This window comes from Flavobacterium zhairuonense (assembly GCF_004352915.1).
Classification (GTDB): Bacteria; Bacteroidota; Bacteroidia; order Flavobacteriales; family Flavobacteriaceae; genus Flavobacterium; species Flavobacterium zhairuonense.
On record NZ_SJSY01000072.1, the window covers coordinates 173014 to 403699 of the forward strand.

The 230686-nt window shown below is 33.4% G+C and carries 175 protein-coding genes and 8 tRNA genes (2 of these 183 running past the window's edge); 100 read left to right on the top strand and 83 right to left on the bottom strand.

Annotated features, from left to right (window positions below; all coding sequences use genetic code 11):
- From EYY60_RS22510 to EYY60_RS11150, 9 genes are all read left to right on the top strand, one after another.
- A protein-coding gene (locus EYY60_RS22510) for a hypothetical protein (protein WP_262711208.1) crosses the window boundary here: on the top strand, window positions 1-120 show its 3' portion. The gene continues 9 nt to the left of window position 1, outside the view; 120 of the gene's 129 nt are visible here — the last part of the coding sequence; its start codon lies beyond the left edge, outside the window; the stop codon is at window positions 118-120.
- A 54-nt stretch (window positions 121-174) separates the two neighbouring features.
- A complete protein-coding gene (locus tag EYY60_RS11115) occupies window positions 175-1485 on the top strand; it encodes an FtsW/RodA/SpoVE family cell cycle protein (RefSeq protein WP_132989410.1) in 1311 nt (436 codons plus the stop codon).
- Window positions 1486-1530: 45 nt separating this feature from the next.
- Window positions 1531-2622 (top strand): undecaprenyldiphospho-muramoylpentapeptide beta-N-acetylglucosaminyltransferase, encoded by a 1092-nt coding sequence (gene murG / locus EYY60_RS11120; protein WP_132989411.1) that lies wholly within the window; start codon window positions 1531-1533, stop codon window positions 2620-2622.
- Between the two features lie 104 nt (window positions 2623-2726).
- Window positions 2727-4076 (top strand): UDP-N-acetylmuramate--L-alanine ligase, encoded by a 1350-nt coding sequence (murC, locus tag EYY60_RS11125; protein WP_132989412.1) that lies wholly within the window; start codon window positions 2727-2729, stop codon window positions 4074-4076.
- Window positions 4063-4785: a cell division protein FtsQ/DivIB gene (locus EYY60_RS11130; protein ID WP_132989413.1), complete on the top strand. Its 723-nt coding sequence runs from the start codon at window positions 4063-4065 to the stop codon at window positions 4783-4785. Before murC ends, EYY60_RS11130 begins: the two co-directional genes overlap by 14 nt.
- Before the next feature lie 6 nt (window positions 4786-4791).
- Window positions 4792-6213 carry a cell division protein FtsA gene (gene ftsA / locus EYY60_RS11135; protein ID WP_132989414.1) on the top strand — a complete coding sequence of 474 codons (1422 nt, stop codon included), beginning with the start codon at window positions 4792-4794 and terminating at the stop codon, window positions 6211-6213.
- A gap of 93 nt (window positions 6214-6306) precedes the next feature.
- The gene (ftsZ, locus tag EYY60_RS11140) at window positions 6307-8289 is read left to right on the top strand and encodes a cell division protein FtsZ (protein ID WP_132989415.1); all 1983 of its coding nucleotides are present in this window, start codon (window positions 6307-6309) and stop codon (window positions 8287-8289) included.
- A 206-nt stretch (window positions 8290-8495) separates the two neighbouring features.
- A complete protein-coding gene (locus EYY60_RS11145; protein ID WP_132989416.1) occupies window positions 8496-8945 on the top strand; it encodes a GatB/YqeY domain-containing protein in 450 nt (149 codons plus the stop codon).
- A gap of 74 nt (window positions 8946-9019) precedes the next feature.
- Window positions 9020-9093 (top strand) — tRNA-Arg (locus EYY60_RS11150).
- A gap of 115 nt (window positions 9094-9208) precedes the next feature.
- On the opposite strand, the gene EYY60_RS11155 is transcribed toward EYY60_RS11150, so the two are convergent.
- From EYY60_RS11155 to EYY60_RS11175, 4 genes are all read right to left on the bottom strand, one after another.
- Window positions 9209-10285 carry a hypothetical protein gene (locus EYY60_RS11155; protein WP_132989417.1) on the bottom strand — a complete coding sequence of 359 codons (1077 nt, stop codon included), beginning with the start codon at window positions 10283-10285 and terminating at the stop codon, window positions 9209-9211.
- A 607-nt stretch (window positions 10286-10892) separates the two neighbouring features.
- A complete protein-coding gene (locus EYY60_RS11165; protein WP_132989419.1) occupies window positions 10893-11357 on the bottom strand; it encodes an Mpo1 family 2-hydroxy fatty acid dioxygenase in 465 nt (154 codons plus the stop codon).
- A gap of 363 nt (window positions 11358-11720) precedes the next feature.
- A complete protein-coding gene (locus tag EYY60_RS11170) occupies window positions 11721-12956 on the bottom strand; it encodes a TMEM143 family protein (RefSeq protein ID WP_132989420.1) in 1236 nt (411 codons plus the stop codon).
- 449 nt (window positions 12957-13405) lie between these two features.
- Window positions 13406-13621, bottom strand: coding sequence for a hypothetical protein (locus tag EYY60_RS11175; protein ID WP_132989421.1), 216 nt, complete (start codon window positions 13619-13621; stop codon window positions 13406-13408).
- Window positions 13622-13706: 85 nt separating this feature from the next.
- Here EYY60_RS11175 and EYY60_RS11180 point away from each other — a divergent pair, with 85 nt between their 5' ends.
- Together EYY60_RS11180 and EYY60_RS11185 are read left to right on the top strand one after the other, a co-directional pair.
- Window positions 13707-14078, top strand: a complete 372-nt coding sequence (locus EYY60_RS11180) for a hypothetical protein (protein ID WP_132989422.1) — start codon at window positions 13707-13709, stop codon at window positions 14076-14078.
- A 163-nt stretch (window positions 14079-14241) separates the two neighbouring features.
- Window positions 14242-14454, top strand: coding sequence for a hypothetical protein (locus tag EYY60_RS11185; protein WP_132989423.1), 213 nt, complete (start codon window positions 14242-14244; stop codon window positions 14452-14454).
- Window positions 14455-14548: 94 nt separating this feature from the next.
- Here EYY60_RS11185 and EYY60_RS11190 read toward each other — a convergent pair whose 3' ends face one another.
- Window positions 14549-15616: a M57 family metalloprotease gene (locus EYY60_RS11190; protein WP_132989424.1), complete on the bottom strand. Its 1068-nt coding sequence runs from the start codon at window positions 15614-15616 to the stop codon at window positions 14549-14551.
- Window positions 15617-15689: 73 nt separating this feature from the next.
- On the bottom strand, window positions 15690-17141 hold the full coding sequence (locus EYY60_RS11195; protein ID WP_132989425.1) for a hypothetical protein: 1452 nt from the start codon (window positions 17139-17141) through the stop codon (window positions 15690-15692).
- A gap of 417 nt (window positions 17142-17558) precedes the next feature.
- Between EYY60_RS11195 and EYY60_RS11200 the strand changes: the two genes are divergently transcribed.
- Complete coding sequence (locus EYY60_RS11200) at window positions 17559-19088, top strand: SulP family inorganic anion transporter (RefSeq protein WP_132989426.1); 1530 nt, start codon at window positions 17559-17561, stop codon at window positions 19086-19088.
- 238 nt (window positions 19089-19326) lie between these two features.
- Here the strand turns inward: EYY60_RS11200 and EYY60_RS11205 are convergent, their stop codons facing one another.
- The 11 genes from EYY60_RS11205 to miaB all read right to left on the bottom strand — a co-directional run bounded on the left by EYY60_RS11205 (window position 19327) and on the right by miaB (window position 34013).
- Window positions 19327-21081, bottom strand: coding sequence for a beta strand repeat-containing protein (locus tag EYY60_RS11205; protein ID WP_132989427.1), 1755 nt, complete (start codon window positions 21079-21081; stop codon window positions 19327-19329).
- A 787-nt stretch (window positions 21082-21868) separates the two neighbouring features.
- The gene (locus EYY60_RS11210; RefSeq protein ID WP_132989428.1) at window positions 21869-24250 is read right to left on the bottom strand and encodes a hypothetical protein; all 2382 of its coding nucleotides are present in this window, start codon (window positions 24248-24250) and stop codon (window positions 21869-21871) included.
- A gap of 280 nt (window positions 24251-24530) precedes the next feature.
- Entirely contained in the window at window positions 24531-25733 is a 1203-nt protein-coding gene (locus tag EYY60_RS11215) for an alkaline phosphatase family protein (RefSeq protein WP_132989429.1), read from the bottom strand.
- 392 nt (window positions 25734-26125) lie between these two features.
- Complete coding sequence (gene groL / locus EYY60_RS11220; protein ID WP_132989430.1) at window positions 26126-27757, bottom strand: chaperonin GroEL; 1632 nt, start codon at window positions 27755-27757, stop codon at window positions 26126-26128.
- Window positions 27758-27841: 84 nt separating this feature from the next.
- The gene (locus EYY60_RS11225) at window positions 27842-28117 is read right to left on the bottom strand and encodes a co-chaperone GroES (protein ID WP_008467105.1); all 276 of its coding nucleotides are present in this window, start codon (window positions 28115-28117) and stop codon (window positions 27842-27844) included.
- Window positions 28118-28261: 144 nt separating this feature from the next.
- Entirely contained in the window at window positions 28262-28597 is a 336-nt protein-coding gene (secG, locus tag EYY60_RS11230) for a preprotein translocase subunit SecG (RefSeq protein ID WP_132989431.1), read from the bottom strand.
- A gap of 3 nt (window positions 28598-28600) precedes the next feature.
- The gene (locus tag EYY60_RS11235; RefSeq protein WP_132989432.1) at window positions 28601-29992 is read right to left on the bottom strand and encodes a tetratricopeptide repeat protein; all 1392 of its coding nucleotides are present in this window, start codon (window positions 29990-29992) and stop codon (window positions 28601-28603) included.
- An 87-nt stretch (window positions 29993-30079) separates the two neighbouring features.
- On the bottom strand, window positions 30080-30598 hold the full coding sequence (locus EYY60_RS11240; protein WP_132989433.1) for an LptE family protein: 519 nt from the start codon (window positions 30596-30598) through the stop codon (window positions 30080-30082).
- Between the two features lie 103 nt (window positions 30599-30701).
- Complete coding sequence (locus EYY60_RS11245) at window positions 30702-31961, bottom strand: sigma-54 interaction domain-containing protein (RefSeq protein ID WP_132989434.1); 1260 nt, start codon at window positions 31959-31961, stop codon at window positions 30702-30704.
- A 172-nt stretch (window positions 31962-32133) separates the two neighbouring features.
- Complete coding sequence (locus EYY60_RS11250; protein WP_026730541.1) at window positions 32134-32523, bottom strand: GxxExxY protein; 390 nt, start codon at window positions 32521-32523, stop codon at window positions 32134-32136.
- A 44-nt stretch (window positions 32524-32567) separates the two neighbouring features.
- The gene (miaB, locus tag EYY60_RS11255; protein ID WP_132989435.1) at window positions 32568-34013 is read right to left on the bottom strand and encodes a tRNA (N6-isopentenyl adenosine(37)-C2)-methylthiotransferase MiaB; all 1446 of its coding nucleotides are present in this window, start codon (window positions 34011-34013) and stop codon (window positions 32568-32570) included.
- Window positions 34014-34609: 596 nt separating this feature from the next.
- Here miaB and topA point away from each other — a divergent pair.
- The 8 genes from topA to EYY60_RS11295 all read left to right on the top strand — a co-directional run bounded on the left by topA (window position 34610) and on the right by EYY60_RS11295 (window position 45623).
- Window positions 34610-37126 carry a type I DNA topoisomerase gene (topA, locus tag EYY60_RS11260; RefSeq protein ID WP_132989436.1) on the top strand — a complete coding sequence of 839 codons (2517 nt, stop codon included), beginning with the start codon at window positions 34610-34612 and terminating at the stop codon, window positions 37124-37126.
- A 14-nt stretch (window positions 37127-37140) separates the two neighbouring features.
- On the top strand, window positions 37141-38292 hold the full coding sequence (locus tag EYY60_RS11265; protein ID WP_132989437.1) for a formimidoylglutamase: 1152 nt from the start codon (window positions 37141-37143) through the stop codon (window positions 38290-38292).
- 262 nt (window positions 38293-38554) lie between these two features.
- A complete protein-coding gene (porK, locus tag EYY60_RS11270; protein ID WP_132989438.1) occupies window positions 38555-39955 on the top strand; it encodes a T9SS ring complex lipoprotein PorK/GldK in 1401 nt (466 codons plus the stop codon).
- Window positions 39956-40026: 71 nt separating this feature from the next.
- Window positions 40027-40674 (top strand): type IX secretion system motor protein PorL/GldL, encoded by a 648-nt coding sequence (gene porL / locus EYY60_RS11275; RefSeq protein WP_132989439.1) that lies wholly within the window; start codon window positions 40027-40029, stop codon window positions 40672-40674.
- A gap of 53 nt (window positions 40675-40727) precedes the next feature.
- On the top strand, window positions 40728-42266 hold the full coding sequence (gene porM, locus EYY60_RS11280; protein ID WP_132989440.1) for a type IX secretion system motor protein PorM/GldM: 1539 nt from the start codon (window positions 40728-40730) through the stop codon (window positions 42264-42266).
- A 44-nt stretch (window positions 42267-42310) separates the two neighbouring features.
- Entirely contained in the window at window positions 42311-43300 is a 990-nt protein-coding gene (porN, locus tag EYY60_RS11285) for a type IX secretion system ring subunit PorN/GldN (protein WP_035651814.1), read from the top strand.
- Between the two features lie 166 nt (window positions 43301-43466).
- Window positions 43467-44456 carry a type IX secretion system ring subunit PorN/GldN gene (gene porN / locus EYY60_RS11290; protein WP_132989596.1) on the top strand — a complete coding sequence of 330 codons (990 nt, stop codon included), beginning with the start codon at window positions 43467-43469 and terminating at the stop codon, window positions 44454-44456.
- Window positions 44457-44534: 78 nt separating this feature from the next.
- Complete coding sequence (locus tag EYY60_RS11295) at window positions 44535-45623, top strand: NAD(P)/FAD-dependent oxidoreductase (RefSeq protein WP_132989441.1); 1089 nt, start codon at window positions 44535-44537, stop codon at window positions 45621-45623.
- Here the strand turns inward: EYY60_RS11295 and EYY60_RS11300 are convergent.
- A complete protein-coding gene (locus EYY60_RS11300; RefSeq protein ID WP_132989442.1) occupies window positions 45589-45972 on the bottom strand; it encodes a DUF983 domain-containing protein in 384 nt (127 codons plus the stop codon). The genes EYY60_RS11295 and EYY60_RS11300 overlap by 35 nt on opposite strands.
- A gap of 338 nt (window positions 45973-46310) precedes the next feature.
- On the opposite strand from EYY60_RS11300, the gene EYY60_RS11305 reads away from it, so the two are divergent.
- A complete protein-coding gene (locus EYY60_RS11305) occupies window positions 46311-48230 on the top strand; it encodes an ABC-F family ATP-binding cassette domain-containing protein (protein WP_132989443.1) in 1920 nt (639 codons plus the stop codon).
- A gap of 220 nt (window positions 48231-48450) precedes the next feature.
- Here the strand turns inward: EYY60_RS11305 and EYY60_RS11310 are convergent, their stop codons facing one another.
- On the bottom strand, window positions 48451-49413 hold the full coding sequence (locus EYY60_RS11310; protein ID WP_132989444.1) for an App1 family protein: 963 nt from the start codon (window positions 49411-49413) through the stop codon (window positions 48451-48453).
- 61 nt (window positions 49414-49474) lie between these two features.
- Between EYY60_RS11310 and EYY60_RS11315 the strand changes: the two genes are divergently transcribed.
- Window positions 49475-50344, top strand: a complete 870-nt coding sequence (locus tag EYY60_RS11315; RefSeq protein WP_132989445.1) for a diacylglycerol/lipid kinase family protein — start codon at window positions 49475-49477, stop codon at window positions 50342-50344.
- Window positions 50345-50353: 9 nt separating this feature from the next.
- On the opposite strand, the gene EYY60_RS11320 is transcribed toward EYY60_RS11315, so the two are convergent.
- On the bottom strand, window positions 50354-51499 hold the full coding sequence (locus EYY60_RS11320) for a peptidogalycan biosysnthesis protein (RefSeq protein WP_132989446.1): 1146 nt from the start codon (window positions 51497-51499) through the stop codon (window positions 50354-50356).
- Between the two features lie 118 nt (window positions 51500-51617).
- On the bottom strand, window positions 51618-52106 hold the full coding sequence (locus EYY60_RS11325) for a DUF1761 domain-containing protein (RefSeq protein ID WP_132989447.1): 489 nt from the start codon (window positions 52104-52106) through the stop codon (window positions 51618-51620).
- Between the two features lie 180 nt (window positions 52107-52286).
- Here EYY60_RS11325 and EYY60_RS11330 point away from each other — a divergent pair, with 180 nt between their 5' ends.
- Window positions 52287-53141 (top strand): leucine-rich repeat domain-containing protein, encoded by an 855-nt coding sequence (locus EYY60_RS11330; protein ID WP_132989448.1) that lies wholly within the window; start codon window positions 52287-52289, stop codon window positions 53139-53141.
- A gap of 233 nt (window positions 53142-53374) precedes the next feature.
- Window positions 53375-53680, top strand: coding sequence for a hypothetical protein (locus EYY60_RS11335; RefSeq protein WP_132989449.1), 306 nt, complete (start codon window positions 53375-53377; stop codon window positions 53678-53680).
- Between the two features lie 67 nt (window positions 53681-53747).
- Here EYY60_RS11335 and EYY60_RS11340 read toward each other — a convergent pair whose 3' ends face one another.
- The 10 genes from EYY60_RS11340 to EYY60_RS11385 form a co-directional block, all read right to left on the bottom strand.
- The gene (locus tag EYY60_RS11340; protein ID WP_132989450.1) at window positions 53748-54830 is read right to left on the bottom strand and encodes an acyltransferase family protein; all 1083 of its coding nucleotides are present in this window, start codon (window positions 54828-54830) and stop codon (window positions 53748-53750) included.
- Window positions 54831-54908: 78 nt separating this feature from the next.
- Window positions 54909-55454: a hypothetical protein gene (locus EYY60_RS11345; RefSeq protein WP_132989451.1), complete on the bottom strand. Its 546-nt coding sequence runs from the start codon at window positions 55452-55454 to the stop codon at window positions 54909-54911.
- A gap of 11 nt (window positions 55455-55465) precedes the next feature.
- On the bottom strand, window positions 55466-56230 hold the full coding sequence (locus EYY60_RS11350) for a ThuA domain-containing protein (RefSeq protein WP_132989452.1): 765 nt from the start codon (window positions 56228-56230) through the stop codon (window positions 55466-55468).
- A gap of 198 nt (window positions 56231-56428) precedes the next feature.
- Window positions 56429-57700 (bottom strand): acyltransferase family protein, encoded by a 1272-nt coding sequence (locus tag EYY60_RS11355; protein WP_132989453.1) that lies wholly within the window; start codon window positions 57698-57700, stop codon window positions 56429-56431.
- Between the two features lie 84 nt (window positions 57701-57784).
- The gene (locus EYY60_RS11360) at window positions 57785-60778 is read right to left on the bottom strand and encodes a glycoside hydrolase family 3 N-terminal domain-containing protein (protein ID WP_132989454.1); all 2994 of its coding nucleotides are present in this window, start codon (window positions 60776-60778) and stop codon (window positions 57785-57787) included.
- A 71-nt stretch (window positions 60779-60849) separates the two neighbouring features.
- Window positions 60850-62358, bottom strand: coding sequence for a sodium:solute symporter (locus EYY60_RS11365; protein WP_132989455.1), 1509 nt, complete (start codon window positions 62356-62358; stop codon window positions 60850-60852).
- A 70-nt stretch (window positions 62359-62428) separates the two neighbouring features.
- A complete protein-coding gene (gene murQ / locus EYY60_RS11370) occupies window positions 62429-63241 on the bottom strand; it encodes an N-acetylmuramic acid 6-phosphate etherase (RefSeq protein ID WP_132989456.1) in 813 nt (270 codons plus the stop codon).
- A 123-nt stretch (window positions 63242-63364) separates the two neighbouring features.
- The gene (locus tag EYY60_RS11375) at window positions 63365-64558 is read right to left on the bottom strand and encodes an exo-beta-N-acetylmuramidase NamZ family protein (protein WP_132989457.1); all 1194 of its coding nucleotides are present in this window, start codon (window positions 64556-64558) and stop codon (window positions 63365-63367) included.
- A 260-nt stretch (window positions 64559-64818) separates the two neighbouring features.
- Window positions 64819-66555 carry a RagB/SusD family nutrient uptake outer membrane protein gene (locus tag EYY60_RS11380; protein ID WP_132989458.1) on the bottom strand — a complete coding sequence of 579 codons (1737 nt, stop codon included), beginning with the start codon at window positions 66553-66555 and terminating at the stop codon, window positions 64819-64821.
- Between the two features lie 32 nt (window positions 66556-66587).
- Complete coding sequence (locus tag EYY60_RS11385) at window positions 66588-69854, bottom strand: SusC/RagA family TonB-linked outer membrane protein (protein ID WP_132989459.1); 3267 nt, start codon at window positions 69852-69854, stop codon at window positions 66588-66590.
- 248 nt (window positions 69855-70102) lie between these two features.
- On the opposite strand from EYY60_RS11385, the gene EYY60_RS11390 reads away from it, so the two are divergent.
- The 14 genes from EYY60_RS11390 to EYY60_RS11455 all read left to right on the top strand — a co-directional run bounded on the left by EYY60_RS11390 (window position 70103) and on the right by EYY60_RS11455 (window position 90755).
- Window positions 70103-70852 carry a DeoR/GlpR family DNA-binding transcription regulator gene (locus EYY60_RS11390; protein WP_132989460.1) on the top strand — a complete coding sequence of 250 codons (750 nt, stop codon included), beginning with the start codon at window positions 70103-70105 and terminating at the stop codon, window positions 70850-70852.
- 281 nt (window positions 70853-71133) lie between these two features.
- Window positions 71134-74049, top strand: a complete 2916-nt coding sequence (locus EYY60_RS11395) for an FAD-binding and (Fe-S)-binding domain-containing protein (RefSeq protein WP_132989461.1) — start codon at window positions 71134-71136, stop codon at window positions 74047-74049.
- Between the two features lie 19 nt (window positions 74050-74068).
- Complete coding sequence (locus EYY60_RS11400; protein WP_132989462.1) at window positions 74069-74896, top strand: alpha/beta hydrolase; 828 nt, start codon at window positions 74069-74071, stop codon at window positions 74894-74896.
- Between the two features lie 175 nt (window positions 74897-75071).
- Window positions 75072-76907: an outer membrane protein assembly factor BamB family protein gene (locus tag EYY60_RS11405; protein WP_132989463.1), complete on the top strand. Its 1836-nt coding sequence runs from the start codon at window positions 75072-75074 to the stop codon at window positions 76905-76907.
- Between the two features lie 196 nt (window positions 76908-77103).
- A complete protein-coding gene (locus EYY60_RS11410; RefSeq protein ID WP_132989464.1) occupies window positions 77104-78585 on the top strand; it encodes a glycoside hydrolase family 10 protein in 1482 nt (493 codons plus the stop codon).
- A gap of 11 nt (window positions 78586-78596) precedes the next feature.
- Window positions 78597-81098: a beta-N-acetylhexosaminidase gene (locus EYY60_RS11415; RefSeq protein WP_132989465.1), complete on the top strand. Its 2502-nt coding sequence runs from the start codon at window positions 78597-78599 to the stop codon at window positions 81096-81098.
- 4 nt (window positions 81099-81102) lie between these two features.
- Window positions 81103-82407: a serine hydrolase domain-containing protein gene (locus tag EYY60_RS11420; protein WP_132989466.1), complete on the top strand. Its 1305-nt coding sequence runs from the start codon at window positions 81103-81105 to the stop codon at window positions 82405-82407.
- Window positions 82408-82453: 46 nt separating this feature from the next.
- Entirely contained in the window at window positions 82454-83572 is a 1119-nt protein-coding gene (nagA, locus tag EYY60_RS11425; RefSeq protein ID WP_132989467.1) for an N-acetylglucosamine-6-phosphate deacetylase, read from the top strand.
- Window positions 83573-83669: 97 nt separating this feature from the next.
- The gene (locus tag EYY60_RS11430; protein ID WP_132989468.1) at window positions 83670-85286 is read left to right on the top strand and encodes a T9SS type A sorting domain-containing protein; all 1617 of its coding nucleotides are present in this window, start codon (window positions 83670-83672) and stop codon (window positions 85284-85286) included.
- A gap of 347 nt (window positions 85287-85633) precedes the next feature.
- Window positions 85634-87646 (top strand): M13 family metallopeptidase, encoded by a 2013-nt coding sequence (locus EYY60_RS11435; protein WP_132989469.1) that lies wholly within the window; start codon window positions 85634-85636, stop codon window positions 87644-87646.
- 587 nt (window positions 87647-88233) lie between these two features.
- Window positions 88234-88686, top strand: a complete 453-nt coding sequence (locus tag EYY60_RS11440) for a type II toxin-antitoxin system RatA family toxin (protein ID WP_132989470.1) — start codon at window positions 88234-88236, stop codon at window positions 88684-88686.
- A 73-nt stretch (window positions 88687-88759) separates the two neighbouring features.
- Complete coding sequence (locus EYY60_RS11445) at window positions 88760-89323, top strand: GNAT family N-acetyltransferase (protein WP_132989471.1); 564 nt, start codon at window positions 88760-88762, stop codon at window positions 89321-89323.
- Between the two features lie 93 nt (window positions 89324-89416).
- A complete protein-coding gene (locus EYY60_RS11450) occupies window positions 89417-90217 on the top strand; it encodes an SDR family NAD(P)-dependent oxidoreductase (protein WP_132989472.1) in 801 nt (266 codons plus the stop codon).
- A 160-nt stretch (window positions 90218-90377) separates the two neighbouring features.
- Window positions 90378-90755 carry a nuclear transport factor 2 family protein gene (locus tag EYY60_RS11455; protein WP_132989473.1) on the top strand — a complete coding sequence of 126 codons (378 nt, stop codon included), beginning with the start codon at window positions 90378-90380 and terminating at the stop codon, window positions 90753-90755.
- Window positions 90756-90874: 119 nt separating this feature from the next.
- Here the strand turns inward: EYY60_RS11455 and EYY60_RS11460 are convergent, their stop codons facing one another.
- The 7 genes from EYY60_RS11460 to EYY60_RS11490 form a co-directional block, all read right to left on the bottom strand.
- Window positions 90875-91516, bottom strand: coding sequence for a hypothetical protein (locus tag EYY60_RS11460; protein WP_132989474.1), 642 nt, complete (start codon window positions 91514-91516; stop codon window positions 90875-90877).
- A 125-nt stretch (window positions 91517-91641) separates the two neighbouring features.
- Window positions 91642-93204, bottom strand: a complete 1563-nt coding sequence (locus EYY60_RS11465) for a S41 family peptidase (protein ID WP_132989475.1) — start codon at window positions 93202-93204, stop codon at window positions 91642-91644.
- Window positions 93205-93789: 585 nt separating this feature from the next.
- Entirely contained in the window at window positions 93790-94551 is a 762-nt protein-coding gene (locus EYY60_RS11470) for a hypothetical protein (protein ID WP_132989476.1), read from the bottom strand.
- 195 nt (window positions 94552-94746) lie between these two features.
- A tRNA-Met gene (locus EYY60_RS11475) sits at window positions 94747-94819 on the bottom strand.
- Window positions 94820-94944: 125 nt separating this feature from the next.
- Window positions 94945-95469 carry a DUF4269 domain-containing protein gene (locus EYY60_RS11480; protein WP_132989477.1) on the bottom strand — a complete coding sequence of 175 codons (525 nt, stop codon included), beginning with the start codon at window positions 95467-95469 and terminating at the stop codon, window positions 94945-94947.
- A gap of 6 nt (window positions 95470-95475) precedes the next feature.
- Window positions 95476-97002 carry a glycosyltransferase family 39 protein gene (locus EYY60_RS11485; protein ID WP_132989478.1) on the bottom strand — a complete coding sequence of 509 codons (1527 nt, stop codon included), beginning with the start codon at window positions 97000-97002 and terminating at the stop codon, window positions 95476-95478.
- Between the two features lie 148 nt (window positions 97003-97150).
- On the bottom strand, window positions 97151-97699 hold the full coding sequence (locus tag EYY60_RS11490; RefSeq protein WP_132989479.1) for a DUF4494 domain-containing protein: 549 nt from the start codon (window positions 97697-97699) through the stop codon (window positions 97151-97153).
- A 319-nt stretch (window positions 97700-98018) separates the two neighbouring features.
- Here EYY60_RS11490 and EYY60_RS11495 point away from each other — a divergent pair, with 319 nt between their 5' ends.
- Entirely contained in the window at window positions 98019-99311 is a 1293-nt protein-coding gene (locus EYY60_RS11495) for a MutS-related protein (RefSeq protein ID WP_162847876.1), read from the top strand.
- A gap of 40 nt (window positions 99312-99351) precedes the next feature.
- On the opposite strand, the gene EYY60_RS11500 is transcribed toward EYY60_RS11495, so the two are convergent.
- The 5 genes from EYY60_RS11500 to EYY60_RS11520 all read right to left on the bottom strand — a co-directional run bounded on the left by EYY60_RS11500 (window position 99352) and on the right by EYY60_RS11520 (window position 104648).
- Window positions 99352-99855 (bottom strand): hypothetical protein, encoded by a 504-nt coding sequence (locus EYY60_RS11500; RefSeq protein WP_132989481.1) that lies wholly within the window; start codon window positions 99853-99855, stop codon window positions 99352-99354.
- Window positions 99856-100047: 192 nt separating this feature from the next.
- Window positions 100048-101139, bottom strand: a complete 1092-nt coding sequence (locus EYY60_RS11505) for a Ppx/GppA phosphatase family protein (RefSeq protein WP_132989482.1) — start codon at window positions 101137-101139, stop codon at window positions 100048-100050.
- Between the two features lie 285 nt (window positions 101140-101424).
- Window positions 101425-101496: transfer RNA gene (locus tag EYY60_RS11510), tRNA-Glu, on the bottom strand.
- 368 nt (window positions 101497-101864) lie between these two features.
- Window positions 101865-104351, bottom strand: a complete 2487-nt coding sequence (locus tag EYY60_RS11515; RefSeq protein ID WP_132989483.1) for an Hsp70 family protein — start codon at window positions 104349-104351, stop codon at window positions 101865-101867.
- Between the two features lie 9 nt (window positions 104352-104360).
- Window positions 104361-104648 (bottom strand): hypothetical protein, encoded by a 288-nt coding sequence (locus EYY60_RS11520; RefSeq protein WP_132989484.1) that lies wholly within the window; start codon window positions 104646-104648, stop codon window positions 104361-104363.
- A gap of 105 nt (window positions 104649-104753) precedes the next feature.
- Between EYY60_RS11520 and EYY60_RS11525 the strand changes: the two genes are divergently transcribed.
- On the top strand, window positions 104754-105590 hold the full coding sequence (locus EYY60_RS11525; RefSeq protein ID WP_132989485.1) for a hypothetical protein: 837 nt from the start codon (window positions 104754-104756) through the stop codon (window positions 105588-105590).
- 73 nt (window positions 105591-105663) lie between these two features.
- Window positions 105664-106506, top strand: a complete 843-nt coding sequence (locus tag EYY60_RS11530) for a hypothetical protein (protein ID WP_132989486.1) — start codon at window positions 105664-105666, stop codon at window positions 106504-106506.
- An 82-nt stretch (window positions 106507-106588) separates the two neighbouring features.
- Here the strand turns inward: EYY60_RS11530 and EYY60_RS11535 are convergent, their stop codons facing one another.
- Window positions 106589-107941: a TlpA family protein disulfide reductase gene (locus EYY60_RS11535; RefSeq protein WP_162847877.1), complete on the bottom strand. Its 1353-nt coding sequence runs from the start codon at window positions 107939-107941 to the stop codon at window positions 106589-106591.
- A gap of 240 nt (window positions 107942-108181) precedes the next feature.
- Here EYY60_RS11535 and EYY60_RS11540 point away from each other — a divergent pair, with 240 nt between their 5' ends.
- Both EYY60_RS11540 and EYY60_RS11545 read left to right on the top strand, forming a co-directional pair.
- On the top strand, window positions 108182-108706 hold the full coding sequence (locus EYY60_RS11540) for a hypothetical protein (protein ID WP_132989488.1): 525 nt from the start codon (window positions 108182-108184) through the stop codon (window positions 108704-108706).
- Between the two features lie 17 nt (window positions 108707-108723).
- Complete coding sequence (locus EYY60_RS11545; RefSeq protein ID WP_132989489.1) at window positions 108724-109206, top strand: hypothetical protein; 483 nt, start codon at window positions 108724-108726, stop codon at window positions 109204-109206.
- A gap of 21 nt (window positions 109207-109227) precedes the next feature.
- On the opposite strand, the gene EYY60_RS11550 is transcribed toward EYY60_RS11545, so the two are convergent.
- Both EYY60_RS11550 and EYY60_RS11555 read right to left on the bottom strand, forming a co-directional pair.
- The gene (locus EYY60_RS11550; protein WP_132989490.1) at window positions 109228-109494 is read right to left on the bottom strand and encodes a hypothetical protein; all 267 of its coding nucleotides are present in this window, start codon (window positions 109492-109494) and stop codon (window positions 109228-109230) included.
- Window positions 109495-109551: 57 nt separating this feature from the next.
- Window positions 109552-111069, bottom strand: a complete 1518-nt coding sequence (locus tag EYY60_RS11555) for a hypothetical protein (RefSeq protein WP_132989491.1) — start codon at window positions 111067-111069, stop codon at window positions 109552-109554.
- Between the two features lie 172 nt (window positions 111070-111241).
- On the opposite strand from EYY60_RS11555, the gene yiaA reads away from it, so the two are divergent.
- The gene (gene yiaA / locus EYY60_RS11560) at window positions 111242-111673 is read left to right on the top strand and encodes an inner membrane protein YiaA (protein ID WP_235832323.1); all 432 of its coding nucleotides are present in this window, start codon (window positions 111242-111244) and stop codon (window positions 111671-111673) included.
- 244 nt (window positions 111674-111917) lie between these two features.
- Here the strand turns inward: yiaA and EYY60_RS11565 are convergent, their stop codons facing one another.
- On the bottom strand, window positions 111918-113453 hold the full coding sequence (locus EYY60_RS11565; RefSeq protein WP_132989493.1) for a hypothetical protein: 1536 nt from the start codon (window positions 113451-113453) through the stop codon (window positions 111918-111920).
- 216 nt (window positions 113454-113669) lie between these two features.
- Window positions 113670-113742, bottom strand: a tRNA-Met gene (locus EYY60_RS11570).
- A 115-nt stretch (window positions 113743-113857) separates the two neighbouring features.
- On the opposite strand from EYY60_RS11570, the gene era reads away from it, so the two are divergent.
- On the top strand, window positions 113858-114739 hold the full coding sequence (era, locus tag EYY60_RS11575) for a GTPase Era (RefSeq protein WP_132989494.1): 882 nt from the start codon (window positions 113858-113860) through the stop codon (window positions 114737-114739).
- Window positions 114740-115017: 278 nt separating this feature from the next.
- Entirely contained in the window at window positions 115018-116331 is a 1314-nt protein-coding gene (gene der, locus EYY60_RS11580; RefSeq protein ID WP_132989495.1) for a ribosome biogenesis GTPase Der, read from the top strand.
- Window positions 116332-116411: 80 nt separating this feature from the next.
- Here the strand turns inward: der and EYY60_RS11585 are convergent, their stop codons facing one another.
- Entirely contained in the window at window positions 116412-116891 is a 480-nt protein-coding gene (locus EYY60_RS11585; protein WP_132989496.1) for a hypothetical protein, read from the bottom strand.
- 251 nt (window positions 116892-117142) lie between these two features.
- On the opposite strand from EYY60_RS11585, the gene EYY60_RS11590 reads away from it, so the two are divergent.
- A complete protein-coding gene (locus tag EYY60_RS11590) occupies window positions 117143-119899 on the top strand; it encodes an outer membrane beta-barrel protein (protein WP_132989497.1) in 2757 nt (918 codons plus the stop codon).
- 227 nt (window positions 119900-120126) lie between these two features.
- Here the strand turns inward: EYY60_RS11590 and EYY60_RS11595 are convergent, their stop codons facing one another.
- The 8 genes from EYY60_RS11595 to EYY60_RS11630 all read right to left on the bottom strand — a co-directional run bounded on the left by EYY60_RS11595 (window position 120127) and on the right by EYY60_RS11630 (window position 127840).
- Window positions 120127-120864: a DUF2490 domain-containing protein gene (locus tag EYY60_RS11595; protein WP_132989498.1), complete on the bottom strand. Its 738-nt coding sequence runs from the start codon at window positions 120862-120864 to the stop codon at window positions 120127-120129.
- A 165-nt stretch (window positions 120865-121029) separates the two neighbouring features.
- Window positions 121030-123576, bottom strand: a complete 2547-nt coding sequence (locus EYY60_RS11600; RefSeq protein WP_132989499.1) for a TonB-dependent receptor — start codon at window positions 123574-123576, stop codon at window positions 121030-121032.
- A gap of 255 nt (window positions 123577-123831) precedes the next feature.
- The gene (locus EYY60_RS11605) at window positions 123832-124245 is read right to left on the bottom strand and encodes an RrF2 family transcriptional regulator (RefSeq protein ID WP_026730483.1); all 414 of its coding nucleotides are present in this window, start codon (window positions 124243-124245) and stop codon (window positions 123832-123834) included.
- A gap of 93 nt (window positions 124246-124338) precedes the next feature.
- Window positions 124339-125172, bottom strand: coding sequence for a TPM domain-containing protein (locus EYY60_RS11610; RefSeq protein WP_132989500.1), 834 nt, complete (start codon window positions 125170-125172; stop codon window positions 124339-124341).
- Window positions 125173-125175: 3 nt separating this feature from the next.
- Window positions 125176-125613 carry a TPM domain-containing protein gene (locus EYY60_RS11615; RefSeq protein ID WP_132989501.1) on the bottom strand — a complete coding sequence of 146 codons (438 nt, stop codon included), beginning with the start codon at window positions 125611-125613 and terminating at the stop codon, window positions 125176-125178.
- Between the two features lie 86 nt (window positions 125614-125699).
- Entirely contained in the window at window positions 125700-126287 is a 588-nt protein-coding gene (locus EYY60_RS11620) for a LemA family protein (protein WP_026730480.1), read from the bottom strand.
- Between the two features lie 37 nt (window positions 126288-126324).
- Window positions 126325-126657: a MerR family transcriptional regulator gene (locus tag EYY60_RS11625; RefSeq protein WP_012023968.1), complete on the bottom strand. Its 333-nt coding sequence runs from the start codon at window positions 126655-126657 to the stop codon at window positions 126325-126327.
- A 205-nt stretch (window positions 126658-126862) separates the two neighbouring features.
- On the bottom strand, window positions 126863-127840 hold the full coding sequence (locus tag EYY60_RS11630; protein WP_132989502.1) for a peptidoglycan DD-metalloendopeptidase family protein: 978 nt from the start codon (window positions 127838-127840) through the stop codon (window positions 126863-126865).
- Between the two features lie 276 nt (window positions 127841-128116).
- Between EYY60_RS11630 and alaS the strand changes: the two genes are divergently transcribed.
- On the top strand, window positions 128117-130756 hold the full coding sequence (gene alaS, locus EYY60_RS11635) for an alanine--tRNA ligase (RefSeq protein ID WP_132989503.1): 2640 nt from the start codon (window positions 128117-128119) through the stop codon (window positions 130754-130756).
- A gap of 206 nt (window positions 130757-130962) precedes the next feature.
- The gene (locus EYY60_RS11640) at window positions 130963-131784 is read left to right on the top strand and encodes a hypothetical protein (RefSeq protein WP_132989504.1); all 822 of its coding nucleotides are present in this window, start codon (window positions 130963-130965) and stop codon (window positions 131782-131784) included.
- Between the two features lie 203 nt (window positions 131785-131987).
- Here EYY60_RS11640 and EYY60_RS11645 read toward each other — a convergent pair whose 3' ends face one another.
- Entirely contained in the window at window positions 131988-133733 is a 1746-nt protein-coding gene (locus EYY60_RS11645; protein WP_132989505.1) for an ABC transporter ATP-binding protein, read from the bottom strand.
- Between the two features lie 319 nt (window positions 133734-134052).
- Between EYY60_RS11645 and EYY60_RS11650 the strand changes: the two genes are divergently transcribed.
- The 6 genes from EYY60_RS11650 (at window position 134053) to EYY60_RS11675 (ending at window position 145239) form a co-directional block, all read left to right on the top strand.
- Window positions 134053-134775 carry a hypothetical protein gene (locus tag EYY60_RS11650; protein WP_132989506.1) on the top strand — a complete coding sequence of 241 codons (723 nt, stop codon included), beginning with the start codon at window positions 134053-134055 and terminating at the stop codon, window positions 134773-134775.
- A 206-nt stretch (window positions 134776-134981) separates the two neighbouring features.
- Window positions 134982-135761 carry a hypothetical protein gene (locus tag EYY60_RS11655; RefSeq protein ID WP_132989507.1) on the top strand — a complete coding sequence of 260 codons (780 nt, stop codon included), beginning with the start codon at window positions 134982-134984 and terminating at the stop codon, window positions 135759-135761.
- A 101-nt stretch (window positions 135762-135862) separates the two neighbouring features.
- Window positions 135863-136813, top strand: a complete 951-nt coding sequence (locus EYY60_RS11660; protein ID WP_132989508.1) for a GSCFA domain-containing protein — start codon at window positions 135863-135865, stop codon at window positions 136811-136813.
- Between the two features lie 233 nt (window positions 136814-137046).
- Entirely contained in the window at window positions 137047-142146 is a 5100-nt protein-coding gene (locus EYY60_RS11665) for a translocation/assembly module TamB domain-containing protein (RefSeq protein WP_132989509.1), read from the top strand.
- A complete protein-coding gene (tamL, locus tag EYY60_RS11670) occupies window positions 142130-144448 on the top strand; it encodes a translocation and assembly module lipoprotein TamL (protein ID WP_132989510.1) in 2319 nt (772 codons plus the stop codon). The genes EYY60_RS11665 and tamL overlap by 17 nt, the downstream gene beginning before the upstream one ends.
- A gap of 161 nt (window positions 144449-144609) precedes the next feature.
- Window positions 144610-145239 (top strand): DUF4230 domain-containing protein, encoded by a 630-nt coding sequence (locus EYY60_RS11675; RefSeq protein WP_132989511.1) that lies wholly within the window; start codon window positions 144610-144612, stop codon window positions 145237-145239.
- A 196-nt stretch (window positions 145240-145435) separates the two neighbouring features.
- Here the strand turns inward: EYY60_RS11675 and EYY60_RS11680 are convergent, their stop codons facing one another.
- From EYY60_RS11680 to EYY60_RS11690, 3 genes are all read right to left on the bottom strand, one after another.
- Window positions 145436-147193, bottom strand: a complete 1758-nt coding sequence (locus EYY60_RS11680) for an aromatic amino acid hydroxylase (RefSeq protein ID WP_132989512.1) — start codon at window positions 147191-147193, stop codon at window positions 145436-145438.
- A gap of 153 nt (window positions 147194-147346) precedes the next feature.
- On the bottom strand, window positions 147347-147775 hold the full coding sequence (locus EYY60_RS11685) for a hypothetical protein (RefSeq protein ID WP_235832321.1): 429 nt from the start codon (window positions 147773-147775) through the stop codon (window positions 147347-147349).
- A gap of 101 nt (window positions 147776-147876) precedes the next feature.
- Entirely contained in the window at window positions 147877-148287 is a 411-nt protein-coding gene (locus EYY60_RS11690; RefSeq protein ID WP_132989513.1) for a group III truncated hemoglobin, read from the bottom strand.
- A gap of 377 nt (window positions 148288-148664) precedes the next feature.
- On the opposite strand from EYY60_RS11690, the gene EYY60_RS11695 reads away from it, so the two are divergent.
- Entirely contained in the window at window positions 148665-151073 is a 2409-nt protein-coding gene (locus EYY60_RS11695) for an RICIN domain-containing protein (protein WP_132989514.1), read from the top strand.
- An 80-nt stretch (window positions 151074-151153) separates the two neighbouring features.
- Here EYY60_RS11695 and ilvA read toward each other — a convergent pair whose 3' ends face one another.
- The 4 genes from ilvA to EYY60_RS11715 form a co-directional block, all read right to left on the bottom strand.
- Complete coding sequence (gene ilvA, locus EYY60_RS11700) at window positions 151154-152398, bottom strand: threonine ammonia-lyase IlvA (RefSeq protein WP_132989515.1); 1245 nt, start codon at window positions 152396-152398, stop codon at window positions 151154-151156.
- 348 nt (window positions 152399-152746) lie between these two features.
- The gene (locus EYY60_RS11705; RefSeq protein ID WP_132989516.1) at window positions 152747-153292 is read right to left on the bottom strand and encodes a DUF4136 domain-containing protein; all 546 of its coding nucleotides are present in this window, start codon (window positions 153290-153292) and stop codon (window positions 152747-152749) included.
- Between the two features lie 44 nt (window positions 153293-153336).
- Window positions 153337-155313 (bottom strand): urocanate hydratase, encoded by a 1977-nt coding sequence (locus EYY60_RS11710; RefSeq protein WP_132989517.1) that lies wholly within the window; start codon window positions 155311-155313, stop codon window positions 153337-153339.
- A 501-nt stretch (window positions 155314-155814) separates the two neighbouring features.
- Window positions 155815-156000, bottom strand: a complete 186-nt coding sequence (locus tag EYY60_RS11715; RefSeq protein WP_071636586.1) for a DUF5522 domain-containing protein — start codon at window positions 155998-156000, stop codon at window positions 155815-155817.
- 115 nt (window positions 156001-156115) lie between these two features.
- On the opposite strand from EYY60_RS11715, the gene EYY60_RS11720 reads away from it, so the two are divergent.
- The 5 genes from EYY60_RS11720 (at window position 156116) to EYY60_RS11740 (ending at window position 162283) form a co-directional block, all read left to right on the top strand.
- Entirely contained in the window at window positions 156116-156445 is a 330-nt protein-coding gene (locus EYY60_RS11720; protein ID WP_132989518.1) for a hypothetical protein, read from the top strand.
- Window positions 156446-156503: 58 nt separating this feature from the next.
- Window positions 156504-157412 carry a 1-aminocyclopropane-1-carboxylate deaminase/D-cysteine desulfhydrase gene (locus tag EYY60_RS11725; protein ID WP_132989519.1) on the top strand — a complete coding sequence of 303 codons (909 nt, stop codon included), beginning with the start codon at window positions 156504-156506 and terminating at the stop codon, window positions 157410-157412.
- Window positions 157405-158310 carry a glucosaminidase domain-containing protein gene (locus tag EYY60_RS11730; RefSeq protein ID WP_132989520.1) on the top strand — a complete coding sequence of 302 codons (906 nt, stop codon included), beginning with the start codon at window positions 157405-157407 and terminating at the stop codon, window positions 158308-158310. The genes EYY60_RS11725 and EYY60_RS11730 overlap by 8 nt, the downstream gene beginning before the upstream one ends.
- 52 nt (window positions 158311-158362) lie before the next feature.
- Window positions 158363-159649: a glutamate-1-semialdehyde 2,1-aminomutase gene (hemL, locus tag EYY60_RS11735; protein WP_132989521.1), complete on the top strand. Its 1287-nt coding sequence runs from the start codon at window positions 158363-158365 to the stop codon at window positions 159647-159649.
- 165 nt (window positions 159650-159814) lie between these two features.
- Entirely contained in the window at window positions 159815-162283 is a 2469-nt protein-coding gene (locus EYY60_RS11740) for a zinc-dependent metalloprotease (RefSeq protein ID WP_132989522.1), read from the top strand.
- 52 nt (window positions 162284-162335) lie between these two features.
- On the opposite strand, the gene EYY60_RS11745 is transcribed toward EYY60_RS11740, so the two are convergent.
- Window positions 162336-162776 carry a hypothetical protein gene (locus tag EYY60_RS11745; protein WP_132989523.1) on the bottom strand — a complete coding sequence of 147 codons (441 nt, stop codon included), beginning with the start codon at window positions 162774-162776 and terminating at the stop codon, window positions 162336-162338.
- A 182-nt stretch (window positions 162777-162958) separates the two neighbouring features.
- Here EYY60_RS11745 and EYY60_RS11750 point away from each other — a divergent pair, with 182 nt between their 5' ends.
- Both EYY60_RS11750 and EYY60_RS11755 read left to right on the top strand, forming a co-directional pair.
- The gene (locus EYY60_RS11750; protein WP_132989524.1) at window positions 162959-163978 is read left to right on the top strand and encodes a 2-hydroxyacid dehydrogenase; all 1020 of its coding nucleotides are present in this window, start codon (window positions 162959-162961) and stop codon (window positions 163976-163978) included.
- 61 nt (window positions 163979-164039) lie between these two features.
- The gene (locus tag EYY60_RS11755) at window positions 164040-164636 is read left to right on the top strand and encodes a hypothetical protein (protein ID WP_132989525.1); all 597 of its coding nucleotides are present in this window, start codon (window positions 164040-164042) and stop codon (window positions 164634-164636) included.
- A 59-nt stretch (window positions 164637-164695) separates the two neighbouring features.
- On the opposite strand, the gene EYY60_RS11760 is transcribed toward EYY60_RS11755, so the two are convergent.
- The 3 genes from EYY60_RS11760 to lysS all read right to left on the bottom strand — a co-directional run bounded on the left by EYY60_RS11760 (window position 164696) and on the right by lysS (window position 168339).
- A complete protein-coding gene (locus tag EYY60_RS11760; protein ID WP_132989526.1) occupies window positions 164696-165202 on the bottom strand; it encodes a hypothetical protein in 507 nt (168 codons plus the stop codon).
- A complete protein-coding gene (locus EYY60_RS11765) occupies window positions 165199-166548 on the bottom strand; it encodes an AAA family ATPase (RefSeq protein WP_132989527.1) in 1350 nt (449 codons plus the stop codon). The genes EYY60_RS11760 and EYY60_RS11765 overlap by 4 nt, the downstream gene beginning before the upstream one ends.
- A gap of 87 nt (window positions 166549-166635) precedes the next feature.
- Window positions 166636-168339 carry a lysine--tRNA ligase gene (lysS, locus tag EYY60_RS11770; RefSeq protein ID WP_132989528.1) on the bottom strand — a complete coding sequence of 568 codons (1704 nt, stop codon included), beginning with the start codon at window positions 168337-168339 and terminating at the stop codon, window positions 166636-166638.
- A gap of 366 nt (window positions 168340-168705) precedes the next feature.
- On the opposite strand from lysS, the gene EYY60_RS11775 reads away from it, so the two are divergent.
- The 4 genes from EYY60_RS11775 to EYY60_RS11790 all read left to right on the top strand — a co-directional run bounded on the left by EYY60_RS11775 (window position 168706) and on the right by EYY60_RS11790 (window position 172147).
- Window positions 168706-169437, top strand: coding sequence for a hypothetical protein (locus tag EYY60_RS11775; protein WP_132989529.1), 732 nt, complete (start codon window positions 168706-168708; stop codon window positions 169435-169437).
- A 58-nt stretch (window positions 169438-169495) separates the two neighbouring features.
- Complete coding sequence (locus tag EYY60_RS11780; protein ID WP_132989530.1) at window positions 169496-170248, top strand: hypothetical protein; 753 nt, start codon at window positions 169496-169498, stop codon at window positions 170246-170248.
- Between the two features lie 5 nt (window positions 170249-170253).
- Window positions 170254-170952, top strand: coding sequence for a lipoyl(octanoyl) transferase LipB (gene lipB, locus EYY60_RS11785; protein ID WP_132989531.1), 699 nt, complete (start codon window positions 170254-170256; stop codon window positions 170950-170952).
- Between the two features lie 343 nt (window positions 170953-171295).
- On the top strand, window positions 171296-172147 hold the full coding sequence (locus EYY60_RS11790; RefSeq protein ID WP_132989532.1) for a nuclear transport factor 2 family protein: 852 nt from the start codon (window positions 171296-171298) through the stop codon (window positions 172145-172147).
- A 32-nt stretch (window positions 172148-172179) separates the two neighbouring features.
- On the opposite strand, the gene EYY60_RS11795 is transcribed toward EYY60_RS11790, so the two are convergent.
- Window positions 172180-172845: a ribonuclease HII gene (locus tag EYY60_RS11795; RefSeq protein ID WP_132989533.1), complete on the bottom strand. Its 666-nt coding sequence runs from the start codon at window positions 172843-172845 to the stop codon at window positions 172180-172182.
- A 558-nt stretch (window positions 172846-173403) separates the two neighbouring features.
- Between EYY60_RS11795 and EYY60_RS11800 the strand changes: the two genes are divergently transcribed.
- The 7 genes from EYY60_RS11800 (at window position 173404) to EYY60_RS11830 (ending at window position 183829) form a co-directional block, all read left to right on the top strand.
- Complete coding sequence (locus EYY60_RS11800; RefSeq protein WP_132989534.1) at window positions 173404-176508, top strand: SusC/RagA family TonB-linked outer membrane protein; 3105 nt, start codon at window positions 173404-173406, stop codon at window positions 176506-176508.
- Window positions 176509-176518: 10 nt separating this feature from the next.
- The gene (locus EYY60_RS11805; RefSeq protein ID WP_132989535.1) at window positions 176519-178066 is read left to right on the top strand and encodes a RagB/SusD family nutrient uptake outer membrane protein; all 1548 of its coding nucleotides are present in this window, start codon (window positions 176519-176521) and stop codon (window positions 178064-178066) included.
- Between the two features lie 177 nt (window positions 178067-178243).
- Complete coding sequence (locus EYY60_RS11810; protein ID WP_132989536.1) at window positions 178244-180214, top strand: putative porin; 1971 nt, start codon at window positions 178244-178246, stop codon at window positions 180212-180214.
- 49 nt (window positions 180215-180263) lie between these two features.
- Window positions 180264-181625 carry a pyridoxal-phosphate dependent enzyme gene (locus EYY60_RS11815; protein ID WP_111422644.1) on the top strand — a complete coding sequence of 454 codons (1362 nt, stop codon included), beginning with the start codon at window positions 180264-180266 and terminating at the stop codon, window positions 181623-181625.
- An 82-nt stretch (window positions 181626-181707) separates the two neighbouring features.
- Window positions 181708-182190: a 3'-5' exonuclease gene (locus tag EYY60_RS11820; RefSeq protein WP_132989537.1), complete on the top strand. Its 483-nt coding sequence runs from the start codon at window positions 181708-181710 to the stop codon at window positions 182188-182190.
- A gap of 76 nt (window positions 182191-182266) precedes the next feature.
- Window positions 182267-183538, top strand: a complete 1272-nt coding sequence (locus tag EYY60_RS11825; RefSeq protein WP_132989538.1) for a DUF2851 family protein — start codon at window positions 182267-182269, stop codon at window positions 183536-183538.
- A gap of 63 nt (window positions 183539-183601) precedes the next feature.
- A complete protein-coding gene (locus EYY60_RS11830) occupies window positions 183602-183829 on the top strand; it encodes a PspC family transcriptional regulator (protein WP_026730439.1) in 228 nt (75 codons plus the stop codon).
- Window positions 183830-183882: 53 nt separating this feature from the next.
- Here EYY60_RS11830 and EYY60_RS11835 read toward each other — a convergent pair whose 3' ends face one another.
- Complete coding sequence (locus tag EYY60_RS11835) at window positions 183883-185355, bottom strand: APC family permease (protein ID WP_132989539.1); 1473 nt, start codon at window positions 185353-185355, stop codon at window positions 183883-183885.
- A 257-nt stretch (window positions 185356-185612) separates the two neighbouring features.
- On the opposite strand from EYY60_RS11835, the gene EYY60_RS11840 reads away from it, so the two are divergent.
- From EYY60_RS11840 to EYY60_RS11935, 20 genes are all read left to right on the top strand, one after another.
- Window positions 185613-186515, top strand: a complete 903-nt coding sequence (locus tag EYY60_RS11840) for a ComEA family DNA-binding protein (protein ID WP_132989540.1) — start codon at window positions 185613-185615, stop codon at window positions 186513-186515.
- A 14-nt stretch (window positions 186516-186529) separates the two neighbouring features.
- On the top strand, window positions 186530-187672 hold the full coding sequence (locus EYY60_RS11845) for an acyl-CoA dehydrogenase family protein (protein WP_132989541.1): 1143 nt from the start codon (window positions 186530-186532) through the stop codon (window positions 187670-187672).
- 158 nt (window positions 187673-187830) lie between these two features.
- Entirely contained in the window at window positions 187831-188025 is a 195-nt protein-coding gene (gene rpsU / locus EYY60_RS11850; RefSeq protein WP_026730435.1) for a 30S ribosomal protein S21, read from the top strand.
- A 119-nt stretch (window positions 188026-188144) separates the two neighbouring features.
- The gene (locus tag EYY60_RS11855) at window positions 188145-189038 is read left to right on the top strand and encodes a tyrosine-type recombinase/integrase (protein WP_132989542.1); all 894 of its coding nucleotides are present in this window, start codon (window positions 188145-188147) and stop codon (window positions 189036-189038) included.
- A 35-nt stretch (window positions 189039-189073) separates the two neighbouring features.
- On the top strand, window positions 189074-189376 hold the full coding sequence (gene hpf, locus EYY60_RS11860; protein ID WP_132989543.1) for a ribosome hibernation-promoting factor, HPF/YfiA family: 303 nt from the start codon (window positions 189074-189076) through the stop codon (window positions 189374-189376).
- A 91-nt stretch (window positions 189377-189467) separates the two neighbouring features.
- A tRNA-Thr gene (locus tag EYY60_RS11865) sits at window positions 189468-189541 on the top strand.
- Between the two features lie 59 nt (window positions 189542-189600).
- Window positions 189601-189681: transfer RNA gene (locus EYY60_RS11870), tRNA-Tyr, on the top strand.
- 15 nt (window positions 189682-189696) lie between these two features.
- Window positions 189697-189768: transfer RNA gene (locus EYY60_RS11875), tRNA-Thr, on the top strand.
- 55 nt (window positions 189769-189823) lie between these two features.
- Window positions 189824-191011, top strand: coding sequence for an elongation factor Tu (gene tuf / locus EYY60_RS11880; protein WP_012024011.1), 1188 nt, complete (start codon window positions 189824-189826; stop codon window positions 191009-191011).
- 55 nt (window positions 191012-191066) lie between these two features.
- A tRNA-Trp gene (locus tag EYY60_RS11885) sits at window positions 191067-191137 on the top strand.
- Between the two features lie 18 nt (window positions 191138-191155).
- The gene (gene secE, locus EYY60_RS11890; protein WP_008466927.1) at window positions 191156-191353 is read left to right on the top strand and encodes a preprotein translocase subunit SecE; all 198 of its coding nucleotides are present in this window, start codon (window positions 191156-191158) and stop codon (window positions 191351-191353) included.
- 10 nt (window positions 191354-191363) lie between these two features.
- A complete protein-coding gene (gene nusG / locus EYY60_RS11895; RefSeq protein WP_132989544.1) occupies window positions 191364-191915 on the top strand; it encodes a transcription termination/antitermination protein NusG in 552 nt (183 codons plus the stop codon).
- 67 nt (window positions 191916-191982) lie between these two features.
- Entirely contained in the window at window positions 191983-192420 is a 438-nt protein-coding gene (rplK, locus tag EYY60_RS11900; protein ID WP_008466923.1) for a 50S ribosomal protein L11, read from the top strand.
- Between the two features lie 13 nt (window positions 192421-192433).
- Complete coding sequence (gene rplA, locus EYY60_RS11905; protein ID WP_132989545.1) at window positions 192434-193123, top strand: 50S ribosomal protein L1; 690 nt, start codon at window positions 192434-192436, stop codon at window positions 193121-193123.
- 22 nt (window positions 193124-193145) lie between these two features.
- Window positions 193146-193649, top strand: coding sequence for a 50S ribosomal protein L10 (rplJ, locus tag EYY60_RS11910; RefSeq protein WP_012024014.1), 504 nt, complete (start codon window positions 193146-193148; stop codon window positions 193647-193649).
- Window positions 193650-193741: 92 nt separating this feature from the next.
- Window positions 193742-194113 (top strand): 50S ribosomal protein L7/L12, encoded by a 372-nt coding sequence (gene rplL / locus EYY60_RS11915; RefSeq protein ID WP_057123938.1) that lies wholly within the window; start codon window positions 193742-193744, stop codon window positions 194111-194113.
- A 266-nt stretch (window positions 194114-194379) separates the two neighbouring features.
- Complete coding sequence (gene rpoB, locus EYY60_RS11920; RefSeq protein WP_111422298.1) at window positions 194380-198192, top strand: DNA-directed RNA polymerase subunit beta; 3813 nt, start codon at window positions 194380-194382, stop codon at window positions 198190-198192.
- Window positions 198193-198449: 257 nt separating this feature from the next.
- Window positions 198450-202757, top strand: a complete 4308-nt coding sequence (gene rpoC / locus EYY60_RS11925; protein WP_132989546.1) for a DNA-directed RNA polymerase subunit beta' — start codon at window positions 198450-198452, stop codon at window positions 202755-202757.
- Between the two features lie 11 nt (window positions 202758-202768).
- Window positions 202769-203080, top strand: a complete 312-nt coding sequence (locus EYY60_RS11930; RefSeq protein WP_012024017.1) for a DUF3467 domain-containing protein — start codon at window positions 202769-202771, stop codon at window positions 203078-203080.
- A gap of 318 nt (window positions 203081-203398) precedes the next feature.
- Complete coding sequence (locus EYY60_RS11935; protein WP_162847878.1) at window positions 203399-205435, top strand: O-antigen ligase family protein; 2037 nt, start codon at window positions 203399-203401, stop codon at window positions 205433-205435.
- Between the two features lie 44 nt (window positions 205436-205479).
- Here the strand turns inward: EYY60_RS11935 and EYY60_RS11940 are convergent, their stop codons facing one another.
- Together EYY60_RS11940 and EYY60_RS11945 are read right to left on the bottom strand one after the other, a co-directional pair.
- Window positions 205480-207072 carry a peptide chain release factor 3 gene (locus EYY60_RS11940; protein ID WP_132989548.1) on the bottom strand — a complete coding sequence of 531 codons (1593 nt, stop codon included), beginning with the start codon at window positions 207070-207072 and terminating at the stop codon, window positions 205480-205482.
- 143 nt (window positions 207073-207215) lie between these two features.
- Complete coding sequence (locus EYY60_RS11945) at window positions 207216-208655, bottom strand: alpha-amylase (protein ID WP_132989549.1); 1440 nt, start codon at window positions 208653-208655, stop codon at window positions 207216-207218.
- Window positions 208656-209171: 516 nt separating this feature from the next.
- Between EYY60_RS11945 and EYY60_RS11950 the strand changes: the two genes are divergently transcribed.
- Window positions 209172-210599, top strand: a complete 1428-nt coding sequence (locus tag EYY60_RS11950; protein ID WP_132989550.1) for a peptidylprolyl isomerase — start codon at window positions 209172-209174, stop codon at window positions 210597-210599.
- Between the two features lie 78 nt (window positions 210600-210677).
- Entirely contained in the window at window positions 210678-211631 is a 954-nt protein-coding gene (locus EYY60_RS11955; RefSeq protein WP_132989551.1) for an AAA family ATPase, read from the top strand.
- Between the two features lie 57 nt (window positions 211632-211688).
- Here the strand turns inward: EYY60_RS11955 and xrtN are convergent, their stop codons facing one another.
- Together xrtN and EYY60_RS11965 are read right to left on the bottom strand one after the other, a co-directional pair.
- Entirely contained in the window at window positions 211689-212918 is a 1230-nt protein-coding gene (gene xrtN, locus EYY60_RS11960; RefSeq protein WP_132989552.1) for an exosortase N, read from the bottom strand.
- The gene (locus EYY60_RS11965) at window positions 212919-215411 is read right to left on the bottom strand and encodes an XrtN system VIT domain-containing protein (RefSeq protein WP_132989553.1); all 2493 of its coding nucleotides are present in this window, start codon (window positions 215409-215411) and stop codon (window positions 212919-212921) included.
- A gap of 420 nt (window positions 215412-215831) precedes the next feature.
- Here EYY60_RS11965 and EYY60_RS11970 point away from each other — a divergent pair, with 420 nt between their 5' ends.
- Both EYY60_RS11970 and EYY60_RS11975 read left to right on the top strand, forming a co-directional pair.
- Window positions 215832-218603, top strand: a complete 2772-nt coding sequence (locus EYY60_RS11970; RefSeq protein WP_132989554.1) for a bifunctional aconitate hydratase 2/2-methylisocitrate dehydratase — start codon at window positions 215832-215834, stop codon at window positions 218601-218603.
- Window positions 218604-218732: 129 nt separating this feature from the next.
- Window positions 218733-220997 carry an aconitate hydratase gene (locus tag EYY60_RS11975; protein ID WP_132989555.1) on the top strand — a complete coding sequence of 755 codons (2265 nt, stop codon included), beginning with the start codon at window positions 218733-218735 and terminating at the stop codon, window positions 220995-220997.
- A gap of 80 nt (window positions 220998-221077) precedes the next feature.
- Here the strand turns inward: EYY60_RS11975 and EYY60_RS11980 are convergent, their stop codons facing one another.
- Entirely contained in the window at window positions 221078-222451 is a 1374-nt protein-coding gene (locus tag EYY60_RS11980; RefSeq protein ID WP_132989556.1) for a Kelch repeat-containing protein, read from the bottom strand.
- 243 nt (window positions 222452-222694) lie between these two features.
- Here EYY60_RS11980 and EYY60_RS11985 point away from each other — a divergent pair, with 243 nt between their 5' ends.
- The gene (locus EYY60_RS11985; protein ID WP_132989557.1) at window positions 222695-223867 is read left to right on the top strand and encodes a C40 family peptidase; all 1173 of its coding nucleotides are present in this window, start codon (window positions 222695-222697) and stop codon (window positions 223865-223867) included.
- Here EYY60_RS11985 and EYY60_RS11990 read toward each other — a convergent pair.
- From EYY60_RS11990 to EYY60_RS12020, 7 genes are all read right to left on the bottom strand, one after another.
- Complete coding sequence (locus tag EYY60_RS11990; RefSeq protein ID WP_132989558.1) at window positions 223854-224258, bottom strand: response regulator; 405 nt, start codon at window positions 224256-224258, stop codon at window positions 223854-223856. The two genes, EYY60_RS11985 and EYY60_RS11990, sit on opposite strands and share 14 nt — an antisense overlap.
- Window positions 224248-225672: a sensor histidine kinase gene (locus EYY60_RS11995; protein WP_132989559.1), complete on the bottom strand. Its 1425-nt coding sequence runs from the start codon at window positions 225670-225672 to the stop codon at window positions 224248-224250. The genes EYY60_RS11990 and EYY60_RS11995 overlap by 11 nt, the downstream gene beginning before the upstream one ends.
- 604 nt (window positions 225673-226276) lie before the next feature.
- Window positions 226277-226870 carry a DUF4240 domain-containing protein gene (locus EYY60_RS12000; protein WP_132989560.1) on the bottom strand — a complete coding sequence of 198 codons (594 nt, stop codon included), beginning with the start codon at window positions 226868-226870 and terminating at the stop codon, window positions 226277-226279.
- A gap of 11 nt (window positions 226871-226881) precedes the next feature.
- The gene (locus tag EYY60_RS12005; RefSeq protein WP_132989561.1) at window positions 226882-227412 is read right to left on the bottom strand and encodes a hypothetical protein; all 531 of its coding nucleotides are present in this window, start codon (window positions 227410-227412) and stop codon (window positions 226882-226884) included.
- 73 nt (window positions 227413-227485) lie between these two features.
- Window positions 227486-227824 carry a hypothetical protein gene (locus tag EYY60_RS12010; RefSeq protein ID WP_132989562.1) on the bottom strand — a complete coding sequence of 113 codons (339 nt, stop codon included), beginning with the start codon at window positions 227822-227824 and terminating at the stop codon, window positions 227486-227488.
- Window positions 227825-228047: 223 nt separating this feature from the next.
- On the bottom strand, window positions 228048-228572 hold the full coding sequence (locus EYY60_RS12015; RefSeq protein WP_132989563.1) for a hypothetical protein: 525 nt from the start codon (window positions 228570-228572) through the stop codon (window positions 228048-228050).
- Window positions 228573-228759: 187 nt separating this feature from the next.
- Window positions 228760-229158 (bottom strand): DUF5958 family protein, encoded by a 399-nt coding sequence (locus EYY60_RS12020; protein WP_132989564.1) that lies wholly within the window; start codon window positions 229156-229158, stop codon window positions 228760-228762.
- Between the two features lie 211 nt (window positions 229159-229369).
- Between EYY60_RS12020 and EYY60_RS12025 the strand changes: the two genes are divergently transcribed.
- On the top strand, window positions 229370-230686 hold the 5' portion of the coding sequence (locus tag EYY60_RS12025; protein ID WP_132989565.1) for an APC family permease. 102 nt of this gene lie beyond the right edge of the window; the window shows 1317 of its 1419 coding nt (coding positions 1-1317); it begins with the start codon at window positions 229370-229372; its stop codon lies beyond the right edge, outside the window.

A 230686-nucleotide genomic window follows, 5' to 3' on the forward strand; every position in this document is an offset into this window, starting at 1 on the left:
ATAAAAGAAAAAGATTGGAGTGATAAATCAGAATTAGAAATGATTTTGAAAGAAGGAAATGAGTTAACAGCCATTTTCGTTAGTAGTTTAAAAACAGTAAATAAAAGAATCAATAAATAAAAAAACCGAAGGTTTTAGAAAACAATCTAAAATCTAAAATCAGAAATCTAAAATATGAAAGAGCTAGTAAACAAATTAAAAGGAGATAGGGTAATATGGTCATTCGTGGCTTTATTAGCGCTGTTTTCGTTTATGCCTGTTTTTAGTGCGAGTAGTAATTTAGCCTATATAGGTCACGGAACAGGAAATACACTGGGTTATTTGGTGAAACATTTAGCACATGTATGTATTGGTTTCTTGATTATTTACTGGGTACATAGAGTTCCGTATCATTATTTCAGAGCGATTTCAAAAATTGCTTTGCCAATAGTTTGGTTTTTATTGCTTTATACATTGCTGAAAGGGACTGTTATTGCCGGAGCAAATGCGAGCCGTTGGATTCAAGTGCCGTTTATCGGAATTACATTTCAGACTTCGACATTGGCTTCGATTGTTTTGTTCATATTTGTAGCGCGATATTTGTCAAAAACTAAAGAAGAAAACAAACCTTTTCAAGTGTCGTTTATTCAGCTTTGGATTCCGGTGTTTATTACATTGGCACTAATTCTGCCTGCTAACTTTTCGACCACAGCGTTGATTTTTGCAATGGTTTTAATGCTTACGTTCATTGGAAAATATCCATTAAAGCATATTGGGATTATCATAGGTTCAGGAGTGGCTATGTTGGCATTTTTCCTTTTAGTTGCAAAAGCTTTTCCTGATTCAAGATTTTTCAGCAGGGTTTCAACTTGGGAAAGTCGTATTATGAATTTTACAACTGATAAACCTGACGAAGATGATTATCAGATCGAAAAAGCAAAAATTGCAATAGCATCTGGAAGACTCGGCGGATTGGGGCCTGGTAAAAGTGTTCAGAAAAACTTCTTGCCACAATCTTCTTCCGATTTTATTTATGCCATTATTGTCGAAGAATATGGATTGGTTGGCGGCGTTGCAATAGTGATTTTATATTTATTGCTTTTGTTCCGATTTGTGATCGCATCGCACAAAGCCAATACATTGTTTGGAAAACTTGTCGTCGTTGGTCTAGGTTTCCCGATGATATTTCAGGCGATGATCAATATGGCGGTTGCAGTTGAATTGTTGCCGGTTACGGGGCAGACATTGCCACTGATAAGTTCAGGAGGAAGTTCGATTTGGATGACTTGTTTAGGACTTGGAATTATCATCAGCGTTACGAAAAAAGAAGAAGAGATAGCTGAAGAAAAAGAAGAGAAAGAACGACGAAAAGAAGCGCTTCAAAGATTAATTGATAAGGAATTAGCAGAAGAAGATTTGCCTGCTGATGAAGTATATGAAGAAGAGACTATGTATTCAATCGAAGACAATTCAAGAAATCCGATGAATGCAGTTTTGAATAGATAAGATTAAAATATAAAGATTTTTTAAAAAGGTGTAATTTTTAGAAAGATGACAAAGTATAAATTCATACTTAGCGGAGGAGGAACAGGAGGGCATATTTATCCTGCAATTGCGATTGCAAATGAGTTAAAATTACAATTCCCTGATGCCGAATTTCTATTTGTTGGTGCAAAAGACAAAATGGAAATGCAAAAAGTGCCTCAGGCAGGTTATGAGATTAAAGGTCTTTGGATCGCTGGATTACAGCGCAAATTGACTTTGCAAAATATGATGTTTCCGTTAAAATTGGCATCAAGTTTACTGGAATCAAGAAGAATAATTAAAAAGTTCAAGCCAAATGTTGTAATTGGAACTGGAGGATTTGCAAGTGGTCCATTATTACAAGCGGCAGGATCGGCAGGGATTCCAACTGTTATTCAGGAGCAGAATTCTTTTCCGGGGATAACAAATAAATTATTGAGTAAAAAAGCAAATTCGATTTGCGTTGCTTACGATAATTTGGAGCGTTTTTTTCCGGCAGATAAAATTGTTTTGACTGGAAATCCAGTGCGTCAGGATTTAATCGACATCAACAGTAAACGTGACGAGGCAATCGCTTTTTATGGTTTGGATCCAAATAAAAAAACACTATTGGTTTTGGGCGGAAGTTTAGGTGCCAGAAGAATCAATCAGTTAATTGAAAAAGAATTGCAAAATTTTCTTTCGCAAGACGTTCAGATAATCTGGCAATGCGGAAAATTATATTTTGAAGATTATAAAAAATACAATCAGCCAAATGTAAAAGTGGTTGATTTCATTGAAAGAATGGATTTTGTTTACGCCGCTGCTGATGTGATTATCTCAAGAGCTGGCGCGTCATCAGTTTCAGAATTATGTATTGTTGGAAAACCAGTAATATTTATTCCGTCACCAAATGTGGCTGAAGATCATCAAACGAAAAACGCACAAGCAATTGTAGACGCAAAAGGTGCAATTTTGTTGAAAGAATCAGAATTAGAAAGTCAGTTTAGTATTGTTTTTGAAGCTTTGCTAAAAGATGAAGGAAAACAAAAACAGTTGAGCGATAATATTAAAAAACTAGCAAAACCAAAAGCTACGCAGGATATTGTAGCCGAAATTGTGAAGCTTATTAAGCAATAAGCTATAGGCTGTAAGCTTTATGCTAGTTAAAAGAATATAAGAGAATCGAATAATACAGACAAAAGTCGGAAGCTTAAGGCTTAAGGCTTAAAGCAAAAAAAGAAATGAATTTAAATCAAATACAAAACGTTTATTTTATAGGTATCGGAGGCATCGGAATGAGTGCTCTGGCTCGTTATTTCAAATATATTGGGAAACAAGTTTCAGGTTACGACAAAACGCCATCAATGCTTACAAGTGAATTGATTGAAAGCGGAATTGACATTCATTTTGAGGATAATATTAATTTGATTCCGACTGATTATTTTGTAGAAAATACATTGGTGATTTTTACTCCAGCAGTGCCAAAATCACATTCAGAATGGAATTATTTTATCGAAAGAAATTACGAAATTAAAAAGCGTGCCGAGGTTTTAGGAATTATTACTAAAGACACTTTTAGTTTTGCAGTGGCTGGAACACACGGAAAAACTACTACATCAAGTATTTTAGGTCATATTTTATACGAAAGCGGTGCAGATGTTACAGCGTTTGTGGGTGGAATTGTAGAGAATTATAATTCTAATTTAATTGGAACCGGAAAAACAGTAACAGTTGTTGAGGCAGATGAATTCGATAGATCATTTTTGCATTTACATCCAAATATTGCCTGTGTAACATCTATGGATGCAGATCATTTGGATATTTATGGAACAAGCGATGCAATTCAAGACTCTTTCAGAGAGTTTGCTTCAAAAGTAGAAGATAAAAGCAATCTGTTTATCACTAAAGAATTGCCCTTAGAAGGCGTTCAATGCGCGATAAATGAAGATGCAGTATATAAGGCGTATAATGTCCGAATTGAAGATGGAAGCTATGTTTTTGATGTTCAAACTCCATCAGAAATAATAAAAGATCTTCATTTTGGATTGCCAGGCAAACATAATTTAATGAATGGATTAATGGCTATTGCGATGGCTAAAACTTTTGGCACCCCGACCGAGTCCATTGCAAAAGCCATTGCTTCATTCAGAGGAATCAGAAGACGTTTTTCTTATCAGATTAAATCAGATAAGTTGGTTTATATAGATGATTATGCGCATCATCCAACAGAAATTAATGCTGTTCATCAAGCAGTTAGAGAGTTGTATCCAGGACGAAAAGTTTTGGCAATTTTCCAGCCGCACTTGTTCAGCCGTACAAAAGATTTCGTGGATGGATTTGCAGAAAGCTTGTCTCAGTTTGACGAAGTGTTTTTAATGGATATTTATCCTGCAAGGGAACTTCCAATGGAAGGAGTGACTTCAGAATGGCTTTTGGGCAAAATGACAAATTCGAACAAAAAAATTGTCGCAAAAGAAGATTTATTGGCAGAAATCAAAGCAAATGATGCACCAATAATTGTGACAATAGGAGCAGGTGATATTGGAGAAATGGTACCATCAATTAAACAGATGCTAAATGAAAATATTTAATTGGGCAAATATTAGATTAGTACTTATTTTCGGACTAGTTCTTTTTCTGTATTCCTTCGCGCAACATCGAAACGGAGATAGAAAATTGAAAAAATCTGTGGTTGTTTTTGTAGGAGAAAATGCGCTTTTTGTAAAGGCTGAAACGGTTAATAAATTGTTGATAGAAAATAAAAGAGACGCTTCCAGTATTAGAAAAGATGAAGTAGATTTGAATAAGATAGAAAAAACCCTTGATGCGCAAGACATGATTGAGAAGTCAGATGTTTTTGTAAGTATCGATGGTGTTCTAAAAGCGGTAGTAAAACAGAAGACACCAATAGCAAGAATTCTTGATGGTGATCGATCTTTTTATATTGACTATGAGGGAGGTAAAATGCCCTTGTCAGACAATTTTACGGCGCGAGTTCCTCTTGTTTCAGGGGCAATAAATGAAAAAAATAACGAAGATTTAGCTGCTTTATTTCGCACAATTTATGACGATGCGTTTTTGAAAAAAAACATCATTGCAATACAAATTATGCCTAATGGCAGCCTAAAAATGTTTAATCGAAACTATGATTACTTCATAGATTTTGGCAGAACGATGAATGTTGATAAGAAATTTAGAAACTATAAAGCGTTTTTTCAAAAAGCAGTTTTAGATAGTTCGTTATACAAATACAATAAAATTGACCTTAGGTTTACGGAACAAGTAGTTTGCACAAAATAATAGAAAATGGAAAAAGATAACATTGCAGTAGGTCTAGATATTGGAACGACAAAGATAGTTGCCATGATAGGCAAGAAGAACGAGTATGGCAAATTGGAAATTTTGGGTATTGGAAAATCCAAAAGTTTGGGAGTTGCGAGAGGGGTGGTAAATAATATCACGCAAACTATTCAATCAATCCAGCAAGCGATACTTGAGGCAGAAAACAATTCAGGTTATAAAATAAAAGATGTTGTTGTGGGTATTGCTGGGCAACACATCAGAAGTATTCAGCATACAGATTACATCAGCCGTAATAATCCGGAAGAAGTAATTGGTGAAAAAGATATTCAGCTTTTAATTGATCAGGTAAATAAATTGGCAATGTTGCCAGGTGAAGAAATTATTCACGTTTTACCACAAGAATTTAAAATCGACGGGCAATCTGAAATTAAAGAGCCAATCGGAATGTACGGCGGAAGATTGGAATCTAGTTTTCACGTTGTAGTAGGGCAGGCTTCTTCAATTAGAAACGTTGGAAGGTGTATTCAGAGTTCTGGAATTGAACTTTCAGGATTGACTTTGGAACCATTGGCTTCAGCAGATGCAGTTTTGAGTCAGGAAGAAAAAGAAGCCGGTGTTGCATTAATTGACATCGGAGGTGGAACTACCGATTTGGCCATTTTTAAAGATGGAATTATTCGCCATACTGCTGTTATTCCTTTTGGAGGAAATGTAATTACAGATGATATTAAAGAAGGCTGTTCGATTATCGAAAAACAAGCAGAGCTTTTAAAAATAAAATTCGGATCGGCTTGGCCAGGAGAAAATAAAGACAACGAAATTGTTTCTATCCCAGGTTTAAGAGGAAGAGAGCCCAAAGAGATTTCGCTTAAAAACTTATCAAAAATCATCCATGCACGTGTGGTGGAAATTATTGAGCAGGTTTTTGCAGAAATCAAAGCTTACGGACACGAAGATCCACGCAAAAAATTAATTGCTGGAATCGTTCTTACGGGTGGTGGAGCGCAATTGAAACATATAAAACAATTAGTTGAATATATTACTGGAATGGATACCAGAATTGGATATCCTAATGAGCATTTGGCAGGAAACTCTAGTGAAGAAATTTCAAGCCCATTGTTTGCAACAGCGGTAGGTTTAGTAATGAACAGCATCGAAAACAGTACACAAAGTGCTGTTCGAATGGAAATTGTAAATGAACAGCCAAAAGTAGTTTACAGAAACGCTCCAGTGCAGCAACAACAACCTATTCAGCAACGATACGAAGTTGAAGAAAACTACGTTGAAAGAGTAGAAACTATTGAAGAACCAAGAGAAACAAGAACAAATAAAGTAGAAGCAGAATCTACAGAAACCAAAATTAGGAGATCATTTTTTGACAGATACGTCGATAAAATCAAAGATTTTTTAGACAACGCTGAATAAATATAAGCCGAATAGAGAAAAGAGAAAAGGATTACTTTTTGCCCCAAGTCAAGAAGTAAAAAATGTACTAAATAAGAATTAAAAACCAAAAAGATGATGAGCAACTCAGAATTTGGAAGCATTTCATTTGATTTACCAAAAAACCAATCAAATGTAATCAAAGTAATAGGTGTAGGTGGAGGAGGTAGCAATGCTATCAACCATATGTTTAAGCAAGGTATTAAAGGCGTTGATTTCATCGTTTGTAATACAGATTCGCAAGCGCTTCAAAATAGTTCGGTGCCTAACAAAATTCAGTTGGGTATGAATTTGACAGAAGGTCTTGGAGCAGGAGCAAATCCTGATGTAGGACAGCAGTCTGCTATTGAAAGTATTGCTGATATTGAAAAAATGTTGGATCGCAATACTAAGATGGTATTTATTACCGCTGGTATGGGTGGTGGTACAGGTACAGGTGCCGCTCCAGTTATCGCACAATTAGCAAAAGAAAGAGAAATCTTAACAGTGGGTATCGTGACGATTCCGTTTCAATTTGAAGGGAAAGTTCGTCAAGAGCAAGCACTTTTAGGAATCGAAAAATTACGTAAACAAGTTGACTCTTTGATCGTAATTAACAATAATAAATTAAGAGAAGTTTACGGAAATCTAGGTTTCAAAGCTGGATTTTCAAAAGCTGATGAAGTTTTGGCAACTGCCTCAAGAGGTATTGCTGAAGTAATTACGCATCACTATACTCAAAATATCGATTTGCGTGATGCAAAAACAGTTTTGGCAAACAGCGGAACTGCGATTATGGGATCTGCAGTGTCAGAAGGTGAAAACAGAGCAAAAGATGCAATTGTATCAGCGTTGGATTCTCCATTATTGAATGACAATAAAATTACAGGAGCCAAAAACGTATTGTTGCTTATCGTTTCTGGATCTAATGAAATAACGCTTGATGAGATTGGAGAAATCAATGATCACATTCAGGCAGAGGCTGGTTACAATGCAAATATTATCATGGGAGTTGGTGAAGACGAAGCTCTTGGTGAGGCTATTGCTGTAACTATTATTGCGACTGGTTTTGATGTTGAACAACAAAATGAAATCGTTAATACTGAGCCAAAGAAAATTATTCACACATTAGAAGACGAACAAAGAAGTGTTCACAATCTAACAAACAAACCGCTTGCATCTTTTGATTTGAATGCAGAAACGCCTATTGCAAAATCTGAAGATAAAGTTGTTTTTGATTTAATGGAAGATACGGTTGCTCCCGTAGTTCAAACTCCAGTTGCTCCAGTAACACCGCCAACAATCAATCAAGAAGAATTGGTAGTGATGTCTGAGTTTATCAAGAATCTTGATGTAACTTTTGAAATCGTTTCTCCAATTACAGATATCGATTTTAAAATTTCTACTCCAGAAGTGCCAGCTTACCAAGAAGTAAAACCAGTACAGCAAAGAACTTTTGAAAAAGAAGAACAAACGACTTTTTCATTTGATTTGCCACTTTTTAGAAGTGAGCCTGAAGTTAAAAGAGAGCCGGTTGCAGAACAAGAAAATAAAATCGTTTTTGAGTTAACAAACGAAACTCGTAATATTAAAGTAAACGACCCAGTTTCATTTGTTCCGGTAACTGAACTTTCTGATAATGGTATCATCAAATATTCGTTAGAAGAATATATGGAAGTTGAAAATGAATTGACAGCTTCAAAACCAGTTGAAAAAGTGGTTGAAGATGTAGTTCCTGAGGAATTAAACATTACGTTGAAACCAAGAGTTGATTTTGCAAGTCAGCCTGATTTTACAACAACTGCTGAAGTTTCTCCGATGGAATTGACAATTGAAGAAACATTACGTTTGCGTGCTGAAGAAAGAAGAAAGAAATTGAAAGAATTTAACTATAAATTCCATAATAATGTTTCTAGAATTGATGAGTTGGAAAAAGAGCCAGCTTATAAAAGATTAGGAATTGATTTGTCAAATTCTCAATCGAACAACACCAATTCTAGAATTTCTGTTGGAACAGACAGCAACAACGATTTGCAATTGCGTTCAAATAATTCATTTTTGCACGACAACGTAGATTAGTTTTCAAAATCTTAATATAAGGATAGCCCGAAAATTGGATTTAATTTTCGGGTTATTTTTTTTATCTTCGCACAGAATTTAGAAATTTGACTTCCTAAATAGGTTTTTAAAGTGAATCTTATTGTCAGTTCGAGCGAAGTCGAGAACAAATTCCAAATTAATATATCAATTAATAGGCATTGGCTTATTTTAAATAAAACATAAACATGAGTTTACAAGCACAAATCATGGACGAGATCAAAACGGCCATGAAAGCAAAAGATACAGTAGCTTTAGAGGCTTTAAGAGCTGTTAAATCAGAATTATTGTTAGCTTCAACAGCATCAGGATCTAAAGAAGAATTGTCAGAAGATGATGAAATTAAATTGCTTCAAAGATTGGTAAAAACACGTAAAGAAAGTGCAAGAATCTTTACAGAACAAAACCGTCCAGACTTAGCTGAACCAGAATTGGCTCAAGTAGTGGTAATCGAGAAGTTTTTACCAGCTCAATTAAGTGAAGAAGAAGTAGAAGCTGTAATCGCAAAAATTATCGCTGAAACAGGAGCTTCAGGAATTGCTTCAATGGGTAAAGTAATGGGATTAGCATCTGCTCAATTAGGCGGAACTGCTGAAGGAAAAACCATTTCTACAATTGTAAAGAAATTACTTTCGTAAATATAATTTTAGACTGTAGATTTTAGATTCCAATTAGTAATCTAAAATCTACAGTCTGAAATCATAAATAAACTGACCGCGTAGTTCAACTGGATAGAATATCAGATTTCGGCTCTGAGGGTTGGGGGTTCGAACCCCTCCGCGGTCACTAAACACTCCTCCGGGGTCACAAAAAAAGAAAAAGCCTGAGAATCTAAATTCTCAGGCTTTTTTAAATTTTATTTTACTTATAAAAAACTAGTATTGCTGTTAGCAGAAGTTTTTTATTTCCATAATTCCCACCATTTTTTCTTACTATCCGTTAATATTGGCTTTGTTGGAATTTTTTCTGGCTCAGTTTTAGTTTTTTCTATTTTTTTATCTATACTAAAATCAATTTGTAGAAATTGTTCAATATGCTTCCAGCCTATTTCTAAAATATTACCACTATTGTCTAAAATTCTACTTTTAAATAGGAAATCAATTCCATCGTCATTCAAACCATTTGATAAATAGAAGGCTAATATTTTTTGATTTCTTTCTTTATATAATTTTTCGATATCTTGTTTGTCATATTTTATTAATGATAATGCAATAACCGCTTTAACTTCGTCATTTTTTAGTGAATTATTAATTTCTTCTTCTGTAAATGAATTGTTGATTTTGTCTGTATTAGCAAATTCTGATTTAATATATTTTTCAGTCCAATCTTCTTTAATTGAAGATAAAGCAATGCTAAAATAAGGTTCTAATTCATCTTGTTGGTTTTTAGAAATGAGTTCTTCAAAAAAATGTTTCAAGCTTTCACCTTTATGAAATGGAATTCTTTTTAATGCAGCAAAACGAATATGTGAATTTCTTTCACTCAAAATACAGTATTTAAGAAATTCTAAATAAGATTTATTTTTAGTTTCTCCTAAATGCATTACCAATTTAATTTTGCTTTCTATGTTTTGGATTTGATTGAAATATGAAATTAGTTTATCATTTGAAACTTCAAGTTTAAATTTTTGAACTAAATCTAAGTTTGCGGGTTCTAATTTGTCAATATATTCTTCTCCTATTTTTGGATTACTTTTCATTCTTTCAAGCATTGTACTTGCATACTTGTTGTTTGTGTCTAATAAGTAACTTTTCTTAACACAAGAAAGGCCAATTGGATATAATTGTTCTTGATTAGCATTAATAGAAATATGACATAGTGAATCTCCAACACCATACCAAAGCATACTATTTTTTGGTTCAGCTTCTAATCCTTGAATAAATAAATTTGAAGCCATCATGTAGTTTCTTTCGCTGTAAAACACTAGTCCTGATTGTTCGTAATGATTCATTCGTTCTTGTTTTAAAATTTCTGCCAACGCTCTTGCGCTACATCAGCCGTAAATTGTGGGTTGATTGTCTGATTAATGTCAAGTTTTTTATTATACAATTGTCCAATATCTATCAGGACAATTTTATGAGTAAAGCTAAAAAATTACTACTCAGTTTTCTTCTTAGAATTCTTGATCAGTACAAAAATCGAAAACAAAAAGACAACAATATAAATAATCGCCAAAGCTGGCTTCTCAAATTTTAATGTTTGAAAATCGAATTGTTTAAACAATACTACACCTAAAATGATTGCGATAATCGAAAAAGTGAATCGTAATGCACTTTTATTTTCCATATTTATGTTTGATTATGATTAGTAATTCTTTTCTGGTTATAAAGCTAATATAATGAAATATTTTAATTCCGATTTCATATTTTAGCAAAGTAGAGGACAATTAATCATTGCTGGAACTATATGGAAATAGTATTATTTACCCAGCAGATTATTATTCTACAATCAATCAAGCTTATCACAAAGGAGAATATAATCTGAGGATGAAAGCGGTTTGAAATGGAAAAAAATATCGGAAAAAGTAAAAGTAAAAATAATCTCATGTTGAAAACAGTTTTAGTAAATCGGGGGAAGTTTTTGTTTTATTTCTTTGAAAAAATATTCTCGACAACCCAAGCCGGGCCAATTAATAAAAACTGAAGATCTTTTAAGAAAGAAGGTTTTTTGCCTTCAATATTGTGTCCGTAAAATTGTCCAATCCAAGCAATGACAAATACACCAATTGAAAACATCCATAAAGGCACAAACTGACCAATGTAGTAATTTACAATAAGGCAAATGCCAGAGAAAATAGCAATTTTAACCGCCATAGCAATTGATAATCGAATGTAAAAAACGAGAACAAAAAGTAAAACTACAAAAGCCCAGTTTTCAATAATTGGCGCATTTAGTTTTAAAGTATTAGCGATAATTCCGCTCGGAATACTCATTAATAAACCAACAATCGAAAAGAAAATTGCGGGAACGCAAATGTAATGTATCGCCTTGTTTTTAGGGTTTTGATGACTTACAGCATATTCAGCAAACCATTGATCTAATGTTCTCATTTTTGTGGTTTTAATAGTTAGGTTACTGTAAATCTAATAAAATTTCTTATAGCTTTTATTTGTCTAAAGAATGAAAATGTAAGTCATAGTGAATATCCAGAACATAAGAGGCAATAAACCCAATGAAAACCATATGGATTTATTTTTTACGCTTAGATTGAAATCTTTTTTCAAAAGAAAAATTAGAAACATTAGAGATAAAACAAGAGAAAAGATGTGAAAGGAATAACATAAAATCCAGCCAATATGATAAAGCCATCTCCATTCATCAATATATCTAAATTGTTGTGTAATTCTGCTTACAAGAAAAGCTGATGCAAAAAGCGATACTATGAAGATTGAAAAGGTTTTTAAATTTTTCATTTATGAACCAACTAAATTATACTCAAACACATTATCCCACAATTCATCAATTGTGACAAGCGCTTCTTGTAGTGGAATAACTTTCCATTTTCCATCATTTTCGATTCCGAGGCCAATGCTTTTCAACTTTAGTAAAGCATCATTGACATCAAAATCCAAATCGGTATTCAATTTGGTTTTAAACCAAGATTCTATTTGATTGTCAAGTTCGTCAGCAGTTAAAGGTTTTTCGCTTTTGTGTAAAAAAGAATAGGCTAAAATAGTCTCTTTTAGAACCTCTTCTTCAGATGAATTCAAGAGCGAATAAAACGCACCGCTGTTGTTTCCGAGATTTTTGAAATATAAACTGTCAGAAAGCAATTTAGAGTATCGGATTTTTTTATTTATGAAATTGTTGTACTGGCGGAAACAATAGGCAGATAAAATTCCCAGCGCAATCAAACCTTGATTTAAGGAAGTTTTGCTGTTTAATAAATCTATGGTTTCGCCCGTTTCATAAGCATTGTACATATTGATTAAAGCCGGAATTACTTTTGCACTTAGTAATGAAATTCCACCGAAAACTCCAGGAATCCACAACAACATTTTGTCTTTGATTGACATTCTAGGAATTGCATTCGGAAAAATCGTTTCAAGGTCATTTTTTGGAACACGCTTAAAGATTTTTAAGGAGATAGAACCCGGATCAATTGGCATTTTGCCTAATTTGACTTTCTTTTTATTTAAGAAATCGGCATCGCTGTAATTGAGGTAAACTAAAACGCGATCGTAATATTCGACTTCAATTTCTTTTTTCCAGAAAAAATATTTTTTGACTTTTTCAGTTGCCTTATGATGTCCGCGCGCATAAAGTTCAAAATCTTTGAAGGCGTTGAAATCAATTTCGAGATTCAAACCAATCAAATCAGATTCTGTAAAAGCTTCGTCGAGTGTTTTTTGATCAATTCGGTAATAATTTCCACGTTCTAAAACTTGAAGTAATGTTTCTTTAAATACCAAAAAATCACTTTTGCCAATAAACTGACGACGTTCTTTTTTGCTTAAATCTGGATCAAACAAAGCATAGTTTTGTTTCAGATTTCGATTAAGGTTAAAAGATTCGTAGTGATAATAATGTTCGATAATATCAAACAATTTTTTAAAATCGGCTTCTTCTTCAGAATTTTTAGCGAAAGCAGCGATTTGCTGTTCTAATAAAAATTCTTTGTTAAACGGAATATAATGTTCTAGGCTCATCTTGATTTCTTGGCTTTAATGCGTGGCGTTTACAGAAAGCAAAAATACTGCCTGAAATTTGATTTCGAAAAAGTTTTTTTTAGAGAAAAGCTTAGGAAATAAAGGAGAAATAAAAAAGTGAGATTTAAAATCGGTTCCAGCGATTAAAATCCCACTTAAGAGTTCCAAAAAAAAAGTGACAAAATTTACCTAATTTCCCTTGGGAAATCTTATTCTACAAGAATAAATGATATTACAATTTTACTATAAAATAAAATTGTGACTATGCGTATTTATACCTGTTTTTGTGAATGAATGCAAATTTTTGGTAAATGATTTGATTTGTGATGTGAATGAAAAAAAATCCCGATAGCAAGAAGTTCTCGGGATTTAAATCTCAAAAAACACATTCATTCTATTATGCAATAGGAACGAATTTTTTTTAATAGAACCGTATTATTTCTTGCAATTTATTTTAATGTTTTTTTAATGAGTTGAGAAACAACATCTTCATGTGCTTTTTCCATTATAAAATAATCTTTCTTGATATTGTCAGCCTTAATTCCTTGAACAGAGCCGTTTATGCACTGTCTGATGTAATATTTTGAGACTTCGTATTTTAAAAACAAAGCTTCTAATATAGTAGAATTGTAGGAATTATAGTTTTTTGTTTTACTTTTGCCCATTGTTTAGTTTGTTTTAAATATCAAAACAAATATAGATGATAATTTTCAACAGTACTAAATGTTTTGAAAATAATTTCTTACATAAATGAGCATAATTCTAGATAATATTAAATGTTTGGTTGATAACGAGGGGATAGGAATAACTAAGCTAGAGGAAAAAATTGGTGCAAGTAAGGGCGTTCTATCGCGTGCTATTGCTAAAAATAGCGATATACAAGCAAAATGGATTAGTAAAATTGTTGAAATATTTCCACAATATAGTTGTGAATGGTTGATAAAAAATGAAGGCCCAATGTTGAAACGAACCCTTGATTTACAATCTGAATCTTCAAATCATAATTTTTCGTCACATTATAAAGATCTCGCTGATTCTCGAAAAGAAACAATAGAAAGCCTTAAAAAAGAAATTATGTATTTAGAGGATAAAGTTGCGGTTTATAAGAAAAGGGAAGATTAGCTGTGAATGAAATCCAACATTTCTTTTGAGTTTTGTCTAATCCGGTTTCTAAAAAACGAGAGAATTTTCTTTAATAAAAATTTCGATTCTAAAAGTTTTTGCTTAATTTTAAGTTACAATACCACCTAATCTTTTTTAAAGAAAAGAGAATCAAAACTGGCCCATGATAGTTGAAGTTTTCAAAACCAATGTGCAGAAAGAAGCCGACAAAAACTACGTTATTGCCGTTATACAAACACAATTTCCGGATTATAAAATTAATTTCGATTTAGAAGATTGTGATAAAATATTGCGGGTTGAAGGTGTTGATATAGAATCTGATAATATTATCGATTATGTGAATTGTTTAGGGTATACTTGTGTGAGGTTGGAGTAGGTGGTTAAGATAAATATATGATATATAACCGCGTAAACAGCTAGAATGTTTACGCAGTTTTTGTTTAATAAATCCTGATGATTGATTGTTGAATTTATTTGAAAGGATATACTAATGAAGCCCCTTTTACGTCAAATTGGGTTAGTGGTAATTTGTTGTTGTTTAAGTTTAAACTACAAGGATAATGCATAACCGAATAGGGATCATAGCTAGTTACTTGAATAGCTCCCATGGCTTGCTGAATTATATCTTCTCCTGCACAAGATTTATCTTTTGACCATATATGTTCATGTCTGAATCCTAGGATATGGCCAATTTCATGTCTTAATATTCCGGCACGACTGAAGTCGGTTGTGAAAAAAATTGAGTTAAGTAAAAGCATTCTTTTATATTTTTGATCATGTGGAAAAAAAGCTTGTGCGGCAAATTCTTCAGGAAAATTCACTTCTTGAACGGCAAAAAGAAGATTTTCGGGATATTCTTCTAAATCAATGTCTTGGTTGTCCAGTTTTGATAAATATTGGAATTTTATATTACAAGCTTTTGCCCAATCTTTTGTTGCGACTGCCATAGCATTGACAGCCATGTTGTATCCGTTTTGGGAAGTAAATGAATTGCGATTGATATAGTATTTTATAATAGTGCCGGGGGTCCAAATTAATGCTGTACCATTTCGATTAGTAGCCACGGTTAATTTGTTATAAGCATCATTACTTTTTTGATTATTTTTTTGTTCCCATAAATTTATTTGCTTAAGTCTTTTTTTGCAATATTCTAATAACTCAAGATCATCCATCCTAATATCACCTTCTACTATGTAATAATTACGTGTGTATTTATTTTTGCCTTTTCCAGTGGTTAAAGAAATTTTAGGTAGCACTTTTGTTAATTTTTTTTTGAGTTCATAAGCTTCGTTTTCTAATTGACTAGTTATATCCGTATAAGAAATGGTATCAAGTAAATAACGATTATTTTTGTTAATATAATTTGACATTGCAGAATCTATAGTTGTTTGTCTGATACTATCTGGAGCGACAATTTGTATATTGCTGGTTGAATCAAGCATAATTGTTGTTTCGGCTGTCGCAGTATTATTGTGATTACAGCTTGTAATAAAACAAATTGATACAATAATGATAAAAAGTTTTAGTAACTGTTTCATAGGGTGTATTTTGATTGTTTTTTTCTTGTTTGTTGTTTGCGTTGCATGAAAAAAGTTTATTTAGCTCTCGTCGTTAAAAATTGTATTGTATTGCTACATATGGTTTAAACTTTGGTACTGAGCTATATTTGAAATCCTTATCAATATCTTCTGTCCCATTAATCTTGTCACCAACTTTGAGAGTGTCTAGCTCTTTTATCCATGTCATTGCTAGCCCTCCTGCAATTGCAAACCTTCTCAATCCATTAATATTGCTTCTTAAGCCAAATCCTGTTAATAATGTTGGTATTCCCGCGTTTAAACCTATTCCGAGTTGATACATTGGATGGATTGTAGAATTAGGAATATAGTAATTGAAGTTTACCATAGTAGTTATATTAAGATTTTTTACTGCATTTTCAGTCGGAGAGCCTACATATTGTTGTCCGGTTGAATCTGATGTTGTTCCATATGTATAATATTTATAAAAAGTATAAGCAGTACCAATAGAAACTTCAGGAACAAATCTTTGAAATTTCCTTACTCTGATGCTTCTTTTCATTAACTCTTTCGGTTCGGTATTGATAATTTCGTTGTTGTCTGATAATATTAGTCCATCTTCTTTAATAGTAATCGTATATATAGAAATTTTTCCTTCTGTTGAAGGAACTTCATTAAGATGAATACACCATTTTAATTCTGGTGTTCCGCCTCCTGCTGATGCTTTTTCTTGCATTTTTTTTGCACCATTATATGCTTCTACAAGATTTGAAAGTCTTTTTACTTGCTCTTCTAATTTTGTTTGAAGTTCTTTAATGAGAGAATTGAAAATGTATTTTGCTGTAAATGCATCACGATCAGTGCAAGGATAATTTTTGACATCAGTTTGAACATTCTCAAGGCGGGTTTTTATCTTATTAAAATGATCGTTAATAAGTTGTACTTCTTTATCTACAGAAGAAAGTTGGTTTTTTGTAGTCTCTTCTTCTTCGAAAGTTATTGCTTTTAAGAATTTAAATTGTTTTATAATTTCTTCTTTTTTAGATTCTGAGAGAGTTTTATCTATTCCTTCAATAGTAGATTTAATATTTTCAAATTCGCTGCATTCGACCTCTTTCGTTATTGGTATTTTTTTCTTGTTTTTTATTACAAATGAAGATACCGATTCAGTAGGTGTTTTTAGGCCGTTTAAATTTTCAAATATTGAGCCTAATGCCTTCTCAGCGGCTGCATTTATTGGGTCAGCTATAATTTTTATTTCTGTATTGTTGGTGAAGTTTAATGGATTTAAAGGTCTTAGATAAATATTTATGCCATTTTTGTGAACTAGGTAAATTGTAGAATCTTGTAATACGGTAAAATCAACACTTTGGTCTTTTGATGCAGCATCAGCTTTTAGTTGTTTTGTTAAAATGTCATATTTTAAAAATAGACGATATCCTTTTTCTATGGGTACTCCATTTTCCAAAACGTCAGATGCTTTTTGTGCAAATATTTCTTGAGAGCAAATAAATATTATTGCAAATGTTAGTAAATGCTTAATCATAATTGTTCGTGTTTAAGTTGTTTAGATTTAGGTAATTAATTCATTTGTATTTAGTTTTTGATAAACCAGTTGTGCGTAGTCTATAGAAAGCTAAGCAATATTAACATTTGTTTAATAATTTTAAATGGGTATTTATACGTGTTTTTATTTATAAATAGAATTGTTAAAGCGTAAATGCTTGATATTTAATTATGTGTTATAATGTTTAAGAACATGAGTAAAGGCAAGAAGTGAAACATGTCTTAAAAAATATTTTCACTAAGATTTGTAAATTATTCTTGTGTTAAATCGGAAGTATGATATCTATAAATGTATTTTTTTAAATGGGAACTATGTTTATGAATTTGTAGAAATGCACAAATTATTCAATTCAAATTATCATTTTCTAATTACCGAAATTCCCTAAATTTGCGCCTTATGAAAAAAGCATTTCAACTCTTCGATTTCACACAAAAAGTCAATTATAAAAACGAAATTTTGGCTGGTTTTACGGTTGCGATGACAATGATTCCAGAATCACTGTCATTTGCTATTTTGGCTGGATTTCCACCTTTGGTTGGTTTGTATGCGGCATTTATTGCAGGATTGGTCACGGCAATTTTTGGAGGAAGACCCGGAATGATTTCGGGTGGAGCAGGAGCGACTGTTATTGTTTTAATAGCCTTGATGAAATCGCATGGAATCGAATATGTTTTTGCCGCAGTTGCGCTCGGTGGTGTCGTGCAAATCTGTATCGGACTTTTTAAACTCGGAAAATTTATTCGTTTAGTGCCACAGCCAGTGATGTTTGGTTTTGTAAACGGTTTGGCAGTTGTGATTTTCATGTCGCAATTGGAACAATTTAAAACTGTAGTAAATGGGCAAGTTTCTTGGCTTCAAGGAACACCTTTGTACATTATGTTGGGATTGGTTGCATTGACAATTTCAATTGTTTTGGTTTTCCCTAAAATTACCAAAGCAGTTCCAGCTTCGCTTGTGGCCATTATGGTTGTTTTTGCGATCGTAATTATTTTTAATATTGAAACTAAAACAGTTGAAGATATTGCATCAGTGCAAGGCGGATTTCCTCCTTTTCACATTCCGAATATTCCGTTTTCTTTTGACACTTTAAAAATCATATTTCCTTATTCCGTAATTGTTGCAGCAGTGGGTTTGACTGAAGGTTTGCTTACGCTGAATTTAGTTGATGAAATTACGGGAACTCGAGGCAATAGCAATCGTGAATGCATTGCGCAAGGAAGTTCAAATATATTAAACGGCTTTTTCTACGGAATGGGTGGTTGCCCAATGATTGCTCAGACTTTAGTGAATCTTGGAGCAGGTTCGAGAGCCAGACTTTCAGGAATTATAGGTGCTTTGACTATTTTAATGATTATACTTTTTGGAGCGCCTGTTATTGGTAAGTTGCCAATGGCAGCCTTGGTGGGAGTTATGATGATGGTGGCTATTACAACTTTTGAATGGGCCAGTTTCAAGATTATTAATAAAATGCCAAAGCATGATATTTTTGTTGGAATTCTAGTAGCTTTAATTACAATCGTACTTCATAATCTGGCTCTGGCTGTCTTGATTGGTGTAATTATTTCGGCCTTGGTTTTTGCTTGGGAAAGCGCCAAAAGAATTCGTGCTAGACATTATATCGATGAAAGTGGAGTAAAACATTATGAAATTTATGGACCGTTATTTTTTGGTTCAACCACTACTTTTTTAGAAAAGTTTGATATTCAGAACGACCCAGTTCATATTATTATCGATTTTAAAGAAAGCCGCGTTTCTGATATGTCGGCCATTGAAGCTTTAAATAAACTGACGAAAAAATACAATCAGTTAAATAAAACTATAGAGTTGCAGCATTTAAGCGGAGATTGCAGGCAATTACTAAAAAATGCCGATGCTGTTATTAAGGTAAATGTTATTGAAGATCCTACTTATAAAGTGGTTTCCTGATAATTAGAAAATAAATTAATTTACTTCTTTGGGCAGTGTTAAATGGAAAAAAAATTGGTAAAATAATTTTTAATTTAAGATATGTTGAGCTAAAAAATAAATGATTTTACTGTGACTCATAAATATCGAAAACAATAAGTTTTTTAAAACAAAAAAGCTGCAAATTTTAGTTTGCAGCTTTTTTATCGTCTTAATTGTTTTGCAACTTTATCTATTCAAATAAAATTCCAAAAAACTATTATTTTAAATAAGTAAATTTTATTAGGTCATTTGCCATTAATGTATATGACCCATTACTCGCAGGAAGATATTTTACAGTGGTGCCAGTTACAGAAATTGCGTCTTTAGAAATAACGACACCATTTACATACATTTGTACTTTTGACGCTTTTGGTGTTGCGTTTAGTGTAAAAGAGTCTATTCCGGCTGATGCAGTGGTAAACTCGTCAATAGCAAGTTGTGTTTCAAAAGTTGCAGGATCAGTCCAAACAACATTACCAACTGCATCTACTGATGTCGCTACATAGCCAACAGCAGCGCCTGTAGTGATTTGAGCTGTTGCAGTACTTGTTTTTCCTGTAGCTGTAATATTTGCCGCTCCAGTAATATTTTTAGTATTCATATTTAAATCTTGTGTTGCAATGTGATTACCAAGGTTGTCGCCTTTTGTAGCAATTGTAGCAGGATCTGTCCAAACAACATTACCAGTTGCATCTACTGATGTTGCAATATAACCAGCTGTGGCGCCTGTAGTAATTTGAGCTGTTGCAGTACTTGTTTTTCCTGTAGCAGTAATATTTGCCGCTCCAGTAATATTTTTAGTATTCATATTCAAATCTTGTGTAGCAATGTGATTACCAAGATTGTCGCCTTTTGTCGTAATTGTTGCGGGATCAGTCCAGGTTACATTACCTGTTGAATCAGAAACTGCAATTTTACCATCTCCGGCACCTGTAGTGATTTGGGCTGTTGAAGTACTTGTTTTTCCTGTAGCAGTAATATTTGCAGCTCCTGCAATATTTTTAGCATTCATATTTAAATCTTGTGTAGCAATGTGATTACCAAGGTTGTCGCCTTTTGTCGTAATTGTCGCAGGATCAGTCCAAACAACATTACCAGCTGCATCTACTGATGTTGCAATATAACCAGCTGTGGCGCCTGTAGTAATTTGAGCTGTTGCAGTACTCGTTTTTCCTGTAGCAGTAATATTTGCCGCTCCGGCAATATTTTTAGTATTCATATTCAAGTCTTGTGTAGCAATGTGATTACCAAGGTTGTCGCCTTTTGTCGTAATTGTTTCGGGATCAGTCCAGGTTACATTACCTGTTGAATCAGAAACTGCAATTTTACCATCTCCGGCACCTGTAGTGATTTGGGCTGTTGAAGTACTTGTTTTTCCTGTAGCAGTAATATTTGCCGCTCCAGCAATATTTTTAGCATTCATATTTAAATCTTGTGTAGCAATATGATTACCAAGGTTGTCGCCTTTTGTCGTAATTGTCGCAGGATCTGTCCACACAACATTACCAGCTGCATCTACTGATGTCGCAATATAACCAGCTGTGGCGCCTGTGGTGATTTGAGCTGTTGCAGTACTTGTTTTTCCTGTAGCGGTAATATTTGCCGCTCCAGTAATATTTTTAGTATTCATATTCAAATCTTGTGTAGCAGTGTGATTTCCTAAGTTATCACCAGCAAATTCTGTTCTTGATACATAACGTATTATATTGTTACTATCAATTACTAAAACAGCATCTGAGTTAGCTCCTGCCAAAAGCCCATCTAAGGCTAGAGTATATGCCGATGTTGTTTTTAATGTTGTAGCCTGTTTTAAATCTCCTCCTAATTGAATATAACCCGCGTTTGCTGTTATACCATTATTAGCATTAGGATGAATAGTGACCTTTTCCCCATTTTGGGTAACAACGGTTTTTGTTTGCGCCATCATAAAGCCACTCTGAATTAATAATAATAAGCAAGTAATTTTTTTCATTTTCGTAATAAATTTTTTATTTTTCATGTCTTAATGTGTTCTTTATTGTAATGAATTCACTTTCAGTTTAGGGTGAATAGTTTTTTGGTTTGCCCTATTAATAATTAGCTTTAACTAAATACTTAGAAAGTGTTTTGCATTTTTATCTCTAAATTTTTGACAAAAGTACCGAGGCTGTGCAAGTCGGTTTGGTTTTAAAAGTTTTTTTTGTAACAGATTAAGGTTTTTTAAATAAATATATCATAAGCCACAATGATTAGGCTGAATGTGTATTTTTAAAATATTTAGTTTGGGTTGAATAAAGAATTTAAAGTAAATTAATTGCTTTTATATTAAATAGCAGGAAGATGCTTTATTAGGGAATAAAAATCAGGTTAATTTGCCCATTTTTAAAGTGTAAATTTGATGATGGCGATTGTTTAAAGAAAGTTTATGGGCTTGTAGGTTTTGTAAGTATTTCTGAAATTTTGGACTACAACTCGGGATGTTTTTTGGTTTGCCAATAATTGGAAAATTATTATTGACGACCCCAGGTGAAGGTATGATGAGAGCTGATATTAAAGTAAGTATAACCAAGGATCCTATTAACAAGATCATGATTTAACTGGATAATTGGAAAATATGATACTTATATTGAAAATGTAAATTGTAAAGAAACACTGCTGTGCGTTTACGTCGTGTAAATCAAGCATTGTGTTTGTTTTGAGGATAAGACGCACAGGAGTGCGTCTCTACAGAAAATAGGAATTTCAAATAAAATCACCTAATTTTCTAATTGATATTTTTTTTAATTATTTACTCCAACAGGAACTTTTTTAACTTCTGAAATTAAATAGCCATCATCAGTAAAGCCTTCTATTAGAACTTGTATTTCGTTTTGATTATTCTTTGGAATTTTAATTTGAAAGTCTGAGTGATTAGTTAACTCAATGTTTGGTGACCAATTCAATGTTCCGAAATAATTAAATTCGACCTGATCTTCTAATGGTACAGTTTTGTATGTGAAATTTTGCGCAAAACCTTTTGTTACAATTAATGAGGTATGTTTTACTTTGAAATATTCGTTTTTTTGCCCGGTTTTCATGAAAATTTTAATTGTACCGTGTCCTCTTAAGGTTGTAACATCAGAGCTTCCGGTTCTATCAATGTAGATTTCATCTATTTGATCTAGCGTGAGATAGTAAAGGTCATTAAAATCATAAAGTAAAAAATTGTCAATATACACATTTGGAGGAGTCGCTGTGAGATAAGAACCCGGTGCCCAACCCTTATAAGCATCTCTGCGATCTGCTATGCGTACGGTATTAGTACTGGGATCAATGCCTGTATTGTAACCATTGGAAGATAGAAAATTTAATAAAGTCTGATGTGATTTTCCGTCAATTTTAAAGGCTTTGGCCATGAAGCTCACTTCTGATTTATGAATAAAAACTTCTTTTTGAGCAGTATTTTTTACTTCTACTTCTTTTAATGTAGTTGCTTTTGTTTTAGGCGGTGGGAAATTAAAAACATTCTCAGAGACTTTTTTTAGTGGACAGAATGTTTTTTCGAATGATGGCCCCAAAGCAAAGCGAGGTTCGTTTCTGGCAATTCGTGCTTCTATTTTAGTAGTTAAAGTGTTGTTTTTCTCATTGCTCATTTGTAAACCTAAAACAGTAGAATCCTGAACAAAAAAATGCTCAAATTTAAAATCATTATTCTGATCTATAAAGGTTTCATCAAATAGGCTGGTTTTTAATGAGAAAAGAGAAATTTTATTTTTAGAATTCGGTTTTTGTTCTCTCTCGACCTTCCCATTTATTGTAATTCCTTTTTCAAACTCATAACTGATTTTTGGCGGACCTGCTTTGATATTTTCCCATAAGTATTTGCCTTTGCTTTGTGTAACCAATAAAAGTTCGATGTCTTGTTTTCGGGTTTTATTGTCTGGATTAAAATAGAAATAAGTATCGCTTACTGGTTTGTCTAAATAGGCATTTAAGTAAAAAGTTCCCAAAATTGTTTTTTTCTGATTATTGCAAACGCTCTTTTCAGGAAGAATACTAATGCTTAAATGCGCTTTGTCAACTTCCACTTTCCCAGATAATATAATGCTGTCGTTAACTGTCGCTTTCGTTTGAATTGTTAAGGGATTTCTATCTTCTTCAATATAAGTTAATCTTTCGGTAATTTCATTCAAATCTTCATCTAAAACTCGAACAGTATTAATGCCATTTGGGAGGAATTTTTTATCGAAGAAAATAGGCAGTTCAGTTTTGTTATTGCTAAAGGTGATCTCCTGCTGCATTAAATTTTCATTTTGCTGAATGAGCACTATGAATTTTTTATTTTGAATGTCTTGAAGACCTTTTTCATTTGTTTTTAGGACAACAAGTAACTTGTTTTTAGCAGGATAATCTTTTTCGGTTAAGATTAGTCCGGTTTCTGCAATTTTGCCCAAAGAACGTTCTGTTTTTAATTTGTCATTATTTATTTTGAGCGTATATTTTTCGTTTAATTTGGCTCTTAAATAAATAATGCCATTTCCCATTCTGTTAGTATGAAAGCTTGAAATTTCATTTGATTTTGAATCCAAAATAACGCCATCTGTTATTTCTATTCCTTTTTTATTGCAGTCTGTAATCTTAATTCCAATTGTATTTACAACATCGCTTAGTATAATTCCTCCTTCTGGAAATAAGCTTATTTCTGCCGTTTCCCAACTTGGTTCATTGGTTTCAAAAGCATACGGATTATGTTTGTCAATAATTTCAATGGTTTGATTAAACGAATCGTCTTCCTTGAAATTATTCATCCAGTTCGTGTAAAAGTGAAAATGGTATTTGCCCTGTTTGAATTTTTCATTTAAATGAATGCCACCAGAAAACATACCGTTTTGAGCAAAAAGCAATTGTTTTTGCACTATTTGTTCTTCATTATTATAAATGAGTAATTGAACATTTGTAGTGGCGCTATTTGGGGAATTATTTTTTTTGCTTAGAATGTATCCTTTGAAGGCAATGGCCTCATTATTTGTATAAATGTTTTTATTAAATTGGACATGGATAATTTCTCGGTCTTCTGAAAAATAATCAGCAAGATACTTGGTAATTTTATCTTGATTGTTGATCTCTTGCGAAAAGGAATGTACGCAAAATAATAAGCCAAAAAATCGAGTGATTGATTTCATACAGAAAATATTAGGAACAATTTTAATTACCATAAAGCTATAGAATTAATTGTAATATTAATCTGTAATTCACAAAAACCGTGCAAGTTTTTTAAAGTAAGATGATTAGATAATTTGGAAATTTGTCAATTAGATAATTATATAAGCACGTTTGTTGTAGTGGCGTATATGCGTTTTGCTGGCAAAGATTTTAAAGTAAGAAACCCAACAGATTTTATAATCTGTTGGGTTTGCTTTTATGCTGTAAGAAAATTATCTAATTGACAAATTTCCAAATTATCTAATTAGCAAGCATTGTGTCGACATCACTCAATTTTCCGTCGATTTCGCCTATTTGAAGGCCTAAAATATGAGCAATTAAAGGATAAACTGAAACATTCTGAAATGTTTTGACTCTTTTGTTTACTTTAAAAGCAGGTCCTTTTGCGTAAAAAATAGCGTGCATATCTTTTTCATTATTGTCGTAACCATGAGTTCCACCTTTAATGTTTTGAGATTCTTTCGTTACTAAACTCCATCCTTTATCGGCTTCTATAACAAAATCAAGCGCGCGCGAATTTGTTCCGTAGTGCAATCTTTCGGGAGCTTCAGATGATTTCCAGAATTTGATATGAGGAACTTTTTTCAAAGCATTGGCAATAGAATCTTGATAACCAGGTTTTGCTTGCAAACTCATAATTGGATTTACAACATCTTTATAACCCAGCCATTCTGGTTTTAAATAATCTAAAACCGCTACTTTTTTATCATTGCTGATATTTGCCATTCCGTGGTCTGAAACGATGATTAAATTGATTTGTTTTCTGATAGGCAGTTGATCTAATTTTCGAGATATTTCGCCCATTATAGAATCCATTTTGATGACCATTTTTTTGTTTTCAGGTGAAAGCGGACCAAAATTATGTCCAGTATGATCTGGTTCGTCAAAATATAAAGTGATTAAATGAGGTCTTTGTTTTTCTGGAAGTTGTAACCATTTCATAACGGTATCGATTCTTGCTTCATACGGAATTTTATTATCGTATTTTTTGAAATAGCTTGGATTTCTTTTGTCAATATCAGAACCTGGCCAAAAAAAAGATGCAGTTTTTACGCCTTGTTGTTCGGCTAAATTCCAAATCGGATTTCCGCCATAAAATCTTGAATCATTTTTTGCATCGCTTGATAATGAAAAAGCTTGATTTAAAGAAGCATCATAAAAAACATTATTGATGATTCCGTGATGATCAGGATAAAGCCCTGTTACAATCGAATAATGATTTGGAAAAGTTTTGCTTGGATAAGATGGTTTCATTGATTTGGCATGAACACCTTCTTTTTCAATTTGCTTCAGATTTGGAAGATTGAATTGTTTTTGATAATCCCAACGAAATCCATCCATAGAAACTAAAACGACATAAGTGTCTTTAGTATTTTGGGCTTGTAAAAAAGTGGCAAGAAGTAAGAATGTGAAAGATAAAAGGTGAGTTGTGAATTTTCTCATTGTGCAATTTTAAATAGAACTGCAAAGGTAGAGATAACAGATTTTTTAAAGAAAAAGAGAATGTTAAATAAAAGGTTTGCCACGAATTGCACTAATTTCCACGAATTGTTTTTCTTTTTAGCCACAGATTACACAGATTAAAAGGATTTCTTTGTTAGGTACACTAAAAGATTTTTACGCAGATTTTAACAGATTTAAGCAGATTAATTTAATTTTTATCATCTATGATCTACATAAAATAAAAATCCTTTTAATCTGTGTAATCTGTGGCAAATTAAAATATGCGCAAAAGATTGAAAAAACTAATTCGTGAAAATTAGTGCAATTAGTGGCAAACAAAAAAAAGCGCCAGATAAAAATCCAGCGCTTTTAAGTTTTAAGAAGAGAATGAATTACATCATTCCTGGCATTCCGCCTCCCATTGGCATTCCGCCTCCGGCATTTTCTTCTTTAATATCAATTAATGCACATTCTGTAGTCAAGATCATTCCAGAAACAGATGCAGCGTTTTCAAGAGCTACACGAGTTACTTTTTTAGGATCGATAATTCCAGCAGTAAGCATGTCTACATATTCGTCAGTTTTTGCGTTGTATCCGAAATCACCTTTTCCTTCAGAAACTTTAGCCACAACAACAGAACCTTCAAGACCAGCGTTTTCAACGATAGTTCTTAATGGAGCTTCAACAGCACGAGAAACGATTTGGATTCCAGTTGCTTCGTCAGCGTTGTCAGCTTTTAAGTCAGCTAAAGCAATTTTAGCTCTCAATAAAGCAACACCACCACCAGCAACGATTCCTTCTTCTACAGCAGCGCGAGTAGCGTGTAAAGCATCGTCAACTCTGTCTTTTTTCTCTTTCATTTCAACTTCAGAAGCAGCACCAACGTAAAGAACAGCAACACCACCAGCTAATTTAGCCAAACGCTCTTGCAATTTTTCTTTATCGTAATCAGATGTAGTTGTTTCCATCTGACCTTTAATTTGGTTTACACGATTTTTGATGATATCAGCTTCACCAGCACCGCTTACGATAGTTGTATTGTCTTTATCGATAGAAACTCTTTTTGCGTTTCCTAACATATCGATAGTTGTATTTTCAAGAGTATATCCTCTTTCTTCAGAGATTACAGTTCCACCAGTTAAGATTGCGATATCTTCTAACATTGCTTTTCTTCTGTCTCCAAAACCTGGAGCTTTTACAGCAGCAATTTTAAGAGCACCTCTTAATTTGTTTACTACTAAAGTAGAAAGAGCTTCTCCGTCAACATCTTCAGCAATAATCAATAATGGTTTTCCTGATTGAGCAACTGGCTCCAAAACTGGAAGTAATTCTTTTAAAGAAGAAACTTTTTTGTCGTATAATAAGATGTATGGAGAGTCTAATTCAACTTCCATTTTCTCTGGATTTGTTACAAAGTAAGGAGAAAGATATCCTCTGTCAAACTGCATTCCTTCAACAACGTCAACGAAAGTGTCGGTTCCTTTTGCTTCTTCAACAGTGATTACACCTTCTTTTCCAACTTTAGCAAAAGCTGTAGCGATTAATTCACCAATAACATCGTCATTGTTAGCAGAGATAGAAGCAATTTGTTTGATTTTATCAGAATCGCTTCCAACAACTTTAGCTTGTTTTGCTAAGTCAGCAACGATAGTTTCAACAGCTTTGTCGATACCGCGTTTTAAGTCCATTGGATTTGCTCCAGCAGCAACGTTTTTAAGACCTTCTTTTACGATAGCTTGAGCTAATACAGTTGCAGTTGTAGTTCCATCTCCAGCTAAATCATTGGTTTTAGAAGCAACTTCTTTTACCATTTGCGCACCCATGTTTTCTAATGCGTCTTTCAATTCGATTTCTTTTGCAACAGAAACACCATCTTTAGTAACTGTTGGTCCACCAAATGATTTCCCTATAATTACGTTACGACCTTTTGGTCCAAGCGTTACTTTTACAGCATTTGCCAATGCATCAACACCACGTTTTAAACCGTCACGTGCTTCAATATCAAATTTTATATCTTTTGCCATTTTAATTTTTGTTTAAAGTTTGATTTGTTTCAAGTTAAATGAAGTTCTTAATTCTCAATACTTCGTACTTAATACAATATTTTTTTAGATAATCGCTAAGATGTCATCTTCGCGCATAATCAAATAATCAGTACCTTCTAATTTTAATTCAGTACCAGCATATTTTCCGTAAAGAACAGTATCACCAACTTTTACAGTCATAGTGTGATCTTTAGTTCCGTTTCCAACTGCAACTACAGTTCCTTTTTGTGGTTTTTCTTTGGCAGTATCTGGAATAAAAATACCTGAGGCAGTTTTAGTTTCAGCTGCAACAGGCTCGATAAGTACGCGGTCTGAAAGCGGTTTAATGTTTAAAGCCATGATTTTATATTATTAATTAAGTTATACGTTTTTTATTGTTCAATAAACTTTCAGAAATTGTGCCATGCTCAATAAACTGACATTATTTCTTAAAAAAAATGCCAGCTTTGACAGGCTGGCATTAGATTTTATATCAAGCTATAATTATTTAGCTGGTGCTGCCGGAGCAGGAGTTTGTTGTGCTGGTGCTGCAGGTGTATTTGCAGGAGCTTCTGTTTTTTCAATAATCTTAGATCCAGTATCATTTAATGAACCAGTAAAGCTTAAGCTTGAAAGGATAACTAAAACGATCAAAACTGTAGCTAATGTCCAAGTACTTTTGTCTAAAAAGTCTGTTGTTTTTTGTACACCACCTAACATTTGAGTTCCGCTGATAGTAGAAGATAATCCTCCTCCTTTAGGGTTCTGTACCATAATTACTACGATCAATAGAAAACAAACTATTGTGATTAAAACTAAAAAAATTGAAAATGTGCTCATTACTTAATTATTGTTATTGTTATTTTGTTGTAAAATCTTTATATCCGATATGCGGTCTGCAAAGAAAGTAATTTTTTCTGGATATTTCAAAATTAATATTTCATATGCTTGAATTGCCTTTGTGTATTTTTTTTGTTCCAAATAAACTCTGGCTAAAGTCTCTGTCATTAAGTATGAGCTGTCGTCTTTATTGATGTCAAGCTGGGCAGTTGCAGTTATTGCAGTTTGCTTTATCGGAGAGATTTTTGGGTTTGCTTCAATAAATCGGTCGATTATGTCGGCTTTTTTCTTCTTCTCTTCTTCGGCTTTTTCTTCTGGATCAACAGTTCCTAATGTTTGTTCTGCAATTTCAACAGGATTTTTTATCAGATTGTTTTCCATTGGTGCTTCTTTGGTTCTGTCAATAGGCTCAGTTCTTGCTAATTGCAACCATTCTTGAAATGAATGCGTTTCATTTCCTGAAAAATCCAATGGTTTTCCAATTTCTAGATTCTCTTCTGCAGTTTTTACTGCTTCAGGGATTTCGATTTTTTCTGGTTCTGAGATTGTTTCAGTTTCTTGAATTACAATTATAGTTTCGGGAACTTCGATTTCTTTTGATTCTTCAGTCGCTACAGTTTCTTCAATAGACAATACTGTTTGCGGTGTTTCAATTGCTGTAGGTTCTTCCGTTATCGTTTGTTCTGCAATAATCGTTGTTTCTGGAATTTCAGTCACGGCTACAGCAGGCTCTGGCTCTTCAATAGTTTTAGCTTCTTCAAAAATTACATTTCCTGCTTCTTTTATAGCATTATATACCGATTCTTCAATTGGATCAATTCGAATACTCGGAATTTCATCGTCTAATCTATCTTCTAGAAAGGTTCGACTTTCCTTAATAATAGGTGTTTCTTCAACAACTGGAATTTCTTCCTTGGCAGAAAGTTCAATTGGCTCTTCAATAACAGGTTCAATTGGCTTTTCTTCAACTTTTATTGGTTCTTCAAAAGTTACAGTTGTGGCTTCTTTTATAGAATCTAAAATCGATTTTTCGATTGGATCGATTCGGACTTCGGCAAGTTTCTTTTTTTCTTCTGCCGAAATAATTTCGACATCAAAAACCGTTATGTTTAAAAGATCTCTTAGTTTTCGGTCATAATACGCGCCCTGAATTGGCGTGAATTCTTCCGAAGTAATAAAATCAAATAGAACCGAACGATCAGTGGTATGGGCAGCCGTAACTTTTAGGGCATAATTATACTTAAAGCTGTTTTGTTTGTAAAGTCCTTTTAATCGCAATGCGCGCGCACTTTGAAAATATGGAAATTCATTCAAAACACTTCCTAATGTTTCTGCCTGTTTTTCTGTAACGGTGTCAGGTTTATTGATTAGGTATGTATAATCGGTTACGTTCATTTTTACTGTTTAATCGTTTATTTGTTTAACTGTTTAATCGGAAAATCTGTCTAATCGATCTAACGATTAACCGATTAAACTATAAAATTACCATTTAGCCAATGACTCATTAAAAATATCCTGAGTAATTCTTTCAAAAATAGTTTGGATTGCATTGCTTAAAACTGCTCCCGTTGGAAGATCTGTTCCTGGGAAGTCGTTATAAAATTCAAATGTTCTTTCAAAATCATCCTTTTCATTTTTCTTGTTTGTAAAACGAACATTTACACGAATTGTCAAACGGTTTTGTGCGGCTCCAACGCTGCCGTCTGCTGCAACGGCTGTTGCTGTCATCGGGCTTATTCTATAATCTACGATTTCACCTTCGTAAACCAAATCACCACTGTTGCTTACCAAATTCAGGTTGGTTTGATTCATAATCAAATCCTGAAGCGCCAATGTAAATTGTCTGTCGATTCCAGGCTCAACTAAGTCAGCATTGTTTTGAAAAAAGTTAACTTGAAAAGTTTTTGCATCAATATTTCCTGTTCCAGTGAAGTTGTAAACATTGCATCCGCTTAACAAGAACAGACTTAAAAGTGCAAATAGTGAATATATTTTTTTCATAATATTTGAAGAGGAAATCCCAATGTTTTAAATATCAAATTCCAATTGTGTCCAAATATAGGTAATTGGAATTTGGAATTTTAAAATTGTAATATTAATTATTTTATAAATCGAATTGTTTGATTTTGCGATATAAAGTTCTTTCTGAAATGCCTAATTCATCAGCCGCAGCTTTACGTTTTCCTTTGTTTTTCTCTAATGATTTTTTGATCATTTCGATTTCTTTTTGTTCCAGACGTAAAATTTCTTCTTCTTCGATTGTTTCAGCAAATAGATAGTTGTCGTCTTGAATTTGATAGTTTTCTTCACGAACAGCTGGAGTTGTCATTACCGCAGTTCTCGGTTCTTCTTCAAAATCAATTTCACTATCGTTTTGCTGGTTTCCATATATTTTCTGAATTAAATTCGGATTGATATCCTGCACTTTTGACGAACCATTTTTCATGAGTTCCAAGGTCAGTTTTTTCAAATCGTTCAAATCGCTTCTCATATCAAAAAGCACTTTGTACAGAATATCTCTTTCAGTACTGAAATCGCTTTCTTTTTTGCTGTCGCTAATCACAGAAGGCAAATTGCTTCCTTCGGCAGGTAAGTACGATTGTAAAGTTGCTAAAGTAATATCTCTATTTGTTTCTAAAACAGAAATTTGTTCTGCTACATTTCGAAGCTGACGAATATTTCCGCTCCATCTGAATTTTTGCAAAAGCTGAACGGCATCATCATCCAGTCTTAAAGGTGGCATTTTATATTTATGAGCAAAATCGGCCACAAATTTTCTGAATAATAAGTGAATATCGTCGTTTCTTTCGCGCAAAGGAGGTAATGTAATTTCAACTGTGCTTAAACGATAGTACAAATCTTCACGGAATTTTCCTTTTTCGATCGCATTAAATAAGTTCACATTTGTTGCCGCAACAATACGAACATTCGTTTTTTGAACTTGTGAAGAACCAACTTTTATAAATTCACCATTTTCCAAAACACGAAGTAATCTTACCTGAGTTGTCAGTGGTAATTCACCAACTTCATCTAAGAAGATTGTTCCGCCGTCTGCTACTTCAAAATAACCTTCACGAGTGCTTGTTGCTCCTGTAAAAGCGCCTTTTTCGTGACCAAAAAGTTCGCTGTCGATTGTTCCTTCTGGAATTGCACCGCAGTTTACGGCAATATATTTACCATGCTTTCTGTGCGAAAGCGAATGTATTATTCTAGGAATATTTTCTTTACCAACACCACTTTCCCCAGTTACCATTACTGAAATATCAGTTGGAGCAACCTGAATGGCTTTTTCAATGGCACGATTTAATTTCGGATCATTACCAATAATCTCAAATCGCTGTTTTATTGCTTGAACTGTTTCCATATAGATTTTTGTTTCAAGTTTTTTATTTGTTTCAGACTTCGCCTAAAACTTTGGCTTGTATTTTTGTTTGCCACGAATTTCTTGAATTTTCTCGAAATCGGGCTAATGAACAACTCTTTTTTAGAAGTAATTGAAATTAACCACAAATTACACAAATTAGCGCAAATTCAGTTTATGAATTTATCAATCTTTTGTGTACTAATGATTTGTTTTGAAAGTTTGCAATTATTCCGACAGGAGTATCGGCAAGCTTCATGTAATTTAATGTTTGAGCAAGATGGTCATTGCTAATTTCCCTTACTGATTTTACTTCTAATATTATATCTTCATAAACTATAAAATCGGCATAAAATTTATGAGGCAAAATAACTCCTTTGTATTCTATAGAAAATTCCTTTTCTCGATGATAAGGAATGTTATTGTTTTTAAATTCGATTTCTAATGCGTCTTTGTATACAATTTCAAGTAATCCAGGCCCCAATAATCTATGTACTTCCATGCATATGCCTACAATTTGATAATTTTGATCTTTCTTGTAGTAATATTCGTTTGTATCAATCATCAATAATTAATTTGCGGAAATTTGTGAAATTTGCGGTTAAAAAACTAATTCATTTCAGAATATCCTACTGCTTCTCCTTTTAAGGTTCCAGAAGTACAGCTTGTAATTTTTACGTTTACGAAATCTCCAATTTTATAATTCTCTTTTGGGAAAACCACCGTAATACTTTGAGAATTTCTTCCAGAGAATTCGTCTTTAGATTTTTTAGAAACTTTTTCTACTAAAACTTCAACCGTTTTTCCGACAAATTCCTCACTTCTAAACCAAGCGTGTTTTTGCTGTAAATCGACAATCTCCTGTAATCTTCTGGCTTTAGTTTCTTCCTCAACATCATCTTTCATTTTTCTTCCAGCCAAAGTTCCAGGGCGTTCAGAATACGAATACATATAACCGAAATTATATTTCACATATTCCATTAAACTCATTGTATCTTGATGATCTTGTTCAGTTTCAGTTGGAAAACCAGCAATCATATCTTGCGAAATTGAAGCATCTGGAACAATCGTTCTAATTTTATCAATCAAAGCCATATATTCTTCACGAGAGTGCAAACGATTCATTTCTTTTAAAATTCTATTACTTCCAGACTGAACTGGCAAGTGAATATGTTTGCAGATATTCGGATATTTCGCTATAACGTGCAAAATGCTTTCGTGCATATCCTGCGGATTTGAAGTCGAAAAGCGAATACGCATTTTCGGAAAACCAACAGCAACCATTTCCAATAATTGATCAAAATCAACCGCAGTTGCTTTTTGCATTTCAGAAGCGTTAACGAAATCTTTTTTCAATCCGCCACCGTACCAAAGATAGCTGTCAACGTTTTGTCCAAGAAGTGTAACTTCTTTATAGCCATTATTCCATAAATCTTGAATCTCATTCATTATACTTTGCGGTTCACGGCTACGCTCACGTCCACGCGTAAAAGGCACAACGCAAAACGTGCACATATTATCGCAACCACGAGTAATCGAAACCAAAGCTGTAATTCCGTTGCTCATTAAACGAACAGGCGAAATATCTCCGTAAGTTTCTTCTTTTGATAAGATTACATTAATGGCGTCACGGCCTTCTTCAACTTCAGCCAATAAATTAGGAAGATCTTTATAAGCGTCTGGACCAACAACAAGATCAACTATTTTTTCTTCTTCCAAAAACTGACTTTTCAAACGTTCCGCCATACAGCCCAAAACACCCACTTTCATTTTTGGATTCGTACGTTTTACCGCATTGTATTTTTCAAGACGTTTGCGAATAGTTTGTTCTGCTTTATCTCGAATAGAACAAGTGTTCACCAAAACCAAATCAGCTTCTTCAAGAACTGAAGTTGTGTTATATCCTCCGTCAGACAAAATCGAAGCTACGACTTCACTGTCCGAAAAATTCATCGCACAGCCGTAACTTTCTATAAATAGTTTTTTAGTATTCTCAGGTTTATTTTCCAAAACAAGACTTTCGCCCTGTTTACTTTCTTCAATAATCTTTTCCATTGTAAAAATTCAAAGTGCAAAGATAGGTTAAATGTGTTTAATCTGACAAGATGTCAGATAAAGAATTAACAATGTTTTTCGAAATTGGGATAGATTATCTGTCTGTAAACTTTAATATAGAAAATAGACAAAGGATAATTCATAACTCACAATTTATAATTCATAATTATCAAGAGCTATTTCCAGCTTTCCGCTTCTTGTCCTCATAAAAAAAGCAAAGTTTCTAATGTTTTAAAAAGAGCTTCCGTTGGTCGCTTTTTTAAAACAAGAAACTTTTGCTTTTTTTACTCCGGGCAATCCGCTATAATCTGGGCTAGGGCTTTCGATTTCAAAAGAAAATTTGATTTGAAGAAAATTCTAAATTGAATTGTAGATTTTATCATGTGCTTTTTATAATCTAAAATCTCAACTCTAAAATCTAAAATAAAAGAATTTCTCGGTCATTATCATTTAAAAATTACACCTATATATATAATAGGTGAGATTACAGATAAATCTGCAATTTTGGGAAACATAATATTAAAATAACTCAAAAATGAGTTCATAAGGTTAATATTTAAAAAAAATAAATACTTTTGTTGCAGAAAATAAGAGCAATGGCAAAGAATTTAGTAATAGTGGAGTCACCTGCAAAGGCGAAAACGATCGAGAAATTTCTTGGGAGTGATTTTCAGGTGGAGTCAAGTTATGGTCACATAGCCGACTTACCATCAAAGGAAATAGGAGTAGATGTAGAAAATGGTTTTAAACCAAAATATGAAGTTTCTCCGGATAAAAAAGCCTTGGTAACGAAACTAAAATCACTATCTAAGAATGCCGAAACGGTTTGGTTGGCATCCGATGAGGACCGCGAGGGAGAGGCTATTTCATGGCACTTGGCGGAAGAATTAAAACTGGATACAAAAAAAACCAAACGAATTGTTTTTCACGAGATTACAAAATCTGCGATTCTTAAAGCAATCGACAATCCAAGAGAAATTGATTATAATTTAGTAAACGCACAACAGGCACGACGTGTTTTGGACCGTTTAGTAGGTTACGAATTATCTCCGGTTTTATGGAGAAAAATCAAAGGCGGACTTTCTGCTGGTCGTGTACAATCTGTTTCTGTACGTCTGATTGTTGAAAGGGAGCGTGAAATTCAAAGTTTTAATGCGGTTGCAACGTACTCAATTGTTGCAGAATTTGTAAACGAAGCCGGAAAAGCTTTTAAAGCAAAACTTCCAAAAAACTTCAACACTAAAAAAGAAGCCGAAGATTTTTTAAATAAAAACATCGGTTCTAAATATAAGGTAGCTGATTTAGAAACTAAACCTACCAAAAAATCGCCAACAGCACCTTTTACAACTTCAACGCTTCAACAAGAGGCAGCAAGAAAATTATACTTGCCAGTTGGAATCACAATGCAATTAGCACAGCGTTTATACGAAGCCGGACTTATTACGTATATGAGAACGGATTCGGTAAATCTTTCAAAAGATGCAATGGACGCTGCTGAAGCAGAAATCATAAAATCATACGGAAAAGAATTTTCGAAACCGAGAACTTTTGCAAACAAAAGCAAAGGAGCGCAAGAAGCGCACGAAGCAATTCGTCCGACAGATATGTCTCGTCACTCAGTAAATATTGACCGTGACCAAGCTCGTTTATACGATTTGATTTGGAAAAGAACTTTGGCTTCTCAAATGAGTGACGCACAATTAGAAAGAACAAACGTAAAAATCGAAGCTGATAATCACAGCGAAATTTTTACAGCGTCTGGAGAAGTGTTGCTTTTTGAAGGTTTCTTGAAAGTTTATTTGGAAGGTCATGACGACGATGAAGAAGAGCAAGAAGGAATGCTTCCAGCTTTAAAAGTAAACGAAAAGTTAGCAAATAACTATATTACAGCCACAGAACGATATTCAAGACCACCGGCTCGATACACAGAGGCATCTTTGGTTAAAAAGCTTGAAGAGCTTGGAATCGGGCGTCCTTCAACTTACGCGCCAACTATTTCAACAATTATCAACAGAAATTATGTTGAAAAAGGAACGCTTGAAGGAGTAGAACGTAATTATACGCAGCTTACTTTGCAAAACAGTAAAGTTGGCGAGAAAGTCTTAAAAGAAAATATAGGTTCTGATAAAGGGAAATTAGTTCCAACTGATATCGGAACAATTGTAACGGATTTCTTAGTGAAGAATTTCGGAAACATTTTAGATTATAATTTTACTGCAAAAGTAGAGCAGGATTTCGACGAAATTGCCGAAGGAAATATTGACTGGGCAAAAATGATGCAGGATTTTTATAATCAATTTCATCCAAATGTAAAAGAAGTTGAAGCAAATGCTGAGCGTGAAAGCGGGGAAAGAATTCTTGGTAAAGATGCTGATGGAAGACAAGTTTCTGTTCGTTTAGGAAAATTTGGACCAATGGCCCAAATTGGAGAAGCAGACGACGAAGATAAAAAGTTTGCCAGCTTGATGGCAGATCAAAATATTGGAAATATTACACTTGAAGAAGCTTTGAATTTATTCTTGCTTCCAAAAAGTTTAGGAGAATATAAAGGAGAAGAAGTAGAAGTAAATAATGGTCGTTATGGGCCTTATGTTCGTCACGGAAGCGTATTTATTTCATTGCCTCGAGGAGAAGATCCTCTTGGGGTTTCTAAAGAAAGAGCTCAGGAATTAATCGACGAAAAAGCACTTGCCGATGCGCCGATTGCAGTTTATAAAGGAGAAGCTGTTCAAAAAGGAGTGGGACGTTTTGGCCCATTCATCAAATGGAACGGTCTTTTTGTAAATGTGAGCAAAAAATACAATTTTGATAATTTATCGCAAGCTGATGTTGAGGAATTGATTGAAGATAAATTGCAGAAGAATATTGACAAAGTACTTCATAATTGGGAAGACGAAGGAATTTTGGTTGAAAAAGCACGCTGGGGCCGATCTGTAATTACAAAAGGCAAAATCAAAATTGAATTAAGCAAAGATGTTGATGCAACAAAATTAACATTGGCTCAAGTTCAAGAAATGATTGCGGCAAAGACACCAGCAAAAAAAGCTCCGGCAAAAAAAACAACAACAGCAAAGAAAGCTCCTGCTAAAAAAGCAACAGCAAAAAAGAAATAATACAAGCACAATAAATGGAATTTGATTTTCTAGAGCCAGTTAATGACGGAATTGTAAATTTTATCAATTCGTTGTCTTCTCAAGAATTGGGCAGTAAAATAGTGTTGCACACTAATGATCAATTTCCTGATATTAGCAAAATAAATATTGCCATTATTGGTGTTCTTGAAGACAGACGAAACATTAATATGGTAAATGAGGTTAATCTGACTTCGATTCGCAAGAAGCTTTATGGTATGTTTCCTGGTAACTGGGATGCATCTATTGCCGATCTTGGTGATATCTTGGCGGGCGACTCAGTTGATGATACTTATTTTGCACTTAAAAAAGTTGTGGCTTCTTTGATCAAGAATAAAGTCATTCCTATAGTCCTAGGAGGTTCTCAGGATTTGACCTATGCTTTGTATCGCGCTTATGACGATTTGGAGCAGATGGTAAATTTGGTTTCGGTAGATAATCGTTTTGATTTTGGCAAAGAAAATGAATCGGTTTCAGCCAATTCTTATCTGACTAAAATCATTATTGATGAGCCAAATAACTTGTTTAATTATTGTAACATAGGATATCAGACCTATTATAACTCTCAAGAAGAGATTGATTTAATCGAAAAATTGTTTTTTGATGCTTATCGATTAGGAGAGATCTCAACAAATATCGCATTGTCAGAGCCAGTTTTCAGAGATGCCGATCTTGTGAGTATTGATTTGAATTCTGTAAAATCATCTGAATCAGGTAATTTGGTGTCTTTTGAGCCAAATGGTTTTAATGGAAAAGAAATTTGTTCTTTGGCCAGATATTCAGGAATAAGTGATAAAGTTTCGGCATTTGGAATTTTTAATCATAATAGTACTGTGCATGAATCGGTTTTGATTGCTCAAATTGTATGGTATTTTATAGAAGGTTATCATTACCGTTCGAAAGAATATCCATTTGGAAGCAGAACAAATTATTTGAAATATATTGTTCCTCTAGAAGATGAGGAGCTGATTTTTTACAAAAGCGACAAAACTGATCGTTGGTGGATCGAAATTCCGTTTGTTTCAAACGGCAGCAATAAATTGAAAAGAAATACGTTATTACCGTGTTCTTACGATGAATATTTGTGTGCTTGCAATCAAGAATTGCCAGAAAGATGGTGGAAAGCACAGCGAAAAAATGCTTTGTAGAAGAAAATTTCAATTAAAATCTTAATTTTTTAAAATTCTGAAAAATTAATTAATAAATATTAATAAGAAGTAGATTACATATTATAAAATTTGATGTTTTTGGTCGATTTTTTACGTTAGTTTATCGATAAAATATTTTTTTTTTATTTTATTTAACATTATTTTTGAACGGTAAAATAAAATTCGCAAGTAGTATTGTTTTTTAGATAAATAATAAATACGTTTACGGACTTTTAATAATGAATAGATAATCCAAATTTATATGAAGAAGTTTATTGCATTTGCAGCAATGTTAACACTGGTAATTGGCTGTGGTAAATCAGGTGACAAAGGTGAATTAGTTGGTGTTACAGGAGGGAAATGGCATCCTGAAAAACCTTATGGAATGACTTTGGTTCCAGGTGGATCTTTTATTATGGGTAAAGCTGATGCAGATTTAGCTAATGTGGAAGATGCTCCAACTAAAACAGTAACAGTTCGTTCGTTCTACATGGATGAAACAGAGATTACTAACAGTGAGTATCGTCAATTTGTGGAGTGGGTAAAAGACTCTACAATGAGAGTTCGTTTAGCAATCTTGGCTGACGAAACAGGTCAAAAAGCTACTGGTGACGGTAAAGGAAAAAAAGGTGGCAGTATTGCTGATTATGCATTTAATGATTCTGAGCCAGATAAAATGACGGCTTATGATAAATATATGTATGATAACTACTATAGTGTAGGAACAAAAGATGATCCTTATGCTGGTAGAAAATTAAACAAAAAAGTTAAGTTGATTAAGGATACAAAAGCTTATCCAGATGAGTACTATGCTGAGGTGATGGATTCATTGTATTTACCAATTGAAGAGTCTTACAATGGTTTAAGAACGATGGATGTAAATAAATTGAAATTCCGTTATTCTTGGATGGATATTCAAGCTGCAGCGAAAGCTAAAGTTGGAAAAAGAAAAGACTTTGTTAAAACAGAACAAGTTAGTGTTTATCCTGATACAACAGTTTGGATTAAAGATTTCGCTTACTCATATAATGAGCCAATGCATAATGATTATTTCTGGCACAAAGCTTATGGAGATTATCCTGTAGTTGGTGTTACTTGGAAACAAGCAAAAGCTTTCTGTGCTTGGAGAACATTAAATAAAAACAGTTATATTAAATCTAAGAAAAAAGGACGTGACTTAGTAAATGCTTTCAGATTACCTACAGAGTCTGAATGGGAGTATGCTGCAAGAGGAGGTCTGGAATCAGCAACTTATCCTTGGGGTGGTCCTTACACGAAAAGTGATAGAGGATGTTTCATGGCTAACTTCAAGCCTAACAGAGGTGATTATGCTGCTGACGAAGCTTTATATACAGTAGAAGCTAAATCTTACGAACCAAACGGTTACGGATTATACAACATGGCAGGAAACGTTGCAGAGTGGACAGATTCAGCTTATAATCCAAATGCATACGAGTATGTTTCTACAATGAACCCTAACGTAATCGATGGAAACAACCAAAGAAAAGTTGTTCGTGGTGGATCATGGAAAGACGTTGCTTATTTCCTACAAGTAAGTACTCGTGATCACGAATATGCTGACTCAGCAAGAAGTTATATTGGTTTCAGAACTGTACAAGATTACATGGGAACTCAAGTAACGGGAAGCTCTAAAAGAAAGTAATTTATTAAGTAAATTAAATATAATAACCAAATCGAATCTATTTTAAAATTAAAACCTAAAAAAAAATTATTATGGCATTATTAAGTAAAAAAGCAATGAATTTCGCTTATGGTATGGGAGCGGCAGTGGTAATTATTGGAGCATTATTCAAAATCACTCACTTTGAAATCGGACCTTTGACAGGTACAGTTATGCTTTCAGTTGGATTGGTGACAGAGGCGTTAATTTTTGCACTTTCTGCTTTCGAACCAGTTGAAGACGAATTAGATTGGACTCTTGTTTACCCAGAATTAGCGAACGGACAAGCTAGAAAAAAAGAAGCAAAAGCTGAAACTCCAACTGATGCTCAAGGTTTATTGTCTCAAAAATTAGATGCTATGTTGAAAGAAGCTAAAGTTGACGGTGAGTTAATGGCAAGCTTAGGAAATTCAATTAAAAACTTCGAAGGAGCTGCAAAAGCTATTTCTCCAACAGTAGATTCAATCGCTGGTCAAAAGAAATATGCTGAAGAAATGTCAATGGCAGCTGCACAAATGGAATCATTAAACAGTTTATATAAAGTTCAATTAGAAAGTGCTTCAAGAAATGCACAAGCTAACAGCGAAATCGCTGAAAATGCTGCTAAATTAAAAGAGCAAATGCAATCTATGACTGCAAACATCGCTTCTTTAAACAGCGTTTACGGTGGTATGCTTTCTGCAATGAGTAACAAAGGATAATTAGTTTTTAACTATTGTATTAAAATTATTAATTAAGAACTAATTAGAAAAAAATGGCAGGAGGAAAATTAACCCCTAGACAGAAGATGATCAACCTGATGTATCTGGTTTTCATCGCAATGTTAGCAATGAACATGTCCAAAGAAGTTTTATCTGCTTTTGGATTAATGAATGAAAAATTTGAAAGTGCTAATACGTCTTCAGAACAAACAAATGCATCTATGTTGATGTCGTTAGACCAAAAAGCAGCTGAAGCAAAAGGAGAATTTGCTACTGCGGCGGTAACGGCTCACAAAGTTGAAACAGCTTCAAAAGAATTTTATGCTTATGTAGGTTCTTTAAAAGCGGATGTTTTAAAAGGTTTTGAAACGGATAAAGAAACTGGTAAATTGCCGTACGAGTCAATGGACAAGGGTGATAATATCGACAACTGGTTTACTGGTGACGGATACACTAAAAAAGGAAACGATATCATCGCTCACATCGAAAAGTATAAGTCAGAAATGAAAGCTGCTTTGTCAGACAAAAAATACGCTGCAATCTTAGCTGAGGTTGAAAAGAAATTTGATCTTTCTGATGTAGCTAATAAAGAAGGTTTAAAAGATAAATACTTAGCTTACCACTTTAAAGGTTTCCCAGCTGTTGCTTCATTAGCTAAACTTTCTGCTTGGCAAAATGACGTTCAAAAAGCTGAATCTGATGTTTATAGTGCTGCTTTAGGTAAAGCTGCGGTTGCTGCTGCATCTTATAGTAATTATCAAGCAATTGTAGTTTTAGATAAAAATGCTTACTTCCAAGGTGAAAAAGTTACAGGTAAGGTAGTTTTAGGTCGTTATGACGAAAACACTAAACCAACATCTTTCCAAGGTCCTGGTCAAATCGTAAACGGACAAGCTGTTATCTCTTTAACTGCTGGAGGAGTTGGAGAACAAAATATCAATGGACAATTTACTTTCTTAGAAGATGGAAAAAATATTCCACTTAAATTTGCTGGAAAGTATGTTGTAGTTCCAAGACCAAACTCTGCTACAATTTCTGCAGACAAAATGAATGTAGTATATAGAGGTGTTGTTAACCCAATCTCTGTATCATTCGCTGGTGTTGCTGACAATAAAGTTGTTGCTAGTGCTCCAGGATTAAGTTCAGCTGGTAAACCAGGTAAATATAACATGAGCCCAGGTACAGGTACTGAGACAACAATTTCAGTTACTGGTACATTACCAAACGGGGATAAAGTTTCAGATAAGAAAACATTTAGAATTAAAGGTATTCCTGGACCAACAGGTACAATTAGAGGTGATTATGGTGTTGTTAAAGGACCTAAATCTAACCTAGAAGTTGCGACAATCGGAGCAAAATTAATGGATTTTGATTTCGAAGTTGGTTTAGATGTTGTTGGATTTAACTTGAAAATTGCTGGACAACCTACAGTTGTTGTTACAGGAAACAAATTAAATGCTCAATGTAAATCAGTTCTTGCAAGAGCTGGTAGAGGGGATCAGGTTACTATTTCTGAAATTAAAACTAAACTTGTTGGAGCTGGAAGTTATTTATTGCCAAGAACTGCTCCAGTAATTTTCGAAATACAATAATAAAGTAGTTTATACTACGTTCAATATCTTATAATGATACCACGATGAAAGTAAGAAATTTTTTAATAGCCATTGTTTCTATTGCTGGAGGTTTTGCTTCTAATGCGCAATCGAATTTGCTTAACGCGAAAACACCTGCTCAAATAGGACTTAAAACTCCTGCGCAACTTATCTCAGATAATGATAAGCCTTTAGCTTACGGTTATGTTGATGATAGAGATATTTTGATGGGAAAAACAACTTGGGAGATTATCGATTTGAATGAAAAAATCAATTTTCCTTTATACTTTCCTATAGATACAGCTAACATTGGTGCTGATAGACGTTCATTATACGACGTTTTGACAAAAGCTATCAAAAAAGGTAAGATAACTGAAGTTTATACGGATAGTTATTTTAACACTAAAAAGTCAATGAAAGACATCGAAGGATCATTATCTCGTATTGATACAACTGATGCTGGTAGAGAGCTTATCAACCAAAATCCAGACGACTATAGATCACGTGTTGTGAAGAAAAAAGTGGTTACTGGAACTGGTAAAAAGAAAGTTGTTACTTATGTTGATGAAACAGTACCAGCTTCAAGAACGGTACCTGCAGAATATATCTTAAAACAAGATTTAACTGCTCAGGATGTTACACAATACAAAATCAAAGGATATTGGTATTTTGACAAACGTCAAAGTGAATTGAAATATCGTTTGTTAGGAATTTGTCCTGTAACTCCAGACGTTTACACAATGAATAGTGATGAAAAGGATTATATTGAGTTATTTTGGGTTTTCTTCCCTAACTCAAGAGAAGCGTTGCATGAAGCAAAAGCTTTTAATGATAATAACTCAGCTTTACCTATTTCATTCGATCAGATCTTAAATTCGAGACGTTTTAATGCGGTTGTTTACAAAGAGGAAAACCTTTATGGAGACAGAGCGATTAGCGATTATATGAAAGATAACGCTCAAAACCAATTATTAGAATCTGAAAGAGTAAAAGAAAAGATTCGTAATTTTGAACAAGATATGTGGAACTACTAAGTTGAAACATAGCATTATATAAAAACTCTTACTACCTTTGTAGTAAGAGTTTTTTTTTGCTTAAACTTTTTTGACGGACAATAAAATCTTTATGATTTTAATTTTGTAAGAAAATATATAATATTTTGTAAAATGTTACGTTTGGTTTCTTATACTATTAATTATGATGAAAGTGAGAAATTTTTTAATCGTTATGTTTCTTGTTGCTGGAAATTTTGTTTCTATTGCGCAATCTAATCTGCTTAATGCAAAAACCGTTTCCCAAATCGGGATTAAAACACCTGCTCAACGTATCGCAGACAACGATAAACCTTTGGAATATGGCTACGTTGAAGATAGAGATGTTTTGATGGGAAAAATGACATGGGAAATTATTGATTTAAATGAAAAAATCAACTTTCCTCTTTATTTTCCTGTTGATACAGCTAATATTGGTGCTGATAGGCGTTCTCTTTATGATGTTTTGACAAAAGCTATTAGAAATGGTAAAATAACCGAAGTATATACAGACAGTTATTTTAATACTAAAAAAACCATGAAAGATATCGAGGGGTCATTATCTCGTGTAGATACCACAGATGCAGGAAGAGAGCTTATCAATCAAAATCCGGATGATTATAGATCACATGTAGTAAAGAAAAAGGTTGTTACAGGTACCGGTAAGAAGAAAAATGTGAGCTACAAAGAAGAAACAGTTGGACCTACACGTACAGTTCCTGCGGAGTATATTTTAAAACAGGATTTAACTGCTCAGGATGTTACACAATATAAAATTAAAGGATATTGGTATTTTGATAAACGCCAAGGAGAATTGAAGTATCGTTTGATTGGTATTTGCCCAGTTACTCCCGATGTTTATACGATGAATAGTGATGAGAAAGATTATATCGAGTTGTTTTGGGTTTTTTTCCCGGATGCGCGCGCGGTATTACATGAAGCGAAGGCTTTTAATGATGTCAATTCTGCAGCATCAATTTCATTTGATCAGATTTTAAATTCAAGACGTTTTAATTCCATTATTTACAAAGAAGAAAATGTGTATGGAGATCGCGAAATCAAAGATTATATGAAAGATAATGCTCAGAATCAGCTGCTGGAATCTGAAAGGGTGAAAGAGAAGATTCGTAATTTTGAGCAAGACATGTGGAATTACTAAACAATTGAAACAATTTATAAGGCAAACTCTTATTATCTTTGTAATAAGAGTTTTTTTATTTTACCTATACACAGCACAATGCTTGATTATTTAATCGTCGGGTCTGGTTTGGCCGGAATTTCTTTTGCCGAGGTGGCCCTTAAGAACAACAAAACTATTTTGCTTTTTGATAATAAATCGCAACATTCATCACGAGTTGCGGGAGGATTGTATAATCCGGTAATTTTGAAGCGTTTCAGCGAAGTCTGGAATGCAAAGCAACAGTTGGTTTTAATGAATGATTTTTATAATCGTGTTGAAGATAAACTTCATGTGAGATTTAACTTTGAAATGCCAATTCTTAGAAAGTTTTTTTCGATTGAAGAGCAGAATAATTGGTTTGCGGCTTCAGATAAAATAAATTTGGCTCCTTTTTTATCTACTAAATTGATAACTAAGAAGTATGTTGGAATCGATTCGCCTTATGATTATGGAGAAGTTTTGCATACTGGATATGTAGATACTGCCTTATTGCTCGACTGTTATCAAAAGTATCTGCTGGAAAACAATCTTTTAAGGGAAGAATCTTTTGATTTCGATGATATTGAATTTTTAGAATCGGGTATTAAATATAAAGATATCCACGCACGTCATATCATTTTTGCCGAAGGCTTCGGAATGCATAAAAATCCATTTTTTGACTATTTGCCGCTTGATGGCACGAAGGGCGAATTATTCATTATAAAAGCGCCTGATTTAAATTTGGATTTGATTGTAAATACAAGTGTTTTTATACTTCCTTTGGGAGACAATCTATTCAAAGTTGGCGCAACGTATAATTGGTCTGATAAAACTGATGCACCAACAGAAGAAGGCAAACAAGAACTCTTAGAGCGTATAAAAGAAATTATTATCTGTGATTTTGAGATTGTAAAACATTTTGGTGGTGTCCGACCTACGGTTGCAGATCGAAGACCTTTGTTGGGAACTCATGAAGTTCACAAATCATTGCACATTCTAAACGGATTAGGTACCCGAGGTGTAATGCTTGGACCTGCAATGGCGAAAGCTTTATACGACCATATCGAAAATGAAATTCCTTTAGATAGAGAGGCTGATATTAAGCGATTCCACAAAAGATATCTAAAATCTCTTACTTCTGACCAGCCTTCGGATCATAAGAAATAAACATATTGATATATAAATTTCTGGATAGCCTAAGTACAAACGGAAATAAAACTATCAGAGTGATTATGATTGCAATAAAGGATTGGCTAATACTTGCGCCAAAAAAGACAAAAGAAACAATAAAAGCAGCAATTCCTACGGCAACATTCAGCGCATAACTCACGTACATTGCGCCATAAAAAAAGGAAGGTTCAATTTGGTATTTTAAACCGCAATGACTGCAGGTTTCATTCATTTTTAGGACTTTAGTCAAATGTAGCGGATTTTTGTCTTCGTACATGCTTTCATTTTGACATTTTGGACAGCTTCCGGTAAAAATGCTGTTGATTTTGGATCCTTTTTTAAACATTGTAATGCGTAGTTTTTAATTCTGAAATCAAAGAAATTGATCAATAAAAAGAATAGTTGCTATAATGAAGTACTCTCTTACAAAGATACTATTTTATTTTGTTTTTAGTTTGATTTGTTGCGAATGGGGAGAGGCATATTCAAGAAAATATCCAAAAATCTCAACCATTTTTTCATCGGCGAAAGCCAAAACAAATAGAATTCAGAAATATTGCCAATGCAGACCTTATTCAGTTCAAAAACTTTCAATTAAAAGTTATACTTTTGCACTTTCAAAATTGTGAACAGCAAGTGACTGTTTTACAGTTTTTTTAATTTCTAGATTTTCAGCAATACATTATGCTTAATATACACAATCTTTCAGTTTCTTTTGGTGGGACATATTTATTTGAAGAAGTTACATTTCGTTTAGGCGCCGGCGACCGAGTAGGTCTTATTGGCAAAAACGGAGCAGGTAAATCGACAATGCTTAAAATGCTCGCTGGTGACTTCAAACCAGATTCGGGAGTTATTTCTCAGGAAAAAGACATCAAAATGGGATTCCTGCGTCAGGATATTGATTTTGAGCAAGGAAGAACAGTTTTGGAAGAAGCATACGAAGCCTTTACAGAAATTAAAATTGTAGAGAAAAAACTGGAAGAAATTAATCATCAATTGGTAACCAGAACCGATTATGAAAGTGAGGAATACGGACAAATCATTGAAGATTTATCTGATTATACACATCGTTTTGATCTTCTTGGCGGTTATAATTATGTTGGAGATACAGAGAAAATTCTTTTAGGTCTTGGTTTCAAAAGAGAAGTTTTCAATAATCAAACGGAAACATTTTCTGGAGGATGGAGAATGCGTATCGAATTGGCTAAATTATTATTGCAGTCTAATGATGTATTGCTTCTGGATGAGCCAACCAACCACTTGGATATTGAGAGTATTATTTGGTTAGAAAATTTCCTTCGCAATTATCCTGGAGTAGTAGTAATCGTTTCGCACGATAAAATGTTTTTGGACAATGTTACAAACAGAACAATAGAAATTTCTTTAGGAAAAGCATACGATTTTAATAAACCGTACACTCAATATTTAGAATTGCGTCATGAAATTCGTGAAAAGCAATTAGCGACGCAAAAAAATCAGCAGAAAAAGATTGAAGAAACTGAAAAGTTGATCGAGAAATTCCGTGCAAAAGCTTCAAAAGCTTCAATGGCACAATCGCTGATCAAAAAATTAGATAAAGTAGAAAGAATTGAAGTTGACGAAGATGACAACTCAGTAATGAATATCTCGTTTCCGGTGTCAAAAGAACCTGGAAAAGTGGTAATCGAAGCGGAGCATGTAACAAAGGCTTACGGGGATAAAACGATTCTGAAAGATATTAGTTTATTAGTTGAAAGAGGTAGTAAAATTGCTTTTGTCGGCCAAAACGGACAAGGTAAGTCAACTTTCATAAAAGCACTAGTAAATGAATTTGAATACCAAGGAAACATCAAATTAGGGCATAATGTTCAATTAGGCTATTTTGCTCAAAATCAAGCCGAATATTTAGACGGAGAAATCACTTTGCTTCAAACCATGGAAGACGCCGCAACCGATACAAACCGAATGAAAGTTCGCGATATGTTGGGTTCATTCTTGTTCCGTGGTGATGATGTGGAGAAAAAAGTAAAAGTGCTTTCTGGAGGTGAGCGTAACCGTTTGGCACTTTGTAAACTGTTGTTGCAACCAATCAACGTTTTGCTGATGGATGAGCCTACAAACCACTTGGATATCAAATCTAAAAACGTTTTAAAAGCGGCACTTCAAAAATTCGGTGGCACTTTGTTATTAGTTTCTCACGATAGGGATTTTCTTCAAGGAATGTCGAATATCGTTTATGAATTCAAAGATCAAAAAATAAAAGAATATCTTGGAGATATCAACTTCTTCTTAGAACAGCGCAATCTTGAAAATATGCGTGAAGTGGAGAAAAAAGATGTTGTAAAAGCAGTTGCTCCAAAAGAAAAAGAGGTTGCTAAAGTTTCTTATGAAGATCAAAAGAAAACAAAAGCACTTCAAAACAGATTAAGCAAAATCGAAAGTCAGATTCAGCAATTAGAAAAAGACATTCAGCACGACGATAAAATGCTGGAAACGAATTACGACAAACATGTCGAAGATGCTTCATTTTTTACCGCTTACAACAAAAAGAAAGCAGATCTAGATCAATTATTAATCGACTGGGAAATCGTTCAGGAAGAGATTGATAATTTTAATGCTTAATTTTTGTTTCAAGTTTCAGGTTTGAAGTTTCAGGTTTTGAACTGAATGGATATTTAACCGCAAAGCACGCAAAGGATTACGCAAAGTTCGCAAAGTTTTTTTGACAAAGCTTTGCGAACTTTACGCCATTATATATGCAAACTATAAAAAACCTTTGCGTGCTTTGCGGTTAAATTTACTCGTCTAGATAGCAACCTGAAACCTGAAACTTGAAACAAATCTATTCAATAATCCCAATTGATTTTGAATGTTCAATTGCTTGACTGCTTTCTTTAAAATAACAGACAGAAACATCCAGAGTTTCTAAATTTTTCATGATTTTCTTTACTTCTTCTTTCTGTTTTTTTCCTGTTTGTCGAATATAAACGGCAATTACAGTAACCGGAAATATTTTACAGATTCTTTCATATAAAACTGGATCATGCTGTGAGTCATCGCCCAATAAAATATATTTCAGATTTGGGTAAAACTCCAAAACATGTTTTATCTTTTCAAACTTGTGATCGTGATTGCCACGCCCGCTCATGAAAAAATCAGCGACGCCTCTTTTGATGTCTTTCAATAAAATTACCGCTCTTGGCAAATGATTGATTTTGGTAAACTGCACAATAAAGCGATACAAATTCCATTCGCTGCTTGAAATGTAAAAAAAAGCATTTACCTCTTCTTTGTTTTTTCTTCCTGCTGAACTTAGAGCTTGATAATGCGCTACAACATCTTTAAAAACTTTTCGGTCGTTTACATTCTTAAACAATAAAATATAAATTTTCCTGAAGATATTCTGCGTGTGCGAAATCAAAAAAGTATCATCAATATCAGAGATAATGCCCAGTTTTCCTGTATGCGGATGTATAAAAATTCCTTTTGAAGTAATGATTTGTGAATTATATTTAATGCTGACTTCATAATTCATCCAGCCAAAATGCGTTTCATTTTCAAGTGGAATGCAAAACTTAAAATGTCCATCATCTAAAGTTTTAGTATGAATTTCTTGATTGCCATATCTTAAGTAAACATCAAAATTTTCAACTGTTTTTATTCGAAATTGATTGATTATGGATTTTGCATTTTTTAAATTTTTCTTTTGAAAATCATAATCATACGTTCTTTTGAAAACATGCCCCATTACAATTAATTCTTCTTCATTGGCATAGCCGCGATATAATTGTAAGATTGGTTTCATTTATTGCGTATATTTATGTAACTGTAAATTACTTAATTTAATTGATTTTAAAGGTAAAATTTTGAAAAAGAACATTCTATTTGTTGTAAATCCGATTTCGGGCGATCTTGATAAAAGTAGTTTGATCGAGACCGTTGAAGAATTTGCGTCTATAAATTATTTTAATCTGAAAGTATATGAAACATCTGGAGATAATGATCTGAGCAAAATTCAGTCGATTTATGATGCATTTCGTCCAGAACGAATTATCGTAGCAGGAGGTGACGGAACAATCAAAATGGTTGCTGAAGCAATGGAGGATTACGATGTTATATTAGGAATTTTACCTGCTGGATCAGCAAACGGTTTGTCTGTAGATTTGAATTTGCCGCCTAGAATAGATGAAAACTTAAAAATCGCTTTTACGAATCATTATATCGAAATGGATATGATTTGCATCAACGGCAAAAAAAGCATTCATTTAAGTGACTTAGGATTGAATGCCAATTTGGTTAAAAACTACGAGCAAAGTGATGTACGCGGTTTTTGGGGATATGCTTTGCAAGCTTTTACAACTTTAACCGAATCTGAAGAACCTTTTGTAGCCACAATTTCTGCCAATAATAAAATTGTGGAGCATACTGCAAGAATGATCGTAATTGCTAATTCACAGAAATACGGGACAGGCGTAATTATTAATCCGAATGGAGCTATGAACGACGGAAAGTTTGAATTAGTGATTTTAAAAAGTTTAGACTTGTTATTAATTGGAAAAATCATCACCGGAAATATGCCAATTGATTCTGATGATATTGTCATTATTTCAACAGATAAAGCAACGATAAAAACAGATTATCCAGTGAATTTTCAAATTGACGGAGAATATTGTGGTGCACAAAGCGATTTAGAAATTCATATTCTACACAAACAAATGAAAATAGCGGTTCCTTAATTGTTGTTTTTATTTAAACGGATTCCGTTCCTGCCATTCTGTTTTTGGTTCCAAATATTGAAATAATTTGGCAATATTATGATTGATCAAAGCATTGCTGTGCGTAATTAAGCCGTACATTTTTAGCGGTTTTGCACCGACAGAACTCTTTATTTCAAGTGCTGTTCTGGCAAATACAATTGCTTTAAAACCTTGATTGATTGAATAAGCGATCATGTCATAAAGCATATTTAGATACAACATTTTTTCGCGTTGCAGATTTTCATCATAACCCAGGAAATAAGTATCCATTACATTTCCATTCTTGATCAAAGTATTGAATCCGATTAGTTTTTCATCCAAAAAATAACCATAAAACAAAAAGTTATCTTTCATGATTTCTTTGAAAAAACTGAAATGGTTTCGCGCTAGAAAAAAAGTGTTGAAAGGCGCATTTTTTGCGACATGAAAATACAAGTCATAAATAACATCTTCATATTGTTTGATATCAGCTAAAGACATCTTTTTTTTAATGATTCCTTCAGATTTTTTGCGAGCACGTTTGTATTGATCTCTGTATTTTTTGGACAAGGCGTCAATATAATCTTGTTCGGTTTTCCAATTTTCATTGATTTCGAAAATCATATTGGGCTGTGTCGAAAAAGTGTAATTGTTTTTGAATTCAGCCTGAAGCGGTTTGATTTCGGCGGCAGTAAAATCTTTTATGCTGGTAATATGAACTTTTTTGCCAGAAGTCCTTAAATCTTTTTTAAGTTGATTGATTGCTTTATGAAGTGTTTTGACCGCTTTTGAAACCTCTGCATTTTTAGAAAATGCAAAAGCATTTTGTCCCGTAAGCATATTGTTGCCCACAAATAATACATGAGAAGCGAAGTTTTTGAAAGCAAAATTACGCACAGACGTTTTTAAGCATTGATCGCGTTCGCCAAAGGATTCCAGCTTTTCGGCAAATAAAAATTGAGTCAAAGCAATTCCTGTCAGTTTTTCGTCTTCAAAAATTCCAATAAAATGACAAATCATATTTACTGGACAAGAATTTTCCAGTACTTCGAGATATTCTCGCGTCAAAAAAATGTTTTCTGCTGCAAGCGAATTCCATTCCGAAGGAAGTGAGGACGTTCGGTTATAGATTTGAAAAGAATAAGTTGTATTCAAAAGTGTGCGCTAATTTTTTCAAAATTAGATAATATTTGCAATAACTTACTTCCTTTAAGTTATTATTAAGAAAAACCCGTTTGAGTTTTGGTTTCAAACGGGTTCAGTAAATATTGATTTATGCATAAGCACAGATAACTCCACCCATTAAAGCAAGAGTAACCATCCAGAAGCCTGCATGAATGAAAATATATTTCCAAGATTTTCTTTCAAATAATCCATTAATTCCAATTATTGGAAGAGCAAAGAATAGACCTCCCATAAACCCGTGAAGCGCACCATGTTTAAAGGTACGATAAGCAGTTCCGTAATCAGCCATAAATGCGGCAAATGATGGTTTTGCATTAGCTAGCATTGGTGGTCCGCCAACCATTCCAACTGCTCCAGATTGATGAATGGTTAAAGCCATTAATATCATTGTAGCCATTAAAGAGAAAATGTAAGTTAGCCCAAATATTTTGAGCATATTTCCTTTTTGAAGTTCTTCTTGCGTGAAATTGTTTTCTCTCATCCAGATTGTTCCGAATGTTTTTGGGTTGTACCAGATAAAGCCAACAACAAGTGGTATTAAAGCAGCTCCAAATAATGCAATAAAGTTAATTTCCATAATATGAGGTTTTTAGATTAGTTGAGTCAAATTTAGTTAAAAAAAGTACTGATTTTACATTTTCGTCCTAAGTAGTAAAAAGGTGGTTAATTGGATTTTTATTAACACTTTATCGACAATTAGTGCATTATATCTAGATAATTATATAATTTTACATCCGTAACAAACCCCAAATCTGTTATGAAAAGCTTTATTACTTTTTTTTTAGCATTCGCTTTTTCACTCAGTTCTTTTGCAGATACTGTTTCAGATAAAGAGAAAGAAGCTTTAATAAAATTATATCATGCAACAAATGGTTTGCAATGGAAAACAAAGTGGGATTTATCGCTTTCTGTTTCGACATGGTATGGCGTTCGTGCTGAAAACGGAAAAGTAGTGGCTTTAGATTTATCAAATAATAACCTGCAAGGCGAACTGCCTGCGGAGTTTTTTGATTTGATTAATTTGGTTCAGGTTAATTTTCAGAAAAATAAATTAGAAGGAAATTTGCCGAACAAAATTCAGAATCTCAAAGAGCTTGAAGTTTTAAATGTTTCTGATAATAATTTCTCAGGAGAAATTCCTGCAGCAATTTGTGAGCTTGAAAAACTGAAAGACTTGGAGCTTTTTATGAATAAAATTTCAGGAGAACTACCTACAGATCTTGGAAAATTAAAACAGTTAGAAGTTCTTGCCTTGTTTAACAATGAAATTCAAGGCTCGTTGCCGAGTTCAATTTACAAAATCTCGACCCTAAGAACATTGCTTTTAAATGGCAATAAATTATCGGGTAATTTGAGTAGGGAAATTGCGAATTTTAGAGCTTTGGAAAACTTAAGCTTGTTTGACAACAGTTTTGAAGGAGAAATTCCGGACGGACTTGGAAAGCTGCAGCATCTTTCTGAAATGAATCTTTCTTATAATAAATTTAAAGGAGGAGTTTCTAGAAAAATAGCTTTATTAGATGCTTTAAATATGACAATGTTTGATGAAAACGGAAATCTGTTTTTATTAGAAATAAATGCTGAAAGACAAAAAAATATTACCGAAAATTAATCGTGCTTATGGAATGAATTTTACTCTGAAAAAAGTTGATTAAATATATTTAGTTAATTGCCAAAAACCGTAATTCGTTACGGTTTTTTTGTTTCTATTTTGTGATTTATTGTTTTAATTTTGTGAAAATATTTTAAAAATCTTTTAGTTTTTTTCTTTAACTTTAAAATTAGATTCGGTCATTTGGCTGAAGCCGGAAAGAGAAAAATAATTAACCTTTTAATGTTAAAATTATGACACTGCAATATCAAGGCGAAGAATACGGAAAACCAACGACATTTACCTTAAGAATTATTGGAAACAACTTGTCAAAAAGTAGTTCAAATTATCAAATTGATCTTTTAGTAGGAGATAAAAGTTTGCCAACTTTTACAACTGAAATTCATCAAAGTCTTTCTAATTGCTTGAAAGAGATTTATTTGTTTAGAAAACACCACGGAATCAAATTTGATGCAGCTTCAGAAAAAATTGTTTCGCTTTATGTTCCTTATGATAGAGTTTTATTCAACTACAATAAATACGCTTTGTTTAGAGCTTAATTTTAAAGTAAACAAAACAAAAAAGACCGCTCAATTTTGAGCGGTCTTTTTTGTTAGAAACGAGAAGCTAAAATAATTGCTTTGGTTTTCTTTTTTCAGTCAAATATTTTCGGATCGGCGTGTCAATATACGTCATAACAAGATAAGCGAAGCCAATTAAAACTAATGTTCCTATAGCTACGACTGTGTATAATTTCAAACCTGTAAGCTTATATTCTAGATTGTATGAAGCAAATATCCACATGGCAAAATAATGCGTCATGTATAATGGATAAGATAAATTTCCTGAGAAAATACAAAGTTTTTCTGTTCTTTCTGAAGTCATTGCGCCAGCTCCCAAAGCGACTATCAATGGGAAGTAAAACAATACAATAAGAGGCTCTGTTATAAAATTTAAATAGGTATTGAATGGATAGATGAATGTTGGAAATAAAAGCAATGAAAGTCCGATGAATCCAAGTTTTGAAGGAATAATCCATTTAAATCTATAAACCGTCATTCCTGCTAAAAAAGAGTACGAAATGCGTGCAGCACCATGCCAAAAAGTGTCGCCCCCCCAGCCACCTGAAATGCCTTTTGCCTGAAAAGAAACATAGGCCAATGCAACTCCTGCGATGAAAGTCAATAAAAGGATCATTTTGCGAGATAAGCGATATAAGAATGCGCAATAAAAAATATTAGCAATATATTCCCAAAACAAAGACCAAGCCGGCGCATTCAGTCCGAAATTATTGTAAAAGCGCTCCTTCATTATTGGAAGTGGAATCATTAACAGGGAACAAATAAATAGAAGCAAAATTTCGAAAAAACTTCTGCCTCCGATATCACCGAATGGCAAAGCAAAATATCCAATCAAGCCCAAAATTGATCCTAAAATAACCAGCGGATGCAATCGAATCAAACGTAACTTTAAAAATTCAATAGCGCCAATTTTTCCAATTCTGTCATCATAAGCATATGCAATGACAAACCCCGAGAGGCAAAAGAAAAAATCGACGGCAAGAAAACTATGTGCGAATAAATTTTTGCTGTAATCTGAAATTGCGATTTCTAAAAAATGATAAATTACTACGGCTACTGCAGCAACACCTCTTAATCCATCAAGAATTTGAAAATGTTGTTTAGGCTTAATTGGCTCAGAATCGTTCATGTAAAGTTGGGTTGTAAATAATGAGAAGTTTTATGAATGTATTTTAGTTTATTTGATTTAATTTAAAAATCAAGTAAATCATTTGCTTGATTTCTTTCTTTTCATGGTTTCCAAAATCAAGAAAACCTTTTTTAAATCGGTAGAAGAATTTGCACCAGCGAAAGCATGAATATATTGATTCCAGCCTTCATCGCTTCCGCTTTCAATAATCGACTGAATCGAATATTTGCCTTGGCAATTATAAACTGTCCAATCTGCATTTTTGTTCAGGATTTTGCTTTTTATTTTTTCTGTTTTGCAACTGTCGCTGTTTACTTGAAACTCACTTGGATGATTCCCGAAATAGAAACCGCCCGAAAAAGAAGTAGTATCACTGGTATCTGCAGGATAAAAATAATAAACCGAAAAGTCGGGCCCTCTGTTTTCCTTAATTGTATATTTTTTGGGAATAGAAATATAGTAATTGCTTTCGCCAATTTGTTTTTCGGTTAATTCTTTCAAATAAGGATTTGTTGCAACTGGCTTTGGTTTTTTAGCATCAGAACATCCTAAAAAAGTCAAAATTAAAAATAGAGAAAGAAATGGAATTTTCAGATTTGCACTCATATTTATTTTAATTTTCAAAAATTAGCTTTTTATTTTCCCATTGCGTAAGTAATTCCACCAAGCAAATGCTTTACAAAAAGAGGATCGCTGTAACTTTCAGGGCTATGTCCTAATGCGGTATAAAACGCCCTTCCGCCATCATAATCATCATACCACGCAAGCGGATGATTGTTGCCATGTTTTCCGCCATTATACGATGATTCGTCAATCTTTATGAGCACTTTTACATTAGGATTTAAATATTTGAAATTGTACCATTCGTCTTTTCTTTCCCAAATCTCAGGCAGATGTTTTGTTGAAGGATGTTTATGATCCACCACAATAAGTTTCGCGTTTTGAGGCTCCGGATGACCTTCAAAAATACCGCCGATCATTTTGGTATACCAATCCCAATCGGGTTCACAATTTGTGGCAGAATGGATGCCAACAAAACCGTTTCCTTTTTCGATATATTGCTGCAAGGCTAATTTTTGTTCATCGCCTAAAACATGACCTGAAGCGCTTAGAAATATTACAGCTTGATATTTTTTCAAATTTTTAGAATTAATAGCCAATGAATCCTCAGTCGCATCTACTAAAAAATTATTTTCTGAACCTAATTTTTTAATAGCTGCAATTCCTGCCGGAATGCTCTCATGTCTGAAACCATTTGTTTTAGAAAAAATCAATACTTTTTTTGTCTTTTCAGAATTGTTGAGTTCTGTATTTTTTTGATAAAAAGAGACTAAAAAACAACTTGCAAGTATAATTGCTATGCATGAAATTGATTTTTTTATTGAAGGCAAAATATTCATTTTGAAAGTTTTTGTTTTTGGGAAGATAGAAAAATAATTAATTCCTGTGAGAAATATTTTGTGTTGAATGCCACACAAAAAATAGATTTTGCAAAAAAATGTATGCCAAAAGCAAAAAGCTTCAAGTTTTCTTGAAGCTTTTTAAATAACTAACAGTAAACAGAAATTTAAATTTTGCTTATCATTACATAGCAATTTTTAAACTTTAAAAATCAGTTTCTTTTTGTAGAAAATCCACAAAATAACTGACCAGAAAACGGCATACAACAAAGCATAAGCCAACGATGCATTCAATGGATTTTCGAAACACGGAGCAAGGCCATGTTTATACATATAGGTTTGAAAACTGATTTCTTCGCCAGCAATTTCTGGATTGGCAACTTTTACAGCACTTAAAACTCTCGGAATTATTCCAGAAAAGAAAAACACAATCATTGGATTTACACCCCAAATCAAAAACAATTTGGTCCATTTTTTATAGCCTTGAATATCGATTATGTAGTACAAAATAGTTAAACAGATTGTCGCAATTCCGGCTGTATATAAAACATAAGAACTTGTCCAAAGCGATTTGTTGATTGGAAAAAAGATGTTCCAAAACAAACCACCGATTAATAAAGCAGTTCCGGCAATAGCAGTCTTTTTCACAATTTCGATTTTGTCAATTTGCAAGTTTAAAAGCTGTCCAATGTACATTCCTAAAATTCCAGTTCCAATTGCTGGCAACGTACTCAAAATGCCTTCTGGATCCCAAGTTTTTGATGATGCCCATAAATGACCGTTTAAAAGTGTATCGTCAATCCAAGCGGCTAGATTTGTTCCTTTGTCGAAATTCGCAGGACCAAATCCCGGAACGGGAACAAAAGCCATCAAAAGCCAATATCCAATTAAAAGTGTTGCTAAAACTAAAAGTTGTGTTTTTAAATTTGTCTTTAAATACAAAATAGAAGTAAAGAAATACACAATTGCAATTCGTTGCAAAACGCCTGGAATTCTCGTGTCTTCAAAATGTTTTAAGCCACTAAAAGATAAAGAAAGCAAACTGATGAAGATTCCAACTGCAAGATAGGTTTTCACTTTCATTGAAAAGTTTCCTAAAAGTGCATAAGCTACGCCAAAAGCAATAACTAATCTCACGCCTAACAAAGGAATTCCTTCTAAACCAAACAAATGAATTCTGCTGAAAATGCTTAAAAACAATCCCAAACAGAAAATTCGAAGTGAGCGGACTAAGATTTTATTGAAAGCATTTCCGTCAAACTGTTTTACGGGCATTGCAAAAGGTATTGCAGTTCCCATTATAAAAACGAAAAACGGAAAAACTAAGTCGGTGGGGGTGCAACCGTGCCATTCGGCGTGTTCTAAAGGCGCATAAATTGAATCCCAGCTTCCAGGATTATTTACAATTGTCATTAAGAAGATGGTAAATCCTCTAAAGACATCGAGTGAGGTTAAACGTTCTTTTGTCATTGGTTTTGTTTTTTTGTGGTTAGATTTTTTTTAGAGACAAGATGAAAGATGAAAGAGGCAAGATGAAAGAGGCAAGATGAAAGATTACTTTATAATCGCAGTCTGAATTATTTGTTGAATCTCTTCTCTGATTTTTCCTTTTGCTAATTTATTTTCATCGTTAATTACTTCTGGATATGTTCTGTTCGATAAGAAAACATAAACAATTTCGGTTTCTGGATCTGCCCAAGCCATGTTTCCTGTAAAACCGGTGTGCCCGAAACTCGCTTCGGAAACACAATCGCAAGTTGGCCCGCCTTTGTGAACTCTTTTATCAAATCCTAAACCTCTCAAAACGCCTTGATTTTTGTAATAACAAGTATTGAAGGCATCAAAAGTTTGAGGAGAAAAATATTGAATGCCACCGTAATTTCCTTTTTGTAAATACATTTGCATCATTTTGGCAACGTCCATGCTGTTTGAAAAAATCCCTGCGTGACCTGCAACACCGCCTTCCATTGCGGCAGCCATATCGTGCACATAACCTTGAATGACCTGATGTCTGAAATAATTATCAATTTCAGTTGGAGCAATATTGCTTTTGTCAAATTTGTCTAAAGGATTGTAAAGCGTATTCGTCATTCCTAATGTACTATAGAAGTTTTCTTTGCTCAAATCTTCCAAATTTTTATGTGTTTTTCTTTCTAAATATTCTTTTAGAATGATAAAAGTAAAATCGCTGTATTTGTATTCTTTTTTATGAGAAACAGGGCTTTGCGCAATGATTTTCATAATCGTGTCATGATAGTCATTTCGAAGGTAAAGGCTATCCGCTACTTTTGTTGTAAAACCATTTTCAGCTATTTTTCGATAGTATTTTTGAGAAGGTTTAGTATTAGCGTCTAAAGTTGCTTTGTAAAACGGAATCCATGCCTGAAGGCCAGCGTAGTGATTCAGCAAATCTTTGAAAGTGATATTTTCTTTGTTTGTTTTGGCAAAAAACGGCACCATATCTTTTAGTTTGGTGTCCAGCGTTACTTTATTTTTATCGTACAATTGCATCACATTTGGCAGTGTCGAAATCATTTTTGAAATTGAAGCCACATCATACAAATCTGAATTGGTTACAGTTTTTCCGTTATCATAAGTTTGAGTTCCGTACGATTTCTGAAAAATTACACTTCCTTTTCTTGCCACCAAAACCTGCATTCCCGGTGTCATTTTCCCATCGATCGCTTTTTGTGCTACGGCATCAATTTTAGACAAAATAGCGGGATTCATATTTACATTTTCGGGAGCTGTAAACGCTAAGCGATTTAATTTTTCTGTAGTTAAACCGTCATTTACATGAAAAGAATCATTAATCGAAACCGGCAATTTTCCTTTGGCTTCAATGGCTCCAAAAAGTAATTCTGCCGAAACCACTTGGCTGATATCTGAGTTTTGATACGAAACCACTAATCCTTCAATATCAGTAAAATCTGAAATAGAAAGTAGCGAATATGGTTTGGCAAAAACATCCAAAATCACTTTGTTGTGTTTTGCAATTTCTTTCAGCCAAAGCATTTCTTGTAGTGTGAATTCTTGTTTTTCCCAAGGCTTATTTACTTTGTGAAAGCTGATAATAACCTTGTCAAACTTTTTTAATTCACTATTTAAACTGTCAAGATTGGTGTCTTTAACTTCTGTAATATCAGTGTATTTTTTTAAAGTAGAAACGAAAGTGCTGTTGGTATCTTCACCCAATTTCACGTAAGCAATTTTTTCGCTTAAATTTTTTATCGGAAGTATTTCTTTGTCATTTTTTAAAACGGTAATTGCATTTTCATATAATTTATAATGCAAAGCGTCATTTTGCGTCGGATTCAAATCTTCATATAAATTATTTAAATCAATTGGTTTGTATTGGTGCAATCCCGCTTTGTATTTGTAGTGTAATATTTTTTTAACCGAATGTGCTAAACGTTCTTCTGTAATAACTTTTTCGTTGTAAGCCGCTTCTAGTTTTTGAAAAGCTACAGGAACATTTTCTGGACAAAGCAAAATGTCGTTTCCAGCTAAAATTACGGCTATTTCCAAATCGCCCGGGCCTTTAAAATTAGCGGCACCTTTCATTGCTAAACCGTCTGTAAAAATCAATCCGTTGAATCCTAATTCTTTTTGAAGCAGATTCGTAACAACATTATAAGAAGCCGAAGAAGGACAATTTGGCTGTGATTCTAAACTTGGGATATTAAGATGTGCGACCATTACGGAAGCCAAGCCTTCGTCGAATAATTTTTTATATGGATATAATTCAACTAATTCTAGTCTGTCTTTAGAAAAATTAACGGTAGGTAAAGCTTTATGCGAATCGGTTGAAGTGTCGCCGTGTCCAGGAAAATGTTTTCCGGTGCAAAAAACGCCGTTTCCTTGAATTCCTTTCATTAAAGCGATCGCTTTTTCGCTTACATTAACTTTATCTTCACCAAAAGAGCGGTTTCCGATAATTGGGTTTTTAGGGTTTGTATTAATATCCAAAACAGGAGCGAAGTTGAAATGAACGCCAATTCGTTTGTTTTCCGTGGCCATATTTTTTCCCACTTTTTCGATCAAGCTCAAATCTTGAATCGCACCCAAAGTCATGTTCCAAGGATAACGATAAGTTGAATCCAAACGCATGGCTAATCCCCATTCGGCATCAATACCAATCATCAAAGGAATTTTTGCTTTTGATTGATATAAATTGGTCAATTTTGCTTGACGAACAGGTCCACCTTGAAAGAAAATAACATTTCCTATTTTGTAATCTTCAATAAGTTTGCTGATTTGATTAACGTGTGCAGAATCTTTATTAGAATAAGCAGAAACCATAAACAGTTGACCAATTTTTTCCTGAACCGTCATTTTGTTGTAAATGCTGTCAACCCAAGCCGTTTCCTGATCAGAATCTTTGAAGAATGTTTTTTTCTCGGTAATATTTTTTTGAACGTAAACAACGGTGTCCTTCGAAGGAATACCTTTTTTGGCATCGGTTACGGTGTTTTTTTTAGAAGCACAATTGGTGATTAAAAAGATAAAAGAGGCGTATAAACTAATTTTTATGAATGAATTTTTCATGTGATTTTTTTTTAAACCGATTTGAATTTTAGCATCAAATTCAAATCGATTAATCAATATTGATAAGCTGATTAGAAGCTTATTTTGTCGCTCGTTTTAGAGCTTGTAATGTATAAACCTAAATAAGTTATTAATCCGTTTAGCACGATTAATTCGTTATCAAAAACATATCCTGCAAACAGCAGTTTCGAGTTTTCATTAATTAGATAAGTAAAAAATGGCGATAATAAACAGATTATTGGAACCAGTTTGTCATGCACATTTCTAGATTTTTGGAACAAACCAAAAGCATATAATCCTAGCAATGGTCCATAAGTATAAGAAGCAACTTTAAAGATCATTCCAACAACAGAACTGTCGTTTATTGCATTAAAAACCAATATGATAAAAAATACTAAAACAGAAAAACTGATGTGGACTAAATGTCTAATTTTTACCGTGTTTTTTTTATGGCTGTTTTCTGCTTTGTCCATTCCTAAAAAGTCAACACAGAAAGAAGTGGTTAAAGCCGTTAATGCCGAATCTGTAGTAGCAAAAGTGGCAGCAATGATTCCTAATAAAAAGACAATTGCAGGAATTAATGCTAGATGATTTAGCGCGATTTCTGGAAAAAGTAGATCGGTTCTTGGTTTTCCTGTTACTAAATCAGTTGGAATTGAAATGCCATTTTTATTTGCATAAATGTATAAAAGTGCTCCAACACTCAAAAAGAAAATATTGATTACCACAAATATTCCTGTAAAAGTGAACATGTTTTTTTGCGCTTCGCCAATGTTTTTGCAGCTCAGATTTTTTTGCATTAAATCCTGATCCAAACCTGTCATGGCAATGGTTACAAACATTCCACCTAATATTTGTTTTATGAAATGGAATTTACTTCCCATAAAATCATCAAAGAAAAAAATCTTCGAGTAATTACTGTTTTTCACTTCTTCAAATGCGCTGATGGCACTTAAATCCATTCGGTCACAAATGAAATAAATGGTTAAGAAAACAGAAGTCACCAGGAAAAACGTCTGTAAAGTATCTGTAATGATAATCGTTTTTAATCCGCCTCTGTAAGTGTATGAGAAAATAAGCAATAACGAAATCAAAACGGTAAAAGCAAACGGAACATGATAGAAATCAAATACAAAACGTTGTAAAACAATAACAACCAAATAAAGTCTGAATGCCGAGCTGATCGTTCTACTGATCAAGAAAATAGAAGCCGCTGTTTTGTAACTGAAAACACCCATTCTATGCTCAATATAACTATAAATCGAAGTCAGGTTCATTCTGTAATACAGAGGCAACAATAATTTTGTAATTACAATAAAACCAAGTGCATTTCCTAAAACAAACTGAAAATATTTGAATTGTTCACCAGTTGCTGCACCAACCTCGCCCGGAACCGATATAAAAGTAACTCCAGAAAGAGCCGTTCCAATCATCCCGAAAGCAACTAAATACCATTTTGAATTTTTATTGGCAGTAAAAAAAGCTTGATTGCCGCTATCTTTCTTGCTTACTCTGTGCGAGATATAGAATAATGTTCCGAAATAAATGATAATTAAGAGTAGGATGGTGCTTGGTGTCATTTTATTTTTTGGTGTTTGATTCTTTTATAAAACTATAAAAGATTTTAAAAAGTTTTGATTTTGCAGATTTTTATTTTTGTGCCAATAAAACTGCTCTTACACTTTTGTGCTTATGAAGTAATTCTTCGGCTAAATCATGTTCAATTCCAAGTTCTTCTATAATCATTTTAATAGCTCGTTTTACCAGTTTTTCGTTAGAAAGCTGCATATCAACCATTTTGTTGCCTTTTACTTTTCCAAGTTTGATCATTACCGAAGTAGAGATCATGTTTAAAGTTAATTTTTGAGCCGTTCCCGATTTCATTCTGGTACTTCCAGTTAAAAATTCTGGTCCAACAATCAATTCAATTGGATAATCTGCTTCTTGAGCAATAAGTCCGTTGCTGATGCAAGAAATACTTCCCGTTTTTATATTGTGTTCTTTGGCTTTTTTCAGAGCGCCTAGGACATAAGGTGTGTTTCCAGAAGCAGCAATTCCGATAATAAAATCAAGACTTGAGATTTCAAATTTTTCCAAATCTTTCCAAGCTTGTTCTGTATCGTCTTCAGCGTTTTCAACTGCTTTTCTGATAGCAGTGTCTCCACCAGCAATAATTCCGATAATCATGTCATGCGGCACACCAAAAGTCGGTGGGCATTCTGACGCATCTAAAATTCCGATTCTTCCTGAAGTTCCCGCTCCAATATAAAATAATCGGCCACCCAATTGCATTTTTTTGACAATTGCTTTAACCAGTTTTTCAATTTTAGGAATTTGTTCCTCAATAATATTCGGTACTTTTTTGTCTTCTGTATTAATGTTTGTAAGAAGTTCTTTCACGCTCATTTGATCCAAATCTTTGTACAAAGATTCTTGTTCGGTTTCAGGATTTTTATTTTTCATTTTTCTCTTTTTTTTGATTTTAGAAACCAAATTCTTCCGAATAAGGACTTCGTTTTTGTGCATTAATAGTCTCTATTTTATTTAAAAAATAGTGGAATTCGAGTGGATTATTGAATTAAGGGATTATTTATAAATCAGGTATTTTGTTCGCATTTTTTTGAAAGCTTCTAGGTTTTTCTGCCAGCTTTTTCTAATTTCAGATTCAGAAACGCCACTTTCAATTTGCTGTTGTAATTTTTTTGTTCCTGCAAGCTTGGTGAAAAAAGCATTGAAGAATTTTGTTTTGTCACTTGTATTTTGATACGCTTTAATCAACCATTTTAATTCGAGTTGTTTTAGTTTTGGATATTTCGTTAAATCCTCGCCAAAACATTCTTTTCCATTGTATAAAGGATCTTTTGCACCAAAATTTGGTTTCGGTGTAAAGCTGAAATTGGTTTTGGTTAAATAGGGCGAGCCATAAATTTGAAATTGTGTTTCAGTTCCGCGGCCAACGCTCACATTTGTTCCTTCAAAAAGGCATAAACTCGCATAAAGATTGATTGATTGGTCGTTGGGCAAATTTGGAGATGGTTTTACCAATAAACTGTAAGGCATTGTTCGTTTATAATCCAAACATGGAATAACAGTTAATTTGCATTGAGCGCCATCTTTGAGCCATTTTTCACCATTTACCATTTGTGCATATTCTCCAATTGTCATTCCGTGTAGGAGCGGAATAGGGTGCATGCCCACAAAACTGGTGAATTCTTTTTCTAAAAGCGGACCGTCAACGATAGAACCATTCGGATTTGGTCTGTCAAAAACAATAAGCGGAACGTTATTTTCTGCGCAAGCTTCCATCACATAATGAAGTGAAGAAATATAGGTATAGAATCGCGCGCCAACATCTTGCAAGTCAAAGATCATCACATCAATTCCTGCTAATTGTGCTGATTTTGGTTTTTTATTATCACCATAAAGTGAAATAATTGGCAAGCCTGTTTTTGGATCTTTTCCGTCAACAACATGTTCACCGGCATCAGCAGTTCCTCGAAACCCGTGTTCCGGAGCAAAAATAGTCTGAATGGCAATTTTTTTCTCTAAAAGAAAATCAACTACATGTGTTTTATCAGACAAAATTCCGGTTTGATTCGTTACAATTCCAACTTTTTTATCTTTTAAAATCGGAAGATATTTTTCGTAATTATCTGCACCAGTTTTAATTACAGAAGCATTGGTTTCCAATGAATTCTGAGATTGAATTGTTGAAGATTGAGACGGAATACAAAATAGAAATGCCGCAACAAAAGCGCTTTTTGCTATAAATTTTATCATTTTAAATACAGTTAATAGTTAAGACAAAAAAAATTGACAAAATAAAATTAAGATTTTATCGGGATGTATATGAATGTTTTAGGTAGATTGGGGGAAATCTAAAAACTAATATTGTATGGCCTGAATTATTCAGGGGAGAATCTTATTTTGTCTTTTTGTCTGTCACGATGTGTTTAAAAAAGAATGTTTTTTAAATACTGCCCCCAAAAACATGCAATTTTGGAGGCAGTTTTACTATTGATTTTTCAGTTTTTACTGAATTACCAGCCTGGGTTTTGTTTTAGTGTTACACCTTCAGCCAAGTATAAATTGATGTCATTTGTTGGAATCGCACTTAAGTAATTTTTAGGTGATACAAATAATCTAGTTACACCTGCTGCATAAGGAATTACATATCCTTGAGCATTTACTTTTGTTTTAGTGCTTCCGCCTATCAAAGAAACTATTCTAGCTCCTAAAATAACATCTGGATTAGCATTAGTGTCTAAATAATCTCCTTTTTTCCAACGAATAAGATCTTCTTTTCTCATAGAAGTCCAGCTCATGAACTCAATTCTGCGCTCACGACGAATCTCATATATAATTGGACTAACGATTCCGCCTAGTTGCTCTAACGCAGTTGTTCTTTGCGGATCATCGATTTGTACGCCATTAGCAGAAGCATTTGTGCCATCTGTAGTCAAAATAGCAATTCCTGCACGTGTACGAACTTTGTTGATTGATAAATTAAGATCGTTGTTAGTAATTGTACCTAATTCAGCACAAGCTTCAGCATAATTCAAATAAACCTCGCTTAGTGTGAAAATAGGAGCATCAATTTGATTTTGTCCAATTGTTGTAACCTCTGTACCTGTTGCAGCTGGGTTGTTGTATAGTTGAATTACATAACCTGTTATAGATGTCAAACCATTGAAAGGTTTGTCAGAATAAGCATAATCTGCGTTGCTGAAAGCTTTAGCAAATCTTGGATCTCTGTTGGCAAATGTATTAGCAATAGTAGCATCACCTAAATATTGAGCATTTCCTGCTTGTTTGATAGGTAATCCATTTGTCGTTACATAACTTTCTGCAGCAAATTTTGTCAATCCGTTTTGAACAGTAGAAGTATTTGTGTACGCTTGAATTCCATTTCCTAAAACACCTTTAATGTATCTTTTTGTCAAAATTACTTCACTGTTTCCTAATAACTCAAGAGAATTGTAAAGTGCTTTCCAATCTGCGTTTAATTTATAAGAATTGTTATTCATTACAGCTAAAGAAGCATCTTTTGCTTTTTGAAGATAAGCGTTTCCATTTTGACCTAGATTGTATTTTCTGTAAGTACCTTCAGTTAAACATACCTTGCTTAATAATGCATATGCAGTGTATTTGTTTACTGTAATATTACTGTCATCAACGTTTAATAACATTGGAATTGCTTCTTCCAAATCTTTAATAACATTGTCCATAACTTCTGCTCTTGAAGAAGCTGGTTTGTATACATTAGGATCATTTTGAGCTAAATATTTATCTGTATAAGGCACATCACCAAATTGCTGTGCTAAACGGAAATAGGTATTAGCTCTAAAAAACTTTGCAACACCTATATAGTGGTTTTTCTTCGTCTGATCCATAGGTACATTTGGTACTCTTTCTAGCATCAAGTTGCAACGACGAATCAAAGTGTAATATTCGTTCCAGTTTGCGTTAGTTGCATTTGCTGCTGTTGGGAAGTTCGTAAAAACATTCATTGCTAAATTGTCGTCAATTAACCCTGTAGCCGAAGCATGAAAGTAAAAGTCGGCCGTAGTACCAGCATTATTTCCGTAGCCATTAAAGGTATTATAGTTCAGCCAAGAATATGTTTTTACGTTATTTTCTGAAGTCCAAAAGTTATCATCTGAAAACACATCTTCAGGCGGTGTATCCAAAAAATCTGAACAGCTAACAGCTAGACTTGCAAAAGTTAGCAAGGCCACTGATAGTTTTATCCTTGAGTTTATTATTAATTTTCTCATTGTGATTAATTTTTAATTTTTAAATACATTTTTTAGAACGCAAGCTGTATACCAACTGACCATGTTTTAGAATAAGGGAAAGTTCTACCCCATTGTGATTCAGTTTCGTTGATCTCAGGATCGACTGGTAATTTGCTGCTTTTCCAAGTAGCTAAGTTCATACCTGAAATATACGGTCTGATTTTATCAATTCCCACTTTTGAAGTAATACTTTTAGGGAAAGTATATCCAATGGTTACTGATTTTAAACGTAAATAGGACATGTCTAATAAATAACGTGATTGTGCAACAAAGTTGTTTGATCCAGGAGCATAAGTTCCAAAAGCGTTACCAGAATGTCCTGGGTATGGATTAGGGAAATAAGCATCTGTATTTTGTGGTGTCCAATAGTCGTTTTGGTTCACATACATAGCATCTGTTCTGTTGTAGAATGGTAATACTAAGTCAGAAGTTGTCCAGTACTCACGTTTTCCAACTCCTTGAAAGAAAGCATCAATATCAAATCCGTATAAAGTACCTCCTACACGAGCACTATATTGATAACGAGGAGTTGTATTACCAATAACTTTTAAATCTCCAGGATTAGTAGCTGTTCCGTCTCCTCTTGAGATTACTCCGTCACCATTTAAGTCTTTGTACATTACATCTCCAGCGCCATATTTAAAAGCACCTGTTCTAATGTTTTTGTAATCTACACCATTTACAATTAATCCAGTTGCGTCAATTTGATCTGTTGATTGGATCAAACGATCTGTTTCTAATCCCCAGATTTCTCCAATTTTTTGACCTGCATAAAAAGAACCTAAAAGTTTAGAAGTGTTGTTCCATTCTGTTACTTCTGTAGTATTATCATAAAGGGCAAGATCAGTATAAACATTGATGTCTTTATTGATTTGTTTGTTAAAGTTAATCGCTAATTCCCAACCAGTTGTTCTTAAATTTCCTGAGTTTGTATTGGCAGCAGCCTGACCAAATGAACCTGGAAGCGTTTTACCTGGAGCTAACATTCCTTTAGTATCACGTTGGTAATAATCAAAAGTTAAACCTAACATATTAAAGATACGAATATCTATACCAACATCTTGTGAATTTACTTTTTCCCAAGTTAGATTTGGATCAACGTTTGATGGCTGATTAACAGAAGGCGGTACAGTTGCGCCACTTCCTAACCAAAATGGGTTAGAGTTAGTCATCGTTGGCAAAAAGGCATTTGCAGCAATGTTTTGGTTTCCGATTGAACCAACAGATCCACGGATTTTCAAATCATTTAACCAGCTTTTTGTGCCTTCCATGAAACCTTCTTCAGAAATTCTATATCCAACAGAAGCAGAAGGGAAGAATCCCCATTGCTCATCTGTAGGGAATTTTGATGAACCGTCATAACGTGCGTTTAACTCCAGTAAGTATTTTCCTTTGTAATCATAATTCACACGTGCAAAAAATCCGGCAATTGCATATCTTGATAAACCTGGATTTAAAATTGCAGTAGAAACAAGAGGTGAAGTAAATTGATCACCAATAGCTAAGTTAAATTCTGGTTTGTTTTTATCCAAAAGTGTATTTCTACGAGCATAAGTTCTTTCAAAATCATACCATTCAGAGTTCAAACCTCCTAATAGTTTAAAGTTATGGTTGTCACCCAATGTTTTGCTGTAATTTCCAAAGATGTTTGCTACATTTCTTGTATAAGAAGATTTAGCTTGTGCAACAAAATCGTTTGCACTTTCCATCATTGTTGGTTTTCCAGCAACTAAGTCAGCAGCACTTGTCCACCAATCCCAAAGTGGCACTTGACCACCGTTCATTTTTAGACTTGAGAAGTTGTTGTTGATGCTGTATTCTCCAACGATGTTAAAGTCTTTTGTGATTTGAGCAGTAAGCCTTCCGCTTATCCTCATATCATTTGATTTGCTTTCGTTTTGAGTAGCATTTGCCATATAACCTGGTGCATGTCTGAAGTAAGTACCATTGTAAGTACCGTAAGGGAAATAAGAACCCCAACGCATATAGTATCCAAAATATCCATTTCCATCAGTATCAAGACCACTATTGTAGTAGTTGAAAGGAGAGTCGTATTCTTGGAAAGTTCCCAATACTTTAAAATCTCCAGTAAGCCAGCTTGCCAACTGTGTAGTCATACCAAGGTTAAGATTGAATCTTTGGTTCGTCTCGTTATTGATTTTCATTACACCTTCTTGGTTAGCAAGACCTAACGAAACAATAAATGAACTTTTTTCACCCAAAGAACCTTGAGCCGATAAATTGTGAAGTGTTTGTACCGCATTCTTTTTCAACATTTCATCATGCGGATTCCAAATTCTGTAGAAATATTCTTTTCCGCCAATAACGTCAAAATCTTCTCCTAAGATCATATTTTTGTCGTTAGGATTTCTTGTAGCAGCATATTTTTCTTTCCAATTAATGATTCCAGGCAATAATGTTTTGTAGTTCATACCAAAAGATTCTGGATTTGCATTACCAGCTCTTGCTTGTGCATCAATCATTGCAGGAAGTTCTACAGTAGGATCATTAAATTGAACCAAAGAAATTGGGTTGCTCCATCCTGTATTGTTGCTGTAAGCGAATCGTACTTTTCCTTTAGCATTTTTACCACTTTTTGTAGTAATTAAGATAACTCCAAATGCAGCACGTGCACCATAAATAGAAGCAGAAGCAGCATCTTTAAGTACAGACATCGATTCTACGTCTTCTGAATTTAGCATTGATAAGTCGCCTGGAACACCGTCAACTAAAATAAGTGGAGATCCTGTAGCTACTCCATTTACAATAGTTCCCGCTCCACGAATATTTACATTTGATCCTTTGCTTATATTACCTGAGTTATAAGTAATATTAAGTCCAGGTGTCGTTCCTTGTAAACCTTTTGTGATATCTGTAATAGGAATGCTTCCTAAAGCTTTTTTTACATCTACTTTAGCAACAGCACCTGTAAGATTTGCTTTTTTCTGAGAAGAGAATCCCACGACAACTACTTCATCCAATTTTGCAGTAGCTGCAGCAAGAGAAATGTTTAGTTTTTGCTGTCCTTCAATTTTTACTACCTGAGTTTCAGATCCCATGTAGCTAAAGCTTAGAGATTGTCCCTGCGCTACACTGATGCTGAAGTTTCCATCAAAATCAGTAGTTGTGCCGTGTGTAGTTCCCTGAATCACTACGCTGACTCCCGGTATGGGAAACCCGTCTGCTTTGTTTTTAACAGTTCCAGTAATTGTTTTTGTTTGCCCAAATGTCACTTGAATGAACAAAACCAACAATGAAATTAGTAATAATTTTTTCATAATAATCTGGTTTTTTTTATGGTTGTTGAGCAAATATATCTATTTATTGCATACAATTGCATTTTTTTGTCATTTTTTTCTAAAATTAACTTAAATAACGCAAAATAACGCAAATTATAATGTTTTAATTAGGCTGCGTTAATAATTAAAATCTTTTAATTTGCGGAATGTTGCATATTCAATTTGTGTTTTTTACTATAAATTGAAATAATTGATATATTTGCTCTGAATTTTAACTTTTTAAGAATATGCTGAAAGCCGAAAGACATCAATATATAATGACTAAGCTTATTGAGGACCAAAAGGTTGTCACGACAGATTTAGCGTTGGCTCTAGATTTGTCTGAAGACACTATTCGTCGAGATTTGAACGAATTAGACAGTAAAAAGATGTTAGAAAAAGTGTATGGCGGGGCAGTTCAGGTTTCTGAAAAATCGGCTAATATATTTGATATTTATATTTCGGAAGAAGAGCAAAAAAAGCAAATCGTCACAAAAGCATTGTCTTTACTTAGTGATGATCAAGTTATTATAATGAGTGGTGGAAGCACCAATTTGGTTTTTGCAAAGTTAATTCCTGCCGATTTAAAAGCGACAATTTATACTTATAGTCTTCCAATTGCGATGCAATTGTCACAGCATCCAAACATTGATTTGATCTTTATTGGCGGAAAAATGCAAAAAAACGCAATGGTAACAATTGGTATGGATGTGATTCAGGTTGTCTCTAAAATCAAAGCTGATATTTGTTTCATTGGCGCCAGCAGCATCAATATAAAACAAGGTTTGACTGAAATTGGGTATGAAATCTCCATTGTCAAAAAAGCAATGATTGAGGCTTCAGACAAGGTGGTTTCAATGTTTTCTTCGGATAAATTGGATACAAAAATGCCTCATGGTGTTTGTGAACTTACTAAATTAGATACAATTGTAACCGATTTAGATCCAAATGACGACAAATTGGAAGAATATCGAAAATCTGGTGTACTTATCCTATAATTTATTGTTTGGGAAAACCAAAACTGCATGTTTTTGCGTTTTTTAAAATTTATTTTGTTAAATAACGCAAAATAATGTAATGTTTCTCTTTTTTGTACATATATTTGTTAAAGCTAAGCCTTTGACAAAATATATGAATATTGTAATTTCATCATTTTACGGTCTATTGGCAGGCTAAATATTGATTTCAATACGATTTATATGCTATTTAAACAGTATAAGTTGTTTTAAAATGGATCTCAATATTGTAATAAACAACCAAAAGCAATAGAACCATTAAAATGCCCAATTCTCAACAATTAAACGAGCTGTCTGCTTCATTGGAAGGAAATCTTTTTTATGATGAACTTCATAAAAAAATATATTCGACAGATGCTTCTGCTTACAGAATTACGCCAGTTGCCGTAGCAATTCCGAAAACAGAAGATGATATCGTTAAGATTATTCGTTTCGCATCCCAAAATAAAATTTCAATAACACCAAGAACAGCAGGAACGTCTTTAGCTGGACAAACTGTTGGAAGCGGCATAATTGTAGATGTTTCAAAGCATTTTGCTAAAATTGTTTATTTTGATGCCGAAAAGAAAACCGTAACGGTTCAGCCAGGAGTCATTCGCGACGAATTGAATTTGTTTTTAAAACCGCACGGATTATTTTTTGCGCCAACAACATCGACTACTAATAGATGTATGATTGGCGGAATGGTGGGAAATAATTCTTCAGGAACAACCTCGATCCGTTATGGCGTTACCAGAGATAAAATTGTAGAAATAAAAGCAGTTTTAAGCGACGGAACTCTTGCTGCATTTAAGGATTTAACTTCTGAGGAATTTATTGAGAAAACAAAAGGCGATTCTTTAGAAAGCAAAATTTATGACTCGATTTACAAAGAGCTTTCGAATAAAGAAAATCAGGAAGAGATTTTAAAAGAGTTTCCAAAACCAGAAATTCATCGAAGAAATACGGGTTATGCGATTGATGCTTTGTTGAAATCGGAACTTTTTTCGGGAACAGAAAATACCATTAATTTAGGAAAACTGCTTTGCGGGAGCGAAGGAACTTTGGCATTTACAACAGAAGTTACTTTAAAAGTTGACGATCTTCCTCCAACAAACAATATTATGGTCGTGGCGCATTTTCATACGATTCAAGAAAGTCTTGAAGCTGTTGTTGTTGCCATGAAACATCATTTGTATACTTGCGAAATGATGGACGACACAATTTTAGATTGTACCAAAACGAATAGGGAACAAGCTAAAAATAGATTTTTTATTGTGGGCGAACCTAAAGCGGTTATCATGCTCGAAGTAGGTTCTCATATTAGTATAGAAGATGCCGAATTGCAAGCCAATGCTTTGATTAAAGATCTTGAAGCCAATGGTTTTGGATATGCGCTTCCAAAAATTTACGGAGAAGATATCGAAAAGGTAAATGAGGTAAGAAAAGCAGGTCTCGGACTTTTAGGAAGTATTGTGGGAGACGACAAAGCGGCCGATTCGATTGAAGATACCGCAGTTGAATTAAGCGATTTGCCAAATTACATTGCCGATTTTGCCGCCATGATGGAAAGCCATGGACAAAGTGCAATTTATTATGCGCATGCTGGAGCGGGAGAGTTGCATTTGCGTCCGAAGATAAATTTAAAAACAGAAGAAGGTTTACACCAGTTTAGAAATTTATCTACTGAAGTAGCGCATTTGGTAAAAAAATACAGGGGTTCATTAAGCGGTGAGCATGGCGATGGAATTTTGCGCGGAGAGTTTCTGCCGTTTATGATTGGCGATAAAAACTATGAATTGCTGAAAAGAATAAAAAAAGCTTTTGATCCTGATACAATATTGAATGTTGGGAAAATTGTAAATGCTTCTAAAATGGATGAAAATCTTCGTTTTGAAGCAGGAAGAGTAGAACCAGATATTAAAACCATTCAAGATTTTTCAGATAGTTTAGGGATTTTGCGTGCCGCTGAAAAATGCAACGGATCTGGAGATTGCCGAAAAATGCCATCGGCAGGGGGAACTCTTTGTCCGAGTTATCGTGCGACAAGAAACGAAAAAGATACCACGCGCGCACGTGCCAACGCTTTACGCGAATATCTGACGCATTCTGAAAAAGAAAATAAATTCGATCACGAAGAATTATATAAAGTATTCGAATTGTGTGTGAGCTGTAAAGCCTGCGCAAGCGAATGCCCGAGTAATGTGGATGTAGCAACTTTAAAAGCCGAATTTTTATACCAATATCAAAAAGCAAACGGTTTTTCTTTCCGAAATAAAATATTCGCTTTTAATTCAAAATTGAATGAATTCGGAAGTATAGTGCCGTCAATAACCAATTGGGTTTCCAATCTTTCATTCGTTAAAAAAAGAATGGGAATCGCGCCTGAAAGACAAGTTCCGTTATTGGCTCCAAAAACTTTTAGGAAATGGTATCAAGCGAATAAAAAGCTTTACGAGTCCAACTCTTTTGAAAACGGAAGCGTTTATCTTTTTTGTGATGAATTCACTAATTATTATGATGTTTCGGTAGGAATTGATGCTTTCGAATTATTGACGAAATTAGGTTATAACGTAATTGTAATCGATCATGAAGAAAGCGGAAGAGCTTTTATTTCCAAAGGTTTTCTAGAAGAAGCGCAGGAAATTGCAAATAAAAACATCACTATTTTTAAAAATATAATTTCTGAAAATACGCCTTTAATTGGTCTTGAACCTTCGGCGATTTTGACTTTTAGAGATGAATATCTTCGATTGGCTGGAGATAAAGAAAATGCCGAAAAAGTAGCAAAAAATACTTTTACAGTTGAAGAGTTTTTCAAAAGAGAAATTTCAAACGGAAAAATTCACGCGGGACAATTTTCTGAAAAAGAGAAAAGCATAAAGATTCACGGACATTGTCACCAAAAATCATTGAGCAGTGTTGAAGCTTCTTTTGCGATGCTAAATGTTCCAAAAAATAATACGGTTACGATTTACAATTCGGGTTGTTGTGGAATGGCCGGCTCATTTGGATATGAAAAAGAGCATTACGAAATCAGTATGCAGATGGGAGAAGATACTTTGTTTCCAAAAATTAGAGCAACAGAAGTGACAACGGAAATTGCAGCTGCTGGAACAAGTTGCCGTCATCAAATTTTTGACGGAACTAGCAGAAAAGCAATGCACCCGGTAACTATTTTGAAAGATTGCCTAAAATAGCTTTTAAAGAACATCAGTTATGAAAAAATCAATTTGCACAATCTTCTTGCTGTTTCTAGTTTTTACAGCGCAAGCTTCGAAAGTCGATACTTTACAGGTTTTTAGTGCTTCGATGCAGAAAAACATCAAAACTTGTGTTGTAGTTCCTGACAATTATAAAAAGAGCAAAAAGGCTTTTCCGGTAATTTATTTGCTTCACGGACACAGCGGTAATTATGCGTCATGGGTAAAAGGTTTTAAGGAACTTGGAAAACAAGTAGATCAATACGGTTTTATTGTAGTTTGTGCTGACGGAAATTATTCAAGCTGGTATTTTGACAGCCCAATTGATCCGAGTTTTAAATATGAAACTTATGTTGTGAACGAGCTAGTTCCGTTTATTGATAAAAAATACAAAACCATTGCTGATCGAACAGGAAGAGCGATTTCAGGCTTGAGCATGGGCGGTCATGGCGCTTTGTATTTGTCGTTCAGACATCAAGATGTATTTGGTGCAGCGGGAAGTATGAGCGGAGGAGTAGATATTCGCCCATTTCCCGACAAATGGGACATCAAAAAACGACTAGGATCAATTGCTGAGTTTCCTGAAAATTGGAATCAAAACACGGTTACCAATATGCTCGATTTGGTAAAAGACAACAAATTAAAATTGATTATTGATTGCGGTGTTGACGATTTTTTCATGACCGTAAACAGAGAGCTTCACGCAAAAATGTTGGCTCTAAAAATAAATCACGATTATATTGAGCGCCCAGGAGAACATAATCTTAAATACTGGGAGAATTCTTTAAAATATCAACTTTTGTTTTTTCATGATTTCTTCAATGAAAATGTAAAAACAAAGTAATCATAAAGTGTATTTTAATTCTCACACATGATTGAAATACACAAATTTTGGTTGGTTATCCTAACAGGTTTTTGTCAAACCTGTTAGGTTTTTTTGGTCAACTCTGCTGAATCATATTCTATTCCAAAATAGGAATATTTAAAATAAATTATTGCTAATAAACTAAAAACAAACCATGAAACATCTATTTTTCAGAATACTATTGCTTTTTGTAATAACATCTGGATTTTCGCAGAATGCAGAAAAAAAGGAAATTATAAAATTTGTACAACTTACAGACTTGCACGTTTCTGTGGGAAATGACAATGATTTTTTGTTGCAAAACATCGTAAAAGAAATCAATAACTCGGACAATGAATTTGTAGTCGTAACGGGAGATTTAACCAATCGTGGAGCCGATGATGAATTGAAACAGGTTCATGCAATTCTTTCAAAATTGACAAAGCCATATTATGTTATTTCAGGCAATCACGAAACAAACTGGAGTGAAAGCGCGGGACTTACTTATAAAAAGATATTTGGAGAAGATCGCTTTGTATTTTCAAAAGGAGATTATCTTTTCATCGGATATCCGTGCGGACCATACATGAAAATGGGCGATGGTTTTGTAAAACACGAAGATGTACTTTGGTTAGATAAAACTTTGAAAGATAGTCTGAAAGGAAATAATAAAAAAGTGCTCAATTTTGCTCATTATCCAATGGACAATAGTGTGAGCAATTATAAAGAAGTGCTTTCTGTTTTGCAAAAATATCCAACTGTTGCCAGTTTTTGTGGTCACGGACATACTTTGAGGAAATATGATTTTTCTGGTTTGAGTGGCTTAATGGGAACCTCTATAACTTCGCTGGATGGCAAAACTCAAAGTTATAACGAATTGATCATCAGTAATGACAGCATCAGTATTTATCAAAAAGAAATAGATAAACCTGGTGTTTTCAAATTTTCTGTTCCAACAAAACCATCAAAAATTGAAATTCCGAAAGATGATGCGCCAGCAATTGCTCCTTTTTTGAAAGATGACGCTTCGATTTACAGCCTTCCTTCTTTTGATAAAAAGAATTTTTATTTTGCCAATTCACTTGGTGAAATACAATCCGTAAATTTGAAAGACAAAAAAATAAATTGGAAAACAAAAACAGGAAACGCTATTTATTTTTCGCCAATAACTGTAAAAAATAATCTCGTAATTGGAACCATAGAAGGAAATCTTTTAGGATTTGATTCGCAATCAGGAAAACAAAAATGGAATATTTCTGTTGGTGGCGTTTTAGTAGGTTCTCCAATTTCTGAAAACAACAAGATTTATACAGCAAGTTCGACTTCATTTATTTGTGCTGATGCTTTGACCGGCAAGGTAATTTGGAAAAAAGAAATGCCACAATCGTATTCTCAAGGAACGCCTTTGATTCAGGGAGATAAAATCATTTTTGGGGTTTGGGATACTTATGTGTATTGTTTAAATAAAAATACCGGGGAGTTAATCTGGAAATGGAATAATGGCAATGACAAACAAATTTTATATTCGGCTGGAAATGTAAATATGGTTTCAACAAAAAGCCGACTTTATTTTGTAACGCCACAACGTTTTTTGACCATTTTGGATATTGAAACAGGAAAAACGCTTTTAAGAACTTCGAAGTGGAAAATTAGAGAATCGATGGGGAAAAGTCAGGACGGAAAATGGTTTTATGGCAAAACAATGGATGGATTGCTTTTAAGAGTACCACTTTCTGATGATCTTGAATTGACAGAAGAAAATGTGGAGAAACAAAGTAAAGTTTTGGATTTGAAACTAGGATATGAACACAATCCAGCGGGAATTTTAGAAAAAGACAACAAGATCTATATCGGAAGCCGAAAAGGAGAAGTTATATTAGTCGATGCAGAAAAATTTGAAATCATAAAGCAATTAACCTTAGGAAGTTCAAGTGTAAATGGTTTTACAATTGATGCCCAAGGCAGAGTTTGGACTTCTCTTATTGAAGGCGGCATTTATTTGCTGAATTAATTTATAAAGATTTTTTGCCACAAATTGCACAAATTTTCACAAATAAATCTGCTATATCGGTGGGAGAAAATAGCCACAGATTAAAAAACTTTGCGGCTTTTTGAGATTAAAAATAACATCAAGACTTTGCGAACATAGCGTAAATCTTTGCGCTCTTTGCGGTTAAATTTTAAAAAAACTAACCCGAATAAAAATTATGAAAAGCATAAAAATTATAATTCTAGTTTTGCTGATTCATACCAAAATCTTCAGTCAGCAGTCTCCAAAAAGAGAAATGCGCGCCGCTTGGATTTCTACGGTAGAAAATATTGACTGGCCGTCTAAACCAGGTTTGTCAGATAAAGAAATGAAAGCCGAAATGGTTACACTTTTGAATAATCTACGTTCGTATAATCTGAACACTGTCATTTTTCAAATTCGTCCAACTGCCGATGCTTTTTACAAATCGACAAAAGAGCCAGCTTCGCATTGGATAACCGGAACTCAAGGCGTTGCGCCAGGTTTTGATCCTTTGCAAATGATGATTGATGAAGCAGGAAAACGCGGCATGAATGTGCATGTTTGGCTGAATCCGTATCGTGTTCAGAAAGATACAGTTCGAGATGTGCTTTCAAAAAATCATTTGTATTTTAAAAGACCAGACCTTTTCCTGACTTATGGAAAAACAAGATATTTTAATCCGGGATTACAAGAAACTAGAGATTTTGTGGCTTCTGTAGTGGGCGAAATTGTTCGTAAGTATGATATTCAGGCCGTTCATATGGATGATTATTTTTATCCTTATAAAATTGCTGGACAAGAATTTCCAGATGAAAAAGCATTTGCTAAAGAACCTCGTCAGTTTAAGGACAAAGACGATTGGCGAAGAGACAATGTCGATTTAATTATCAAACAAATCAGAGATACTATTATTGCCAACAAACCAGAAGTTGAGTTCGGAATTTCGCCTTTTGGAGTTTGGAGAAATAGTGCAAAAGATTCTGAAGGTTCTAAAACTACCGCGGGAGCTACCAATTATGATGATTTGTATGCCAATATTTTAAAATGGCAAAAAGAAAATTGGATTGATTATGTAACGCCACAAATATATTGGCACATTGGTTTTGACAGAGCAAATTTTGAAGTTTTGGCAAAATGGTGGGCAGAACATAAATACGGAACAAATATTTATGTCGGACATGGTGAATATAAAATTTCAACTTCGGCTAAAGAGCCTGAATGGAGAAGTGCTGATCAAATCGTAAAACAGATTGAAATGATTCGCAAATTCCCTCAAATTGAAGGTTCAATGCATTTTACAGCTTCTAATTTTCTGAAAAAAGGTGATACGCTAAGAAAACCTCTTCTTCAAAAAGAATACAAATACATCGCTTTGACGCCCGAAGCAAACAGAATAACAAGATTAAAGCCTGAACCGCCTACAAATGCAGTAATTACTAAAAAAGGTGATAAAGCAATTTTGACTTGGAAAGCTGCAATTAACGATAAGAAATATGTAATCTACAGATTTCCAAAAGGAAAAATAACTGATTTTTCTGATCCTTCAACTATTTATTATGTGACAACAGCTCTGAAACTAGAAGTTCCAAATGCCAATTTAGGAAATTATGTTTATGCGCTCACCGCTTTGAGTCAAACCCAGACAGAAAGCAGTCCAATAGAATTTATAGTAAAGTAAAATATAAATAAATGAGAAAAAGTATTCTCCTAATTGCCTTATTTTTAAGTTCATTGTCTTTTGTACAAGCCCAAAAATTAGATATAATTCCGAAGCCAGTTTCAGTACAACAAAACGCGGGACAGCTTGTTCTTCCTTCGGTATTAAAGGTTGTTGTCGATAAAAAACTAAAAAATAGTACAGATTATATTTCGACAAGCATTTCAAAAAATATAGGAACTAATCCAGTTGTTTCCATTGGAAAAAAACATGGAAAAAGTGCGATTTCATTTTTAGTAGATAAGAAATTAGATCTTCCAAATGAAGGGTATCAATTAGAAATAAACCAAAAAGGAATTTTTATAAAAGGAAAAACTGCAAACGGAGCCTTAAATGGACTTCAAACGTTAGTGCAAATTTGTTCTGCAAAAGAAGTTAAAAAAGGAACAGTTCCGTTTGTGAAAATTGAAGATTATCCTCGTTTTGATTGGCGCGGTATGATGCTCGATTGTTCAAGACAATTTTTTGACAAGCAAACCGTAAAAAATTATATTGATTGGTTGGCGGCGCATAAAATGAATGTCTTTCATTGGCATTTAACCGATGACAATGGCTGGAGAATCGAAATCAAATCAATGCCAGATTTGACTTTAAAAGGCGCATGGAGAGGTCCTGGAGAAGTTTTGTTGCCATCTTACGGTTCGGGAGACAAACGTTATGGAGGTTTTTATACGCAAGAAGATATTAAAGAAGTCGTGGCTTATGCTGCTAATCGTGGCATTTCAGTTATGCCAGAAATTGAAATTCCGGGGCATTCGCGCGCAGTAACGGCTTCATATCCAGAAATCGGATGCGAAATAAGCCAGGAGCTAAAAAGTGTTCAAGGCGAAGTAAAAAATGTTTGGTGCGTTGGGCGCGAAGAAAATTACGATATTCTGGATTCGATTATTAGGGAAGTTTCAGATCTTTTTCCTTTTGAGTATATTCACGTGGCAGGAGACGAAGTCAATCGTGCAAATTGGGAGCATTGCCCAAAATGCAAAGCTTTGATGGCGAAAGAAGGTTTTACAGATAGTTTTCAGCTTCAGAATTATTTCTTTAAAAGAGTTCAAAAAATTGTAGATAAATATCATAAAAAAACAGACGGCTGGAATGAGATTCTGAAAGGCGGAGAAATCAACCCGAATACATTGATTTCGGCTTGGCAAGGAATTGGTTACGGAATTGAATCGGCAAAAAAAGGATATAAAACCATTATGATGCCAGGACAATTTCTATATTTTGATATGGCGCAATCTGAAACAGAACGCGGCCATCGTTGGGCGGCTATTACAGATACAAAACGCGCGTATTCGTTCGAGCCAATTCCAGATTCGGATTTAACGCCAGAAGAACAAAAAAATATAATTGGAGTTCAAGGTGCTTTGTGGAGCGAATATTTGGATCGTCCTGAAAGAATTATGGAATACCAAAGTTATCCGAGAATTACTGCTTTGTCTGAAATGGGTTGGTCTAAAAAAGAGGATAAAAACTGGGATGATTTTTACGGAAGATTAACCAACAGTCATTTGAAAAGATTAGCCGATATGGGAATTGCTTTCAGAGATTTTCCTCCTACAGCAATTTATAAAAACGGAACAATTACAGTAACACCGCCTTATGAAGACGCTGTAGTAAGATTCGATAAAGATGGGAATGAGCCAACAAGACAATCGCCTTTGTACACAGGACCAATTCAAACGAAAGATTACGAGCAGTATAGGTTTAGAGTTTTCTTCAATGAGACTTCGGCAAGTCCTGCAGTAAAAGTGGAAAAACTGCCTGTTGCAACTTGGAATACAGCTAAAGCTGAGGTTTTGACTATTTCAGAAAACATCTCGGAGCATGTTGACAAAAAAGGCATTTGGTATTTGAATTTTAATCCAACGGATGACGGAGCAAACGGAATAATTAAAAATGTTTCGCTTTTTGAAAATGACAAACTATTGCAGACTTATTCAGATGAAAAAGCTTTAAAAGCAAAACCTCGCTTGAGATTTTTGATTGAAAATTACAACGAAAAAAACACCTATAGATTAGATTTTACTGTTGAAAATAGAGAAGAGAAAAAATCTGCAGCAAATGTGAAATTCACTTGTTCGCCTTATCAAGAACCGGAAGTTCAGGTAACTTCATCAATGGCAGAAAACCCAAAGTTTCCAATTGCAAATCTGCAAGATTATAATGAAGAATCGTACATGCGTACAGATGTTGCCTGCAAAGACGGCGACTGGATTTTGTATACCTTTACTAATCCTGTAACGTCTTCTAAAATTGATGTTTTAAGTGGGATTCCGCATCATCCGAGGTTTATCATAAATAACGGTTACGTCGAGTTTTCATACAATGGAACTGATTTTATAAAAGGGGATCATTTTGATTACGGAAATGCATCCATTTATCCAAAACAGCCCGTAAAAGTGGTTAGAATTCAAATTACGGGAACCAATAATGAGCCTTTGATGGCAGAGCAGGACTTAAAAATTAATCCTTAAAATCATGAAAAAGATAACATTCAGTATCGTCATTATTTCTTTTGTTTTTTTGGGAATGGGATTTCATTCTTCTAAAAAAATAAATAAAGTTGGCGATAATAAAGAAAATGAAGCCTTCATCGATTCGATGATGAATAATGCGCTTGAAAAAGGCTTTTTTCCAGGAGCACAAATTATCGTTGGAACGGGAGATTTTAATTTGATAGCCAAAAATTACGGGTATCATGATTATACCAAAAAACAAAAGGTAAAAACAGAAGACGTTTTCGATTTGGCTTCGATGTCTAAAGTTTTAGGAGCAACACTTGTTACTATGCGCTTGGTTGGAGATGGTAAAATGAAGCTCACAGATCAAGTTGGCGATATCGTCCCGATGTATAAAAAGACAGCAATTTCCGATTTAACGCTTTTTGAGTTGCTGACACATACTTCAGGCTTAAAGGCAAGCATTACTTTTTATCAAAGTTTGCTTTCTACGCCAGATGGTTCGCCTTTGTTAAGCGATAAAAAATCAGAGCAATATCCTGAGCAGTTCGATAATATGTATGTAAACAAAAACATTGTTTACGATTCGAAATATCTTGTTTTTGAGCCAAAAGAAAATTGGGTTCAGATTTATAAAAACATGTGGCTGAATCCAGAATATTATCCATCGGTTTATGAAAGGATTGCGACTGCAAATACGAATGTTCGTGGAAAATATGTTTACAGCGATTTAAACTTGCTTTTAGTCAAACAAATGATCGAGACTAAAACAGGAAAGAAATTAGATCAGTTGACAAATGAAATTTATACGCAATTAGGTATTTCAAAAATTGGATATAATCCACTAAAATGGACTTCTGTAGATAATGTAATGCCAACGGAAGTAGATAATTTTTTCAGAAAAGATACCATAAAAGGTTATGTGCATGATGAAGCCGCAGCAATTTTTGGAGGTGTTTCTGGAAATGCAGGTTTGTTTGCGAACGCAGAATCGATTGCCGTGATCTGCAAAATGCTAATGAACAATGGAAACTATAAAGGCAAACAAATTCTAAAAGCCAAAGTCGTAAAAGAGTTTACAGAATCGCCACTTGCAAAAGAAGGCATTTATCGCGGCTTAGGCTTTGATAAAAGAAAACCAGACGAGTTTTTTACCAAAGATGATTTTGGACATACTGGTTTTACAGGAACATTTTTCTTTATGAATAGAAATACAAATCGATTTTTGGTTATTTTGACAAATCGTGTAAATCCAACTCGTACAAACAGATTGATGTATAAAGATGATTTTAGTGCTAAAATTTGGAGGCAAATTAATAAGTAATATTTGCCACGAATTCACGAATTATTGAAAAATAAATTTAAGTAAAATGAAACATGCCATTATCAATGCAGTCGTTCACACAGGAGAAGAAATAATCAATAATGGAGTTATTGTTGTAGAAAACGGAAAAATTCTTTCGGTTCAAAAAGAAATTCCAGAAGCTATTGAAACGATTGATCTGCAAGGAAAAAATATCGCTGCTGGTTTTATGGATATTCAAATAAATGGAGGAGAAAGGCTTTATTTTAGCCAAACTCCAACTGAAGAAGCAATTCAGGATATTTATGATGCTAGTCGCAAATATGGGACAACGCAGGTGCTTCCATGTTTGATATCCTCTTCAAATGAAACCATTCTGAAAGGAATCGAAGCTGTTCGCAGCTATAGAGAAAAATACGATAATGGGGTAATCGGAATGCATTTAGAAGGGCCATTTTTGAATCCATTACGAAGAGGAGCACACAGTATAGATCAAGTCCGAAAGCCTACAAACAAAGAGCTAGAAGAAATTATAAAATATGGGAAAGATGTTATAAAAGTCATCACGATTGCTCCAGAATGCTTTACGGAAGAACAGCTTGATATGTTGCTCGAAAGCGGTTTTGTAATTTCAATAGGACATTCGACTATCTCGTATAAAGAAGCACAGCCTTATTTTGCAAAAGGAATTAAGCTCGTTACACATTTGTTTAATGCGATGACGCAATTCGGACATCGTGAACCCGGTTTGGTTGGCGCATCTTTAGAGAGCGAAAATGTATTTACTCCTGTTATTTTAGACGGTTCACATTGCGATTATGCGGCGGCGAGATTGGCATACAGACTAAAACAAGAGAAATTCTTTTTGATTAGTGATGCCACATTTTTAGGACGAAAAGTGACCAACTTTAATTGGGACAATTTTGATGCTCATCTTGATAATGGATTTTATAGAAATAAAGACGGCAATTTGGCTGGAGCTTCAATCTCGATGTTAGAGGCAGTGCAAAATGCCTACAATCATTTGAATGTTTCTGTTGATGAAGCGCTGAAAATGGGATCTTCTCGCGTGGCAAATGCAATTGGTTTAGGAGATAAATTCGGAAAAATAAAAGCTGGATTTCCTGCAACTTTCGTTAAATTCAATGCTGATTTATCTGAAATAGAAACTTTTGATTTTTCTTAAAATGAATCAATTATTAGGATACTGTTTTTAATTTTTAATAATGTATTTTTGAAAAGAAAATAAAATTTTTTTTACAAATTCAAAACTCCAAATCATAATGATAAAAAAAGGTGTGTTAACTTTTTGTATACTTGTTTTAACAGTTTTAAGTAGTTCTGGTCAAAATTGCTTGCCGTCAGGAATTACAATAAACAGTCAATCCCAAATAGATAATTTCTCAAAAAATTATCCTGGTTGTACCACTATTGGTGGAGATGTATTAATAGAAAATGTCGGCAATCTTCTTGGGTTATCCCAAATTAAATCTATTACAGGAAACCTTACTCTCAAACTCTTAATTAAAGACTTAAAAGGGTTGAATAATTTGACTTCAATTGGTGGAGATTTGACTATTAGTGGCAATTCTCTTTTAACCAATTTCACTGGATTAGAAGCGTTGAATTCGATTGGAAAAAATGTATTGATCGAAAGAAATGACGTTTTAGATAATTTTAGTGGCTTAGAAAATCTTAAATCAGTAGGAGGAGATTTGTCGATAAGAGATAATAAAGTATTAACTAATATCAACGCCTTTAAAAACGTTGCAAATATTGGAAATAATCTAATAATCAGCACAAATGATAAGCTTCTTAATATTAATGGATTAGCAGGTATTACGGAAGTTAATAATGATTTGATTGTTGAGTCAAATCCGCTTTTGACATCTTTAGATGGTTTGAATAATTTAAAGACTGTAAAAAGAGATTTAAAAATTAGATTTAATAATAGCTTAAAAGATTTACAAGGTTTAAATGGGCTAATATCTACTGGACGATTTTTTGAAATAGAACGAAATGATAATATTTCAAGTTTTGCTGGTTTGGAAAATCTTGCTACTATTTACAGGTTATTTGTAGTTGATAATGATAATCTAATTAATCTAAAAGGACTTGATAATCTTAAAATTGTAAAAGAAAATTTAACGCTATTTGGAATTGATAAATTAAATTCATTGAATGGGCTGCAAAATGTGACATCAATTGATGGAATGTTGCAAATAAAAAGTTGCAATGCATTGACTAATTTAACGGGATTGAGTGGTTTGACTAAAGTTGGAATTTCATTTGAAATTTCAGACAATTTGGGTATGATAAATCTTCAAGGTTTAAATAGTTTCGTTTCAAGTGCAAACCTTTACGTATCTGGATGTGCAAGTCTTGAAAATTTAGTGGGATTAGAAAGTCTTAAGAATATAAATAATGGCAATTTAACAATCAGTTATAATGACAAAATAGCAAGTTTAAGAGGTATTGAGAATATTGATCCCAAAACGATTGGATATATAACTATTGAGTTGAATGCCTTATTGTCAACTTGTGCGATCCAAAGTGTATGTAGTTATCTTTCAGATATTGAGAAAAGTGCTGCTGTGCGCTCAAACAAAGAAGGATGTAACAATAGAGAGGAAGTTACAGCAATGTGTAAAACTGTGCTTTCTGTAGATGAAAATGATCTTTTATCCTCGACAAGTTTGTATCCTAATCCAACAATTGGCAAAGTGAATGTAAATGTAAAATCTGATTGTAAAATGTATATTTACAACGCTGTTGGAGAGCAATTAAAAGAATTAAATTTAGTTGTGGGATATAATGAAGTGAATCTTGATTCATTACCATCTGGTGTGTATTTTTTCAAGACTAAAAAAGGAAACACGCTAAAAGTTCTAAAAAAATAATTAATACTTTTTGTTATTGTCCGTCAGAGATAACTTGGAAATAAAAAGATTAAAGATCGTATAAAATAGAAAAGCTTCAGAGAAATCTGAAGCTTTTCTATTTTTATCATTTTTCTCTTGGCGAGCAATAAAAATATTACAGAAAATATTCCCTCCAAACATCTTTAATACAGATTCAATTTCCACAGCAAAACGCACTTAGATTAGTAATAATTCTGACAAAAACTTTAAAATTAAAAACCGAATTCGTATATTGTTCTGCTAAAATTTAGTATGCCAAGCATATACATGTTAAAATAGTTGCCTTCAAAACGTTTTTCAATCATTTAATAGAAATAATCTAGATTATGAAAAATTCTTTAATGCTTTTCATTGCATTCTTAGCTTTTACAGCTTGCTCAAAACATTCGGCAAAAAAAGATGTTGCCATCACAGGAATAGATTCCACATTACGACCAGGTAATGATTTTTTTAGATATGTAAATGGCAAATGGTATGATTCTGTATCAATACCAGCATCTCAATCGGGAGTAGGCGCTTATATGTTTATGAATTTCCCGCAACGAATTCGCCTTCAAGGAATATTAGACAGTATTTCAAAAAGCAATAACCCAGCAGGAAGTATAGCGCAAAAGGTAGGAGACTTTTATGCATCGGGAATGGATACTGTGACCATTGACAAACGCGGTTATGAACCGATAAAACCTCTGCTTGCCAAAATTGAAGCCATTAGCGATTTGCCTTCATTAATGAATTTTGTTGTTAATGAAGAAAAAGTGGGCAATTATTCTATTATTGGTTTTGGAGTGTCACCCGATGATAAAAACAGTAGTATGAACATTGCTCAGCTTTATCAAACGGGTTTAGGTTTGCCTGACAGGGATTATTATTTCAAATCAGATTCGTCAACTGTTGCTATACAAGAAGCATACAAAAAATACCTTACTGTATTATTTCAGCAAACTGGAAGCAATGCTCTAGAAGCTAAAAAGAATGCTGATTTAGTTTACGATATTGACAAACAACTTGCCGTTTCGCATAAAACAAAAGTTCAACTTCGTGATGTGCAAGCAAATTATAATAAAACAGCTGTAGCAGATCTTGCAAAAAGACATCCTAATATAGACTGGACTACTTTTTTAAATAATTTAGGTGCTAAAACCGATTTTATTAATGTTGGTCAACCTGCTTATTATGATGCTCTTAATAAGCTTTTAAAAACTATCCCGATTAATAATTGGAAAATTTACTTGAAAGCAAATTCTATCGAAAGATATGCAGATGATTTGAGTAAGCCTTTTGTAGACGCTTCATTTGAATATACCAAGGTGCTTTCTGGTCAAGCTGTTCAAAAATCACGTGGCGAAAAAATGGCGAATGTCGTTGACAATTACTTAGGCGAAGCGTTGGGTGAATTGTACGTAAAGAAATATTTTTCGGAAGATGCCAAAAAGCGTATGCTGGTTCTCGTGAATAATTTGCAGAAAGCCTATGCAAAAAGAATTGATAATTTGCAATGGATGAGCCCTATTACGAAACAAAAAGCGAAAGAAAAATTATTTGCCATTACTAAGAAAATAGGATATCCAGATAAATGGAGAGATTATAGTAATGTTAATATTGCTAGAAATGCCTATTTCGAGAATGTAGTTTCAGGGTCTAAAGCTGCATATCAATTTCAATTAGCAAAATTGGGCAAACCAGTCGATAAATCAGAATGGTTTACTACAACGCCAACAGTTACGGCATATAACAATCTTACAGCAAATGAAATCGTCTTTCCTGCCGGTATTTTGCAAGCGCCATATTTTGACAATAATGCAGACGATGCACTTAACTACGGAGGTATCGGAATGGTAATTGGCCACGAAATAACCCATACTTTTGACGACCAAGGCGCTCAATATGACAAGGATGGAAACATGAAAAACTGGTGGACAAAAGAAGATTATGCTCAGTTTAAATCAAGAATACAACAAGTTATTGATTTATATAGTACTTATACCGTTTTAGGAGATTTGCATATTAATGGTGCAATGACAGTTGGCGAAAACACAGCTGATATCGCTGGAATTGCAGTTGCCTACGATGCTTTTAAAATGACTGAACAAGGAAAAGGAAATACAAAAATTGACGGGTATACTCCAGACCAGCGTTTCTTTATTTCTATAGCCAAAATATGGCGAGTAAAAATGAAAGATGAGTTCTTGCGTTTGTGGATTAACAATAACCCACATTCACCACCAAATTGGCGCGTGAATGGTCCTTTAATGAATACGACACCTTTTTATAAAGCATTTGATGTAAAACAGGGAGATAAAATGTTTTTGCCAGAGAAAGATAGAATTACAATTTGGTAATAAATCTTTCTTAAATCTTCCCATGAAAAGTTGTATCTGCTGGCACGAAAAAGACGATCGTGTCAGTGGAAACGTCTGTAGAAAAATATTTCATCACTAAAAAATGGAAACAAATCAGAATAGTATTAATTTAAAATTCCACAAAATATTTTCATCTTTAAAACGAGTTGCCAGAATTGTTTTGGCAATTTCTTCTATACTACTAATTATTTCAATTATTTCGCTATTAGTTTACAAAGGAGAATGTTTTAGTGTTTACTCAAATGCTGGTTTTATGATTTGGCCAGCGATAATACTGTCAATTTATTCAATTTTTTATTCGTTACTTATAATTATAACTTTCTTGGTATATAGACTCTACAAGCATAATTTGATTTGGACGACAATTAAAAAAGAAATTTTGTTTTTGATGCTGACGGGACTATTAATGACTATTTTTTATTTTGTAAACAGCTACATGGTTAAAAATTATTAGATATTGATGGGGTCACTAGCGAGACGCTAGTGCTAGCAAAGCGAAATTTGACGTTGGTATATTTTAGAAACCCAAAAAAGAGATTAAAAAAGAAGTTCGAAAATCCTGAATAATGAACACGACTAAATTTACAGAGACCATTCTAATTAATAAAAACTCTGAGTTAGTTTTTGATTTTACACAAGATTATAATAAACGATTAAAATGGGATACTTTTCTGAAAAAAGCTAACTTAATTGATGGTGCAACAGAAGCTGGCAAAGGAGTTAAGGCATATTGTGTGGCAAAAAATGGACTTGGTATGAAAACGGAATATGTTACCTATAACCGACCAAAAGTTACAGCAATAAAAATGATAGATAATTCATTGTTATTTAAGTCATTTTTGGGTTCTTGGACATTTAAAGAAATGCCTGACAATAAAACAGAAGTTGTCTTTTTGTATTCTTTTTCACTTAGATTTCCGTTCAGCTTATTGATAAATTTTATAAAAAAGATTTTGCAAACAAATGTAAAACAAAGACTTGTTGATCTTAAGCTGAATATTGAAGAAGAAATCGGATAAGTAAATTTGGAATCTGTGCCCACAAAGAGAACCTTGACAACGAAAACGGATAATCACAAACGAATAAAAAATCATGAGAAAAGAATTTCCAATTATAAAAACCGAAAGACTTTTATTGCGGCAATTTATAGGTAGTGATCTTGAAAATGTTTTCAAAGGACTTTCAGATCCAGAAGTTGTTAAATATTATGGAGTGAGTTTTCAGACATTGGAAGCAACTAAAGAACAAATGCTTTTTTTTGCTGACCTTGAAAAAAACGATACAGGAATTTGGTTTGCTATTTGTTCTGCTGATAATAAAACATTCTACGGAGCAGGCGGATTAAATAATTTAAGCAAAGAACATAAAAAAGCAGAAATCGGGTTTTGGTTGATGCCAAATTTTTGGGGACATGGAATTATAAAAGAAGCAATACCGTTGATTTGTAAATACGGGTTTGATAGTTTAGGGCTTAATAGAATTGAAGGATTTGTTGAGTCGGAAAATAAGAATTGTAAAAATGTAATGGCTAAAATTGACTTTCAGTACGAGGGGACAATGAAAGACTGTGAAATTAAAAATGGCAAGTTTATAAGTCTTGATATTTATGCTAAAATAAAAGATAATTTAATAAAGCCTGGACAAGAAATCAAATAAAAAAAATCCGATTGCGCCAGTAGATTCGTAATTTAGGATTGGGCATTCTATATTATAACGAAAAGAAACTATTCGAACTAAAATTGATTAAAAATGGCAAATGTAAAAGAAGGGATAGTATGGATAACAGGTGCTTCCTCTGGCATTGGAAAATCAATGGCTCTTGAATGGGCAAGATTAGGATATAAAGTAGTGCTTTCCTCAAGACGTAAAGAACTATTAGAAAAAGTTGCAGAACAGATTAGGCATTCAGGTGGAGATGCATTGGTGATTCCGTGTGATATAATGGAAGAAAGTTCTATTGAAAATGCAGTTCAGCAAATCATCAAAGATTTGGGGCGCTTGGATATAGTTGTAGCTAATGCCGGTTTTGGTGTTTTTGGAAGCATCGAAAAGCTAACAGCCAAAGATTGGAATAGACAATTGCAAGGCAACGTTACAGGCTTAGCGCTAACAGTAAAATATGCCTTACCACTTTTAAAGAAAAACAAAGGCCGAATTGGTTTAGTTGGAAGTGTAGCAGCATATCTTCCTAATCCGAATGTAGGAGCATACGGTGCTTCAAAAGCGGCTGTAAACTCTATTGGTCAGACTTTGCAGGTTGAATTAAAGGGTACAGGCGTAAGCTGCACAACAATGCATCCCGGATTTGTGGTTTCAGAAATTGCTCGAATTGACAATGATGGAGTTTGGCATCCTGAAGAGGCAGACCCACGGCCATCAAATTTAATGTGGCCAACGGATAAAGCTGCAAAAGTAATGGTAAAGGCAATTTTAAAAAGAAAAAGAAATTACATTTTTACGGGTCACGGAAAGCTGGCAGTTTGGTTACAAAGATGGTTTCCTGGCTTGATGAGGTCTATAATTTCAAAAGGCCCAAAACCAGATTTATGAGAAAGATTTAGTTGAATGTAATATCCCAAGATAGGATGTTGTCAAATCTATTTGACTTGAATAAGTTAGCTCTTATGAAAATTAAATCTATGTTAAAAGAGCAGCTTTAATTCAATATTAATTTGAAATTTGTAAAATGTCTAATTAACAACGAGATAATATGGAAGGACAAATCATAGAATTGGAAAAAGAATATTGGCATGGAGTTCAAAATAATGATTATGAAACAGTAAGAAATCTGACGTTTTTTCCCTGTATAGTTGCTGGAAAAAATGGTGTTCAAAGTATCAGTGAGGCTGATTTCAAAAATATGTTTGACTCTGGGCAGACCAATAAAATAAAAGTGCTGAACATTTATGACGTAAAAGAAAACCTAATTGCTGAAAATACCGCCGTAATAGGATATCATCTTGATTTTGAGATAGTAGATCAAAGTCAAAAAGAGCCTATAAAATGTGTCTGTACTTCTACCTGGATTAAAGAAAATAATAAGTGGGCGTGTGTGATGCATACCGAAACCGAATTGGAAAAAAACTAGTAATTTGAAACAACGCATGCGTGAATGGTAACGTACATAAAAGTTGTAACGAAAGCATAAAAACAAAAAAGCTTCAGAGAAATCTGGAGCTTTTTTGTTAGTGATTCACAGTGCTGAAATTACCAGAATTTCCACCATGGTTTTTCTTCATCGGTTTCTATTTCTAGAATTCGAGCTGTCTTATTTTCATTATTTTGGATTTCATTTTCATTTTTACTTCCACTTCCGCTTTTTGTAGAAGGATATTTTTTCTTATGGAAATCAACTACAAATTCTAATAATGACGTCACTCTTGATTCTTTAGGATAAATTGAGGCCAAATAAAAGGCAAGAATATTTAATTTGTTTTTTGAGAAGTCATTAAAATTCTTTTCGATAAACAAGAAAATGTTATCTCTAAATTTTTCATGATAGCCACCAATTTTCAACAGATAATCAAATGCAATATCACTTTTTAGGCCATCATCCATAATTACCAGATTTTCTAGATAGGCAATATTATCGTTGTTATAATTAAATGCAATAATTGATGTGATGGCGTGTACAACTGTATTTTTAAGTTTTGTGTTTAAATCGCCAAAAGCTTCCTCATAGATATAGATTTCTGTAACTTCATTGAGGTTTTCATCATCCACGATTTCATTAAGCCAGTCTAGAGCATTAATCAGACTTACATTTTGATTTGATTCTCTTGCTAAAAATAATTCTGAAGATTTAATTATTTTATCGTGAATGCGACCATTTAAATTTTCTTTTGTCATAGATTCTTTGTTAAGATAAAGAAATCTAAACTTACAATTTTTATAAGATATATTGTTGTTGAAAACAAAAAAAAGCTCCAGATTTCTCTGAAGCTTTCTGTTAGTTAAAGGTATGGAAATCCAAATTATTTCATCTGTATAAGCTTAAGTGTAAATTCCATTTGTGTATCCTTCTGTTTGAAAAAATCATCCAAAGTTGGCCACACTTCATGATCCGGCATAATACCGTGACCTTCTGGCTGATTTTTCTTTTTTGGAGCATCCTGAACCAGATTTACAATTGAAAATTGTGTTTTTATCTTGGAATTGGGAAGTTCATAGACCAATGGTGAATGTCCGTTGTGACGATAGTAACCGCCAACAGTCTCTACGCCAACTATGGTAACATTTTGAACATATGCTTTTACCAGGGAAGCAAAATGTGAAGCAGCTGATGCCACATTTTCATTAATCAAAAGATAAAGATTGCCTTTAAACTTTGGTGATTTGGGATGATAAACCGGATTATATTTTGGGTTTTGTACACTTATGTTGTTTTTAAAAACCGGATATACATCTTTTAGGTATTTTTTTCCCATTTTTTTAGAAATACTATCCATTCGTTCTGCTGTTGAAACGCCCCAGAAATAGTTCTCGAAAGGCAACAAGTTAGGGTCGAAGATTATGGTAGCTTTTTCATTTTCCTTGAATGGTTGATCTGTGAGGTACATTACAGGCTGTTCAAAGTTAGGGTCACTTCCGCCAGGATTATTTCTAACATCAATAATCAGGTTAGAAACCTTGTTTTTGTCCAATCCTGTAAAAACGCTATCCAAAAAATGAACATACGTTTCAAACTTAGGATCGTCTGATCCGTATGCCATTCCAAACCATCTTAGATTTAATAAACCTGTTGTGGGATTAAGCATTTGAAAACTATAAGGAGATTGCTTTTTATAATCTATCAAATCAGTGACAGGAGCGCTAAATCTATTTTTAATGTTTGCTTCTCTTTGCTTTAGTGTTACTGCAGGAAGTATCTTTTTTTCAAGAGATTCAGATTTTGGTGAATTGTATTCTATAATGAATTCATTAGAAAGACCATATTCCAACAGATAGTTTATTCCAAACGATTTATTTACGCTGGCCGATAATTTTTCTGTAGTGTTAAAGCCATCAGCTGTATAATATTTATAAAAAGATTGCATCAATTTTGCGTCACTTATCCCGTTTATACTTCTTATTCTTGAACCTGCCGGTATATCTGATGATTGACCATCGAAAATAATTTGCCCACCAATGTAAAGAAGAGGATAAGGGAAAAAAGATTTTTGCCTGTTCAGAAATTTTATTAAGTCGAGATCGGGAATAGTATAATTGTGTACACTTCCTTCAAAATCTGCCAGATGGAGCATTATTTTGTAAAACTCGGTAACGCTTATAGGCTTTTTTATACTTTTAATAGTTGTATTGTAAATGCTGTCTACTTGTTTTTTAGAACGGTATTGGTACAAGCCAGAATTTGCTTTTTCGTTTATAGCAAAGAGTATTTTAAGATCCTGCTGTATTTGTTTTACCGAAAGTATTTTATTGTACAGCATTAAGCTATCCTTCGCGTTTTTATCAAATCCTTGTGCCTGAATTTTAAAGGACAAGAAAAACAATAATATAAAAACTGGAATCAGATTTTTATTATTCTTGTAATACATTAGTTATAGATTAGGGGTTATAGGTTAATTTTTAGAGTTTAATATTCGTTATTGATAATCGTTTTTACTTCATTCTTGTGGTAAAAATAAGATAAAATTGCATTGCAATAAAAGAAAAACAGTGCGAATATCTCTCTTATTTTGCGCATTTTTCTGTTTCTTAGAAATTGTAATCATCTTAAAAAGTTTTCGATCCAATCACCCCCATATGTAGACAACGACAATACAGATTTGCCATCTGTGTCCGCAAAGAGAATCAGAGAAAAGGTAAAATAAAAAAAGCTCCCGATTTCTCTGAAGCTTTTGTTTTAGTAGCGGGAAGCATTCAAATATCTAACCGCATTATTACTGATTATTATGCAATTTTTGCATTAGCATCCTAAAGTAATATTTTAAAATGCAAAGATCTAGTAATTCAAATTCGATGTAGATTATTAGAAAATAAAAGCCTGATAATTGAACATACCCCAAATAGTGTCTAACTATTGGGGCATGTTCACATATCGAAATGGCTTAGATCGTAAAATTTTAACTATTGTCATCAAAGTAATATTCTACGTCAATATTTTCTTTCTTTAATCTATTTTATTTAATCTCATTTTTTTTGATAATCACTTTAGATCTGAATTTTTGCCAATCAGAATTAAATTCGAACAAATCTTCGATCTTATATATGTAAATATTATTCACTTGGTTTTTATCAATCGCCTCGTTTAAATCTTTACCCAAAAAATGATTTATAGAAATTTTGGTCGAAAGATTATCGGCCATTATAAATTCAGGAATGTTCAATAATGGGTAATGTGAACTTGTGTATGTCGTCCATCTACCTTTATTATTCTCAATTTCATTTAAAAATTCTCCACAAAATACAATGAGATGTATATATAAAAAGTTTTTAGTTCTGTCATATCCAAAATTATATAATGCTTTATTAAACTGATCTAAATTCGTTTCTGAGATCTTTTCCGGTATTTCTAATTCTAGATTTAAAAATAGTTCCTTTATAAAGACTTCTCTAAATAAAGTTGGATTCTTAAAAATCTTACGATACTTAAAATAAGGAGTATTAATTTCCTTGAAGTTTTTCTCATTAAGTGATTCCAAAAAAGATTCTTCAGAATTAAAAAGATATATTTCACTTTCATTTGTTACATGATTATCACCGTAAAGTGTTAGATCTACGTTGGAATTAGATGTTTCAATAAAAACATCTAAATTATCAAATGCGTAATAGATTTGACTTTTTTTCAATTTTCGATTTACATCTGTTATAAATCCTAAAATTTGGTCATCATTTTTAGTTAGGATTTCCTTAAACTCGCTGTATGGAATTTTTTTCTTCATTAATTTTTTTTTTTTGTGGATAGCATAATGCTGAACTTGTCAGTAAGAAAAAATAAATAATAGATCTCATAATTAATTATTTAAAGAACTTCCCCCTGCTGGCGCGAGCGTCTCGCTCATGAACGCAACGATGGTATTAACAAAGATAGTTAAAACAAAAAAAGCTCCAGATTTCTCTGAAGCTTTTTGTTTTAGTAGCGGGAACAGGACTCGAACCTGTGACCTTCGGGTTATGAGCCCGACGAGCTGCCTACTGCTCTATCCCGCGATGTTTCGGGTGCAAAGATAAGCAGTAAATACAGTTTATCAAAGAAATAAGTGAAAAATTTTCCTAAAGTTAAATTTGAAGTAACTATTTGTTAATCAGTTTCTTGTATTTGTTTCATCCTGAAATCAGATTTTATAATTCAATAATTCTGCATATGGATCTTTTTCTAAGCCTAATAATTTGCCAAAGGCAGGCTCAGTTTTGTAGCCGTTTTGTTTGAGTTTTATGATTTCTTTCCTGAAATTTTCATCCCGTGATTGCAGAATTTGATGTTCTATAATCATATGCCTGTATCCGTTTTGATTCTCAGTCGGAATGTTTTGTCCGAAAATTTCAATTTCGAAATCATCCAAAATAAAACTCCCAATGAAAGATTCTTCTTGATTTATAATCGTTTCGCTGATTTTGAAATTGGTTTTGTCTTTAAAAAGAGAAGTTATCTTTTCAATAAAATGAGTTTTATTTTGCCAATAACAAACAATATCCAAATCGCTGTTTTCAATAGCAATATTTATTGGAATCGTACCTACTAAAATTGGGTCAAATTCTGCTAGAGCTTCCAAAACCTTGTTTTTTGTCAAAGTTTCATAAGCTTCGGCTTGTCTTTTGTTTCCAGACTTTAAATAGTCAATATTTTTGAAATCGATCATTTAGGATTATTTGTCGTAATTTTTTTCTTCTTTGATTTCTTGCTCCAATCTTTTGTTGATGTTGATTTTAGCTTTGGTAAAAACAAAAATTGTAGTTCTGTATTCGCGAGCATATTTGTTGGTGATTTCGCCGCCAATAGATCCTTTTTCAAAAAACGGACTAGTTTCGGCAATTTCAGTGTTGTTTTCATCAAATTCTTTTATTCTGATGAGGTTAGTGTAATAAATGTCCAGATTAAACCAGTTGATATAATCGGCGTTGAAAGAAACAGCTTTAATTCCTTTTTGGGTATAATAATTAATTGCTCCAGCTTGACCGTAATTATCGCAAAGCACCAAAGTATTTTCAGATTTTGGAAATAACGCATAAATCGAATCAGTTTTGTGGGCAAGTTCTTTCCAGCCCAGCATATCGGCAAAATCTTGAGGCAGTTGGTGGTCTTTTCCGTCTTCCCAACGCAACATTCCAAGTTTTTTATATTTTTCAGGTTTTGCCGTGATTTCTTCGGGGCTTTTATTAGGAAAAGCAACATTGTAGATTGGGATAAAAAGCAAAATCGGAATCAAAAGAAAAACCGGCTGTAAAAAGCGTTTCCATCCATCTTTTGAAATTTCGCCTAAAAACGCAGCGCCAAATGCGATGTAAATTGGATACAAGCCAATAGCGTAATATGCTTTGGCTTTGAAATAAATAAAAACCAAAAGCGTAAAAATTATCGAAGCAAAAAAGAATCGGAATTTTGCAAAAGGCTTGTAAAAAAGCAAAGCATAAAAGGAGGAAAGTATAACCAAAATACCTCCAAGGAAAAACAATATTTGCTCTTTTAAAAATCCAATACGGTCAACATTTACAAGTTGTGTTTCGGCCAATTCTTTCATATGATGCACAATCGGGAAATGGTTGTTAAATTGCCATAAAAGATTCGGCAAAACCAAAATCAAGCCTAAAATCATTGCAAAATAGAATTTCTTTTCGGCTAATATTTTTCTTTGTTTTGAAAGCAAAAGTGCCGGCAAAAAACCGATTAATAAAAAAAGAATATTGTATTTATTCAGAAATCCGAAAGCAAAAATTATGGTGCCAACAAAAAGCCATTTTGGTTTTTCGGTTATGATGTATTGAATGACCGTGAAATAAAAAGCGGTCCAGCATAAAATATCCAACGAATTTGGCTGAAAAAGCATGTTTAATCGCAACAGCGATGACAGCAAAATGCAAGTTGCTCCTAAAATCAGTGCATATAGATTTCCTTTTAAAACTTCGATTGTTTTCCAAACAATTATAAGTGTCAAGGCGCCAAAAAGGGCAGGGAAGAACTTGACCCAAAAAACAGAATTTCCTAGCAAAAATATAATGTACGAGAACCAAGAAGTCACCGGCGGAACTGATAAGTAGCCCCAAGCCAAATGATGTGCCTGATCCAGATGCAAATATTCATCGCGTTGCAAATCATATTCTGGACTTAGTAAAACGTACTGCAAAACAAATTTTAAAATGATAAACGCAATTAAAATAAGTGTTTTTTTAGTCATGAAGTTTTTGGTTTAGGTTATATGTGGTTTTCTTTCAGTTAAATAAAAGCATAACGAATATAGGATTTAATTTTGATTTGAAAATGCAGGAAGTGTTTCTGTTCCGAAATAAAAAAAGCTCCAGATTTCTCTGGAGCTTTAAGTAAATTTATTCTTCGATTACGGTTTCAAATTCCATATGGTCAATGATTTCCTCATCTAGTTTTGCTGGTTTTGAAGCTTTCAATGCATTGAATCTTTCAAGCATTTCAGTTTCTTCTTCTTCACCGCTGAAATAAGGAAAAACATCCATAATTGGCGATTCAGAAATAGCTGGAATCGAATATTCGCCCATACTGTTTTTCATAACATGAAGCGTGTTGTCGTAGGCTTCTCTCACATCATTTGCCTGAACGAGCATGTACATGTTTGATTTTCTTTCTTTGCCGCTTTCTTCGTCATAAGCAATTAAAGAAACTTTTGATTTGAACCAACGATCAGCACTTTCAAACGGGTGAATTTCGGCAAAATTAGCCACTTTTATATTGGTGATTTTAAATTCTTCACTAATGTAAGCGGCCATTTCTTCATTTATTCTTTTTTCAGCTTCTGTATAAGAAATTGCATCCACCAAATACGGTTCGGTTAAAACTTTTTGTCCGCCCGTTTCGTCAGTTTTTCTATATTTTACTTTGCATTCGTACCAAGTTGCACTCATATTCTTTGTAATTTTTAAAGATGCCAAAGATAGATTTTACCATGAAAATAGAAGCCAAATTCGGAAATAGATATTCACAATTTGAAATTGGCTTCAATTCAAAGTATTTTGTTTAATGTTTTGGGTAATTTTGTTTTTGAGCTGTTTTTTACAAACTGATGTTTCTGAATGTGTATTTCATCGGCTTTAAATGAATATGGTGCGTTTTATTTGTTAAAAATCATATTATATTGTATATTTATTAACTTTTGAACTAAGGATTTTTGAAGGTATTTTAGTACTTTAGCTTAAACAAAATTTAAATTTTGAAATCAAGTATTTGTTGAAGATAAACTCAAGCATTTTAGGTATGAATAATATTCAGGATTTAAATATAAAAGAAGAAGTACTGCCAATTTATGATTCTTCATTGAATAGCTTTACTCGAAAAAAAATTCTTCATTTGTTGGAAACGCCTTTGCCAACCCAAGCTCATGCCGTTGAGAGGCAAAATATCCTTAAGGGTTTTATCCATAATAAAGAGGTTTTAAAAAGCTACTCTTATACTGTTTTGTATTTAAATGAAGTGCATTATTTCCTGAATAATTTTAAAGAAGAAGAGTTGAATTGGAAGCGATTTTTGTTTTTTGGTCCAACTGCCGATGAAATTCTGACTCACAATAAAATCCACCAGTTGATTCTGTTTTTTTATAGATTGGAATCGGTGAGTTTTTCCAGGCTTAATCTTATTCATTTCCCGAAATCGTACAGAAAAGATTTGAATCGAATTCTGTCATTTCTTTCCTTTTTTGAGCTTAAAAAATATGAACACATCATTAGGGAAAAACAGTTGAAAACCAAACATGTTAAAAATATGTTGGCTAAAATTTCGGTTTTAAAAGAAGAAGGTCGAATTGAATGTTTTTGGGAAGATTTGTTTTTGTTTGAATCGTATTTGTCTATAAGCAAGGCTGTCATTGATCGTGGATTTGTCTTTCCGGTATTGACGGAAAAAAGTTTTGTGATAAATGATTTTTACCATCCGTTAGTCGAAAATCCTGTTAAAAACAGTTTCAGAGCGGTCAATAATGTGATCGTGCTGAATGGCCCAAATATGTCTGGCAAATCGACATTTCTTAAATCGGTTAGTTTGTGTATTTATTTAGGGAATTTAGGATTTGGGATTCCAGCTTCTGATGCAGAAATTCCGTTTTGCACTGATTTTTCAGTCGGAATAAACAAGCGCGATGATATTTTGAATGGTTACAGCCACTTTATGACGGAAATTATTAATGTCAAAGATGTTGTCTTGAAAGCTGCCGACGGAAAAAGATGTTTTGTTGTTTTTGATGAACTTTTTAGCGGCACTAATGTTGAAGATGCGCTAGAAATCTGCACTAGAACTATAAATGGCGTTAGTCTTTATTCGAATTCGTATTTTCTGATTTCAACACATATTCAAGAATTGAAAGATATGACAAACGACACTGTTTCGACCTATTATCTAGATTGTGAATTAATCGACAGTGTTCCGACATTTACTTATAAATTGAAAAAAGGTTGGTCGGATATTAAAGTGGGCCGAATTTTGTTCGAAAAAGAAGGATTGAACAAGCTTTTGCGTGTTGGCTGATTTTGCTGCCAAGAAAAGGTTTTCGGGCTTTTGTGTGTTTTTAAATCTTAATTTCGGTAGCTTCTCCATAACCAGCGAAAATAGCTTTCTTAAAATCAAGTTCGCTGTCGTTTATTAAAGTTTGATCTTTCACAATTGCTACGTTCACAACGGTCTTGTTTGCTCCAGGTTTTAGCGGTTGTTCTTGAAATCTTCCGCCAACAATAAGATAGTCGGTTTTTAAAAGCGGTTTTTTGTCCAGTTCTCTATATTCTAAAGTCAGGTGTAATTTTACTAAGTAGTATTCGCTTCCATCTGGGCCATTCAGTTGTCTGATTATTTTTCCTGAAACTTCGCTTGCGTTTTTAGCATAATCTTCTAAACCATTTTCTCCATAAATTGTATTGAGTTTAATGTAAAAAAAGTCATCTTCATTTGAAACTGGCGCCACGCTAATTTCTTTTGTAGTTTCTGTAGGTTGTTCTTCTTTTATTTTGTTTTCAGCTTTGTTTTGGCATCCTAATAAAGATAAAGATAAGGATAGCGCTAATAGCATTTTTTTCATGTTGGTTTGCTTGGGGTTGTAATTCCAAATGTAATAAAAGTTAAATGATCTTTAGGGTCCTTTTTTTTAAAAAAAATAATGTTGAAGAAGTCACTTTTTATAAAGTGAAAAATGTTTTTTATACTTTTTTAAGAGTATAAAGTAAAAAAAAACCACTTGCTAGAAGTGGTTTTTCTTGTTTGTCCTAATTTCTTAAAAATTAGTGTTTACTTTTTTAGAACGATCTGCAATGTATGAAATCAGCCAGATTACTTGCCCTTCTTTTACAAAATAGACTTTCTTTGATTGTAAATTCGGAATGCTTTCTAAGCAAGTTTGTAATATGTTGTTTGCAGAAATAAGATATTGCTGGTCGTAAGTGCTCAAAACTCGTGCAATTTCTTTATTGGTTTTAGCAAGGTTGGTGAACTTTACGAAATTGTTTTTCAAAATTGCATCGTAATTGATAACGTCTTCTAAGGTTAATGAGATATAGTGATCTTTTACTTCATCATTGTAGTATAATGTTGCAAAAGCCCATACAGCGCCACCAGACAAGTAAATTTTGTCTTTTTTAGCCAATGGAGGATTTGCATCCAATAATGCTTTTACTTTTTTGCGTAAAATCGGGTTGAAGTCAAATGCTTTTTCTTGATACGTTGTCATATCATTTGCTTGGTTTGGGTTTACAACCGTCTTTTTTACTGCGTCAGTAAGCGTCATTGTGCCGAAATCAAGCTCTAGCGGAACGAATTCTAATTTGTCGTCTTGTTCGTCAATGTAGCCGCCTTTTGTAGTTTGAGCACCAATATCAAGTAAAAACGCATTAGCAAAATCAACTGGAGGCATAGCGCCTTTTACAAGTGTTTTTGCTTCTTCGTTTACGTTTAATACATCAAGATTTTTGTTTGTAAGTGTAGTGATTTTGTTTCTTAAAACCTCGACATTGCGTGCTTGTGCAAAAACAGGAGCGGCAACAATAAAGATGTTTTCTTCAAGAAGTTTGAATTCTGTTTTGATTTTTTTCAATTGATCAACAACTGTAATGCTGATTTTGTTGATGTCTTCCTGAGGAAGTTCGCCTTTTTCGGCAATATGTGCGGCAAAATCAAGTCTGTCAGTTGCGAAGTAAAGAATTTTGTAATCTGCTTTTCTGATGTTGTTTACATCTACAACAGAAACTTTTATTGCTCTTCGGCCAATTTCAATTCCGCCATAAAGGCTTTTTTGAGAAAATGTAGTGATGGAAAAAAATAAGCTTAAAAGGGTAAAAAATAAAATTTGGGGTTTGTTTTTTGTGAACATTGTGGATTTTAATTGTTGTTGTAATATAGTTTTAATAAAGACTTTTCGTGAATTATGTGAAAATCATAATTTTAGATTGGAAATAGTAGGTTTTGTAATCAGATTGCAAATTTATGAAAACATTTACTAAATATAAACTCAGTTATAAAGAAAACGCATTATTAAATTATTAAGGTCTTGTTTTGAAGTCGATAGCAATTTGTTTATGCTAATAACGTGCTGAAAATGGATCTAGTATATTGTAGAAATAAAAAAAGCTCCAGATTTCTCTGAAGCTTTGTTAAGTAGTCCGTGGGGGAATCGAACCCCCCTTACCAGGATGAAAACCTGGCGTCCTAACCGATAGACGAACGGACCTGCTTTGTTATTGCGGGTGCAAAAGTGCAACTATTTTTGGAATACACAAAGGATTTGAAGAGATTTTTTTTGATTTTTTTTTAAAGAAATCATTTTTGGCAATTAGGATTCTTAAATTATCGAAGTTAATGTTGTTGTATTTATTTGATTAATAATTGGTTGTTTTTGGTTTAAGAATGGGGTGGCGTGTTTTCAGCAAAATGAAAAAATTTTCAGCAAAATGAAATTAATTTTGTTTTGAAAGAATGTTCTTATTTGTTTTTCTTGTTTGTAATTTCAGTAAATAGAAAAAAAACAAGAAAGCTCCAGATTTCTCTAGAGCTTTTGTAAATGAAGGTCAAAAACTTGCAAAATTTTGATTCGATAAATTATTTAATTCCAAGATTTCCGTCAAATGTATTGAAGTCGTCTTTTCTTTTTGGTTTTACAATCAATAAATTATATAACTGATGGCAGATTGATTTTAATTCGGGCAAGTTGGCATTGTCAATTGCTCGTGCTCCAAGTTCGATCAATTTGCTATGTTTAGAACTGTCTTTGAAAGCGCTTGGGTCTTCAAATCGGAAACTGTAGAAATAATTGATATAGCTTTCATCCTGGTTGACATAGATATTCTCCAAAAGATTGTCTAATTCTTTTTTCTTTTTGCGAATCAAATATTTATTGTTTGATTGAAGAAATTCCTTTTCATTTTTTATGATCTTTTCATATTCTTCTTTTTGGCGCGGCGTACCTTTTTCAAGATAAAAAGAAAAAGTGTCTTTTATGCTGTTGTACTCCTCAAGTTCCAATAATATATGCTTGTGGCGTACAAGATCATCAAATTCCTGAATGTAGATTTTTTTCAATTCGTCAATTTGATATTTTTTATCTGTTACAGCATCATCCTTATTTTCTAATGCTTCATTATAAAGGATCGTCAATGCTTCTTGAGATCTTTTTAATTTGGCCAAATATTCATAATTTTCTTCTTGTTCTTCGCGTCTTATTTCTTCTAAAATGGTATCTAAAGCATTCTTTATTTCGGATAATAATTTCTCAACCGAAATTTTTCTTTGATGCGGATTAAATACTTCGTTTATTTCTAAATCAAGAGCTCCAATGTAAACATCGATACTAAGATCACGCGATTCTGAAACTTTAAAATTCAATTCAATGTCCATTCCTTTCAAAAGATCTTGCTCAAAATCGCTTCCGCATATTTCAATGTAACCAATAGAAAGATTGCTTCCTACCATACTTCCAGCGTTGCCTTCAACTACATTTATGATAAGTTTTTGGTCAGAGTTTCTCAGGATGTTTTTAGAGCAGGTTTTGTAAATCGTTCTCTTTAAGGGCAGAATGTCGTTTTTCCTAAAGATAACTTCCATATGGCTTTTTCCAGTTTCTTCGTCTAATTCCAAACAAATATCGTTCGGAATTGGCTGTCCCTGAATGCTGTATAAGCCGTTGGTAATTTGAATATTCGAATTGCTGAATATTTGTTTTTGTTGATTGTCAAACAAAAATAACGTGAATTGATTGGTCGCTTTTTCCAGCAACGGAACAAATTCGGCAATTTTTTTATTCGCTTTCAAAAGGCCAGTATCAAAACCTCCATCAGCGCGGGTAATTCTGTAATAGCCATCAAACGATTCTCCTAAAAGAGCAACAATTAGTTCTTCAGAATCTTTAGAATGTGGTTCATAGATGACTTCAATTTCAATATTATTTTCTTCGGCTGTCGTTTCTGGCGCAATTTCTTCTTCAATTAATTCAGAAGGTTTTGAACCTGCATAATATGCCGCGCCAATCATTACGGCGGTTGTAGGATCTAAATTTGTTTCGATGTTGATTTGAGTTCGTTCCTGCAATTGCTGGCGTATGTAAGGAATATATGTGGTGCCGCCAACAAGTATAATGCGTTCTATGTCTGAGAATTTCAGATGATTTTCTGAAATCAATTTTTCGACCAAATGAAATGATTCTTCAAATTTAGGCTGAACGATTAATTCAAATTCTTTTCGGGTGATGTCAATATCCAGTGAAATTGAAAGTTCGTCAAAATCAATTTCAATGCTTGAAGTTTCTTTTATCGAAAGTTCTTTTTTGGCTTCTTCTGCTTTGTAAAGAAGCTCAAAAAATAGTTTGTTGTAAACCGAATTTTCTTTGGAAATTATTTTTGACCAAAGATTGCTTTCTTGAGCCGCTTTTTCAATTTTCGGACAGATGATTTTCTCTACAAATAAAGTGTCTAAATCGACACCTCCCAAGAAATTATTGCCTTTATGGTCAAATACTTTAAGGTCACGTTCGTTGATGTTTACCAGTGCAATATCAAATGTTCCACCTCCAAAATCATAAACCAGCCATTTTTGGTCTGATGTGATTTCAAGATTTAAGGAATTCGAATAGGCTAAACAAGCCGCAATTGGTTCTTGTAGCAAAACGATTTCTTCAAAGCCAGCTTGATAGCCAGCTTTTTTGGTTGCATTAGATTGAATGGTATCGAATGAAGCCGGAATTGTAACAACGGCAGATTTTAAACTTTCGCCTTGAGCGAAATTGATAAGTTCTTTTAAAACCATTGAAGACAATTCAATCGGACTGATGTTTTTATCTAAATCTTTGATGAAATAGAGTTCGTCAGAACCCATTTTTCGTTTAAAAGAAGAAAATACATTTTCGGCATTTACTGCACTGTGTTCTCTTGCTTTTTCACCAATTTGAATGCGTCCTTTTCGAAATGAAACTACTGATGGAATTGTGTCCTTGAACCCAACAGGATTTTTGTAAATACTGATTTTTCCGTTTTCGTATTTTGCAATTCCTGAATTCGTCGTTCCTAAATCAATTCCGATATTGATATTCTTCATAATGCTATATTATTCTACTATAACTACTGCTTTTTGAATCAGTTGCAGCGTGTCGTTTTCTGTTTTGTAAATTGTGGGTCTAATAACTTTGGTTATTTTCTTCGAATTTGAATTAAGAATATTGGCATCAATAGAACTGTCTCGTTCGTCGTAGTTTGTTCCAATCGGATTTATGATTTTATATCCTTGTTCTTCCAATTCGCTGTAAATTCTTTTCAGATTGCGCTCAAAACCACTGAAGTTTTGTTCTGACGCTTTTTTTTCAATTTCAAACAGTTGGTTTATAATTACATTCATTTCTAAAATCGGATTTTTATGAATTAGCAATTTACAATTTATTTAATACGATATTAATTATCAATATTATTTTTTTTATCATTGCTGTAATTAATTTTTTACAAGATGAATATCATTCAATTGTTTTCTTTATTGGATTTAGAAAGGGATAAAATTTTGGAATTTGCTTCTGAAGATTACATCCGAATAGAGAAAAAAATAAACTTTGAAAAAAAGATAAATCCAGAAATTGATTCTAAAACAAGTGAGAATTTAATTTTAGCATTGAAAGAATACAAAGAAGAGTTTTTGTTTGTAATGTCCAACCGTATTCTATTCAATTTTTTTACGCACAATGATTTCTCCAGAAATGATTTGCCAAATTATAATTTGACCGTTTCTGATGAAAAAATTAAACATTTTATAGCACTCTTTTTAGCAGATGATTTGGTGTCTTTTTTCAGTTTTAAATTATCAAAAAATTGGTATCATTATTTTGAAGAACTTAGTCTTCTTTTAGATCTAAAAATATATTTTCCGGAAGGTATTATCTACAAAATGAATTTGCTTGTTTTTTCTAAAATTGATTTTGCAATTTCTCAATTGAATACTTTGAAAGCAAGCGAAGTTTCAAGTATTATTTACATTAAGCATGGAACATTTTATGATTTGCTATCTCATTTTGCAACAATTGAATTAGATCAAAAAATGTGCAATTTATCGTCATTTGTCAGTGAGTTTTACAATAAAAAAAAGAATGACGTTTTTTTTACTCAAGTAATAGAATCAATGGCGTTTTATAAAGCGTTTCATGATAGTATAAATGAAGCTTTAGAAAAAAACAGAAAAATTGTTTCCGAGGCAAGCAAAGGACTTGGCGATACTAAAAAGACTCCTATTACTAGTATATTAATTGGTGCAATTTGTGCTATGATACCGCTTTTGCTGAACAAATGTTCTTAAGATTTATTTTTTGTTTAATCTTTTTAGAAAGCGTTAAAAAGATTATGTTTGTGTCATAAATTAACAGTTAAGAATGAATATAATAGAGTTATTTGAGGAATTAAAAATAGATAAAAACAATGTTCTATTATTTTCACCAGAAGACATTATTCGAACAGAAAAACAGGTAAATGTCGAGAAAAGAATAAATCCGGATATAGATGTTAACGTGGCCAATAATTTGATTTTGGCTTTAAAAGAGTATCGACAAGAGCTTTATTTTATAGTTTCAAACCGCGTTTTGTATAATCTTTTTTCGAAGAAAAACTATTCTCGAAATAATTTCCCGGCGCCTCAAAGAGAATATGATGCGGAGAAAATTCAATCCTTTATTTATCAGTTTCTTAATGATGATTTGGTATTGTTTTTTGATCAAAATTTATCTCAGAATAAATTTGATTACATCAGCGATATTTTTGATTTCAAAGACTGTTTTCCCGAAGATGCACTTTTTCAATTGAATAAAAAACTAAGCGGAAAAGTCGATTCTATTCTCGTTAATTTAAACCAAAGCCTTTCGCCAAATATGCTGGCAATTCCGTATGTGGAATACAGAAGTTTTTATGTTTTGCTGTCCTATTTCAGTTCAATCGAAATAGATAATAAAATCAGAAGCCTTGTGAATATAGTTTCAGCACGTTACAATGCTAATAAACAATCTGATTTTTATTCTACTTGTATATCTGCCATGCAAGGATATGTTGCTTATGATCCCGATTTAACGCGCATTTTGGTAGGCAATAGAGAAGCGGTTCTTGCCAATACTAGTGATCGAAGTTCATCAAGCAGTTCAGATGGAATATCTGGAAAAACCATTTTTTTTATCATACTTGCGGCTTTAAAAATACTGTCTTTATTTGCTCACTGTTCTCGTTAATTTATTAAGTCCAATCAAATAAAAATAAAGCCTCAGATTGCTCTGAAGCTTTATAGGTGATTTTATAAGTACGGATCCAGAATCAGATTTTCAAACTGTTCAATAACTCAATAAGTTTTGGATCAGATGGTTTTGGAGCACGTGGAGTGACAATATTTCCGTTGGGATCAAGAACGATGAATGTGGGAATTTGCTCGACACCATAGGCTTTCATGAATTTTGATTTAAATTCATTATCTGCTAATAATTGTATCCCGCCTAATTGTTTTTCTGTAACAAATTTGCTCCATTTGTCGTGATCTTTCATCGCATCTATTGAAATGGTTACAAACTCAATATTTTTTCCTTTATATTGTTCTTCCACTTTTTGAAGAAACGGAATTTCCTTAACGCAAGGACCGCACCATGTTGCCCAAATATCAATATAAATATATTTTCCCTTTAGATTTTCTAGAGTAGTTTTTCCTCCTTTTTGATTTTCATAATTAAATGTTGGAGACGGTTTTCCTGACTCTACAGCATTTGCTTCATTATATTTGGTTGTAAGTATTTGTTTTAATACGGGATCGTTTGTAATCGACATGTATTCTTGATACATTTTGGTATAATCTAGATTTTCTATGTTGATATTGTATGTTGAATTTTCAATCAATCGATTTTTTATGCTTTGGCTTTTTAGCGCTTTAAGTTTTGGAATTGCATTTTTTCCTGCAGCGAATATATCATAGACATCTCCTTCGACATTTTTATAGAATTGGTTTAGCACAATTTCTTGATAGTCATTTGAAAATAAAAAGTCAGAATCATTGTCCAAATCAATTGTTTTGTCAAACTTCGGATAAGTTTCTGAAACTTTAAAGCCTTCCTCATGTCCGTAAAAACCATGGGCTTGTTCATGAAGAAGTAAATGCTTCTGCTCTAAATAATAAATGCTTTTAGCTTCTTTTTCTTTGAAGCCGGCGTCAGTAAATTTTGTTTTTAGGTACAAATTATTGACTGATGTTTTTATTTCTTGCAGTTTTTTCAGGAATTCATTCTCTTTTAGCGCATAGAGCACATCATATGGGTTTGCCGAAGTTATAAGCTGTTTTTTTGCTAAATATTGATTTTCAACACTTCCTTTGCCGGTAAATTTTAAAGTTGATGGAAAGTTTGCGTCGTCAGCATTTATTACCAATTTGGAATCTTTGTTTAGGTATATTTGGAAACTATTTTTAGTGGTTTCAATTGTATAAATAAGGTCAGATTCTGATGCTAAATTTTCAGAAAAACTGCCATCTGGTTTTAGCTTGATTTCTTTATCAAATAATTCTCCTTTAATTCTAATTGTTTTGTTTTCGGTATTTATGATTTTGCCTGAAACATTTGTTGTTCTTTCGGGAGTAGTGAAGGAATATAAAACAACGATCAGCAATAAAAGCAAGGTTTTTTTCATTTTTTGATGGTTTAGATGGTTAGTTTTTGAAATCAAATACTGATTAAAAATAGCAAATAATTTTTTATAATAGCATGTTTGATACGTCATTATCTCTACTAAGCAATTTCCTAGGATATTTGAAAAAACTAAAGCAATAACATGGATATGTTATTATCTAATTTATATATTAGCATTGAAAAAGCCTTTTTTAAACCAATTTACAGTCATTTAATTCTTAATAACAGATTCGGTTAGTTAATGAAAAAAGAACTCAGTTATCAGCAAATAAAGGAAATTAAAGAAGCATATTTAAAAGATAATTTATCTGTTGAGAATCAAATTATAAAATTAATTGTTGCAGGATATGATGAAAGTACTGCAGAAGAACTTGTTAATAAGGTAATCAGAGAGTATAAAAAAGAACTTGTGGAAGAGGCTCAGGAAGAAAGTTCAGATAATGAAAATCAAAAAATTACTGGAAGTATAATATTTGGAGCTGCTATTTTAGGACCCGTTTTAGGAATCAAAGGATATGAATGGTATATTTTGGCATCTATTGTTGCGGGAATTGCTGGATATTTTGACTTGAAAAAAGAACCAATTGCGGGAGTAGTCCGGTCAATAGTTTTAGTTATTTTGTTTCCCTTGGCTTTTGATTTGTATGTAAATAATAGAAGTTCTTATTATGCTGTTGAGTTATTAATCCCATTTTTTATTTGTTTTCTCATAGCATTATTATTCCAATTTATAATTTCTAAAATATTTTACCCTGAAGAAATTTAATATAAATCTACAAAGTGATGCTGTATAAATACAATTACAATGAGAGTTCAAAGCGTTTTGAACCAAAAGAAAAAAGATGTGGTTATTGTTTTCAAAACGAAGGGCGAAATATTAAGAATTATTATTTTATCAAACTTTATAAAGTAAAAGAAAGAACCAATCATATTGTCCACAGAAGTTTAAAGTATCAAGAAATAGAGATAGGAGTTTCAAGATGCAATGATTGTTTTGAATTCCATCAAGAACTTTCTCGAAAATCGCCAATATTGAAATATGCAGTTTATCTCCTTATTCTAATTTTTGTACTGCCTGTTTTTGGCCTAAAGGTATTTGTAATTGGTATTGCATTGAGTTTGGTCTTGTTTTTTTTCCTGCATAAACATGCAACAAAAAATATAAAACCACAAGAAAGATTAACATTAGATCAGGGAATCGCCTCAAATGAAACGATCCAGGATCTTGTTGTTGATGGGTGGGTATTTGATAAGCCTTTCGCATAATCAAAAGGCTGAAATTTGTTTTTATTTGATAAAAAAATTATAAAAAACTAAGCCCATAACAATGATTGGAACAATAGTCCATAGTGTTTTATGTGTGAATTTTTCGGCGTGAGCCCAAAGCAGAATAACTCCAATTAAATATAATAAAAAAGGAATTCCATACATGAAAATTGTAATTGGCCAAAAAGCAATTAAAATAACACCGACCATAATCAGTATTTTTGGAGAAATATATAGTTTGCTTTCAGTGTAATTTTTTTTTGTCATATTTGGGAAATTTGCATTCATGGTGAGACAATTTACGAAATAAATGTTTCAAGTTTATGTCGGACTTTGTGTTACGCACTAAGTTTTCTCTCTTTTAAAATATGTTTTCAAAAGATTTAAAGTAGTTTCATAAATAGTTGTTTTTCTTGCTTTTGCGACCAACCACGATAAGAAACTCATGATCAGGATGTCTTTTGGACCATTTTGTGCTGTAATTATAAAATCTTCTATTGTTTTTTGGAATTTTTGAGTCTGTATAATTTCAGGTTTCATTGCGTATTGTTCTACAAGCAAAAGATATTGAACAACGCGTTCTTCATTGACGGTTAAAAGATATTTTTTATAGCGCCTTTTAAAGCTTTTTATTCGAGATAAAGCCAGTTCGGTGTTTTCTTGTTGTGCATGCAGAAGAATTTCAACAAGACACTTTTTTATTGTCCAGTCCATGCCCATTTTCTTTTCGTACCAACTGTCCGTGTGGTTTAGTTTTGTCATTTCTTTTACGGCATTGCGACCTGCGTTTTGCTGTATGTAAAAAACGATAAGCATAAGACGAATGTCATTGCTGTCGTTAGGATCTGTTTTTTTGCTTGAAGAAAGCGCTTTTTCGGCAATTTCTATTGCTTTTTGCGAATGTCCAAGATAATTTTCATTGAAAGCCAATAGCAAAAAATAGCGAAGACAAAAGCGCTGATAGTATTTGCCAGATTGCTTTTGAAGTTCCGTAAACATTAGTTGGAGGTAATTTAGAGACTCTGTAAACTGTCCGTTACGGAAATAAAAGTTGGCTATAAAATACAAAATGTAAATATGATAGTACAAATGACGATCTAAGAGATCTGCTTTTTTGCTGATGAATTTATAGCTTTTAAGAACAAAAGGCTGTATAAGTGAGAAGTCGTTATTTATAGAAGCATATTCATTAGCAATAAAAAGTATCTGATACAGTGATTTGAAGGTTAATCCTTGTTTTAATGATATTCCATGCGTTTCTATGGTGCTTTTTATTAGTGCCTGAAAATCGACTATTCTGCCTTCGTGATAAATAGCTGCAAGTTCACGGCGTAAAACAGCATAGCCTAAATTAAGTTGTTCCTCATATTCAGCTTTCTTTTTATTAGCTTTAAACTTCTTTATTATTTCTTCGATTGGCTCCGATAATTTGAAATGAGCAAATTGTATCTGAGTCAGATAGATTTCGTTGAGAAGACTAAAATGTTCGATATTCAATGCGATTTCTTCGGCTTTTGCCAAGCATTTAAAAGCAGTTTTGATAAGTTTATGCTCGAAGAATAAGCGACTCACTACAATAAGACGAAGCACAGCATTTTCTTGAGAAGTATCATTTTCAAAACTTCGATTGGCCAGAAAATCTATCATGCTGTCATAAAGTCTTTTTCGAAGAGCGTGATAAGCATCAGTACTTTTTTTGCCTTTTAATTCATTTTTTTTGATATTTATATCGTCAGTTTTTAAAGAATTGAATAATTCGATATTTCCTGCGTCTTTGCGTTTGTTCTTTCTGGACAAATATTGTATGAATGCCTTTTTTTCTAATTCATTCATTGTATTTGATATTTCTTCCAGTGCATTCATAAGTACAATTTTATTAAGGTAAAAATAATAAAATGAATTTTTATATCGTCAGTTTTTATTATAAATTGATTTTTGCAGCTTCTAATTCATTCAGACATTTGCTTCATAATTATAAAAAAACATAAAAATTATGGAACCGCTAAAATCAAATGAATCAAACAACAGTTTAGAAATGAAAAATGCAAGATTAAACAATGGAGAAAGTCCTTTAAGGCCAAGTGCAGCTTTTGTGGGTGCATCATGGATGACGTTAATTATAGGTATGACCTCGTATTGTATTGGGCTTTATAATTCGGCAATGGCTTACAACGAAAAAGGATATTATTTTACCATTCTCCTTTTTGGACTTTTCTCTGTGATTTCAGTACAAAAAAGTGTGCGAGACAGGTTAGAAGGCATACCTGTAACCGATTTATATTACAGTATCAGCTGGTTTAGTACGATTGCTTCAATAGTATTGCTTATAATTGGATTATGGAATGCTGATTTGCTACTCAGCGAAAAGGGATTTTTCGGAATGTCGTTTGTGTTAGGATTGTTTTCTGCTCTTGCTGTACAAAAAAACACAAGAGATCTTAAACAATTTGAATCGACTAACGTATAGTTTTTAGCGGGCCTCATTACTGTCACAGAATTGTGCGGTTTTGAGGTTTTATAAGTTTTTATAGATAAAGATAATATGAATTCTACTTTATTCTTTTTGGAATGTTGAGTGGAGTGCAATCAAAATTTTTAAAACAAAAAAGCTTCAGGGGAATCTGAAGCTTTTTATTTAGTAGCGGGAAGCGTTCAAATATCTAACTGCTTATATGAAGATTCTTCTATGATTGTTGAACTCTGGTGAAAGGTTATTGTGGATCAACTTGAAAAGCTATGCTTTTAAGGCATCTGACTGTTGTTCCGTTTTGCATTCCAGGTTTCCATTTTGGCATTAGGTTTATAATTCTCAAAAACTCTTTTCCTGATGATGAGCCAAGATCTCTAAGGATTTTTAAGTCAGTTAAACTTCCATCTTTTTCAATAATAAAAGTCGCGTAAATTTTACCAGAAGTTTTTTTATCGATCATTTCTTTGGATAAAATATAATTCTTTTTAAGGAAAGCATTCATTGATTCAGAGCCTCCTGGGTATTCGGGAGCAACTTCCAGACCAGCGGTATTATAAACTTCGTCTGCTCCAGCTTGAATAACAGCTTGTATTGGAAACGTATCATTATAATCAGATTTTTTAATTTGATTTTCTGTTGTCTTTTCAGGATAATTCTCTTTTAGAGCAACTTCTTGTTTTACTAATTCTTTTTTATTACTATTTTTTAAAGTATTATTTTTTGTTGATTTATAGAGAAATACGTATTCGAATTCTGAAAATAATTCATTGTTGACATATATTTTTTTTGAAATTAAATTCCCTAATTGATCAAAATCAAAAACTTCTTGATAAGTGATTGGAAATTTGTAATAATCCGCTATTCTAGAATTGATAAAAAATTTCAAGTAACTATTGTCATTAGCTTCTATATTAATTTTCTTAATTTTATCATTCCAGTATTCAAATTGAATGTTTTGGTATGAGCTGTTTTTTTGAACATTCATTGTTTTAAGCTTTCCATTACTTTCATAGGTGTAATTTGAGACCATAAAGTTTGCAGGTTGTACGCTCGCACTACTTAAAGAGTCTGTGACAAGTCTATTGCTTGAGTCGTATGTAAATTTCTTTAAATCTGCAAGTTTAGATGGAATTGCTTCGGTTCCCATATATTCTTTAGAAGTAACTAAATTTCCATTCTTGTCATAGCTAAATTCTTTAACATAGGAATTTCCAATTTTTTTTATTAAAAAATTATTAGTGTACAGATATTTTTCGCTTTGTTTGAATGTAGAGGCTTTAAGAGTAACTAAAGTTTCAATCAAATTAGATTTATTGTATATAAAAGTCTTCTGAGAAAAATCAGTTGTATCTATTTTGCCTTTTACGTCGCTTATTCGTAAATCACGAGTTTTTTCAAGCTGCTTGCTTTTATTATAAAAATATACAAGGTAGGATGATTTTTTGTTTTCGGTTGTTTGCTGACTTAAAATGTTATTTTCTCTATTATAAGTCTTTACGGTTGTATATGTCCGCTTATTATTTGCATATGCGATGTTTTTTGATTCTTTGCCATTTTCGTTATAAAAGTTAATTCTTATTGTGTCCTTAGTAAAATTGCTTTGCTTCTTTTTTACTATAGTCACCATAGATTCAACATTTTTATAGTCATTTCTATCTTGAAAATAAAATTCTTTCAATGGATTTGGTTCAATAAGAATGTCTGGGTTTTCAGGTGTTGAATCTTGTGAAATAGCAAGTAATGGATATAAGAATAGAAGGAGTAGAAGTTTTTTCATTGTTTGTATTTTATGATGCAATGTAAGTTAATTGTAGTAAAAATAAGTAAAAAACTAGTTTTTATTCTTGCAAATTTATACAAGTTTGTTTTTCTCATTGCTCCAATATGTAGGTAACGATAGCGCAGATTTGTAATTGTAATCTGTGCCACAAAGAGAATCAGAAAAAGTTAAAAACAAAAAAAAGCTCCAGATTTCTCTGAAGCTTTTTTTTAGTAGCGGGAACAGGACTCGAACCTGTGACCTTCGGGTTATGAGCCCGACGAGCTGCCTACTGCTCTATCCCGCGATGTTCGGGTGCAAAGATACGCCGATTTTTGAGAATTCCAACGAAAATTTAAAAAAATCTTTTATTTTCCGTATTCAGTTGATATGACTACCTTTGCAAATTAAATATTATGCAAATGTCACATAAAGCAGGTTTTGTAAACATTATCGGAAATCCAAATGTTGGAAAATCAACATTGATGAACGCTTTCGTTGGAGAGCGATTATCAATCATTACATCAAAAGCACAAACTACACGTCATAGGATTCTTGGAATTGTAAACGGAGAAGACTTTCAATTGGTTTTGTCTGATACTCCAGGAATCATTAAGCCCGCTTACGAAATGCAGGAATCGATGATGAACTTTGTAAAATCGGCTTTTGAAGATGCTGACATTTTAATCTACATGGTCGAAATAGGCGAGCAGGATCTTAAAGACGAAGATTTCTTTAAGAAAATCATTCATGCTAAAATTCCAGTTTTATTGCTTTTAAATAAAATTGATAATTCAAACCAAGAACAATTAGAACAGCAAGTTTCTTTCTGGAAAGAGAAAGTGCCAAATGCTGAAATTTTTCCAATTTCGGCTTTGCAGAATTTCAACGTACCAGAAGTTTTTGGAAGAATTATCGAATTATTGCCAGAATCTCCGGCTTATTATCCAAAAGACCAACTAACAGATAAACCAGAGCGTTTCTTTGTTAACGAAACGATTCGTGAGAAAATCTTATTGAATTACGCTAAAGAAATTCCGTATGCAGTCGAAATCGTAACAGAAGAATTTCATGAAGATGAAAATATTATCAGAATCCGTTCAGTGATTATGGTAGAGCGCGATACGCAAAAAGGGATCATTATTGGCCATAAAGGTGCTGCTTTGAAAAAAGTTGGAACCGATGCCAGAGCTGATTTAGAGAAATTTTTCGGAAAGCAAATTCACATCGAGCTTTATGTAAAAGTCAACAAAAACTGGAGAAGCAACGCAAATATGCTGAAACGTTTCGGTTATAATCAGTAAAAAGAGTTTTCAGTCGCGGTTTACAGTCTCAGTCTGAAAACTATAACCGAATTGTAAACTAAAATATATCAAGAAATAGTTGATAAAAAAGTAGTACGCTTTAGCTTAGAGTCCCATTTTGATCAGTTTTTTTGACTGAATACTTAAAACTGTGACTGCAAACTAAAAAAGACTACCTTTGCAAAAAATTTAAATAAAGCATTTTGGATTGCAAGTGATTAGGTTTTTAGGAAGCTAAGAATCTGAAATCTAAAGTCTAAAATCTAAAAATCAATAAAATGAGTAATAACATTGTTGCGATAGTAGGAAGACCTAATGTGGGGAAATCAACCCTTTTCAATAGGCTGATACAAAGAAGAGAAGCTATTGTAGATTCAGTATCTGGGGTTACCCGCGATAGAAACTATGGTAAAAGCGAGTGGAACGGAAAAGAGTTTTCTGTCATTGATACCGGTGGATACGTGCGCGGAAGCGATGACGTATTTGAAGGCGAAATCCGAAAACAAGTAGAACTTGCTATCGATGAAGCCGATGTTATTATTTTTGTGGTTGATGTTGAAGAAGGAATTACGCCAATGGATGAAACCGTTGCAAAATTGCTTCGTAAAGTAACAAAACCAGTTTTATTGGCTGTAAATAAGGTTGATAATGCAATGCGTGAGAAAGATGCAGTGGAGTTTTATAATCTTGGTTTAGGAGATTATTATACTTTTGCAAGTATTTCTGGAAGCGGAACAGGGGATTTATTGGATGCTTTGATCGAATCTTTTCCAGTAAAACCTGAGCCTGTGCAGGAAGAAGTGGTTTTGCCTCGTTTTGCTGTAGTAGGACGCCCAAATGCAGGGAAATCTAGTTTTATCAATGCCTTAATTGGTCAAGATAGATTTATGGTAACTGATATTGCTGGAACAACTCGTGATGCTATTGATACAAAGTTTGACCGTTTTGGTTTTGAATTCAACTTGGTTGACACTGCGGGAATTCGTCGTAAAGCAAAAGTAAAAGAAGATTTAGAGTTTTATTCTGTAATGCGTTCTGTTAGAGCAATTGAGCATGCAGATATCTGTATCTTGGTTATCGATGCAACCCGCGGATTTGAAGGTCAGGATCAGAGCATTTTCTGGCTTGCTGAGAAGAATAGAAAAGGTGTTGTAATCTTGGTAAACAAATGGGATTTGGTTGAAAAAGATACCATGTCTACACGCGATTACGAAGAGAAAATCAAAAAAGAATTAATGCCATTTACTGATGTGCCAATTTTATTCGTTTCGGCATTGACAAAACAGCGTTTGTTAAAAGCGCTTGAAGCTACAGTTCAGGTTTTCGAAAACAGAAAACAAAGAATTGCGACTTCAAAATTCAATGAATATATGTTGAAGGTGATCGAGGCTTATCCGCCACCAGCGACAAAAGGTAAATATGTGAAAATTAAATATTGTATGCAGTTGCCAACTCAAACGCCTCAGTTTGTGTTTTTTGCCAATATGCCACAATATGTTAAAGAGCCATATAAGAGATATCTTGAAAATAAAATCAGAGAAAAATGGGACTTTGCAGGAGTTCCAATCGATATTTATATCAGAGAAAAATAAAACATAAAAAAAGCCCCAAATTGGGGCTTTTTTTATGGACGAAATTCTGATATTTCTAGATAACTTCTTAGTGATTAATTTTATGCTTTAAGAATATTTTCTTTAAAATCACTAAATATAATTTTTAGTAAATCATTGTCTTTTGCAGATTCAGTGTAAACTTGAATTTTTTTCTCTGTGATAGGATTTCCAAGATATAAAATATATTCATCGCTTTTTATAAAAATACTTTTGATAGTTTTGGGTTGAATAACCAAGGGGAGTGTGAAATTTAATTTTTCAAAATTAGAATTTCCGCTTTGCGTAAAAATCAATATATCCTCAGAATAGTGCATTGTAGAATTTAGGAAACCTAAAGTTCCTCCATGATTTGAAAAGCGATAAGATCGAGTTTCAGAAATTTTTACTTCAATACTTTTCAAATTTTCATTACTATACAGTTTTAAGATTTCTCCTCCTTTTCTTTTACTAGATTTTGTCCTGAAAAATCTGAGGATATATGTTAGAGCAATCACCATCGCATAAAAGATAATTATAGAAATGACTGTTTTTTTATCCATTTATTTTCTTGATTATATAATTGGCTACAAAATAGTATCGATGTTTTTAAATCCTTCTAAATCTTATTTTTATGCAGATTATATAAGATTTATCCATTTTTAATTTTCTCAAATATATTCTTTTTTATATTATAGATTCTAAAGCGTTTTTAATTCGTAGAATATTTTTTTATAAAATTTTAGTATCGTATTAAAATACCAATTAAACCTTTATGCAATTTTCAGGTCTTATTGATTCTAACCAACCAATTATGACCAAGTATTTTTCTTATTTACTATTTTTTCTTTTTTGCGTCACCGCCAATGCACAAAATGATATTATTCTCAAAGGAACCGTTGTTGACCTTAATACTCAGGTTCCCCTTGAAATGGCGACTGTTTATTTTACAACCGTAAAAGATTCTGCTGTAATTGAATATGCGACTACCGATAAAAATGGGGTTTTCAGAATAAATACGAAAAAAATTACCAAGCCTGTTTTCTTGAAAGTCAATTATATGGGGTATCAGACTTTGGTTGAAGAACAAAAAGAACTTATAGAAAGCAAAGATTTTGGAAAATTGTATTTGACCGAAAATATAAATGCGCTAGAAAATGTAATTATTAAAACCGAAGCACCACCAGTTGCCATTAAAAAAGACACATTAGAATTTAATGCATCGGCTTTTAAAGTGAGGCCAGATGCCAATGTTGAAAGTCTGTTGAAACAATTGCCCGGAGTTGATGTTGACAATGACGGAAAAGTCACAGTAAATGGGCGAGAAGTCACTCAGTTTTTAGTCAATGGAAAAGCTTTTTTTGATAAAGACGGACAGATGCTATTGAAAAACATGCCGGCTGAAATCATCAAAAAAGTTCAAGTTTCAGATTTCAAAACCAAAAAAGAAGAGCTGGCAAAACAAGAATCAAGTTCTGATAATTCATCGATTAACTTTACTGTTGACGAAAAGAAAAATAAAGGTTTCTTCGGAAAAATACTGGGTGGTTATGGTTCTGACGATCGTTATGAAAGCAGTTTGATAATGAACTTCTTCAATAATAATCAGAAAATTAGCGTTTTGGCTTCTTCTAATAATATCAATTCGACTGGTTTTTCAATGGATGATGTTTTTGATAATATGGGAGGCGGACGAAATAATAGTGCGAACCAAGGAAACACTACGAGCGGAAAAGGTATTATTCAGTCAAATTTGGCTGGTGTTAATTATTCTGATGAATGGTTTAAGGATTTCTCGGCTTCTGGAAGTTATAATTTTTCGAATAATATAACGAACAATGACAGCAAAGCAAACCAATTGAACTTTTTGCCGACAGGAAATATTTTGACGGAATCAGATGCCAAAACGAGAACTGAAAATACCGGAAATAAAGCCAATTTTGAGTTCGAGTACAAACTTGATCCGAGTACGCGAATTGTTTTTACTCCAAAATTCAATCAGACGCGAGTTGATAGTGATTCAGATTCGTCAAGTTCTTCACAAGATGAAAATGGTCAAGCATTAAATGAAAGTACAGCGGTTTCTCGCCGAGAAAATACCACGACTAATTTTGCCAATACTTTAAATTTCAACAAAGCATTTGAGAAAAAGAATCGCAACTTGAGTTTTGTTTTTGATAATAATAATACAGATGCTATTACGGATGCTTTGAACGTTTCTGAAACTATTTTTTATCAAGATAATAAGCCAAATGACAGCCGAAATCAGACGACAAGAAATGATAATGTTAATGATGCCTATTCGTTAGATATTGAATATACGGAACCGATTACAGATTCTTTGCGAATCAGATTTGGTTCTGATTTTGATTGGCAAAACGAAATAAAAGATCAAAAAACATTTGATTATGATGCAGATACACAATCGTATTCTCAAATAAATCAGTCTTTAACGACTTATACGACTTCGAAACAAAATTCGGTAAGTCCGAAAGTTGGAATTACGCTTCAAAAGAACAAATACACCATAAATCTGGATACAAAAACCTCGATTATTGATTATGATAATCATGCTTTTTATTTAGGAAACTCGACCGATTTAAATCAGAAATATGCTTTGCCATACGCGACGGCCCAATTTCGATATAAATTCAGCCGTTCAAAGAATATGACTTTTAAATACGATTATTCGAATACGCTTCCGGCTTCGAGCTTTTTGCTTCCAGTTGCAAATTTGAGCAATCCGTTGAACACAATTATTGGAAACCCGAATTTGACGCCAATTGAAAAAAGCAGTGCGAATTTTAGTTTCAGAAATTTTGATTTCCGCACGCGTTCTGGCTACAGCGTGTATGCAAGAGGAGATTATTATAGTAATGATATTTCTTCGACTTCATTTTATGATGATAGTGGGAAAAGGACAACAACATATGTGAATATATCAGATACCTACACCCTTACTGTTGGCGGAAACTGGAATCAATCAATCAAGAAAGATGCAAATACTTTTAGATACGGATTGCAGTTAAACGGAACTTACAGTTTTGATAAAGGTTTCACAAATGGAGTCATGTACAATGCAAAAGGAACAGCAGTTACACCAAAAGTATATTTGTCATATGAATATGGAGAATTGCTTGTAATTGCGCCGTCGTATAGTTTGTCATATAATGAAACAAAATATGAAAACTACACTCGTGACGCGACTTCAAACGTAGTACACAGAATCAATTTGCAGACGACGAGCTATTGGCCATCTAAATTTATTTTCGGAAATGATTTTGGCTACACTTACAATTCTAATATTTCAAGTGATTTCAAAAAAGACTTTTATTTATGGAATACCAGTTTGTCTTACGGCTTTTTGGATAAAAAACTATATGCGAAAATTAAGGTATATGATGTTTTGAATCAGAATCAAAGTGCTACAAGAACAATCTCTGCAACATCAATCCGAGATGAGGAAAATACAGTTTTAAAGCGTTATGTCATGTTTTCATTAGCCTATAAAATCGGAAATTTTGCAGGAAATGAAAAAGGCAAAAGAAGAGGCCGAGAAAGAGAGGAGTAGGTTTTGTCTTTCTTTAGAGACGTACTTTTTGTGCGTCTCTTTAAGGCTTTTTTTTTTTTTTAAAGATGCTAAGGTTCTAAGACACTAAGATTCTAAGTTTTGAAACAAGCGCACAAATCAAAATAAAATTTGATTTGTGCGCTTGTTCTTTATAGTTAAAATGTGAAAGTCTTAGAAGCTTAGTGTCTTAGAATCTTAGTGTCTTAGAATCTTAGTAACTTAGAATTTTAGAACCTTCTGTTTATTCGATGATAAATAGTAAAACGAATAATATCTCGGTCATAGAAATCTACACCACTGGCGCGTCTCTGGAAGTTTTTCAAGTAGCCTAATTCTAATCCGAGATTTGGATTAAAATGATAACGGAGCGCGACGTAAAATCTATTTTGATCGAATGTATTTAGTTTGTTGTCTTTTCCGAAATTGAACATGACTTCATCTGAAATTGTACCTTTCAAGCTTCTGCCATCTTTTTTCCAAAGGTCAAAAGTCGATTGTAATCTGTAACGGAATCTCAAGGCAAATGAGAATTCATCGAGTAATTCTGTTCTTGTGGCTTTTTCGATAAAGCGTTCTTCGAGCTGAAAACGATTATGAAAAGTAATTTTTGCAATATCGTTGATCAAAGTAATGTCTTGTTGTATTCGGTATTCAGGAACAGAAAAATTCGGATCAATGTCTGGATTTTGGGTATTTACGCTAAAAAAAGCAAAACCGCCTCCTAATTCGACAAGTTTGCTCGCGCGGTAACGACCTTGAGCTCTAATGACAAAAAGATTTTCATGAACAGGATTCAAAAAAGCCCGATTATCAAATTCAGAATGAAGCGCCCATTTTTCAGTTAAAGGCAAAATATTGTAATAACGAGTCCAGGTTAGCGTTTGCTGGTCGATTTTCCGCTCATTTTGAGCCGATAAATTTGTGCTAATAAAGCTAAGTAAAAGCAGTAATTTGAGAAACTTCATCTAATTTCCATAAATTCAGGCTGCGAATATATAGAAATCAGAATTGATTTAATGCAGATTAAAATTTGCTTTAAGTGTTATTTTGTGATTTCAAAAGATAAAAAAACGAGACAGGTTTAAAAACTTGTCTCGTTTCAATGATTTAAACTAACTAACTTAACCTGATTACAGAGAATACTTTAGAGTAATTCCGTAAGTTCTTTGATCACCAAGAACTCCTGCATATTGTCCTGCATTACCACCAGCAGGCAATAATTGTTCATAATAATCTTTATTGAAAAGGTTGCGTCCCCAGAAATGAACCGAAAGTCCTTGAGAAGCACGGAAACCTAAACGAGCATTAAAAATAGCGTAACCTTGTACAACCAAATATTTTGAAGCCGAAGGGCTTGAAGAAAATTCAGAACGTGCATAAGAATCAGCAGCTACAAATACTTTTCCTTTGTTTCCGAAGAAAGTAGCGCTATCAGAAAGTTCGCCACCTAAAGATCCTGCCCATCTTGAAGCTCCCGGCAAATCAGTTCCAGAAACATCTTTGTAGGCTACTGGTGCACCAGTTTCTTCTAATGGAAGTGGCGCATTTGTAAATTTCACATATTTACCATCTGTATAAGTTGCTGCAGCATTTACTGTCAAGTGAGAACTGAAAACAAAACTTGCATCTAATTCAGCACCTCTTACGCGCACTTTATCAGCATTTGCTAAATATCCGCGGTTTACACCCAATTCAGCAGCTTGAACGTTAGTTTGGAAATCTTTAATGTCAGTATTAAAGAATGTTAAGTTCAAAATTGAATTTTTGAAAGGAGAAGTTTTTACTCCAAATTCATAATGATATACTTTTTCCGGTTTGATAACTGCAAGATCAAGCATTGGATTTCCTTTTGCGTCTGATGGAAGTCCAGCAACGTTTACACCAACTGGTTTGTAGCTTTTTGCAAAAGTTGCGTAAGCATTGATTTTGTCTGAAGCTTTGTATGTAAGCGTAATATTTCCTGAAAAGTCTGTATTGTCAGTATCCGAATCAAATGCTTGATCTGAGTAAACTGATTTTTTCAAAGCAAGCAATGCAGGATCTGTAGTTTGCAATCCTCCATAAGTTTTACGAGAATAATGTGCATCTTTTTTGTCGAAGTTGTATCTCAAACCTGGTAATACGTGAAAACGTTCTGTAATTGCCCAATCAATTTGCCCAAATACTGCCGCACTTGATGATCTGATGTTTGCATCTGTTTTAATTCCGTATCCTTCAAAAAGTCCAGGAGTTTTCCATAATGGGCTAGTTGTACTTTGAGAGAATCTCCATTGTGCATTTCCAGATTCTTCTGTACCGTCTGTTTGTGAAGTTTGATCAATAAAGAACACACCAACAACACCGCTTACTTTGCTAGAAAGTTGGCCAGCATAACGAACTTCTTGAGTTACTTGTGTTTGTCTTGTTGGGTTTTGAGATTTTGCTAATACTTGCAATCCTGTAAAATCTCTATCATTTGATGGATCCCAGTTCCAGAATCTCCAAGCTGTAGTCGAAGTCAATGTTCCTGGTCCAACTTTTGTGTCAATATTAAGCGAGATACCTCCCATGTCCTGATTTGAACGCCATGGCGTGTCGTGGTCAATTTTACGGTCAAAAGCATTTAAGCTTGGCAATTGATAATTCAAGTCTTTAATTATGGCATCAAATTGGCGATAAGCAGCTCTTTGAGTTGGAGCAACTCCGGCAACAACTTGAGCGTATCCGTCAGGACGTTGTGTTGTAATATCTGCTGCCAAAATAATGTTGGTATTTACAGAAGGCGTCCAAAGCAATTGCCCTCTAATTCCTTGATTATTCAATGTATTTGTGGGTCTTCCTGTAGCAACATTGTCAACTAAACCATCTCTTTGTGTTCCTGAAAAAGAGATTCTTCCGGCTACTTTTTTGCCTAAAGCTCCAGTAACCGATGCTTTAGCTTGTAAAAAGTTATAATTTCCATAACTAACTTCAAAATCTGCTCCTGTAGAAAAACTCGGTTTTCTAGTGGTGATATTGAAAGCACCAGAAGTAGTATTTTTTCCGAATAATGAACCTTGTGGCCCACGTAAAACCTCGATTTGTTCAACATCAATAAAGTCTAAAGTTGTTGCGGCTGGACGAGCATAATAAACCCCGTCAACATAAAAACCAACTCCAGGATCAATTCCGTCATTTGTTAATCCGAATGGAGAACCCAAACTACGAATGTTGATTCCCGTATTTCTTGGATTTGAAGAATAAAGCTGTACTGATGGAACTAATTCTTTAATACGGTTTACGTTGAAGGCTCCAGTTTGTTCTGCCTGTTTTCCTGTAATTACAGAAATTGCAATTGGCACATCCTGAACTTTCTCTATTCTGCGTCGTGAAGAAACAACAACTTCAACAAGAGCATTTTCTTCGTTTAACACAATTTGCAGTGGAGTTGCCGGCAAATCATCGATTTCAATTTCAGTTGTTTTGTAGCCAACGTATTGGATTAAAAGCGTAACAGGAAGTTTTCCTTTCGTATCGATTACGAATTTTCCAGTTGCATCAGTAATCGTATTTGAAGTTGTTCCTTTGATAACGACATTTGCTGCTTCTAATGGAGTATTTTCTGTTGTTTTAACGAAACCTTCTATGTTTTGTCCAAATGAGATTGAAAAAGTTAAAACAGCTAGTATTGTAAGTGTATTTTTAATCGAATTTTTCATTTTTATATTAAGTATATATGATTAGTAGAGTTTTGAAATAAAATTTTTTTTATCAACACATACACATCATACAGGAAATGCTTTTTGCAGTTTTTAACTGACTATTATAATTTATTTGCAAAAGACTTTTGGTTACGCCTAATAAACTGAAATGTTCTTTCATGAGTTAAAAATTTGTAATTGGTTTGTTAATTATTTTTTGGCAAATATATATAATTAATTCTATCGATTTACTAGACTTTAAAAAATATTTTTTTATTTTTTTACTAATGAGGCGATTGTGATGCCTTCCATAGCCTTCAAAGTTTTGTCTCTGATAAGCATCAAACCGTGACGCAGACTGCATTCAGACTCGGTTTTACAATCAGAGCAAGGCTCGTAAAAATTTAAAGAAGCGCATGGCAAAAGTGCAATTGCACCGTCAAATAATCGGTGAATTTCTGCCAAAGTGATGTCGTTTTTCGATTTTATCAGATAATAACCGCCAAATTTTCCTTGTTTACTGCTCACAAAACGTCCTCGTTTTAGATCTAATAAAATTTGCTCTAAAAACTTTTTAGGAATATTAGCTCCATCAGCAATTTCTATAGTTCTAGAAATGTGATTTTCATCTTGTTCTGCTAAATAAAGTAAGGCCTTAAGGGCGTATTTTGCTTTATGTGATAACATCTAAATTAAATTGTAAAATGTAAATGTATGATTTTTTAAACTTGAAACCTAAACTTGAAACGTGAAACCAATAAAACTTGAAACAAAATTTGTTTACCAGCCTCCGCTAGATCCGCCACCAGAGAAACCTCCACCGCCAAATCCGCCGCCGAAGCCACCGCCTCCGCCAAAACCACCTCCAGATGATCCGCCACCGAAGCCTCCAAAACCGCCTCCGCCACTTCTTCCAAGATTGCTCAAAATAATGACATCAAGCAGGCTAGGGCCGCCGCCGCTATTGCCTGAATTTCCTCCTCCGCCTCGTTTGTTTCGGGACATTAAAATCAATACAATAACAACAATTACAATGAAAGGTAATATCGGAAAATCTTTTCCTTTGTTTTGTTTGCGTTCGCCTTTGTATTTTCCTTTAAAAACATCGATTATGGCATCAGTTCCTTTGTCAAGACCGTTGTAAAAACTTCCGGCTTTAAATTCAGGAATAATAATGTTCCTTATTATAGTTCCTCCAATTCCTGCGGTCAAGCGATCTTCAAGTCCATATCCAGGATTAATGGCAATTTTCTTTTCGGCTTTAGCTAATAAAATAATTACGCCGTTGTCATCTTTTTCAGTTCCCCCAATTCCCCAGGTTTGTCCCCATTTAGTTGCTAACTGGCTTACATCTTCGCCTTTTAGGCTTTCAATTGTTATGACAACAATTTGAGTGGTAGTAGAATCAGAATAACGAATCAGTTTTTCTTCTAATTGTGATTTTTCAGAAGCGCTTAAGATATTTGCATAATCATAAACAGAAGTTTGAAAACTGGGCTTTTCTGGAATTGTAAACTGAGCAAAAATACTATTACAGGCAAATAACGTAATCAGTAAAAAGGCAGACAGAAAAAATCCTTTTGAATTTGAGGTTTTGTTTTGGAAAAATTTCATTATTTATCCTTTTGAGATTTCGTTAGATAGTTCGTTTGTGTCATCTTCTGACCAAGGGAAATATTTTTTTAATTGTTCTCCGGCATTCGTAATTCCGTCAACAATTCCTTGTTTAAAATTTCCAGCTTTAAAATGATTGGTCATAATGTCTTTGGTACAATCCCAAAAATCATTGGCAACCAAATCATTAATTCCTTTGTCTCCACAAATTACAAAGTTTTTGTCTTCAACTGCAAAATAGAGCAATACGCCATTTTTCAATTTAGTTTCATCCATTCGTAATTCATGAAAAACTTCTAAAGCCCTATCAAAATGGACTTTAGAAGTTGTTTTTTCTATATGCACTCTAATTTCGCCAGAAGTATTATTTTCGGCCATGCGAATAGCTTCAACAATTTCTTGCTCTTCTTCTTTGGTTAAAAAATCTTCTACTTTTGACATGGAAATTATTTTGGAGTTTAGAGTTTAGATTTTAGATTGCAGATTAAATCTGAAATCTAAAATCGTTAATCAAAAATATTAAATCTTTAGAATTTTACTTCAACAGGTTTGTCAGCGCCTTCAACAGCATTGAAATATGCTTTTTCTTTGAATCCAAACATACCTGCAAACAAGCTGTTTGGGAATGTTTTGATGTGGTTGTTATAAGGTGCAACTGCTTCGTTGAAACGAGTTCTTGCCGTTAGAATTTGGTTTTCTGTACTAGCTAATTCGTCTTGAAGTTTCAAGAAATTCTCGTTTGCTTTTAATGTTGGATATTGCTCAACAGAAACTAATAATCTTGATAAAGATGAAGATACACCACTTTGTGCTTTGTTGAATTCAGCAAGCTGTTCTGGAGTAATGTTAGATGGATCTACAGTCACGCTTGTTGCTTTTGCACGAGCTTCGATAACAGCCGTTAAAGTTGATTTTTCGAAATCAGCTGCACCTTTTACCGTGTTTACTAAATTTCCAATAAGGTCATTACGTCTTTGGTAAGCTGTTTGAACATTTCCCCAAGATTGTTCTACAGTTTGATTTAATGTTACCGCAGTATTGTTAATTCCTTTAACCCAGCTGTAAATTCCAATTATAACAACTGCTGCAATAATCCAAGGCAAAAATCTTTTCATGAGTGTTTAATTTAAGTTTGTTTCTATTTTTATTTAATTACAATTCGTTTTTAATGTCGTTTAATTGTGTTTTTATGGATTCTAATTTACGTATTATTTCGAATTTATCTAATGTTTTCTTCTGTCCCTCTTTTAAATGCGTTTTGGCACCTTCAAGTGTAAAACCTCTTTCTTTTACCAAATGATAAATCAGCTGCAGGTTTGTAATATCTTCCGGAGTAAACATTCGGTTTCCTTTGGCATTCTTTTTTGGTTTCAGAATATCAAATTCGCTGTCCCAAAAGCGTATCAAAGAGGCATTGACATTAAAAGCTTTGGCCACTTCGCCAATACTATAATATCTTTTATCTTTTGAAAGTTCGATATGCATGATTTGTTTTTTTCTATTTTATTTCAAAAATACTATTTTTTGTACTGTTACCCTAAAGTCAAAAGTCAAAAGTCATAAAGTTTTTAAAGTTCTATAGGTATTTATTTCTATTTTTACCCATTGTGTATGTTCTCAAAAAAAATACAAAGTCAACATTAGCAACAACTTTATAACTTTTGACTTTACAACTTTTGACCGCTGGATGTTAATCTAATGATTGATTTTCTTGATTTGCCATTTGTGAAATTGCGACATATTCAGCAGCTGAAATATTTCCGTAATAAAAATTTAGCGGATTCACGACTTTTCCATCTTTATGAACTTCATAATGGCAATGGGGGCCTTCAGATCTTCCCGTACTTCCCACGTAACCAATAATATCTCCTCTTTTGACATGTTGTCCTGGTTTACAATTGTATTTGCTCAAATGTGCATACAGACTTTCGTAACCAAAACCATGTCTGATGACCACGTGATTTCCAAATCCTGAAGCGGCGGCATCAGCTCTGTCAACCACGCCGTCGCCTGTCGCATAAACAGGAGATCCGGTATTTGCTGTAAAATCCATTCCGTTGTGCATTTTTCGCACTTTTGTGAAAGGATCAATTCTATATCCAAATCCTGATGCAACTCGTTTTAAACTTTCGTTTTGAACAGGCTGAATTGCAGGAATGGCTAACAATAAATTCTCTTTTGCTCCAGCTAATTTCAAAATCTCATCTAGAGATTTAGACTGAATAGCTAATTGCTTTGAAAGCTTGTCGATTCGTTTGGTTGTGTTTAAAACCAATTGTGAATTGTTGTAGCCTTCTAATTTTTTATATCGCTGAGCATCTCTGAAACCTTCTTTCCGAATCGAATCTGGAATTTCAGTTTTATTGAAATAAATTCTGTAAATATTATTGTCTCTATCTTCGAGTGACTCGGCAACATCATCAATTTCGTCCATTTTTTTGTTTAAAATGGCATATTGTAGCTTTAAATTTTCAATTTCACGAGCTTGCAAACGATCTTTTGGCGTCTCAAAATATGAGGTATTAATTAAAAGAACAAAAATTAAAAAGCCAAATAGAGCTGAGGCCAACAAAAACAGGAATGCATAACCAATTTTCGCCCTTTTTCTGGTTTTTATTTTCGTATAAGCCAGATTTTCTGAGTCGTAATAATATTTTACTTTCGCCATATTTTAAAATACCCTATTTTTGCAGCTTGTAAAATAAGTTAGTCGAACAAAATTAAAAAATGTTTCAGTTGTTCGAGACTTTTTTCAAGAATTAAAGCAATTAGATAATGTGTCAATTTGATAATTAGATAATGTATTAAAAACGGAATTTGTTGTTTTAAATTTTACAGTTTTTAATTAAAAATCTAATGATCAGATTTTCAGATTGATGAATTATCTAATTGACATATTTTCAAATTATCACATTATCAAATTGACACATTTTCTAATTTAAATATGAAATCACAAGACGTACGTAAACAATTTTTAGATTTTTTTGAGAGTAAAGGGCATACTATTGTTCCTTCAGCTCCTATTGTGCTTAAAGACGACCCAACCCTAATGTTCAACAACTCGGGAATGGCCCAGTTTAAAGAATTTTTCTTAGGTAACGGAACTCCAAAAAGTCCAAGAATAGCCGATACGCAAAAATGTCTTCGTGTTTCAGGAAAACATAACGATCTTGAAGAAGTTGGTATTGATACCTACCACCACACTATGTTCGAAATGTTAGGAAACTGGTCTTTTGGTGATTATTTCAAAAAAGAAGCAATCAATTGGGCTTGGGAATTATTGACAGAAGTTTATAAAATCCCAAAAGAAAATCTTTATGTTTCTGTTTTTGAAGGAAGTAAAGAAGATAACGTTCCGTTTGATCAAGAAGCTTGGGATATCTGGAAAACTTTAATCGACGAAGACCGAATCATTTTAGGAAATAAAAAAGATAATTTCTGGGAAATGGGAGATCAAGGACCATGTGGACCTTGTTCTGAAATTCACGTTGATTTACGTTCTGAAGAAGAAAAGGCGCTGAAACCAGGTAAAGAAGAAGTAAATAATGATCACCCACAAGTAGTTGAAATCTGGAATAATGTATTCATGGAATTCAACCGTAAAGCTGATGGTTCTCTTGAAAAACTTCCAGCACAGCACGTTGATACCGGAATGGGATTTGAGCGTTTGTGTATGGCTCTACAAGGAAAAACATCAAACTATGATACTGATGTTTTTATGCCTTTAATTAGAGAAATCGAGACGATTACAGGTGCAAAATATACAACTAATGATGTAACAGGCATTAGTGAAGAACAAAATAAAATGAATATCGCTATTCGTGTAGTGGCAGATCACGTTCGTGCGGTAGCTTTTGCTATTGCTGACGGTCAGCTGCCTTCTAACACGGGTGCAGGATATGTAATTCGTAGAATTTTACGTCGCGCAATTCGTTACGGATTTACTTTCTTAGGAACAAAAGAGCCATTTATTTTTAAATTGGTTGAAACTTTAAGCGAGCAAATGGGAGAATCTTTCCCAGAAATCAGAACGCAGAAAGCACTTTGTTCGAATGTAATTCGCGAGGAAGAAAACTCATTCTTAAAAACTTTAGATCAAGGATTAATTCTTTTAGATGCAGTAATTTTAAACAACAACGGAGATACTGTTGATGGTAAAAAAGCATTTGAATTGTATGATACTTACGGATTCCCAATCGATTTAACAGCTTTGATTCTTTCTGAAAGAGGATTGAAATTGGACGAAGAAGGTTTCCAAGAGCAATTACAATTGCAAAAAGAAAGATCTCGTGCAGCATCTAAAGTAACAGCTGGTGACTGGAATGTGCTTGTAGAAGATGATATTCAGGAATTTGTTGGATATGACAGATTATCTCAGCAAGTTAAGATTACAAAATACCGTAGAGTTGAAAGCGTGAAAGATGGAGAGATTTTCCAATTGGTTTTCAATGCAACGCCATTTTATGGAGAAAGCGGAGGACAAACGGGAGATAAAGGATATTTAGAAGCTCAAAACGGAGATATCGTTTATATTATTGACACTAAAAAAGAGAATAATCAAACGATACATTTGGCAAAATCATTGCCGGAAAATCTTACGGGAACTTTTACTGCTGTTGTTGATGCTTTACAGAGAGCTAAAACTTCGTCAAATCACTCGGCTACGCACTTGTTGCACCAAGCTTTACGTAAGATTTTAGGAACTCATATTGAGCAAAAAGGTTCGATGGTTCGTAATGCATCTTTACGTTTTGACTTTTCTCATTTCTCTAAAGTTTCTGATGAAGAATTGGTAGAAGTAGAAAACTTCGTAAATGCAAGGATTCGTGAGAGTTTGCCATTAGTTGAGAAAAGAGCAATTCCAAAAGAACAAGCTCTTGAAGATGGAGCGATTGCTTTGTTTGGAGAGAAATACGGAGATTTAGTTCGTACTATTAAATTTGGAGATTCTGTTGAATTATGCGGAGGAACTCACGTTGCAAATACATCTGATATCTGGCATTTCAAAATCATTTCTGAAGGAGCTGTTGCAGCTGGAATTAGAAGAATTGAAGCAATTACAAGTGAAGCAGCAAAAGAGTATTTTGAGTCACAAGCTGTTTCTTTAGCTGAAATTAAAGATGCGCTTAAAAATGCTCAAGATCCTGTAAAATCGATTTTAGCGTTGCAAGACGAAAATGCACAGTTGAAAAAACAATTAGAAGCTTTATTAAAAGATAAGGCTAAAAATATGAAAGCTGATTTAGCTAAAGAATTACAAGAAATTAACGGAGTTCAATTTTTAGCAAAACAAGTAGACTTAAATCCAGAAGGAGCAAAAGATTTGGCTTACGAATTGGGTGGTTCTTATAACAACTTATTTGTGGTTTTCGCTACAGCTCACGAAGGAAAACCAATGTTAACTTGTTACATCTCTAAAGAAATTGTAGCTGAGAAAAACTTAAACGCTGGACAAGTAGTTCGCGAATTAGGGAAATACATCCAAGGTGGAGGAGGAGGTCAGCCTTTCTTCGCTACAGCAGGAGGTAAAAATGTTGATGGAATTGGTGAGGCTTTGTCTAAAGCGATTGATTTCGTTAAATAAGATTCTAAGGGGCTATCCCGATAGCTATCGGGACTAAGCATCTAAGTTTTTATAAAATCACAAAAACAAACCCGGCAGGTTTTTAAAACCTGTCGGGTTTTGTGTTTATGTGAAATAGCTTAAAATGTTATTTTGATGGCTTTTAGAGGAAATGAGCAAGCTTAAAAATGTATTATTTTACGGGTTAATTTTAAAACCAAAATATTATGAAAAAAAGTTCGTTTTATTTTTTAGCAATTGCTTTACCAATGCTAACTTCATGCTCTAACGATGTTGTCGAGAGTTCGAGCAAATCGGAAAACATTTTGCCAAGAACGGTAAAATACACTAGCGCTGGGTCTTCTGTAGAAACCTCATTTGCTTTTACTTACAATGGAAATAAAATTAAGAGTATTACTGGTCAAAATGAGAGAACAGATTATACTTATGAAGGTGATTTTATTGTAAAAGAAGTCAAGTATAATACGCAAAGCGGTAGCGATGTAAAGAAAGAAGAATACTCATATGCCTATGAAAACAATAAATTGGTTTCTACAACTTATTCAAAAAATTTCACAGCTAAATATCCAAATGGAAGCTATATAGAGAGAAGTGTTTATGCATATAATGCAGATGGCAGTGCAGTAATGAAAACCTATTATAAAGATTCAGAATTTTTTGAAGCAGAGAAATTGGGAGACATCGAGCTAGAGCGCAATATTGATAAGCTTACTTTTGTAGATGGAAATTTAATAAAACGAGTTTCGACTATTAGTATGGGTTCATATGTTGGTTTTGCTGGAACAGCAACTACAGAATATTTATACGAATATGATGCAAATAGTACGCCTTTTAAAAACATTTTAGGATTTGATTTATTAATGAAAGATGTATTTGCAAATAATATAGTTAAAACGACTAAGTCATCTGTTTTATGGGATGGAAGTTATTTAAATTCAAATTCTTCTAATACAGAATATGTTTACAATGAAAAAGATTATCCTGTAAAAGTATCAGAAAAACTTAGAACGATAGAATACATTTATTAATAAGTGTAAAATGTCATAATTGATTTTATCCATAACAACAAACCCGACAGGTTTTTAAAAACCTGTCGGGTTTTGTGTTTAAAATATTTTCTTATTTTATGTGATTTCTCCCTTCAGTCGAAATGACAAATTATACGCTTTATTGATTATTTAGAAAAACCTTAGAACCTTAGCAACTTAGTACCTCAGAACCTTTAGAAAATCTATTTACGTTCCCCAATCTGCTGGCGCCACATCGCGTAATAAAGTCCTTTTTCTTCAATCAAATCTTCATGTTTGCCTTGCTCGATAATTTTACCTTGTTCAAGGACAAAAATTCTGTCAGCATGCATTACAGTTGATAAACGGTGAGCAATTAAAACCGTAATTCTGTTTTTATCGGAGATATTTCTAATTGTAGCATTAATTTCTTCTTCAGTAATAGAATCTAAAGCAGAAGTTGCTTCATCAAAAATTAATAAATTCGGGTTTCTTAAAATCGCTCTCGCGATAGACAAACGTTGTTTTTCACCGCCTGAAACTTTAATTCCGCCTTCACCAATTGTGGTATTTAAACCATCTTCGGCACGTCTTAAAAGTTTGTCACAGCTTGCGCGCTTTAAAGCATCGTATAATTCTTCGTCGGTCGCATTTGGTTTAACGAATAATAGATTTTCGCGAATAGTTCCAGAGAATAATTGTGCATCTTGAGTAACAAAACCTAATTGTTTTCTTAAATCTAATAAATCAATTTCGGTTGAATCAATGTCATTATACAAAACTTGTCCTTCTGCAGGCGTATATAATCCAACTAATAATTTTACAAGAGTCGTTTTTCCAGATCCCGAAGGTCCAACAAATGCAACGGTCTGGCCTTGTTTAATTTCAAAATTGATGTTTTCAACGGCTTTGAATTTTGCCGTTTTATGTTGAAAGCTGACATTGGTAAAAAGCAGTTTTTGGATTGCTCCAACATGTTTTGGAGTTTTAGGACGAAATTCTTTAGGAGCATTCAATAAAACTCTAAAATTTTCCATTGAAACTTTCGTTTCATTAATTGCAATAATAAAGTTTCCGAGTTCCTGTAAAGGTCCAAAAATAAAGAAAGTGAAAAATACCATTGTCAATAAATCGCCCACAATAATTTTTCCTCCAAATAGGAAATAATACAATGTGAAAACCACACAAGTTCTCAAAAAGTGAACCGTTGTTCCCTGAATGAAACTCAAACTTCTGATGAAACGAATTTTTTCTAATTCCAACTGAAGAATTTTAAACGTATTTAAATTCAAACGTTTTTCTTCCTGATACGTTAAGCCAAGACTTTTTACAAGCTCAATATTACGTAAACTTTCGGTTGTAGAACCCGCCAAAGCATTGGTTTGATTCACGATTTTCTTAGAAACAATTTTGATTTTTTTGCCTAAATACGAACTTACTAAAGCAATAATTGGCGCTGTAATCAAAAAGATAATCGAAATTCTGTAATCGATTCTCGCAACATACACAATTACGAAAATGAACCCAATAATGGTTTGAAAAATTAAAGAAATCGAAAGCGTGATCAATTTTTCAGAATCTGAACGAACTTTAGTCAATTTGCTCAAAGTTTCACCGCTTCGTTGATCTTCAAATTCGGCGTAAGGCAAATCAAGCGACTTTTTGATTCCGTCAGTATACATTTGAGCGCCGGTTCTCTGAATTACAACATTGGTGAAATAATCCTGAAAGTTTTTTGTAATTCGGGAAATCATCGCCGCGCCAAGCGATAGTCCGAGCCAGAAAGATAACGATTTGATAAAGCCAGCGGCGTTTCCGTCGTATTTATGTAGTCCAACACCGCAATCCTGCATTAATTTACCGGTGATAATTGAGTCTGATAAACTGAAACAAATGTTTATCGAAGCCATAATCAGCGCAAAAAACAAAAGCATTTTGTGTCTGATTATATAAGAATATAATAATTTCATATGATTTTTAGAAAAGTGGAAGATGCAAAAGTAAGGAATTGTTTTAGTTTGTAGAGTTACTTTGTGTTATTTAAAATGTAATTTTTTCAAAGCTGATTTTTAAATAATGGAACAATAAAAAGTTGAAAAAATAATGGATTTATAAATATTTTAGCTTGAGTTAAATTTTTTTGAGTAAAGTTATTAATCCTATTTTGCTTGTTAATAAGGTATTGGGAATTGCTTAAGTTTTATTTTTATTTCGGGTATGGATTTCCGTAATGCTTTGATTTGTGGTTGCAGTATGTTTGCTATGAATAACATATTAAACAAAAACAAAATGAAAAAAATTCTATGTCTTTTCGGAGCTTTGACTCTATTATTAACTTCATGTTCAAGTGATGATTCTGGTTCATCAGTAGTTTTGTTAAAAAAAGAAATCACTACTGATTCTGATGGAGATAAAGTAACCACAGATTACAAGTATGACGGTAATAAAATTATAAGTGCAACTGTTCAAGGTACTACAACTGGTATATATTTTACTTACACTGGAGATTTAATAACTAAAATGGAGTTTAAGTATGAGGGTGTAGTAGAACAAGTTAATAAATATGAATATGATTCAAACGGCAAACTTATTAGTTTTATTCGTGTTGAACCACTTGAAGAAAATGGTTCTAAAGAAGTTTACACCTATAATTCAGATGGATCAATTTCGATAACAGCTTATAGTGGAACTGATCTAGCGCAAACTACTGCTGACGGAACAGGAAAAATAACTTTTGTTAATGGAGAAATAGATAAAATAGCTTTGACATATGGCCCAACTAGAAGTTATACTTATGATGATAAAAATAATCCTTATAAAAATGTTTTAGGATATGATAAAATCTCTTTTACAGATGGTGAGGCTGAAGGAATTTTACATAATATCGTATCTGTAAAAAATGGTACTAAAGTTACAGAATCTTATGTTTTTACTTATAATGGAGATGGCTATCCTGTAAAAAGCGTTGATACTGATGGGTCTGGAGTTGCTACAACAGAGTATTTTTACTAGAAAATAAACTCAATTGAAATTAAAGCCAGAAGCATTTTAATTCTGGCTTTTTTTGTCTAAAATAAACGAAATTTATTTTAAACAAAAAAACAATTTTGAGCATAAATTTCATCTTCAAAAGGTTTTTACTTTTAAAATGTTTTTGTGCTTGATTTCTATTTTAATTTTCTTTCTTTGTAAGAAATAACAACCAAAATAACAAATAAATGAAAAATATTTTATCTCTTTTTTCAGCATTAGCTCTTGTTTTAAGTTCATGCTCATCTGACGATTCAAAGGAATCTTCAGTATTTGTCAAAAAAATTGTTGAAATAGATAGTGATGGGACTTCATACACTACACAATTTACTTACGATGGAGTCAAAAAGGACAGAGAAACTATAATAAATAACGCGACAAACAAAGTAGAGTATTATATGGATTACAGTTATAATAGTGAAGGTACGATAGCTTCAGTTCTTAAATCAACTACTGATGGTAAACCTCTTGTTTTGGTTGAACTAACGTATAATGATATTTATTTAAAGACCATTTTGCAGACGGAATTTGTGAGTGGTAAAAAAAATATCAAAAAAACATATTATTCTATAGGAATTAGATTTGGTAATGAAACAGTTACATACAAAACTGTAGATGTCGACGAAAATAATAATGCTGAAAGTAATCCAGTTCAAGGAAAATTAACTCTTGAAGATGGGAAAATTGTTAAGGATGAGATAACTGGTGCTCAAACAACAACAATAGTTTATGAATACGATATGGCAAATAACCCTTTCAAAAATGTTAAAGGTGTAGAAGCTTTATTAGGTAATTTTGATTTGGGATATTCTAAATTTAATAAAGTAAAGGAAACGTCGACCACTTCTTCAGAGTCGCCTAAAATTAAAAGTTCAACCTATAGCTATGATGGAAAAAATTTCCCGACAGAAGCTAAACATTTTGACAAGCATGGCAATATAAAAGGTTCTACACAATATTTTTATTAGTAGAAAATAAAAAATAGTCAAACCCAAATATTTCATTCAGTGATTTATTTGGGTTTTTTGTTTCTAAAAAATAACCGAAATTTGTTTTAAACTAATAAGAGATGCAATTCAGAACCCAAATTCCAATTTCAAAAAGTAATTCTCCAATCGATTATAATTCGAAAATACTTTCTGTTGGTTCTTGTTTTGCAGAAAATATAGCAGAGAAATTTGATTATTTTAAATTTCAGAATGAAACCAATCCGTTTGGGATTATTTTTAATCCGGTTTCAATTGAGAAAATATTTCGAAGAGTTTGTGCATTGGATTTCTATCAGGAAAAAGATGTTTTTTTTCATAACGAGCGTTGGCATTCTTATGAAGCGCATTCCGATTTAAGTAATTCCGACCGACAAGAATTGCTTGAAACTTTGAATAAAGCAATTACAGAAACCCATAAACAATTAAAAGAAGCTTCGCATATTATCATTACCTACGGAACTTCCTGGATTTACAGAAATCTAGAAACCGAAGAAATTGTAGCGAATTGTCATAAAGTGCCTCAAAAACAATTCTCAAAAGAGTTATTATCAGCTGAAGTCATTCAGCAAAGCATTCAAAACACGATCGATTTAATTCAGACATTAAATCCAAACATAAATTTCATTTTCACAATTTCTCCAGTTCGCCACATAAAAGACGGATTTATAGAGAATCAACTTGGCAAATCGCATTTATTCACGGCTTTGCATAAAACTTTCGACTTTCGACTTTCGACTTTCAACTACTTTCCTTCTTACGAAATCATGATGGATGAACTTCGCGATTATCGTTTTTATAATGAAGATATGTTGCATCCCAACCAAATTGCGATCGATTATATCTGGAAACTTTTCAGCGAAAATTATATAGCAGAAAATAGTATTTTAACAATGAATGAAGTAGACGAAATCCAAAAAAGTCTTCGTCACAGAAGTTTCAATCCCGAATCAGAACAGCATCAAAAATTCCTAGCAAAACTCCAACAGAAAATAAATATGTTAGGAGAAAAATTACCACATATTAAATTCTAATTCCAAGAAATTTTTCTTTGTGTCTTTGCTCTCGATGCCTATTGGGAGCAAAGACGCAAAGTTTTATTTATGTTTTGGTTAAAGTAAGAACTGAAAAATAGCCAATTCACAATGAAATTTTAGAATAATTCCTAATAATTATGTAAATTGTTAGGACTTTATGTTTTGCAATTTTGTAAGATGTCAAAGTATGCTTTTTTCAGAAGCAATTAAATCAAGTATTTTATTGAAGTATGAATAAGAAATCCATTCCTATTTTTAAAAGAATATTTCGTGTACTTGCGTGGTGCGTGGTTTCTGTAATCGCACTTTTATTGCTTCTTATTATTCTGATTCAGGTTCCGTCAGTTCAGAATTTCGTTAAAAACAAAGCGGTTTCCTATCTTCAGGATAAAATAAAAACCAAAGTTTCTTTAGATCGTATTTCGATTAAATTTCCAAAAGATGTAGTGTTGGAAGGTTTTTATTTTGAAGACCAAAAAAAAGACACATTGCTGGCAGGAAAAAGATTAGAACTCGATGTTGATCTTTTTAAGTTGGTCAGTAGTGAACTCGAAATCAATTCGGTTTCGCTTGAAAATGTAAATGCGAATATTTCAAGAAATAAAAACGGCGTTTTCAACTTCGATTATATCATTAAAGCATTCGAATCTAAAGACCCAAAAGTAGATGATCCAAATGCAAAACCTTTTAAAATTTCGGTCGTAAAAGTCAATTTAGACAATGTGAAATTCAATTTTAAAGATGATTTTTCTAAGAATGATATTCGCGTAAATCTCACGCATTTCGATACTAAATTCAAGAAATTTGATCTCGATAATATGGATTTTAATATTCCGACGATCAATTTAAATGGTTTAAAAGTGGTTTTGGATCAGGATGTTGTCGAGAAAATTGCTGAGGTTTCGGTTAAGACGGTTGATACAATTTCGAAGCGACCGGATTTCAAATTGGCTTTAAATAAAATCACGCTTTCTAAGATTGATATATTATATGATAATAAAGATTCAAAGCTAAATTCCGGCATTCGTTTAGGAAATTTAAATTTGGCCGTAAACGAAATCGATCTGAACAAACAGCTTTTGGATTTTGATACTTTTGAAGTAAAAAATCTGAGTGGAAATCTTCGATTAGGAGCGAAAGACAAGCAAATTCAAACCCCGGATTTAGATACAACTGCTATAAAACAAGCCGGCTGGAAAACAAAATTAAACAAAGTCAATATCGAAAATTTCGCCTTCAAATTTGATGATATGCAGTCAAAAGCCGTTGCAAAAGGTTTAGATTATAGTCATTTGGATTTGAATAAATTCAATTTTGAAGCTGAGAAATTATATTACGGAAATGATACCATTTCGGGAAATATAAATAAGCTTACAGTAAACGAAAAAAGCGGTTTAGAAATTCAGTCCTTAAAAACCACTTTTTTCTACGGGCCAAAAAATGCATCTTTAGAAAACTTGTATTTAAAAACACCTCAAACGCTTGTTCAGAATAAAATTAAAGTCGAATACAAATCATTAGAATCGCTTCAGAAAGATTTAGGAAATCTTGCCATTGACGCCAATTTTAAAGAATCAAAAATAGGTTTCAGAGACATTTTATTGTTTGTTCCTACACTTCAAAACACAAATCCTTTCAAAAGTAATCCTAATGCTATTTTATATGTAAACAGTCGTGTAAACGGAAAAGTGAAAGATTTGAATATTCCGCAATTCGAAATGAGCGGAATTGGCACTACAAAAGTTTCCCTTTCGGGGAAGATAAAAGGGCTTCCTGACGCGCAAAAAGCGTATTACGATTTAGATATTAAAAAATTGTCAAGCACTTCAAAAGATATTAATTCATTTGTGCCAAAAGGAACAATTCCGACCAATATTCAACTTCCTTCTCAATTGAGTCTGGTTGGAAAGTTTAAAGGTTCGGCTCAGAATTTTAAAACCAATTTGGTTTTAAACAGCAGCTTCGGAAATGCAAAAATCGATGCATTATTCGATCAGCGCATTAAGAAAAAAGAGAAATACGATGCGGTAGTTTCTTTAAACGATTTTAATGTTGGGCGATTAATCAAAAACGATTCAATTGGAAAAATTACGCTTAAAGCGAAAGTAAATGGCAACGGTTTAGACCCAAAAACGGCAAATGCAGTTGTTGACGGAATTGTTCAGAAAGCTGTTTTTAATCGCTATGCCTATAAAGATTTAACCTTAAAAGGAAATATTGAAAACGGATCTTTTGCAGTAAAATCAGGAATGAAAGATCCAAATCTGAATTTTGATTTGGTTGCCAGCGGAAATACAAAAGAGAAATATCCAGCCATAAAATTAAAGTTAATCCTTGACATTGCTGATTTAGAAAAACTGAATCTCCACGCCGGCCCGATGAAACTCCGTGGAAATGTTGATGCTGACATTGCAAACAGTAATCCCGATTTTCTGAACGGAAAAGTATTTCTTTCGAACATTCAGATTTTGCAGGATAAAGAACCAATTGTTTTAGATTCTATCCGCGTTCTCGCTTTCGCGGATAAAGACAGTAATTCGATCAAAGTTTCGTCTCAATTTTTAAAAGCCGAAGTAATTGGTAAATACAAATTGACGACGCTGGCAAATTCGATTCAGAAATCATTATCAAAATATATTAATCTTCAAAATCCAAAAGTCAATGCCGAATCAGACGAGCAAAGACTGGCGTTTACTTTGAAAGTTGATAATGATCCTGTGCTTTTAAAATTACTTCCAAAACTCACAGGTTTAGAGCCTTTTACGATAAATGGGAATTACAACAGCCAAACAGATTCTTTGGAAGTAAAAGGAACGATTCCGCGAATTGTTTATGACGGAAATACAATTTCAGACGGAAAAATAAGTATCGAAACAAAAGACAACGCTTTAGGATATTTGGTTTCTGTAGGAACTATCGAAAGTGGTTCTTTCAAAATTCCGTTTACAAGTTTATCGGGTAAAGTAGAAAATAATGAGCTGACGTATGCTTTGGAAGTAAAAGACGCCAAAGAAAAACAGCAGTATTTTATTGGTGGAAACCTAAATCATGAAAATGCGAAAAACGTCTTTAAAATTGATCCTGAAACTTTTGTTTTAAATTATGAAAAATGGAATGTAGATCCGGAAAATGCAATCGAATTTGGAGATAAAAGACTTTACATCAACAGATTTTTTTTGAATCATGAAGGCGATGAATTGAAAATTCAGTCTCAAGAAACACAAAATAATGCGCCATTGCAAGTCGATTTTGTAAACTTCAAAATTGGCACCATTATGAGCATGATTTCTAAAGATAAAGAGCTGATTCAAGGTTTGGTAAACGGAAATGCTTTGGTTGAAAATGTAATGACAAAACCCACTTTTACTTCCGATTTAAAAATAGATGATTTTATTTTTAAAGGAGAAAAAGTAGGCGATTTAGAAATAAAAGTAGACAATAAAACTGCCGATACACTTGTTGCTAATGTTATTTTAAGTGATGAGGGGAATGATGTCAAACTTACTGGAGAATATAAAATTGAAGAAGGCAATTTTGATCTGGATGTTGCCATCAACAAACTGACTATTAAAAGTATTCAGGGTTTTAGCATGGGAAATATTTCAGAAGGGACAGGTTTTCTATCGGGAAATTTTAAAATTACAGGAAATACTTCGGCTCCAAAAATTAATGGCGAATTGAACTTTAATGATGCTGGTTTTAGAGTGACACAGCTGAATTCTTATTTTAAAACGGGAAAAGAAAAAATCACTTTCAATGAAGGAACAATTTCGTTTGATAAATTTTCTCTTTTAGATGAAAATGACAATGAATTGTTTGTCAACGGAACCGTTCAGTCTGCTGATTTTGTAAAATATAATTTTGATCTCCTTGTTGAAGCAAATGATTTTAGAGCCATAAACTCTAAACCTGCTGATAACGATTTGTTTTACGGCGATTTGTTTTTGGATACGAAACTAAATATCAAAGGAAATTTAGATAGTCCGGTTGTTGACGGAACGATAAAAATAAATAAAGAAACGAAGTTTACGGTTGTCATGCCTCAGTCAGATCCGTCAATTGCAGATCGGGAAGGAATTGTTGAGTTTGTTGATGAAGATAATATGTATCTCAAACAAACGGTTGACATGCAAAAAAAACTGAATCAATCTGAACTGAAAGGAATGGATGTTAACGTGGCTATTACGATTGACAAAGAAGCAGAATTGACTTTATTAATTGATAAATCAAATGGCGATTATCTGAAATTAAAAGGAGAAGCAGAGTTAGTGGGCGGAATAGATCAGTCTGGAAAAACAACTTTGACGGGAAAATATGAGTTTACGGATGGTGCTTATGAAATGAATTTTAACGGAATTAAGAGAAAATTCGATATTCAGCAAGGAAGTTTTATTACCTGGAATGGCGAGCCAACATTGGCAAATGTTAATATAACGGCCATTTATAAAGTAGAAACGGCACCAATTGATTTGATGGGAAATCAATTAAAAAATGAGACTCAGGCGGTTCAAAATACTTATAAGCAAAAACTTCCTTTTCAGACTTTGCTGAAAATGAATGGTGAATTGATGAAACCTGAAATTTCTTTTGGAATTAATCTTCCAGATGGGAATTATAATGTTTCATCTGATGTTGTAACAAGAACACAAACTAGATTAAAACAATTAGAACAAGATCCTGCAGAATTGAACAAACAGGTTTTTGCACTTTTATTATTAAACCGATTTGTAGGCGAAAATCCGTTTTCGAGTGAAAGTGGCGGTACAAATGCAGAATCGTTTGCTAGACAAAGTGTGAGCAAGATTCTTTCGCAACAGTTAAACAATTTGGCTGGAGAATTAATCACAGGTTTTGAAGTCAACTTTGATTTAGAATCAACAGAAGATTACACAACCGGAACCATGCAGAACCGAACCGATTTGAATGTTGAGGTTTCTAAAAAATTGCTAGATGATCGATTAAAAGTAACTGTAGGAAGCAGTTTTGGAGTAGAAGGCGCGGAGCGCGCCAATGAAGAAAGTACCAATATTGCCGGCGATGTTGCATTAGATTATCAATTGACAAAAGACGGCCGATATATGGTTCGTGCATATCGCAAAAATCAATATCAGGTAGCAGTGGAAGGTCAGGTTATTGAGACTGGTGTTGCTTTTATTATTACGATGAGTTACAATAAATTCAGAGAGCTTTTTCATAGAACTGAAAAAGAAAAAGAAATGATTCGGGAAGAAAAACTCCGAAAAGAGAAACAAAAACAAAAGGAGAAGGAAAATAAAGAAAAGGAGAAATTGCAGGAAAATCAAATTCAAGGAAATGAACAAAAAACATAATCATATAAAAAATCATTTTGCAAAGTATTTTGTATTGATGTCCCTGTTTTTTGTTTTTGGATGCAGTAATACAAAATATCTTCCGGAAGGCGATTTGCTTTACACAGGCGGTTCAGTTACCGTAAAAGATTCGATCATGAAAAAGAAAGATCGAAAAACTTTGCAAACCGAGTTGGAAGCGCTTTTGCGTCCAAAACCCAATAAAACATTTTTAGGATTACGCCCAAAATTATGGATTTACAATCTTGCTGGACAACCTAAAAAACAAAAAGGAACAAGATATTGGCTTCGAAATAAAGTGGGAGAACCGCCGGTTTTGTTCAGCCAGGTTGATTTGGATTATAATGCTTCAGTTTTGCGAAATTTTACTGAAAACAGAGGCTATTTCAAAACGCGGGTCAGTGCTGATTCTACGGTCAGAAATAAACGAGTTACGGCAGAATATACGATTGTCCCGAAGAAGCAGTACATTATAAAAAGCGTTACGTTTCCGGATGATTCTTTAAAAATGTCGAAAATAATCGCCAGATCAAGCCGAAGAAGTTTGCTGAAAGTAGGAAATCCGTATGATCTGGATGTTATAAAAGCCGAAAGAGAACGAATCGATGCGAGATTGAAAGAGAAAGGATATTTCTACTTCAATCCAGATTATATTTTAGCAAAAGTGGACAGCAGTAAAGGCGATCACGAAGTTAAAATTCGATTGGTCATTAAGGATGAAACACCTACAAAAGCTTTGACTTCTTATACGATTAATAAAATATTTGTGTACCCGAATTACTCATTGACAAATGACAGCGCGGTGTACAGAAAAAGAAACATCACACAATACAAAGATTTTACAATTATTGATACGGCAGAAACCTTTAAACCAAGAGTTTATGACCGAACAATTTATTTTAAAAAAGGGGATTTATACAACAGAAAAGATCACAATTTAACCTTAAACCGATTTGTAAATCTGGGCACTTTTAGTTTCGTAAAAAATGAATTTAAGCCATCAGATTCGATCAGTAATGCTTTAGATTCATATTATTATCTGACACTTTTGCCTAAAAAATTTATTAGAGTGGAGGTTATCGGGAAAACGAATTCTGCTAGTTATACGGGAACAGAGCTTAATTTAAATTGGAACAACAGAAACTTTTTTCGAGGTGCAGAATTGTTTACGGCATCCGTTTTTGGCGGTGCCGATTTTCAGTTGGGAGGAGTTAATAAAGGAAAAAATATTTACAAACTTGGAGGAGAAGTTAGTTTGACCTGGCCGAGATTTATAACGCCTTTTCATATTGAAGGAAACAGCGAATTTGTGCCAAGAACAAAAGCTACTTTAAGATACGAATACCAAAAAAGAACGGAGTTGTATGCTTTAAATTCCTTCAACTCGACATTTGGTTATTTGTGGAAAGAAAACATTAGAAAAGAACATCAATTAAATATTGTAGATGTGACTTATGTCAGTCCAAATCATGTTACAGAAGAATATTTAGAAGATATTCAGCAAGATCCTTCATTGGGAAAAGTAATTGAAAAACAGTTGATTTTTGGACCAACTTACAATTACACCTACACCAATACGATGCAGAAACGCAAAAAAAACACCATTTATTTTAATGGCGAATTGGATTTGGCAGGAAACCTTACAGGCTTAGTTACCGGGGCAGATTATCCAAATAATGTAAAATCTATATTTAATGTTCCGTTTAGTCAGTATGTAAAAATAAGATCTGATTTCAGGCATTATTTGAAATTGGGAAAAGAAAGTGAACTGGCCAGCAGATTGATTGTCGGAATGGGATTTGCTTATGGAAATTCAAATACGCTTCCCGCATCAAAACAATTTGTAGTGGGGGGAACCAATAGTATTCGCGCTTTTAGAGCAAGAACACTCGGCCCTGGAAGTTATGTAATTCCACCCAACACAACAAATTCAAATTACACACCTGATCAGTCCGCCGATTTAAAACTGGAATTCAATACAGAATATCGTGCGAAACTTTTCAGTATTGTAAGAGGTGCAGTTTTTCTGGATGCGGGAAATATTTGGCTCTTACATGCAGATCCAGATAAACCTGGGGCCGAAATCTCAAAAGATTTTATGAAAGAAATTGCTGTGGGCGCCGGTGTTGGTTTACGTTTTGATTTGTCGTTCTTTGTTTTGAGAACAGATTTAGCGATTCCATTAAGAAATCCAGCATTGCCAGACGGACAGCGATGGGTAATTGATGATATAAATTTTGGAAGCAGTTCTTGGCGAAAAGATAACTTGATTTTGAATATTGCTATTGGATATCCGTTTTAAATGGTTTTTGTTAACCACAAATTACGCAAATTTTAACAAATTATATTTGGCTGTGTTTCCTCTTCTAAAAAAAGTAATTTGTGGAAATTTGCGTAATTTGTGGTAGAAAAGCTCTATGCTTTTTTAAAAAAAGAAGTAAATTGGTCTAATAAAATAAAGCAATGCAAAGAACACTCAAAAGAATTTTGGTTTTAGCTTCAGTCGTTTTTTTAATAATTCTGGCTTTCAAATTCTGTCAATTCAAAAAAGATGACGATTCTGATATTCAGTATAACACCAATTTAATTCAGCAACAGATTCTAAATGTTGGTAAATTGGTTGTCACCGAAGGACATTTTTCAGAAGTAATTACATATAAAAATCAGCAGAAATATTTCATGGATATGATTTCTTTTGAGAAGAAAGCGCTTGTTGTCGTAAATGCAAATGTGACTGTTGCGTATGATTTGCACAAAATGAAATACGATATCGACGAAAAAAACAAAACGATTACGATTCTTAATATCCCAAAAGAAGAAATTACCATCAATCCGGATATTCAGTTTTATGATGTAGAACAAAGTAAATTGAATCCGTTTACGGGCGATGATTACAATAAAATCAATAAATCGGTAAAAGCGAATTTGGCCAAAAAAATTGAAAATTCTACTTTAAAAACAAACGCCCAAAATAGATTAATCAGCGAATTGTCTAAAATCTTAATTATGACAAATTCAATGGGCTGGAAATTGGAGTATAATGGGAAAACTATTGAGTCAGAGAAAGAGCTAAATCAGGATTTGAAATTGTAGTTTTTGAGGTTCAAAGGAACAAAGGAACAAAGTTTTTTTTGCAATCTTGTCATTTCGACGAAGGAGAAATCACACAAGAAAAGCCACATGCAAAATCGCCAATCTTTGTCGAATTACTAGTGTGATTTCTCCTTCGTCGAAATGACATAAAATGAAGGGAAACCTTTGTTACTTTGTGCCTCTGAACCTTGAAAAGTTAAGCAGTTTCCTTATCAAAAATCAAATCCAATCCGCCAGAAATCAAATGCGCTACTTCAGGACGTTTAATTTTCAATTGATCAAGATGAACCAATACTTCCTGTAAAAGCTGTTTTTCATCAGAATCCTTCAAAAGTTCTGCAATTTCAACAGATAAAAGCCAATCATTTGAATGGTTATTTTTTAACTTTTCAAAAACAGATAATAATTCACTTTTAGATTCTTTGTTGTTTCTGATATTTCGAACTGATGCGTATAACGTTTCTAATTCATCGCGTTCGTCAGTATGTTTAGCTTTTATAGTTTTTGTTGAAGGAACAATATTGATCAAGTCAAAACTATTTACATCGGCAGGGCCAGAAAAAGCAGAAACCACTTTTTTGCCAATAGCCATGTCGTAATTTCCCCAATCAGGCTGAAACAAAATCGTTTCGCCATGCGTTACCGTACAATTTCTAAAACTGATTAAAATAATTTCTCCATGAAGGTTTCGTGATCCCGTAATAATTTCACCTTCAACAATAATATTGCCTTCAAATTCCAGTTTTACCGTTTCATTTTCAACAATGCTGTAAGCTTGTAAATCCTTCGGACTCATATCTTCAATCGCTAAATTGAAGCCTTTGAGTTTCCCAATCGGACTTCCAAATCCGTGTGGATGTGTTAAAGTTCCGTGACCAACTAATTCTTTTTCTCGGTATGCTAAAGCTGTTTTTCCAGTTGTTTGAATGTAAACCGGTTTTCCTTCTTCTTCAATTACATTTGTAAAAACGCCCGAAATCTGTAAACCTGTACTTAATTCAATAGTTCCCAAAGCATTCGACTGAATTAATTTTTGAATTCCAGAAAGCCCTCCTGTACGTAAAGCCATTTTATTTGCAAATTCTTCTAAAATCAAACTCAAATAAGAGAAAGTTGGCGTTACATATAGTTGAGGTTGCAATTGTGTAATATCAAAATTTTGATTTGCTGCCGAAATATCATAAGGGATTTTTTTTACATTATTAGTCATACAATGAGCACTTTCGCCAATTGAAGAAAGCAATCCGGCGCCATATATTTTTGGATTTTCAACAGTTCCGATTAATCCGTACTCAACTGTCCACCAATGCAGGTTTCGAATTTGAGCCATTTCAGATAATTCGCCCATATTGTTTTGTAAATCGGCAACGGCTTTTTCAGCTTCGTCAATTTTTTCTTGAGGCGTATCTTCAGCTTCTTTCAAAATTGAAAGCAGACGAATCGCTTCATACATTTGGTAATCTTTATGTGAAGAAATCGCTTTGCATCCAATTTCGCCAAAACGTCTTAAATATTCTGCATATTCAGGATTAGCAATAATAGGCGCGTGGCCGGCGCCTTCGTGAATGATGTCTGGAGCTGGCGTATATTCAATATGTTCTAATTGTCGAATATCTGAAGCAATAACCAAAACGTTATAAGCTTGGAATTCCATAAAAGCATTTGGTGGGATGAAACCATCAACGGCAACTGCAGCCCAGCCAATTTCGGTAAGAATACGATTCATTCCGTACATACTCGGAATAGAATCTATTTCGATTCCCGTTTTACGTAAACCATCTAAATAAGAATGATGTGCAACTTTTGAAAGATAATCTACATTTTTGCGCATTACATAGCGCCAAACCGCTTGATTAATTGGTGTATAATCACTATAATCCTGAGGTTTAATAAATTGCTTTAAATGTTTTGGCAATCGCTCCAATAACGGATTTGTTTCTATAGATGCATTCATTTCGAAAACGTTGTAGATTAGAATGTAAAATTACGAATTTAGACCGCTAATTTTTGCTATTTATCACAAAATTTTTATTCGAAAGTGTGTTTTATTGCGTTTTTATAGGTTTTTAGAGTATAGAAAGAAAAAGGATTTTAACAGTCATTGTTTTCATAATTGACTTTTTCCATTGTTTTTTTCAAAGTTTTCCAATTCTTTTTTAGTCATTGTTGTTTCTTTCAAATCCACTTTTAATTGTTTTTTGGTATCTGGGCTAATCCATAATCCTGAAAAAGTATTGTTTGCTTTCTTTAAAATGAGTACACCGCTAAAATCGTGTTCTACCATGATAAATTCATTTTCAGCTTTTCTGTTTTGAGTAATGTTAAGTTGAATCCAGTTTTTGGATTTATTGTAACGGTACATCGAAGTGTACATTAAATCGGCTGTGCATGGATTTTCTTCTGTTTTGATATAAACAGTTATAGGGGTTTTGCCATCGACAGTTCCTTGATATAAATTTGAAGTTGGTGCCGTTTGAGCCTGAATTGTATTGAAAAAAGAGAAACAAATTATAAAAAAGAGCATTATTTTTTTCATACGAAAATATTTAGTAGGTTTTTAATTTGGTTAAGATGGGCTTGTGTTGAACCAAATTTATTTAAAAAATAACAACATCTTCTAAATTTTAAAATTTACTTTTAGGATTTCTTGAGTGAATTTCTCAATTCATTTTCGGCATTTCTGAAATATTCAATTTTATGATTGAACATAAAAGCCATATTTGTAGCGCGCATTTTTGCTTCTTCGGTTAATGGACCTGCAAATTGTGTATCAATTGTAGTATTGAAAATTTCGATCCAACGATCAAAATGAGTTTTATCGACTGGTAATTGTTTGTGTGGAGGAAACGGAGTTCCAGAATAGGCACGGACATCAAATAAAATGGTTTGCCAAAAGCCATACATTTTTTGCAAATGAGGTTCCCAGCGATCTTGTAATTTATCATTAAATATCGGGCCAATGAGATCATCTTTTCTAACATTGTCATAAAAGCTGTTCACCATTTGTTTAATGTCTTCTAAAGTCGAAATATCTTTAAGGGCATTCATTGTTTTTCTTTCTAAAATGAATTGCAAAAATACGACATAACTTCTTGCTTAATCCATGATATTTGTCATTTAACAAGCAGATTTTTCAGCTCTGAAAACAATCTATTTAACTTATAAAACATCCTCTTTTTTGTATATAAATGTTAATGCGGAGTAAAAAGTAAGATTTTTTGTGTTTTATTTTGTTTAAATATTTGAAAATCAGTATTTTGATTTTTGGTTAGATAGGTTTTTGTTAAGGTAAATTTTACAAATGATGTGTATTTGTAAAGTTTCAATTATATCGATTTCGTTAAAATTGACATATTTTTGATGTGTTTTAATAAAAATAATCATAATAAAATGAGAAAACTTTAACTATCAAAAACCACAAAAAAATGCACAAAACTACTCAAAAACCTACAAATCGGGTAAAAGCTTTAATGACACAAATCATTATAATAATGCTTTTATGTATTACAAAAACAAATGCTCAGACGGTTACGCCTTTTATTACATCAGGCGATCAGACAAAATTACTCCAACAGCAGGCAACTGTAAGTTTCGGAACAAACTCAGGAACCAATCCTTCTACAGTTACGGTTAATGCAGGAACCACATATCAAACAATGGATGGCTTTGGTTACACGCTTACAGAAGGTAGTGCCGAAGTGATAAGCGGAATGGCAGCGACGCAACAAAATCAGTTATTGAATGATTTGTATAATCCAACTACAGGATTGAACGCAAGTGTAATTCGTATTAGTATAGCAGCTTCAGATTTAAGCAGTTCTTCTTATAGTTACAATGAAACTTCGGGAGATACTAATATGAATAACTTCAGTTTAAACGGTCCGGATTTGACTTATTTGATTCCGATTATCAAAAAGATTCAGCTGATCAATCCGAATATTAAAATATTAGCAACTCCTTGGACAGCACCACGATGGATGAAAACCAATGGTTCTTGGGTTGGTGGAAGTTTGCAGACACAATATTATGCTGCTTATGCCAAATATTTTGTGAAATATATTCAGGCCATGCAAGCGCAAGGAATTTCGATTTGGGCAATCACACCACAAAACGAACCTGAAAATCCCAACAACGAGCCAAGCATGCTGATGAATTCTACAGAACAAAAGAATTTTATTAATCAGCAACTTGGGCCACAATTGGCTGCTGCTGGATATGGTGGCGTTAAAATTATTGCTTTTGATCACAATTGCGATAATACAGCTTATCCAATTGATGTTTTAAACAACAGCAGTTATGTTGATGGCGCAGCGTTTCATTTGTATTTAGGAAATATCTCTGCAATGTCAACCGTAAAAACACAAACTAATAAAAACGTTTATTTCACAGAACAATACACAGGTTCTGGAGGAAGCTTCAGCGGCGATTTTGGCTGGCACATGCAAAACGTTGTTATTGGTAGTACAAACAACTGGTCGAAAACAGTTTTAGAATGGAATGCTGTCAATAATTCAAGCATGGGACCACATACGCCAGGCGGTTGTAATACCTGCTTAGGAGCTATTACAGTAAATAATAGTACAAGTTATACTAAAAACGTTGCTTACTATATTATCGGCCAAATTTCTAAATATGTGAAACCGGGAGCAGTAAGAATTAGTTCTTCTAGCACAAGCGGAAGTATTTTGTCAGTTGGTTTTAAAAACCCTGACGGATCTATTGCTCTCGTGCTTTATAATACTTCTGGCTCATCAAATACGATAAAAGTGGTTTCTGGTTCATCAGCATTTAATTATGCAGTTCCAGGATCATCGGCAGTTACTTTTACTTGGGGAACAGGAGGTTCGGTTGCTGTAACAGGAGTAAGTGTAAGCCCGACTTCGGCAACAATTACAGCAGGACAAACACAACAGTTAACCGCTACGGTTTCTCCAAGCAATGCAACAAATACAGCTGTAAATTGGAGTTCAAGCAATACTTCAGTGGCAACCGTAAACTCAAGCGGATTAGTTACAGGAGTTGCTGCAGGAAGTGCAACAATAACTGTTACAACTGTAGATGGAGCTAAAACGGCGACAAGTGCAATTACAGTAAATGCTTCAAGTACTGGGTTTCCTGGTTACTATAATATCCTTTCAAGAAACAGTAATAAAGGTTTAGATGTTGCTGATAATTCTACAAGTAGCGGTGGAAGAATTCAGCAATATGATGTTACCAATGGAGGAGGAAGCAATCAAAGATGGAAATTTGTTTCAGACGGAAGTGGAAATTATTACATTATTGTAAAATCAACAGGAATGTATCTGGCAGTTGAAAATAACGGAACTGCAAATGGACTGAAAGTACAACAAAGAACTTTTGTTAATTCTAATGAATTCAAGTGGACAGTTGCAAGTCTTAGTGGCGGGTATTATAAAATTACCAATGTAAATACGGGGAAATCCCTTGATGTTGAAAATGTTTCTACAGCAAATGGAGCTAATATTCAGGTTTGGGATTATACTGGCGGATTAAATCAGCAATGGCAGTTTGTTCAAGTGGAATCTACTGCTAAAAAAGCTTTGGTACAAGCGGCTCCAGCCGAAGAAGAAAATCCAAATGATATGGTGATTTTTATTAATTCGTCAAACGATTATTTAAAAATTGACACCAATCATACAGGAAGTGCCGATGTTGAAATATTCTCACTTGAAGGGCAAAGCGTTTTAAAGAAAAATGTAAATTTCGAAGGAAGGCAAGCTGAAATTGAAATTTCGAGATTGCCAAAAGGGATTTATGTTGTACGAGTAAACGACAGTAAAGGAGCCTATTCGAAAAAAGTATTAAAACAATAAATTACAAATCTAGAATTCAATTAGTAATTTTATATTTGATTTTAAAAGGCTGTCTACGGTTAATAGACAGCCTTTTTGTTTTATCCAATCAATTGGGTGAACAAATCTTGATTGTCATTTAAATATTGAAACTCAAATCCGTTTTGAGTCATTTTCAATTTAATTGGCATAATATCATTTTTGTTTTTTAATTCTAAACCAACTACAACAGAACCAACTTCACGGCTGTTTTTCTTTGCAAATTGAAAATAAGTAATATCGTCATCTGGACCAAGAATATTATTTACAAATTCTTTTAAAGCTCCAGGACGTTGCGGAAACTGAATCATGAAATAATGCATCAAACCTTCATAAAGCAATGAGCGTTCTTTTATTTCGGCAGTTCGCTCAATATCATTATTGCTCCCACTGACAATACAAACTACATTTTTTCCTTTTATTTTATCTGCATAAAAATCCAAAGCGGCAATTGTCAAAGCGCCTGCGGGTTCAACAACCATTGCTTCTTCATTGTACAATCGCAAAATTGTGGTACAAACTTTTCCTTCTGGAACCAAAATAATATCTTCTAAATTATATCGACAGATATCAAAAGTTTTGTCGCCAACTTGCTTTACTGCCGCGCCGTCAACAAATTTGTCGATTGTTTTTAATGCAGTATTTTTATTTTCTTCAATAGAAGTTTTCATTGAAGGAGCTCCTTTTGGCTCAACTCCAATGATTTTCGTATGCGGACTTAAATGTTTAAAAACTTCTGATAATCCAGAAGCAAGTCCGCCGCCGCCAATTGGTACAAAAACATAATCAATTGGTTCTTTGAAACTTTCGATAATTTCTAGACCAACAGTTCCTTGTCCGGCAATTACTTTTTCGTCGTCAAATGGATGAATAAAAGTTTTATGATTTTTGATCGCGTCTGCAGTTGCCGAAGCATAAGCATCATCAAAAGTATCTCCAGTCAAAACAATTTCTACAAATGATTTCCCGAACAATTGTACTTGTTTTACTTTTTGTTTTGGAGTGGTTTTCGGCATATAAATTTTGCCTTGAATTTTTAAAAGATTACAGGAATATGCAACACCTTGCGCGTGATTTCCTGCGCTGGCACAAACAATCCCATTTGCTTTTTCCTTTTCATTTAATGAAGAAATCTTATTGTAAGCACCTCTGATTTTATACGACCGGACGATTTGCAAATCTTCTCTTTTTAATAAAATAATAGATTTGAATTCGTCTGAAAGATTCAAATTTTGCGTTAAAGGCGTTGCTGCAACAACATTTTCAAGTTGCTTTTTTGCATTAAGTACTTCGTTAAATAAACTCATGATTTGTATTGTTTTCTTGCCACGAATTACTCGAATTTTCACTAATTTTTACTCAACAGCAGAAATAATTCGTGCTAATTTGTGTAATTCGTGGCAACTTTGTAATTATTCTTTTAAATAAAAAACCTCCCGATGTGGGAGGTCTTTATAAATTATATTTTACAAACTTATATAACACCTCGCCATTACTGCTGAATTGCAATAATGCTAATAATAGCGATAATAATGTTGTTAAAGTTTTTCATTTTTTTTAGCTGATTGAATAGCAAATGTATTAATTATTTTTGGAAAGTTCACAACTATTTACCGTTTTATAAAAGGCTGAAAACTGCAAACTGCGACTGAAAACTATTTTTTAACCGGTGGATACTGTGCTAAAATTTTGGTTACAAATTCAGTAATTCGGGCATCTTTTTTATCTATGTTTTTGTATAAAGTACCAATACCTTGTCCTTGCCAGATCATTTCTTTCTTTTTAGCATCAATAAAATCAATGAACAAAGTTCCTTCGGTATATCTAGAAACTGATGTTCCTCCGTACATATAAGGGCTGTATCCCCATCCCCAGCCGTAACCCCAGCCGTAACCGTATCCAGCGTAAAATTGATTTACATCAACTTGTTCTTTGGCTTTGGTAAAAATGTTTATTAGGATATCAGGATTTTCGCTTTTAGTAAACCCTTTAGCTTGCATTTGATCGTCAATTGCATGAAGAATTCTTTTTTTATCCAGATCAGAGATTTCGACCTTATCAATTCCGGGCTTAAAGTAAGCATAAGTCTTATAAGGCGCAAAATCTACGGTTTTATCGTAGTCAGAGTAAGCACTAACCGTGTCGCAGGACGCAGCAAGTATCAAAAGCAAAAAAATCGGAATTAATTTGAATGTTTTCATGTTATTAGAAATTTAATGTTCTCTGTTTTATAAGTAACTTGTGTTTAAAGCAAACTTTCGTCAACAAGATTAGGCAAAGTTACTTTCAATAAAGGTTCAACTTCCATTGCCCTTTTTATAGCAAAAACTGCTCCTTCATTTCGAGCCCAGCTTCGTCTTGAAATTCCGTTATTGACATCCCAAAAAAGCATTGACGCTAAACGCTTTGAAGCCTCTTTAGAGCCATCAAGAACCATACCAAATCCGCCGTTTATAACCTCTCCCCAGCCAACGCCACCGCCGTTGTGAATCGATACCCAAGTTGCGCCTCTAAAGCTGTCTCCAATTACGTTATGAATTGCCATATCAGCTGTAAAACGAGAGCCATCGTAAATGTTTGAAGTTTCTCTATATGGAGAATCAGTTCCTGAAACGTCATGATGATCACGACCTAAAACAACTGCGCCAATTTCGCCTTTTGCAATCGCTTGATTGAATGCTTCTGCAATTTTGATCCTTCCTTCTGCATCAGCATAAAGAATTCTCGCTTGAGAGCCTACAACCAGTTTGTTTTCTTGTGCACCTTTAATCCATTTGATATTATCCTGCATTTGTTGCTGAATTTCATTTGGAGCAGTTTCGGCCATTTTTTCTAAAACTTGACAAGCAATTGCATCCGTTTTTAGCAAATCTTCTGGTTTTCCAGAAGTACAAACCCAGCGGAAAGGTCCAAAACCATAATCAAAACACATTGGCCCCATAATATCCTGAACGTAACTCGGATATTTAAAATCGATATTATTTTCAGCCATTACATCAGCGCCTGCGCGTGAAGCTTCTAATAAAAAGGCATTTCCATAATCAAAAAAGTACGTTCCTTTTGCCGTATGTTTATTGATCGCATCGGCATGACGACGTAAAGTTTCCTGAACTTTTTCTTTGAATAATTCCGGATTATTAGCCATTAAATCATTTGCTTCTTCAAAAGAAATTCCAACTGGATAATAACCACCAGCCCAAGGATTATGAAGCGAAGTTTGGTCTGAGCCTAGATCAATTTTGATATTTTCTTGATCAAAACGTTCCCAAACATCAACTACATTTCCTAAATAAGCAATCGAAACGGTTTCTTTATTGGCTTTCGCCAAAGCAACTCTGGCAACTAATTCATCTGTGGAAGTTACAACTTCATTGATCCAGCCTTGTTCGTGGCGAATTTTTGTGATTTTTGGATTTACTTCAGCGCAAACTGTAATACAGCCTGCTATATTTCCAGCTTTTGGTTGTGCGCCAGACATTCCGCCTAATCCAGAAGTAACAAATAAACTTCCTTCTGGATTTTGTTTTATTTTTCTGAAACCATTCAAAACTGTAATTGTAGTTCCGTGTACGATTCCCTGCGGGCCAATGTACATATAACTTCCCGCTGTCATTTGTCCGTATTGCGAAACGCCTAATGCATTCATTTTTTCCCAATCGTCCGGTTTAGAATAATTTGGGATCACCATTCCGTTTGTTACGACAACTCTTGGCGCTTCGGCATGCGAAGGAAATAATCCCATTGGATGACCTGAATACATCGTTAAAGTCTGTTCGTCTGTCATTTCAGACAAATATTGCATCGTCAATAAATACTGTGCCCAGTTTTGAAAAACAGCTCCATTTCCGCCATACGTAATCAATTCATGCGGATGTTGAGCTACAGCATAATCGAGATTATTCTGAATCATGTGCATAATCGCTTTTGCCTGCAATGATTTTCCCGGATATTCATCGATTGGCCTTGCATACATTTTGTAATCCGGACGAAGACGATACATGTAAATACGCCCGTAAGTTTCCAATTCTTCTGAAAATTCAGGAATTAATTCAGCGTGATGTTTTGGATCAAAATAGCGTAAAGCATTTTTTAAGGCCAGTTTTTTTTCTTCTGCCGAAAGAATTTCTTTTCTTTTAGGAGCGTGATTAATAGCCGGATCGTATGCCTGCTTTGGAGGCAATATATTTGGAATTCCTTGTTGGATTTGTTCTTTGAAAGTCATTTTTTTTAAGCTACTAAAGTTGCTAAGGTATTTTAGTTAGATTAACAACAGATTAATTTTTGTTTTTTATTAAATTATGTCGTCCCCATGGGACTTAAATGTGACTGACGGTTATTGGTTCTATAAATATTTAGCTCCTCTGGAGCTGATAAAATAAAGCCTTGAAAAGGCGAAATATTTATAGAAAAGCAGCAACCCCAATATAAAAGCTCCAGCGGAGCGAAATATTAGCTGACGAAATTGGAATGTAAAATTTGAAATTTATTTTAATTATCTCATTTTCAAATTGACTCATTGGCAAATTGTCACATTTTCTAATTAAAAAACTAGGGATATCGGATATCCGACCTATGATAGGACTTGTGGATCGCAATCCTGAATTTTCGTGAATGGATATCCATATGATATTTTAGATTGTTGATTTTAGATTTTAGATTGGAATTTTGGATTTAAAAATTGGAAATTTATTTTAATTATCTAATTTTCAAATTGACACATTTTCTAATTCGTTTTCTTTCTTATTTCACCTGTTCGTTTATCAAAACCGTATGGGCAATGACGGCAACCACTTTTGCAGCAATAGCCTCTTTTTAAATGATGTTTTTCAGTAAAGCATTTATAACCTTCGGGTGTATAGTAAAAATCTTCACCTTCGATTAATTTATTTTCATTACTTTGCTCTTTCATAAATCTGCTTCGCGTTCGTATTTGATAATTTAAAAATCAAAAATATAAATATTTGATTATGATTTTATTGAAATCGAACAATTTTATAGCTACAAATTTATAAATTTTACAGCCAATGTTTCTGATTGTTGCCAAATATTTAATTCCGAAAGGATATCGCGGTATGGCTGTATTTCCGTTTGTTTTGGTAAAATATGATTTTGATAAAACGAATGGAGTTTTTGTCAATCATGAAAAAATCCATTTAAGACAGCAATTAGAGCTTTTGGTAATTCCGTTTTTTGTCTGGTATTTTTTAGAATATTTAATTCGTTTGATTCATTATAAAAACGGAGCATTGGCGTATCGAAATATTAGTTTTGAAAGAGAAGCTTATGCCAAAGAAACCGATTTGAATTATTTAAAAAACCGATCGTTTTTTCAGTTTCTGAAATATATCAAATAGCAATAAGCTTTAAGATATTAAGGCATCAATTATCACTTTCGACTTTCAACTTTAAAAAATGAATTCAGTTTTTAATCAACATATAAATATCAATTTTGCCAATGACATTTCTTTGACAATAAAACGCGAAGATTTAATTCATCCGTTTGTTTCGGGAAATAAATTCAGAAAATTAAAATACAATTTACTTCAGGCGAAGGCCGAAAATAAAAACACTTTACTGACTTTTGGCGGTGCATTTTCCAATCATATTGCTGCTGTAGCTTTTGCCGGAAAAGAACAAGGATTTAAAACAATTGGGATTATTCGAGGCGACGAGCTTTTTGATAAAATCGAAGAAAATCCAACTTTAAGATTCGCTCAGGAAAACGGAATGTGCTTTGAATTTGTTTCCAGAGAAGAGTATCGTTTAAAAAATGAAACTTTCTTTTTAGAAAAATTAAAAGCCAAGTTTGGCGATTTTTATTTAGTGCCCGAAGGCGGAACAAATGAACTCGCAGTGCAAGGCTGTGAAGAGATTTTGACCAATGAAGATTCTGGTTTTAATTACGTTTGCTGTGCTGTTGGAACTGGTGGAACCATTTCAGGATTAATCAATAGCGCATTGCCAAATCAGAAGATTTTAGGCTTTCCAGCATTAAAAGGTGACTTTTTAAACGATGAAATTCGTATTTTTGCAAAAAAAGATAACTGGAATTTAATTTCTGACTATCATTTTGGAGGTTATGGCAAGATAAATTTAGAATTAATTGAATTTATTAATGCTTTTTTTGAAAAGACAAAAGTGCCCTTAGATCCAATTTATACAGGAAAGATGGTTTTTGGCGTTATAGATTTAATCAGCAAAAATTATTTTCCTGCACATTCAAAAATTTTACTCATTCACACCGGCGGATTACAGGGAATTGATGGAATGAATTTAAAACTGAAGCAGAAAAAATTACCAATACTCAAGACAAATGATTAAAAAAATAGTGTTGCTTTTTACAGTTATAGTTTTGGCAAGCTGTTCGTCAAGCAAACCTACTATTGCAACGACTAAAAAGCAAGCGGCGGCGGTTCAAAGGCCTAGGACAGTGGCGACCAAAAAACAAACTCCAGTTAAGCCAATTGGTAAAAATTACCCTTCTACAAACAATACAACTGAGGTTATTCAATCTACTTCAAAAACAGTTGTAACCAGCGATTTAGTTAATAATTATATTTTGCAATTTAAAGATATTGCAATAGGAAATATGCAGAAATATGGAATTCCTGCCAGTATTATTTTGGCTCAAGGAATTTTAGAGTCAGGTGCAGGAAAAGGAGATTTGGCGGTTTCGGCTAATAATCATTTCGGAATAAAATGCCATAAAGACTGGCTTGGCGAAAGTGTTCGTCATGACGATGATGCAGAACAAGAATGTTTTAGAAAATATCCTGAAGCATCAGAATCGTACAGAGATCACGCTCTGTTTTTGGTTGGGAAAAAGAGATATGAGTCTTTATTTACTTATGAAAAAGACGATTACAAAGCTTGGGCAAAAGGGCTTAGAGCTTGTGGCTATGCGACGGATCCAAATTACCCAGACAAATTAATCGGTTATATTGAACGCTATAATTTGCATCAATATGATTGTCAGGTTACGGGAAAAACGTATGTTGCCATTAATAAAACGGCTCCAACGAAAAAATCATCTTATGATGTTGCTTCTGATCCAAAAATAAATATGAACGCAAACGATCCAAATTTATACGAAGTTCAAAAAGGCGATACGTTGTATTCAATTTCAAAAAAATTCAATTTATTAGTTGACGATTTGAAACAAAAAAATAATTTGACTGATAATTCGATTTCGATTGGCCAAAGACTTAGAGTGAAATAATTTACAATTCATAATTGATAATTAACAATTATCAAGAAATCAAAAATTAAGAATGTTATATAAAAGAAGTAGTCAGCTTTTTGCTGAAGCAGAAAAAGTAATTCCAGGAGGAGTAAATTCACCAGTAAGAGCGTTTAAAGCCGTTGGCGGAACTCCAATTTTTGTAAAAAGTGCCAAAGGTGCTTATTTGTATGATGAAGACGGAAACAAATTAATAGATTACATCAACTCTTGGGGACCAATGGTTTTAGGTCACGCTTATGAGCCGGTTGTTGATGCGGTAATCGAAAAAGCAAAACTGGGAACTTCATTTGGAATGCCAACAGAATTGGAAACTGAAATCGCTGCTTTGGCCGTTTCTATGGTTCCAAATATTGATAAAATTCGTTTTGTAAATTCAGGAACAGAAGCATGTATGAGTGCGATTCGTCTAGCTCGTGGCTTTACAAAAAGAGATAAAATTGTAAAATTTGCAGGTTGTTACCACGGACATTCTGATTCGTTTTTGATTCAGGCGGGGAGTGGAGCTGTTACTTTTGGATCGCCAAATAGTCCAGGTGTTACAGAGGGAACAGCAAAAGATACTTTATTAGCCAAATACAATGATTTAGAAAATGTAAAAACATTGGTTGAAGCAAATAAAGGAGAAATTGCAGCAATTATTATTGAAGCAGTTGCTGGAAATATGGGCTGTATTCCGCCAGCAAAAGGTTTCTTAGAAGGCTTGAGAGAATTGTGCACGGCAAACGGAATCTTATTGATTTTTGATGAGGTAATGACTGGTTTCCGTTTAGCTCGCGGAGGCGTTCAGGAATTATATGGAATTGATGCTGATATCGTGACTTTTGGAAAAGTAATTGGAGGAGGGCTTCCGGTTGGTGCTTTTGCAGCACGCGAAGAAATCATGAATTATTTAGCGCCTCTTGGACCAGTTTATCAAGCAGGAACATTATCAGGAAATCCGCTTGCTATGGCGGCAGGATTAGCAATGTTGCAATCGTTAAATAATGATCCTGAAATTTTTACTCGTTTAGAAGAAAAAACAGCTTATTTAGAAGCCGGAATCGACAGAGTTTTAAAAGCAAATAATGTTGTTTTTACAATTAATAGAGTAGGTTCTATGATTTCGGTACATTTTGATGCAAATCCGGTTACTGATTTTCAAACTGCTGCAAAAGGAGATAATGAAACGTTCAAGAAATTCTTCCATGGATTATTGCAAGAAGGCGTTTACATCGCACCATCGGCATATGAAACTTGGTTTATCACCGATGCTTTGACATATGAAGATTTAGATTTTACAATTAATGCTATCGATAAAGTGTCGAAAACATTTTAAATCAAATAAAAAATATTTTAAAGGTTCAGTTTTTCAGCTGAACCTTTTTTTATGATTATAATCCTTATTTTGTAGTTAATAAAAAGTTAATGAAGACGTATTGTCTTGTGTTATTGTAATCAAAAATTATTTTTGTTTGATAAATAACCATTAAACCTGCAATAAATGAAGAAATTTTTCATTTTATCTACAATAGCGGCTTTTGCGCTATTTCCAACCAACCAATTTGCCCAGTCGAAAAAGAAAAAAGGCGAAACTCAAGTTGCTCCGCCTGAAAAGAAGCCAGAATCATCAATCAAAGAGTACAGCAAAGTAATTACAAAAGATGCTGTTTCAGACGAAGGACTTTTTACAGTTCATAAAGTTGACAAAAAGTATTACTTTGAAATCCCGAATAAATATTTAGATAAAGACATGCTTTTGGTAAGCCGACTGGCAAAATTGCCTTCAAATTTAGGAGGGGGATATGTAAACGCAGGTTCTGAAACCAATGAGCAATTAGTAGTATGGGAACGTTTTCAGGATAAAATTCTGATCAAATCAAAATCATACAATTCAGTTGCAAACGATACTTTGCCAATCAGTATTTCGGTTAAATCAAACAATTATAATCCAACTTTATTTGCTTTTGATATTGTAGCTTTCAGCAAAGATTCTGCAAATACTGTAATTGACGTAACTAAGTTTTACAGCACAGATGTTAAGGCAATCAGCGGAATTTCAGCGGAAATGCGTGATACTTACAAAGTAAAAGGTCTTGATGATTCAAGAAGCTTTATCAATAAAATCAAAAGTTTCCCAATGAATATTGAAGTCATTCAAGATATGACTTACAATGCTTCAAAACCATCAATGTTGGAAGATACAGAGTCAATTAGTATTCAAATGAATCAATCGATGATTTTATTGCCGGAAGTTCCTATGAAGCCTAGATTAGCAGATCCACGTGTGGGTTGGTTTACAGTTAGTCAATATGATTATGGAAGCAACGAGTTAAAATCAGATCTTAAAACCTATATCCGTCGTTGGAGATTAGAACCAAAAGATCCGGAAGCATATGCAAGAGGAGAATTAGTTGAGCCAATCAAGCCGATCGTGTATTATCTAGATCCAGCAACGCCGGAAAAACTGAAAAAATACATCAAACAGGGAATTGAAGAATGGCAAAAACCTTTTGAAACTGCAGGATTCAAAAATGCCATTATAGCAAAAGATGCGCCAACGAAAGAAGAAGATCCAGATTTTAGCCCAGAAGATATTCGTTATTCTGTAATTCGTTATGTAGCGAGTACAACAAGAAACGCAGTCGGACCAAGCGTTTCTGATCCTCGAACGGGAGAAATTATTGAGAGTGATGTAATTTGGTATCACAATCATTTGCGTTCGTACAGAAACCGTTATTTGCTTGAAACTGGAGCAGCAAATCCATCGGCGAGAACTTTACAGACAAGCGATGAAGAAATGGGCGAAATGATGCGAATGGTAATTGCGCATGAAGTGGGACACGCATTAGGATTTCCGCATAATATGGGAGCAAGTTCATCATATGATTGTGAAAGTTATAGAAACGGAACTTTTACACAAGAAAATGGTATTTCTCCGAGTATAATGGATTATGCACGTTATAATTATATTGCACAGCCTGGAGATCAAAATATTCGTTTTATTCGTAAAATGGGGGCATATGACCATTATGCATTGAATTGGGGATATAGAGTGATTCCGAATGCGAAATCTCCTCAAGATGAAAAAGCGACTTTAGACAAATGGATTTTAGACAGAGCTGGAAATCCAATTTATAAATTCGGAAAACAGAGCAGTACTTTTGATCCATCTTCTCAAACAGAAGATATCGGGAATAATTCTATGAAAGCTAGTACTTATGGAATGAAAAATCTAGAGTATGTAGCAAATCATTTAAGCGAATGGACAAGCAAGGTCACTAACGATTATGATGACTTAAGCGAATTATACAAAGAAATGCTGGATGTTTGGGGAAGATATGTTGGACACGTTGTAACAAATGTTGGAGGTGTTTATGAAAATACAAAAAATCCAAATCAGCCTGGAAATGTTTATGAAGTAGTTCCAAAAGCAAAACAAATTGATGCAATGAATTGGCTTCAAGCAAATGCTTTTGCGTCGCCAACTTGGATTGTAAACATCAATACTTTGAAAAATACAGAATATGCCGGCTACACCGAAACTTTCAGAAATATTCAGGTTAGACATTTGAACAATTTGCTGAGTTTGCCTCGTATTGGAAGATTGATGGATAACGAAATTCTTGGTGCAGATGCTTACAAAGCTTTAGATTTTTTTAAAGATTTGCGAAAAGGAATTTGGAAAGAATCAGCAACGGCTTCAAATGTTACTATTTACCGTAGAAATCTTCAAAGAGCTTATATTGACAGAATGGGTTATTTAATGACCGAAGAAATTAAGCCAACAGAAAGAGGAACAACCTATTATAATGTTGCGCAATCTGATCTTAGAGCTTTGGTTCGTGGCGAATTGAATGCTTTGAAAAAATCACTTGTTGCAGCAAAAGCAACTGGAATAAATACAGAAACAAAATACCATTATGAAGATTGCATCAAACGAATTGATTTGATTTTAAATCCGATTAAGTAGTTGTAAAAACAAAAAAGAGGCCTTAAAAAGCCTCTTTTTTTATGAAAACAAATTAATTGCTGTCATTTCTGTATTCTCTCATTTTTTCTCTTGCTTTGTCTTTGTTTTCTTCCTGAAGTTTTTTCCATTTAGTGTATTGGTCAGCATTCAGGATTGATTTCATTTTAGCGTCGTTTGCATCTCTTTCAGCCATCATGTCCTTTTTGAAAGCTTCTCTTTCGGCTGCAGTTGGTTTAGTTCCACTGTCTTTACTTGCTTGACGCGCTTCTCTCATTTTTTCTGCTTTAGCGCTTCGGTCAGCCAAAAGTTGTTTTACTTGCGCTTGCTGATTGGCGTCTAAGGTCAATTCAGAAGTTAGTTTTTGCAACTGTTTTTCATTACGCTGTTCAGGCGTCATTCTTTCTCTTTGGTCACGAGCTGGTTTTTGATCCATGTCTTGTGCAAAAGATGCTACTCCAACAAATAACATAGCGGCGATAAATAGTTTTTTCATGATTAAGTTTTTTAATTGTTTATACCGATTAGACTTTTTGAAATTAATTAGGTTTAATTTCTGTAAAAGAATTATGTTTTATTTAACAAATTGATTCGTAATCTATTAAAACGTTTCTTATAAGAGTAATAGTATAGAAATAATTGCGTATTTTTAATGAATCAACGTTTAGAGTAAATTTTATGAGCACAAATACCACATCAAATAAAATCGCTTTTTTTTCAACACAGCCATACGACAAAACTTTCTTCAATAAATACAACGCTGACTTTGGTTTTCAATTGGATTTTTTTGAAACACAACTTAATCCGCAGACGGTAGTATTGATTGAAGAATGTGAAATTGTTTGTGTATTTGTAAATGACATTGTAAACGAAGCGGTTATAAAACAGTTGGCAGAGAAAAAAGTAAAAATAATTGCGCTTCGTTGTGCTGGGTTTAATAATGTGGATTTAGAAGCGGCTAAAAGATATAATTTAAAAGTCTGCCGAGTTCCTGCTTATTCGCCACAAGCTGTCGCTGAGCACGCTATGACAATGATTTTAACGCTAAACCGAAAAACACATAAAGCGTATAACAGAGTTCGTGAACAGAATTTCTCTTTAAACGGATTATTAGGTTTTGATTTATTCGGAAAAACAATCGGAATTATCGGAACGGGAAATATCGGAAAAGCATTTTCAAAAATAGCATTAGGATTTGGCTGTAAAGTTTTGGCTTATGATATTGTTGAAAATGAGGAAATGAAAAAAGAAGGCGTTTCTTTTGTGAGTTTAGAAGAGATTTTTAAATCGAGTGATATTATCTCGCTGCATTGTCCGCTAAATGATCAGACAAAACATGTCATTAATTCAACCTCGATTTCTTTTATGAAAGATAGCGTTATGATTATCAATACCAGTCGCGGTGGTTTGATAGAAACAGCTTCGGCTATTGAAGGTTTGAAAGATGGAAAAATCGGGTATTTAGGAATCGATGTCTATGAGCAAGAAGAAAAGCTGTTTTTTAGGGATCTTTCTGCAGATATTATTCAAGATGATGCAATTCAGCGTTTAATGAGTTTTCCGAATGTTTTGGTTACAGCACATCAAGCTTTTTTCACCAATGAAGCTTTAACTCAGATTGCGCTGGTTACTTTCAATAATATAAAATCATTATTGACAGAGAATGATATTGAAAATAAAACCGCTTTGCTAGTTTGATTAGCCAAATAATAAATCCAGTTTGGTATAGAGAATAAATAAGAATTTAAAATATCAGATTATGAAAAATAAAATTCTAATTCTAGTAGGGATTTTGGCGTTGTATTCTTGTCAAAATAAAAATGAGAAAAAAAATATCATCAAAACCATTATTCAAGATACATTATCCAAAACAATGGGAGGAACGGCAGATTTAAGTGAAGTTTCTGAAAAAGATGATAAAGTAGCCAAGTTGATTCAGAAGCAATTGCAGATTTTATTAAAAAAAGATATTCCTGCAATGACAAAAAATGATCGTTATTTTTATTATGACGCTTTCGACTTAAATAACGATCAGAAAAACGAATATTTCGTTGGTTTCTCCAATTCCTATTTCTGCGGAAGCGGAGGCTGTTCAGGTTACATTTTGAATAATGACGGAAGTGTGATTAATCGCTTTTCTGTAACCAATTTCCCGATTTCTGTAACAACTTCATCAACAGAAAAATTTTATGATCTTATATTTGAAAGTGGAGGAGAATTTCATCTTCTAAAAATGAAAAACGGAAAATATCCTTCAAATCCATCTGTTCAAGAAATTATAAAAGGAAATGCTCCAAAAGAAAGCACAAAGGTTTTGGATATTCAAGGAAAGAAATTGGAGAAGTATTCGTTTTAAATTGTGTTTAGGATAAAAAAATAAACGCGACAGGTTTTTAAAACTCGTCGCGTTTGAAATTATTCGAATTTTATTAGGTTTCCTTCCGAAAATTCGGAGTTATATTGTTTGAATAAAACTTTTCTAGCTTGATCTCCGGCTTTAATTACTCTGGATTTTGACTGAAAACAAATTTGTGAGAAAATTGAAAATGTACTTAGATCAATTTTAGAATTATAAAACTCAATTGTTGTAATTAATTGTTTTATAGCATCTTTTCTTTCTTTATTTCTGTTTCTTGGTTTAACATCTTTTGATTCAACAAAGAAAATAGTTTTGTTCTCATAAATCACCCAATCACACTTTTTTGAATTTTCATTTTTCATGATTGAATATTCATTTTCAAGAAATAAAAATTCTTTTAAACTTTCATTTTCCAAGCATAGATTCCAATATTCCTCTTCAGTTTTAAATGCAACTATAGAATCTTTAATTTCTTCAAAGAAGTAAATGGAATCGTTTAATATTTTGTAGCAAACATCTTTTTCTAAATCAGGAAAATGTGCTAATAATTCTTCAAAACTCATAGGTCTAAAAGTTTATCAAATTCATCAGCAAAAGTATCTGAAACACCATCAATCATATTTTCAGAAATTTGACCTAATTTATCATTCATAATTTTTTTTGCTTTTCCATTTTTCAATTCATAAGCAATAAAATTTTTAGGATTTAGCCAAGATTCTTTTTTTATAATCTTGTTTACTTCTTTTGGGTTTGATTGACCTTTGTCATAAGCTAATAATAAATTATTTATCGAGGCTAAAACAAATGGACTGTGGGTAGTAAGAATTAAATTTTTTCTATCGAATAAGCAATTTTTAACCAGATATTTAATTAACTCATGTTGTGCTTTTGGATATAAATTTAATTCAGGTTCTTCAACAACAAAATTAAAATTGTATTCTTCTTTTAATGATTTTGAATATTCAACCAAAAGTAAAATTGGAATTAAAGATTGTAGACCTGATGCTGATTCTAATAAATTTACTTTTTCATTTGGATTGTGATATATGTAAGATGTTTTACCTTCTCTTTTATATTTTATATTCTTGTCAATTATAGTCAGGGATAGCTCTTTTATAGTTTGTATGGCTTTTTCGTATTCTTGGCCAATATTCAATATATGTTCAGGGATTTGTATTTTATTTTTAATTAAACCCATTGTATTTCCTTCGATCAAATGTAAAAAGCTTCTTTCTGAAGGAATATATATCGAATCATCAAAATATATAAATGGAAACAAGTCAATTAATTGTTGATATAAGTGAATGTAGTTTTCTAAATTTATTTCTTTCTGTTGAATTTCAATGATATTTTTTACATCTTCTTCTTTTAAGAAGCGTCCTTTATTTCGAATATCTGCAAATACTTTTTCAAATTTAACTTTCTCTTCTTCTGATTTAAATAGATTATATATCTTATCATTATTTAATAAAGAATGTATTGATAAGTCTAAATAAATACCCATAGTGATTGATTCTATTAAATCCTGAGTATCTTCAGGTTGAATAATCTTGTTGTATTCCTTAAAAAGATTAAAGCTAATTAATGGTGAAGTCTTTTCTTTTCTTTCTTCCGAAAAGTAAAAATTAAAAGAGCTGACAGTCGGATAAGAACTTTTTGGGTCATAAGTTTTATATGAAATAATACTTTTTTCAGAGAAGAAAGAAAAAATATTATACTTTTTTAATTCATCTTCGAATTTACTTTGATTATCTCTTCTGAAGTTTTCATCTTCTAATATAGAAATCAATTTAGCCAAAGTACTTTTTCCAGAAGCTTGCGCACCAATAAAAGTAACCATTTCTCTAACTTCGATATCAATATCCTTTAAAGGCCCGAAATTTTTAACAATAAGTTTTGCTCTTTCCATGTTTCCAAAATTAAGGAAAATATTTATATATGAAAAAGGAGCTTTAATAAAAGCTCCTTTTTAAATTTTGTATGATTTTAAAGGAATTTACCCCACCAATTCCACAAATTTAAACTCGCCGTCAACAACAACTTTAGTCAAACCGTGTTTAGATAAGTTTTTCATAGAAGCGTCCCATTTTTTACCGCTTAAATTAGCTGTAATTTTTAGTTGCGTTAAATCCATTCTATTTTCATTTTTTGTAAGCAAGTCAATAATGAATTTTTCTTCATCAGAAAGTTCAATCTGAGCTTGTTTTTTTTCCGGACGCATTTGCGGGAACAATAAAACTTCCTGAATAGAAGCATTATTTGTCAAATACATAATCAAACGATCCATTCCAATTCCCATTCCAGAAGTTGGAGGCATTCCGTATTCAAGAGCTCTTAAGAAATCTTCGTCGATAATTCCGTTTGCTTCATCATCACCTTTTGCAGCCAAACGCATTTGATCTTCAAAACGCTCTCTTTGGTCAATAGGGTCATTTAATTCAGAATACGCATTTGCGATTTCTTTTCCGCAAACCATTAATTCAAAACGCTCTGTCAAGTCTGGATTATCGCGGTGCTCTTTACAAAGTGGAGACATTTCTTTAGGATAATCAGTAATAAAAGTTGGCTGAATATAATTTCCTTCGCATTTTGCTCCAAAAATTTCATCAATCAATTTTCCTTTACCCATTGTTTCGTCAACCTCGATTCCCATTCCTCTTGCTGCTTCAAACAATTCCTGTTCTGTTTTTCCAGAAATATCAAAACCAGTAAAATGTTTAATAGAATCCGTCATTGTGACACGGGCATAAGGCGCTTTAAAGTTGATTTTATGCTCGCCAAAAGTAACTTCGCTTGTGCCATTTACAGCAATCGCACAATGCTCTAATAAACCTTCGGCAAATTCCATCATCCAGTTGTAGTCTTTGTAGGCTACATATATTTCCATTGCAGTAAATTCAGGATTATGCGTTCTGTCCATTCCTTCATTACGGAAGTTTCTAGAGAACTCATAAACACCTTCAAATCCACCAACAATTAATCTTTTTAAGTATAACTCATTCGCAATACGCATGTAAAGCGGAATATCAAGTGAGTTATGGTGCGTAATAAATGGTCTTGCCGAAGCTCCACCAGGAATAGATTGTAAAACCGGAGTATCAACTTCAAGATATCCAGCGTCGTTAAAATAACCACGCATTGCAGTAAATAACTTTGTGCGCTTAATAAACGTTTCTTTTACTTGTGGATTTACAGTTAAATCTACATAACGCATTCTGTAGCGTAATTCAGCATCATTAAATGCGTCGTGAACATTTCCTTCTTCGTCAACTTTTGGTAAAGGCAACGGACGTAACGTTTTACTCAAGAAAGTAAAACCGCTCACACGAATACATTTTGCACCAACCTGAGTTGTAAACAATTCTCCTTCAATACCAATAAAATCACCTAAATCAGTTAATTTTTTGAATACTTGGTTGTATAAAGTTTTATCGTCACCTTCGCACAAAACATCACGGTTTACGTACAATTGAATACGCCCTTCACTGTCTTGTAATTCAGCAAAACAAGCTTTACCTTGATCACGAACACTCATCAAACGTCCTGCAACGATAACCTTCTTACCTTCTTCAAATGACTCCTTTATCTGCTTCGACGTATGATTTACAGGAAAAAGATTAGCCGGATAAGGATTGATTCCTAAGTTGCGTAAGTTCTGAAGTTTTTCTCTTCTAATGATTTCTTGTTCTGATAATGCCATTTTGTGCTCTGTTTTTTAAGTGTGCAAAGATAGTTTTTAAGTCGCAAAGTTGCAAAGTCATAAAGTCTAAAGTTTTAGAAAAGAGTAATGTTTTTTATTTGAAGCAGAAAATATGGTTTTTTGAGGCGTTTTGTCCCGCTATTCGCTAAATTCCCGATTAACAAAAACTACGACTAAAAAGTCTTGTTTTTCTAAATCGGGAGATACCGCTTCTATCGGGGCTAGAGGAGAAGTTTTGGTTTTCAAAAGGCGTTTTAGTTGGAATGCTCATCCAGGCAACGATTACAAATAAAAAATTTCTGTAAGAAATAAACTAAAAGAAAACTTAGTATCTTAGTCACTCAGAACCTTAGCTTCTAAAAAAAAATGAAATACTTATTCGCCTTTTTAATCTTGCTTTCTTTTTCAAGTTGTCAAATTACAGAAACCATCAATCTAAATTCAGACGGAAGCGGAACTATTGAATATTATAATCTTCGCGATGAAAATAGCTTCGCACAGTTAGGAAGACAAGATTTTAGATACGAGAAATTTAGAGACACAATTTTTACTTTTCAAGATTATATTGCCAAGTATCAAGAGACTTTTGTAAGATTCAATAAAGCAGACCAAGCTTTGTTTTTGGAACATGCGAACATCAAAATGCATATCAAAACCGATCCAATTCAGATGGAAAATTTTAATCGAGTATCGCTTGAATTTAAAAAAATAGACGCAATACCGGATATTTATGAAAGCCTTGGATTAGCGAATTCGTTAAAAGAAAATTATCCGATACACAGGAGAAGCTATCGAATAAAATACACTTTTGATGGCACAATTTTCAAAAGAGTTTTTACGATAACCGATCCAGAAAAATTTGAGAAAGACAAAAAAGAAATGGAAGAAAGGGAAAAAATATATTCGAAGTATAAAATAGTACAATCCTATACGCTGAAATATTTCTTTCCGAAAAAAATAAAATCAGTTTCAAATGAAAAAGCAATTATTGGTTCTGATAAAAAATCTTTAAGCTTGGAAGTTCAGCTTTCAGATTGTTTAAAAAATCCTGAAATAACAAATCTAGAAGTTATTTTAGAACCGAAAGACTTTCAATAATTCGAATCTTCTAAAAAACGAAATAGACTTCGTATCTTTGATAAAAAATTGTACAAAGATGAAATTATATAAATTACTTGGTTTCTTTTTCTTATTGGCGACACTAACAAGTTGCACTTTTACTGAAAACATTTACATCAATGATAACGGATCTGGAAAATTTTCTGTAGATATGGACGGTTCTTCTTTAATGCAAATGGCCGGTGACCAAATTGGAAGCCAAATGGGGGGTGATGCAAAAAAAGATATTGATACCACTTTTACTTTCAAACAATTGCTTGCAGAGAAAAAAGACAGTATCGCAAAACTTTCTCCAGAAACACAAAAAGAACTTAAAAAGCTGGAGAATTTTGTAGTTACAACAAAAATGAGTGCTGAGAAAAAACAGTTTTTAATGACTTTGGCAACTGATTTTAAGAGTGTAAACGAACTTCAAGATATCTTGCAAACTGCTAGCACTTTACAAAAACTTGAAGGCGGTGCAAATGCAAATCCGTTAGGAAATGGTTTTGGAGATAATAAAAGCAAACTAAGTTATACATATGACGGAAAGAAATTTACCAGAAAAGCTACAATCGATCAGCAAAAATTGACTGAAAAGCTTAACGATTCGTCTGCCGATATGTCAAAGATGATTTTTGCTTCGTCAAATTATATTGTGAAATATCATTTTCCGAAAAAAATCAAAAAAGTTTCAAATCCGAACGCTTTATTTAGCGACGACAGAAAATCAATTACAATTCAATACTCTTTCACGGATTATATGGAGAATCCGGACAAACTTAACTTTGATGTTGAGTTTGAAAAATAATTAAAATGAATACAAAAATTCAACTTCAGGATCTGGGAAACCGTGATTATAAATCGACTTGGGAATATCAGGAAGAGCTTTTCAAAGATATAGTCGATTTGAAAATCAAAAACAGAAGAGAAGAACTCGATTTGCCAACTCCAAATTATTTATTATTCGTCGAACATCCGCACGTTTATACTTTGGGAAAAAGTGGTGATCTTGAAAACTTATTATTGAACGAAAAACAGCTCGAAGCGAAAGGAGCAACTTTTTATAAAATCAATCGTGGCGGTGATATTACGTATCACGGACCAGGACAAATTGTAGGTTATCCAATTCTGGATTTAGAAAATTTCTTTACAGATATTCATAAATATTTGCGATTTTTAGAAGAGGCAATCATTTTGACGCTTGCAGAATATGGATTAGAATCGGGCAGAAGCGAAGGCGAAACAGGAGTATGGTTGGGTGTTGGAACTCCGTTTGCTCGTAAAATTTGTGCAATGGGCGTTCGTGCTTCGCGCTGGGTAACCATGCACGGTTTTGCTTTAAATGTAAATGTAGATTTGGGGTATTTTGATAATATAATTCCGTGTGGCATTCGAGGAAAAGGTGTTACTTCTTTAAACGTTGAACTTGGTGTGGAAAAAGTGGATGAGGACGAAGTAAAAGCAAAAATCATTAAACATTTGAGTGATTTGTTTGAAGCCGAATTTGTTTAAGAAAAGCATCTGAAAATAACATATTGGTTTAGAAAAAGGCTAAAGAGAACAATGTTTCAAAATTGTTTTCTTTAGCCTTTGGATTTTCAGTTTTTCTTTGTTTTCAAGAAATTATTCTGATTTTTTGTTTCTAAAATACTTTATATACGTCTCATAAAAGCTCCGACTTTCGACAGAAGTTTATTTTTTTAAGGAAATCTATCTGAAATTTATGAAAAAGGTTTCTCAAAAGTTAAGATTTTAAACGTATGACAAATTACTGCATTATGATGGTTTTGTTCTGTATTTGTGCTAAATTTGATTGTAATGTTATGAAACCCTAATTATCCTAATGTGAAAGCTTATGAGAAAACTTTACTTCCTTTTTTTCCTTTTTATGCTCAACGGTCTTTTTGCTCAAAAGAAAGATAAATTATATCCAATTACTGCTTATGAAAAAATTTGGCAAGAAAAAAATAGTGATGCCCGATTAAAACTAATCAAATCAATTTGGTTGGAAGACAGCACTTTTGAAGATCCTTCTGCTTCAATAAAAGGAACTGTGGCATTTAATAATGTAATCAACGAATTTTATAAAAAATTCCCAGATGCGGTTTTAACATCTGGTGCAAAAATCGTAAAAGATAATTATGTGACATGGGAATGGAAAATTGTCGATTCAAAAAATAAGTTAATAATGGCAGGACGAGATTTTGCTCGTTTGAATGGCAAAGGTCAAGTGAGCAAGATTATTGGTTTTTGGGATAAGGACGCAACTTTGTCTGAAGTAGATATTCTGAAAAATCTTGAAGCTGATAATTTTAAAGTTGTAGCTAAATATTATGAATGTCTTTTTAAAACAAGAGATTTTGATGCGATGGCAACTTTAATAGAAGATGGAGCTATTTATACTCAAGCGACGGGTTTGCCTTATGGAGGGACTTATGTAGGTTTTGCAGAATGGACTAAAATGTTTGCAAAGTCAGCTGAGTTTTTTGAATTACAAATAGAAAAGGAACCAACATATTTTAGTGACGCATCAAAGAATGAAGTGATTATTTATTTTACCATAAATTGTAAATCCAAAAAATCCGGCAAAACAATGTCGATGCCAATCTCAGAGCATTTTGATTTGAAGAATGGAAAAATTATGGCAATAAGACCTTTTTACTACGATACAAAACAATTTGCTGAATTTTTGAAGAGCAAAAAATAAAAAAAGCGACCTTAATATATAGGTCGCTTTTTTTATTCGAAAAAATCAAGAGTGAGTTGTTCTGGCAAAAGTCTGAAACTCATTCGATGATATTTTGTAGTTCCATATTTTTTAATTGCTTCTCGATGTTCCTTGGTTGGATATCCTTTATTTTTTTTCCAATTGTACATAGGAAATTCTTCGTGAATTTGATCCATATATTCATCACGATATGTTTTTGCCAAAACAGATGCTGCGGCGATGCTTAGAAATTTTGCATCACCTTTAACAATGCTTTGATTTGGAATCGATTTTAGTAATTCAATTTCGGCGGAGGAGAATTGCTTTCCAAAAGTATTTTTAAGGCCGAGTTTTGCATTTAAAGAACGATTTCCATCGACAATAATATATTCAGGAACATGTTTTAATTTTAGAATACATTCCTGCATTCCTTTCATAGATGCATTAAGGATGTTTATTTCATCAATTTCTTCCGGAAATAAATGCGTTACCGCGAAACATACCGCTTGTTCTTCTATGATAGGTTTTAAAAGCGCTCTTGTTTTTTCAGATAATTGTTTGCTGTCATTCAAAATAGTGTTTTCAAAATCTTCAGGCAAAATTATCGCAGCCGCTGTAACAGGGCCGGCAAGGCACCCACGACCAGCTTCATCGGTTCCAGTTTCTAAAATAAATCCAGAGAAGTTCTTTTTGAGCATTTTTAGGCTTTTTGTGAATAGCAAAGATTGCAAAAAAATCAGCAAATTGATAAAATGGCGACTAAATTTAAGTGTAAAGGTTTAATAGCGTTAATAAATTTTATGATTTACTAAGGTTTTTCGATGGCAATTTCCCATTTTTTTTACACTTTATCTTAATAATTTTGCTCGTTAAGTGACTTTTTTTGAGTTTTTTGAATAACTAAGATTAAAAAATCATTAGAAAATTAATGTTTTTGGTTATTCGCCTCTTGTTTTTATCAAAAGTTCAAAAAATCTTGTCAAATTAAAGAACTTAGTAAAAGAAATTGATGTTTTTTATGAGTTTGATTGTTTGATTTTTCTAAATGTTAAAATTTACTAAAATTTAACAATATGAAAGAACCCTATCTTGCTTTTTTTTGAGGGAAAAATAATACATAAACTCGAAAATAGTTACATTTTATTAGAATGTATTAAGCTTTTGTTAATAATGTTAAGGAAATTTAAATTGAAATAGTTTGTTATTTTAAGAAATAATTAAGATGTTTGTCGCATACTAATTCAAAATAAATTAAAATGAAATTAAAATTTAAATGGATTTTTACGCTCCTTGTAGCGTTATCTATGCAGTTTTCTTTCGCTCAAGAGAGAACTGTAACTGGAAAGGTATCTGATAAAACAGGTGTTATTCCAGGAGTAAATGTTCTTGTGAAAGGATCTAAGACAAATACTCAGACTGATTTTGATGGAAGTTATTCTATTAAAGCAAAGACTGGTGATGTTTTAGTTTTTTCATATGTTGGTATGAACAACAAACAAGTTACTGTAGGAACTTCAAATACAGTAAACGTTGAAATGGAGTCTGAAGCACAATTAATGAATGAGGTTGTCGTAGTTGGTTACGGCGTTCAGAAAAGAAAAGAGGTTACAGGTTCTATTTCTAAAATTGCGGGTAACGACATCGCTAACTTAGTAACTCCATCTTTTGAAGGAGTATTAGCTGGTAGAGCAACTGGAGTACAAGTTGTAACTAACAGTGGTATTGTGGGTGTTGCTCCAAAAATTAGAATTAGAGGTATTGCTTCTATTTCAAGTGGAAGTGATCCATTAATCGTAGTAGATGGTGTGCCAATTCTTTCTGGTGATATCGGAGGTGTTGCAAATACAAACGGTTTAGCAGATATTAACCCAGACGATATCGAGTCATTTGATATCTTGAAAGATGGTGCTGCAACGGCTATCTACGGATCTAGAGCTGCGAACGGAGTAATTTTGATTACTACAAAAAGCGGTAAAAAAGGAACTTTAAAAGTTAATTTCTCTTCAAATTTTGGTGTTGCAAGTGCAGCTAAAAAATATGATCTTTTACAGACTCCTGATTTCTTAACAATTGCAAACGAAAAAAGAACTAACAGAGGACAAGCTCCATGGGCTGTTGGAAGTACTTATAATACAGACTGGCAAAGTGCTGTTTTAAGAAACGCACCTCAAATTACTAACAACTTAGCATTTAGTGGTGGTTCTGATAAAACTAAATATTACTTATCTTTAGGTTATACTGATCAAGATGGTATCAACTTGTCAAATAGCATGCAGAGATATTCTGTAAGAGCTAATATTGATCAAGATATCAATAAATGGTTAAGCATTGGTACAAACTTAAGTGTTTCTAGAACTGAGTACAATGGTTTAAATACTAGTGCTAGTGGACTTTCTGGTAATATCTTCAATACAATCAGACAATTACCTAACGTGCCAATTTATGACGCTGCAAACCCAACAGGATATAACTTAACATTGCCGTTAAGCACAAATACAGTTGGTAGATGGGATAATACTGATCCAGTAGGAGATAACATTACAAATATTATTTATGTATTAGATCATAATAAATATTACTCAAAAGTTAACAGAACATTGTTAAGTATTTTTGCTAATGCAAAAATTACTTCTGATTTAACTTATAAATTACAAGTAAGTGCTGATAACTCTATTACTGGTGGATTACAATACTGGAATCCTATTCACGGTGACGGACGTTCTAGAAATGGTTACCTGTACAATGATAATACAGAATACTTAAGATGGAACTGGCAAAATATCTTGAACTACAAGCATACTTTTGGTGAAAATCATAACGTAGGAGCTACAGCTGTTGCTGAGTACCAAAAACAGAGATACCAAAATTTCTGGGGATCTGGAAGTGATATCATCAGTGATTTCTTCAACAAAAACTTAGTTACTAACTCATACGTTACTAAAGATTCAGGTGGATCTGTTACTGAAAATGGTATCATTTCTTACTTAGGACGTTTTACATATAACTATAAAGAAAAATACTTTATTCAAGGTTCTATCAGAAGAGACGGTATTTCTAAGTTAAGTGCAGATACAAGATGGACTAACTTCCCTGGAGTTTCTGCAGGTTGGACAGTTTCTAAAGAAGATTTCATGCAAGGAATCAGCAATACACTTTCTGATTTCAAACTTAGAGCATCTTACTCTAAAGTTGGAAATACTGAAATTGGAAACTACCCATACATGGATTTAACAACTGGTTCTCCTTATGCAACTGCAAATGGTATTGGATATTTCCAATTTGGAAACCCTCAATTACAATGGGAGTCTAGTGAGAAAATCGACTTTGGTGCTGATTTCGGATTATTCAATAATCGTTTGACTATTGGTTTCGATTACTACAGAAACAATATCGATAAATTAATCTTGGCTGTACCGGTTTCTCCATCATTAGGGGTTCCGTTTAACACCACAAACAAAAATATTGGTAAATTATATAACCAAGGTTTAGAGTTCGCTGTAGCTTACAAAGCTATCAACAACCAAAACTTCAAATGGGATGTATCTTCAAACTTGACTTTGTCTAAAAACGTAGTTACTGACGTATTTAATGGTCAAGATATCATTGGAGGATCTTCTACAGATACGAACATTGCACCAAACATCATTATTAGAGAAGGTGAATCAATGAACTCTTTATATGGTTTCAGATACTGGGGAGTTAACAAAGCAAATGGTAACCCAGTTTACTATAAAGCTGATGGTAGTTTAGTTCAAGGAAACATTCCAACATCTACTTACTATGTTTACGATCCAAGCAACCCAGCTGCATTAACAACTCCAGCTACTTTAAGTGCTGCTACTGATAAAGTAATTTTAGGTAATACATTACCAACATACTATGGATCTGTATCTTCTAGTATGAAATACAAAAATCTTGATTTCGGATTTATGTTCAGATTCAGTGGAGGAAACAAAATTTTCAACTCTACAAGAAGAGAGTTGATGAACCAAAACTTCAACAACAACGGAACAGAGATTTTAGGAAGATGGCAAAGTGTTGACAATCCTGGAGACGGATGGACTCCAAGATTATGGGCAAGTTCAAATACATTTACTAACCTTTCTGGAAACGCGAGTTCTCGTTTCGTAGAAAAAGGAGATTTCATTTCTTTAGATAACATTAGCTTAGGTTATACTTTACCTAGAATCTTGTTAGATAAAATTCAAGTAGAAAACTTCAGAATCTATGTTCAGGCTCAAAACATCTGGTTGATTTCTGATTACAAAGGTATTAACCCTGAAATGGAAACATCTGGAGTAGATATCAATGGAACTCCACGTTCTAAAGTTATATCAATGGGAATAAATGTTAGTTTATAATATGAAAAATATGAAAAATATAATAAAATCAATTTTACTTTCTGCAGTAGTACTTGGGATGAGCTCATGTACTGAAGAAAAGATCTTAGACCTTGTACCTATAAATAACGTTCCGACTGACCTAGCTTTTACAACTCCAACATATATTGAAACTTATATGGCTGGTGTTTACAATGCTGCAGCGATTGGTACTTACAACAGTGGTACTTCAAATGGTGGTAGAGGTTACGTATGGGGAGCTGCTTTTGTTGAGCAAGGTGAATGTATGGGAGAAGATGCAGTAAACAATGCTACTTTCTACCAATTGACATATACTCAAACTTACGATCCAACATCTGCAAACAACGTTTACTACTGGGTTGACGGTTACAGATTAATCAACAGATGTAACTTAATGATCGAAGGGGTTAATGATGCAGTTGCAAAAGGTGTAATTACTAAAGCTGTAGGTGATGACTATATTGGTCAATCTAAATTCTTAAGAGCGATTACACATTTTGAATTATTGAATTATTTCGCAAGACCTTACAACCACACTGCAGGAGCTACACACTTAGGTATTCCTTACAGAGAAGTTGGTATAAATACTCAAGCAGAAATTGATTCTGAAAATGCAAAACCAAGAAATACTGTAGCAGAATGTTATGCTAAAGTACTTGCTGATTTAGATGATGCTGAAAAATTAATCACTACTGCAACTACTTCTAGAGCATCTAAAAATGCTGCGATTGCTTTCAAAACGAGAGTTTATCTTCAAAAAAGAGACTGGGCAAATGTAGTTGCTGAAGGAACTAAATTAAATGGTAAATACACGTTGACTGCTAAGCCAGGTGACCCATTCGTACCAGCTAGTAACTTAACAAACTCAGAGTCTATTTTCTCTATTGCTCACTCAGCTACTTCTAACCCTCAAGTTAATGCTGCATTAGCAAGTATCTTGAACAGTAGAGCTTTAGTTAATATTAGCCCTATTATCTGGAGAGAGCCAAAATGGTTAGTTGATGATAAAAGAAGAGAAGAAGGTGTGATGATCAAAACTGTTGCTGGTAGAAAATACACTAACAAATATTCTGATATCGTTAACTTGACAGATGCTGCTCCAGTTATTAGATACGCAGAGGTTTTATTGAACATGGCAGAAGCGCAAGCTCGTTTAAATACTGCTTCAAGTTTAACTGCATCTTTGGCATTATTGAACCAAGTAAGAAACAGATCATTAGCTAATCCTGCAACTCAAGCTTATACTGCTGCTACTTTAAATACGCCGCAAACTTTAGTTCCTGCGATTCTTATTGAAAGAAGAATCGAGTTCTTAATGGAAGGACGTAGATGGTCTGATATCCACAGATTACAAAATGATGATATTGCTCCAATCAACGGTATTCCTGCAAAACTTGCTAATGCTGCTCCGGCTGCTGCATTATACACTTTAGGAACTGCTTATCCAGGTCCTTACGGTGTGCCAGCTTTGCCTTATTCTGATTACAAGTTTATTTGGCCAATACCACAAATTGAAATGAATACAAACCCAGGTTTAGGACAAAACCCTAACTGGTAAGAAAATAAATATTTTGATTTTTTTAAAACCCTCAATCATTTTGATTGGGGGTTTTTCTATTTTGAATATATTGTGATAAAAATTCCGCAATCATACTGATTTGTTTTTTTATACGTTTTTATCTTTTACCTTTGCTTGACTAATTTTGTCGAATATAATTTCATATAAAGCTATCAAATGAGAATACTCTTTTTTCTATACCTAATAATAATGCCTGCCTTATTGTTTTCTCAAGAAAAAAACACTCCTAAAAGTAATTTGGATATGAACACTAAATATTCAAGTATCACGGATACTGTGAAAAAGAAAAAATCATTAGTGGCTAAAATCGAGCAATACCAGATTATTACTTTAGAACATGACACAACTTATGCTGATACGTCTTTGACATTAAAAAGTGCTTACAGGCAAAATTACCTTCGTAAAGATTATTTTGGACTTTTGGAGTTCTCAAATATCGGGCAGCCGTTTAATACCTTGCAATATAGTTTGAATAGTTTTTCTCCTTATCCAGAAATTGGTTTTACGGGCAAACATTTTGATTATATGCAACCATCGGATATTAAATATTACTCGGCGGCAACTCCTTTTACAGAACTGTTTTTTAATACAACTATTAATAAAGGACAAAATGTAGATTCATTTATTACATTGAATACTTCAAAAAATTTGAATTTTTCAATTGCATATAGAGGCTTGCGTTCAGAAGGGAATTATATAAATCAACTGACCAGTGTTGGTAACTTTAGATTTACAACAAGTTATGCAACCACTAATAAAAGATATATTTTAAATGCGCATGCGACCTATCAAGATGTGACAAACGAAGAGAATGGCGGAATTACAAGACCAGAGGATTTCGAAAGCGATAATCCAGATTATAAAAACCGTCAACGATTGCAAGTTTATTTAACAGATGCTCAAACATTATTAAAAGGCCATCGTTTCTTTTTTGACCACGCGTTTAGAATTAACCCAAAAGATGCCGATAATAATTTATATGTAACGCATCAATTTAATTACGAGTATAAAATTTTCGAATACAAACAGCCAACAGTTCTGTCTTCTGTAGGTAATGTGACAAATGTGCAACGTTTTGGAGAATCATATGTGACTAGTAATATAAATGACAAAACTCGTTTTGAAAAATTATATAACAAAGCTGGACTTGCATATGAAAATACACTTTTAGGGAAGTTCTATTTCTTTATTGACGATTATAGATCAAATTATGAGTATAATAGAATTATCGTAAAAGAAGATGGACATATTATTCCAAACAATTTGTTTTTGCAGATTAATAATGTTGGTGGTCAATATGAATATCAAAAAAATAAATGGAATGGACGTTTCTTGTACACAAGATCAATCACAAACCAGTCACTTTCTGATTTAGATGCAAAATTGCGATACAATTTAAACAAAGATTTTCAGTTTGATTTTAGATATCGCAATATCAATAAATTGCCAAATAACAACTATAATTTGTACCAAAGTAGTTATATAGAGTATAATTGGTCAAATGATTTTAAAAACGAAAAAATCAATCAGCTTGGAGCAAATGTTTATACTCCTTGGTTGAATGCAGAAGTTCAATATTCGGTTTTAAAAGATCATTTATATTTTGCTGATGTTTCGACACCAGAACAAGCTTTGGTCCATACTCAAATTATAAACCCAGCTCAGTACGGAAACGTTATTAATTATTTTTCTATAAAAGCCAACAAAGAATTTAAGTTTGGAAGATTCGGTTTTGACAATACGCTTTTATATCAAAAAGTAGATCAATCTGAATTGATTGTGAATGTGCCAGATTTTGTGACCAGAAATACGTTGTATTATTCAAGTTACTTTTTCAAAAAAGCCTTGTTCATGCAAACTGGGCTTGTTTTTAACTATTTTACGAAATATTACGGAAATGATTACAATCCGGTAATTGGAGAATTTTTTGTTCAAAACACCAAGGAAATTGGTAATTATGCAAGATTCGACTTTTTCGTAAATGCGAGAATTCGTCAAACTCGTTTTTATTTAAAAGCAGAACATTTTAATTCTGCATTTTCTAAAAACGATTACTATTCGGCGCCTAATAATCCATATCGTGATTTCCTTATCCGATTTGGCTTGGTTTGGAACTGGTTCGAATAAAATTAAGACGTGATTTATTTTTTTAAACCAAATATTAAATTACAATAAAATGGACTTTTCAAATAATATTTTAGAAACAATAGGCAACACACCGCTTGTAAAGCTCAACAAAATTGTTGCTGAAATTGATGCGTTGGTATTGGCAAAAGTCGAAACTTTTAATCCAGGTAATTCTGTAAAAGACAGAATGGCTGTTAAAATGATTGAAGATGCTGAGGCTGATGGCAGATTGAAACCTGGAGGAACTATTATTGAAGGAACCTCTGGAAATACTGGAATGGGATTGGCGCTTGTTGCCATCGTTAAAGGATATAAATTGATTTGTGTTATCTCTGATAAGCAATCAAAAGAAAAAATGGATATACTCCGCGCTGTTGGAGCAAAAGTTGTAGTTTGTCCTACAGATGTTGAACCAACAGATCCACGTTCTTATTATTCGGTTTCAAAACGTTTAGCTGAAGAAACGCCAAATTCTTGGTATGTGAATCAGTATGATAATATGTCAAATTCGTTGGCGCATTATGAACAAACTGGACCAGAAATCTGGAAACAGACTGATGGGAAAATTACTCATTTCGTGGTTGGTGTTGGAACTGGAGGAACTATTTCAGGCGTTGGAAAGTACTTAAAAGAGAAAAACCCAAACATCAAAATTTGGGGAATTGATACTTATGGTTCTGTTTTCAAAAAATATCACGAAACTGGTATTTTTGATGAAAACGAAATCTATTCGTATATCACAGAAGGTATCGGGGAAGATATTTTGCCTAAAAATGTTGATTTTTCTTTAATTGATGGTTTTACCAAAGTTACAGACAAAGATGCTGCAGTTTATACCAGAAAAATTGCACTTGAAGAAGGGATTTTTGTTGGAAATTCTGCTGGAGCGTGTATCAAAGGGTTGCTTCAATTGAAAGAGCATTTTAAGCCAGATGATGTTGTTGTGGTTTTATTTCACGATTCTGGAAGCCGTTATGTCGGAAAAATGTTTAATGATGATTGGATGCGTGAACGCGGATTCTTGGAAGAAAACGTAACGAAAGCTGAAGATGTCATCAAAGATCATATTGACAAAGAATTGATTGTAGTGCGCACAGAAGAATTAGTTTCGCATGCAATCGAGCGTATGCGTAAATATAAAATTTCGCAAATTCCGGTTGTTGATATCAATGGATTTGTTGGTTCTGTTGACGAGACCGACTTATTCAGAAGTTATGTTGCCGATAAAAACGTTGCCGAAAAACCAATCAAAGAAGTGATGGGAAAACCATTTCCGATTGTAAAATTAGGAACTCCAATCGAAGAAGTGTCTAGGCTTTTCACAAAAGAAAATGATGCAGTTTTGGTTGATTTAGGTAATGGACATCATCATATTATCACGAAATATGATATTATAGGTTCAATAAAATAAGATAGATTAAATAAAGCTTATCCATAAATCTGATTGTTTTTAATAATTAGATTTATGGATTTGTTTTTTAAAAAGATATACAATGAATTTTACCGCAATAGATTTTGAAACTGCGACAGGATTTCATCCGTGTTCTGTTGGAATTGTTACAGTACAGAACGGCGTAATTGTCGATGAATTTGTTACTTTGATAAAACCACCAAATAATATATACAATCCGTTTACGATTCAAGTGCATGGAATTTATCCAAGAGATACAGTTAATGCAAAATCATTTAAACAAGTTTATCCAGAAATCGAAAAGAGATTAAAAAATAGAGTTGTAGTGGCTCATAATGAAAGTTTCGACCGAAATGTGCTTGTGAAATCAATGTTGGCAAATGGCTTGAATTATGAGGATTTAAATATTGCCTCAAAATGGGAATGTACCGTCAAAATTTACAAAGCTAAAGGCATAAAGCCTACAAAATTAAGTGATTGCTGTCGCGAAATGAATATTAAATTGAATCACCACGAAGCATTGTCGGATGCGCGAGCATGTGCAAAGTTATATATGTTGCGATAAAAAAATAGCAATTTGTAAGAATAATATTAATTTTTAATTATTTTTAGGTTTTGTAATTTTTTATAAAGATCTAAAAATGAAAGAAGATTTTCTTCATTATCTCTGGCGATTCAAAAAATTTGACACATTGAATCTGAAAACGGTCCAGAACGACGAACTTGTTATTTTTAAGACAGGTGATTATTTAGGACTTTCTGGCCCCGATTTTTTCAATGCACAAATTAAAATTGGAGAGCAAAAATGGGCGGGCAATATTGAAATCCATTTAAAATCTTCTGATTGGTATTTGCATTATCATGAAAAGGATACAGCTTATGAGAATGTAATTTTGCATGTTGTTTGGGAACATGATACTGAAGTTTTCAGGAAAAACAATTCTGAAATTCCTGTTTTGGTATTAAAAGATTATGTTTCTAAAGAAATTATAGAAAATTATAACGCACTTGTTTCGGTTAAATCATGGATTTTTTGTGAAAGACAGCTAAAGGAAATCGACAAATTTGTTTTGAAAAATTGGCAGGAGCGACTTTTTTTCGAAAGATTAGAACGCAAATCACTGTTTGTTTTTCAATTATTAGAGGAAACAAATCAAGATTGGGAAGCAGTTTTGTTTTGTATGCTGGCTAAGAATTTTGGACTGAATACAAATGGAAATTCTTTTTTTCAGATGTCAAAGTCAATTCCTTTTTCTGTCTTTAGAAGAGAAATTTTCGAAATGGAAAATCTCGAAGCATTGCTTTTTGGAATCTGTGGTTTGCTTGATGCAGAAAAAGAAGATGTTTATTTTAAGGATTTAAAATTCAGGTATTTTTTTCTGCTTCATAAATATAATTTGGAAAAAACTTATGTTGATCCAGTGCAGTTTTTCAAGCATAGGCCGGATAATTTTCCTACTATCAGACTTTCCCAATTAGCAAGTCTTTATTACAATTGTCATAATTTATTTTCCAAAATAATTGAATTGAAGTCAGCAGAAAGTGTCTACAATTTGCTGGATGTTTCGGTAAGTTTGTATTGGGAGAATCATTATCAGTTTGATAAAGAAAGTCCAAAAAAGGCAAAAAAACTGTCAAAATCATTTATCGATTTATTGATCATAAATACAATAATTCCAATTCAGTTTGCTTATTCAAATATAATGGGCGGGACAATTGCTGAAGACTTAATTGACTTTATGAATGATGTTTCTGCAGAGAAAAATTCGATAATAGAAAAGTTTGAATCTTTTGGAATAAAATCAAAAAATGCCTTTGAAAGCCAAACTTTAATCGAACTCAAAAATGAATACTGCAATCATAATGCTTGTTTGAAATGCGCGCTAGGAATGGAGTTGCTTAAAAATAATTAACGAATTAGAAAATTTGATAATTAGATAATTCCTATTTTTGTAAATCTAAAATCTAAAAAAGAAATGTCAGCAATTTTAAAACTTAAGTTTTTCTTTGAAAAATATGGATTCCATGTTTCGTCAAGACTAGCAGATAAACTCGGAATGCGTGTAACGAATGTGCGTTTGTTTTTTATCTACATATCTTTTGTTACTGCTGGTTTAGGATTTGGAGTTTATTTGACTCTCGCTTTTTGGATTAGATTGAAAGATTTAATTCGCTCAAAAAGAACATCGGTATTTGATTTATAAAAAAAAAGCTCCAAATTTAAATTTGGAGCTTTTTTTTTAACTAGAATTGAAAATTATTCAACATCTGCATCAGTATTGTTAAGTTTTGATCTTCTTTTGCTATATCCAAAATAAACCAAAATACCAATTACTAACCATCCAAGAGACAATAATTGAGCATCAATACTCAAATTGATAATTAAATAAGTATTAATTGCGATTCCTAAAACAGCAATAACTGGTAAAGCAGGAACTTTAAAAGTTCTGTTTAATCCTGGTTGTTTCACTCTTAAAATCCAAACAGCGATACAAACCATTGTAAAAGCAAACAAAGTACCAAAACTTGTCATATCTGCTAATTTATTGATTGGAGTAAAAGCTGCAACAGTTGCAATGATACCTCCTAAGATCATTAAGTTTGTTTTTGGAGTTCCAGAAATTGGGTTAACTCTTGAGAAAACTTGAGGGATTAAACCATCTTTAGACATTCCTAAGAAAATTCTAGATTGTCCCATAATCATTACCATCAATACTGAAACTAAACCGATAGTAGCAGCAACAGTGATTATAAATCCAGCCCAACCTTGTCCAGCAATATCAAATGCATAAGCAACAGGAGCTTTAATAGCTTCAGGATATTTTCCTAGTGGATTGAAATCTTGGTAGTTCATCATTCCTGTTAATACTAAAGAAACAAGAATGTATAAAGTCGTACAAATTAATAAAGAGGCAATGATTGCAAAAGGAACGTCTTTTTTAGGATTGATTGCTTCTCCAGCTTGAGTGGAAACAGCATCAAAACCAACATAAGCAAAGAAAATTGCAGCAGCTCCAGAAACAATTCCTCCAATTCCGTAAGCATTGTGAGTAGTTTCTTTTTCAATAATTTGAGTAGCTTCTGGAATAAAAGGGCTCCAGTTTGCAGTATTTATAAAGAAAAGTCCAGCTACGATTACGAAAATTACAGCAGATACTTTAAGGATAACGATAGCATTATTTGCTTTTGCAGCACTTTTTGTTCCTTTAATTAATAACGAAATAACTAAAATAACGATACAAAAAGCAGGAAGATTCATTGAGAAGCCTTCTCCTGTATAACTCGCAGGATCTGTTGTAAGCCACTCTGGGAGTTTGATGTGAAACATTTTAAGCAATTTGTTAAAGTATCCCGACCAGGAAACGGCGACTGTCATGGATCCCATTGCATATTCGAGAATTAATCCCCACCCAATTATCCAGGCAAAAATTTCTCCAATCGTTCCATATGCATAGGCATAAGCAGAACCTTCAACTGGCAAAATTGATGCAAACTCAGAATAACAAAGAGCAGCAAAAACACAGGCAATACCTGCAATAATGAAGGAAATAGCTAATGCTGGCCCTGCATGATAGTAAGCTCCTGTACCGGTAAGAACAAAAATTCCACCACCAATGATAGCACCAACTCCGATGGCAGTAAGGCTCCATTTTCCAAGAACTCTTTTTAAATCACTTTTTTTCATATCGGCTTCAAAAGCAGATATAGGTTTAACTCTCCAAATTGACATATAATTATATTGGTTTATTGTTATTAAGCTCCAAATGTATTGTTTTTTGTAAAAAATAAAAACAATTATAGAGTTTTAAGTTGTAAAATGTTTAAAATATTCATAAAAGTCACAAGAAACAAGGTTTTCAGCTTTGAATTTGTCAATCTATTTAGGTTAAAATTTTTGATTGCATAATTTTAGGTTAAAAATAAATTTAGTAAAATTCTTGTTAATTTTATATTTTTGAGCTCTTTAAAATGTAAGAGTGCAGTCAAATGAAAAATTATAAACAATTGTTGTCCTATTTTAAATTCTCAAATCAACAGCGAACTGGCATTGTGGCGCTTTTCATAATTATAATTGTATTAGAGGTTTTGTATTTCTGTTTAGATTTCAATTCGACTGAAAAAGCTTTTCCTGAAAAAGAGCAATGGATGGCGCTTCAGTCAGAGATTGATTCTTTTAAAATGATGAAATATGAAAAAAAGCCGATGCAATATTCTTTTAATCCAAACTTTATTTCAGATTATAAGGGGTATAAGCTTGGAATGTCTGTTCAGGAAATTGATCGCTTATTGGCGTTTCGAAAAGAAAATAAATATGTGAATTCGGCAGAGGAATTTCAGGCAGTAACCAAAATATCCGATTCTTTATTGAGGGCGATTTCTCCTTTGTTTAAATTTCCAGATTGGTCTCGGAATAAAACAAATTTTAAGACCGATAAAAAAGAATATGCATCGGAAACGGATTTCAAAAAGGAAAACAAAAAGGAAAAGCTAGTTATTTTGGATATTAACCAAGCTACACAAGAAGATTTGATCAAGGTTTATGGCATTGGCGAAGCATTATCTTCAAGGATCTTAAAGCAAAAAGAAATCTTAGGTTGTTTTGTCTCAATGGAGCAGATGGGTGAGATTTGGGGATTGTCTCCAGAGGTAATTGTAGAGCTGAATTCTCACTTTAGAGTTGTAATTCCGAAAGATTTGAAAAAAATTGCAATAAATGATGCGTCATTAAAAGATTTATCGCAGTTTCCCTATTTCAAATATGCATTGGCAAAACAAATTATAACTTATCGAAGCATGAACGGAAATTTTGATAATATTGAGGATTTGGCAAAAATTAAAGGTTTTCCTGTTGAAAAAGCAAAAATAATTAGTTTATATTTGGAGTTCTAAAAAAACAGCCAACAATGAATTTTGATTACAGCGAAACACAGTCAATGATTGCGCAATCCATAAAAGAGTTTGCGGACAAAAACATTAGACCTAATATTATGGAATGGGACGAAGCGCAAATTTTTCCTATTCCGCTTTTCAAAAAATTAGGAGAAATGGGATTTATGGGCGTTTTGGTGCCAGAAGAATACGGTGGTTCCGGATTAGGATACCATGAATATATTACTGTTATCGAAGAGATTTCAAAAGTTGATCCTTCAATAGGTTTGTCTGTTGCTGCACACAATTCATTATGTACAAATCATATTTTGACTTTTGGAAATGAAGAACAAAAGAAAAAGTGGCTTCCGAAATTGGCAACTGCAGAATTTATTGGTGCTTGGGGATTGACAGAGCATAATACAGGTTCTGATGCGGGAGGTATGAATACCACAGCAGTAAAAGATGGCGATTTTTGGATTGTCAACGGAGCTAAAAATTTTATCACCCACGCTATTTCAGGTGATGTTGCTGTAGTTGTAGTTCGCACAGGAGAAAAAGGTGATTCAAAAGGTATGACGGCATTTGTTTTTGAAAAAGGAATGCCAGGATTTTCATCAGGAAAAAAAGAAAATAAACTTGGAATGCGTGCCAGTGAAACAGCAGAATTGGTTTTTGATAATTGCCGTGTTCCAGATGCAAATAGGCTAGGTGAAGTTGGAGAAGGTTTTGTTCAGGCGATGAAAATACTTGATGGTGGCCGAATTTCAATTGGCGCCTTGTCATTAGGAATTGCAAAAGGGGCTTACAATGCCGCTTTGAAATATTCAAAAGAAAGATATCAGTTTGGTCAGCCAATTAGTAATTTTCAAGGGATATCTTTTAAATTAGCCGATATGGCTACAGAAATCGAGGCTTCGGAATTGCTTTTGCATAAAGCTGCTTATTTAAAACAGCAGCATAAACCAGTCACTACATCAGGAGCCATGGCTAAAATGTATGCTTCAGAGGCTTGTGTGAAAATCGCAAATGATGCCGTTCAGATTCATGGAGGGTACGGCTATACCAAAGATTTCCCGGTGGAGAAATTCTATAGAGATTCTAAACTTTGTACTATAGGTGAAGGAACAACTGAAATTCAAAAACTGGTTATCTCGAGAAATTTGCTGAAAGAATAAAGAATAAAGAATAAAGAATAAAGAATAAAGAATATTAATCTATTATCTTGCTTCTTTGTTCTTTATTCTTTTCAAAAAAAAATAATTCACAATTTATACTTCATAATTCATAATTTATTTTTACATTTGCAGCCTTAACGAGAGGAGGTGTCTATATTATGTTAATTATACCAATTAAAGACGGAGAAAATATCGATAGAGCATTAAAGCGCTATAAAAGAAAATTTGATAAAACAGGAACTGTTCGTCAATTAAGAGCACGTACTGCTTTTATTAAGCCTTCTGTTATCAAAAGAGCTCAAATTCAAAAAGCTGCTTACATCCAAGGCTTGAAAGATAGTTTAGAGAGTTAGTATTTAGCTTTTGCAAAAATAATTACCGTTAGTTGTCAAAAAATAATGACACTAACGGTTTTTTTATGCTTAATTTTGAAATAGGTCTAAAGTGATTGTTAGGAGATAAAATGAATCAGATGAAATCAAATAAGGAGGCTTTTCGTGATTACCTTGAGTTGGAGAAAAAGTATTCAATGCATACGGTTAATGCGTATTTGAATGACATTTTGTTTTTTGAGGAGTTCAATAAAAGTCATTTTGAGCAGGACAACGTTGAAAATGTGAGTTACAGCCAAATTAGAAGCTGGATTGTTTCTTTGGTTGATGGCGGAATTTCAAATGTTTCTGTGAATAGGAAGATGGCTTCTTTAAAGGCGTTTTATAAATTTCTTTTGAAAGCAAAGCAAATTGATGTGAATCCGATGCTAAAGCATAAGGCTTTGAAAACTCCAAAAAACATCCAAATTCCTTTTTCGGAAAAAGAGCTGGGGGATTTGATGCAGGGAATTGATTCTCCTGTTGGTTTTGAGGAAGTCAGAGATAAATTGATTGTCGATTTGTTTTATACGACAGGAATGCGTAGAGCGGAGCTGATAAACTTGATGCTTTATAATGTGGATTTGTCTTCGAAAATAATTAAGGTTTTGGGCAAGCGAAATAAGGAACGTCTTATTCCGATTTTGCCTATTGTTGTCGATGAGCTAAAGGTGTATTTAGGCGAACGTTCTTTGGTGGAAAACATTCAGGATGAAGATTATTTTTTTATTTCAAAAAAAGGATTAAAATTGAGTGAATCTTTTGTGTATCGATTAATAAATTCTTACTTTAGTAGGGTCTCTGAAAAGGTGAAAAAAAGTCCGCATGTGCTTCGGCATACTTTTGCAACTCACTTGTTAAATAATGGGGCAGATTTGAATTCAGTTAAGGAATTATTAGGGCATTCGAGTTTGGCGTCGACACAAGTATATACTCATAATAGTTTGGCGGAGCTCAAAAAGACATATAATGATGCGCATCCTCGAAACAAATAATGATTTCTGAAATGTTTAACCCTAAAATTAGTATTATGAAGGTAGATGTTCATGCAGTTAACTTTACTGTTGACAGAAAATTGGTGGATTTTATTCAAGAAAGAATGGATAAGTTAGAAAAATACTACGATCGAATAGTGTCGTCAGACGTTTTTTTAAAAGTGGAAAGAACAAGTGATAAGGAGAATAAAGCGGTGGAGATAAAGATCAATGTTCCTGGAGATGATTTTTTGGTAAAAAAGCAATGTAAAACATTTGAAGAAGCGGTAGAGCTTTCAGCAGAATCATTAGAACGTTTGCTAGTAAAAAGGAAAGAAAAAATAAGAGCGCACATATAATTGAAATTTTTTTTCAAAAAATGTTTTGATTAAAAGATAAAATAGCTACATTTGCAGTCCGTTAGAAATAGCGGACTTTTTTAATGCATTCGCCGATGTAGCTCAGCTGGCTAGAGCAGCTGATTTGTAATCAGCAGGTCGTGGGTTCGAGTCCCTCTATCGGCTCGAAAAATTTCAAATGCGATTTGAAATTAGTTCTTTAAAAGAATGGAATTTTAAAATTAGGGGAGATACTCAAGCGGCCAACGAGGGCAGACTGTAAATCTGCTGTGTGAACTTCGCAGGTTCGAATCCTGCTCTCCCCACAAAATGCAAACTCTGCCGGTGTAGCTCAGGGGTAGAGTGCTTCCTTGGTAAGGAAGAGGTCTCGGGTTCAAATCCCGACATTGGCTCAAGTAAGTAGGAAATTGAAAATTAATATATAACTAAGATTAAAAATTAAGTAAAATGGCAAAGGAGAATTTTAATCGTTCCAAACCGCACTTAAACATAGGTACAATTGGACACGTAGATCACGGAAAAACTACATTAACTGCTGCAATTACAAAAGTATTGTCAGATGCTGGTTACTGTCAAGCAAAATCGTTTGATCAAATCGATAACGCTCCAGAGGAGAAAGAAAGAGGTATTACTATTAATACATCACACGTAGAGTATGAAACAGCTAACCGTCACTACGCTCACGTTGACTGTCCAGGTCACGCGGATTACGTAAAGAACATGGTTACTGGTGCTGCTCAAATGGACGGAGCTATCTTAGTAGTTGCTGCTACAGATGGTCCAATGCCACAAACTCGTGAGCACATCCTTTTAGGTCGTCAGGTTGGTATTCCAAGAATCGTTGTTTTCATGAACAAAGTGGATATGGTTGATGATGCTGAGTTGTTAGAGCTTGTTGAAATGGAAATTAGAGATTTATTATCTTTCTACGAATATGATGGAGATAATGGTCCTGTAGTTCAAGGTTCTGCATTAGGAGGATTAAACAATGATCCAAACTGGGTACCTAAAATTATCGAATTAATGGAAGCTGTAGACAACTGGATCGAAGAGCCAGTACGTGACGTAGCTAAACCATTCTTGATGCCAGTTGAGGACGTATTTACAATTACAGGTCGTGGAACTGTTGCTACAGGTCGTATCGAAACTGGAGTTGCTAACACTGGAGATCCTGTTGAAATCATTGGTATGGGAGCTGAAAAATTAACTTCTACTATTACAGGAGTTGAGATGTTCCGTAAAATCCTTGATAGAGGTGAGGCTGGAGATAACGTAGGTTTATTGTTAAGAGGTATTGATAAAGCTGATATCAAAAGAGGTATGGTTATTATTAAGCCAGGTTCAGTAAAACCACACGCTAAATTCAAAGCTGAGGTTTATATCTTGAAAAAAGAAGAAGGTGGACGTCACACTCCATTCCACAATAACTACCGTCCACAGTTCTACGTACGTACAACTGACGTAACAGGAGTTATTTCTTTACCAGCAGGTGTAGAGATGGTAATGCCAGGTGATAACTTAACTATCGAGGTTGCTTTATTAAGCCCAATCGCTATGAACGTAGGTTTACGTTTCGCTATCCGTGAAGGTGGTAGAACAGTTGGTGCTGGTCAGGTTACTGAAATCGTAGAGTAATTCTATTAAAATAAATAAAAAGCCAGTGATTATTTTTTAATCACTGGCTTTAATTACGGGCGTAGTTCAAGGGTAGAATAGCGGTCTCCAAAACCGTTGATGGGGGTTCGAATCCCTCCGCCCGTGCAATAAAAAATATATCAAATGACAAAAGTTACTAATTATTTATCAGAGGCTTTCGAGGAGTTAAAGTCAAATGTTACTTGGCCAGCTTGGGCTGAGGTTCAAAAATTGACAATTGTTGTGGCTGTATTTTCGATTCTATTTGCTTTGGCAACATGGGGAGTGGACGAATTTTTTGCAAAAGCTTTAGCTGGATTTTTTAACTGGTTAAAAGGATAATTTTTTTGTGATGGCAGATAATAATGTGAAAAAATGGTACGTAGTTAGAGCGGTTAGTGGTCAAGAGAATAAAGTGAAAGCTTATATCGAGACTGAGATTGCGAGATTAGGTATGGAGGATTATGTTTCTCAGGTTTTAGTTCCTACTGAAAAAGTAGTTACTGTAAAAGATGGGAAAAAATCATCTAAGGATAAAGTGTATTTTCCTGGATATGTTATGATCGAAGCTAATTTAGTTGGTGAGATACCTCATATTATTAAGTCTATTACAAGTGTAATTGGTTTTTTAGGTGAAATTAAAGGTGGGGAACCGGTTCCTTTGAGATTATCTGAAGTAAATCGTATGTTAGGAAAAGTGGATGAGTTGGCTGTAAATACAGATACTCGTTCAATTCCATTCAGCTTAGGTGAAACTGTAAAAGTGATCGATGGTCCTTTCAATGGTTTTAACGGAACGGTTGAAAAAATAAATGAAGAAAAGCGTAAGCTTGAAGTAATGGTTAAGATTTTCGGAAGAAAAACACCATTAGAGTTAAGTTTTATGCAAGTTGAAAAAGTATAATTTTTTGTTACACTATAATAAACCATTGTAATCGCTTCCATTGATTACAGTGTTAAATTTTTTAAAAATGGCTAAAGAAATTAGTAAGGTAGTTAAACTACAAGTTAAGGGAGGTGCTGCGAATCCGTCGCCACCGGTTGGACCTGCTTTAGGAGCTGCTGGGGTAAACATCATGGAGTTTTGTAAGCAATTTAATGCTAGAACTCAAGATAAACCTGGCAAAATTTGTCCAGTGCAAATCACTGTGTACAAAGACAAATCATTTGATTTTGTTGTTAAGACTCCTCCAGCGGCGGTTCAGTTAATGGAAGCTGCAAAGCTAAAATCTGGTTCTGGTGAGCCTAATCGTAAAAAAGTAGCTAGCGTTACTTGGGAACAAATTAGAACTATTGCTGAAGACAAAATGCCAGACTTAAATGCTTTTACAATTGAAAAAGCGATGAGTATGGTTGCAGGAACAGCTAGATCTATGGGTATAACTGTATCAGGAGATGCTCCTTTTTAATTAAGAAAAAGACATGGCAAAATTAACAAAAAAGCAAAAAGAGGCTGCTTCAAAAATTGAAAAGAACAAATTATACTCTCTTAAGGATGCTGCTGCATTATTAAAAGTTGTTGCTTCTGCAAAATTTGATGAGTCTGTTGATATCGCAGTTCGTTTAGGTGTAGATCCTAGAAAAGCGAATCAAATGGTGAGAGGTGTAGTTACTTTACCTCATGGAACAGGAAAAGACGTTAAAGTATTAGCGTTGGTTACTCCAGATAAAGAAGCGGAAGCTAGAGAAGCTGGTGCAGATCACGTTGGTCTTGATGATTACTTGCAAAAAATTAAAGATGGTTGGACTGATGTTGATGTTATCATCACTATGCCAGCTGTTATGGGTAAATTAGGTCCATTAGGTCGTATTTTAGGACCTAGAGGTTTAATGCCAAACCCTAAAACAGGTACAGTAACTATGGATGTTGCTAAAGCTGTTCAAGAAGTTAAAGCTGGTAAAATTGACTTTAAAGTTGATAAAACTGGTATCGTTCACGCTGGTATTGGTAAAGTTTCTTTCGGAGCTGAGCAAATCGTTGAGAACGCACACGAAATTATTCAAACATTAATAAAACTTAAGCCAACTGCTGCTAAAGGTACATACATCAAAGGTATTCACCTTACAAGCACAATGAGTCCTGCTATCGCATTAGACCCAAAAGCAGTATAATTGGTAGTTAAAAATTTTTAGTATGACTAGAGAAGAAAAATCAATCGCGATTGAAAATTTAACTGCGCAGTTAGCTGGTACAAATATCATTTATATTTCTGATATTTCTGGTTTAAACGCAGAGACAACTTCAAACTTGCGTAGAGCTTGTTTTAAAGCAGGTATCAAATTAGAGGTTGTAAAGAACACTTTGCTTGCAAAAGCAATGGAAGCTTCTTCTAATGATTATGGTGATTTACCTACGGTTTTATCAGGTAACAGTGCTATATTTATTTCTGATGTTGCTAACGCGCCTGGAAAAATTATCAAAGATTTCCGTAAGAAATCTGATAAACCAGTTTTAAAAGGAGCTTACATCAATTCTGAAGTATATATTGGTGACAACCAATTAGATGCATTAGCTACAATTAAATCTAAAGAAGAGCTTATTGGAGAAATCATTGGATTATTACAATCTCCAGCTCAAAGAATTATTTCTGCTTTACAAAACAAATTCGCAGGAAGCGAAGAAGAAGGAGCAGAGTAATTATCAACGTAAGAAGGAATACTTTCTTACTGCTTAATTAGCGCACAATAATTAAATTATATTTTTACAAATCATTTTAAACGATAGAAAAAATGGCAGATTTGAAACAATTCGCAGAACAATTAGTTAACTTAACAGTTAAAGAAGTTAACGAATTAGCAACAATATTAAAAGACGAGTATGGTATCGAGCCTGCTGCTGCAGCTGTAGTAGTTGCTGCTGGTGGTGGAGAAGGTGCTGCTGAAGAAGCACAAACTGAATTTACAGTTGTATTGAAAGATGCTGGTGCATCTAAATTAGCAGTTGTGAAATTAGTAAAAGAACTTACAGGTTTAGGTCTTAAAGAAGCTAAAGATGTAGTTGACGGTGCTCCAAGCAACGTTAAAGAAGGTGTTTCTAAAGAAGAGGCTGAAGGTCTTAAAAAATCATTAGAAGAAGCTGGAGCTGTAGTTGAATTAAAATAATTTAACTCGGTTTTAAGAACTAGGTTTAGGTCCTGAGTTAACACTCAAAGGCCTAAACCATTTTTCGTATAATAAAATACATTAAATTTTATTATCAAATAGTTTAATATACGAAAGAGTTTTTGATCAATACGAAGAAAAAAAATTGAACTATATTTTATCGTTTTATTTTTAAAGATGTATTGATTTTAAAAAGAAAGTATAAACTACGCAGTGTGTTTTTACACAAAAAAATTACTTTTTTTTAATCAAAATTTTGTCCATTGATGATAACAAATCAGACTGAAAGATTGAATTTTGCCTCTACAAAAAACATTCCTGATTATCCAGACTTCTTGGATGTTCAGGTAAAATCTTTTAAAGATTTCTTTCAATTAGAAACGAAATCTGACGAAAGAGGCAACGAAGGGTTATACAATACCTTCATGGAAAACTTCCCAATTACAGATACAAGAAACAACTTTGTATTGGAATTCCTAGATTATTTTGTTGATCCACCACGTTATACAATTCAAGAATGTATAGAGAGAGGTCTTACTTATAGTGTGCCTTTAAAAGCAAGGTTAAAACTATACTGTACAGATCCAGAACACGAAGATTTTGAAACTATTGTACAAGATGTTTATCTTGGAACAATTCCTTACATGACTCCTAGTGGTACTTTTGTTATTAATGGTGCCGAGCGTGTTGTAGTATCTCAATTACACCGTTCTCCAGGGGTTTTCTTTGGACAGTCATTCCACGCAAATGGAACTAAACTTTACTCTGCAAGAGTTATTCCTTTCAAAGGATCTTGGATAGAGTTTTCTACAGATATTAACAGCGTAATGTACGCGTATATCGATAGAAAGAAAAAATTACCTGTAACAACTTTATTCCGTGCTATCGGTTTCGAAAGAGATAAGGATATCCTTGAAATTTTCGACTTAGCTGAAGAAATTAAAGTTTCTAAAACTGGTATTAAGAAATATATTGGAAGAAGACTTGCTGCGCGTGTATTGAATACATGGCATGAGGATTTCGTAGATGAGGATACTGGAGAGGTAGTTTCTATCGAACGTAACGAAATCATCCTTGATCGTGATACTATTATCGACAAAGATAATGTTGAAGAGATCATTGATTCTAATGTAAAATCTATTTTGTTACACAAAGAGGATAATAACCAAGCAGATTATGCTATTATCCACAATACGTTACAAAAAGACCCTACAAACTCTGAAAAAGAAGCTGTAGAGCACATTTACCGTCAGTTGCGTAACGCTGAACCGCCTGATGAGGAAACTGCTCGTGGTATTATAGATAAATTGTTCTTCTCTGATCAACGTTATAACTTAGGTGAAGTTGGTCGTTACAGAATGAACAAAAAATTAGATTTAGATATCCCTATGGATAAGCAAGTGCTTACTAAAGAGGATATCATTACAATCGTTAAATATTTGATCGAGTTGATCAACTCTAAAGCAGAGATTGATGATATTGATCACTTATCAAACCGTCGTGTTAGAACAGTTGGTGAACAATTGTCTCAACAATTCGGTGTTGGTTTAGCACGTATGGCTAGAACTATTCGTGAGAGAATGAACGTTAGAGATAACGAGGTATTTACACCAATTGATTTGATCAATGCTAAAACATTGTCATCAGTTATCAACTCTTTCTTTGGTACTAACCAGTTGTCTCAATTTATGGATCAAACGAATCCATTAGCTGAGATTACACACAAAAGAAGACTTTCTGCACTTGGACCAGGTGGACTTTCGAGAGAGAGAGCTGGTTTCGAGGTTCGTGACGTTCACTATACGCACTATGGTCGTTTATGTCCGATTGAAACTCCTGAGGGACCAAACATTGGTTTGATTTCATCTCTTGGTGTTTATGCAAAAGTAAACGGAATGGGATTCATTGAAACTCCATACCGTAAAGTAACTAATGGTGTAGTTGATTTAGAAAGTACTCCAGTTTACTTAAGTGCTGAAGAAGAAGAAGGTAAAATGATTGCTCAGGCAAACATTGAAATGGACGCTTCTGGTAAAATTACAGCTAGCAATGTTATTGCTCGTGAGGAAGGTGACTTCCCAGTTGTTGAGCCATCAGTAGTTCATTATACAGACGTTGCTCCTAACCAGATCGCTTCGATTTCTGCGTCATTGATTCCTTTCTTGGAGCATGATGATGCGAACCGTGCGTTGATGGGATCAAACATGATGCGTCAGGCAGTTCCTTTGATCCGTCCTGAAGCTCCGATTGTTGGTACAGGTTTAGAGCGTCAAGTAGCTTCAGATTCAAGAGTATTGATCAATGCTGAAGGGCATGGTACTGTTGAATACGTAGATGCTAACATCATTACTATTAAATACGATCGTACAGAAGACGAAAGAATGGTTAGTTTTGATGCTGATGAGAAAACGTACAACTTAATTAAATTTAGAAAAACCAATCAAGGTACAAGTATCAACTTGAAACCAATCGTAAGAAGAGGTGACAGAGTTGTTCCTGGTCAAGTATTGTCTGAAGGATATGCTACTCAAAATGGAGAATTAGCTTTAGGTAGAAACTTAAAAGTTGCGTTCATGCCATGGAAAGGGTACAACTTCGAGGATGCGATTGTAATTTCTGAGAAAGTAGTTCGTGATGATATTTTTACATCTATCCACGTTGATGATTATTCATTAGAGGTTAGAGATACTAAGTTAGGGAACGAAGAGTTAACAAACGATATTCCTAACGTTTCTGAAGAAGCTACTAAAGATTTAGATGAAAACGGTATGATTAGAATTGGAGCAGAGGTTAAACCTGGCGACATTTTGATCGGAAAAATTACACCAAAAGGAGAATCAGATCCTACTCCAGAGGAGAAATTGCTTCGTGCAATCTTCGGGGATAAAGCTGGTGATGTAAAAGATGCTTCATTAAAAGCTTCTCCATCTTTACATGGTGTAGTTCTTGACAAAAAATTATTTGCAAGAGCCGTAAAAGATAAACGTAAACGTACTCAAGATAAAGATGCTTTAGGCGCTTTAGAAATGGAATTCGAAACTAAATTTGTTGAATTAAAAGACAGATTGGTTGAGAAATTATTCTTGATCGTTAACGGAAAAACATCTCAAGGTGTAATGAACGATTTGGGTGAAGAAGTTTTACCAAAAGGTAAAAAATATACTCAAAAAATGCTTTACGCAGTAGAGGATTTTGCTCACTTAAGCAAAGGTCAGTGGGTTGCTGATGACGCTACTAATAAAATGGTTAATGATTTAATTCATAACTATAAAATTAAGCTGAACGACTTACAAGGAGCTTTAAGAAGAGAGAAATTCACTATTACAGTTGGAGATGAATTACCATCTGGAATCTTGAAATTGGCTAAAATCTATATCGCTAAAAAACGTAAGTTAAAAGTAGGTGATAAAATGGCAGGTCGTCACGGTAACAAAGGTATTGTTGCTAGAATCGTTCGTCACGAAGATATGCCATTCTTAGAAGATGGAACACCAGTAGATATCGTATTGAATCCACTTGGGGTACCTTCACGTATGAACATTGGTCAGATTTATGAGACTGTATTAGGATGGGCTGGTATGAACTTGGGTAGAAAATTTGCTACTCCAATTTTCGACGGTGCTTCTCTAGACGAAATCAACGCTTTGACTGATGAAGCTGGAGTGCCACGTTTTGGACATACTTACCTATTTGATGGTGGTACTGGAGAGCGTTTTGCACAAAAAGCGACTGTGGGTGTAATTTACATGCTTAAATTAGGACACATGGTTGATGATAAGATGCACGCACGTTCTATTGGACCATACTCATTGATTACGCAACAGCCACTTGGAGGTAAGGCTCAATTTGGAGGTCAGCGTTTTGGAGAGATGGAGGTTTGGGCACTTGAGGCTTATGGAGCTTCTAGTACGCTACGTGAAATCTTAACTGTTAAGTCTGATGACGTTATTGGTAGAGCTAAAACTTACGAAGCTATCGTTAAGGGGGAAACTATGCCAGAACCAGGTTTGCCAGAATCATTCAATGTATTAATGCACGAATTGAAAGGTCTAGGTTTAGATCTTCGTTTGGAAGAATAATAAAAAAAATGTAGAGACGTGATTAATCACGTCTCTACATTCGTATTTATAAAAGTTTTTAAAGATTTATACCCGTAACCCGTTCCGATTTTTTATAACAATGCGAGGCATTTTATAACTAGCACTTCAAATAAGAATTTGAGGTTTAGAGAAGTAACCCGAGGTAGTAGCTGAATGATTAACTCTTAGTTTTCCTAAGAGTAGATTATAAATCTAAAATCAATTTTTTAATTGCAAATAAATCAATAGTAAAAACTATGATGAATAACAGAAACAATAAAGATAAAAATCCAGTAAAAAGATTTAACAAAATCTCTATTGGATTGGCTTCACCAGAATCTATCTTGAAAGAATCAAGAGGAGAGGTTTTAAAGCCAGAAACAATCAACTATAGAACTCACAAACCAGAGCGTGACGGACTTTTCTGCGAAAGAATCTTCGGACCAGTAAAAGATTTCGAATGTGCTTGTGGTAAGTATAAAAGAATTCGTTACAAAGGTATCATCTGTGACCGTTGTGGTGTTGAAGTTACTGAGAAAAAAGTACGTCGTGATAGAGTAGGTCACATCAACCTTGTTGTGCCAATTGCTCACATCTGGTACTTCCGTTCTCTTCCAAACAAAATTGGTTATATCCTTGGTCTTCCATCTAAGAAATTAGATATGATCATTTACTACGAAAGATACGTAGTAATTCAGCCAGGTATCGCTAAAAATGCAGATGGAGAATCATTACAAAGATTAGATTTCTTAACTGAAGAGGAATATTTAAATATTTTAGATACTCTTCCGCAAGAAAACCAATATTTAGATGATTTAGATCCTAATAAATTTGTTGCCAAAATGGGAGCAGAGTGTATTATGGATTTATTAGCTCGTATTGATCTAGATGCTTTATCTTATGAATTAAGACACAGCGCTAACAATGAGACTTCTAAACAAAGAAAAACTGAGGCTTTAAAAAGATTACAAGTTGTTGAATCTTTCCGTGAGTCTAACGAAAACCGCGAAAACCGTCCAGAATGGATGATCATGAAAGTGGTTCCAGTTATCCCACCAGAATTACGTCCGCTTGTGCCACTTGATGGAGGTCGTTTTGCAACTTCAGATTTGAACGATTTATACCGTCGTGTAATCATCCGTAACAACCGTTTGAAAAGATTAATGGAGATTAAAGCTCCAGAAGTTATCTTAAGAAACGAGAAACGTATGTTACAAGAATCTGTAGATTCATTATTCGATAACACACGTAAAGCTTCTGCTGTTAAAACAGAATCAAACAGACCATTAAAATCATTATCTGACTCATTAAAAGGTAAGCAAGGGCGTTTCCGTCAAAACTTACTTGGTAAACGTGTGGATTATTCTGCTCGTTCGGTAATTGTCGTTGGTCCTGAGTTAAAATTATATGAGTGCGGATTGCCAAAAGATATGGCATCTGAGTTATACAAACCATTCGTTATTCGTAAGTTGATCGAAAGAGGTATTGTAAAAACAGTAAAATCTGCTAAGAAAATTATTGACAAAAAAGAGCCAGTAGTTTGGGATATTTTAGAAAATGTAATTAAAGGACACCCAGTATTACTTAACCGTGCTCCTACTTTGCACAGACTTGGTATTCAGGCTTTCCAACCAAAATTAATTGAAGGAAAAGCAATCCAGTTACACCCATTAGTATGTACGGCTTTCAACGCCGATTTCGATGGTGACCAGATGGCGGTTCACTTACCATTAGGACCAGAGGCTATTTTAGAGGCGCAATTATTAATGTTGGCTTCTCACAATATCTTGAACCCTGCAAATGGTGCTCCAATTACTGTACCTTCTCAGGACATGGTCTTGGGTCTATACTATATGACCAAAGAGCGTATTTCTACAGAAGATCACATTATTTTAGGTCAAGATTTGACTTTCTATTCTGCTGAAGAAGTAAACATTGCATTAAACGAAGGAAGATTGGAATTGAATGCTCGTGTGAAAATTAGAGCAAAAGATTTTAATGACGCTGGAGAATTAGTGTACAAAATCATTCAAACAACTGCAGGACGTGTATTATTTAACGAAGTAGTACCTGAAGCAGCTGGATATATCAATGACGTATTGACTAAGAAAAACCTTAGAGATATTATCGGACACATTTTAAGTGTGACTGATGTACCTACAACGGCAGCTTTCTTAGATAATATGAAAGATATGGGTTATAAATTCGCATTTAGAGGAGGTTTATCGTTCTCTTTAGGTGATATTAGAATCCCAGAACAAAAAACTAAGTTAATTGCAGATGCTAGAGAGCAAGTTGAAGGTATCTCAACTAACTATAACATGGGTCTTATCACAAATAACGAGCGTTACAACCAAGTTATTGACGTATGGACTTCAGCAAATGCTCAGTTGACAGAGTTAGCAATGAAAAATATTAGAGAAGACCAACAAGGTTTCAACTCTGTATATATGATGCTTGACTCTGGGGCGAGGGGTTCTAAGGAGCAGATTCGTCAGTTAACTGGTATGCGTGGTTTGATGGCTAAGCCTAAAAAATCTACTGCTGGTGGTGGTGAGATTATTGAAAACCCGATTCTTTCTAACTTTAAGGAAGGTCTTTCGATCCTTGAGTACTTCATTTCTACTCACGGTGCTCGTAAAGGTCTTGCGGATACGGCTCTTAAAACGGCCGATGCTGGTTACTTGACAAGAAGGCTTCATGACGTTTCTCAAGATGTTATTGTTAACATCGAAGATTGTGGAACTCTTAGAGGTGTTGAAGTTGCTGCATTGAAGAAAAATGAGGAAATCGTTGAATCTTTAGGAGAGAGAATTTTAGGACGTGTTGCATTACAAGACGTTATTAATCCTCTTACTAACGAAGTAATGGTTAAATCTGGAGAACAAATTACAGAATCAATTATGAGAACTATCGAAGCTTCTCCAATTGAGAAAGTAGAAGTTAGATCTCCATTAACTTGTGAAGCTTTAAAAGGTATTTGTGCTAAATGTTACGGTAGAAACTTAGCTACTGGTAAGATGACACAAAGAGGTGAAGCTGTCGGAGTTATTGCAGCTCAGTCTATTGGAGAGCCAGGTACACAGTTGACACTTCGTACGTTCCACGTTGGAGGGGTTGCTGGAGGTATCTCTGAAGAGTCTAGTATCGTTACAAGATTCGCAGGTAGACTTGAAATTGAAGATTTAAAAACAGTTAAAGGAGAAGACGGAGAAGGTAACTCTGTTGATATCGTAGTTTCACGTTCAACTGAGTTGAAATTAGTTGACGAGAAAACTGGAATTGTTTTAAATACACATAACATTCCTTACGGATCTAGTATTTTTGTTAATGATGGAGATACTGTTGCTAAAGGAACTGTAATCTGTAAATGGGATCCATATAACGGTGTAATTGTTTCTGAGTTTACTGGTAAGATTGCTTACGAGGATTTAGAGCAAGGACAATCGTTCATGGTTGAGATCGATGAGCAGACTGGTTTCCAAGAAAAAGTAATTTCTGAGGCTAGAAACAAAAAATTAATCCCAACTTTATTAGTTTACGGTAAAGAAGGTGAATTGATTCGTTCTTACAACTTACCAGTAGGTGCACACTTAATGGTTGAAAATGGTGAGAAAATTAAAGCAGGTAAAGTATTAGTAAAAATCCCACGTCGTTCTTCTAAAGCGGGCGATATCACGGGAGGTTTACCTAGAATTACTGAGCTTCTTGAGGCTCGTAACCCTTCAAACCCAGCAGTTGTATCTGAAATTGATGGAGTTGTATCTTTCGGTAAAATCAAAAGAGGTAACCGTGAGATCGTTATCGAATCTAAATTTGGTGAGGTTAAAAAGTATTTAGTTAAACTTTCAAGCCAAATCTTAGTACAAGAAAATGACTTCGTAAGAGCGGGAGTTCCATTGTCTGACGGTGCAATTACACCAGATGATATCTTAAGAATTCAAGGTCCAGCTGCTGTTCAACAGTATTTGGTAAATGAAATTCAAGAGGTTTACCGTTTACAAGGGGTAAAAATTAATGATAAGCACTTTGAGGTAGTTATTCGTCAAATGATGCGTAAAGTAAGAGTTCAGGATCCAGGTGATACTTTATTCTTAGAAGACCAATTAATCCATACTAAAGATTTCATCGTTCAAAACGATAAATTATACGGTATGAAAGTGGTTGAAGATGCTGGAGATTCTTCAGTATTGAAACCAGGTCAGATTATTACGCCTCGTGAGTTACGTGATGAAAATTCATTATTGAAACGTACAGATAAAAATCTTGTTGTAGCAAGAGATGTAATCACTGCAACTGCAACGCCAGTTCTACAAGGTATTACAAGAGCTTCGTTACAAACTAAATCATTCATTTCTGCGGCTTCATTCCAGGAGACAACGAAAGTACTTAACGAAGCTGCAGTAGCTGGTAAAGTAGATGACTTAGAAGGATTAAAAGAAAATGTAATTGTTGGACACAGAATTCCTGCGGGAACTGGTATGAGAGAATACGATAACACTATCGTAGGATCTAAAGACGATTACAACGAAATGATGGCTAATAAAGAAGAATACATTTATTAATTTAGGAAACTATGAGTAATCCGAAACAACAACAAGAGCAAATTAATATTGAGTTAGACGAAACTATTGCAGAAGGAATTTATTCTAATCTTGCAATCATTAATCACTCATCATCTGAGTTTGTTTTAGATTTTGTGAGTATTATGCCAGGGATTCCTAAAGCCAAGGTAAAGTCAAGAATTGTCTTGACACCACAACATGCTAAAAGATTGTTAAGAGCAATAGGTGAAAATATCCATCGATTTGAAGCCGCTCACGGCGAAATCAAAGAAACGGAACAAGCACCAATTCCGCTTAATTTTGGTCCTGCGGGACAAGCATAAATTTAAAGCCCCATATTTTTATGGGGCTTTTTTTTATATGACATTTCGATTGTGCAGTTTATCCGATTTAATTCATATTTCGTCGACTAAATTTCTGCTTTATTTGAGATTGCATTAACTTAGTAGAACCTAATTAGAAAAATTTAATTTGGATAATAACTTAGTAAGGTTTTAATTAATTCAAATAAAAAAAAGCGCTATATCTGATATAGCGCTTTTTTTGTTAATCAATCATAATTTGTAGTAATTTTATTATAAATTGTATTTGAGGTTAAATGTAAATAAGTAATTTTGCATTTTAATTTAAAATTTTGAATGATGAAAAAAGAGATAGATGTGTCAGAATATCTTTTAAAAAACAAGAAAGATGAGATGCAGGCAATTGATGTTTTGGTATTGATAATTGTAAGTTTGTATTTTGTAATTGATTGTGTAACAATTTCAGATATTCAAGATCAGCTTGGAATTCATTGGCTTTTGATAAGCATATTAAATTTTATATCTGGTATTTTTATCTATCAATACAGAAAGGATATGTTTCAGTATTCAACCAAATCAATTTTTAAAAATAGTATTAGTCTGTTATATTTTCTTTTTCTCATTATATCGGGAGTTTCTGTTTTTTTAGCTATTAACAAAGTTGAGAGTATGATTATTTATACTCGATTTTTGACTACGGCAGTCACATTTTTGGTACTAGCGATTTTGTTTCATAAACGGTTGTATTTGTTTAAAAAATTATCAATTGTAATTGCAATTTTAGTACTTATTAAATCTTTTTCAGCTGTAAAAATATTTTATGGCGGTCTAGGTAAAGTCGGATTAGATGTTTTGATTAATTCCTTACAAAGTACGGAGGGGAATAAAAATATTTTTGCAGCTGTATTGGTAGTTCAAATTCCTATATTAATTTATGGTGTCTTTGCTCATAAAAAATGGTTGAAATATTTGTGTGCAGTTTCTCTTGCTTTTGGATTTATGACCGTTTTTTTGATTAATGCACGTGCTGCTTATCTAGGTCTGTTACTACAGCTCTTTTTGTTATCGATTGGTTTGCTGTTTTTATATTATAAAGAACAAAAAATAAAATTGTTTTATAAAAATGGAGGTTTAATTGTTTGTATCTTCTTAGGAGCTTTGTTTCTTACTCAAAATGGTATAAAAAAAGCGATTCAAAAAGATAAAAACTCGGTTTATGGTACTATAGGAGACAGATTAAGTACAATAACGGATAATTCAAATTCAACAACGTCAGTACGTTTAGAGTATTGGCAACATGCAGGAAAATTAGTTAATAAAAGGCCTCTTTTAGGTGTTGGAGTAGGGAATTGGAAATTATATACTACAACATATACCAATACACTTCTTGATGACAATACCTTTTCAAAACATCCTCACAATGATTTTATTGAAATTGCTGGTGAATCGGGAATACCAAATAGTATTGTTTATCTTTTAATTTTTGTTAGTGCTTTTTTTGTTACGCTTAAGAGTTTGTTTTCGCAGAGAGCGCATGAATCAAAACTATTATCTCTTGTTCTTTTTGTCTCTCTTTGCGGTTACTTTATCGATGCATTTTTTAACTTTCCTTTGGAAAGACCTCACATGCAAATTTTGTTTGTTTTTCTTTTAGCCACAATTATAGCAAGTTATTTGAGTAGAAAAGAGGAAAAAGAATCAAATACGGTTTTAATTGCTGAAAAAGGTTTAGTACTATTAATTGTTTTAGTAAGTGGCTTTGGGATTTATATGCATTATACCGTTTTTAAATCAATGAAGGCTCAGTTCGTTATCGACAATGATTTAAATAAGGTGGATGGTTTGCCCGATGCATTACCTGTATATAAATATGCTGAAGTAAAAAAAATGTTTCCCGCTTTTCCTAACATCGCAGAAAATTCTGAAACGATTGGTTATAAAGAAGCAAAATATTTGCAAAAAGAAAAAAGGTATAACGAAGCAATTAAAGTTTTGGACAGTGTCCATAAATTTAGTCCTTATACTGCTTATGACTATTATCTAAAATGTAAGATTTATCAAGATCTAAAAGAACAAGATAGTGCTTATACCTACAGCAAAAAGGCCTTTTATGCAAAACCAAGAAATATTTATTATTTTAAAATGGCAATTTATTTGGCTAATCTGAAAAAAGACCCAACTGAAATTGTTAAAATGTATAATGTATTTAGTACTTATAGAAAAGATTCACAAGCTTATTTGTATTATGCAAAATGTTTAGCTTGGTCGGGTGCGTATGATATAAAACGAATGAAACAAATTGTTAATGAAGGAGTAAAATTATATCCTAAAGATCAAGACTTGCAGAAATGGCAATCTGTTTTGTCTAAATATTAAAAGGAAGGCCATCAAAATGATGGCCTTCCTTATTATTTGAAATTTTAATCGAACTCCGATGTAAAGTATAATTTCACGCTTGGATATTTACTTTGCGTCATTTGAATCGTAAAATCAGAATCAGCTAAAAATACCAATTGCCCATATTTATCGTGTGCCAAGAATTTTTGCTTGATACGTTTAAATTCTTTAAATTCTTCATTTTTGGCGTCATCCGGTTTAACCCAACATGCTTTATGTACAGGGAAGTTTTCGTAAGTACATTTTGCACCGTATTCATGCTCCAAACGATATTGAATTACCTCGTACTGAAGTGCTCCAACAGTTCCGATAACTTTACGGTTGTTCATTTCTAACGTAAACAACTGAGCAACACCTTCATCCATTAATTGATCAACTCCTTTTTCTAATTGCTTAGCTTTCATAGGATCAGCATTATTGATGTATCTAAAATGCTCAGGAGAGAAACTCGGAATTCCTTTAAAGCTCATGATTTCTCCTTCAGTTAAAGTGTCACCAATTTTAAAGTTTCCTGTATCGTGTAAACCAACAATATCACCAGGATACGAAATGTCTACAATTTCTTTTTTTTCTGCAAAAAAGGCATTCGGACTAGAGAATTTTAGATTTTTCTTTTGACGAACGTGGTAGTAAGGTTTGTTTCTTTCGAAAGTTCCAGAAACGATTTTGATAAATGCTAAACGGTCACGGTGTTTCGGATCCATATTTGCATGGATTTTGAAAACAAATCCAGACATTTTTTCTTCTGTTGGCTCAACTGTACGAGTTTCAGAATCTTTTGCTCTTGGAGATGGAGCAATTGTAATAAAACAATCTAACAATTCGCGAACTCCAAAGTTATTTAAAGCAGAACCAAAGAACACAGGCTGAATTTTTCCATCTAAATAATCCTGACGTTCAAATTTAGGATAAACTTCATCTATTAATTCTAATTCTTCACGTAGTTTATTTGCTGCTTTTTCACCCACAATTTTATCTAATTCTGGATTGTTTTGCACATCAGAAAAAGCAATTGTTTCTTCGATATTTTTACGGCTGTCTCCACTGAAAAGATTGATGTTTTCTTCCCAAAGATTATAAATTCCTTGAAAGTCATAACCCATTCCGATAGGGAAACTTAGAGGAGTAACTTTTAAGCCTAATTTTTGTTCAACTTCATCCATTAGATCGAAGGCGTCTTTACCTTCTCGGTCTAATTTGTTGATGAAAACAATCATCGGAATGTTACGCATTCTACAAACTGCAACCAGTTTTTCAGTTTGTTCCTCGACCCCTTTTGCAACGTCAATCACAACAATTACACTGTCAACAGCGGTTAAAGTTCTAAAAGTATCTTCGGCAAAATCCTTGTGTCCAGGTGTATCAAGGATATTGATTTTTTTGTCTTTGTAATTAAAAGCAAGCACAGAAGTTGAAACCGAAATACCTCTTTGGCGTTCGATTTCCATAAAGTCACTCGTTGCTCCTTTTTTAATTTTATTGTTTTTTACAGCTCCGGCTTCTTGGATAGCACCTCCAAATAACAATAATTTTTCAGTTAAAGTTGTTTTACCGGCATCGGGATGCGATATAATTCCGAATGTTCTTCTGCGTTGTATTTCTTTTAAAAAGCTCATATTTCGTATAAATAGGTTGCAAAAGTACTATTAAATACGGCTTTATAAAAATATTCACTTCTTAAATTTGGGAAGTCTTTAAGTTTGGTGTGTTTTTTAGAAAAAAATAAGGCTGTTTTGCAACAGCCTTATAAAATTTAAATTTATTGATTAATGGACCAAATTGAATATCCTTTTGGCGGACATTGTATTTTTACCCATTTATCAGCTTGAGTTGTTGGATACCAAGTTGAGTTTCCTGTAAAATCTTTAATTTGAGTGTTGGCCCAATTGGTCTGAATCCATCTTTCCTGCCATACATCTGAGTTGTTGATATAAACCACTAATCCTGGATTTCCGTTGTATCCATTTCTTCTTGCAACATATTCGTCATTATCAGAATATAAAATTGAAGTTGTTCCTGTTGCTTTGTTGTTGTGAATCCAGATTAGATTGTTCAATTTGTTTTTATCCAGCCATTCTTCATAGTCTCTATAAAAGATTGTTGGATAACCTTCGTGAGTTAATATATAGGAGTAAGCTAGCATTTTGCTCCAAATTTCATCAGTATCGTGATTAGTCACAAAAGTAACGGCTTTATAAGGATTACGTTTCCACATCATATCATCATTTAATAATGCCAGATTATTTCCGTCGAAAGCATCATTCATTTTGTAATAACAAGCGAAATCAAATACAGAACTATTGGCATTGTTTGCCCACCATTCAAGCGTATTTACGTTAGAATCCCAATATTCTCCAACAGAAAATCCGCCTACATTTGCATTCCAGTCATGCACAACCCAAGGTGCAAAACCTTTAACGTAATCAAATCTCCATCCGTCAAATTTCATAGTGTTTTTGTAATATTTTCCAACACCATCAGCTCTTAGCCATAGCCAGTTTTGAACATTTGGCGCAGCGTGGCATAAATCTGGAAAACCTCCAAAAGATCCTTCGTCATTATTTCCGTAGCTATTTTTATAAAAATCATTATAGTTACGAGGAAATTTACCAGAAGCAATTCCTGTAAAGTTTGTCCACGTATTTGTTCCAGTGAAAGGATTTGCTTCAGATTGTCCACCACTGTTATGATTGATTACGATATCTGCGTATACTTTTATATTCTCAGCATGGGCAACAGTAATTAAATTTACCAATTCAGTTTTAGATCCAAATCTGGTTTCGATACTTCCATTTTGGTTGTAATCTCCAAAATCAAAATAATCAGTCGGATCATATCCCATCGAAAATGCTCCGTTTTGAGCTTTAGATGCTGGCGGAAGCCAAATAGATCCAATTCCTGCATTTCCCCATGCCGTTACTTTGCTGCTTACAGTATTCCACCAAGTTCCGCCTGCAGGAACATCCCAATAAAAGGCCTGCATCATAACGCCACCGCCTGGATTGTCAACATATTTTCCTGTAAGAGATGATTTTACACCCGTGCTAAAAGGTTTTCCGTCGTGGTGTGTAACATTAATAATTTCAAATTTCTGACTTTCAGCTTTTGAATCGGTTTCAATTGTGTCATTTTGCGAACATGAACATAAAAATGTTGCAACCATGCTCATAAACAAAAATTTTGTTTGTGGTTTTTTCATAATAGATTTGGTTAAAATGGTTAATAAAGTTAGTAATTACGCAATTTTAAAGCTTATAAAAGAGTATATTCTTGGTTTTTGCTGGTTAAAATTGTTAATTGCTCACGAATGTAGGTTTTTTTTGATTCGATTCGTTTTTGTCTGAAAATAGTTATGTAACGAAAACGTTGTAGTGTTAAAAACTTTTTTTTAGACCCTTTATAATTAAAGGATTAAGTTTTTAAAGGAATAGATTTTGTAGATTTTGCTTCTTTTTTAAACGACATGTCAAAATAAGCGACAAAAGTGATTTTTGATTTTTATAAAAAGGCAATCACTATAATTTTTTGTTAATAGTATAAGCGATAGTTGTATTATGTAATTGAATTGTTATTTTTGTTCGTTATAAGTAAAAGAACTAGAGTTTAATTGTTTACTGTTTTTGAAGTTCATCTTTTAAAATAAGGCAATTGAGAGTTTAGTCTTTAAAAAATGATTCTAAAAACAAGATCTTACATTTAAATTAAATCTAGAATAATGTTATTAAAAAAATTACAGCTAAAAACAATTGATTACAAGCTTGTATTGACAATGTGTTTTTTACTTTTTTTCAGCTCAATGGTTTCAGCTCAGGAGGTTATCCCCGAGATTGTAGCTCAAAAGCCAGCTGAACCTCATGTTGGAGGACAAAAAATTGATGGTATTATTGCTACCGTTGGAGATTATATTGTTTTAGATTCAGATATTGATAAAGGTTTTTTAGAAATCCAAGCTTCTGGTGGTAGTACAAAAGATATTACAAGATGCCAGATGTTAGGTAAACTTCTTGAAGATAAATTATATGCGCACCAAGCGATTCAAGATAGTATTATTGTAAGTGATGCCGAAATTAGAAGCATGATGGAAGACCGTTTGAATTATATGGTTAAACAAGTTGGAGACATCAATAAAGTGGTTGAATATTACCACAAAAGTTCAGTTGAAGAATTCAAAACTTATTTTGCAGACATTTTGAAAGAGCAAAAACTTGCTTCTGATATGCAGAAAAAAATTGTTGAAGGTGTAGAAATCACTCCAGAAGAGGTTCGTAATTTCTTTAAAAAAATACCAAAAGATGAGTTGCCAACTTTTGGAGCTGAAATGGAAGTTGCGCAAATTGTAGCAGAGCCAAAAGTTTCTAAAGAAGACAAACAAAAAGTAATTGATAGATTGAATGCGATCAGACAAGATGTTTTAGATGGTGCTAGTTTTGCAACAAAAGCTGTTTTGTATTCGCAAGATCCAGGATCATCTTCAAATGGAGGTTACTATAAAATGACTCGAAGAACTCCTTTTGTGAAAGAATTTAAAGACGTTGCTTTTAGCTTACAGGAGGGGGAGATTTCGCAACCTTTTGAAACAAATTTTGGGTTTCATATTATTATGGTTGATAAAATTAAAGGTCAGGAAGTTGAATTGCGCCACATTTTGATTTCACCAACTGTTTCTGAAAGCGCATTAAAAGAAGCAAAAGAAAGACTTGTAAATGTTCGTACTAAGATTATGAATAAAGAAATCTCTTTTGCTGATGCGGCTAGAACAGAATCTGATGAGAAAGAAACGAGAGCAAATGGAGGAACTTTAGTAAATCCTAACACGCAAGATACACGTTTTGAATTGACTAAAATGGATCCGCAATTATATGGCCAAGTTTCAAATTTAAAAGACAAAGAGATTTCTCAACCACTTTTAAATGTAGACGATAAAGGCAAAAAAACATATAAAATAATCACGGTAACAAACAGAATTAATGAACATACTGCTGATTATGCTCAAGATTATACAAAAATCAAAGAATTAGCATTAAAAGAAAAACAAATTCAAGCGATCGCTAAATGGTTTGATACGAAGATAAAAGATACTTATATTAAAATTATTGGAGAATACAGAGATTGTAATTTTACAAACAATTGGCTTAAAAAATAATTTTTATTAAATAAATAAAAAGAGTTAGTTTTATGAATCCATAGAGCTGACTCTTTTTTAATTTAAAAACATACTTAAATGTCTGACGTTACAGCAATTCATAATTTAGTTCAAAAACGAAACGAGTTAAAATCAGAAATAGCAAAAATCATTGTAGGCCAAGATGCCGTTATTGATCAAATATTATTATGTATATTTTCAGGCGGACATGCTTTGCTGATTGGGGTTCCAGGTTTGGCCAAAACATTAATGATAAATACTTTGTCTCAGGCTTTAGGATTGGATTTTAAAAGAATCCAGTTTACGCCAGATTTAATGCCATCTGACATTTTGGGAAGTGAAATCTTGGATGAAAGCAGACACTTTAAATTCATAAAAGGACCAATTTTCTCTAATATCATTTTGGCCGATGAGATCAACAGAACGCCACCAAAAACGCAAGCAGCTTTGCTTGAAGCAATGCAAGAACGCTCTGTTACAATTGCTGGACAGAATTATAAATTAGATTTGCCATATTTTGTTTTGGCAACACAAAACCCAATTGAGCAGGAAGGAACATATCCGTTACCAGAAGCGCAATTGGACCGTTTTATGTTTGCAATCAAATTGGAATATCCAACGTTTGAAGAAGAAGTTCAAGTTGTAAAACGCACTACATCTGACGTTAAAACGCAAATTAATCCGTTATTTTCGGCTCAGGAAATTATCGACTTCCAACATTTGATCCGCAGGATTCCTGTGGCAGACAATGTAATTGAATATGCGGTGAGTCTGGTAAGCAAAACGCGTCCGGATAATAGTTTGACAAATGATTTTGTGAAAAACTATTTAGATTGGGGAGCAGGGCCAAGAGCTTCTCAGAATTTGATTTTGGCTGCAAAAGCGCACGCTGCTTTCAACGGTAAATTCTCTCCAGATATTGAAGATGTAAAAGCTGTTGCAGTTGGAATTCTAAGACACAGAATCATTAAAAACTATAAAGCCGACGCTGAAGGAATAACGGAAGAAGTTATTATTAAGAAATTGATGTAAATAGTATTGTAATAAACGAGAGCTTGACAAAACTAAATTTGTCAGGCTTTTTTGTTTCTAAATTTTGCTTGTTTCGTTGATCAAGCGAACAGGTTTATTTGAAAATAATTTGATTATAAGAACTTCAGGAAGCGAAGTATATTTTCTGGAACCGCATTCGTACCACCAGTAAGAATTATATTTGACATTGTTTTTCTCCATTTTCACCAACCAGATTTTTTCATTTGCGCTGCTTATTTCTTTTTTCTCGATGATTTTATAGCCCGCTCCAGTCCAGCATATTAAAGGATTGTGGGCAGGTGTTTTAATATAAATAAGCTTTTTTGAAGTTGAAATCTTAAACACTTCGTTATTGACCCAAACTCCATTTTGAATAGCATATTCTGGACTGATGTTTTCAAGTAAGTTGTGAGGCTGTATTTTTTTGATTTCAAAACTAGTTCCTACGGTTATGATTGTTCCAATGATGGCAAAGAAAGCGGCATGTTGTATTTTTTTTGTTTCAGCCTCTTTTGTTTTGGGTTTAAAAAATCGGATGAAAAAAAGCATTGGAAGAATTTGATAAAATACAAAACAAAGAATTCCGATAGAATGATGCAGCACGTTTTCTTCAGTACAATTGAATAAGATCAATGTGATAATTCTGAAATAATTTGAAATAATATTCAGAATTATTACTAGCGCGCAAAAAAGAAAAATCTGCAAAATATTGAAATGTTTTTGATGTTTCTTTTCTTCAAGCGTCAATAAAAATGCGCCAGATAACAATCCGGTTTTGAACATGGACAATCCCATACAAGCGGTATCAATAGTGATCTTTGCGTTATCGATGTAAAAGTTGACGCCTTCTATTTTTTCGATCGAAATAAAGTTCTTCAAAATTAAATAAACATAGTAGCAGAGAGATTGTTTGATTTCGGTCGTCAAATAGTCAAAAAACGTATTGAAGATGGAAGAGAACAACAAGATGCAGATAAAAGCAATAAATGAAAATTTTTGAGTAACACCGTAATACAAAAGGCACACAAACAAAGCTAGAGCCAGAAAATGTACAGATTGGGTATGTAGTCGATAACTAATGAATTCTAAAACAATAATTGATGCTAAAAGAGGATAGTTGAGATTAAGACTCGTTTTTTTGCCACCAAAAACAAACAATCCAATTGAGGCTATTATTCCGAATAAATTATTATTTAATCCCGTGAGCACAATACTGTAGTTCAAAAGCAGAAGAAAACAAACTATTAATAGCGCGGCATTTTTTTTGTATTGAAGTGTTGAATTCATTTATGCTAGTTGTTTTTTGTTTTTTCTGTAATAGAGATATAAAGCTGAGATTCCAATTATGATTAAAAGCCATTCATGAGGTTCAGGAACCGAGCCGTCATTATTTATAGACGCGTTTCCTAATGTATTCACGTTTTTTTCGATACCATTTTCTGCATAATCTTCATCTGTTTCCAAGACAATTAAAGAAGAAATCGGCGTGACGATATTGGCATCTTTCGCTAAGTCAACAAATTGATTTGCAGCTAAAGTGTCATTCTGTATTTTTACTTGTTCTTCTAAAACTTTTCCAAAAGCGTACATTCTGTAAATATGATTTGGGCCATTGCTTTTTGAAGTGCTGTCTGCAATGTTTTCATGAATTGAAATTTGAGCAGGTTCAATATTGATGCTGTTTTCATCTGTTTTGTACGATGGAAATTGTTGTTTTTTGATCAGATTCAAACTTTTGTCCAAACTACATTGAAAATAATCAACATATTTTTGCTCTTTTACAGTTTGCCAAAAAGGATTAATATCGGTGCTGATATTAATGACTTTTATGTTTCTTTCTTTTGTATTGGTTTTGATTTCTTTCAAGTAATTTGAATCTTCAAGTTCTTCAAAATTGGCAGAAAATGTTCCTGATTTTGTAATGATCAAAGTATTCTTGGCTAGTTTATAAAGAGGAAGCAGAGAATAGTGGTAGTTTTCAAAATCCAATTGAATGGCTTTGAAATTCTCGGCATTAATTGGTGTTTTTTTTCCATTAACAAAAGCGTAGAGATTGTTTTGGTTTAAGTTTATAAAAGCTTCGATTTGTTTGGTTGTCCAATTATCATTCAGATCTAATATGATTTCAGAAGGCGTGAAAGGGATAACCGTTTTCTGAATATTCTGAACTTTGTAAACTTTGTTTTTCCATACAAATGCTTGCAAATTGATTTTGTACAAAGGTATAGTCGCTTCCCATTCGTCTAATCCTTCAGATTGATTGATGAAAAAACCTTTTTCAAGCTCAAAATCCTTACTGGTTTCTATAGGGATGTTTCCAACGGTTTGTATTCTTGAAATTGTTTTTGCATTTGAAATATTAGGCCCTTTTATAGAAAGGCTTTGATATTTCAAAATATTATCCTCTACTTTCATAGGAGTGGTAAAGCCGCATTTAAATTTTCTTGGCGTTCTTTTGTTTACTGGAAAAACTCGAACAACAACTTTGTTCCCTTCTCTCCATTGCATTAAAGAAGGGTCACGATATTCTACACCAACAATCTGTTTGTATGCTTTTTTTGCTTTTTCCTTTGTTGTCAAGACGCCTTTTCGCTCAATTCCATTTACCCAAAGCGAAAGTGAAGTAGCGACAGAACCTTCCGGCAATTGAAAAGAGTAAATGGCTTCTTGATTGTTCCAAGCTTTTGCGTCGGATGTAATATCCATCGTGATTTCAGTATAAGCTAATCGCGTATTTGGATAAAGTTTTACATCTTCTTTAATGGCTTTTGTGCATACATTTTCTCCGCTCCAAAGCTGTTCTTCGGTTTCTAGTCTTTTGTCAAAATTTGATTTTAGAATACTTATTTTGTCATCATTTGTTAGCCCCGAATCTTCACAAAACAAATAGGCAATACTGATAAATGGATTATGAATTTTGGTTTCGTTGAACTGTTGATTGCTGAATGAATCAAATCCGTCAAATGAAAAAAAGTCATTTTTGTTAAAATATACAATATCTTTCTTTAACAAGATCTCGTTGAAAAAATTGGGTTTTAAATTCTGAGAAACCAAAATGTATCGCGGTAAATCTTCATTAGAATTAAAAGAATTGATTTTGGCAATTTGAATTATTTTATTGTTTTCCACAACTAATCCAATAGTAAAGATCGAAAAGCTGAGTAGTACAAGGCCGAATCCAGCACTAAATGAAAGGAAATAAATTCTGTTTTTTGGCAAATACAAAATAACAGTTAGTAGATGTATAATTACAATTATTCCCGGCACTAGGCCATAGAATCCCATTCCGAGAGCTATAATTCCGATAAATGAAAATGGCGTTAATGGAATAAGGTATAAGGCAAAGTAAAAGATGATCCAAAAAGAAATTCCATTTATAAAATAAATTAGGAATGTACGAGGAGTTTCGATAATGTCTTGGTACAGAATAAAATTCGTTAGACAAAAAATAAAAGTGGTCACATAAACCCATATTGGCAAATCTTGAAAAACTGGAATGAAAACATTTAAACTAAAACAGCCTATAAGCCAATTCAGCATTAGAAAAGGAATTAGATGAACGTATTCGTTTTTATCTCTTAGAATTGAAAAAGAGATAATCGTTCCATATAAAAATTCGATAATGAGGCTGATTACTCCGATTGATTCATATTCGTAAAATGATAATTTTTTAAAAGTTAAAGCACAAATCATAAAGATGATGCTGAAAATTGTAACCACAAGACTTGATTGTACTCCTGGTTTTTGATAATAATCTAAAATCTCTGTTTTGTATTTCATAGTTATGTGTTTTTAAAAGTACTTTGAATTACAAAGTTAATAGAAAATCTGAAACACAAAATTTTTGAGTTAGTTTTTTTTAGAAAATTCTGGATTAGACTTTTCTGTCTGAAAGTGTATTTTGAAGACGAAAAAAAGACAACTATAACGTTATAATTTGTTATTTAGAAAGGTTCTTAGCTAAAATAGAAGTAAAATCGTACTTACGCTGTAATATTAAATTTCGACTTTGTTAAAGAAAAGATTTTAAAATACCAATAATTCATTTTTTTAATACAAAATTGATTTTTTGATAAAAACAAGCAGTGAAAATCGTTTTTTAGCAATAATAATTTTTGAAAAGACGACTTCTATTAAATTTTTTTTAATTATGGTCTTTAATGTTTAAATTTGCCTCAAAAAAATAAATCCGCTTTTATTATGAATATTTATCAGGATTACCTTCAAGAAATTGAAGAAAGAAAAAATCAAGGGTTACACCCAAAACCAATCGATGGGGCTGAATTATTAAGTGAAATCATTGCCCAAATTAAAGATGTTGATAACGCATACCGCGAAGACTCTCTTAAGTTTTTTATTTACAATACGTTACCTGGTACTACAAGTGCTGCCGGTGAAAAAGCAAAGTTTTTAAAAGAAATTATTTTAGGTGAATCTATTGTAAAAGAGATTACACCTGCTTTTGCTTTTGAATTATTATCACACATGAAGGGTGGACCTTCAATTGAAGTATTATTAGATCTAGCTTTAGGAAATGATGCCGCAATTGCTAAACAAGCTGCAGACGTTCTTAAAACACAAGTTTTCCTTTACGAAGCAGATACAGATCGCTTAGTTGAGGCATTCAAAAAAAATAACGAAATTGCTAAAGAAATTCTTGAAAGCTACGCTAAAGCTGAGTTTTTTACAAAACTTCCAGAAGTAGCTGATGAGATTAAAGTAGTAACTTTTATTGCTGGTGAAGGAGATATTTCTACAGATTTACTTTCTCCAGGTAATCAAGCGCACTCGCGCTCAGACCGTGAATTACATGGTCAGTGTATGATTACGCCACAAGCGCAGCAAGAAATTAAAGCGTTACAAGCACAACATCCTGATAAAAGCGTAATGTTGATCGCTGAAAAAGGAACAATGGGAGTTGGTTCTTCAAGAATGTCAGGTGTAAACAACGTGGCACTTTGGACGGGAAAACAGTCAAGTCCATATATTCCATTCGTAAATATTGCTCCAATTGTTGGTGGAACAAACGGAATTTCTCCAATTTTCCTAACAACTGTAGATGTTACTGGTGGTATTGGTTTAGACCTTAAAAACTGGGTTAAAAAAGTAGATGCAGAAGGAAATGTTATTCGTAATGAAAACGACGAACCAATTCTTGAGCAAACTTATTCTGTTGCTACAGGAACTGTTTTAACTATCAATATTAAAGAGAAAAAACTTTATAACGGAGATCAGGAATTGATCGACATTTCTAAAGCATTTACTCCTCAAAAAATGGAATTTATCAAAGCGGGTGGTTCTTACGCTATCGTATTTGGTAAAAAACTTCAAACATTAGCAGCTAAAGTTTTAGATATTGAGGCTCCGCTTGTATACGCTCCTTCAAAAGAAGTTTCTCACGAAGGACAAGGTCTTACAGCGGTTGAAAAAATCTTCAACAAAAACGCTGTAGGTATTGCTCCAGGTAAAGTATTACACGCTGGTTCTGATGTTCGTGTAGAAGTTAATATCGTAGGATCTCAAGATACTACAGGTTTGATGACGGCTCAGGAATTAGAATCTATGGCGGCTACAGTAATTTCACCAATCGTTGATGGTGCTTACCAATCAGGTTGTCATACGGCTTCGGTTTGGGATAAAAAAGCGCAAGCTAACATTCCTAAATTGATGAAATTTATGAACGATTTCGGTTTAATCACAGCTCGTGACCCGAAAGGAGTTTATCACTCAATGACTGACGTAATCCACAAAGTACTTAATGATATTACTATTGACGAGTGGGCTATCATTATTGGTGGTGACTCTCACACTAGAATGTCAAAAGGTGTTGCTTTTGGTGCTGACTCAGGAACTGTTGCTCTTGCATTAGCTACTGGAGAAGCTTCTATGCCAATTCCGGAGTCTGTAAAAGTGACTTTCAAAGGAGATATGAAAGGATACATGGACTTCCGTGATGTGGTTCATGCTACTCAAGCGCAAATGCTTCACCAATTTGGAGGTGAAAATGTATTCCAAGGAAGAATCATTGAGGTTCACATTGGAACACTTACTGCTGACCAAGCCTTTACATTTACAGACTGGACTGCAGAAATGAAAGCAAAAGCGTCTATCTGTATTTCTGAAGATGATACTTTGATCGAATCATTGGAAATTGCTAAAGGCAGAATCCAAATTATGATCGACAAAGGAATGGATAATGACAAACATGTTCTTCAAGGATTGATCAACAAAGCAGATAAGAGAATTGCTGAAATCAAATCGGCAGAAAAACCGGCTTTAACTCCAGATGCTAATGCTAAATATTATGCTGAAGTTGTAGTTGATTTGGATCAAATCGCTGAGCCAATGATCGCTGACCCAGACGTAAACAACGCTGACGTTTCTAAACGATATACTCACGATACAATTAGACCTTTATCTTTCTACGGAGGTGATAAAAAAGTAGATCTTGGATTTATTGGTTCTTGTATGGTTCACAAAGGAGACATGAAAATCCTTGCTCAGATGTTGAAAAATGTTGAGGCACAAACTGGTAAAGTTGAGTTTAAAGCGCCACTTGTAGTAGCACCGCCAACATACAACATTGTAGATGAGCTTAAAGCTGAAGGAGATTGGGAAGTTTTACAAAAATATTCTGGTTTCGAATTTAATGATGATGCCCCTAAAGGTGCAGCACGTACTGAATACGAAAACATGTTGTATTTAGAGCGCCCAGGATGTAACCTTTGTATGGGTAACCAAGAAAAAGCAGCTAAAGGAGATACTGTAATGGCAACTTCAACTCGCCTTTTCCAAGGGAGAGTTGTAGAAGACAAAGAAGGTAAAAAAGGAGAATCTCTTCTTTCTTCTACTCCAGTTGTTGTATTGTCTACAATTTTAGGAAGAACTCCTACTATCGAAGAATATACTGCTGCAGTAGACGGTATTAACTTAACTAAGTTTGCACCTTCTAACAAACAATTAGTGATGTAATCTAAAGAGATTATCTAATCATATTTATTTAAAGCCCGAGTCATAAAACTCGGGCTTTTTTTTGTAATAATTGTTCTATTTTTTGTATCTTGTGATGTTCAAAAAACAATAATAAAAACAAAAAAATCTATGGCTTTTGATATTGAAATGATTAAAAAAGTGTACGAGAATATGCCTGCACGCGTTGATAAAGCGCGTGAGCTTGTTGGGCGTCCACTTACTTTAACGGAGAAAATTTTATACAACCACCTTTGGGATGGAACACCATCTAAGGTGTTTAAGAGAGGAGTTGATTATGTTGATTTTGCTCCAGACCGAGTAGCGTGTCAGGATGCAACAGCGCAAATGGCATTATTGCAATTTATGCACGCTGGAAAATCTAAAGTAGCAGTTCCAACAACGGTACACTGTGATCACTTGATTCAGGCGAAAGTCGATGCTGTAACCGATTTGGCTAGAGCAAAAACACAAAGTAATGAAGTTTTTGACTTTTTGTCTTCTGTTTCGAATAAATATGGAATCGGTTTCTGGAAACCTGGAGCCGGAATTATTCATCAAGTTGTACTCGAAAATTATGCTTTCCCAGGCGGAATGATGATTGGTACCGATTCTCACACTGTAAATGCAGGTGGTTTAGGAATGGTAGCAATTGGTGTTGGTGGAGCAGATGCTGTAGATGTTATGTCAGGAATGGCTTGGGAGCTTAAATTTCCTAAATTTATCGGAGTTAAATTAACTGGTAAATTATCAGGATGGACGGCTCCTAAAGACGTTATTCTTAAAGTTGCTGGTATTCTTACTGTAAAAGGAGGGACTGGTGCAATTGTAGAATATTTTGGAGAAGGCGCTACTGCTATGTCATGTACAGGAAAAGGAACAATCTGTAATATGGGGGCCGAAATTGGGGCAACAACTTCAACTTTTGGTTATGATGCTTCAATGGGACGCTACTTGCGTTCTACAAATCGTGGAGATGTTGCCGATGCTGCAGATAAAATTGCTCCATACTTAACAGGTGATGCTGAGGTATATGCAAATCCAGAGCAATATTTTGATCAAGTTATCGAAATTAACCTATCTGAATTAGAGCCACATTTAAATGGTCCTTTTACTCCAGATTTGGCTACGCCAATCTCTAAAATGAAAGATGAAGCAATCAAAAATAACTGGCCTTTGCAAATTCAAGTCGGTTTGATTGGTTCATGTACAAACTCTTCTTACGAAGATATTTCTCGTGCTGCATCTTTGGCAAGACAAGTTGCTGCTAAAAATTTAAAAACAAAAGCAGAATTTACTATTACGCCAGGTTCTGAAGTAGTTCGTTCAACTATCGAAAGAGATGGATTTATTGATACATTCCATAAAATTGGAGCAACTGTTTTTGCTAACGCTTGCGGACCATGTATTGGTATGTGGGATAGAGAAGGAGCGGAAAAAGAAGAAAGAAATACGATTGTGCATTCATTCAACCGTAACTTCTCAAAACGTGCGGATGGTAATCCAAATACATTGGCTTTTGTTGGTTCTCCAGAATTGGTTACAGCAATGGCAATTGCAGGTGATTTAGGCTTTAATCCATTAACTGATAAATTAATCAATGAAGATGGAGAAGAAGTAATGCTAGATGCTCCAACAGGAGACGAGCTTCCAGCTAAAGGATTTTATGCTGAAGATCCTGGATTCCAAGCTCCGGCAGAAGACGGATCAGGAGTTCAGGTGGTGGTTAATCCAACTTCAGAGCGTTTGCAGTTACTGGCTCCTTTTGATGCTTGGGATGGCAAAAACATCACTGGTGCTAAATTATTAATAAAAGCATTCGGAAAATGTACTACAGACCACATTTCTATGGCTGGACCTTGGTTGCGTTTCCGCGGACACTTAGATAATATTTCTAACAACATGTTGATTGGTGCTGTAAATGCGTATAACCAAAAAACAAATTCGGTTAAAAATCAATTAACAGGTCAGTATGATGCTGTTCCTGCTGTTGCTCGAGCGTACAAAGCGGCTGGAGTTCCGTCAATTGTAGTTGGAGATCACAATTATGGAGAAGGTTCTTCTCGTGAACATGCTGCAATGGAGCCACGTTTCTTGGGGGTTAAAGCTGTTTTGGTAAAATCATTCGCTCGTATTCATGAAACAAACCTTAAAAAACAAGGACTTTTGGGATTGACTTTTGCAAACGAAGCAGACTATGATAAAATTCAAGAAGATGATACAATCAATTTCTTAGATTTAACTGAATTTGCGCCAGGAAAACCATTAACATTGGAATTTGTTCATTCAAATGGTACAAAAGATATTATTTTGGCAAACCATACATACAACGAAGGCCAAATTGGTTGGTTTGTTGCAGGTTCTGCATTAAATTTAATTGCGGCTGGAAAAGCGTAAGATCTATCTCAGACTAAATATATCAAGAACGCTCTGTGAAAACAGAGCGTTTTTTATTGTTGTCTAATGAAGTGATGGGGTTATAGATTCGATTTAGCAATGTTTAATCCAGATGATAAAACTTTAATACGATTTAGTTGTGTTTTGTCGAATTCTTCAATATCAATGCTATATACATTGCCTGAAGGGGAAGTTGAGAAGTAGTCTTGCGTAGTTCCGCCTAAGATATATAATTTGTCATTGTAATAATGCATACTTGATCCTTTTAGTCGAATGTCAGTTATGTATTGTTTTAATTGTTTTGATTTAATGTCATAAAGATACATTGTATTGCCCTCAAAAAAATAAATGATGTTTTCATTAAAAGTCACTGCGGGTCTTTCGAGTGCTGTGAATAATTCTCCTTCGGTATGCCACTCTTCAGTTTTTAAATCAAAAAAATCAATTTGAGAGGTATTTTCGCCGTTGCTTCCGCCAATTAAATAAATTTTATCATTTATTAATACGCCTGAAGTTTCCTTAGCGACTGGCATGCTTGGAAGTTCATACCAATAACCAGAAGTGATATTATATTGATGTACTTTATTTGTAAATGTCTTTTTGTTGTTTGCATCCATTTTTATTGAACCGCCAATTACAATAATATTGTCGTTGTAAGTAAATGAAGCGGCATTGGCTGCTTGATGTGGATTTGTTTTGTCAACTTTAATGTCTTGGTTTTTAATGTCAAATACTTCAATCTCGTTTTGTAAATATTCAAAAATGCCATTATCGGAGATTCTTTTTCCTCCTAAAACATATATTTTGCCATTGTAATAATTAAGATTGTGAAAAGCTCTTTTTTTAAATTTTAAATTTGAGTCTTCCCAAGAATTGTTTTGTATATCGTATATCAATAAATCTTTTTTATACGAGAACACACTTGGATTGAAACTAATTTCTCTTAGATAATCTTGCATTGTAAACTCTGGCCGTTCTTGTCTAACTTTTTCCCATGGATCAGATTTAAAGCTTGCATCTCCACCAATAACGTATATTTTGTTGTTGTTCAAAACAGATCCAAATGAAGCGATTCTCGTTGGTAAAGATGCTAGTTTAACAGAATGAATTTTGGATTTTAATTTTATATGTCGATTTGAGATTCTTACATTATTTAGATTTTCGATGTCATCTTTAAGTATAATGATGTAATTTGATTTTTTTAGGTCTGCAATCGCAACTTTTGTGGTGATGTGTCCAATGTGAGATATTTGAAGAGTATCATTCTCTTTTATTTTATTGTTCAATGAAAATTCTCCCTTATCATTGGTGATGGTTCCAATTTTAGCATGTAGCACATAAATATTAGCATCTTCAATTGGCAAATTGCTGATTTCAGATTTTATAATTCCGCTTATTATTTGCGCATTTGAGAAAAGTGGAATTATAAAGAGTAAGGAAAGTAGTTTTTTCACAAGTTTTTAAAAGTTAAGTTACTATTAAATCCTGAATTATGAAAATTATGTAAGAAACTGCATTTCAAAAAGTTGACTCAATTTTTACGCCGAAGATATTAATTTGGACGAAATTAGTTGTTAAAAAATGTGCTTTTTTTACTTTAAAAAGTTAAATTCGCCTTGCCCCAAATAACAAAATTGCTTTTTTTGAGTTTTACATGTAGAAAAGCTCGAAAAATGCGATTGATAAAATGAATAGGAATGATTTATAGATTAATAATACTGATGTTTTTTTTCAGTGTAGGTGTTTTTTCTCAAGAAAAATATATCAAGCACAAAATTTCAAAAGGAGAAAACCTTTCTGTTATTGCTAAAAAATACGGAGTAAAAGTGAAAGAAATTACAGACGCTAACCCAGATGCGCCAAAAATTCTAAAACTAAATTCGATACTATTAATCCCTGATAAAAATAACAGCGCTTCAAAAGCAAAAACTAAGCCTAATGAGCTTGCTGTAAATAATACTCCCCCAGATAATGCCTCGTCTGGTACACATGAAGTTGAGGCAAAAGAAACACTTTGGGGAATCTCGAAAAAATACAACGTTTCGGTCGATGATTTAAAAAAAGCAAATCCATCAATTGAAACTGATGGATTGAAAATTGGTCAACAAATTACGATTCCTTCTAGTAATGTTGTAATTGCTGATAAGCCTGCTGCAGTTGCTGCAAATTCATCAGATGTTGAGGTTGTAGTTGAGGTTCAGCCAAAAGAGACCAAATATGCAATAGCTAAAAAGTACGGAATTACGGTTGCGGAGCTTGAAAAACAAAACCCATTTATAAAAGGAAAATTACCAGTTGGCTATGTTTTGAAGCTAAAAATACCTAAAGAAAAAGCAGATGCTATTGCGAAGCTAGACTCAGTTTCAACGCAAGCTGAAATGAAACCACTTCAAGAAGAAAATATTCAGATTGCTGATAAAACCAGTGTTAAAATGGATTCAACGATGGTGCATGTAAGTAACCATTCTGAATTAATTGATTTGTTGATTTTAAATGCGACACAAAATATAGGAACACGCTACCGTTCTGGCGGAACGACAAAAGCCGGTTTTGATTGTTCAGGTCTGATGTTTTGCACTTTTGGAAACTTCGATATTAAATTGCCAAGAAGTTCAATCGAGCAATCTCGAATTGGTACAAAAGTAGGTAACACCGAAGCGCAAAAAGGAGACTTGATTTTCTTTAAAACCAATGGGCGACGCCATATCAATCATGTTGGTATGGTCGTTGAAGTAAGCGATGGGGAAATAAAATTTGTTCACTCATCAACTCATGGCGGTGTAATGATTTCTTCTACAAAAGAACCATATTACGAAAGAGCTTTTTCGCAAGTAAATCGTGTTTTAGTAGAAGAGTCTAAGAAGCTATAATGTTGATGTAAAAGTCATCTTTGAATTCTTCGATTGGAAAAGGTTTGGTTAACATTTTCGAGACATATTTATTTTCTGTTATTTCATTAATTTCGTCTTGATCTAAGGTAGACGAAAGAACATAAATCAAGGTGTCGCACTTTAGTTTTGAATCCAGTTTGTCATATTCTTTTAAGAATTCGAATCCATTCATAAAAGGCATTTGAATGTCAAGAATGATAATCAAAGGTTTGTCAGATTCTTTGCTGTTCGCTAACCATTGAAGTCCTTCTTGCCCATTGTTGGCAATATGAATTTTATGTACAGAAAGTACTTTTTTCAGCAATTGTTTCATTACAAGCTGATCAATCAAATTATCTTCGATTAATAAAAATGTTGGACTAAATGGCATAATGATTCGGTATTGTTACGGTGAATTTGCTTCCAATTGTAGTTTCTGAACATACAGATATGTTTCCTTTTATATTTTCAACGGCTTCTTTCACAATATAAAGCCCGAGCCCTGAGCCTTTATTTTTGTTTGTTCCGAAATACATTTCGAAAATATTAGCCTTAAATTCTTCCTTGATTCCGATTCCATTGTCTGTTACTTCAATTTTGTTAAAGCCGTCAGTCAGTGAAGTTTTAATAGAAATAAACATTTGTTGTTTACTTGCATCGGCATATTTTATCGCATTAGAAAGTAAGTTCGAGATAATGATTTTCAATCTTAGGCTGTCGCTATGAATCTGATCAACCAATAATTCTTTTGTGAATATAATTCGGTCTGCGTTTTCAATATGCATCAGTTGCGAAATTGCTTCTTCAAATAATTCTTTCAAGCTTACAGGTTCCATTACTATTTGTGCGCGCTTGTTTTTTGAATAATCAATAATATCACTGATGAATTGATCTTGTTTAGCTAAACTTTGCTCCATTAAATGGAGATATTCCTTGATCTGACTCATATTGTCTTCTAATTGAGTAACTTTTATCAAGCCTTTTAGAGAAGTGATCGGTGATCTTAAATCATGTGAAGCGCTATAGACAAAACAGTCCAGTTCGTGATTTGCCAGTAATAAATTTTCATTTTTCACCTCAATTTCTTTTTTTGATGTCAGCAAGCGTTTTACCATTATAGAATAGTAAAGACATATGCTACATATAATGATGAGGATGAAAACAATATTTGTAATAGTTAATAAATCTTTTATTTTTCGAGTTCCGGCTCCAAGGGTATTTGAAAAATTACGTTCATTCACTGTCAATCGATCACTAATCGAACTGATTCGTTCAAGGAATTTTCTTTGTTCGTCAACGGTTAGTGAATTGTGTTTGATTTTGGCGTCGATTTCTGTTCCAATCACAAATAACTCATAAATCAAATTATCTCCCTGTTCCCATTCATGAATTGCTTTTGCTAAAAAGGGAACTTTTTTAAAATTGACAAATAACCAAACAATATCGTCTAAATCATCTTTATGATTTCTTCCTGCTAAAAAACCTTGTCTTGCAATTTGATTGTCGCCAGCTTTTAAAAGTGTTTTTCGGGCAATTCCGTCACCTTGAGGAACAGTCAATTCTTCCAGAAATAGCTTCCATTGATTTTGGTCTTTGGTATAGAGGTAGGTTATAAGGTGTCTGGAAGCATCTTTTTGGCTTTTTGAGTAATGTGATTCGCCATTAACATAAGCTCTATTGGCAGATAATATTTTGATGGTGAAGAAATTTATGCAAATTAATAAGGCGCATGTAATAAAAACAATTAACAAAAGAACGAAGACGTTTGGGAAACGCATTTTTCTGAGAAACTGGATCTTTTGCATATTTCTTGTTTTGTAGGTTAATAGTTTGGATTTGGGGGTCTAATAACTTGTAAAAGATGCTTTTTTTGTCTCACTAATTTTTTTTGGGTTTGCTCATGTTTTTAATGTGTTGGGTAAACAAATGTTAATAAAAAAGAAAGAAATTTAAAACTTTTATCCTCTCAACCAAATTTAATAAAAATATATTTTGCTTTGACAAATGTGATTTTATTTTTTCGGAAATTTAGTATTTTTGAATTTAATTTTTTGATTATCAAATAATTATGTATTTGTTAAAAATATTTTTTAAAGCTTTTTGCTATCTTTGAACCAAGTTTTTAGTAATAATTTTTGGAATAATTTATTTTTTACACTAATGATTTTGTTTAACTAATTTAGGGTTTTATAAATTAAATTTTTTTAAGAATTAAATTTTGATTTTTTTAGAAGAATAAAAAATAAGTTTTGATAAAATGTAAGAAATTAATAGTGTTATTTTTCAGAATTCTGAGCTTTTAAAAAGAAAAAGCTGCAGATTTAGCCTGCAGCTTTTGTTTGAAAGTAGAGTTATCTCATGTAGTAAAATTTATATTTTTAATTGTTTTTCAGTGAACTCAGAAAAGTTTTATAGATACTTAGCAGATAATTTTGGGAACATTCGTTTTAAATCGTCATTATCTTCGTTCCACTCGTTTCCAGTTGTAATATGGTTTTCCTGAAACGGATATGGCATTTTTTGCCCAGTCAGCTCTTCAAAAATTATTCCTGGTAGATACCCAAATCCTTCCCATTCAAAATCCTCAATTAAGTGAGTTTCAATTTCTGAAAGCGATTCTGGATCAGTGATTGTTTTATAATAAAAGCCTTGGCCTTGAGCGATTACCCATTCGCGAAAATCATTGAAATTATCGTCGCTGCATCCTCCGAGAATAATGTATATGGCGCCCCAAAGCTCCCAAGTATTGGCTTGGCCTCTAAAATTTCGAAAACTATTGCCAAATAAAATGAGTTCGTCTGCAGTTAGTTTTCTGAGCTCATTTGCTAATTCTTCTTGTTGTTCTTCAAAATTGCCTCCCGAGATATCTTTAGTTTTTTGAATTATTTTCCAAAATAAATCTTCGTCCATTAATTCGTCAGAAATCTTGAAATCTTTTTTTTTCGCAGATTGAATAGATATGTCTTTTTCTTTTTTACCAAAAAGTTTGTCAAATATTCCCATAAATGTTTGGTTTATTTTGGTAGATATTGGCTGTTGTCTTCATTCTTAAATTTTGATGTTGAGATTTCTTCCTTAACAAAATTTAATTTTGGTTCAGCATTAGCAGAATTGTTTTCAAAGGCTGAACCAGCCGCGGTTGAATTTTTAATTTTCATAAGAGTAATTATGAAAAATGCCAAAGCTCCAATACCAATCAAAACAAGAAAAATGTTGATGTACAAATCAGTTCCAGTTCTGTTTAAGTTTTGAGCTAGAATAATTAAGCCAAAAGCGGTAAATATAATGCCCCAATATTCCATTTTGACCCAAAATAAACTGTGATTACTTTTGTTATTTATTTTATTTCCAGTTTCCTTGTCAATAAAAACCCGTAATGTTCTGTTCCATTTTATTCCCAATATAAAACTAAAAATTCCAGTTATATATAGTGGGACGATAAATGATAAATCAACGTATGTTTCTGGAAAAATTGAAACGCTGATTAAAAGAGCAACAAATAAAATTAATAGAGAGAAAATTCCTCTGCCTGACCAAACTATCATTGTTTTAAGTTTTTTAATTAAAAGCCTATATTTTTTTAAGTCCTTTTGACTTATCCGGACTAAATTTTCTGCATTAAGAATTCACATTAATCAATCCTCTGAAAAACTGAATACCGCCAAATAAGATTGCGCCCCAAAATATAAATCCAATATTAGCAAGCGTCAAAATGGTGCCTCCACAAAACCATAATGCGCCATAAACCATATCTTTTCTGGCTTTTTCATATTTTGCTTCTTGAATTTCTATTTCTAGGTTTTCAACAATCAATGCGGCAACTTCGGTGCTTACTCCTTGTTCTGCAAGTTTAGCTTTGGTTTCATAAGCTGATTTGTTTTCATTGATGAGCAGGTTTGCTGCATAATTGTAATGATGTGTTGATGCATCAAATGGGTCATTTTGGGTCGTTTCCATGGGTTAGTTTTGGGTTAGTTATGAATAAAAAAGAAATACTTTTTACGGCTATCATATTATCTGACAATATTCTTTTTAGAATCAGAATTTTATATGCCAAGTCAAATATAAATAGTTGAAAAATTATATGCTTACGGGAAGACGTAAATGAGAAAGATTTTTCCAAAAAAAAAGTGGCTAATTTTTATTGCCACTTTTATATTAAAGACCATTGGGACCTAATCTATATTTTTATTGTTGATGATCTTTTCAATTCTAAATTTTCCATATAAGCTTTTAGTGCTTTTCCAAAATAAGCACTTTCATATCCTGATTTATATTGTTTGTTTGTAAATCTGTCTCTTACATAAAATTGCTTGAATATTATTGTACTGCTTGAGGGTGGTGTATGAAATTGAGAATTGCCTGAGTAATATACAGTTCGTGAAGTTCCTTCATCGTAATCAAAAACATAACGATAGATAGTTTTGTCTTTATATTTTTCGGATTCAATTTTGTCATAAGTAATAAATTCATATTTCCCTAAATATCGTTTTGCTGCACTTTTTACGTATTTATCGTAGCTCGAACGCTTTTTGAGAACAATTAGAAGAACTTGATTGTCAAATTTTCCAAATTCTGGTGGAATAGCATCTTCTTTTTCAGTAAAATGATTTTTTGCATGTCCTTTTGCAATAGCGCCACATGAATTTAAAGAGAGTGTAAAAGCTAGCAGAAGAATTAAAATTAAAGATTGGTTTAGTTTCATTGGAGTAGGTTTGGTTAAAAGCTCTATTAAAGTTGTATGGTAAAAAAAAACTATATTAGATTCAATTATTGTTTAACTAAGTTGAATCATTGCTATAGTTTTCAAATTTAAATAGTTGGATTGGTAAATAATTGCGGAAAACCGTAAATGTTAGATAAATAAAACTGCAAGTTAATTTGCAGTTTTATTAATAAAGCTCGTGCCAGAAATGTTTACAGCCATCCTTGCATTCTGTATTTCTTCTTTCGGTATCGGTTGTTTTAAAAATCCATAACAAAGCGGTTATAGTTTTTTTATTTTCTTCCGCAGGAAGCATCGCTAATTTTTGAAATGCAATTTTGGTAGGGAATGTTTTTAAAAGCACTATTGGCGTATAAGTTGGTTTTAATGGAATGCTTTTTAATGCCTCTTGGTAAGATGGCGAATTATAGTTGACTTTATCCGGAATCGAATTGATGATATAATTATGCAACGTTGTAAAAAGCTCTTTAAAATTATAATCATTTCCTAATAAAAGCTCTAAGCCAGTATTAAAATCGATATGATCTTGAGCAGTTTTATTGATTATTTTTTCTATCTTTTTCAAAATGGTTTAGTTTCTTTTTTGGAATAGTATTCCAAAATTAAGCACTCGAACTTATATAAAGTTACGGAAAGACGTAAAGCAAAGACTTTTTGTAAAATCGAAGTTTTCTGAGAAAGTCAGCTTTCGTTTTTAAAGAATAATCAGAATTTGGAATTTGAAGATTAGGATTTCAGAAAAAAGTATATCTTTAACCAACCCAAAACCAAAAAAAATGCAAGAACACGACCAAGAAAATGAACATTTTAAAAGAGAATTAGGATTATTAGACGGAACCATGCTTGTAGTAGGTTCTATGATTGGATCCGGAATATTTATAGTAAGTGCTGATATCGCAAGGCGAGTAGGATCTGCCGGATGGCTTACCTTGATTTGGCTGATCTCGGGATTAATTACGATTATTGCCGCAGTGAGTTACGGAGAATTAAGTTCGATGTTTCCAAAAGCTGGAGGCCAATATGTTTATCTAAAAGAAGCTTACAACAAACTTATAGCATTTCTTTATGGATGGAGTTTTTTTGCTGTAATTCAGACCGGTACAATTGCTGCAGTGGGAGTCGCTTTTGCGAAGTTTGCAGCATACTTATATGAACCTTTTAGCGATGAAAACATTCTTTATGAAGCTGGGTTTTTTAAACTCAATGCAGCGCAACTGGTTTCTATTTTCACAATTATTTTATTGACTTATATTAACAGTCGCGGTGTTAAAAACGGAAAAATTCTGCAGACAGTTTTAACAATAATTAAAATTTTATCATTGCTAGGGTTGATAGTTTTTGGATTAACGCTCGCTGCAAAAGCTTCAGTTTGGGATGCCAACTGGGCAGATGCTTGGACAACACGCACCTATACTGCTGGAGACGGTTCGTGGCTTCCAATTAGTGGAACGGCTTTGATTACGGGGATTTCTGCTGCAATGGTAGGTTCTCTATTTTCTAGCGATGCTTGGAATGGTGTAACTTTTATTGCCGGCGAAATTAAAAATCCGCAACGTAATGTAGGTTTAAGCCTGTTTCTTGGAACTTTTATTGTTACGCTTATTTATGTTTTAACGAATATTATGTACTTGGCGGTAGTTCCGTTAGATGAAATTGCTACGGCAAAATCAGATAGAGTTGCAGTTGTTGCTGCACAATATATTTTTGGAAATGTTGGAACATTGATTATCGCAATTATGATCATGATTTCGACTTTTGCCTGCAACAACGGATTAATTATGGCGGGTGCAAGAGTATATTATACAATGGCAAATGATGGTTTGTTCTTTAAAAAAGCAGCCGTTTTAAATGAATCAAGTGTTCCTGCTTGGGCACTTTGGGCACAGTGTATTTGGGCTTCTGCTCTGTGTTTGACTGGGAAGTATGGCGATTTATTAGATTTCGTAATCATCATTGTTTTGATTTTCTATATTTTGACAATCTACGGAATTTTTATTTTGAGAAGAAAAATGCCAAATGCCGAAAGGCCATATAAAGCATTTGGATATCCATTCTTGCCAATGGTATATATTATTGCGGCAACAGCAATTAGC

Coding starts and splice junctions, on each gene's coding strand:
- EYY60_RS11755 (WP_132989525.1), top strand. CDS start 164,040: ATGAAAAATAAAATTCTAATTCTAGTAGGGATTTTGGCGTTGTATTCT.
- EYY60_RS11665 (WP_132989509.1), top strand. CDS start 137,047: ATGAATAAGAAATCCATTCCTATTTTTAAAAGAATATTTCGTGTACTT.
- EYY60_RS11690 (WP_132989513.1), bottom strand. CDS start 148,287: ATGAATGCCCTTAAAGATATTTCGACTTTAGAAGACATTAAACAAATG.
- alaS (WP_132989503.1), top strand. CDS start 128,117: ATGAAATCACAAGACGTACGTAAACAATTTTTAGATTTTTTTGAGAGT.
- EYY60_RS11185 (WP_132989423.1), top strand. CDS start 14,242: ATGATAGTTGAAGTTTTCAAAACCAATGTGCAGAAAGAAGCCGACAAA.
- EYY60_RS11825 (WP_132989538.1), top strand. CDS start 182,267: ATGAAAGAAGATTTTCTTCATTATCTCTGGCGATTCAAAAAATTTGAC.
- rpsU (WP_026730435.1), top strand. CDS start 187,831: ATGTTAATTATACCAATTAAAGACGGAGAAAATATCGATAGAGCATTA.
- rpoB (WP_111422298.1), top strand. CDS start 194,380: ATGATAACAAATCAGACTGAAAGATTGAATTTTGCCTCTACAAAAAAC.
- porN (WP_132989596.1), top strand. CDS start 43,467: ATGAAAGTGAGAAATTTTTTAATCGTTATGTTTCTTGTTGCTGGAAAT.
- EYY60_RS11470 (WP_132989476.1), bottom strand. CDS start 94,551: ATGAAGAAAAAAATTCCATACAGCGAGTTTAAGGAAATCCTAACTAAA.
- EYY60_RS11990 (WP_132989558.1), bottom strand. CDS start 224,258: ATGCCATTTAGTCCAACATTTTTATTAATCGAAGATAATTTGATTGAT.
- xrtN (WP_132989552.1), bottom strand. CDS start 212,918: ATGAATTCAACACTTCAATACAAAAAAAATGCCGCGCTATTAATAGTT.
- EYY60_RS11695 (WP_132989514.1), top strand. CDS start 148,665: ATGCACAAAACTACTCAAAAACCTACAAATCGGGTAAAAGCTTTAATG.
- EYY60_RS11395 (WP_132989461.1), top strand. CDS start 71,134: ATGCCCAATTCTCAACAATTAAACGAGCTGTCTGCTTCATTGGAAGGA.
- EYY60_RS11515 (WP_132989483.1), bottom strand. CDS start 104,351: ATGAAGAATATCAATATCGGAATTGATTTAGGAACGACGAATTCAGGA.
- EYY60_RS11235 (WP_132989432.1), bottom strand. CDS start 29,992: ATGAACGTAACCGATTATACATACCTAATCAATAAACCTGACACCGTT.
- EYY60_RS11830 (WP_026730439.1), top strand. CDS start 183,602: ATGTCAGCAATTTTAAAACTTAAGTTTTTCTTTGAAAAATATGGATTC.
- ftsZ (WP_132989415.1), top strand. CDS start 6,307: ATGATGAGCAACTCAGAATTTGGAAGCATTTCATTTGATTTACCAAAA.
- EYY60_RS11720 (WP_132989518.1), top strand. CDS start 156,116: ATGTTTCTGATTGTTGCCAAATATTTAATTCCGAAAGGATATCGCGGT.
- tamL (WP_132989510.1), top strand. CDS start 142,130: ATGAACAAAAAACATAATCATATAAAAAATCATTTTGCAAAGTATTTT.
- EYY60_RS11145 (WP_132989416.1), top strand. CDS start 8,496: ATGAGTTTACAAGCACAAATCATGGACGAGATCAAAACGGCCATGAAA.
- lipB (WP_132989531.1), top strand. CDS start 170,254: ATGAATACAAAAATTCAACTTCAGGATCTGGGAAACCGTGATTATAAA.
- EYY60_RS11375 (WP_132989457.1), bottom strand. CDS start 64,558: ATGATAAAATTTATAGCAAAAAGCGCTTTTGTTGCGGCATTTCTATTT.
- EYY60_RS11970 (WP_132989554.1), top strand. CDS start 215,832: ATGAATATTTATCAGGATTACCTTCAAGAAATTGAAGAAAGAAAAAAT.
- EYY60_RS11190 (WP_132989424.1), bottom strand. CDS start 15,616: ATGAAACAGTTACTAAAACTTTTTATCATTATTGTATCAATTTGTTTT.
- EYY60_RS11835 (WP_132989539.1), bottom strand. CDS start 185,355: ATGTCAATTTGGAGAGTTAAACCTATATCTGCTTTTGAAGCCGATATG.
- murC (WP_132989412.1), top strand. CDS start 2,727: ATGAATTTAAATCAAATACAAAACGTTTATTTTATAGGTATCGGAGGC.
- EYY60_RS11940 (WP_132989548.1), bottom strand. CDS start 207,072: ATGAGCTTTTTAAAAGAAATACAACGCAGAAGAACATTCGGAATTATA.
- EYY60_RS11490 (WP_132989479.1), bottom strand. CDS start 97,699: ATGAGTGCAACTTGGTACGAATGCAAAGTAAAATATAGAAAAACTGAC.
- EYY60_RS11780 (WP_132989530.1), top strand. CDS start 169,496: ATGAAATTATATAAATTACTTGGTTTCTTTTTCTTATTGGCGACACTA.
- EYY60_RS11775 (WP_132989529.1), top strand. CDS start 168,706: ATGAAATACTTATTCGCCTTTTTAATCTTGCTTTCTTTTTCAAGTTGT.
- EYY60_RS11845 (WP_132989541.1), top strand. CDS start 186,530: ATGAATTTTGATTACAGCGAAACACAGTCAATGATTGCGCAATCCATA.
- EYY60_RS11455 (WP_132989473.1), top strand. CDS start 90,378: ATGGAAGGACAAATCATAGAATTGGAAAAAGAATATTGGCATGGAGTT.
- EYY60_RS12000 (WP_132989560.1), bottom strand. CDS start 226,870: ATGGGAATATTTGACAAACTTTTTGGTAAAAAAGAAAAAGACATATCT.
- porK (WP_132989438.1), top strand. CDS start 38,555: ATGAAGAAGTTTATTGCATTTGCAGCAATGTTAACACTGGTAATTGGC.
- secE (WP_008466927.1), top strand. CDS start 191,156: ATGACAAAAGTTACTAATTATTTATCAGAGGCTTTCGAGGAGTTAAAG.
- murQ (WP_132989456.1), bottom strand. CDS start 63,241: ATGAAAAATAAAAATCCTGAAACCGAACAAGAATCTTTGTACAAAGAT.
- ftsA (WP_132989414.1), top strand. CDS start 4,792: ATGGAAAAAGATAACATTGCAGTAGGTCTAGATATTGGAACGACAAAG.
- porL (WP_132989439.1), top strand. CDS start 40,027: ATGGCATTATTAAGTAAAAAAGCAATGAATTTCGCTTATGGTATGGGA.
- EYY60_RS11620 (WP_026730480.1), bottom strand. CDS start 126,287: ATGAAAAGATTTTTGCCTTGGATTATTGCAGCAGTTGTTATAATTGGA.
- EYY60_RS11205 (WP_132989427.1), bottom strand. CDS start 21,081: ATGAAAAAAATTACTTGCTTATTATTATTAATTCAGAGTGGCTTTATG.
- nagA (WP_132989467.1), top strand. CDS start 82,454: ATGAAACATGCCATTATCAATGCAGTCGTTCACACAGGAGAAGAAATA.
- EYY60_RS11985 (WP_132989557.1), top strand. CDS start 222,695: ATGATTTATAGATTAATAATACTGATGTTTTTTTTCAGTGTAGGTGTT.
- EYY60_RS11525 (WP_132989485.1), top strand. CDS start 104,754: ATGAATATCATTCAATTGTTTTCTTTATTGGATTTAGAAAGGGATAAA.
- EYY60_RS11330 (WP_132989448.1), top strand. CDS start 52,287: ATGAAAAGCTTTATTACTTTTTTTTTAGCATTCGCTTTTTCACTCAGT.
- EYY60_RS11750 (WP_132989524.1), top strand. CDS start 162,959: ATGAGCACAAATACCACATCAAATAAAATCGCTTTTTTTTCAACACAG.
- rplA (WP_132989545.1), top strand. CDS start 192,434: ATGGCAAAATTAACAAAAAAGCAAAAAGAGGCTGCTTCAAAAATTGAA.
- EYY60_RS11450 (WP_132989472.1), top strand. CDS start 89,417: ATGGCAAATGTAAAAGAAGGGATAGTATGGATAACAGGTGCTTCCTCT.
- EYY60_RS11790 (WP_132989532.1), top strand. CDS start 171,296: ATGAGAAAACTTTACTTCCTTTTTTTCCTTTTTATGCTCAACGGTCTT.
- porN (WP_035651814.1), top strand. CDS start 42,311: ATGAAAGTAAGAAATTTTTTAATAGCCATTGTTTCTATTGCTGGAGGT.
- EYY60_RS11630 (WP_132989502.1), bottom strand. CDS start 127,840: ATGGCGAAAGTAAAATATTATTACGACTCAGAAAATCTGGCTTATACG.
- rplK (WP_008466923.1), top strand. CDS start 191,983: ATGGCTAAAGAAATTAGTAAGGTAGTTAAACTACAAGTTAAGGGAGGT.
- EYY60_RS11175 (WP_132989421.1), bottom strand. CDS start 13,621: ATGGGCAAAAGTAAAACAAAAAACTATAATTCCTACAATTCTACTATA.
- EYY60_RS11680 (WP_132989512.1), bottom strand. CDS start 147,193: ATGAATGCATCTATAGAAACAAATCCGTTATTGGAGCGATTGCCAAAA.
- lysS (WP_132989528.1), bottom strand. CDS start 168,339: ATGGCATTATCAGAACAAGAAATCATTAGAAGAGAAAAACTTCAGAAC.
- hemL (WP_132989521.1), top strand. CDS start 158,363: ATGTTATATAAAAGAAGTAGTCAGCTTTTTGCTGAAGCAGAAAAAGTA.
- EYY60_RS11625 (WP_012023968.1), bottom strand. CDS start 126,657: ATGCATATCGAACTTTCAAAAGATAAAAGATATTATAGTATTGGCGAA.
- EYY60_RS11465 (WP_132989475.1), bottom strand. CDS start 93,204: ATGTATTACAAGAATAATAAAAATCTGATTCCAGTTTTTATATTATTG.
- secG (WP_132989431.1), bottom strand. CDS start 28,597: ATGAGCACATTTTCAATTTTTTTAGTTTTAATCACAATAGTTTGTTTT.
- topA (WP_132989436.1), top strand. CDS start 34,610: ATGGCAAAGAATTTAGTAATAGTGGAGTCACCTGCAAAGGCGAAAACG.
- EYY60_RS11815 (WP_111422644.1), top strand. CDS start 180,264: ATGGACTTTTCAAATAATATTTTAGAAACAATAGGCAACACACCGCTT.
- EYY60_RS11440 (WP_132989470.1), top strand. CDS start 88,234: ATGAACACGACTAAATTTACAGAGACCATTCTAATTAATAAAAACTCT.
- EYY60_RS11250 (WP_026730541.1), bottom strand. CDS start 32,523: ATGATTGATACAAACGAATATTACTACAAGAAAGATCAAAATTATCAA.
- EYY60_RS11640 (WP_132989504.1), top strand. CDS start 130,963: ATGAAAAAAAGTTCGTTTTATTTTTTAGCAATTGCTTTACCAATGCTA.
- EYY60_RS11165 (WP_132989419.1), bottom strand. CDS start 11,357: ATGAGAACATTAGATCAATGGTTTGCTGAATATGCTGTAAGTCATCAA.
- EYY60_RS11660 (WP_132989508.1), top strand. CDS start 135,863: ATGCAATTCAGAACCCAAATTCCAATTTCAAAAAGTAATTCTCCAATC.
- EYY60_RS11730 (WP_132989520.1), top strand. CDS start 157,405: ATGATTAAAAAAATAGTGTTGCTTTTTACAGTTATAGTTTTGGCAAGC.
- EYY60_RS11800 (WP_132989534.1), top strand. CDS start 173,404: ATGAAATTAAAATTTAAATGGATTTTTACGCTCCTTGTAGCGTTATCT.
- EYY60_RS11410 (WP_132989464.1), top strand. CDS start 77,104: ATGAAAAGCATAAAAATTATAATTCTAGTTTTGCTGATTCATACCAAA.
- EYY60_RS11130 (WP_132989413.1), top strand. CDS start 4,063: ATGAAAATATTTAATTGGGCAAATATTAGATTAGTACTTATTTTCGGA.
- EYY60_RS11520 (WP_132989484.1), bottom strand. CDS start 104,648: ATGAATGTAATTATAAACCAACTGTTTGAAATTGAAAAAAAAGCGTCA.
- EYY60_RS11745 (WP_132989523.1), bottom strand. CDS start 162,776: ATGAAAAAACTATTTATCGCCGCTATGTTATTTGTTGGAGTAGCATCT.
- murG (WP_132989411.1), top strand. CDS start 1,531: ATGACAAAGTATAAATTCATACTTAGCGGAGGAGGAACAGGAGGGCAT.
- EYY60_RS11930 (WP_012024017.1), top strand. CDS start 202,769: ATGAGTAATCCGAAACAACAACAAGAGCAAATTAATATTGAGTTAGAC.
- EYY60_RS11540 (WP_132989488.1), top strand. CDS start 108,182: ATGAAAAAAGAACTCAGTTATCAGCAAATAAAGGAAATTAAAGAAGCA.
- EYY60_RS11795 (WP_132989533.1), bottom strand. CDS start 172,845: ATGCTCAAAAAGAACTTCTCTGGATTTATTTTAGAAACTGGAACCGAT.
- EYY60_RS11675 (WP_132989511.1), top strand. CDS start 144,610: ATGCAAAGAACACTCAAAAGAATTTTGGTTTTAGCTTCAGTCGTTTTT.
- EYY60_RS11855 (WP_132989542.1), top strand. CDS start 188,145: ATGAAATCAAATAAGGAGGCTTTTCGTGATTACCTTGAGTTGGAGAAA.
- EYY60_RS11335 (WP_132989449.1), top strand. CDS start 53,375: ATGACACTGCAATATCAAGGCGAAGAATACGGAAAACCAACGACATTT.
- EYY60_RS11195 (WP_132989425.1), bottom strand. CDS start 17,141: ATGATTAAGCATTTACTAACATTTGCAATAATATTTATTTGCTCTCAA.
- EYY60_RS11435 (WP_132989469.1), top strand. CDS start 85,634: ATGAAAAATTCTTTAATGCTTTTCATTGCATTCTTAGCTTTTACAGCT.
- EYY60_RS11390 (WP_132989460.1), top strand. CDS start 70,103: ATGCTGAAAGCCGAAAGACATCAATATATAATGACTAAGCTTATTGAG.
- EYY60_RS11995 (WP_132989559.1), bottom strand. CDS start 225,672: ATGCAAAAGATCCAGTTTCTCAGAAAAATGCGTTTCCCAAACGTCTTC.
- EYY60_RS11975 (WP_132989555.1), top strand. CDS start 218,733: ATGGCTTTTGATATTGAAATGATTAAAAAAGTGTACGAGAATATGCCT.
- EYY60_RS11365 (WP_132989455.1), bottom strand. CDS start 62,358: ATGACACCAAGCACCATCCTACTCTTAATTATCATTTATTTCGGAACA.
- EYY60_RS11805 (WP_132989535.1), top strand. CDS start 176,519: ATGAAAAATATAATAAAATCAATTTTACTTTCTGCAGTAGTACTTGGG.
- EYY60_RS11460 (WP_132989474.1), bottom strand. CDS start 91,516: ATGACAAAAGAAAATTTAAATGGTCGCATTCACGATAAAATAATTAAA.
- EYY60_RS11245 (WP_132989434.1), bottom strand. CDS start 31,961: ATGGAAACAGTTCAAGCAATAAAACAGCGATTTGAGATTATTGGTAAT.
- EYY60_RS11310 (WP_132989444.1), bottom strand. CDS start 49,413: ATGAAACCAATCTTACAATTATATCGCGGCTATGCCAATGAAGAAGAA.
- yiaA (WP_235832323.1), top strand. CDS start 111,242: ATGAAAAATGCAAGATTAAACAATGGAGAAAGTCCTTTAAGGCCAAGT.
- EYY60_RS11405 (WP_132989463.1), top strand. CDS start 75,072: ATGAAACATCTATTTTTCAGAATACTATTGCTTTTTGTAATAACATCT.
- EYY60_RS11615 (WP_132989501.1), bottom strand. CDS start 125,613: ATGTCAAAAGTAGAAGATTTTTTAACCAAAGAAGAAGAGCAAGAAATT.
- EYY60_RS11505 (WP_132989482.1), bottom strand. CDS start 101,139: ATGTTCACAAAAAACAAACCCCAAATTTTATTTTTTACCCTTTTAAGC.
- EYY60_RS11415 (WP_132989465.1), top strand. CDS start 78,597: ATGAGAAAAAGTATTCTCCTAATTGCCTTATTTTTAAGTTCATTGTCT.
- EYY60_RS11950 (WP_132989550.1), top strand. CDS start 209,172: ATGTTATTAAAAAAATTACAGCTAAAAACAATTGATTACAAGCTTGTA.
- EYY60_RS11840 (WP_132989540.1), top strand. CDS start 185,613: ATGAAAAATTATAAACAATTGTTGTCCTATTTTAAATTCTCAAATCAA.
- EYY60_RS11200 (WP_132989426.1), top strand. CDS start 17,559: ATGAAAAAAGCATTTCAACTCTTCGATTTCACACAAAAAGTCAATTAT.
- EYY60_RS11935 (WP_162847878.1), top strand. CDS start 203,399: ATGAAAAAAGAGATAGATGTGTCAGAATATCTTTTAAAAAACAAGAAA.
- EYY60_RS11760 (WP_132989526.1), bottom strand. CDS start 165,202: ATGAGTTTTGAAGAATTATTAGCACATTTTCCTGATTTAGAAAAAGAT.
- porM (WP_132989440.1), top strand. CDS start 40,728: ATGGCAGGAGGAAAATTAACCCCTAGACAGAAGATGATCAACCTGATG.
- groL (WP_132989430.1), bottom strand. CDS start 27,757: ATGGCAAAAGATATAAAATTTGATATTGAAGCACGTGACGGTTTAAAA.
- EYY60_RS11265 (WP_132989437.1), top strand. CDS start 37,141: ATGGAATTTGATTTTCTAGAGCCAGTTAATGACGGAATTGTAAATTTT.
- EYY60_RS11170 (WP_132989420.1), bottom strand. CDS start 12,956: ATGAGCCTAGAACATTATATTCCGTTTAACAAAGAATTTTTATTAGAA.
- rplL (WP_057123938.1), top strand. CDS start 193,742: ATGGCAGATTTGAAACAATTCGCAGAACAATTAGTTAACTTAACAGTT.
- rpoC (WP_132989546.1), top strand. CDS start 198,450: ATGATGAATAACAGAAACAATAAAGATAAAAATCCAGTAAAAAGATTT.
- EYY60_RS11965 (WP_132989553.1), bottom strand. CDS start 215,411: ATGAAATACAAAACAGAGATTTTAGATTATTATCAAAAACCAGGAGTA.
- EYY60_RS11955 (WP_132989551.1), top strand. CDS start 210,678: ATGTCTGACGTTACAGCAATTCATAATTTAGTTCAAAAACGAAACGAG.
- EYY60_RS11225 (WP_008467105.1), bottom strand. CDS start 28,117: ATGGCTTTAAACATTAAACCGCTTTCAGACCGCGTACTTATCGAGCCT.
- ilvA (WP_132989515.1), bottom strand. CDS start 152,398: ATGAGTTTATTTAACGAAGTACTTAATGCAAAAAAGCAACTTGAAAAT.
- era (WP_132989494.1), top strand. CDS start 113,858: ATGTCACATAAAGCAGGTTTTGTAAACATTATCGGAAATCCAAATGTT.
- EYY60_RS11590 (WP_132989497.1), top strand. CDS start 117,143: ATGACCAAGTATTTTTCTTATTTACTATTTTTTCTTTTTTGCGTCACC.
- EYY60_RS11715 (WP_071636586.1), bottom strand. CDS start 156,000: ATGAAAGAGCAAAGTAATGAAAATAAATTAATCGAAGGTGAAGATTTT.
- EYY60_RS11740 (WP_132989522.1), top strand. CDS start 159,815: ATGAAGAAATTTTTCATTTTATCTACAATAGCGGCTTTTGCGCTATTT.
- EYY60_RS11645 (WP_132989505.1), bottom strand. CDS start 133,733: ATGAAATTATTATATTCTTATATAATCAGACACAAAATGCTTTTGTTT.
- EYY60_RS11360 (WP_132989454.1), bottom strand. CDS start 60,778: ATGAAAAATTCATTCATAAAAATTAGTTTATACGCCTCTTTTATCTTT.
- EYY60_RS11340 (WP_132989450.1), bottom strand. CDS start 54,830: ATGAACGATTCTGAGCCAATTAAGCCTAAACAACATTTTCAAATTCTT.
- EYY60_RS11610 (WP_132989500.1), bottom strand. CDS start 125,172: ATGAAATTTTTCCAAAACAAAACCTCAAATTCAAAAGGATTTTTTCTG.
- rplJ (WP_012024014.1), top strand. CDS start 193,146: ATGACTAGAGAAGAAAAATCAATCGCGATTGAAAATTTAACTGCGCAG.
- EYY60_RS11350 (WP_132989452.1), bottom strand. CDS start 56,230: ATGAATATTTTGCCTTCAATAAAAAAATCAATTTCATGCATAGCAATT.
- EYY60_RS11210 (WP_132989428.1), bottom strand. CDS start 24,250: ATGAAATCAATCACTCGATTTTTTGGCTTATTATTTTGCGTACATTCC.
- EYY60_RS11585 (WP_132989496.1), bottom strand. CDS start 116,891: ATGGATAAAAAAACAGTCATTTCTATAATTATCTTTTATGCGATGGTG.
- EYY60_RS11215 (WP_132989429.1), bottom strand. CDS start 25,733: ATGAGAAAATTCACAACTCACCTTTTATCTTTCACATTCTTACTTCTT.
- EYY60_RS12015 (WP_132989563.1), bottom strand. CDS start 228,572: ATGAAACTAAACCAATCTTTAATTTTAATTCTTCTGCTAGCTTTTACA.
- miaB (WP_132989435.1), bottom strand. CDS start 34,013: ATGGAAAAGATTATTGAAGAAAGTAAACAGGGCGAAAGTCTTGTTTTG.
- hpf (WP_132989543.1), top strand. CDS start 189,074: ATGAAGGTAGATGTTCATGCAGTTAACTTTACTGTTGACAGAAAATTG.
- EYY60_RS11820 (WP_132989537.1), top strand. CDS start 181,708: ATGAATTTTACCGCAATAGATTTTGAAACTGCGACAGGATTTCATCCG.
- EYY60_RS11565 (WP_132989493.1), bottom strand. CDS start 113,453: ATGAAAAAACTTCTACTCCTTCTATTCTTATATCCATTACTTGCTATT.
- EYY60_RS11650 (WP_132989506.1), top strand. CDS start 134,053: ATGAAAAAAATTCTATGTCTTTTCGGAGCTTTGACTCTATTATTAACT.
- EYY60_RS11705 (WP_132989516.1), bottom strand. CDS start 153,292: ATGAAAACATTCAAATTAATTCCGATTTTTTTGCTTTTGATACTTGCT.
- EYY60_RS11765 (WP_132989527.1), bottom strand. CDS start 166,548: ATGGAAAGAGCAAAACTTATTGTTAAAAATTTCGGGCCTTTAAAGGAT.
- EYY60_RS12010 (WP_132989562.1), bottom strand. CDS start 227,824: ATGGAAACGACCCAAAATGACCCATTTGATGCATCAACACATCATTAC.
- EYY60_RS11530 (WP_132989486.1), top strand. CDS start 105,664: ATGAATATAATAGAGTTATTTGAGGAATTAAAAATAGATAAAAACAAT.
- EYY60_RS11325 (WP_132989447.1), bottom strand. CDS start 52,106: ATGGAAATTAACTTTATTGCATTATTTGGAGCTGCTTTAATACCACTT.
- EYY60_RS11725 (WP_132989519.1), top strand. CDS start 156,504: ATGAATTCAGTTTTTAATCAACATATAAATATCAATTTTGCCAATGAC.
- EYY60_RS11555 (WP_132989491.1), bottom strand. CDS start 111,069: ATGAATGCACTGGAAGAAATATCAAATACAATGAATGAATTAGAAAAA.
- EYY60_RS11480 (WP_132989477.1), bottom strand. CDS start 95,469: ATGATCGATTTCAAAAATATTGACTATTTAAAGTCTGGAAACAAAAGA.
- EYY60_RS11430 (WP_132989468.1), top strand. CDS start 83,670: ATGATAAAAAAAGGTGTGTTAACTTTTTGTATACTTGTTTTAACAGTT.
- EYY60_RS11295 (WP_132989441.1), top strand. CDS start 44,535: ATGCTTGATTATTTAATCGTCGGGTCTGGTTTGGCCGGAATTTCTTTT.
- EYY60_RS11655 (WP_132989507.1), top strand. CDS start 134,982: ATGAAAAATATTTTATCTCTTTTTTCAGCATTAGCTCTTGTTTTAAGT.
- EYY60_RS12005 (WP_132989561.1), bottom strand. CDS start 227,412: ATGATAGTTTGGTCAGGCAGAGGAATTTTCTCTCTATTAATTTTATTT.
- EYY60_RS11810 (WP_132989536.1), top strand. CDS start 178,244: ATGAGAATACTCTTTTTTCTATACCTAATAATAATGCCTGCCTTATTG.
- EYY60_RS11400 (WP_132989462.1), top strand. CDS start 74,069: ATGAAAAAATCAATTTGCACAATCTTCTTGCTGTTTCTAGTTTTTACA.
- EYY60_RS11445 (WP_132989471.1), top strand. CDS start 88,760: ATGAGAAAAGAATTTCCAATTATAAAAACCGAAAGACTTTTATTGCGG.
- EYY60_RS11605 (WP_026730483.1), bottom strand. CDS start 124,245: ATGTTATCACATAAAGCAAAATACGCCCTTAAGGCCTTACTTTATTTA.
- nusG (WP_132989544.1), top strand. CDS start 191,364: ATGGCAGATAATAATGTGAAAAAATGGTACGTAGTTAGAGCGGTTAGT.
- EYY60_RS11380 (WP_132989458.1), bottom strand. CDS start 66,555: ATGAGAAAATTAATAATAAACTCAAGGATAAAACTATCAGTGGCCTTG.
- EYY60_RS11485 (WP_132989478.1), bottom strand. CDS start 97,002: ATGACTAAAAAAACACTTATTTTAATTGCGTTTATCATTTTAAAATTT.
- EYY60_RS11550 (WP_132989490.1), bottom strand. CDS start 109,494: ATGAATGCAAATTTCCCAAATATGACAAAAAAAAATTACACTGAAAGC.
- EYY60_RS11595 (WP_132989498.1), bottom strand. CDS start 120,864: ATGAAGTTTCTCAAATTACTGCTTTTACTTAGCTTTATTAGCACAAAT.
- EYY60_RS11685 (WP_235832321.1), bottom strand. CDS start 147,775: ATGAAAAAAATAATGCTCTTTTTTATAATTTGTTTCTCTTTTTTCAAT.
- EYY60_RS11355 (WP_132989453.1), bottom strand. CDS start 57,700: ATGACAAAAGAACGTTTAACCTCACTCGATGTCTTTAGAGGATTTACC.
- EYY60_RS11710 (WP_132989517.1), bottom strand. CDS start 155,313: ATGACTTTCAAAGAACAAATCCAACAAGGAATTCCAAATATATTGCCT.
- EYY60_RS11240 (WP_132989433.1), bottom strand. CDS start 30,598: ATGAAAAAAATATATTCACTATTTGCACTTTTAAGTCTGTTCTTGTTA.
- der (WP_132989495.1), top strand. CDS start 115,018: ATGAGTAATAACATTGTTGCGATAGTAGGAAGACCTAATGTGGGGAAA.
- EYY60_RS11385 (WP_132989459.1), bottom strand. CDS start 69,854: ATGAAAAAATTATTACTAATTTCATTGTTGGTTTTGTTCATTCAAGTG.
- EYY60_RS11600 (WP_132989499.1), bottom strand. CDS start 123,576: ATGAAAAATTCGATTAAAAATACACTTACAATACTAGCTGTTTTAACT.
- EYY60_RS11115 (WP_132989410.1), top strand. CDS start 175: ATGAAAGAGCTAGTAAACAAATTAAAAGGAGATAGGGTAATATGGTCA.
- EYY60_RS11300 (WP_132989442.1), bottom strand. CDS start 45,972: ATGTTTAAAAAAGGATCCAAAATCAACAGCATTTTTACCGGAAGCTGT.
- EYY60_RS11420 (WP_132989466.1), top strand. CDS start 81,103: ATGAAAAAGATAACATTCAGTATCGTCATTATTTCTTTTGTTTTTTTG.
- tuf (WP_012024011.1), top strand. CDS start 189,824: ATGGCAAAGGAGAATTTTAATCGTTCCAAACCGCACTTAAACATAGGT.
- EYY60_RS11945 (WP_132989549.1), bottom strand. CDS start 208,655: ATGAAAAAACCACAAACAAAATTTTTGTTTATGAGCATGGTTGCAACA.
- EYY60_RS11535 (WP_162847877.1), bottom strand. CDS start 107,941: ATGAAAAAAACCTTGCTTTTATTGCTGATCGTTGTTTTATATTCCTTC.
- EYY60_RS11500 (WP_132989481.1), bottom strand. CDS start 99,855: ATGAAAAAAATGCTATTAGCGCTATCCTTATCTTTATCTTTATTAGGA.
- EYY60_RS11545 (WP_132989489.1), top strand. CDS start 108,724: ATGCTGTATAAATACAATTACAATGAGAGTTCAAAGCGTTTTGAACCA.
- EYY60_RS11180 (WP_132989422.1), top strand. CDS start 13,707: ATGAGCATAATTCTAGATAATATTAAATGTTTGGTTGATAACGAGGGG.
- EYY60_RS11305 (WP_132989443.1), top strand. CDS start 46,311: ATGCTTAATATACACAATCTTTCAGTTTCTTTTGGTGGGACATATTTA.